159 protein-coding genes (1 of these 159 cut by a window edge) are annotated in these 230686 nt (G+C 55.6%); 63 read left to right on the top strand and 96 right to left on the bottom strand.

Annotated elements, in window-relative coordinates:
- Window positions 1-526, top strand: partial view of a hypothetical protein gene (locus ABD971_RS07475; RefSeq protein WP_345320821.1) — the 3' portion only. 230 nt of this gene lie to the left of the window's left edge; 526 of the gene's 756 nt are visible here — the last part of the coding sequence; its start codon lies off the left edge, out of view; the stop codon is at window positions 524-526.
- A gap of 340 nt (window positions 527-866) precedes the next feature.
- Here the strand turns inward: ABD971_RS07475 and ABD971_RS07470 are convergent, their stop codons facing one another.
- From ABD971_RS07470 to ABD971_RS07435, 8 genes are all read right to left on the bottom strand, one after another.
- Window positions 867-2171: a DUF1501 domain-containing protein gene (locus tag ABD971_RS07470; RefSeq protein ID WP_339939419.1), complete on the bottom strand. Its 1305-nt coding sequence runs from the start codon at window positions 2169-2171 to the stop codon at window positions 867-869.
- Window positions 2172-2253: 82 nt separating this feature from the next.
- Window positions 2254-5067: a DUF1549 and DUF1553 domain-containing protein gene (locus ABD971_RS07465; protein ID WP_345320817.1), complete on the bottom strand. Its 2814-nt coding sequence runs from the start codon at window positions 5065-5067 to the stop codon at window positions 2254-2256.
- Between the two features lie 74 nt (window positions 5068-5141).
- Complete coding sequence (locus ABD971_RS07460; RefSeq protein ID WP_345320815.1) at window positions 5142-5786, bottom strand: hypothetical protein; 645 nt, start codon at window positions 5784-5786, stop codon at window positions 5142-5144.
- On the bottom strand, window positions 5779-6357 hold the full coding sequence (locus tag ABD971_RS07455; RefSeq protein WP_345320813.1) for a hypothetical protein: 579 nt from the start codon (window positions 6355-6357) through the stop codon (window positions 5779-5781). Before ABD971_RS07455 ends, ABD971_RS07460 begins: the two co-directional genes overlap by 8 nt.
- Complete coding sequence (locus ABD971_RS07450; RefSeq protein ID WP_345320811.1) at window positions 6354-6926, bottom strand: RNA polymerase sigma factor; 573 nt, start codon at window positions 6924-6926, stop codon at window positions 6354-6356. The genes ABD971_RS07455 and ABD971_RS07450 overlap by 4 nt, the downstream gene beginning before the upstream one ends.
- A 75-nt stretch (window positions 6927-7001) precedes the next feature.
- Window positions 7002-8177: a class I SAM-dependent methyltransferase gene (locus ABD971_RS07445; RefSeq protein WP_345320809.1), complete on the bottom strand. Its 1176-nt coding sequence runs from the start codon at window positions 8175-8177 to the stop codon at window positions 7002-7004.
- 4 nt (window positions 8178-8181) lie between these two features.
- Window positions 8182-9759 carry an Nramp family divalent metal transporter gene (locus ABD971_RS07440; protein ID WP_339939432.1) on the bottom strand — a complete coding sequence of 526 codons (1578 nt, stop codon included), beginning with the start codon at window positions 9757-9759 and terminating at the stop codon, window positions 8182-8184.
- Between the two features lie 51 nt (window positions 9760-9810).
- The gene (locus ABD971_RS07435; protein ID WP_339939434.1) at window positions 9811-12066 is read right to left on the bottom strand and encodes an Orn/Lys/Arg family decarboxylase; all 2256 of its coding nucleotides are present in this window, start codon (window positions 12064-12066) and stop codon (window positions 9811-9813) included.
- Between the two features lie 305 nt (window positions 12067-12371).
- Here ABD971_RS07435 and ABD971_RS07430 point away from each other — a divergent pair, with 305 nt between their 5' ends.
- Entirely contained in the window at window positions 12372-13361 is a 990-nt protein-coding gene (locus ABD971_RS07430) for an ROK family protein (RefSeq protein ID WP_345320806.1), read from the top strand.
- A gap of 41 nt (window positions 13362-13402) precedes the next feature.
- Here the strand turns inward: ABD971_RS07430 and ABD971_RS07425 are convergent, their stop codons facing one another.
- From ABD971_RS07425 to ABD971_RS07400, 6 genes are all read right to left on the bottom strand, one after another.
- Window positions 13403-14227 (bottom strand): SDR family NAD(P)-dependent oxidoreductase, encoded by an 825-nt coding sequence (locus tag ABD971_RS07425; RefSeq protein WP_345320804.1) that lies wholly within the window; start codon window positions 14225-14227, stop codon window positions 13403-13405.
- A 72-nt stretch (window positions 14228-14299) separates the two neighbouring features.
- Window positions 14300-14758, bottom strand: coding sequence for a hypothetical protein (locus ABD971_RS07420; RefSeq protein ID WP_345320802.1), 459 nt, complete (start codon window positions 14756-14758; stop codon window positions 14300-14302).
- A 35-nt stretch (window positions 14759-14793) separates the two neighbouring features.
- A complete protein-coding gene (locus ABD971_RS07415; protein WP_345320800.1) occupies window positions 14794-15438 on the bottom strand; it encodes a hypothetical protein in 645 nt (214 codons plus the stop codon).
- A 299-nt stretch (window positions 15439-15737) separates the two neighbouring features.
- Complete coding sequence (locus ABD971_RS07410) at window positions 15738-19784, bottom strand: Calx-beta domain-containing protein (RefSeq protein WP_339939444.1); 4047 nt, start codon at window positions 19782-19784, stop codon at window positions 15738-15740.
- 270 nt (window positions 19785-20054) lie between these two features.
- Window positions 20055-22730 (bottom strand): dockerin type I domain-containing protein, encoded by a 2676-nt coding sequence (locus ABD971_RS07405; RefSeq protein WP_345320798.1) that lies wholly within the window; start codon window positions 22728-22730, stop codon window positions 20055-20057.
- 370 nt (window positions 22731-23100) lie between these two features.
- Window positions 23101-39348 (bottom strand): GEVED domain-containing protein, encoded by a 16248-nt coding sequence (locus tag ABD971_RS07400; protein ID WP_345320796.1) that lies wholly within the window; start codon window positions 39346-39348, stop codon window positions 23101-23103.
- Window positions 39349-39865: 517 nt separating this feature from the next.
- Here ABD971_RS07400 and ABD971_RS07395 point away from each other — a divergent pair.
- Together ABD971_RS07395 and ABD971_RS07390 are read left to right on the top strand one after the other, a co-directional pair.
- Window positions 39866-40639 (top strand): tetratricopeptide repeat protein, encoded by a 774-nt coding sequence (locus tag ABD971_RS07395; protein WP_339939450.1) that lies wholly within the window; start codon window positions 39866-39868, stop codon window positions 40637-40639.
- A gap of 305 nt (window positions 40640-40944) precedes the next feature.
- Window positions 40945-42549 (top strand): glycine--tRNA ligase, encoded by a 1605-nt coding sequence (locus tag ABD971_RS07390; protein ID WP_339939628.1) that lies wholly within the window; start codon window positions 40945-40947, stop codon window positions 42547-42549.
- 192 nt (window positions 42550-42741) lie between these two features.
- Here ABD971_RS07390 and ABD971_RS07385 read toward each other — a convergent pair whose 3' ends face one another.
- The 6 genes from ABD971_RS07385 to hpnC form a co-directional block, all read right to left on the bottom strand.
- Window positions 42742-44775, bottom strand: coding sequence for an ABC transporter ATP-binding protein (locus ABD971_RS07385; protein ID WP_345320794.1), 2034 nt, complete (start codon window positions 44773-44775; stop codon window positions 42742-42744).
- Window positions 44776-44861: 86 nt separating this feature from the next.
- On the bottom strand, window positions 44862-45824 hold the full coding sequence (locus ABD971_RS07380; RefSeq protein WP_339939452.1) for a hypothetical protein: 963 nt from the start codon (window positions 45822-45824) through the stop codon (window positions 44862-44864).
- 250 nt (window positions 45825-46074) lie between these two features.
- Window positions 46075-46671, bottom strand: coding sequence for a DUF2585 family protein (locus ABD971_RS07375; protein WP_345320792.1), 597 nt, complete (start codon window positions 46669-46671; stop codon window positions 46075-46077).
- A gap of 139 nt (window positions 46672-46810) precedes the next feature.
- The gene (gene hpnE, locus ABD971_RS07370) at window positions 46811-48337 is read right to left on the bottom strand and encodes a hydroxysqualene dehydroxylase HpnE (protein WP_345320790.1); all 1527 of its coding nucleotides are present in this window, start codon (window positions 48335-48337) and stop codon (window positions 46811-46813) included.
- Window positions 48334-49344, bottom strand: coding sequence for a phytoene/squalene synthase family protein (locus tag ABD971_RS07365; RefSeq protein ID WP_345320787.1), 1011 nt, complete (start codon window positions 49342-49344; stop codon window positions 48334-48336). Before ABD971_RS07365 ends, hpnE begins: the two co-directional genes overlap by 4 nt.
- A gap of 166 nt (window positions 49345-49510) precedes the next feature.
- The gene (gene hpnC, locus ABD971_RS07360; RefSeq protein ID WP_345320785.1) at window positions 49511-50416 is read right to left on the bottom strand and encodes a squalene synthase HpnC; all 906 of its coding nucleotides are present in this window, start codon (window positions 50414-50416) and stop codon (window positions 49511-49513) included.
- Window positions 50417-50594: 178 nt separating this feature from the next.
- Here hpnC and ispH point away from each other — a divergent pair, with 178 nt between their 5' ends.
- Window positions 50595-51542: a 4-hydroxy-3-methylbut-2-enyl diphosphate reductase gene (ispH, locus tag ABD971_RS07355; protein ID WP_345320783.1), complete on the top strand. Its 948-nt coding sequence runs from the start codon at window positions 50595-50597 to the stop codon at window positions 51540-51542.
- An 84-nt stretch (window positions 51543-51626) separates the two neighbouring features.
- The gene (locus ABD971_RS07350) at window positions 51627-52388 is read left to right on the top strand and encodes a hypothetical protein (RefSeq protein ID WP_339939465.1); all 762 of its coding nucleotides are present in this window, start codon (window positions 51627-51629) and stop codon (window positions 52386-52388) included.
- Window positions 52389-52804: 416 nt separating this feature from the next.
- Here ABD971_RS07350 and ABD971_RS07345 read toward each other — a convergent pair whose 3' ends face one another.
- Together ABD971_RS07345 and ABD971_RS07340 are read right to left on the bottom strand one after the other, a co-directional pair.
- Window positions 52805-54109: a 3-keto-disaccharide hydrolase gene (locus ABD971_RS07345; RefSeq protein ID WP_345320781.1), complete on the bottom strand. Its 1305-nt coding sequence runs from the start codon at window positions 54107-54109 to the stop codon at window positions 52805-52807.
- Window positions 54102-55217 (bottom strand): sulfotransferase family protein, encoded by a 1116-nt coding sequence (locus ABD971_RS07340; RefSeq protein WP_339939469.1) that lies wholly within the window; start codon window positions 55215-55217, stop codon window positions 54102-54104. The genes ABD971_RS07345 and ABD971_RS07340 overlap by 8 nt, the downstream gene beginning before the upstream one ends.
- 332 nt (window positions 55218-55549) lie before the next feature.
- On the opposite strand from ABD971_RS07340, the gene ABD971_RS07335 reads away from it, so the two are divergent.
- The 3 genes from ABD971_RS07335 (at window position 55550) to ABD971_RS07325 (ending at window position 59252) form a co-directional block, all read left to right on the top strand.
- On the top strand, window positions 55550-55921 hold the full coding sequence (locus tag ABD971_RS07335; RefSeq protein ID WP_486348645.1) for a MazG nucleotide pyrophosphohydrolase domain-containing protein: 372 nt from the start codon (window positions 55550-55552) through the stop codon (window positions 55919-55921).
- Window positions 55922-55947: 26 nt separating this feature from the next.
- Window positions 55948-58236, top strand: coding sequence for a hypothetical protein (locus ABD971_RS07330; RefSeq protein ID WP_345320779.1), 2289 nt, complete (start codon window positions 55948-55950; stop codon window positions 58234-58236).
- Window positions 58237-58313: 77 nt separating this feature from the next.
- Window positions 58314-59252 carry an ABC transporter ATP-binding protein gene (locus tag ABD971_RS07325; protein ID WP_339939473.1) on the top strand — a complete coding sequence of 313 codons (939 nt, stop codon included), beginning with the start codon at window positions 58314-58316 and terminating at the stop codon, window positions 59250-59252.
- A 215-nt stretch (window positions 59253-59467) separates the two neighbouring features.
- On the opposite strand, the gene holA is transcribed toward ABD971_RS07325, so the two are convergent.
- Both holA and ABD971_RS07315 read right to left on the bottom strand, forming a co-directional pair.
- On the bottom strand, window positions 59468-60514 hold the full coding sequence (gene holA, locus ABD971_RS07320; RefSeq protein WP_339939475.1) for a DNA polymerase III subunit delta: 1047 nt from the start codon (window positions 60512-60514) through the stop codon (window positions 59468-59470).
- A 334-nt stretch (window positions 60515-60848) separates the two neighbouring features.
- Complete coding sequence (locus tag ABD971_RS07315; RefSeq protein WP_345320775.1) at window positions 60849-63395, bottom strand: hypothetical protein; 2547 nt, start codon at window positions 63393-63395, stop codon at window positions 60849-60851.
- 104 nt (window positions 63396-63499) lie between these two features.
- Between ABD971_RS07315 and mnmG the strand changes: the two genes are divergently transcribed.
- Window positions 63500-65326: a tRNA uridine-5-carboxymethylaminomethyl(34) synthesis enzyme MnmG gene (mnmG, locus tag ABD971_RS07310; RefSeq protein ID WP_345320773.1), complete on the top strand. Its 1827-nt coding sequence runs from the start codon at window positions 63500-63502 to the stop codon at window positions 65324-65326.
- Window positions 65327-65455: 129 nt separating this feature from the next.
- Here mnmG and ABD971_RS07305 read toward each other — a convergent pair whose 3' ends face one another.
- A complete protein-coding gene (locus tag ABD971_RS07305; protein WP_345320771.1) occupies window positions 65456-66811 on the bottom strand; it encodes a rhomboid family intramembrane serine protease in 1356 nt (451 codons plus the stop codon).
- Between the two features lie 535 nt (window positions 66812-67346).
- Between ABD971_RS07305 and ABD971_RS07300 the strand changes: the two genes are divergently transcribed.
- The 4 genes from ABD971_RS07300 to gatB all read left to right on the top strand — a co-directional run bounded on the left by ABD971_RS07300 (window position 67347) and on the right by gatB (window position 73141).
- Entirely contained in the window at window positions 67347-67934 is a 588-nt protein-coding gene (locus ABD971_RS07300; RefSeq protein ID WP_008700604.1) for a response regulator, read from the top strand.
- 278 nt (window positions 67935-68212) lie between these two features.
- Window positions 68213-69556 carry a sensor histidine kinase gene (locus tag ABD971_RS07295; protein WP_345320766.1) on the top strand — a complete coding sequence of 448 codons (1344 nt, stop codon included), beginning with the start codon at window positions 68213-68215 and terminating at the stop codon, window positions 69554-69556.
- 548 nt (window positions 69557-70104) lie between these two features.
- Window positions 70105-71580, top strand: coding sequence for an Asp-tRNA(Asn)/Glu-tRNA(Gln) amidotransferase subunit GatA (gatA, locus tag ABD971_RS07290; RefSeq protein ID WP_345320764.1), 1476 nt, complete (start codon window positions 70105-70107; stop codon window positions 71578-71580).
- Between the two features lie 91 nt (window positions 71581-71671).
- A complete protein-coding gene (gatB, locus tag ABD971_RS07285; RefSeq protein ID WP_345320762.1) occupies window positions 71672-73141 on the top strand; it encodes an Asp-tRNA(Asn)/Glu-tRNA(Gln) amidotransferase subunit GatB in 1470 nt (489 codons plus the stop codon).
- Window positions 73142-73431: 290 nt separating this feature from the next.
- Here gatB and ABD971_RS07280 read toward each other — a convergent pair whose 3' ends face one another.
- Complete coding sequence (locus ABD971_RS07280) at window positions 73432-74733, bottom strand: hypothetical protein (RefSeq protein ID WP_345320760.1); 1302 nt, start codon at window positions 74731-74733, stop codon at window positions 73432-73434.
- 436 nt (window positions 74734-75169) lie between these two features.
- On the opposite strand from ABD971_RS07280, the gene ABD971_RS07275 reads away from it, so the two are divergent.
- Complete coding sequence (locus ABD971_RS07275) at window positions 75170-75457, top strand: hypothetical protein (protein WP_345320759.1); 288 nt, start codon at window positions 75170-75172, stop codon at window positions 75455-75457.
- Window positions 75458-75763: 306 nt separating this feature from the next.
- Here the strand turns inward: ABD971_RS07275 and ABD971_RS07270 are convergent, their stop codons facing one another.
- The 4 genes from ABD971_RS07270 to hisD form a co-directional block, all read right to left on the bottom strand.
- Window positions 75764-76957: a DUF2786 domain-containing protein gene (locus tag ABD971_RS07270; RefSeq protein ID WP_345320757.1), complete on the bottom strand. Its 1194-nt coding sequence runs from the start codon at window positions 76955-76957 to the stop codon at window positions 75764-75766.
- A gap of 52 nt (window positions 76958-77009) precedes the next feature.
- Complete coding sequence (hisB, locus tag ABD971_RS07265; RefSeq protein WP_345320755.1) at window positions 77010-77597, bottom strand: imidazoleglycerol-phosphate dehydratase HisB; 588 nt, start codon at window positions 77595-77597, stop codon at window positions 77010-77012.
- Complete coding sequence (hisC, locus tag ABD971_RS07260; protein WP_345320753.1) at window positions 77594-78664, bottom strand: histidinol-phosphate transaminase; 1071 nt, start codon at window positions 78662-78664, stop codon at window positions 77594-77596. Before hisC ends, hisB begins: the two co-directional genes overlap by 4 nt.
- Before the next feature lie 217 nt (window positions 78665-78881).
- Complete coding sequence (gene hisD / locus ABD971_RS07255; protein ID WP_345320751.1) at window positions 78882-80261, bottom strand: histidinol dehydrogenase; 1380 nt, start codon at window positions 80259-80261, stop codon at window positions 78882-78884.
- Between the two features lie 136 nt (window positions 80262-80397).
- Between hisD and ABD971_RS07250 the strand changes: the two genes are divergently transcribed.
- Both ABD971_RS07250 and ABD971_RS07245 read left to right on the top strand, forming a co-directional pair.
- A complete protein-coding gene (locus tag ABD971_RS07250; RefSeq protein WP_345320749.1) occupies window positions 80398-81441 on the top strand; it encodes a threonine aldolase family protein in 1044 nt (347 codons plus the stop codon).
- A complete protein-coding gene (locus ABD971_RS07245; protein WP_345320747.1) occupies window positions 81438-82946 on the top strand; it encodes a hypothetical protein in 1509 nt (502 codons plus the stop codon). The genes ABD971_RS07250 and ABD971_RS07245 overlap by 4 nt, the downstream gene beginning before the upstream one ends.
- Window positions 82947-83295: 349 nt before the next feature.
- On the opposite strand, the gene ABD971_RS07240 is transcribed toward ABD971_RS07245, so the two are convergent.
- The 3 genes from ABD971_RS07240 to ABD971_RS07230 all read right to left on the bottom strand — a co-directional run bounded on the left by ABD971_RS07240 (window position 83296) and on the right by ABD971_RS07230 (window position 87907).
- Window positions 83296-84123, bottom strand: coding sequence for a hypothetical protein (locus ABD971_RS07240; RefSeq protein ID WP_345320745.1), 828 nt, complete (start codon window positions 84121-84123; stop codon window positions 83296-83298).
- 1606 nt (window positions 84124-85729) lie between these two features.
- Complete coding sequence (locus ABD971_RS07235) at window positions 85730-86257, bottom strand: hypothetical protein (protein ID WP_345320743.1); 528 nt, start codon at window positions 86255-86257, stop codon at window positions 85730-85732.
- A 762-nt stretch (window positions 86258-87019) separates the two neighbouring features.
- Window positions 87020-87907, bottom strand: coding sequence for an Rpn family recombination-promoting nuclease/putative transposase (locus ABD971_RS07230; RefSeq protein WP_345320741.1), 888 nt, complete (start codon window positions 87905-87907; stop codon window positions 87020-87022).
- A 297-nt stretch (window positions 87908-88204) separates the two neighbouring features.
- On the opposite strand from ABD971_RS07230, the gene ABD971_RS07225 reads away from it, so the two are divergent.
- The gene (locus ABD971_RS07225; RefSeq protein ID WP_345320739.1) at window positions 88205-89569 is read left to right on the top strand and encodes a c-type cytochrome; all 1365 of its coding nucleotides are present in this window, start codon (window positions 88205-88207) and stop codon (window positions 89567-89569) included.
- Window positions 89570-89776: 207 nt separating this feature from the next.
- Here ABD971_RS07225 and ABD971_RS07220 read toward each other — a convergent pair whose 3' ends face one another.
- The 3 genes from ABD971_RS07220 to thrC form a co-directional block, all read right to left on the bottom strand.
- On the bottom strand, window positions 89777-91351 hold the full coding sequence (locus ABD971_RS07220) for a glycerol-3-phosphate dehydrogenase/oxidase (RefSeq protein ID WP_345321058.1): 1575 nt from the start codon (window positions 91349-91351) through the stop codon (window positions 89777-89779).
- 44 nt (window positions 91352-91395) lie between these two features.
- The gene (gene glpK, locus ABD971_RS07215; protein WP_345320737.1) at window positions 91396-92886 is read right to left on the bottom strand and encodes a glycerol kinase GlpK; all 1491 of its coding nucleotides are present in this window, start codon (window positions 92884-92886) and stop codon (window positions 91396-91398) included.
- A 387-nt stretch (window positions 92887-93273) separates the two neighbouring features.
- Window positions 93274-94701: a threonine synthase gene (gene thrC, locus ABD971_RS07210; protein ID WP_339939510.1), complete on the bottom strand. Its 1428-nt coding sequence runs from the start codon at window positions 94699-94701 to the stop codon at window positions 93274-93276.
- A gap of 245 nt (window positions 94702-94946) precedes the next feature.
- On the opposite strand from thrC, the gene ABD971_RS07205 reads away from it, so the two are divergent.
- The 14 genes from ABD971_RS07205 to ABD971_RS07140 all read left to right on the top strand — a co-directional run bounded on the left by ABD971_RS07205 (window position 94947) and on the right by ABD971_RS07140 (window position 112773).
- Window positions 94947-95624, top strand: coding sequence for a signal peptidase II (locus ABD971_RS07205; RefSeq protein ID WP_345320735.1), 678 nt, complete (start codon window positions 94947-94949; stop codon window positions 95622-95624).
- The gene (gene hisN, locus ABD971_RS07200) at window positions 95621-96433 is read left to right on the top strand and encodes a histidinol-phosphatase (RefSeq protein WP_345320733.1); all 813 of its coding nucleotides are present in this window, start codon (window positions 95621-95623) and stop codon (window positions 96431-96433) included. The genes ABD971_RS07205 and hisN overlap by 4 nt, the downstream gene beginning before the upstream one ends.
- A 184-nt stretch (window positions 96434-96617) precedes the next feature.
- A complete protein-coding gene (gene ffh, locus ABD971_RS07195; protein WP_339939516.1) occupies window positions 96618-98090 on the top strand; it encodes a signal recognition particle protein in 1473 nt (490 codons plus the stop codon).
- 134 nt (window positions 98091-98224) lie between these two features.
- Window positions 98225-98635 carry a 30S ribosomal protein S16 gene (gene rpsP / locus ABD971_RS07190; protein WP_339939518.1) on the top strand — a complete coding sequence of 137 codons (411 nt, stop codon included), beginning with the start codon at window positions 98225-98227 and terminating at the stop codon, window positions 98633-98635.
- Between the two features lie 15 nt (window positions 98636-98650).
- On the top strand, window positions 98651-99355 hold the full coding sequence (gene trmD / locus ABD971_RS07185; RefSeq protein ID WP_339939520.1) for a tRNA (guanosine(37)-N1)-methyltransferase TrmD: 705 nt from the start codon (window positions 98651-98653) through the stop codon (window positions 99353-99355).
- 26 nt (window positions 99356-99381) lie between these two features.
- Window positions 99382-99738 (top strand): 50S ribosomal protein L19, encoded by a 357-nt coding sequence (gene rplS / locus ABD971_RS07180; protein ID WP_040766013.1) that lies wholly within the window; start codon window positions 99382-99384, stop codon window positions 99736-99738.
- A 147-nt stretch (window positions 99739-99885) separates the two neighbouring features.
- Window positions 99886-100380, top strand: coding sequence for a YraN family protein (locus tag ABD971_RS07175; protein ID WP_345320725.1), 495 nt, complete (start codon window positions 99886-99888; stop codon window positions 100378-100380).
- 133 nt (window positions 100381-100513) lie between these two features.
- Window positions 100514-101515, top strand: a complete 1002-nt coding sequence (locus ABD971_RS07170) for an AAA family ATPase (protein WP_339939525.1) — start codon at window positions 100514-100516, stop codon at window positions 101513-101515.
- Entirely contained in the window at window positions 101512-102420 is a 909-nt protein-coding gene (locus tag ABD971_RS07165) for a DUF58 domain-containing protein (protein WP_345320723.1), read from the top strand. The genes ABD971_RS07170 and ABD971_RS07165 overlap by 4 nt, the downstream gene beginning before the upstream one ends.
- 15 nt (window positions 102421-102435) lie before the next feature.
- Window positions 102436-104484, top strand: coding sequence for a BatA domain-containing protein (locus ABD971_RS07160; RefSeq protein WP_345320721.1), 2049 nt, complete (start codon window positions 102436-102438; stop codon window positions 104482-104484).
- The gene (locus ABD971_RS07155; protein WP_345320719.1) at window positions 104484-106655 is read left to right on the top strand and encodes a hypothetical protein; all 2172 of its coding nucleotides are present in this window, start codon (window positions 104484-104486) and stop codon (window positions 106653-106655) included. The genes ABD971_RS07160 and ABD971_RS07155 overlap by 1 nt, the downstream gene beginning before the upstream one ends.
- An 84-nt stretch (window positions 106656-106739) precedes the next feature.
- The gene (locus ABD971_RS07150; protein ID WP_345320717.1) at window positions 106740-110045 is read left to right on the top strand and encodes a coiled-coil domain-containing protein; all 3306 of its coding nucleotides are present in this window, start codon (window positions 106740-106742) and stop codon (window positions 110043-110045) included.
- The gene (locus tag ABD971_RS07145; protein ID WP_345320715.1) at window positions 110042-111127 is read left to right on the top strand and encodes a prenyltransferase/squalene oxidase repeat-containing protein; all 1086 of its coding nucleotides are present in this window, start codon (window positions 110042-110044) and stop codon (window positions 111125-111127) included. The genes ABD971_RS07150 and ABD971_RS07145 overlap by 4 nt, the downstream gene beginning before the upstream one ends.
- A gap of 5 nt (window positions 111128-111132) precedes the next feature.
- On the top strand, window positions 111133-112773 hold the full coding sequence (locus ABD971_RS07140) for a TlpA family protein disulfide reductase (RefSeq protein WP_345320713.1): 1641 nt from the start codon (window positions 111133-111135) through the stop codon (window positions 112771-112773).
- A 167-nt stretch (window positions 112774-112940) separates the two neighbouring features.
- On the opposite strand, the gene ABD971_RS07135 is transcribed toward ABD971_RS07140, so the two are convergent.
- The 3 genes from ABD971_RS07135 to ABD971_RS07125 form a co-directional block, all read right to left on the bottom strand.
- Window positions 112941-113492, bottom strand: coding sequence for a rhomboid family intramembrane serine protease (locus tag ABD971_RS07135; RefSeq protein ID WP_345320711.1), 552 nt, complete (start codon window positions 113490-113492; stop codon window positions 112941-112943).
- A gap of 43 nt (window positions 113493-113535) precedes the next feature.
- Window positions 113536-114231 (bottom strand): 7-cyano-7-deazaguanine synthase QueC, encoded by a 696-nt coding sequence (queC, locus tag ABD971_RS07130; RefSeq protein ID WP_339939546.1) that lies wholly within the window; start codon window positions 114229-114231, stop codon window positions 113536-113538.
- Window positions 114232-114323: 92 nt separating this feature from the next.
- Window positions 114324-115286 (bottom strand): 3'-5' exoribonuclease YhaM family protein, encoded by a 963-nt coding sequence (locus ABD971_RS07125; protein WP_339939548.1) that lies wholly within the window; start codon window positions 115284-115286, stop codon window positions 114324-114326.
- A 402-nt stretch (window positions 115287-115688) separates the two neighbouring features.
- Here ABD971_RS07125 and ABD971_RS07120 point away from each other — a divergent pair, with 402 nt between their 5' ends.
- From ABD971_RS07120 to ABD971_RS07105, 4 genes are all read left to right on the top strand, one after another.
- Complete coding sequence (locus tag ABD971_RS07120) at window positions 115689-116381, top strand: hypothetical protein (protein WP_339939550.1); 693 nt, start codon at window positions 115689-115691, stop codon at window positions 116379-116381.
- A gap of 94 nt (window positions 116382-116475) precedes the next feature.
- Complete coding sequence (locus ABD971_RS07115; RefSeq protein ID WP_339939552.1) at window positions 116476-117588, top strand: c-type cytochrome domain-containing protein; 1113 nt, start codon at window positions 116476-116478, stop codon at window positions 117586-117588.
- A 117-nt stretch (window positions 117589-117705) separates the two neighbouring features.
- Entirely contained in the window at window positions 117706-120042 is a 2337-nt protein-coding gene (gene ppk1 / locus ABD971_RS07110) for a polyphosphate kinase 1 (RefSeq protein ID WP_425571269.1), read from the top strand.
- Between the two features lie 604 nt (window positions 120043-120646).
- Window positions 120647-122677: a membrane or secreted protein gene (locus ABD971_RS07105; protein WP_345320707.1), complete on the top strand. Its 2031-nt coding sequence runs from the start codon at window positions 120647-120649 to the stop codon at window positions 122675-122677.
- A gap of 161 nt (window positions 122678-122838) precedes the next feature.
- Here the strand turns inward: ABD971_RS07105 and ABD971_RS07100 are convergent, their stop codons facing one another.
- From ABD971_RS07100 to larB, 4 genes are all read right to left on the bottom strand, one after another.
- Window positions 122839-123837 carry a DHH family phosphoesterase gene (locus tag ABD971_RS07100; protein ID WP_339939559.1) on the bottom strand — a complete coding sequence of 333 codons (999 nt, stop codon included), beginning with the start codon at window positions 123835-123837 and terminating at the stop codon, window positions 122839-122841.
- Between the two features lie 16 nt (window positions 123838-123853).
- On the bottom strand, window positions 123854-124834 hold the full coding sequence (locus ABD971_RS07095; RefSeq protein ID WP_345320705.1) for a bifunctional riboflavin kinase/FAD synthetase: 981 nt from the start codon (window positions 124832-124834) through the stop codon (window positions 123854-123856).
- A gap of 108 nt (window positions 124835-124942) precedes the next feature.
- Window positions 124943-125833, bottom strand: a complete 891-nt coding sequence (locus ABD971_RS07090) for an NAD(P)H-hydrate dehydratase (RefSeq protein WP_345320703.1) — start codon at window positions 125831-125833, stop codon at window positions 124943-124945.
- Window positions 125830-126798, bottom strand: a complete 969-nt coding sequence (larB, locus tag ABD971_RS07085) for a nickel pincer cofactor biosynthesis protein LarB (protein WP_345320702.1) — start codon at window positions 126796-126798, stop codon at window positions 125830-125832. Before larB ends, ABD971_RS07090 begins: the two co-directional genes overlap by 4 nt.
- A gap of 95 nt (window positions 126799-126893) precedes the next feature.
- Here larB and ABD971_RS07080 point away from each other — a divergent pair, with 95 nt between their 5' ends.
- Entirely contained in the window at window positions 126894-128108 is a 1215-nt protein-coding gene (locus ABD971_RS07080; protein ID WP_345320701.1) for an argininosuccinate synthase, read from the top strand.
- Between the two features lie 239 nt (window positions 128109-128347).
- On the opposite strand, the gene ABD971_RS07075 is transcribed toward ABD971_RS07080, so the two are convergent.
- Complete coding sequence (locus ABD971_RS07075) at window positions 128348-129253, bottom strand: DUF1559 family PulG-like putative transporter (protein WP_339939569.1); 906 nt, start codon at window positions 129251-129253, stop codon at window positions 128348-128350.
- Between the two features lie 98 nt (window positions 129254-129351).
- Between ABD971_RS07075 and dtd the strand changes: the two genes are divergently transcribed.
- Window positions 129352-129798, top strand: coding sequence for a D-aminoacyl-tRNA deacylase (gene dtd / locus ABD971_RS07070; RefSeq protein ID WP_345321054.1), 447 nt, complete (start codon window positions 129352-129354; stop codon window positions 129796-129798).
- Between the two features lie 147 nt (window positions 129799-129945).
- Here dtd and ABD971_RS07065 read toward each other — a convergent pair whose 3' ends face one another.
- Window positions 129946-130674, bottom strand: coding sequence for a metal-dependent hydrolase (locus ABD971_RS07065; RefSeq protein WP_339939573.1), 729 nt, complete (start codon window positions 130672-130674; stop codon window positions 129946-129948).
- Between the two features lie 449 nt (window positions 130675-131123).
- Here ABD971_RS07065 and ABD971_RS07060 point away from each other — a divergent pair, with 449 nt between their 5' ends.
- On the top strand, window positions 131124-131852 hold the full coding sequence (locus ABD971_RS07060) for a CvpA family protein (protein WP_345320697.1): 729 nt from the start codon (window positions 131124-131126) through the stop codon (window positions 131850-131852).
- Window positions 131853-132671: 819 nt separating this feature from the next.
- Here ABD971_RS07060 and ABD971_RS07055 read toward each other — a convergent pair.
- The 5 genes from ABD971_RS07055 to ABD971_RS07035 all read right to left on the bottom strand — a co-directional run bounded on the left by ABD971_RS07055 (window position 132672) and on the right by ABD971_RS07035 (window position 138670).
- Complete coding sequence (locus tag ABD971_RS07055) at window positions 132672-133643, bottom strand: acetyl-CoA carboxylase carboxyltransferase subunit alpha (RefSeq protein ID WP_339939577.1); 972 nt, start codon at window positions 133641-133643, stop codon at window positions 132672-132674.
- 87 nt (window positions 133644-133730) lie between these two features.
- On the bottom strand, window positions 133731-134672 hold the full coding sequence (locus ABD971_RS07050; RefSeq protein ID WP_345320695.1) for a serine/threonine-protein kinase: 942 nt from the start codon (window positions 134670-134672) through the stop codon (window positions 133731-133733).
- Between the two features lie 171 nt (window positions 134673-134843).
- Window positions 134844-136010 carry a glycosyltransferase family 4 protein gene (locus tag ABD971_RS07045; RefSeq protein WP_345320693.1) on the bottom strand — a complete coding sequence of 389 codons (1167 nt, stop codon included), beginning with the start codon at window positions 136008-136010 and terminating at the stop codon, window positions 134844-134846.
- Between the two features lie 50 nt (window positions 136011-136060).
- On the bottom strand, window positions 136061-137794 hold the full coding sequence (locus ABD971_RS07040; protein ID WP_345320691.1) for an SMP-30/gluconolactonase/LRE family protein: 1734 nt from the start codon (window positions 137792-137794) through the stop codon (window positions 136061-136063).
- A gap of 255 nt (window positions 137795-138049) precedes the next feature.
- Complete coding sequence (locus tag ABD971_RS07035; protein ID WP_339939585.1) at window positions 138050-138670, bottom strand: RNA polymerase sigma factor; 621 nt, start codon at window positions 138668-138670, stop codon at window positions 138050-138052.
- A 126-nt stretch (window positions 138671-138796) separates the two neighbouring features.
- Here ABD971_RS07035 and ABD971_RS07030 point away from each other — a divergent pair, with 126 nt between their 5' ends.
- Window positions 138797-141016, top strand: coding sequence for a serine/threonine protein kinase (locus ABD971_RS07030; protein ID WP_345320688.1), 2220 nt, complete (start codon window positions 138797-138799; stop codon window positions 141014-141016).
- A gap of 470 nt (window positions 141017-141486) precedes the next feature.
- Here ABD971_RS07030 and ABD971_RS07025 read toward each other — a convergent pair whose 3' ends face one another.
- Together ABD971_RS07025 and ABD971_RS07020 are read right to left on the bottom strand one after the other, a co-directional pair.
- Window positions 141487-142338, bottom strand: coding sequence for a hypothetical protein (locus ABD971_RS07025; RefSeq protein WP_345320686.1), 852 nt, complete (start codon window positions 142336-142338; stop codon window positions 141487-141489).
- Between the two features lie 115 nt (window positions 142339-142453).
- Window positions 142454-142846, bottom strand: coding sequence for a hypothetical protein (locus ABD971_RS07020; protein ID WP_345320685.1), 393 nt, complete (start codon window positions 142844-142846; stop codon window positions 142454-142456).
- Between the two features lie 288 nt (window positions 142847-143134).
- Between ABD971_RS07020 and ABD971_RS07015 the strand changes: the two genes are divergently transcribed.
- The 3 genes from ABD971_RS07015 (at window position 143135) to ABD971_RS07005 (ending at window position 146906) form a co-directional block, all read left to right on the top strand.
- Window positions 143135-144058 carry a hypothetical protein gene (locus tag ABD971_RS07015; RefSeq protein WP_345320683.1) on the top strand — a complete coding sequence of 308 codons (924 nt, stop codon included), beginning with the start codon at window positions 143135-143137 and terminating at the stop codon, window positions 144056-144058.
- A gap of 393 nt (window positions 144059-144451) precedes the next feature.
- Window positions 144452-145648: a S1 family peptidase gene (locus ABD971_RS07010; protein ID WP_345320681.1), complete on the top strand. Its 1197-nt coding sequence runs from the start codon at window positions 144452-144454 to the stop codon at window positions 145646-145648.
- A 367-nt stretch (window positions 145649-146015) separates the two neighbouring features.
- Window positions 146016-146906 (top strand): hypothetical protein, encoded by an 891-nt coding sequence (locus ABD971_RS07005; RefSeq protein WP_345320679.1) that lies wholly within the window; start codon window positions 146016-146018, stop codon window positions 146904-146906.
- Between the two features lie 373 nt (window positions 146907-147279).
- Here ABD971_RS07005 and ABD971_RS07000 read toward each other — a convergent pair whose 3' ends face one another.
- The 4 genes from ABD971_RS07000 to flhA form a co-directional block, all read right to left on the bottom strand.
- On the bottom strand, window positions 147280-148077 hold the full coding sequence (locus tag ABD971_RS07000) for a FliA/WhiG family RNA polymerase sigma factor (RefSeq protein WP_040771197.1): 798 nt from the start codon (window positions 148075-148077) through the stop codon (window positions 147280-147282).
- Window positions 148078-148288: 211 nt separating this feature from the next.
- Complete coding sequence (locus tag ABD971_RS06995; RefSeq protein WP_345320675.1) at window positions 148289-148522, bottom strand: hypothetical protein; 234 nt, start codon at window positions 148520-148522, stop codon at window positions 148289-148291.
- A 198-nt stretch (window positions 148523-148720) separates the two neighbouring features.
- Complete coding sequence (locus ABD971_RS06990; RefSeq protein WP_345320673.1) at window positions 148721-149935, bottom strand: flagellar biosynthesis protein FlhF; 1215 nt, start codon at window positions 149933-149935, stop codon at window positions 148721-148723.
- A 5-nt stretch (window positions 149936-149940) separates the two neighbouring features.
- Window positions 149941-152046, bottom strand: a complete 2106-nt coding sequence (flhA, locus tag ABD971_RS06985; protein ID WP_345320671.1) for a flagellar biosynthesis protein FlhA — start codon at window positions 152044-152046, stop codon at window positions 149941-149943.
- Between the two features lie 638 nt (window positions 152047-152684).
- Here flhA and ABD971_RS06980 point away from each other — a divergent pair.
- The 4 genes from ABD971_RS06980 to ABD971_RS06965 all read left to right on the top strand — a co-directional run bounded on the left by ABD971_RS06980 (window position 152685) and on the right by ABD971_RS06965 (window position 156455).
- Window positions 152685-153785: a DUF1559 family PulG-like putative transporter gene (locus ABD971_RS06980; protein ID WP_339939606.1), complete on the top strand. Its 1101-nt coding sequence runs from the start codon at window positions 152685-152687 to the stop codon at window positions 153783-153785.
- A gap of 117 nt (window positions 153786-153902) precedes the next feature.
- The gene (locus ABD971_RS06975; protein ID WP_339939608.1) at window positions 153903-154385 is read left to right on the top strand and encodes a carboxypeptidase regulatory-like domain-containing protein; all 483 of its coding nucleotides are present in this window, start codon (window positions 153903-153905) and stop codon (window positions 154383-154385) included.
- Window positions 154386-154788: 403 nt separating this feature from the next.
- Complete coding sequence (locus ABD971_RS06970; RefSeq protein WP_345320666.1) at window positions 154789-155886, top strand: DUF1559 family PulG-like putative transporter; 1098 nt, start codon at window positions 154789-154791, stop codon at window positions 155884-155886.
- Window positions 155887-155981: 95 nt separating this feature from the next.
- The gene (locus ABD971_RS06965; RefSeq protein ID WP_339939615.1) at window positions 155982-156455 is read left to right on the top strand and encodes a carboxypeptidase regulatory-like domain-containing protein; all 474 of its coding nucleotides are present in this window, start codon (window positions 155982-155984) and stop codon (window positions 156453-156455) included.
- Between the two features lie 288 nt (window positions 156456-156743).
- Here ABD971_RS06965 and ABD971_RS06960 read toward each other — a convergent pair whose 3' ends face one another.
- From ABD971_RS06960 to serC, 4 genes are all read right to left on the bottom strand, one after another.
- A complete protein-coding gene (locus ABD971_RS06960) occupies window positions 156744-157496 on the bottom strand; it encodes a ThuA domain-containing protein (protein WP_345320664.1) in 753 nt (250 codons plus the stop codon).
- Window positions 157497-157570: 74 nt separating this feature from the next.
- Window positions 157571-159790 (bottom strand): amino acid permease, encoded by a 2220-nt coding sequence (locus ABD971_RS06955; protein WP_345320662.1) that lies wholly within the window; start codon window positions 159788-159790, stop codon window positions 157571-157573.
- A gap of 123 nt (window positions 159791-159913) precedes the next feature.
- Window positions 159914-161536, bottom strand: a complete 1623-nt coding sequence (gene serA, locus ABD971_RS06950; protein WP_339939621.1) for a phosphoglycerate dehydrogenase — start codon at window positions 161534-161536, stop codon at window positions 159914-159916.
- 66 nt (window positions 161537-161602) lie between these two features.
- Window positions 161603-162715: a 3-phosphoserine/phosphohydroxythreonine transaminase gene (gene serC / locus ABD971_RS06945; RefSeq protein ID WP_345320657.1), complete on the bottom strand. Its 1113-nt coding sequence runs from the start codon at window positions 162713-162715 to the stop codon at window positions 161603-161605.
- A 428-nt stretch (window positions 162716-163143) separates the two neighbouring features.
- Here serC and ABD971_RS06940 point away from each other — a divergent pair, with 428 nt between their 5' ends.
- Both ABD971_RS06940 and ABD971_RS06935 read left to right on the top strand, forming a co-directional pair.
- Entirely contained in the window at window positions 163144-166740 is a 3597-nt protein-coding gene (locus ABD971_RS06940; protein WP_345320655.1) for a bifunctional proline dehydrogenase/L-glutamate gamma-semialdehyde dehydrogenase, read from the top strand.
- Window positions 166741-167799: 1059 nt separating this feature from the next.
- On the top strand, window positions 167800-168162 hold the full coding sequence (locus ABD971_RS06935) for a four helix bundle protein (RefSeq protein ID WP_339936642.1): 363 nt from the start codon (window positions 167800-167802) through the stop codon (window positions 168160-168162).
- Window positions 168163-168360: 198 nt separating this feature from the next.
- On the opposite strand, the gene ABD971_RS06930 is transcribed toward ABD971_RS06935, so the two are convergent.
- The 8 genes from ABD971_RS06930 to ABD971_RS06895 form a co-directional block, all read right to left on the bottom strand.
- Window positions 168361-169899, bottom strand: a complete 1539-nt coding sequence (locus tag ABD971_RS06930; RefSeq protein ID WP_345320652.1) for a cytochrome P450 — start codon at window positions 169897-169899, stop codon at window positions 168361-168363.
- A gap of 9 nt (window positions 169900-169908) precedes the next feature.
- On the bottom strand, window positions 169909-170466 hold the full coding sequence (locus tag ABD971_RS06925; RefSeq protein WP_345320649.1) for an NYN domain-containing protein: 558 nt from the start codon (window positions 170464-170466) through the stop codon (window positions 169909-169911).
- Window positions 170467-170557: 91 nt separating this feature from the next.
- Window positions 170558-171427, bottom strand: a complete 870-nt coding sequence (locus tag ABD971_RS06920) for an FHA domain-containing protein (RefSeq protein WP_345320647.1) — start codon at window positions 171425-171427, stop codon at window positions 170558-170560.
- Window positions 171428-171456: 29 nt separating this feature from the next.
- Window positions 171457-172947: a serine/threonine-protein kinase gene (locus ABD971_RS06915; protein ID WP_345320645.1), complete on the bottom strand. Its 1491-nt coding sequence runs from the start codon at window positions 172945-172947 to the stop codon at window positions 171457-171459.
- A 290-nt stretch (window positions 172948-173237) separates the two neighbouring features.
- Window positions 173238-174020 (bottom strand): tRNA pseudouridine(38-40) synthase TruA, encoded by a 783-nt coding sequence (truA, locus tag ABD971_RS06910; protein ID WP_339936653.1) that lies wholly within the window; start codon window positions 174018-174020, stop codon window positions 173238-173240.
- Window positions 174020-175039 carry an aspartate-semialdehyde dehydrogenase gene (locus ABD971_RS06905; protein ID WP_339936655.1) on the bottom strand — a complete coding sequence of 340 codons (1020 nt, stop codon included), beginning with the start codon at window positions 175037-175039 and terminating at the stop codon, window positions 174020-174022. Before ABD971_RS06905 ends, truA begins: the two co-directional genes overlap by 1 nt.
- 439 nt (window positions 175040-175478) lie before the next feature.
- Window positions 175479-176705, bottom strand: coding sequence for a formylglycine-generating enzyme family protein (locus ABD971_RS06900; protein WP_345320642.1), 1227 nt, complete (start codon window positions 176703-176705; stop codon window positions 175479-175481).
- 351 nt (window positions 176706-177056) lie between these two features.
- On the bottom strand, window positions 177057-178757 hold the full coding sequence (locus ABD971_RS06895; RefSeq protein WP_345320641.1) for a S1C family serine protease: 1701 nt from the start codon (window positions 178755-178757) through the stop codon (window positions 177057-177059).
- A 385-nt stretch (window positions 178758-179142) separates the two neighbouring features.
- Here ABD971_RS06895 and ABD971_RS06890 point away from each other — a divergent pair, with 385 nt between their 5' ends.
- Window positions 179143-181170, top strand: a complete 2028-nt coding sequence (locus ABD971_RS06890) for a glucuronate isomerase (RefSeq protein ID WP_345320639.1) — start codon at window positions 179143-179145, stop codon at window positions 181168-181170.
- A gap of 103 nt (window positions 181171-181273) precedes the next feature.
- Here ABD971_RS06890 and ABD971_RS06885 read toward each other — a convergent pair whose 3' ends face one another.
- The 7 genes from ABD971_RS06885 to ABD971_RS06855 all read right to left on the bottom strand — a co-directional run bounded on the left by ABD971_RS06885 (window position 181274) and on the right by ABD971_RS06855 (window position 188455).
- Window positions 181274-182845: a 2-isopropylmalate synthase gene (locus ABD971_RS06885; RefSeq protein WP_345320637.1), complete on the bottom strand. Its 1572-nt coding sequence runs from the start codon at window positions 182843-182845 to the stop codon at window positions 181274-181276.
- 393 nt (window positions 182846-183238) lie between these two features.
- Complete coding sequence (flhB, locus tag ABD971_RS06880; RefSeq protein ID WP_339936666.1) at window positions 183239-184321, bottom strand: flagellar biosynthesis protein FlhB; 1083 nt, start codon at window positions 184319-184321, stop codon at window positions 183239-183241.
- A 22-nt stretch (window positions 184322-184343) separates the two neighbouring features.
- A complete protein-coding gene (locus tag ABD971_RS06875) occupies window positions 184344-185138 on the bottom strand; it encodes a flagellar biosynthetic protein FliR (protein WP_339936668.1) in 795 nt (264 codons plus the stop codon).
- On the bottom strand, window positions 185138-185401 hold the full coding sequence (locus ABD971_RS06870) for a flagellar biosynthetic protein FliQ (protein WP_372723107.1): 264 nt from the start codon (window positions 185399-185401) through the stop codon (window positions 185138-185140). The genes ABD971_RS06875 and ABD971_RS06870 overlap by 1 nt, the downstream gene beginning before the upstream one ends.
- 14 nt (window positions 185402-185415) lie before the next feature.
- Window positions 185416-186243 (bottom strand): flagellar type III secretion system pore protein FliP, encoded by an 828-nt coding sequence (gene fliP, locus ABD971_RS06865; RefSeq protein ID WP_425571268.1) that lies wholly within the window; start codon window positions 186241-186243, stop codon window positions 185416-185418.
- A gap of 151 nt (window positions 186244-186394) precedes the next feature.
- Entirely contained in the window at window positions 186395-187366 is a 972-nt protein-coding gene (locus ABD971_RS06860; protein WP_345320634.1) for a class I SAM-dependent methyltransferase, read from the bottom strand.
- Window positions 187367-187456: 90 nt separating this feature from the next.
- Window positions 187457-188455 (bottom strand): bile acid:sodium symporter family protein, encoded by a 999-nt coding sequence (locus tag ABD971_RS06855; RefSeq protein WP_345320632.1) that lies wholly within the window; start codon window positions 188453-188455, stop codon window positions 187457-187459.
- Between the two features lie 204 nt (window positions 188456-188659).
- Between ABD971_RS06855 and ABD971_RS06850 the strand changes: the two genes are divergently transcribed.
- The 3 genes from ABD971_RS06850 (at window position 188660) to ABD971_RS06840 (ending at window position 191718) form a co-directional block, all read left to right on the top strand.
- Window positions 188660-190012 carry a hypothetical protein gene (locus tag ABD971_RS06850; protein WP_339936676.1) on the top strand — a complete coding sequence of 451 codons (1353 nt, stop codon included), beginning with the start codon at window positions 188660-188662 and terminating at the stop codon, window positions 190010-190012.
- Window positions 190013-190488: 476 nt separating this feature from the next.
- Window positions 190489-191199, top strand: a complete 711-nt coding sequence (locus ABD971_RS06845) for a hypothetical protein (RefSeq protein WP_345320630.1) — start codon at window positions 190489-190491, stop codon at window positions 191197-191199.
- Window positions 191200-191274: 75 nt separating this feature from the next.
- Window positions 191275-191718, top strand: coding sequence for a hypothetical protein (locus ABD971_RS06840; RefSeq protein WP_345320628.1), 444 nt, complete (start codon window positions 191275-191277; stop codon window positions 191716-191718).
- Between the two features lie 638 nt (window positions 191719-192356).
- Here ABD971_RS06840 and ABD971_RS06835 read toward each other — a convergent pair.
- The 3 genes from ABD971_RS06835 to ABD971_RS06825 form a co-directional block, all read right to left on the bottom strand.
- Window positions 192357-192761, bottom strand: a complete 405-nt coding sequence (locus tag ABD971_RS06835) for a hypothetical protein (protein ID WP_345320626.1) — start codon at window positions 192759-192761, stop codon at window positions 192357-192359.
- 1090 nt (window positions 192762-193851) lie between these two features.
- On the bottom strand, window positions 193852-197442 hold the full coding sequence (locus tag ABD971_RS06830) for a cytochrome c biogenesis protein (RefSeq protein ID WP_345320624.1): 3591 nt from the start codon (window positions 197440-197442) through the stop codon (window positions 193852-193854).
- Window positions 197443-197544: 102 nt separating this feature from the next.
- Window positions 197545-198666 (bottom strand): hypothetical protein, encoded by a 1122-nt coding sequence (locus tag ABD971_RS06825; protein ID WP_345320622.1) that lies wholly within the window; start codon window positions 198664-198666, stop codon window positions 197545-197547.
- A 190-nt stretch (window positions 198667-198856) separates the two neighbouring features.
- On the opposite strand from ABD971_RS06825, the gene ABD971_RS06820 reads away from it, so the two are divergent.
- Window positions 198857-199153, top strand: a complete 297-nt coding sequence (locus ABD971_RS06820; RefSeq protein WP_345320620.1) for a hypothetical protein — start codon at window positions 198857-198859, stop codon at window positions 199151-199153.
- A 19-nt stretch (window positions 199154-199172) separates the two neighbouring features.
- Here ABD971_RS06820 and ABD971_RS06815 read toward each other — a convergent pair whose 3' ends face one another.
- Window positions 199173-200984: a helix-turn-helix domain-containing protein gene (locus ABD971_RS06815; RefSeq protein ID WP_345320618.1), complete on the bottom strand. Its 1812-nt coding sequence runs from the start codon at window positions 200982-200984 to the stop codon at window positions 199173-199175.
- A 146-nt stretch (window positions 200985-201130) separates the two neighbouring features.
- Entirely contained in the window at window positions 201131-201634 is a 504-nt protein-coding gene (locus ABD971_RS06810) for a hypothetical protein (RefSeq protein WP_345320616.1), read from the bottom strand.
- A 630-nt stretch (window positions 201635-202264) separates the two neighbouring features.
- Between ABD971_RS06810 and ABD971_RS06805 the strand changes: the two genes are divergently transcribed.
- The 3 genes from ABD971_RS06805 to ABD971_RS06795 are packed head-to-tail and all read left to right on the top strand — an operon-like array spanning window position 202265 to window position 207056.
- On the top strand, window positions 202265-203764 hold the full coding sequence (locus ABD971_RS06805) for a MotA/TolQ/ExbB proton channel family protein (RefSeq protein ID WP_339936687.1): 1500 nt from the start codon (window positions 202265-202267) through the stop codon (window positions 203762-203764).
- The gene (locus tag ABD971_RS06800) at window positions 203761-206013 is read left to right on the top strand and encodes a hypothetical protein (protein WP_345320614.1); all 2253 of its coding nucleotides are present in this window, start codon (window positions 203761-203763) and stop codon (window positions 206011-206013) included. The genes ABD971_RS06805 and ABD971_RS06800 overlap by 4 nt, the downstream gene beginning before the upstream one ends.
- Window positions 206010-207056 carry a hypothetical protein gene (locus ABD971_RS06795; protein ID WP_339936691.1) on the top strand — a complete coding sequence of 349 codons (1047 nt, stop codon included), beginning with the start codon at window positions 206010-206012 and terminating at the stop codon, window positions 207054-207056. Before ABD971_RS06800 ends, ABD971_RS06795 begins: the two co-directional genes overlap by 4 nt.
- 87 nt (window positions 207057-207143) lie before the next feature.
- Here ABD971_RS06795 and prmC read toward each other — a convergent pair whose 3' ends face one another.
- The 12 genes from prmC to ABD971_RS06735 form a co-directional block, all read right to left on the bottom strand.
- Window positions 207144-208031, bottom strand: coding sequence for a peptide chain release factor N(5)-glutamine methyltransferase (prmC, locus tag ABD971_RS06790; protein ID WP_345320611.1), 888 nt, complete (start codon window positions 208029-208031; stop codon window positions 207144-207146).
- Between the two features lie 66 nt (window positions 208032-208097).
- Complete coding sequence (gene prfA / locus ABD971_RS06785; protein WP_339936696.1) at window positions 208098-209177, bottom strand: peptide chain release factor 1; 1080 nt, start codon at window positions 209175-209177, stop codon at window positions 208098-208100.
- Window positions 209178-209315: 138 nt separating this feature from the next.
- A complete protein-coding gene (gene rpmE, locus ABD971_RS06780) occupies window positions 209316-209564 on the bottom strand; it encodes a 50S ribosomal protein L31 (RefSeq protein ID WP_339936699.1) in 249 nt (82 codons plus the stop codon).
- A gap of 356 nt (window positions 209565-209920) precedes the next feature.
- Window positions 209921-210385, bottom strand: a complete 465-nt coding sequence (locus tag ABD971_RS06775) for a DUF420 domain-containing protein (protein WP_345320608.1) — start codon at window positions 210383-210385, stop codon at window positions 209921-209923.
- 3 nt (window positions 210386-210388) lie between these two features.
- Window positions 210389-211072: an SCO family protein gene (locus ABD971_RS06770; protein ID WP_339936703.1), complete on the bottom strand. Its 684-nt coding sequence runs from the start codon at window positions 211070-211072 to the stop codon at window positions 210389-210391.
- Between the two features lie 70 nt (window positions 211073-211142).
- Window positions 211143-212018 carry an ABC transporter permease gene (locus tag ABD971_RS06765; RefSeq protein ID WP_425571267.1) on the bottom strand — a complete coding sequence of 292 codons (876 nt, stop codon included), beginning with the start codon at window positions 212016-212018 and terminating at the stop codon, window positions 211143-211145.
- 14 nt (window positions 212019-212032) lie between these two features.
- Window positions 212033-213019, bottom strand: a complete 987-nt coding sequence (locus ABD971_RS06760; protein ID WP_345320606.1) for an ABC transporter ATP-binding protein — start codon at window positions 213017-213019, stop codon at window positions 212033-212035.
- 8 nt (window positions 213020-213027) lie between these two features.
- Complete coding sequence (gene cyoE, locus ABD971_RS06755; RefSeq protein ID WP_345320604.1) at window positions 213028-214116, bottom strand: heme o synthase; 1089 nt, start codon at window positions 214114-214116, stop codon at window positions 213028-213030.
- Window positions 214117-214133: 17 nt separating this feature from the next.
- The gene (locus tag ABD971_RS06750; RefSeq protein WP_345320602.1) at window positions 214134-215213 is read right to left on the bottom strand and encodes a COX15/CtaA family protein; all 1080 of its coding nucleotides are present in this window, start codon (window positions 215211-215213) and stop codon (window positions 214134-214136) included.
- Window positions 215214-215266: 53 nt separating this feature from the next.
- On the bottom strand, window positions 215267-215446 hold the full coding sequence (locus ABD971_RS06745) for a hypothetical protein (RefSeq protein WP_339936711.1): 180 nt from the start codon (window positions 215444-215446) through the stop codon (window positions 215267-215269).
- Between the two features lie 108 nt (window positions 215447-215554).
- Window positions 215555-216796 (bottom strand): cytochrome c, encoded by a 1242-nt coding sequence (locus ABD971_RS06740; protein ID WP_345320599.1) that lies wholly within the window; start codon window positions 216794-216796, stop codon window positions 215555-215557.
- Between the two features lie 221 nt (window positions 216797-217017).
- Window positions 217018-217779, bottom strand: a complete 762-nt coding sequence (locus ABD971_RS06735) for a methylamine utilization protein (protein WP_339937177.1) — start codon at window positions 217777-217779, stop codon at window positions 217018-217020.
- 797 nt (window positions 217780-218576) lie between these two features.
- Between ABD971_RS06735 and purD the strand changes: the two genes are divergently transcribed.
- Window positions 218577-219875, top strand: a complete 1299-nt coding sequence (purD, locus tag ABD971_RS06730) for a phosphoribosylamine--glycine ligase (RefSeq protein ID WP_345320597.1) — start codon at window positions 218577-218579, stop codon at window positions 219873-219875.
- An 87-nt stretch (window positions 219876-219962) separates the two neighbouring features.
- Here the strand turns inward: purD and ABD971_RS06725 are convergent, their stop codons facing one another.
- The 3 genes from ABD971_RS06725 to ABD971_RS06715 form a co-directional block, all read right to left on the bottom strand.
- A complete protein-coding gene (locus ABD971_RS06725) occupies window positions 219963-220553 on the bottom strand; it encodes an HAD family hydrolase (RefSeq protein WP_339936715.1) in 591 nt (196 codons plus the stop codon).
- 100 nt (window positions 220554-220653) lie between these two features.
- A complete protein-coding gene (locus tag ABD971_RS06720; protein WP_345320595.1) occupies window positions 220654-221238 on the bottom strand; it encodes a hypothetical protein in 585 nt (194 codons plus the stop codon).
- 75 nt (window positions 221239-221313) lie between these two features.
- On the bottom strand, window positions 221314-222912 hold the full coding sequence (locus tag ABD971_RS06715) for an OprO/OprP family phosphate-selective porin (protein WP_339936720.1): 1599 nt from the start codon (window positions 222910-222912) through the stop codon (window positions 221314-221316).
- A 500-nt stretch (window positions 222913-223412) separates the two neighbouring features.
- Here ABD971_RS06715 and ABD971_RS06710 point away from each other — a divergent pair, with 500 nt between their 5' ends.
- The 4 genes from ABD971_RS06710 to ABD971_RS06695 all read left to right on the top strand — a co-directional run bounded on the left by ABD971_RS06710 (window position 223413) and on the right by ABD971_RS06695 (window position 227839).
- Window positions 223413-224930, top strand: coding sequence for a pectate lyase (locus ABD971_RS06710; RefSeq protein WP_345320592.1), 1518 nt, complete (start codon window positions 223413-223415; stop codon window positions 224928-224930).
- Window positions 224931-225165: 235 nt separating this feature from the next.
- Complete coding sequence (dapB, locus tag ABD971_RS06705; protein WP_339936723.1) at window positions 225166-225978, top strand: 4-hydroxy-tetrahydrodipicolinate reductase; 813 nt, start codon at window positions 225166-225168, stop codon at window positions 225976-225978.
- A 44-nt stretch (window positions 225979-226022) separates the two neighbouring features.
- Window positions 226023-226388 carry a hypothetical protein gene (locus ABD971_RS06700; protein ID WP_339936725.1) on the top strand — a complete coding sequence of 122 codons (366 nt, stop codon included), beginning with the start codon at window positions 226023-226025 and terminating at the stop codon, window positions 226386-226388.
- A 149-nt stretch (window positions 226389-226537) separates the two neighbouring features.
- On the top strand, window positions 226538-227839 hold the full coding sequence (locus ABD971_RS06695) for an MFS transporter (protein ID WP_345320585.1): 1302 nt from the start codon (window positions 226538-226540) through the stop codon (window positions 227837-227839).
- A 353-nt stretch (window positions 227840-228192) separates the two neighbouring features.
- On the opposite strand, the gene thiC is transcribed toward ABD971_RS06695, so the two are convergent.
- Window positions 228193-229545 (bottom strand): phosphomethylpyrimidine synthase ThiC, encoded by a 1353-nt coding sequence (gene thiC / locus ABD971_RS06690; protein ID WP_339937178.1) that lies wholly within the window; start codon window positions 229543-229545, stop codon window positions 228193-228195.
- A gap of 396 nt (window positions 229546-229941) precedes the next feature.
- Between thiC and ABD971_RS06685 the strand changes: the two genes are divergently transcribed.
- Window positions 229942-230430: a hypothetical protein gene (locus tag ABD971_RS06685; protein ID WP_345320583.1), complete on the top strand. Its 489-nt coding sequence runs from the start codon at window positions 229942-229944 to the stop codon at window positions 230428-230430.
- Window positions 230431-230686: the final 256 nt, after the last annotated feature.

Here is a 230686-nt window from a genome sequence, read left to right as displayed (position 1 = left end):
AACTCCCGTTGCGGACCCGACGACATCGGACCAACTTCAGCCGGCACCACTGATCCCCGCACCGGTGCGAGACCCGCAGCGGTCACAAACTTCCAACGCTGGATCGGCTAGCCTGTTGCTACCCGATGCGGTGAACATTCCAGCACCGGTGATCGCAGCGGATCAGCCACCGATGGCTTATGGGATGATCGAAGACGATGCCGCTTGCTCGTGTGGGCACCGCGGTTGTAACCATGGTTGTGCGTCGCGGACCACTTGTGAACCCGCGTATATCTGCAAGCCGCACGAAGTGCCTGTGTTGCCCACTTCGACGCTTCGCCAATATTTTCGTGGCGATCCGTGTAACGCGCACCTCTGGGACGGTTACGCGCTCGAGCGTCAGCAGCACTGTGACAAGCATCACAAACATATCCACAACCGATGCGAGTGCAATAATCGCGGCCAATGCGAAAGTTGTGTGCTAGGGAAGCGGAATTTGGCGGCACGCCATCATTGTGATGCAGGTTGCGATGGGGCACACCGCTAATCGGGCCTCGCGGCACTTGAATCAAAGGGGCGAAGCTCACCAAGAGCAATTCGCCCCGGGGCGGCTAGCCAGCGGGAATATTAGTGACTTTCGCTATGACCGCACCCTTTTTCGATTGATGAACACCCGGCCATAGCTCTGGCGGGTGGCTGGCGTCCGATTTGCCTGATCCGCAAAAAAAAATCCTTGGCGAGGATGAATCCGGTTTAGTTCTGCCTTCCCTACAGCCGATAGTATTAGCACCATGGATTGGGAGGGTGGAACGATCGGTGTCATCGTTCCATTTTTGATGGGCCATGGTGAGGCAGGGAGGGCTTCACCATGGCCCTTCTCTTTTGCGCTATGAGAATAGCTTCTCGATGATGGTTCCGTTGCGAACCAGTGTGATCGGACGGCCGGTGTTGGAGTCGTATTCGAGCGTCGGATCGATCCCCAGGTTGTGATAGAAGCTGGCGGCCACATCATCGGGCGTAATGGCTTCGTGGCGTGGTCCCGCAGCGGTGTCATCGCTTTCGCCAATCACTTGGCCACCACGCACTGCACCACCGGCCATCAGCATGAACATGCATCGTGGGTAGTGATCGCGGCCCCCTTCGGCGCTTCGCTGGTTGATCTTCGGAGTCCGGCCAAACTCGCCCGTCACAAAGACGGCGGTTCGTTCGAGTAATCCGCGTTGCTCAAGGCCATTGAGAAGTCCGCTTAGCCCCGCATCAAGCTTAGGCAAGTTGTTCTCCTTCAGCTTGGTAAAGTTGTCTTGGTGGGTGTCCCAGCCGCCGAGCTGGACATTCACAAGCCGTACGCCCGATTCAACCAATCGCAGTGCGAGCAGACAGCTTTGGCCAAACGACTCTTCACCAAACTGTCTCGCGAAACTCTCGGGTTCTTTGCTGATGTCAAACGCTTCTCGCGCACGCGACGACGTGATCATCGAATAAGCTTGTTCGCCAAATTTGTCCAATCCCTCAAGCAGCTGGTCGTTCTTTTCCAGGTTGGCGAAACGACGATCAAGCTTTTTGAGTAATTGTTGGCGACGTTTTACTTCGTCCACTCCGATTCCTCCGGCAAGCGAAATGCCGCGTACCGAGTAGGGTTGGCCAAACTGCGGCGTCGCGTTTGTCTCCAGAGCGGCGTAGCGAATCCCCAGGAAGCCAGGACCGTGGCCGCTGCGAGGCACCGCGACTTGGCTAGGGATGTCACCATCGGATGGATTCTCTTTGCTCAACACGGCGCCGTAGCTTGGGTAATCAAGCGACGGAATTGGTTTGCTTCCCGTGTTTACGTACTCGCGACCGAGTTGATGAGCCGCCAAGGTGTGGCTGACGCCGCGAAGAATGGCGTACTTGTCGGCGCAGCCCGCTAACTTCGGCAGATGCTCCGAGATCTGGATGCCAGGAACATTCGTGGCAATCGGCTTGAACGTTCCGCGAACCGTATCCGGGGCATTGGGTTTGGGATCGAACGTATCGATATGCGACGGACCGCCGTTGAGTTCGATAAAGATCGCGCGATCGGCACGACCCGATTCCACCTGCCCCGCACTGGCCATTCGCATGTAGTTTGCCAGCGTAAAGCCGCCGAGTGAAAGTGCACCCACTTTGAGCATGTCACGACGTTTCATGCCATCACACGTTGAATGAATTTCCATAGTTATCGACTCTGTAACGGGGGGAGAGAAAGGAACGGGGATGAAGGGAGCGAGTGAATTCGTAGCAGGAGCAGCGGGAGGTTTAGTGAGTGATGATGAATTCTTTGGTATTCACCAATGCCCACATCAGCGATTCCATTCCGTTGGCAGGCGTTTCGGATTCGCTGATAAACGTTTCGGCGATCTCGCGTTCCTCGTCATCGGGGAAGCGGCTGAGCGTGCGAAGGTAGGCGTCTTCGACCAGCTTCGACACGGTGTTCGATGCGGCTTTGTTCGCAGCCTTGGTAGGCTGGAGCTCTCGCCACGATTTGGGGTTGGCAATCAGCGATTCCAAAGAAGGCATTTCAAAGTCGAATTGCTCGAACTTGTTCGCCATTCGTTTGTATTCTTTTTCGATTTGGTCTCGCGTTTTCTTTTGTCGTTCTTTGGGTAGCGAGTTGAACTTGGTCACACGGTTGATGATCATTTTGCGGTAATTGTCCGCAGCACGCACAGCGGCGGCTTGCTTCGGATCAACGCGTTGACTTGGGCCGGGCACGCCGAGGGCTTCACATGCCTGAGCGACCCAGCCGTTTTTGTCGGACAGCCGTTTGTGCATGTCGGCATCGTTACGCAGATAGATCGATTGCAGCAGACTTGGTGAATCACTGCGATCGCAATCACAATTAGATTCGCGAGTCGATTGACCAAACACTTCCAGAGCAAAGTTTTTCTGATTGCGGTTTTGGGCAATGCCTTCGGCGATCGCCATTTCGCTCACTTCGCCGCGAAGTTGGCTTGCCTTATCATCCGAGCCCGTCGCCAAGACAACAGCGTCGTAGACCACTTCGGCAGGCAGTCGTCGTGGAATGTGACGCGAGAAATTGACACGGTCGTGAACGTTGGTGTCGTTGGTTTCTGCGGATCGAGCATAGGTTTCGCTATTGGCGATTTCGCGATGAAGCCATTTCAAGTCAAAGTCTTGAGCAATGAACTCGCGGGCCAAATAATCCAGCAGCGGTGCGTTGCTCGGTGGGTTGGCAAGGTTCATGTCGTCCGATGGGTCGACGATTCCGGTGCCGAAATAGTTGGCCCAGACGCGATTGACGATCGCTTTGGCAAAGTACGGATTGTCTTTATCGCGAAGCCACTGCATCAGCGCCGGGCGAGGGTCTTTGTCGAGCGTGACCGGTTCACCCTGGCCAAGAATGGTGCCGGTGGGAAGTTTCAGTTCAGGAACCTTTTGTCCCTTTTTCTTTGCATTCGCTCGTGCCCGTTTTGCTTTGTCCGACGCGCCACGTGTATTCACCAGCAACTCACCAAACGGAACGACTTTGCCCTTCTGGGCCGCAGTGTAGACGGCTTTGCGAAGCTCGCCATTATTGAGTTTCTTGCCATCGGTGATGTCCTTTAACAGTTCGTCGCGAACCGCTTTGGCATCCGGAGAAACTTGGTTTTGGTTAATCCGAATCGGAGTGAATAGTTGCGAGAATTGTTCAAAATCGTCTTTGGACCATTGGTCAAATGGATGTTTGTGGCACTGCGCACACTCAATCCGAACTCCTAGAAATGCATAAGCAAATCCGATCGCTCGCTCTTCGGGTTTTTGGAAATTGCGTCGTGCCCAGAACAGTGGCATACCATCACGTTTCGCAAAGACCTCTTCGTTTCCGGACGAGCAAGCTTTTGTCATTTGTTCGCAAAACTCGCGATAACTTTCGCCCTCTTGGCGGCTGTTCGCTTCGACAATTCCGGCCACAATTTGGTCGTAGGGAACGTTGTCCTCCAAACGAACCCGTAGCCATTCGTGCCACAATCGCGAGGCGGCGTTGCGGATCGGCAGGACGTTGTTGAGTTGTTCGTTGCTGTTGCCGGTCCAATCCGACATACGTGTGGCCCACCATGCCGCGTAGGCGGGCGAATCGAGCAACTCTTCGATCAGCTTTTCGCGTTTGTCCGGCGATGTATCGGCAATGAATTCACGTACCGTTTCACCTGCGGGAAGCATTCCGGTCATGTCCAACGAAACCCGACGAATGAATTCCGAGTCGGTACAGGGGCCCGCAGGCACCACGCCAAGCTTGTTGAGTTTCTGTTGAACGAGTTTGTCAATTGGCTTGGCTGGCAATTGGGCTACATGTGACGCAGAGGAGCCGATCGGACGAATCACGGGAACCGGAACCACGGCGTTGTCATAATAAACAACAACGTGGGTGTCGCCTTGTTCGCCCGAATCAATATGCCCCTCTTCGTCAATCGCTGCGATCGCGTCATCGTTCGAACTGAAACGACAAAGTTCGGTAACATCTTCGACGCTGCCATCAGGCCAATGTGCATACGCCTTTAATTGAACCTGTTCCCCTGGTTTACTAAATTGAATTTCACTCGGGGTGACTTCCAAACGTTGCAACGTTTGCACCTGTTTCGGATCAAACTTGGCTCCGGATGCGATCCAGCGACGAAGCGTGTGGTGTTGCCAGCTTCCTTCGTCAAATCGCTTTCCTCCCTCGTGCATGTCGGCATCGATGGGTTTTGCCAGAATCAGACTCTCATCCACATCGCTGGTATCTACCCGTCCGGCATTCTCGGCCATCAACGCCTCGTGATCTGCTTTGAAGTCATAGCCAAATAGCGACAACTGGAAACCACCACGGCCTTGGAACGAACCATGGCAAGCACGTCCGTTACATCCGAGTCGACCCAGTAGCGGAGTGATGTGCTTTTGGAAATCGGGGACTTCCGAAGCATCCGCGTTGGCAAATCGCTCGCTCAAAGGGGGGATCGGTTTGGAGGCAGAGGATTTTTGCGATTTTGGCACCGCCGGTTCTGCATGCGTCGTCGATGGTTTTTGGCCAACGAAGCATGCCAAGGCGATGCAAGCGATGAGTGACAGAGGTTTCGCGGTGGTTCGAATCATTGAAAACACCAATGGGCCAAGGATGGGGAATGAAGGAAGGATCGGGATGACGGATCGCGGGGTGAACCGCGTCGTTATTTTGTGTCTTTCTTTTTGTCTTTGCTGCGACCCGCACTACGCAAAAGTTGTTGGTAGTTCTTGTCGAGATAGGTTTCGAAGTTTTGTTGTTTCGCTTCGAGTCGTTCTTCGGCAGCAGCAAGTTGACGTTGGGTTCGTTCGATTCTCTGTTTTGTGTAGCGGATCTCAGCTTCGGCGCGTTTAATTTCCGTTTGGATTAACGTCTCCACCGCCTCGCGAAGTGCTTCACGATCGATTTGCCGATCTCGGACTTTCAGTTTTGCGGCAAGCAGTTTGACGTGCATTTGTGCTTGCAGCAGTTTCGATTCGATTTCGTAAATCTCTGGATCGCGGTTCTTCGCCGCTTCTAGCCGCTTGGCGGATCTGGCGAGATCGCGTATCGCGGTGTGGTACTGAGCCGGTTCGTTGCTTCTCAGCCGATCGAGTAACGGTTCCAACTCGGGTAGCTGGCTGTTAACCAGGGCGATTGCAGCTGCTTCAAGTTTGGGATCGATCTGCGTCGCCGGATTGGACCGGTCCGAATTAGGGCTGACACCCGAATCGGCAGCCCAGGACGGCGACAAAATCGAAACGGCAACGCTGATGAGCACGATCGCCGAGAGCGAACAGGTGAGTCGCCGTCGCTGCGAATAATTAACCATCGATTTGATCTCCATCGTCGATTGCCGCGACGATCCAAGCGAACGCTGAATCGTCCGCGTCCGACTCGGTTTCACGCGTGAAAAATTCTTCGGGGCCATCCAAGACCAAGTCGTTCATCGCAAATTCGGACAGACTCTCTTCGTCCAATTGCAGCACCGATACGGATTGAGCCCACGCTCGAGCCACTAGCGTCGCTTCGGTAAAGGTCGCTGCGTTGGGGACCGTGTTTTCTGCGGGATCCCGAGTCTGCTTTCCAACGACAAAGGCGATCATCACCGATGCAGCCAACGTGATCGCCAACAGCACCAATCGCGACGATCCTGAATGGGAATCCAGACAGGCGTGCGAATCGACATCGGCGTCATGAACGCACAGCGGCGGCGAAGCTTGGCATGGCGTGGGGGCTTCGGCCACCAACTGAATTGTTTCCGCCATTTTGGCCAATTCGTCGCCAAACCAATCCGCTTCGCCCAGTCGTGCTTCGAATTCAGCCAATCGCTCGGTGGGCAATTCGCCGAGCAAGTACAGCAGACACTGTTCTCGCCATGCTTCGTTTGAAAGTTCGTTCATTGTTCTTGGCCTCGTTCTGATTCACTCGCTTCGTCTTGGCGAGGTTGCAGGTCTTCGCGAAGTCGCTGGAGTGCCCGCCTCATTTGTGTCAGTGCGGTTCCGAGCGGGATTTGCAGTTGGTCGGCGATTTGTTGAAATGTTAGGTTTTCGTGGATTCGAAGTCGTAAGATGGCTTGCCAGTTCTCAGGCAAATTTTGGATCGATTGCAGGAGTTGCTCGGCAGTTTCGGCAGCGACTAAACGCTGTAGATGATCATCACTGTGGTTGCTTGATTCGTAGGTCGCCTGTTTCACAAGAACTCGATTTGTCGTGGATCGATCTCGCCAATGTCGCGCACATTCGTTGGCTGCAACCCGAAATAACCACGCTCGACGAGCGACCAAGGGAACCTGGTCTCCCCGCTGGACCAACTTGATGAAAACGGTTTGCAAACAGTCCTCGACATCGGCTTCTTGGGCGAGTCGGCGGCGCAGGAAGGCACGGAGCGTCGGTTGGGATTCCAGAAAAACCCTTCGCCACGCTTCGTCGGAGTCCTCGTGTTCCGCGTTTTCAGGAGTCTTCGTGCTCATGGGGCCGTCGTTACGCTATAGAAGATGCGCAGGTCCTGCTGATTATTTCGCATCCGACGGAGAATTTTGGAAAAACTATTTCCAGGCTTCAACGACCGCGTACTGTTTGCCAGCGATAACGCGGATATCGTGCCACTCGGTCACCAGATTTTCTTCGTACCACTCGGGCTGTTTGGTCACGATATACAGCCGTCCGCTCGGTCGCAGCGCTCGCATGGCGGCATCGACAAACAGTCGGGCGATCTGAAAATTGGCGAAATAAGGCGGGTTGCCCACCGCTACATCATAGCTGGCCGGCGAATCGCAATCTCCTTCACAGGTCAATTGGGCGTCAATGTCAACGAGACCATTCTTTTTCGCCCCCCTGCGTGTGCACTCAATCGCCCGCGCATTGCTGTCGATCGCCAACGCATGGATGCCGCCGGTTTGCATCGCCAACGCCATCGTCACCGATCCGCAACCGCAGCCAATCTCGATCAGCCGCTGGCCCGATTCGATCGTGACGGCGTCCATCAACGCTTTCGCGCCCGCATCGAGCCGGCGATGCGAAAACACACCCGGCCGCGTGATCGCCGCGATCGTTTGGCCGCGAAAGCGAAAAGTGAATTCCGATTCAAAGCTGCGTTGACGTTTCAGTGCTTGCTCTTTGCGAACTACATAGACCACAGCGTCGTCGAAGTGTCGGACGCTGACTTTCACGCCAAAGACCTTCAATTGATCGTGTAGCCAGCGGTCGTTCACATTGTCGACGCTGGTCACAAGCCGGCCGCCGATGACCAGACGGGAATAGGCTTGTTGCATTAAATCGCGTTGCAGTTCGGCTTCGCCACGCACCGAGCAGGGGATCAACGCAAGATCCACTTCACCCTCGGGCAAGTCCGTGTCGCACACAATCGATAGCGAGTGATGTGGATCCGGCACCGGGTTTTCAGGCAAGCGATTTTCAGGCGACCGACTTTTAGCCAACGGATTTTTAGCCAACGCAGGTTCAGCCAACGCAGGTTCGGGCAAAGCCTTGATGTCGGCATCGTGGTCAGCCATCGCGAGTCGTTGTTGGAATTGATCGAGGTACCACAGCGAAACGCTCGCATCGCTGCGGTCACGGTACAGCCAGCGTGCCGCTTGGCCGCGGCCCATCGATGTGCTGAGGATGCGGGTGCCGGGCAAGTCTTTGGCAACGTCATAGAGCGCGGCTTCGGACGTCCGTGCCGGCAGCGGATGGGGGACAGGTTTGAAGGATTCGTTTGTCAAGGAATTAGCCAAGGAATTTTTCAGCGACAGTCCATGCTCCCGTGACCAACATTGCGGCGGCGGAGAGCCACAGCATGATGTCCCACAGGACGCCGGGCGTCAGTTCTGCTCGAGAGCGATGGTAGCGAAAATACAATGCCGCTGCTGCCAACATTGGCAGCATCACGCCTTGCGCCACGCCGCTTAGTAAGACCAATTGCGCGGGCGCTGGGAATGCTAGGTAAATCAATAAACACAAAAGTGGGAATGCTCCGCTGAGCCAGCGGATCCATTTTTCTCGGGTTTGCGGATCGTCGCCGATCAGTCCCACCACGCACATCGCGTCCGAAAATGTTCTCGCGTGGCTCGCGTTTGCAACGAAATAGGTCGAGTAGAGCACGGCGAAGGCGCCGAACAAAAAGATCGCTGACGCCCACTCGGAAAACACGGGAACGAACATCACCGCCAAGGTGCGAACCATATTGTCCTTTTCAGGGTTCAAGCCCACGCGATGCAAGATCGCCGCACCAAGCAGGTAGAAGATGATCGTGGCAAAGGTGTACACGAGCATCGCTCCCCAAGCGTCGACTCGCATCACTCGCATCCACCCCGTTGCTCTTCGCAGCCATTCGGGCGATCCATCGTCGGTTCCCACGAAGCGGGCGTACCCTTTTTCTAGGCACCAATAGGGGTAAACGACAAGCTCGGCGGCCCCCACGCCAATGATCCCGAAGGTGGCAAGTGCGGTGCCGATCGGTCGTGCGGTTTCACTTGCACCTTGGCCCTCGGAGGCAGGTAGATGGAATTTCAGACCACTGAAAAACTCGGACAAACTGACCCGGAAATCAGGTTGGTCTTGCAAGAAAAACAGATTCGTGATTGTCAGCAAGGTGAACGATGTGACCAGGATTGTCGATAGCGACTGGATCAATCCATAGCGGCCGACCCACAGCACCACGCTGGTGATCAAGGCCACGACGGTCGCCCAGATGGCCGCATCGTTCGGAGCGGAAATGTCCTCGGGTGCCGCGTCCTGGTGTCGGTCGCGGTACGCTTGTTTGCTAGTTGCAATCTGCTGCTGGGCTGCCGAAACGTCGACGTCGATGTCATCCGGTGCGTAGCGTTGGAACTGCAGCAGTGTTTCGGCGTCTGCGATTTCGTTGTAGTCGGCGCCTTGTGCGGTCAGCGGCAAGCTGATCGCCAACGATTGGCCGACGCCGCCGACGATGCCGCCAAGTTGACTGATGCTGGCGATCCACATCAGCACCCAATACCACACCAACCAATTGCCGCGGCCACGAATGCGAGGCCCCGGTACTTCGTCCAGCGCTCGCAGCGTTGTCTTGCCGCTGACGATGGCGTAGCGACCGAACTCGATTTGGGCGAACACTTTGACAACGCAGCCGAGAATGATCAGCCACAGCAAACTAAATCCTGCTTCGGCCCCGGTTTTGGTCGTTGCAATCAGCTCGCCACTGCCAACGATCGATCCCGCGACGATCAGCCCCGGGCCGATACAGCGAAGGATGGAAAACAATCGTGTCGGTGGATCCACTGTCGAAGGCGGTGAATTCGCACCGCTCGCTTCCGCTGTCTCGGTCATTCGGGGATTTTCTAATGGAACTGGAGGGGAGAGAGCAATTTGCTTAACTCGCTACCGTACACAATCCACGTAGTACTTGCGTGCCCCATCGATATTTTCTTCGACTAAACCATGGATGTCGGTATGGAATCCAGGGAATTTTTCGTTGAATTCGCGGGCAAATTGCAAGTATTTGACAATGGTTCCGTTGAACCGTTCTCCCGGAATTAACAGCGGGATGCCTGGCGGATACGGTGTTAGCAACACGGCGGTTGCCCGTCCCTCGAGCTCATCGATTTCCACGCGATCGATTTCTCGGTGTGTCATCATCGCGTAAGCATCGGACGGTTTCATCGCCGGTTGCATGGGTGACAAATACATCTCGGTGGTCACGCGAGCGATGTCATGCGTCTTGTACGCGTCGTGAATTTGTTGACAAAGATTTTTTAGCCCGGTTTGCTCGTAGCTTGGGAACGCCTGACAAAATTCAGGCAAAATCTTCCACATCGGCAAGTTCTTATCGTAGTCGTCCTTGAACTGTTGCAATGCGCTAAGCAGCGTATTCCAACGTCCTTTGGTGATCCCGATCGTGAACATGATGAAGAATGAATAGAGTCCGGTTTTCTCGACAACAACGCCATGTTCGGCCAAGTAGCGTGTCACGATCGAAGCGGGGATACCCGATTCGGCAAACTCGCCATTGACGCTTAGCCCCGGTGTGACGACGGTCGCCTTGATCGGGTCGAGCATATTGAAACCGGCGGCAAGGTTTCCGAAGCCGTGCCAGTTGTCGTCGGGATGCAAGATCCAGTCCTCTTGCGTGCCGATGCCATCGTCGACAATCTCGTCCGGCCCCCAAACTTGGAACCACCAATCGTCGCCCCACTCGGCGTCGACCTTCCGCATCGCACGGCGGAAATTCAGCGCTTCGGCAATCGATTCTTCGACCAACGCAGTCCCGCCAGGCGGTTCCATCATCGCAGCAGCGACGTCGCATGACGCGATGATCGCGTACTGAGGCGATGTTGACGAATGCATCAAATAGGCTTCGTTGAAGATGTGTCGGTCGAGTTTCTGGGTCTCCGATTCTTTGACCAAAATTTGAGACGCTTGCGAGATACCCGCTAACAACTTGTGAGTCGAGTGGGTGGCAAAGACCATCGCTTCCTTGCATCGCGGGCGGTCGCGTCCCAACGCATGCATGTTGTGATAGAAATCATGAAACGCGGCATGCGGCAGCCAGGCTTCGTCAAAGTGCAAAGTGTCGATTTGGCCATCCAGCAACTCTTTCAGCATCTCGACGTTGTAGACCACGCCGTCGTAAGTGCTTTGCGTGATCGTCAAAATGCGGGGCTTGCGATCGGGATGCTTTGCTTGGGCTTCACGAGCAAACGGGTTTGCATTGATCTTCTTTTGGATGTTTTCGGGGCGGAATTCATCCAACGCAATCGGACCGATCAATCCGAGGTTGTTGCGAGTGGGGGTTAAGAAGACGGGCACTGCACCGGTCATGATGATCGCGTGCAAGATCGATTTGTGGCAGTTGCGGTCGACGACCACGATGTCACCCGAAGCGACGGTCGAGTGCCAAACCATCTTGTTGGACGTTGACGTGCCGTTGGTGACAAAGAAGCAATGGTCCGCGTTGAAAATTCGGGCCGCGTTGTGTTCCGACGCAGCAACCGGACCGGTATGGTCGAGCAGTTGTCCCAATTCCTCAACGGCGTTACAAACGTCCGCACGGAGCATGTTCTCGCCAAAAAATTGGTGGAACATTTGGCCCACAGGACTCTTTAAAAAGGCAACGCCGCCCGAGTGACCGGGGCAATGCCACGAATACGATCCATCGTTGGCGTAATGAACCAAGGCGCGAAAAAACGGCGGCGCTAGTCCATCGGTATAGGAACGAGCCTCGCGAAGAATGTGTCGAGCGACAAACTCGGGAGTGTCCTCGAACATATGAATGAAACCATGCAGCTCTCGCAGAATGTCATTCGGAATGTGGCTGGATGTTCGTGTCTCGCCGTACAAGAAAATCGGAATGTCGTTGTTCTTGAAACGGATCTCTTGAATGAAGGCGCGAAGATTGGCAATCGCGGACTCTTCGGTGTCCGGTGTCAGGAATTCTTCGTCATCGATCGACAGGATAAATGCCGAAGCACGCGATTGTTGTTGGGCGAATTGCGACAGGTCGCCATAGCTGGTCGCTCCGATCACTTCGGCACCCTCACCCTCCATCGCCTCGGCAAGCGCACGGATACCGAGGCCGGAGGTGTTTTCAGAGCGAAAGTCTTCGTCGATGATCAGAACGGGGAAGCGAAATTTCATTAGAACTCTCAGGAGAAGAAAGAAGTCGCACAAATTCTACAAACCGATCGTCCAAGTGTCGCGTCGGCTTGCGGAAAATCGAAGCGATTGTCGAGAAGGGGAGGGGCGGGTTGCTAGCTGAAGGATCATGTTGATCGCTTTCGCCACAATCGGAGCATAGGGTGCGAAGCTCCGAAGTCGCCGTCGCTCTGGCCCAAGGCGGGTTGATTGTGCGGGTAAGTTTCGCTCTTATTTTGTACTGAGATACTGCGTCCATTTCATTCCGCTGATCGATTTTCGATTCCTCGTGTTTAATTGAAACCTCCATGACATCGTCTGAAAAAAACATTTGGATTGGCTTCGATCTGGGCGGTACAAAGATGTTGGCGATTGCCTACGACGAAAAATGGAATCCGCTTGGGCGTCGGCGGCGAAAAACACGTGGTCGCGAAGGATCCGATAACGGAATCGAACGGATCGCGTCGACGATCGAACGATTGCTTACCGAAAACGAGCTGACAAAAGAGCAAATTGCCGGGATTGGGATCGGCTGTCCTGGCCCCATCGATCTTGCTAAAGGTCGCATTTTGACCACGCCGAATCTGGGGTGGGACGATGTCGATGTCGCAGGGTTTCTAAAGAAGCGATTTGGTTGTGGCGTCACCGTCATGAACGATGTCGATGCGGGGGTGTTTGGCGAGTACCAATTTGGTGCCGCCAAAAAAGCGAGTTGTGTTGTCGGGATCTTTCCTGGGACCGGCGTCGGTGGCGGATGTGTTTATGAAGATAAGATTCTGCAAGGCGCTAATTTCTCTTGCATGGAAATCGGACACACTCGGATTTCCTCAGATACACGTGCCTCGGGTTCGGCGACCCCCGGTACACTCGAAGCCGAGGCGAGTCGATTGACGATCGCGGCGGAAGCAGCAAAGGCGGCGTTTCGCGGCGATGCTCCGAATCTACTTAAAAGCGCGGGTACGGATCTGAGTGAAATTCGCAGTGGGGCGTTGGCCGATGCGATCGCCAAGGGTGACGACATCGTTCGCAAACTTGTCGAAGAGGCGGCTTGCAGTATTGGAATCGCAGTCGCCAATGTCGTTCATATCCTGTCGCCTGACAAAATTGTTTTGGGCGGCGGGTTAGTCGAAGCGATGGAAGATCTGATCGTCAAAGCGGTCAAGAAATCGGCTCGCGAGCACGTGATGCCTGTTTACAAAGACACCTTCGACGTGGTCGCCGCAACACTGGGTGATGACGCCGGCGCGATGGGAGCGGCCGCTTGGGCAAAACGACAACAGACGTCACCCAAGGTTTGATCGCTCCGCTACATCCTTGCGTCTTAGATTTGAAGTCCGCTTCATGCCTTGGATGACGTAAATTTCAGCAGCAACCAATCGCCCAGTCGCGGCGAGATGTGTCCGACCGCGATCAGCAACCGCAAGTACCGTGGTAACACCATGTCGGGCCGGCGATAGCGGACACATTGCAGCACCGCCGTGGCAACCGTCTCGGGAGGCAAACCTTTGATTTTGGTTCCGCCACCGGGTTTGGCCGCCGCCGCGGGAACGTTGCTGTCTTGTTCCACGCGTGATTGGTAGCGTGACCCCGCGTCCTCGCGTCGTATCGGGCCGGGGTTGACCAATCCCACGTGGATCCCACGTGGTTTAAGTTCAAGTCGCATTTGTTGGGTCAGGCCCGCCAGTGCATGTTTCGCAGTAACGTAGCCGCCCAAGTAGCGAGCGCCGACTTTGGAGGCGAGCGAACCGATGTTGATGATCACCCCTTCGCGAATTTCCAGCTGGGGAATCGCGGCGACGGAGCAGAGCAGGGCGGTGTGAACATTTTGCTGGATCAGTTCGTCAAGCCGCTCGAGAGTCAGGTTTTCAGCGAGTCCTCGATCGCTTGTTCCGACGCAGTTGACCAGCACATCAAGCCGGTTGAACTGCGAAGTCGCCGTCTGTACCGCATGCTCTGCACCCTGTTGTTTCGTCACATCGCAGCAAGCGGTAGCAACGCAGGGATCGTGTCCAAGCGACGCTTTCGCAGCATCAAGACGAGATGTGTCGCGTCCTGCGATCACAACACGGTAGCCCGCATCCAGAAAGGTTCTCGCAATCACGAGGCCTAAGCCACTCGAGGATCCCGTCACCAATGCCACGGGCGATCTGTTCGTGATGTTCACGTCGGTTGAGTATCCACGGTTGCGAGTCAGAGTGAAAAAAAGAGGTGATGCCGCCCACGACACCACGGCGAATCACGCCATTACATCATCACCCGTTTGGATCTCAAGAGTGACATCGCCGTCAAACCGAACCGGATCGCCGTCGACCGGATCGATTTGAATTTCGATCTTGTTATGCAGAGCCCATTGGTCCGAGAGCTCGATTTCCAGCGGCGGAGTGCCGGTCGGCTGCGGTTGACCGTTGATCCGCAACGACGCGAGCTTGCCCTGCCAACTCGTAATTCGCAGCCAGACGCGATCGTCCGATTCGATTCCGGTGGGGCGATTGAAATTGCGAGTGTAGGTTGTCGCTACTGGCGACTCGGCTGCGAGAACGTCCTCGTCACGCTCGGGAACGTTCACCCGCGTCGCACCGGTATCTTCCTGGTGCCGCTGTTTTGTCCAGGGATAGCGAAGTCGAATCGTGTGCATGTCGATGAAATGTTCCTCGGTCTTAAACCGCAGCATGGCTTCGATTTCAGACGCGTCCATTTTGAATCGACGTCGCCCGCATCATGGCGGTTATCTTAACTGCCAATTACAGCAACGATAACGCCAAATGTAATCAAGGCAATCAGTAGCCCCAGGAAGATCCAAACGATGATCGATGTCTTGTACTTGATATGGGGCGTTTGCGCGACGACTTGTTGGTAGCCGGGTGAAAACACCATTTTCCCTTTTTCACTTAACAGCAGGTAAAGGATAAATGCCGAGATGATTGTGCCAAGCGGAATGGCGAGTAGCCCGATCACGCTGAACACGATTGCCACAATGCGAGCCCAAGGACGCAGTCTTCGCAGGCCTACGGCTGTAAATCCTTGTAGCAGTCCCAGTGAAAAGTAGGCAAACCCAACGGCTCCAGCCGCGATTCTGGGGGCAAGTGCTTCCTCGCTGGGGATCAGCAGGGCGAGCATGAGAAAGAAGCCCGCGGGGACCATGAAGATCGCCCCCAGCATGTAGAGAATCCCGATGGATTTCACGGAGGCTTCGTGGCTGAGATAGTAACGACGCACGGATTCGACGTCGTCGCCAATCACACTTTGCACCGGCCCGATGTGCGCCGTGGGGACGTAAGGATTGGCGACGGGGGAGGAGGCCGTTTGGCTGGACTCGATGGTTTGATTGGAGGCCGAAGGGCGAGCAAACGGATTGACATCGTCGTGGTTCGACATGATTGAGGTCGCAATAAGGAGGTTTTCGGTGAGATAGAAACCCTGTTGGCGACCATGGATTGAGAGTGGTCTGCCGGGAAAACAGTAGAGGATTCAGCAATCGCCAAGTTTTACCACAAGTCGGCCTCTCCTGCGGGGGGGATCGCGGCGGCTTTTTATCGACGCGGCCCAGTGCCGCTCCGCGGGCGATGGTTCCATCGCCAAGCCCTTTAAAGCGTTGCCTTGACAAACACGAAAAAAGCCCTGATTGGCGGTAACCAACCAGGGCTTTTGTGGAAGCGATTACGTGGGGGAAATCACTAGTTATTGTTGGCAATCTCTGCTGCTCGACTGAACAGTGCATCAATCGCCGCTTGGCTAAAGCCTTGCGAGTTCAGCGGATTCGAGGTGCTAACAAAGCCAAGCTCTTCAATTCCACCAAAGAACTGGAGTGCCGATCCATCGCGGCTGATGACAAAGTCGTTCTTGTCCAGCAGAGCCGTCTTGATATCGGTTCCGTCGACAATCGTCAGAATCGCCGCGTCTTTGGCATCGTTGAGCAGCAATTCGCTGTAGTCCACGTTGTCAAAACCCTCGGCCGCCATAAAGAAGATCTGGTGGCCCGAGGAATCCAGTGCAACCGATCCGCCTCGTCGTCCGTTGTTCGACGCACTGGCTGCATCGGAGTTGCCACGCAAGTAGCTCGACGCCAGGATGTCCAGGTTGGACATGGATGCCGACAATCCAAGCACGGGAAGGTTGCCCGGAGCAACCGTGCTGCCACTGGCACCTACGGTCACTGGGATTTCATTGCTTCCCGACAAGAAGGTATTCGCCGCCGAGACACCGAAGCGAAGGCGATACGATCCTTGGGAAACGCCGGTGAAGCGGTAGCTTCCGTTCATGTCGGTGAAGGCCGTTGCGACGAGTTCACCCGATGCTGTGCGAAGTTCCACTCGAACTCCGGCCAAACCTGACTCGTCGGCGTCCTTGACGCCATCGCGGAATGGAGCGACTGAACCTGGCGAGTTGATGACTTCTTGAAGGTTTTCAACTTTGTCGATGAAGATCGATCCCGCAACGGTGGATCCTGTTCCAGGGTCGGTTGGGTCGTTATCGAGAATCGTGACAACTGACGCTTTCGCACCGAGGACGGCACCTCCGGTCGCACCGGCCAGCGTGACGTTGAACGTTTCATTCGGCTCGTCGACGGTGTCGTCAATGATCGAAACGGTAATCGTTTGCGTGGCACTATCGCCATCGGCGAATGACACCGTTTGTGTCTTTCCGGTGTAATCGGCTCCCGCGATCGCGGTGCCGTTGGACGTGGCGAACACAACCGAAACGGCGCCGTCGCTGCCGCCGGTACGAGTGATCGTGAAGGTCGCAACCGATCCCCCTTCGCTAACCGAGATCGTTGCCGGAGAGAGCGAGATGGTTCCTGGGTTCACAACCACTTGATCGTCGTTGGTAATCGTTCCCGTCGCGGCTGCTGCGGCACCCACGTCATAAGACGCTGTGTCGATGACAGTCAGAATGATCGTCTCGTCGGGTTCAACGGTGGTATCGTCCGTTGGATTGACGTTGATGGTCGCAGAGGATTGGCCAGCCGGAATGGTCACGCTGCCTGAGAGTGCGGTGAAGTCGCTTCCCGGCGTGGCAGTGCCGCTGACCGAGTAGTTCACCGTCAGAGCGGCTGTGGTCGCACCCGTTCGCGAGAAAGTGTAAACGAGTGTTCCGGATCCGTCTTCGTTCACTGCGGCAGGATTCACCGCAACGGTGACGACCGGAGTGACCGGGGCTGTATCGTCATTGGTGATTGTCCCGGTCGCGGCACCGGCCGCACCCACATCGTAGGTCGCGGTGTCGGTGATCGTTAGGATGATGGTTTCATCTGGTTCGACGACGGAGTCGTCGATCGGATTCACGCTGACCGTGACGGACGACTGGCCTGCAGGAATCGTGACCGTTCCCGAAAGCGCCGTGAAATCGGAGCCGGAGGTCGCCGTGCCGCTAACCGTGTAGGTCACTGCCAATGCATCGGTGGTCGCACCGGTTCGAGCAAACGTGTAGACCAACGTTCCCGATCCATCTTCGTTGACGGCCGTAGGATTCACCGTGACGGTGACAACCGGTGTCACGGTGGCGGTGTCGTCGTCGGTGATCGTTCCCGTCGCTGCACCTGCCGTACCCACGTCGTAGGTCGCCGTATCGGTAATCGTCAAGATAATGGTTTCGTCCGGTTCGACGACCGAGTCATCGGTTGGATTGACGCTGACCGTTGCCGAGGACTGTCCCGCAGGAATGGTGACGGTGCCCGAAAGTGCTGTGAAATCGGTGCCTGAGGTTGCCGTTCCGCCGACGGTGTAGCTGACCACCAATGCGTCCGTGGTCGCACCCGTGCGGGTGAATGTGTAGATCAACGTGCCCGATCCATCCTCGTTCACAGCGGCGGGGTTCACCGCCACGGTGACAACCGGAGTGACGGTGGCAACGTCGTCGTTGGTGATCGTGCCAGTCGCGGTGGCCGAGGCGCCGACGTCATAGCTGGCGGTATCGGTGACCGTTAGAACAATGGTCTCATCCGGCTCGACGGTGGTGTCGTCCGTTGGGTCGACACTGACGGTTGCCGATGTTTGCCCTGCGGGAATGGTTACAGTACCCGAGAGTGCTGTGAAATCGGTTCCGGACGTTGCGGTGCCGCTGACTGCATAACTCACCGACAATGCGTTGGTGGTGTCTCCAGTCCGAGTAAAGGTGTAGTTTAACGTGCCGGTACCGTCTTCGTTCACGGCTGCGGGATCAACAGTCACCGAAACCGTCGGGGTCACAGGACCGCCATCGACGGTCGCGTTGATCACAAATCGGGCGTCAGCGTCAAAGCGGACTTGATCCAAAGGTACTGGACGGGAATTGTCGTTGCCTTGTGCGTCAGGCTCTTCCAAGAATCCATAGATCAAGAACGATTCGCCGTTGCTGTCTTCGCCCGGTGTCACCTCAAAGGTCAACCCTTGTACCGGAGCGTTGATGAAGACAGGAATGCTGAGAGCGTCAAAGACGTTGTCCAGTGTGTCTTCATCGCCACCGTTTGCTTCGGGGACACCGCCAGCGATGACCGGACCCAATCCGCCGATGTCGTTAAACACTTCGGCGGGGTCCGCAGCACCTGGGTCAAAGGATCCAATCGCAGGCCGGTTGTTGAGGAAGTCGAACGAGCCACCATTTGGGTTTGGCAGCGAGCGGCTTTCGTAATCAATGTCGTAGCGTTGTCCCACAGCGTTGTTGCTGCTGTCGACGCCCTGCAAAACGTTATCGGTGCGGAACTCTTTATTGGTGACCGCAGCGTCGTTGAAGGGGAATTCACCCACGCCTGCAATGCTGATGACGGGCTGGATCAAAATGGTCGGCTGATTCACGCCCACCGCGTCATTGCCCCCGAAGCGAACTTGCAAGAAGAAGTCGTCAGGATCGGTCGATGGCAGTCGAGTGACTTGGACCGTTGTGCCGGCGTCGAGGAATGGGCCATTGGCGTCCTCGAGTGATTGCAGAGCGGTCGTCAGAGTGCCGGTAGGATCGGCGGAGAAATCAGATGCGGCGATGCGGGCTTTGCCAGTGCTGACCTGACCTGTGGCCGATGTCAACGAAACTTCCAATGCCAGCGTCTTTGTTGGATCATCGATCTGTTTGCCCACAGTGATCTGCTGTGTCTCGGCAATGATCGGTGTGATCAGGCTCGGAGCATTGGCAGCGCCTGAAACTCCAATGTCGGCAACCAGTTGGAACACCCCTTGGCGGAAGCGAACGTCAACGGTTTGGCCCGGAGTTCCGGTGGGCAGCGTGAAAATCTTGTCTTCACGAAGATCCAAGTATCCCACTTCCAGTTCAAACACTTGTCCAACCGCGACGTTGTACGCGCCGTTGCTGTCACGTGCTAATTCAACACTGTTGCCGTCGCGAGCGCTCAATTGAACCTCAAGCAAGGGTTCGCCCGCGCCTTCGCCCATACGGTTCAGCGTGTTGATTACCGACAAGGCGTCGGCCGCCGTCACGCGGTTGTCACCATTGACATCCACAAACGCCTTGATCTCTTCGCCTTGCCCGACTTGCGAGGAATTGCCCCCGTTGCGGTTCAGGTGATTGATGACCGTCAACGCGTCCATCGGGGTGACCCGCATGTTGTTGTCGACGTCATTGGCGAGAAAGTAGTTATGAGCGGCTGCAAAGTCGCCTGCGAGAAGTTCCCGTCGCTCAAGCGCTTCGCTGCTCAAACGTCGCGTAGTTCTTTGACCACGTTGGACTTGATCGTTGGAACGTTTGTCGGCCCTCAGCCATCCGGAGCGACGGAGCAAGTGACGCAGATGTTTCATCTGTTTTTCTCAGGAAGATGAAGGAAATTTTCGGGGAAAACTCAGTGCCGAACACGACTGACATAGTCAAGTGATTCGGTTAGAGCTTGGAATTAGATCGACATAGAGTGACCAAGTCGAAAAAACATACGAACCAGCCTATCTTATCTGGCATTCCTAACTTATCAACATCCAGGGCAATCTATGCGGGCTAGCGACACTATGTTGTCGGTTAGAGATCGCAATATTCAAAAGGTTCCGATTTTTCTGTCGGAAAATAATTTCGACTCGTCAGATTGTGGGGGTAGATAAGGGGGGATTGGTGCCAGTCAGGGAGCCCAATTCAATCGACTCGGACCCCATTGTGCTTAGCGACTTTTTATTGACAACTAAATTCTGGGGGAACTTTTCGGAGATTTCTTCGGACAAGGGAAGAATCTCGGTCGGTTCCAGCGGTGGCAGGATGATCGGTGAGGGCTTGAGTTCTTTGACACTTGAGCGTCCATAGAGTTCGTCGGTAGGGGCATTCTGAGCGAATTGGCCCCCTTTTTCGCCCTCAGCCTGCTGGGGGGAACTGGTCCACTGGGCGAGGGCTCGGTCCCGCACCGCATTGGATGCAGCAAGCCGCTGACTGTCCGTCTGAATGCTATCGGACGCCGGATTACTGGCAATTGCCCGCTCGCCTGTCCCAATTTCGCCTTCGCCGCCCGTTGCACTGCCGCCGCCTGCACTACTACTATTGGCCGATAACGCATTGATCACTAGCAGTGCGTCCAATGCCGTGACATCGCCATCATTGTTGACATCGACGAGCGGGCCACTGGTCTCACTCGCACCGAGCGTACGCGGCCGATTGAGGTTCAAATCGTTGATGATCACCAAGGCGTCTTGTGCAGTCATGATTTGATCTTGGTTCACGTCGCCAGGCATATTTGAATTGTGCCGAGGGCTTGTGACGCGTCGGGCGATGGCCACCAAATCGTCGCTCGCACCGCCGAGGACCTGGATCACCGGGGCCGGATCATCGAACGCGTAGATCAATTTGGCCGCCGCAAGCTCGACTCTGTAGTCGCCATCGGGAAGATGGCTGAATTGCAGCGTTCCCGATTCGTTCGAGGTGACATGGTCATTGAATCCAAAGCTCAGATCCGAGATGGCGACGGAGGTATCGGCATGTCCATACGCTCGAATCTCGGCAATGCGGCCGCTGTCGTCTTGGATGCTCAGCGTCGTTGACTTGCCATATTGCACCGCGTCACTGGTCACACGTTTGATCAATTGCCCATTGAGGTCATAGGCTTCGATACGCCCGTAACTTGGGGCCGCTGCGTTGGTCCCCCAAATCTTGACGTTCACTTCGCCAACGTTCTGGTCGAATTTGGCAACAAACGCGTTGTTCTTGTTCCAGTTTGCGCTCCACACAATCACTTGGGCGTCGAACGATTGAAAGAACTTTTCGTTACTGGCAATGGGCGACTCGAACACGCCTAGTTGGCGTTGAAACGAGTGTCCTTCGTTCGTCAGCGTGACGCCGGCAAGGTTGTCGTTCGCAATGTTTCCATCGGGCAGCTTGTTTGCTTGCACTTCGCCGGAAAATAACGGGGATCCATCGGCATGTCGCAGCGTTGCCGACACGTTGCTCATAAACGGTTCGGATCCCGCTCGGACCGAGTTTTCGTCTTCGTCGAGAAATGCAAACCCGGTGATACTGGTGGTGGAAATCGCAGGCGATTGGATCGTGCCCTGGACGATGTCGCTTGTCACGGTGGTGTGCAGATCGATGGCTCGCCAATCGATGGTTGAAAACGGATGGTCGATCACGATCTCTAATTCAAAATCGACGAGTTGTTGATCGGGTTCCGACGCGACGATCCAAGCTCCTCCATCAAGTCGGTACTGCAGCTGGCTGACCCGATTGAGGGTGATATCGCTCTGCGGGCCTTCGGAATTTTGGTTAGTCAGTGCGACGGCTTTGGCAGTGCCATCAAAGTGGTACGTGGAAGTGGTGGCGTCAAAATAGCCCACTCCTTGTAAATCCAGCGGCACGTCGGCGACGTCGAAGATGCCATCGTTGTCGCTGTCCTGCCACCCGACCATCGCCAGTGTCGCAGCAGGGCTGGTGTGGTTTTTATAGGCTTCCGCGAGCGGAAATCCGCCTCGCATAATGCTGTCTTCTTGGACAAATCCGCCCGTGGGGTTATCGGCTGCATTCACATTTTGAGCGTTATAGTAGCCTCGTCGATCGGTCCATGATCCGCCGCCTGGGTACTCGTCACGCGCCCAGAAAATATGCCCCATTTCATGGGTGATCGTTGATGCCGGGCGGGTCGACGGGGTGACCATGAATAACCCGCCGGAGAAAGCAAACGCACCGGAGAAATGGCCGCCCGAAGCAAAGAAACCATCGTGTTGCCCGGTGGACGGATTGATATCATCCGACGAATCAACGACAAAAATGGTGAAGGACCAATCGGTGTCCAGTTTCTCGCGTTGATCGTGATTAAACGCTAAGACGGCATTCTGCAGCGCGGTGGATCCAGGGTATTCTAGCGAATCCATGAATTTGCTCACCGCCAATTCATAGCCCTCGCTGTTGCGATCAATCAGCTCATACGGGGTCGCAACCGGATTTTTGGCATAGGTGTCGTCGATCACGAATTCAAGCGAGTGGACGCTATCGAGTCCATCGAGGGTGTCGGCCCACCAATTGACCCCTTCGCTGATCTTGGCCAGCATTTCGTCGATCTCGGTAGCCGTCCAGTTTTGAGACTGGGCATCAATGCTGCCGTCGCTTTCGAAGAAAACGGGCGTCACCGCGACACGGCCAAGCAGAAACTCGCCCGTATCGAGTTCCGTCGCCCCGAGCGGAGCGGCCGCCAGCAAATTCCGCTTTTCAAGCTGCTGAAAACGAGCGGTTCGGCGTTTTTCCGAACGCTTTCGTCGTCGATTTGCTGAGAAGCGGAACATAGAAACCGGGGAACGCATCGTGTAAGAGAACAGGTACGAAAGGAATGATCGGCATTCCTTGCCAAATCGGCTCGCAACTTAGACGCGACAAGACAGGATTTGTCTCGCGGATTTGCTGCAATCGTTGAAATCCGTTTCGATTCCCCAACCCTGTTATCTTAACGTGCAATTACAAAACCGGACTCTCTCGTTCCGGTGCTTTGTCGTGGAAGCCCGTATTTGGCGTTGGAATTTAGCGATAATGCTAACTCGATTGGGTCCGCGAGCAACTTAATGAGTCGCTCACGGGCCCGTTCCTGGCTGTCTCCAACCGCTCCACACGCCCCCGCCGCCGCAACCGAGTTGCGGCGGTTTCCTGCGGCCGACTCGATCAAAGATTGGCAAAAATCTGATCAAGCACGGACGATTCTTCCTCGCCATCGGTTGCCGACGCGGTGTCGGCGGCCAACGAATCGACGATCGAATCAAGATTCGCCACGGCGATGTGATCAAACACGCTCGCTTTGGACGATTCACCTTCGGCCGCGATACTGGAAACCGGATCCTGTCGTACTGCGGCGTTTTCGTTCGCTTCAGCAACGAGCAGGTCACCGACCGCGGTCGCTCCGGAAGCGTAGACGCCATCGGCCGTCGGCACGTAGCGGGTGCTAGTGTTCACCTGCTCACCGGAACCGCTGAACGTGTTGCGGTTCAAGTTAAGCTCGTTGATCACGTTCAGTGCATCGGAAACCGTGACGACACCGTCGCTGTTGGTATCAGGGAACGGTGGCAAATCGGTTGGCGTCGGTTGATCCAAACGGATCGTCGACGCTCCCGCTCGGTTGAGCGAATTGATGATCTGCAATGCATCCAGCGGAGTGACGACACCGTTGTTGTTGACGTCATTTCGGTTGATTGGATTGCGGAACGGATTGCTCGAGACAAACAGTTTGATGTCTTCGACTTCACCACTAGTGGCAACGCCGAGCGAGCCAAGGTTGCTGTCTTCGCTGATTCGGAATCGAGCGTAAATTTCGCCAATCTTGGCGTTGTTAGGAACATCGACCGTAATCGTGTTTCCAGCCCCGACTCCGACCAGCGGACGACCGCTACCAGCCGAACCAAAGCGTTTGACTTCGCTTTCTTCGAAGACGCCGTCTCCATCCCAATCGAACCAAGCGTCCAGGTAGAACACGCCGGGAGCCTGCAGTGGCGTTGTGTCACTTGGGTCCGACGGCAGGTTGATATCGACCAAGAACGTGGTCGAGAACCCAGGTCGTACCGCACCGTTGACACGAATGCCATCGTCATTGCGATCCCCATCGGGAACTTGAGCATCGGCATCCGGTGTCACACCGCGACCGAGATACAGGTTCGAAATCACGTTGTGGCGAGGGCCACCGTCGGCTTCGAGCGATTTGTACGGTGCAGGTGCGTCACCGTAATCGGCTCCGCCTCCGACAAACACGACCAATTCGGTGGTTCCCGCCGTCGTGTTGCTTTGCAGCAAGTTGCCGACGTCATCGCGAATGATCGGCTGAGTCACGGCACCGCTGCCGGTCACCGTTCCGACGCCATCGATGATCAAGCGGTCGCCGACAATCGCGATCGTAACATTGGGCAGTCCGATGCTTTGGATCGCGGCTTGGTACAACTCTGCCACTTCTTGGATCGTGGCATCGATTGGAATCACGACAGGGATCGTGGCGTTTTGGCCAGCGGATGCCAGCAGTTGCAGAGCAGTGTTGCTCAGGTCCACTGCGTAGTTGGCATCGCCACCCAGCGTGACTCGGCCGTCGCCGATGTTTTCAGGGTTCAGTCCTAATCCTGCACCCGCAATGGCTCGTACCAACGCATCCGCAATGCCATCAAGCGTGGGGTTCGCCCCAATTACCACGGGAATCGCACCCGGGGTGATCACGCCGTTTCCGGAATCCAATTCGAAGGTTCGAACCAGAGTTGCACCGCGTTGGATGACAAAGGTTTGGCCGTCGGCGATGTCATCGCTGACGTTCGCCAAGGTGTTTGGCACGCGAAGCCCAAATCCGGCTGCCGTTCCAATCGCAGGGCCGCTGATCGTGTTGGTCACGCGGATATTATCGGATAGCGTCGATCCGTTGGCGAGCGGCGAGTCGGCCAAGATCACCACACGGTTGTTCAGCACCGATGATGTGAGGTTCAATCCCGATGCTTGGATCTGGGTGTTGAGTGCTTCGGCCAATTGTTGCGTGGAATCAGTAACGATCACAGGCACAAGGACGCTGTTGGGATCGTTTTGAGTTCCATCGGAATCAAACTCGAACGTCAGCGAATTCGTGCCGTCAAAGACGGTCACGGTTTCGCCGTCGGCCGCACCAAATAGTGCCGAGGTCATCGTGAACGTGGTGTTGGTAACGGTGACCGTGAACACGTCACTCAGTGGCGTGGCCGAAGCGAGTGTGGAATCGCCGAGCAATTGGATTTGATTATCCAGTGCAGTGGCATCCAGGTTCAAAATCGATGCGTTGATCGCATCGGCGAGGGCCGCCGTCAATTGGCTGACACTCAGGGTCGTGGCAACCGGTACGGCAACGGTGCTTGCAGTTCCGAAACCACCACTGGTTTGACCATCGGTGTCAAATTCGAACGTGACTTCGTTTTGTCCGTCAAAGACTCGGATCGATTGTCCATCGATGTTCGCTCCAAACAAGCTCGGAGCGACCACGATATTGATCCCCGTGTCGGCTTCGAGTGTCGTGAACGAACCATCCAAACCAATCACCGTTGTCAGGGCGCGGTCGGAGTAATTCGATCCGGTTTGCACCCGAAGGACGGCGTCGGTCGAGTCGAGCAAGCGGATGACATAGACCGAATTGTCTTGCCAAACTCCCGCCAGCGGTGTCAAGCGAATGACATTGTTCGATGGGTCGTAGCCGAATCGATAGTCGATTCCTTCGACCAGCGTTTGCCCGTCTCGGGTGACCAGGATTGCATCGCCTGTGACGCTGTCATCATCGATGCCCACCCCTGGGGTTGGGTCCGCACCGGCGATGCCGTCGATCAATTGAATATCAAATGCATCAAAGATGTCGCCTCGGCCGGTAACCACTTGGCCGCCGTCAAGTCCGATGTCCGGAGCCCGTGGCGATACCAGGATAGCCCGCGGTCCGACTTCATCCGCACGGTCTTCGGCACCACGATCTTTGAACACCCGTTCGCCGATACCCGAGGGGGTTTCCACGTCAGGATCGTCGACTCGCAATTGACCATTGACATCGAATGACGGAGCAATGATCGGGCTCGGTGGCAACCCAATTGCACCGCGTACGGTGATCAGCGACGGTCGGTCTTCTAGCGAATCGATCGAGCTGTCGATGAGTGGCGTGCCGGCTCGTGGCGTGAATACCAGTTGAACCGGATCGATAAAGACTTCTTGTGACGAGTTGATCTGTTGTGCAAAGGCACCTCGAGCATCCGTTTGGTTGCTGCGAGCATCCGTGGCGTTTCGGTAATAGGTGGTTCCACCAATCACGGTCTGCAGGCTGGCATCGTCGATTGCAATCGCGGTTTGAGCGTTTGCGATCACGTTGTTCAGCAGCGTCGGTGCGGCTCCTTGTTGAACCACAATCCCTTGGCTGCCGGGAACATAGATGTCCGCTGCGACGGTTGACAATGCACCCACCGCATCAATGTCGGCACCCACCGCACCGGTGGTGGAGGTGCCTTGGCCGAGGTCGGTCAACCGCACAAACCCGAAGCGGTCTTGTGCATTGAAACCGAATGCGTCCAGGTCGATCGTGGCATCGATGCCCGCGACCACGCCGACATTGATAAAGTTGACGCCGTCACGGCTGACCGCCACGGAAACCCCTTCGATGGACCCCGTTTCAAAGATCACCAAGTCAGGTCGAGCATCGCCGCTGCCGGTCAAGTAATTGTCGGTGAAACCGACCGTCAACACGCCGCGGCGTCCGAGCGAGGTCGTGAATTCGCCGTCGACTGGTTCGAGTCCGCGGCCGACAACATCGGGAGCCCCGAGTGCTTTTTGCGGATTATCAAAACCGGCGGAGACGTTGGCACCGGCGGTATAGCTAACAACCGTGTCGGCAAAAGAAATCTCGCCTTTGTCAAACAGCAAGTCGTTGAAAATGTCTGGGAACGCTTCATCGGGTCGGTTGACGTTACCGCCCACGATCGTGTTGTTCAAAATTCGATCAAAGGCGATCGGATTACTTTGCGTTCCACCGTTAGGTCCTAGCCCTGTGATACGAACGCCCGCGTTTGCGTTAAACGCCAACACGTTGCTTTGCACCACGACGCCAGGCAGCAAGTCGTTGCTGTTTAGCTCGACCAGGTTGCGAGGGTAAACGATCGCCGCAGGCAGTTGGTCGGATTGGTTGACCCCTTGCACTCGCGATTCGGCACCTCGATTCAGTTCGATGCCGGCATCGGCATTGAAGAGGAATCGGCTGTTTTCGATGATGATCACACCTTGGTCATTGCGATCACGGTTGCTGTCGCCTCGTAATCCAAAGACTTCGATCGAATCAAACGCGGTGCCGTCATCGGTGATCGTGACGTCGCCATACACGTTGATGCGATTGTCATTGAGACTGCCGTTGGCTCCGTTGGCATCCAGCCCCAATACCTGGCGGACCGCCGAGGCACGAAGGGCGTTCATGATGGCAGTGCCCACTTCGTTCGACGTCGCTGATTCGCTGACCACGATCGGGATTTGCGAGTTTGGCGAATTGAGTCCGTCGCTAACACCAAATTCGTTCGTCAAATCAAACTCGAACTGAATCGCGGCACCCGCAGATCCCACGGTGAACGTGGCACCATCGATCAACTCGTTTCCAGAGAACGTTCGCAATGCATAGCCATCGGTCAAACGATCATTGGTGTCAAACGTGCGGAACTGTTCTGCTGCTTCACTGTCGACATATTCGCTGGCGTCACGAATCTCCAGTTGATACGCGCCCGTCACGGTAGGTTGAGTCGGCCGTGGTGTCGAAGTGAAGAATCGTGTTCCGTCTTCGACAAACGTTTCGGTCGGGCTGACCGCACGCGAATTGGTCGCGAGTTCACCACGCTCGGCGAAGCCGATAATGATGTCGTCAATGAACACGCCTTCGTGATTGTTGTCCGCGGTTCCGGCAAGGAATCCGGCTGCGAATTGATCGCCATAACGCAGCTGCTCATTCACAAACGGTCCGAAGTCGTTGATCGTCAGGGCACCCGTTCGCACCATCGCACCGGACGTCGGAGTGAACGAGGTGTCGCCATCGCTGAATCGATCCGCCAAGGCTAGCGAGATCGCTTGGGCGACTTGCGGGGCGGTATCAAATCGGCTGACCTGGATCGGGCGACCCGTCAAAACTTGTTGTCCGCTGACGGGCAGCAAGCTTGGCGATGAAGACGTGATCGTGGCCGTGCCGTCGACTTCGATCAAATTGCCGTCGGTTCGTGCAGTGATCGGCGATAGGAAATTGACCGAAACGGTGTAGGAATCGATTTGGCCGGTTTGAGCGGTACCTGCAATGCGAGGATCGTAGGTCGAGTTTCCAATACCGCTGATGCCGATAAAGATCGGACCATTTTGCGTTGCTGTGACCTGAATCGTATCGCGTGCTTGATTGACAAACCCAGGCAACTCGTTGCCTTTGGCGTCAAAGAAGCGAACGGCAGCGTTCAAGGCGGGATTGGTGACCAAGTCGACGTCAACGAAAATGGTGGTTCCTGCGGTGACATCCGCACGCACCAGGTCCACGTCGTTCAGATTCGACGGATTGCCCAGTGCGTCGACCGTACCGATCCGACCGGTTCCCTTGATCGTGGCGTTGCCGCCCGAGTAAGGCAGTGGCGTGGCTTGGTACAGCAAGTCGTTACGCTCGCCGGTGACGCCAGGAGTGTCGCTTGGGTCCGAGAAATTGAAGTTTTCAATCACGTTGTATTCTGGCAGTGGCAATCCAGCCGCCAGCGACAAGGCCGCCGCAATCTCCAGCTGAGAAAGTTGGTCCAGTGTCACGTTCGATAATGGATCGATCAGATCCACACTGACTTCGTTCGTTGCGACCGGTCGTGTGCCATCGTTCAGGATGAAGGTTTGGCCAGCGTACTCGATCACTTCTCGGTAATCAGGATCCAAGTAGCGAGTCGCCAATACGGCACCCGAAGGCACCAGACGTTTCAGGTCGACCGTGTCCGCGATCAATGATGCGATTTGGCTCGAACTCAGGTCCTCGAGCGAGGTTCCCGTCGGTTGCGATGCCAGCAAGTCGATGCGGATTTGGTCCGCGGCGACGGGGCGAACGCCATCGTCCAGCACGTATTGTTGCCCGTCGACTGTGATCACGGCGACCGCGTTCGGATCGGGACCATACAGTGCCGCGAGTTGACGTCCCGACGGGGCGCTGACGGCGGGAGCCAAGTCGATTGCGAACGCTTCGCCATTAACGACGAGTTGCGAATTTTCGACCAACCCTTTGCCTGCAACCGCACGGATCGATGGGGTTCCAGTCGCCGTTTTACCAGCGGTCGAGAACTCAATTCGCATGCTCAGATTGGATTGGCCCGCAAACGGTTGCAATGGCACGCGTGCTTGACGCCAACTGCCGGTGTTGTCAAACAGTTGCTGTACTTCGACATCGATGTCGTCGTCGTACAACGATCCGGTGCTCAGGCTGATCGCCGATGGGTCATCAAATTCATCGTCGTTTTCGCCAGTGTTGCGGAAGTCACTGTTGCTGGCGACAAGATGTTCGACGCCGTTCGCATCAACAATGTAGACGCGTAGCGAATCGCGGGCACCGTTGATGTCGGCGACATCGTCAGCGTCCAAGAAGTAGCTGAAGTAAAGCGTCGGCAAATCGGTTGCCGCGTATCCCGAAAGGTCAAAGGTGTTACTTTGGACTTCGCCCTTCGCTCCACCAGGCATGTTGTAGGTGTTAACAATGCTGGTTCCGTCCAGTCGCGTTCCGTCAGGAACCTCTGCCGGATGAGCGTATTTGCTCCGGAATTCAGCGGTGTTTTCAAAGTTGAACGCCAAGCTGTTTCCACCAATGCTGCTTTGGCGAGTGTCGCTGAAGTTGCTGCTGACACCATGCCCCGGGTCGGTATCACGACGCTCGGTGACATGCCACAGATTGTAGTCCAGGATGCTGAAGTCCAATCCCAGGGCACCGCCGATACCGGTCGAGATCATCGATCGGCCGCCCGCGAAGACCGGTTGCAACTCACCACGCGTGTTGAACGCGTAGATGTCACCGCCGCCAGTCACACCGAACAAGATCTGACGCAGTTCGCCATCTTCAACACTGGCGGGGCCTGCACGCAGACCGGTGAAGTTGATGCCGACCAAGTCGGTCGCTGAGAGGACGTAGCTTCCCACGGTGCGGTTTCCGACCGCCGAAGCGAGTTCGCCTGATGAAACAACGAACAAGCCCCCAGTGTCGGTAATCGCATACAGATTGTTGTTGACCAATTCGACACCGGTCACCGTCCCGCCGGTTGGCAAGCCGCCCGCAGTCAAATTGCCCGTTGGCAAACTTGCTGCACTGCCGACGGGGTCGCCGATGAATCCACCGACGATACGAACCGAGTGAGCGTCGCTGGCTCCGGCGTCAATGAATGCATTGACGTTGGGTAGGTCGCCTGCCGCGTTGGCTTGGTCGACTGCATTGACAATACGTTGTGCCACCACTCCGGCCGTGTCGGTCGGGAACAACGGGATACGGAAGTTACCGCTTTCAACCCCTGGGGTTCCGCTGAGAACGAGGCTGGTGGAGGTCGTAAGCGGGTTGGTTTGGATCGTGACCGTTTCCGCGTTAGGAACCGACAACTGGGTTCCGGCCGCTGAAACCGATACGCCAGCACCGCGAATCGCCGACGCCAATCGTTCGATCAACGCCTCGGGGCCGAGGTTGGCCGAAATCACAACGGGAATGTTGGTTCCAGTCACGTTCGCCGGATCGCTGACGAATTCGAATACCTTGGCGACTTGGCCTGGCAATTTGATCAAGACTGTGTCACCAAACGGAATCGTCCGCGGATTGCCCGGAGTACCGTCAGGATTGGTCAGCGGCGAATTGTCGATGCTGAGCGTGAAGCCTTGGTCGAACTCGAACGTGACGGTTTCAACTTGATTGGTCAAGGTAAATCGGTCGCCGTCGAACAGGCTTTGCGTGGCAATTCCTGCTGAGTTCACTTCCGTCGCGGCTGTAAAACCAAGTTGCAGCGGTCGAGCACCGGTCGGAGCCGCAGTGTCGATTTGCCCGATTTCGCGTCGACTTGTACCCGCACCCGGAATGTTGCGGTCGAGATTAAAGTTTCCGCCGTTGATTAAGCCGGTGTTCTCGTTGAATCCATACAGAATGTTTGTCGTGTAGGCCAAACCGTTCTGTGGGAACGGACGATTGCCCACCAAGAAACCGGTCTCGGCATTAAGGAATTCGCGAATCGTGATCGCTTCGACTTCCAAACCATCGTCACTTGCGACGTTCAAGTCCGCAAATTGCCCGGGCTGAATGACAGGCGGTGGACTGCTCAAGTGATGCGTGGTAATGCCACCCCCGACCGTAATCGGGGTGCCGAGTGCTGCCGTCGCCGTGTCGATGCTGTAGTAAGCCCATGCGTTGTCGGCGGGCTGGCGATTGCTGAATCCGGTGTAGGCAAACAGTTCGCCGTTGCTTCCGAAGGCCACGTCGCGAACTTCGTCTCCGAAGTTGCCAAGGAACCCGCCGCCCTGAGTCGACGACGTGTACGCCGCTCCGGTGTACGGGTTGACCAAGAACAGTCCGCTGCCGGTGTTGACGTACAGCATGACGTCATCGAACGTGTAGTCGATGATCGAATTTTGGTCGAACAGAACCGGGAACTGTGGAGTCGACGCAGTACCACTGACCGGAATGGCCTCGAAGTGTTCTTCGACAACTCGCCGCACCGAATCAATTGGCTCCAAACGCAATAGCGGGTTGGTCGAGTTGGGATCAAAGAATTGATCCATCGGTTGTGGAACACGTTGCTGATTCGAAACGGCAACATAGTAGATGCCTTCGGACAATTCAGCCGATCCGATGAAGGGGTCGCCCGTTCCGAAGGATCCGCGTGACAAATCTTCCGCATTGGCACTGCCAAGCGGTTGGTCGTCAGCAATGTTGCTGTCGGTGCCGATCAGCACCAATTCACCCGCTTGGTTGAACACATAGATCGCGGTGTCCGTTCGTGCCAAACCGTCGGCGTAATCGAGGTCAAATGCGGTGGCAAGGTACAACGCGGCATTATCGCGAGTCAAGTTTTCGTACTTGATGTCGAACTCGTACCAATCCACATCGGTCAAACTGTCAATTACACCCCCGATGGTCTTGGACAATCGGTCGCTCGACAGCGGTCCGTTGTTGCGAGCAGCGATGGGGTTGCCATTGGCATCGAGAATTGGATTGCCATTCGCATCCACTAGGTTTTGGTCGTCGATGGCGACCGAGTACAGACCGAGACGTTGGGCTGCACTTAAGGTGTCGTTTGCCGTATCCAGTTCGTATTCGTCCCCAGCCAGTGGGCTGTGGATCGGGCCGCCGATCACTTGGATGCCGTTGACCGCGAATCGCACATCGCTAAAGCGGACCTGGGTTCCCGCATGCTCGTCCACTTCTTGCAAACGGATTTGCATTTGATACGAGCCCGATGTCAATCCGCGACGCAGGCTCGATGGCACCGACGCAGCCGATTGGCCCGAGACGACCAAGGATTGATTCGATCCCGATTCGACGCTGCTGCTTCGCACTCGCACGTGATACAGGTTTCGTTGTCCTGCTTCACCCGGCAAAATCAGTCGCATTCCTGCATCGCGTGGATTCGTCGAAAACAAATCTTGGTGATCTTGCGTGGTGATGTTCGGGTCGTTGGCAGAGATCAGGTTCAGCGAGCGAGCATTGGCCGCTGGGAATCGACCATCCGGAGCCACCAAGCGGTTTTGAGTCCCCAAGGACTCGGCCATCGAGTTGTCCGACAACACCAACGTGTTGCCGTTCGCATCGATCAGTTCGATGATCGTATCGAGTCGCATATCGGTTCGGTCGATGTCCAACCAAACTTGCGTTCCCGCTTCACCGATGAACGAATAGACGTCGATATCACTGGCTTGGCTGATCGAACCGTCAACGATAAATCCAAGCCGGCGATTCTCGTCGCCCGAAGTTTGGTTCGGGGCGAGTTCGCCGAGGAACTGAGACTGACCCGGAGTCGGGTTGGTATCCGAAACGCCCACGTTGCGTGGCTCGTTTTCGGTGGTGATTGAAACGTTGCGGTCAGCAGCCGCTTCGCGAATCGTAATGCCGTCCCAGTCGCCACTGCCTTCGATATTCAGCGGCAATTGGACCACAAACGGGTTCGCCGGGTCACTTGGAATCCATTCGATGAAACTGGTTACTTTGGCTCGGTCCTGAGCCGAGTCGAGTGTCCACGCGAAACTGGTTCCGATGTCGCCAATGCCAAACGCAGCGGTGGCGTTGGGGAACAACGGATCGTTGGCCTGCGCGGTCAACGCTTGGTCGATGTCACCCAACACGGTGAAGTTGGTGTTTTCCGTATCAACCGCAGTTAGCAAGCGAGCCGCATCGTCGGCCATCCAGCCATCGTAGGTCGCGTTGAACTGGTTCGTTCCGTCGTTGACGTATATACCACCATGGCTGAAACCAACGCGGTTTTGCCCGTTGATTGTCATCGCGCGGAAATCTTGTTCCCCGGGAACGCCAACACTGTAAAGCGTATCCGTGTTGCCATTGCCGACGTCTGCGTCGAGATAGTTGATGACTTGGATATTGGCACCGAAATCTTGATTGTCGGGCGTGAAAAACTCGACCGCCGTGTACATAACTGCACGGTTGTCCAAGAAGAACGTCGTGGCAACCCAGTTCACGGGACGCGGATCGTTAGGGTTACTGGACATGTTGAACGTGCCCTCGCTAATAACCGTGTCGCTCGAGATCAGGGTCGCTGGTCGTGTGATCGTCGTTTGACTTAGCCGGAGAGTTGTGTCAGCCAACGGGATTAAAAAAGATCCCAACGGATAGTCAATGTCAACGATAGTGGTTTCGAGGAAACCGTAGTTCTGTTGTTGCAACCGAGTTGCAGTCGCTTGATCGATTCCCGTGACCGAGATGTTCGTGACCTCGTTGCCATCGGTAACGGTGCCCTCGAAGAATCCAATGACGTTCGGGTCAATGTCGTTGTCGATGCGAGTGCCATTGTCGACTTCGCGATCGGTGCGGTCGTACTCAGGGCCAACGGGAAGCCCCGGAGGCGTCGCTGTTGTTGTGGTTTGAGACGACAGGATCGATTGGCGAATCCCATTGGCATCGGTGTCCACCGAAGGGCTGCCATCAGGTCGGAATCCAGCACCAATCGTATCGTCGACCAACGCGGTCAACACGACGGGGAAATCGGGATGGCCCACGACTTGCAAGCTGCCGCCGATACGGTCGGCAATGTCCTGGAACTGATCTTCGGATGTTTGCAGATTTCCACCCGCCACGATGCCGGCAGTGGCACCTTCAAACTTCACGACCAGGCTTCCACGTGCGTCACTTTCCAGACGCATGCCACCGTAGATGTGTTGGTTCGGGATTTCGATCGTGTCACGAACGATGTGGACAATATCGACGTCGTCTAGCACGACTTCGGTCGACACGGCACCGCCGCGGACTTCGATGCCGTTTAGGCCGAAACGATCAACAGTGTCCGGAAGGTCTTCGTCTTGTGCCAAGCGGTTGCCTTGGATCAGCGGACCGCTATTGCCCGTGGACCGAATCATGTCGATCCGACCGGTGCTGCGGCCAGCATCGGTGACTTCGTTGAACGAGAAACTGTTGACGTCGAAGGTACCGACAGGTCCATAGCCACCGATAAACGTGTTGTTGGCAATGACCGGTTGTGCGGCGCGAACAAAGATGGTGCCGCTCGCGTTGTCGCTACGGCCTCCGCGGTCGGGATCATCGACATTGACGACTTCCCGTCCGTCATCGTTCATTTCAAAGCGGCTGTTCGCCACACGCAGTTCGCCTTGGTGAACTTCGATGGCATTGAAACTGGCGAATCCACCAGGGATACGAGAGATACCACCGCCACCTGCGATCACGGCGTGATCGATCGACGCTGCACCGCCGAAGCCGACATAAAGTCCCGCCCAATCGCCATGGCTGAGCGCGTCGGTGGTGTTCGTGCTGTTGGTGTCAAACGTTCCGCCGGCACCGTAGCGGTTGTCGGCCAAACTAGTCATGATGACGGGGCGTTCGGCGGTGCCTTCGGCATAGAAATGGGCGCCAAAGGTCACGTCGATGCGAGCACCATCGAGTTTGATGATCGTGCCGGGATCGACGGTTAGCCCTGCATCGGGACGCGCCGTGCGTTGGCCCGTGGTTGCCGAAAGTGCGGTGCTGCCTGCCAGTGCCGTATCGATAAACGCAGTATCGCTCGCATTCAAGCTGGCGACCAACAAGTAGGGCCCGTCACTGCCATCGGCTTGAACGGTCGCACGATAAAGTCGTCGTGATGTGAACGTTGACGATGCAGGCACGGTTGGTAAACCCGTCAATTGCAACGCGCCATCGTCTTGCAACGTAAACGCCGCCGTGGGCTGGCTCGCATCACTTTCAACTCCGCCAGACGTGGCGAATGTCATGCGGTAGCGATACGATCCGGCAACCATATTGCCTTCGAGCGGTTCGCCTGCGGTGTCCGTTGACGAAGCGCGGATGAGCAAGCTGACCGGGGCGTCAACGGTTTGGACCAAACCGCCAGCCGAACCGGTGATTTGTAGGTTTTCCGTTAAAACATGAACGATGTCGGTGTCGTCAAGCCGAGCGCCGACAGTCAGCGGTTGCAACTGGCCGCCGGTTCGCGTGGCGACGCGAACAAACAAACCGTTGATGGTGTTGTCGTCGAGTTGGTTGCCGCGAATGTGAGGCCCGACTCGCGAGTAGTCCGGTGTAAACACGGGGCCGCTTGCCGACGAAGTCATGAATCGTGACTCGGCAAACGTATCGGGGGTGGCTGCCATCGCCGCGTCGGCCGACACGCTGATGCTGCTGTTGATGATCGTCGGACGTGTCACTGCCATGTCGATTGGACTGATGACCGTTTGGCGACCATTCAGTGACACTTGTCCGCCACCGTAACGCAGATCGGCGTACTGGATGTGGTTGAGGAAGATGCCTTCATCTTCGAGGAATTTACGTGACTCGTCAGCAGAGTCGATGTCGCCGCGGAAATCGATCCCGCCCCAATCACCCTTGGACGCACTGTCGGGGACGTCTGGGTCCAAGTTGTCATTGAAGCTGGTGAAGACCACGCTGCCTGGGATCGCAACCCCATTGGCGTCGGTGATGATCCGTCCATTGGATCCGATCAATGTTGGCGTGCCCAAAATCTGTAGCGAAGATTCGCTTTGATCGACAAGCGGTGCAGTGCTGCCTACCGAGACTTGGCTGCGTCGCATCTTGAAGACGGCACCCGCATCAATAACGAGGTTGACGCCTTTGGGAACGACAATCGAATCGCCATCAGCAAGCGAGATCCCGCGATTGTCTTTTCCGATTTGGTAGGCAAAGTTGTCCTCCAACGTGCTGACGTCGCCATCGACACCGCCGTTGCCGACAACACGAATCGTGTCGCCCGGCAAGGCCGCCGCCAAGGCATCTTTCAAGTTCAGATACGGATTCGGAGTCGCCCGGCTGAGGTCGGGATTGGTCGCCGCTTTGTCAACGAATAACGTCGTGTTCGGGTCGTTAGGCACAAACCAGAAGTTGAATAGTCCGCCCGGGTTGCCATCCAGGTCTCCATCGAGCGAATTGCCAGAATTGTCCTTGATGCCGTCCGCTTCTTTGGCGCGGAACGATAGCGATAATTCGTACGTGCCTTCGCTCTTGCCGCCAAATCCGCTGCCAGGGGTTGCAGGATCATAGGTCGTATTGCCCGAAGCGCTGACACCAATCGCGTAGGTGCCTCTTTCCAAGTCCAATTCGATCAGCGAATCATCACTAAAGTAGTCGTCGTTCGCGGCCACCTCGGTGAACTTGCCGGTGATGCTGTCGCGTTTGTACAAACGCAGCGCGGTGTTCAACAAGCTTGCACTTGGCAGTCGTTCGGCAATCGTTTCGATGCTGACTTTGCCTGGCTGATTCAACGTGAATTGATACACGTCAATGTCGTTGCTCTCGGGGCGGTACAAGAATTGTCCGTTGACAATGTCGGCAACGCTCGGGAATGCAGGTTCGTTGTCGGTGCCCGGATTGAGTACCGATTCGGTGCTTTGCGTTACCGGTTGGGGCAGGTGATCGGCATAGCCATAGCCGAGCAATTGTCCAACGGCAAGGAATGCACCTCGAAAGAATTCGCCGCCAAGTTGATCGTCGGTCGATTGATCAAAGTCTTGAAAGTCCAATACCACAAGGTCGTCAATGCCGTCGACGTTGCGGTCACGGGTTGCCACCACGACCGCTTCGGGGCCGGTCGTCTGCACCGTGCCATCGGGGTTGCGGATCGCGGTCGCACTGTTAACGCGAGGGTCTGCGCCGTACAGTTCGCCCACTGCGATCGAGAAGGAGGATGCTTCGGTCAAACCACCGTTGGTTTCCACGAATTGAACGCCGAGATATTCGCTAAACAGCGACAGCACTTCGCGAACGCGCGCCTTCTGTTGTTCGGTGATCAGGTTGAAATATTCACGCGTTTCATCGATACCGGCTTTTGTCGGATCGTCACCCAACCAACTGTTGACGAAGTTGTATTGGAACACCGCGATGCCGTCTTCGGAATCCGCTCCACGGCGAAACACGTCCAGCGGAATGGTGCGGTCAAGTCGCGATGGATCGTCCGGACGCAAATTGCGTGTCCCCGGAACGCCTTCGCCTGGAAGGTTCAATCCGTAGCTGCTGGTGTTGCGAATCTCGCTGGTCAAACGTGCCGATTGAATGCCTGCGTTGGGATTGCTGCTGATCGTCCAAGTGTTGTTCAGGTTCAACGCATTGGAGAAATTGTCCGCAGGATCCGAGTTGATTGGAACTTGCGTTGGCATGATCTTGATCGGTTCGCTTGAACCGATTCGCAAACGCGCCGCACCCTTAATAAAGGTGCTGCCATTACCAAGCGGGTCGACGACCCGTGACAGTGCACTCGGGAATTCTAGACGGACGACCTTGGTCAACGAATTGTAGACCGCCGACGTCGGAGCCATTTCGAAATCGTCGCTGCTGGTCAACGTGTCTCGTGTGTAGATCAGACGGTACAGGTCTTCACGTTCCAGTGTCGCGACGTTGACATCGCCGCCATCCACGTGAACCTCGATCACGTTGGGCGCCGAGGTGAGCGTTCCGTTGGCCGACCGAGTGACTGGTTGAGGAACCACGGCCAGGACCTTGGGACCAACGTTGACGGTGAACTGACCGCTAACGCTGATGCCATCGTTAAAGTATTCGCCATCTTCGTTGCGCAATCCAAGTGCGCCGGCGGCATTGATGTCGATCCGGTAGGTATCGTCAGGAAGCGTTTCGGCAAAACGGAAAACCACTTCACGCGGTGAATCGCCAAGACCAACGTAACCCGGTTGGATCACCGAATCGCTGGCACCGCTAAGCACGAGCGGTGAAAAGGTCGGAGTGCGGTTGCCCATCAACGTCGAGCCGTTGCCAAATTCGAGCGACCCGGTCACCAAACGTGACGCTTCTTCATTGCTGTTAATCGCGAGCAAAAATTGATCGATCGTCGTCTCGAAACCAGGCGTCGAGTTGACTTGTAGCTCGACCGTGTTTCCGCTGACCAATACCAGCGGCAAGGCGGAACCGCCAAAGTTTCGCTGTTTGACGATCACTTGCGTGCCCGTTCCCGCGGAACCGGTTTCTGTCGCAGTCAAGCGGACGCGGACCGCTCCGTTGGTGCCCAAATCGCTCAGCGCTTGCGCGGCGTTGGCCCCGGTCAGCGTCAAGCTGCGGCTGGTGTCAACGCTTAGACCCACTTTTGCTAGCGAGGCGCCGCTGACCTGTTGAACGCTGATGAATTGGTTCACCGAGGCGGTGTTGTTCACCGCGTTGACCAAGTCCGCAACGGTAGCGGGGCGACCGGTGGCGCTGTTCAAATTCAGCGTGATCACCGGCTGAATGCCCGATGCGTTGACCGAGGTGATGACGGGTAAGCCATTGGGGCCCCGATCGCTCGTCGCAAACACGATTTGAGTGCCGTTTCCAGCAGCACCCGTGGTTTGCGAGCGGAATTCGACCAAGACCGAGCCGTTGGTTCCCAAATCGGTGGTAGCGTTGGCGGCTTCAAAGAAACCATCGCTGCCGGCGCGAGTGATCGTGATTCCCTGCAGACTTTCAGGCGAAATCACCGCGTCGTCATTGAACCGGAACACCAATTCGCGAGGCGAAACGTTCAATTCCGGCACGCTCGTTGGCAGCGTATTGGTGATCTGAGTCTCGAAGTCCCGAAACAGATCCCCTTCGTTACTCTGCACACCGATCAACTCAGGGCCCGCAAGTAATTGACGCGTTTCCAGCGTCTCGGAGAGCAAACGACGCTCCTTGCGACGACGCTTCATGCGCAATCGATCCGACAAGTTGCGAACTTTTTTCTCGATACCGTCTCGAACACTCGATTTACGGTTGGTCATCAAACAGCCTCTTATTCAGTGCCAATGGCAATGGCAAAAATGTGTTTTGGGAATCTGCGAAAAGCTTTCCAACTTTTGGCACAGGGTGCGTCACGGTTCGGTTCGGAGCCACGACTTGGGGCTGTAAGCCGATCGTTCTCGCCCGGGTCAGAGCGAGGTTCGACTTACAAAAAAGTTTAAATGCGTGCTGTGGGTAAATTGGGTGAACTGGGGTGTCTGTACGCAGAGCCTGTTCTGAATTCTAGTTGTGGTTTAGCGTCAAGCAACGAAAATCGTCTGCTGTACGGGGTTTAGATCAGGTTTGAGGTCTTTTAACCGTACCTCTGATTCTCTCGATCGGCGGCGTTGTTGGACGATTCGTTAGAACCGAAAGTTCCGCTATTGCCTTGTGAATCCTTGCGTTGCTAACGTCCGACATAATTCGCACCGTAATTCCAAAAATCGACCGTAATTGGAGGGGTTATCGGGGCATGGCCGCCGAACATCGCTTCGCTCCCCCGTCAGGATGACTTATCTCATGACTGGACAAACGTATCCTGTCGCCTCTGCAGCCCGCACTTTTCGCCGTTGCAGTTCGCTCGCATCGTGGGTCACGATCTCACTGTTCGCCTGTTCAGGTTGTCAGTGGGCCGCCAGTGGTAAAAACGCTCAGGGAGCCCGGCTTTACGAGCAGGGCCAGTACACAGCGGCACTGCAGCAGTTCCAGCAGGTCATCGAAACCGACCCAAATAATGCCGACGGTTACTACAATTTGGCGGCTACCACCCATCGGCTGGGGAACCAGCGTGGGGAAAGCGAATTGATCCAGCAGGCGGAAGCGTTGTACAACCAATGTCTCGATTACGACCCTAATCACGTCGATTGCCACCGCGGTCTCGGCGTGCTGTTGGTCGACACCGGACGCGCTGATCGTGCGTTTGCCCTGCTAAAGAATTGGGCAGCCCAGAATCCGACCTTTGCCGAACCGCGGATCGAACTGGCTCGCCTGTACGAAGAGTATGGCGAACCCCAAACGGCCCTAAAATATCTCGAAGATTCCGTTCAATTGGATGCCAACAACGCTCGCGCATGGCTAGCGTTAGGACGTCTGCGTGAAAAATCGGGCGATCTGCAGCAGGCTTTGCAGAATTACCAGCGCAGCTTGGCACTGAACAACATGCAACCGGCCGCCGCCGAGCGAATCGCCTCGCTCAGCCAGCATCTAAACGCGGCACCTATTCCCGTCACCCAAGGCGGTGCTACCCAGATCGCCTCGCCGGTGGGGTATGACAGCGGTTTTATCCGTCGCTAAATCGGCGGGCTGCTGAGGGGAATCTTCTTAAGACCGGACGCACTCTGCCGCGCCGGACATCGCCTTTTCCGCTAATGGCTGTCACCCAGTCGCACCCAGTCGCACCCAGTCGCGATGTGCAGCTTGGTGTGGCTCGTTTGGCGGTTTTGGCTGGCTCAAAGGGGTTGGTTGGCGATCGGATTTAGCAAAGCACGTCCCGCTTGCTTTGTCCACTCTCGTCGAAACCAGGAAAAAGGCATACGATTGGCGATTCGTTTCAATCGGATCCCCTTCCTCTTTCCCCTGTAAAACGCATCATGAAGTCGATGGAAAAAATCGTGTCGTTGTGCAAGCGACGTGGCTACTTGTTTCAATCCAGCGAGATTTATGGTGGTATCCAAGGGTTTTGGGATTATGGTCCGCTGGGCGTCGAGCTAAAGCGAAACCTCAAAGACGCGTGGTGGCACGACATGATCAGCGGCCACAACGAATTGGTGAAGCCCGAGTCGGCCCCGAGGGCCTTCGAAATGGTGGGGCTCGATAGCACGATCATCATGCACCCCCAAGTTTGGAAGTGTAGCGGTCACTACGATCTGTTTCATGATCACATGGTCGATTGCCGCGAATCCAAGAAACGGTATCGGTTTGATCAGATTCGTGGCCGCTGGGTCGAGTATCAAGACAAGAAAGTTTTTGTCACGACGATGGCCGAAGCCGAGCAGGAGCTCGACGAAGTCCGTCGCCGCGGCATGAAGTTTTTCAAGCTTCGCAACAAAGACGCTGACAAGATTACCGTGGGCAATGAATCGCTTACGCTCGACAAGCTGGATTCGACCGAGAACGTTTTGGCGCCCGATGCGAAGAGCTTGGACACGTTAACCGAGCCTCGCGAATTTAACTTGATGTTCAAAACGACGCTCGGCGCGTTGGGGGGGGAAGACGACACCACGTTTTTGCGTCCCGAGACTGCGCAAGGGATTTTCGTCAATTTCAAAAACGTGCTCGACAGCAGCCGCGTCGGACTGCCGTTTGGGATTGGCCAGGTCGGCAAGAGTTTTCGAAACGAGATTACCCCGCGAAACTTTACTTTCCGCTCGCGTGAATTCGAGCAGATGGAGATCGAATTTTTCTGTCACCCAGACCAGTCTCAGGAGTGGTACCGCTATTGGCGTGATCGCCGTTTAGCGTGGTACAAGGAGCTGGGGCTATCGGATGAATCGCTAATCATGCGCGAGCATCATCAGGAAGAGTTGGCACATTACAGCGTTGGCACGGCCGACATTGAATATGCGTTTCCGTTCCTGCCCGAAGGCGAATACGGCGAATTGGAAGGAATCGCTCACCGTGGCGACTTTGATTTGCGTAGCCACATGGAAGGCAAACTCGATCCGTCGACGCGTCCGATGCAAGTCGAGTTGGGCGAGGATGGCAAACCCAAGTATCGTGGCAGCGGTCGCGATCTAACCTACCGTGACGAAGCGACAAACGAGAAGTTCGTGCCGCATGTGGTCGAGCCCTCTGCCGGTGCGGACCGTGGCGCATTGGCGTTCCTTTGCGAAGCCTATACCGAAGACGAGGCGCCGGACGAGAATGGCAAGATGCAAACACGGACAGTGATGAAGCTGCATCCTCGCTTGGCTCCGATCAAAGCGGCTGTTTTTCCGCTCGTGAAAAAAGATGGCATGCCCGAAGTGGCTCACGAAATTTACGGTGAACTGAAGCGGCACATGAACGTGTTCTACGATGAAAAAGGAGCGGTCGGACGACGCTATCGTCGGCAAGACGAAGCGGGCACGCCCTACTGTATCACGGTTGATACCGATACTTTGACCGATCGAACGGTCACGATTCGTGATCGTGACACGTTGGAGCAAACTCGTGTCAAGATCGACGACGTGGTGGCGGATCTGCGAACGCGGATCAATGGCTAGCGAATCGGTTTATGCCATGCTGCCGAGCGTCACGCACGACTTCCGCTACGGTTTTTTTGACAGGGCCGAGTGAAGTGATTGAGCCGCTCGCCACGCTGCGGTTTCTAGATTACTTCGCTGCCTGTCGATCACGTCGGTTCGTAGATCACATCCGTTCGTGAGATTCCGATAGGGGACTCTCACGGATGGGGGTCAAGCGGCAATCGACTTGATGGCAATCTCTTGCTTCTGATGCAGCGTCCGGTAGGCTTCGGAAGTACGGATCAGTTCGTCGTGGGTGCCCGTCGCGGTGATCTTGCCTTGTTCCATTACGATGATGCGATCTGCCAACGTCAGCGTCGATAGACGGTGAGTGATCATCAGTGCCGTTCGGCCTTGTAGGAACGACTCCAACGCTTCGTGGATCAGTCGCTCACTTTCGGGGTCGATTTGGCTGGTGGCTTCATCCAGGACGATCAGGGGTGAGTCGCGAAGGATAGCACGTGCCAACGTCAATCGTTGCCGTTGTCCGCCCGAGAGTTGGTTGCCATGTTCGCCGATTTTGGTGTCAAAACCGTTGGGCAACGCTTCGATGAACGACAGCGCATGTGATTGTTCAGCGGCTTGGCGAATGCGTTCAGGATCGACCGCACCACAGCCATAGGCGATGTTTTTCGCAACGGTGTCATCAAACAATGCAGCTTGTTGGCTGACCACGGTCACATACCGGCGAAGGTCGCGAACGGAGTACTCTTTTAGCGAAATGCCATTCAGTAGGACTTCGCCCTCGCGGGGATCGTAGAAACGCGGCAGCAGGTCCATCATCGTGCTCTTGCCCGACCCGTTGGCTCCGACAATCGCGATGTGCTCGCCTGCGTGGATATCGACATTGATTCCATCGAGCACGGTTTGGTCACTGCGATAACCAAAGCTGATGTTTCGGAAACTCAGGTCAACCGGACCGCTGGGCAGCACGTGAGGATGTTTAGGTTCTTCGATTTTCCGCGGGCAATCGAGGTGTGCGTACAAACGATCCGCAGCAAGTGCACCGAGTCGAATATTCATGTGCACGCCGCCGAGTTTTCGCAGCGGGTCGGTGGCCCCTAACAGCAGACCGTAGAACAACACCAACGTGCTGAACGTCATTTGGCTGCCTGACATTCGGATGCCAAAAATATGGGTTTGCTCTCCGAGCACAAGGTAGCCGCCAGCGAGCAGTGACAGACAAACGACTCCGGTACCGAGCACTTCATTGTTGCCACGCAACAACGCGTCATACCAAGTAATACGGACTTGTTGTTGGTACAGTTTGGCGGCCGTTTCACGCACGGCGCGACGTTCGGGAGCCTCGGTGTTATGCGATTTGATGGCTTTGACATAGGTCAGCGATTGGACCAATTGGTTCATCAGCCCCGCCGACCCTTCCATCGCTCGCAGTGTGGTTTGTTTGATCGATTGATTGATTCGCATCAGTACGAGCATGGCTGCGGGACAAACCAATAATGACACAATCAACAGTCGCCAATTGACCAGGGCAGCACCCGCGACGCAGGTCGCCAATTTGAGCGGTTCACGTAACAAACGGCCGATCAATGTTTGTACCGTGCTGCCGATGTGGGTTGTTTCGTAATTCACCCGGCTTGCCAACGCGCCGGTGCCATGACGGTTCAGTTCGGCCAAGTCGCTTGAAAGCAACGCGCGAAACAATTCGTTTTGTAGTCGGAACACCACTCCTTGAGAGACTCGCGTCACCAAGACCATGTTCATGCCTAAAAGCACGCAGCGGATCACCGTCATCGAAATGACAAACGCGACGACGGCAGCTAATGTTCCAAATGGAGTCGTTGGGGCGTAGGCGTCGATCCATGGCTGCGCTGCTTCGTGCAGTCGTAGACGTTGCTGGATCGATTCACGACGAGCGGCCGCTTCCAAGTTCGATACGTCTGCCGAGGCGACTGCTGCAACGGTCGTGGGGGCGTTGTCGCCCGCGACGTTGTCTTGCGGTGTCAGCTCTGGATTGGCAGCCAGAGGTTCGCCCAATTCGGCCAGTTCGGATTTCAGCTGCGCCGTCTGCTGAGTTGACCAAGAGGATACCGTTTGGCCATCAAAGATCACCTCGACAAAAGGATAGACGGCCGCGAGATTGCTGCCCCACGTCAACGCGATCAAGAGCGAGCAGATCGTGGCCATCACGACGGACCAACGGTACTGGGCGACCAGACGCACCGCTCGGAATAGATTTTTCATGCCAATTCAGTTGAGAGTTGGGTCAGGGAGAGGCGAGGCAGTGAAGGATTGCAGAGAGCGGTTTCGGTAAACATCGTCGCGATGCACTAAGCCGCTTTGGCTTGCAGCGAGGTGTTGCTGGATGAAACGGATGCGGTGGCCGTCTCGGTTCGCGATTGGGGCAATCGTTCGACAATCTTGAGGGCGGGCAGTTCGGGATCTTTGGCCTTCAAAATCGCGGCGAGCATCGGCTCGCTCGGATGGGCTTTGGCTCGTACCGTGAATCTGCCGAAAAAGACGCGTCGCTCGGTGGGCGGCGGGGGCGAAACGGCTTCACCCGTGATGCAAGCCGTCAAAAACGAATCTTTGTCTTGCAGGTAACCATGCAGCAATACCTTGTCGGGATCGCGGAGGTCTTTGTCGAGTCGGTCGAGGGTGGAGAAAGCGATCGCAGGGGTGCTGCTGTAGCCACCTTGTTCGCGGAGCAGGTCACCGAGACGGACGTCAAAGATGCCATCCTGATACTCGTGGCTGACTTGATGAACTAAGTCACGACGATAACATGCACCGCCGTTGATGTGTCGGGAAATCCATTTCTTCTTCTTGATCGGGCGAGCACGAAATGGGCTGTACAAGCGGAATTTTGATTGGCAATTGTGGTACACATCGGGGACTTCGCATCCCATCACCAACACATCGCCGCTGCAGCGCCACTGCTCGTCCAATCGGTCGAGCCAATCCGCGGTGACCGGGCACATGTCCGATTCCATCCAAAGCGCAAAGCCTTCGGTGCCATGACGATCACTAGCAACTTCCCGCATGCTGTCCCAAAACATTGCGGTTGCACCAAACGGATAACCGAATACCTGGGTTGGACAGTGTAAATGCCGAGCCGATGCGATTCGCGATGCCGATTGCATCAACCGATCACTCGGCTCTGTCCTTGGACTGGCTGATAGCAAAAACTCAAACTCACACTTCGGCGCTTCCATCGAAAGCATATGATCTAAAATCCGCTCGTAGCGATCAATTTCTGCTTCCGAGAAGTAAGGCAGGATAATAGTGTGCATCGATTTTTGTTTTGCAAGGGAAGGGATGGAACGAGGTCATCGCCCCCCAACGAATGCATTAATCGGAGGTGATGGCGGTATCATCTGCTAGGGGATATATCGGCTGAGAGATTTAGCGGCAATAACAATTATCTAATTCGAATCCAATCTATTGATTTGAATTCGGAATTACGAATCAAGAATTAGCCTTCTGCTGCCGTGTCTCCTGCCAAGCACGGAGGATTATGACAAAGCAAAGTCACTCGGAAATTTATTTTCCGGCCGACTGCCAGACACGGATGGCTTCAATGGGAAATGCTAGCATGATGATGTTTAGTGCTAGGCTGTCGCGGATCCAAACGAGCGATGCGATTTCAAGCAAAGTGACCACCAGCACTGCGAGCCAAATGCCGAATCGATGGCGGGACGCGATTGCAATCAGCGTCCCGGTCACACACATCACATAATCCGAAACCGAATTCAAAATGCTATCGCCGAAGTAATCCAGCGAGATGGTGGTCTCGCGGTAACGCTGGATCATCCAAGGCGTGTTCTCGGTGATCTCCCAAACTGCTTCGATGGCGGCAATCGTAATGAGGATCGAAGATTGGCTGACCTTCTTGCCTGCTAGCAAATGAAAGATCACCCACAGTGCGAATCCATGTTCGAGATGGGAAAGCGAATAAGGATCCATCAAGTGCTGGGAATTATGGCTCGTCCAAATATCCCACGACCAGGGAGAAAGGTCACCGATTTGGCACCACCAAACACGACCTAGCATCGCCAAGATGAAGGTCATCAAGGCCGCGATTCCAGCGAGTCCGTAAGACGTTTTGGCGATCGGGGATTGCGATGAAAACAAGTTCACGGATCTCGGAGCTTAGGGCCGTTGGAAAAATAAGAAGCAATATGACCTGTAGCGGAAGTCGTCAAGACTTTCGTGAATGGCCAAACAGGTCGAAACTCACGCATGAATTCCGCTGCGTCAGTAATTGTTCCGAAGGTTTTTAGGGAGCGATGATGCGGTTGGCCAACCAGCCACGTTTGAGTCCCGGATCGGCAGTAACGCTCGGCAGCCCCGCATTTTCGAAGACACTGCTGGCAGCTTGGATGCCGCTGATCACGGCGCCTTCCATCGTCGCGGGCCACCCGGTGCGTGTCCAGTCGCCCGCCAGGGCTAGCCAGGGCAATTCGGTCGGGGCAGGGCAGGGGGGCGGACGAAGTCGCTCGACCGCAGGGCGGATCGAAAAAACCGAATTTGGATCAGTCACGACGCGATGCCGCAGTAGCGTTGCTGTCTCGGTCGCTGGGAATACGGCGGTGAGTTCGGACAACACTTGCGTGACCATCTCCTCTTTGGACGATCCGCTCATCGGATGCGATCCGCTAATCACGACTTGGTAATAGTGCTCGGAGTTTGCTTCGGTAGCGGAACTCGTCAAGAGTTTCGACCGGCCTGGAAAACGAACGTCTTGACGACTTCCGCCACCGTAAAACCTGCCACTTATCGTTCCGGCGGTGCTAAACGGCTGGCGAAACAGCCACTGCGTTAATGAATCGACCAAGACCGCGTGCGGCCGCGTGGTGATCGCTCGATCGAACCACAAGTGAATTCCGCTGATCGGTGACGCTGGGATACGTGCAAACGATTCGAGATCAGCAATGGCAGCGGTGACCGCCGCGTCGCCGAGCAGTCGGGCGATCGCATGCCACGGTACCGCGATGATCACGTGGTCGGCCTCGATCCGCTGTCCATCGCGTGTGAGCACGCATTGCAGTTGTCCTTGTCGGGTTTCGATCGTTTGCACCGCGGTTCCGCATCGCGTTTCGACGCCTTGTATTGCCAGGGCGTCGACAAGGTCGCGTCCGACAAGCGTCCTCAGCGGGCGGTCAGGAACGAGCACGTCCGAGGCGCCGCGGGCTGCCGCGAAACCATCGACAAAAACTTTGCGAGCGGCTGCCATCGACGTGTATTGACTGTGTTCTCCCAACGCACTGGTCAAAATAACATCCCAGAACGAGCGAATGCTTCGGTCACTTTGTCCCTGGGACCGGAGCCAGTCCAACGCGACCACGTCATCGAGTCGCCGCGAGGATGTGCGAATCAGTTTCCACAGACCTCGGCGAATCTCGCGTTTTTGCTGGCGATCCAAGTACGTCAAATTCCCAATTGTCGTTGCTAGGTGTAGCGGCGCGGGAAGCCATCGCGAGGGGCTGAATTCGCTGGGTGAAAAGTCGGGGTGAAAGAACGTTAGGTTGCTGTATCGCCGCATCGCAGCGGAGAGTCCGTTACGCGCGAGAAGTCCCAGCAGATTGGTGCAGCAGCCCATTGCAACATGTTGACAATAGTCAACCGTTTCGGCGGTGACAGGGTCGGTAAACGAGCCCGCTCGGCCGCCTGCGGTTCGTTTGGCTTCGAGAAGCGTGACGCGGAATCGCTCGGGATGAGTGCGGGCGATGCATTCGGCCGCCGCCAATCCGGCGAGTCCGCCCCCCACGATCACGACATGTCGACGTTCCGGATTCGCCGTCATGGCCGCGTGGTTTCTTTGGGCTCAGCTTGGCCCGGTGATTGCCCGACTTCGACGGGCGGGACAGGCAGTCGGCGAAAACTAGGGGGCCAGAAGTGTTGTGAGACGATCCCAATACGATCGCTCTGAGACAATGTGATGCGGCGTATTGCGATTCGAGTTGGATCTTCCTCGATTCGCGTCAGCAGTCGCCGGTAGGTTCGCCACATCATGCTAAACATCGGTCGTCCATCGGGGTGAACGCTGTCCCAGACTCGCCATCCCGAATCGAACAGCCGTTTCGCTCGCTCGATCTCGTCTTGGATTAAACATCGCAACCGATCGTCGCGGCGGAGCGTCAAAATGTCATCTTCGCACAAACCGTGCTGCTCGTAATGTTGACGCGGCAAATAGATCCGTCCGCGTTTGGCATCTTCGACCACATCACGGAGCACGTTGGTCAACTGAAACGCCAATCCACAGTCGACGGCGGCTTCATACGGCAAAGGTTCCTCAAATTCCCAAATATGCAAACAGGCCAACCCGACTGCCGCGGCGACGAGGTAGCAGTAATGTTCGAGTTGTTCGTACGTATCGAAGCGGGTTTTTTGTTGATCGGCCAATACACCGTCAATGATCTCCAACAGATACCGCGAGGGAATCTGGTATTGGGTCGAGGCGTGTCGCAGCGCCGGCAGAATCTCTCGAGCTTGTTGATGTAATCGCGCGGCCCATTTCGGTTCTTCGCCGATTGGCCCCTCGGGTAATGCGATCGTCGAAGGCTGGTTTTCGTTGATCAAATTGATCGCGATAGTTTGTCGCCACCATTCGAGCCATCGCCCGCGTATCGCTGTGGGTTCATCGCAATCCCCAATGTCATCGGTGATTCGCGCGAAGGCGTACAGCGAGCACATTGCTTGACGTTTGCCTCGTGGCAGCAGCCAGAACGAACGATAAAAGTTGCTGCCGCTTCGTCGCGAAATGCGACGAGCGAAGCGGTAGCTAGCGGCAACGGAAATTTCCTCGTTCATGCCATGATGATACTCGGGTGCCAAGGGGATGGGGGATGCCCGGCCGCCGAAACTTCGCTTGAATCGCCGAAGTTTCTTGCTGATAACCTCGCCCGAGATTGGGGGGATGGGGCCAAGCAAACAGCGAGAATGTAACCACGGGCAATTCAGAATAAAATTCGGTTTGCTATCGGCCGATCAGCGATCGCAGTATCAAACAGGCTTGAGTTCCCTTGCTCACTCGCGGTCGGATCCGGATTACGTCGAAATCGATCGCACGGATCGCCTCGAGCGTCGCCCTGCCGCCGCCGACAAAGAGTCGCAGGTTGCGGCCTAACCATTTGGGAACGTGGTCGCAAAGGGGCGCGCCAAGATCGAAACAGGTTTGGGCGCGGTCGCATTCGGCTTGGATGAGAGTCTTTAGTTCGGGGAGAGTCGACCGCTGCTGGATCATTTCGGCAAACCTCTCCTCACTGACCCCCAGCGTCCGAAGTTCGGATTGAGGTAGGTAGATTCGGCCAATCGCGTAATCACGGGCCACATCTTGCCAGAAATTCGCGAGTTGCAGTCCCGTGCAAATCTGGTCTGACCGTTCCAGGTCCGCCACGTCTGCGTCGACGGCTGCCAATTTCAGCACGATCCGGCCCACCGGATTGGCACTGCGGCGACAATAATCGAGTAGTTCGCGAGTGGTTTGATAGCGGGTTTTCTGTTGGTCTTGGCGAAACGCGTCCAGTAAATCGTCAAACGGCTGTTTGTCGAGTCGAAACTGCTCGATCGTATTTGCCAAGGCCGTGAAAATGCCTGCCGGAGGATTCCCGGCGAACGTGGCGTCCAGTGACGTTTGGCATTGTGAAAGAGCGTTTAGAGCTAGTGCCGGAGTCGCCGATTCGTCAGCCAAATCGTCGGCCGTTCGGCAAAATGCGTAGACGTTATAGAAGGGTTGCTTCAGCCGGCGAGGCAGCAGCACGCTGGCGACCAAAAAATTTTCGTAGTGCGAAAGGGCGATCCGCCGACATTCTCGCTCGGCTTGTTTGACAGATTCGCCTTTCATATCGCTATTGGGTCGTCGTAGAAATGGACGGGCATTCATGGTTGGGACAAGCGATTTGGTAACACTTTTCCTCCATCTCGGCTCTGCCAGATTGTAGAGGGGTTTCCAGATGTCGCCATGATGGGACAATTATTAGAAAGGGGGTGGCGAGAACGCTAACGTACTTGCCTCCCTAACCCTGAACCCTTTTCGATATTTCTGACGTTATTGGCATTCCATGAAGATCATTCTGGCAGCACCGCGTGGCTTTTGTGCTGGCGTAAATATGGCGATCGATTCTCTCGATTTGACGCTGCAGAAATTTGGCCCTCCCGTCTACGTCTATCACGAAATTGTTCACAACCAATACGTGGTCAATACGTTTCGCGACAAGGGTGCCGTTTTCGTCAATACGATCGACGAGGTACCCGAGGGTAGCGTGTTGCTGTTTTCGGCACACGGGGTGTCGCCCCAAGTGCGTGAAGCGGCTCGGGCTCGCAACTTGAACGCACTAGATGCCACCTGTCCGTTGGTCACCAAGGTGCATCTCGAAGCGATCAAGTATGCCAAGGCGGGGTACACGATCATCCTGATTGGGCATGACGGTCACGACGAAGTGATCGGAACGATGGGCGAGGCCCCCGAAGCCATCTTGTTGGTCGAGGACGAAGAGGACGTTGATAAGCTAGAGGTCAAAGACGAGTCCAAGCTCGCTTATCTGACCCAGACCACTTTAAGTGTCGACGACGCTAACCGAGTGATTCGCCGGTTACGCGAGCGGTTTCCTCACATCGAAAGTCCGCCGAAAGACGACATCTGCTACGCCACCCAGAATCGCCAGGAAGCGGTTCGCATCCTTTCGGACGATGTCGATGTGGTCGTCGTGTTGGGCAGCCAGAACAGCAGCAATAGCCAGCGGCTGCGTGAGTTGGCGGCCGACGATGGCAAGCCAGCCTATCTGATCGATGGCCCTGCGGATCTATCGATCAAGAACTTCAGCAACGCGTCGACCGTCTTGATTACTGCCGGAGCCAGTGCACCCGAATCGGTCGTGCAAGCGACCATCGATTGGCTGGTCGAGCATTTTGACGCGACGGTCGAGGTGAAACAGATTCGCGAAGAATCGGTCCAGTTCCCACTGCCGAAACCGCTGCGTGCCTTTGCCGCCGAAGTGCGTGCCAAATAGTACGCTCGACAACCATCGGGTTTGAATATCGAATGGTGTTCTCACCCGTTCATTCTTCACTCTGCGAAAAAGGAGCATGCAGCCATGTCGACCAAAGAACAACGACGTCAGAAGAAACTTGCCAAGAAACGTTCCAAGGAAATCGCGAAGCGAAAAGAGATCGCACGAGAAAAAAATTCACTTCAGTCACTTGCGGGCCAGATCAAGGCGGCTGCGGGCGGGCCTGTGGATCGTTGTTTGATTAGCGACATGCTGATGAATCCCGACAGCAAGTTTGGGTCGGTTTTTATTAGCCGCAAAATGCGTGATGGACGCGTTGCGATCGTGAAGTTCTTGATCGATGGACTGTGCATGGGCGTCAAGAACGTCGCGGCGTTTGTTTGCTTCCCGGCAGACCAAAGTCGAATTGTCGAAGAAATGAGTGAGTCCGAGCCGATGCGAGACGCTTCGCCCGCGAAAGCTCGCAGTCTTGTTGAGGGCGCGATTGCGTACGCCGAGCAGTTTAAAATTGAACCGCATGCTGACTATCGCAAGATCGAGCCCATCTGGGGTGACATCGATAAGAGCGAATTTACCGAAGAGTTTGTGTTTGGTGACCAAGAAGGTAAGCCTCGCTACGTCAACGGACCGTACGATTCGGTCCTGTTCCAGCAACAGATTCGTGAGAAGTTGCAAACGTACGCCGGTGAGGGCAACTACAACATCGTCACGATGATGAGTGAGCCGGACATGGTTCCCTACGAAGGTTTGGTCGACGGCGAAGATTGGAGCGACGACCCCGAGTTAGACGCCGACATCGATGAAGATGTCGTCGATGGCAAGGTCATCAGCAATCCCAATTCGTAAGCGAGTTCGGAATTTAGGGTTAGCCTTCTCCGCTAAAACTTTGGTGTTGTTGTGATTTTTTGGTTGCGCTGGCTTTCTGCCACCTCTCCACCAACTTTGTTGGGGGAGAGGTCGAACGGAGCCTTCAGCGACGTTCGGGTGAGGGGGCCGACCGAGCAAGTCGATGGTGGCGATGACGTTGTATGCACCGGAGTTGCTCGCCGATAGCGCGGTCGCCCCCTCACCCGAGCAACGCCTAAAGGGCGTGCTCGACCTCTCCCCCGACTTCGTCGATGGAGAGGTAGCTGCACGGTAGACCGGAAGAAAAACTCAGCTCCAATATCCGATATCAACACCAAAGTTTTAGCGGTCCAGGGTTAGCCTTTTCCACTGCCTTCAGAATCAATGCGGACGAGTGACGGGCACGGGCGCTACCGTTATTTACCGTAGCTTGCGATTTCGATTTTCTTAAGCTCGGCCTCGGTGCTTGGATCGTGACCTTGGATCATGATCGTGCCCGCCTCGAGCCGTTTTCCCTTGCGAGGGTTCTCGTCGGGCTCACGGTCGTCCTGCCAATTGCTGACTTGAACTCCGTTGACCCAGGCGGCCATCTTGGCGTCGTGAGCGACCAGCAGGACGGTCGCCCATTTGCCCGCTTCGCCGGCGATAACGCGGGCGTCTTGACGACGGAAAATGCCGCCGGTTCCACAGTCCGCAGGCGACAGCGGCAATCCGTCTTTCATCTCGTTGCTCAGTTGGCACTCGTATCCCATCATCTCGAGACCGGGGATACAGCGAAAGAAAATCCCCGAGTTAATTTCAGGTTTGGGAAGTTTGTATTCCGCCAGCAGAACAAAGTCGTCATAGCTTTGCTTGGTTTCGATTTGGCCTTTGCCCCCTTTGACCTGCATCACTCCCTCGTCATTGACCGTGTATTCGGCCTTCATCTCGGGATATTTTTTCCACTGCGAAAGGTCTTTGTCCAGCAGCGACTCGAGGCCGATCGGGCGAAGCCGAATGTTGCGAAACGCGACGCGGCCATGGTTGTGTTGCAGCCCGATGCGTCCGGCGGCTAGCGGTGCGGGGTCGGTGTATTCGCACGCCAATTTGTCGTCGACACTGATTTTCAGCTTGTCGCCAATCAGTTCGATGTGCATTGTTCGCCACTCGCCAAACGTTTGTTCCAGAGCGTCCTCGGATACCTTTTGGCGTTTCACCACTCCGGCCGTTGGGTAGGGATTGTCGTCTGGTGCGATGTTGACTTCGTAACAATCGGTGGCGGGATCGTCGATCTCAAGCGGCGTGCGAAGAAAGACACCGCTGTTGGTCTGCGCGTCCGCGTTGAATTCAAGCGTCAGTTCATAGTCTTGCCATGGAATCGAAGTGCACAGTAGAGACGCTTGGCCTTGGTCGACGGTGATCGTGCCGTCTTCGATTCGCCAGTTCGCGTTGCCTGCGATTTCCCAGCCAAACAGCGTGTGCCCGTCGAACAAGCGAATCCAGCCTGCAGAGGCCTCGGATTCATCGAGTCGAGCAGCAAGTAGCTGTTCTGCGTTAGCTTCGTAAGGCTGCGGCTCGAAACTGGAATTCGAACTGATGTCGCTGGCTTCTTCAGCAGATTTCGGTTCCGTCGTTTCGTTTTCCGCTGATTTTTTCGAGCTACATCCCGAGACGACCACTGTCACCATCAGTAGCGAGAAAACGGAAATGCCGAAACGCAAATTCGTAAGCAGGTTAGACATAGCCATAACGTTCAAAATAAGAAGCCCAGCGAGATCGAATCAATTCGTCTGCTTCGGGCGCCAGTTGGTGTTGGTTGGTTTTGTAATCTTTGTGTTCGGTTTCCGCCCACGCCTGAATCGTCGGTTCGACCGCATCAAAATCGCTCAGTCGCAGCGTTTGGTAAATGGTTCGCAGCGTGCCCACCGGATCGGCGGTGAGGTCTTCGTAGCGAATGTCGATCAAGCGGTCGGGCGAGACCGATTCGCGTTGCTGGTGAAATGCCTCGTACATCTTTTCCAGACACTCGACAACGTAGGGTTCGATCGCTTCGTTATTTGGCTTTTGCAGTGCTTGGACTTCATCGAGTCCTTTCCATAACCGGCAAGTCGACGGAAACAGCGAGCGAGGGTCGCGAGAGATGTGGATAAATTTGGCTTCGGGGAATTCGCGTGCCAAGTAGGCGATCCGTCCGGTATGCGTCGGGCTCTTGATCACCAGCGGGCGACCGGTCGCAACGCTGACGTTCAGCAAAAAACGACGCAGCGATTTCAGCCAATGGTCGATTGCCGTTTCTTCGACCCCTTCGAAGCTGAGATACTCGATATCAACGGGGCCTTCATTGGGAAACGCGATTCGCCGATAAGGCGACGGCAATCCCATCGTCAGTAACGCAAATTCGTCTTCTTGAGGGCGGTCCCATCCGGCGGCCATGTTGTCCATCGGTCGTTTGCCCGGCAGCAACCAATTGGCAAACCGTCGGAAAAACCACTCGGTTGCCAAAAAATGAGCCGGGGCAAAACACTGGAACGTCGAGGGACTGCTCAAACGTTCATCACGTACCATCAACTCGTGAAGCAGCGTCGTCCCGCTCCGCCAATGGCCGATGATGAAAACCGGGGTGCCGTGCAGCTCGGCTTCACGCAACCGCCGCCGAAAAATGATTTTTTGCAATCCCCCCATGATGGTGTTGAAGGGGGTCGCAATCGTGACACCGATGACAATTCCCACCCGGCTCGGTGAGATGCGAAATCGGCCCTCGCGAAGCAAGCGGAACCACGCCAATGGCTTCATTCCGTGCCAAAATCGTGGTGTATAGAACGGATATTGATGGAATGGAGTCTCGGACAACGAAATGGCTGTGAATAAATGAGGGAAGAGACGGAACCAAATCACCTCTAACACTGTAATTGTTTGGGGTTAGGCCGTGCAGCCGTCGAGTGTCATCCCGGTGATGCTTTGTGAAATTTTCCGATCAAATCGTCAACGCGGCTCGCTCGAGATCACGAAGATCGCCTTTTGCACATGGGGGGCTCCCTCACCTTTTGGGTTGTTTCCGCTACAATCGCACCTCGTTTCCCCCAAGGGGCCCGGACAAGGTGCCCACGAACACGTTCCCACACGTTCCCACGAACGAATCGCTCCTGTTTCCGCTCGTCTCGCATCAAAACGGTTTCATTAAGTTGTCTGAAATTCCTTCATCCTCCGGCTCCGAGTCGTCGGGGCCCGAGTCGACTGACTCTGCCGCACGCGAGCTCTCGATCGTCGATCTGCAGCAGCACATCCACCAGATGTACTACGAGAAAGATGTCGCTCGCGGCGTCGAAGGCACCTTTATGTGGTTGATGGAAGAGGTGGGAGAGTTATCGTCCGCATTGCGGGGGAACGATCGCGAAAATCTCGCCGAAGAGTTTGCTGACGTGATCGCGTGGCTGGCAACGATCGCCAATGTCGCTCAGATTGACCTGAATGCGGCGTTGGTTGCCAAGTACGGGCACGGTTGTCCCGGTTGCCACCGCTTGGTCTGTGAATGCCCCGATTCAGAAAAGCCGTGATTCCAATCAAGTTAAGTTCCGATTCTATGATTCAATCGAACATGATCCGGCCTTGGGGGCTGTTGCTCTGCATCGGATGCCTGTGCTCGTTCCTCGTCGCTCCGCGGTTCGGCGTCGCTCAGGACACGGCATCGCGCGCCGACAAAACAAATTCTACTGCACCTGCAAACGAGGTGATCATTGGAATCAATGGACTTTTTCGTGTGGGATGCTGGACCGGAATTCGGCTTGACGGCGAGCAGACGGCTCCTGCCCGGGTCGAAACCGAAGATGGCGACGGGGTGTCGGTGAGCTACGTCCACGATCCTGCCGTCCAAGACAAGAACGGCTCGGCTTGGACCTATGCGATTCCTGGCAGCGAAGCCGCACCGTTGATCGTCCAGCGGACCGATGGAACCAAAATCGTCACACGATTCCCGCCAATCGGGGCGCCGTCACGCGAATCGTCACAGGTACCACTCGGCATGCCTTGGATTGTCAGTTTTGGCGATCCACTAGGCGTTCACCAAATAGGTGAAAACCAAATCTTGAAGCGAGATGCGTCGGTGGCCGTTTCGCAACCGACTGCCGCAGATCAGCTTCCTGATTCGGTGATGGGTTACGACGGAGTCGATTTGATCATGGTCGGCGCAGGCGGTGCGGAACTGCTGGCCGCGCTAAGTTCTGCACAGCAACAAGCCGTCGTCGACTGGGTGCAATCGGGAGGGCGGGTCGTGCTGATGCTCGGCGGCTCGTTGCCGGAATTGGAATCGGCGGCGCCGTGGTTACTTGATCTGCTGCCGTTGCCCTCCGGTGCGCAATGGTCGGTTGTGGAATTGGATCCCTCGGCGATCGAAACGTTCACCTCGACCCAAAACCCGTTGACCCCGTTCGTCGGTGCGAAGCTGCCAAAAGGCGTGGGCGAAGTCATCATCACGGGGCGGACGACCCGGCGAGTTAGTACGCCGATTGCAGCGGAGTACATCGCTGGGCTTGGCAAGATGACGGTGATCGCCGCCGATTTGCACGCCGAACCTTTTGTCGATTGGCCGCAACGATTGGATCTGGTGCTCAGTTTGACTGGCTCGGTTTTACAGTCCGATGACACTCCCTTTACCAACACCAATCGCTCGACCGCGTATGACGACTTGGCGGGCCAGATGCGGTCCACTTTGGACCAATTCGACAGCCAACGACGGTTCGGGTTTTCACTGGTCTCGTTGATCTTGCTCGGCTTGATCGCTCTGATTGGGCCGCTCGATTACTTCCTGGTTAATCGTTTGTTGGGCAAACCTCTGTTGGGTTGGCTGACGTTTCCTTTGATGGTGATTGCAATTTCCGTTCTGCTGGTGTTGCAGGCACGTTCGGTGCCGGACGCCGCGACTACTGGTTCCTTGAATCCAACGAATCCAACGAATCCGACGAAGCAAGCGAAACTCGCTGGCTCTTCCACGTCGACTTTGCACAGCAATCGCTTCGAAATTGTCGACATTGATTCGGCGAGTGGACGTGGCAAAATGTTCACATGGAACACGATCTATTCCCACGATGCCCGCCAACTCGATTTGGCGGTTACGGCGAGTCCGGCGTTTGAGGGGATGTCCAAGAGCATCGATTCGAATCTGACGTTTCCCTTTGGTTTCCCAGGACGCTCGTTTGGGGCGATCCAGGTCAGTGGCGAAAGTGCTCGGTTGCCAGGCTACGAGGTCTTGTTTCGTCCGCAAGCCAATGCACTGACGAGCCAACTTGATGCGGTCCCCTTTGCACCGCGTAGTAGTAAATCGATTGCCAGCCAGATGCGTTTTGTCGCCAACGTTGACGAGGATTTGTCGATGCGGCGGCGGAGTGGTAGCGAACTGCTCGAAGGCTCGCTAAGGAATCCGTTTTCGGTCGATGTGCTCAACGGCATGCTGATCTATCGTAACTGGCTGTACCTGCTGCCGACGCGATTTCCAGCGGGCACGGAGATTGAGTCGGTCGATTCACTACGTCAAAAGAATTTCCGCTGGCAGCTGTCTCGCCAGAAAGCACTCGAAAGCTCGACCGAGACCGAGTCGTGGGACCCTTCCTCTACCGCGAATCTGGAACGTCTCACCGAGATGATGATGTTTCATGACGTTGTCGGGGCCGAGCGTTACACGGGATTGCGTCACGAGGTGCTCTCGTTCTTGGATCTCAGCGATGTGTTGACCAGCGAACGTTGCATATTGATCGGCAAACTTGCACGTCCCGTCACGCAGATCCGTAATCAGGGCGAACAAGACGACAGTATTCATGTGGACGAAACTCTTTCGCTGATTCGGTTGGTGATGCCGATCAATGCGAAGCGAAGATAACCCAACAAGCGGGGGCCCTATTCGGGCAACCGTCCATCTGTGATGGCAACCATTTATATTGAAAGCGAAGACCACGCGTGATCAAGACAGTTGACTTAACCAAGAAGTATGGCGACGCATTCGCGATCAAGGGGATCGATTTGGATCTCCAGTCCGGAGACTTGTTCGGGTTTATCGGTCCCAACGGTGCGGGCAAGACGACCACGATGCGGATTATCGCCACGCTGCTGGAACCGACCTGGGGCGAGGCCTATGTGTGTGGTCACAGCGTGCACACGCAGCCCAAGGAAATCCGCCGGTTGGTGGGGTATATGCCCGACTTTTTTGGTGTCTATGACGACATGACGGTGGTCGAGTACCTCGAGTTTTTTGCGGCTGCGTACCGCATCAATGGGAAACAGCGAACCGATCGCGTCAATGAAATGCTCGATGTCGTCGACCTTGAATTCAAACGCGATGCCTACGCCAACACGCTCTCGCGTGGCCAAACTCAGCGTCTTGGTTTGGCGCGTACGCTACTGCATGACCCCCAAGTGCTATTGCTTGACGAACCGCTTTCGGGGCTTGATCCGCGTGCGCGTATCGAGATGCGGAATCTGCTTCGTAAGCTTGGAGAAATGGGCAAAACCGTGATTGTCAGTAGTCACATTTTGCCCGAGCTGGCGGATGTTTGTAACAAGGTCGGGATCATCGATCGTGGCGAATTGAAACAGAACGCCAAAGTCACCGAAGTCATCAAGATGGTTCGCGAGCATACTGTGTTGGTGATTCAAACGGCGCAGCGCGAGCAGATGGATGATGTCGCAAAATTGTTGCAGGGGCACGAGAAAGTGCAGGGCACCGAGCCTGGCGATGATGCGATTCGCATCGTGCTAAAAGCGGGCGTGGAAGATTACAGCGATCTACCGAAGCTGCTAATTGAAAATGGGATCGCGCTGAAGCGGTTCAGCGAAGAGGAACTTGATCTCGAGTCCGCGTTCATGGCACTGACCAAAGGCACCAGCCGCCGCATGTAAAGACGGTCAACCCATTACGACTCGCTTTACGTTCGAGGCTCGTCGCTGATGGTGGTTGCGTTTGATGAATGCTTCGACCATCAGTCAGTTGAGCATTTTTAGCAAAGGCATAGGGCCGGTTCCCACTAATTTTAAGCAAGTCGATAGTTGAACTCGACGGATTCACACAATATGGCAGAAAAATCCGCGGTTTTGACACCCAAGCCGCGGTTTTGCTACTTTTGCGGCGCGGCTTTGGCTAACCGCAGGACCAGATGCTCGAGTAAGAATCGATCGCGTCCATCGGCGCTGTGCGTTCCTTTGAGCCTGAGGTCGGCGTCCAGTAGCCATGGCAGCAGCTGTTTGCCGCGGGCGCGACCGAGGCCTCGTAGTTGAGCCTTAGATTGCTGGATGTCCGAGGGCCGGTGGATGCCGGCCGACGCCAATGCGTCTTCTAATTGCACCGAACGGCCTTCGCGTTCACGATGCTCGACCACCGCAGTGGCCATTCCCAAACGTCGCAGCGACCATGCGATTTGCGGCAGCAGCGCGATCGGCCGCTGGCCGCCGCTCATCAGTTTGTCGAGTTGCAACAGCGCCTCGGCGGCATTGCCCGTTGCGATCGCTTCGGTGATCTGCCATACCGTTTTGCCTTGCCATCCTGCGACTACTTCGCGAACCAGCGGTTCGTCGATCGTTTCGCCAGGCGGTTTGTAGAGTGCCAACTTGGCGATCTCGGTCTCGATCATCCCGATCTCTTCGCCCAGCATTTCGATCAGCGCATCGGCCGCTTCACCCGACAGAGTCGCACCGTGCCGCTTGGCGACATAGTTGCACAAAAATTTGCGGCGGTTCGCTGCGGTGATCCCTAGCTTTTTGTCGGTGCTGGCACTACAGGCCACGGCCAGATGGTCGCCCGCAATCGCTTTGTACAGTTTGGTGTTTGACGCCAGCGTCGTCATCTCCATGACGAAACGGTTGGACTCGCCTGGATTGGCGGCGTACTTTTCCAGCTCCGGACGATGATTCGAGACGAACTTGTCGGCGTCGCGGATGATGATGGTCCGTTTACCATCGAAATCGAACAGCGATGCGGTTGCCAAATCGTCACGGAGATCCGACCAACGAACCGCTTCGCCATCGAACGAGGTGACGTCGCCATCGGAGGACAAAGCCGAAATGACCCACGTTCGCAGCGTGGTATCGGGACCAAAGACGGCTGCCACGCTGGGCAATTCCGCCGGTGGCTTCGATAACATTTCAAAGGCGTTCAGGATCGCCATCAGAGACTTTTTAGCGAGTGTTTCGAGTGGAGGCTACGCTTCGCAAACGCCTTTTGAAGTTGCGAGTTTTTCACAACCCGAAGCGTAAGCGAGGGGAAATGGATCTTGCTTCGGTCCCTCGCTGACGCTTCGGGTTGTGATTCGCCGGGAAAAACGATGATAGCGCAACTTCAAAACATATGCCACCGGTGGCAGAAGTTTGCCTGCGACCGAGGGTTTGCCTGCGACCGAGGGTCAGAGGAGACTGGAGTGGTGCCGCTCCCTAAAATAGGCCGCTCCTCTTGATGACAGGCTGGAAGCCTATCCCACCTCCTGACCGGCGAGGCATTGCTCACTAATTGTACGTCGGTTGGCTGCGAGCGGCAGTGTGCTCGTCGTCCGTTGGCATCGGGAAACCGCTAATGGGCTGAAAACCACGGATCCGTGCGCGGGGGGCTAACCCTTGGGTGTCGATGGGACGATCCAGCACGTAGCTTCCCATATTGCCCGCATTGTCAGTCGCGTCGATGCGTAGATACAGTTGACGTGGCAATTGAGGATCGGCGGGCCATACGTAGTCGCCGTCGTTTCGAAGTCCCGCTGCGATCGTCGTCCAGGGACCTTCCACATCGTCGCTGAACGACAACGTGATCGGGCGAGTCATCAGATTAGCGTCGTCACATTCGTAGCGAATCACCAGCGAACCCGTGCGGTCGCCTTCGCCGTACTGAGCCCCGCCGATTCGCACCGTCGGTTTGCTCTGATCGACGACGACGACGATGTCGGGGCTCTCACCCGCTTGCGGTCTCGGGCTGGTCAATCCGTTGGAACTGACGACGACGATGCGAAAACCAAACACGCCTTCTTCTTTCGTTTCAATGTCGAACGGGCTGGCGTTGTCTGGGTCTTGGCCCCAGAACTTCCAACTTTTCCCGCCGTCGGTGCTGCCATACAGTTCTACTGATTCGACCCCAACGATGCCGACTGCTTCGAGTTCATATTCCAAGCTGAATCGATTCGAGTCGCTGAATCGAGTGGGAACACGGCCACCGAACGTTGCTGAATCGATGCGAGATTGCAGGGCACGCTGAGCACTGTATCGATCGCTTTCGGGGGTTGGGGTGGCAACCGATTGGGGTTGAGCTTGCTCGCGTTTGACGACCGCTGCGGCCGGACGTTTTTCAGGCGGAGCGGGGCGTATCGGACGATCGTTCTTTGCTGCGAGGTCGTTCTTAGCCAAGTCGCTCTTCGCGATAGGACGCATCGCTTCCGCTGGCGTTTTCGGACGTGCCTTCGTTGTCAAGTTCGAGCTTGGGGACGGTGCGGGCACGTCGCCGGTTGCCGGAGCGAAGAGCGAGGGGCCCCCACTGGAGTTCGGTTGCGATGCTTTGCGATCGAGGGTTCCAAAATCGCTGCTGACCTGCTCGGGCGTTGCGGGCTGAGGCAACTCGATCATCCCAGGACGCTGAGCGTATCGTGGCAACGGAAATGCGTTTCCGACTTGGCCAGCTCCGACTTGGCCCGCTCCGACTTGGCCAGCGACTTGACCGCGAACCGGGTTGCGTGGCACCGCAGTGGTTTGTGGCATCACGAAGCCAGATGCAGCCGGCGGATTCGGTTGCGTTTGCAAGCGGGGTTGAGTAGGCAGACTTGGCTGGGGCTGCAGGCTCGGTTGGGCTTGAAGACTCGGCGGAGTGCTGACGCGGCGCGGCGCCACGGGAATGGTCGGCACCGCTGGAGCGGTCAGCACAGGCACGTTGGCCGGCGGAATGATCCGTCGCTGAGTCGGTGTGCTAGGCGGCGCTCCGGTCAGCGGCGTTTGGGCAAACGCGTGTTGGGTTTCGCTGCTGGGTGTGTGACCACGGAATTGGTTCAGCGGGGAATCACCGCGTAGCGATCCATAGTTCGCGGCGATCTTTGGAACGTCGGTTTCGGGTTTTTTGCGATCCAGTTTGATGATCGGGCTCGATCCATTGGTCGGGTCGCTCTCGGCCGGACGGATATACAAATCGGTCGACGATGGGTGCGACGAAGTGGTTCGGTGTTGAACCGAGATGGCTTTCAGTTGCGGTTTTGCAAACGGAACAGCGTTGGGCACTTCGCTCGCACGGTGGTCGTTGGCCGCAAAGCGATTGTTTGGTAATGCAGCCAATCGAGGCCGCTGCAGCCGCTTCATTTGGACGGTCTGGTTGCCTGCCGCGTCAACGGCGGTGACATGAATCGATAGTTGACGCCAATCCTCTTTGGGAACAAACGTGAACGAACGATCGTCCCCTGCGGGTTTGACGGGAATCAGTCGCCACTGAGTCTCAACGTCGCTGGCGTAATAGATCCGGGTGTCTGAAATCGCGGTGGCGTCTTCGATATTCATGCTGCAGCGAACCGTGCCATCGGCATCGCCGTCAGCATGCAGCGTCATCAGCGGGCCCGTTGTGTCGACGACGACTTTTAATTGCGGATGAATCGGGCCTGCCGGGTGCGAACTGCCACTGGAATCGAGCGTTTGAGTGGCAAATAGGAAAACACCATCTTCGTCGCTCGAGAACGCGAACTCGCGGATCGTTGGCGGTTTCGAATCGAGGTGTTCCCAGCCCGAATTGCCTCCGCGATTGACGTACAATCGCACTTCCACCGGACGCGAGCCGGCCGTGTCCACGTTGAAGGGGATTTTGAACGAGCGAGAATTGAGGACGGCAACCGGTTCGGCAGCCGAGTTAACGGCCGAGACCGCGTAACTTGGCGGTAGTCCTTTAGCAGAAACTGACTCTGTTGATATGATGGCGTCAGTGCTGCTCGTTTTCAGAGCCGGCGAATCGGCATGAGCTTGCGGTGCTGTGATAGCAAATCCCGATCCGCTTAACGCGAATACCGCAGCGGCGACGGCTTTCTTGGCGGTATGCATCTTGTCGATCAGCCCTTAAACACGGAAAACGGTGTCCTTACCTATCTTCCGGTTCGACTCGCTCCCCTTCCATTCTTGATCTATTCACCCAGCGACCTGATTCCATGACAAAGTCTTCTTACTCTTATGACGTTATTGTCATTGGTGCCGGTCATGCGGGCACCGAAGCAGCGGCCGCTGCGGCTCGTGTGGGAGCAAAAACGGCGTTATTGACGACCAATTTGGACACCGTGGGCCAGATGTCTTGTAATCCCGCCATCGGGGGTGTCGCTAAGGGGCAGATCGTCCGCGAAGTCGATGCGTTGGGCGGATTGATGGGCCGTGCGATCGATGCGACCGGCATCCAATTTCGCTTGCTCAATTGCCGAAAAGGCCCGGCGATGCACAGTCCGCGGGCTCAAGCAGACAAAAAAGCCTACCAAAATCACGTCAAATGCCAGATCGAGCAGCAGCCTAATCTGCATCTGCGGCAAGAAACCGTGGTCGATCTGATCACCGAAACGGTCGATGGCAAAACCCGTGTCGTTGGAATCAGCGTGGTGGGCGATGCCGAGTACCACGCTCCCACCGTGATTCTGACCACCGGTACTTTCCTGAAAGCGATCATGCATACCGGCGACGCTAAAACCTCCGGGGGCAGGGCAGGGGAGGGGACCACGACCGGGATCAGCGGAGCGCTGAACCGATTAGGTTTCGAGGTCCAGCGGTTCAAGACGGGAACGCCGCCACGGCTGAACGCTCGATCGATCGATTACTCGCAACTCGAATTGCAACCGGGTGACGACAACCCCCAGCCTTTTTCGTTTATGACCAGATCGCTGGCTCATTGCGACCAACTGCCTTGCCATATTGCCTACACCAACGACGCGGTGCATGAATTGATTCGCGCCAATTTGGACCGGGCACCGATGTACAGCGGCCAAATCAATTCGCGTGGTCCACGCTACTGTCCCTCGATCGAAGACAAGGTCGTCCGCTTTGCCGACAAAGATTCGCATCAGTTGTTTCTCGAGCCCGAAGGGCGTCAAACCGAAGAGGTTTACGTCAACGGAATCTCGACCAGTCTGCCTCGCGATGTCCAAGACCAAATGTTCCGCATGATCAAAGGACTCGAGAACGCTCAAATCATGCGGTACGGATACGCCGTGGAGTACGACTTCTGTCCTCCCACGCAATTGTGGCCGCATTTGGAAAGCAAGGCGGTCGAAGGCTTGTTCTTGGCCGGGCAAATCAATGGCACCACCGGTTACGAAGAGGCGGCTGGACAAGGACTGATCGCAGGGCTGAACGCCGCCCGAAAAGTTGCCTCCAAGTCGCCATGGGTGCCCACGCGTGATCAAGCCTATATCGGCGTCTTGGTTGACGATTTGGTGACCGCAGGAACCGACGAACCCTACCGTATGTTCACCAGCCGAGCGGAGTATCGGTTGCTGTTGCGGCAAGACAATGCCGACCGCCGGTTGACCGCCGTTGCCGACGAGCTCGGTTTGATTGATTCGGATCGTCGTGATCGTTTTGCCGACAAGTTGTCGCAAATCGATCGAGGCATGGAGCTATTGAAGAATTCGCGTGTCGAAAACACGCCAGGCGATGTCTATCTGCGTCGTCCCGAAGTCGACTGGAATGTAATGTGTAGCCATGTCGAAGAACTGCGTCAGATTGACGAAGATGCCGCTACGCAATGTTTGTACGACATCAAATACGAAGGCTACATCACGCGGCAAAAGATGGAGGTGGAGAAGCACCACCGCTTGGCGGGCAAGCAGATTCCGCAAGCGTTCAGTTACGACGCCATCGGGCCGCTACGTCAAGAAGCACGTGAGAAACTAAATCGAGTTCGACCGCAGAACCTCGATCAAGCAAAGCGGATCAGTGGCGTCACGCCAGCCGATCTTGCTTTGGTACTCGCCCACCTGGAACGAAAACGCTAAACACATCTTGCTTTTGGGTAGTAGACGAGGCAACGAGTCCCCGTTGTCTCGATTTTTGCGATGGACTCGTTGCTTCGTCCGCTACGACCAACCGCTACAAAATGCTTCACAGCGTTAGGTGACAACGCTCTACTGCGACATTGAAATCTGTTTCAGCAACTGGTCACGCATCGTGATCACTTTTCGGTTGGCCTCGTTCATCGCGTCTGGCGGGATCACGATCCCACGCAACGTGGTCTCGGCCGTTTGTCGATTTTTTTGAACGGACCATTGGATTTGGCCGATTCGCAATCGTGCTTGATTCGACTGAGCCCCACCGTGAATCGCAACGAGGGTAAGTGGACGGATCGCTTCGATATACATCTTCTTGCTGGCCAATAGCTTGGCGTAGGCTGCCAATAGGGTGTCGGACAGGCCGCTGCTGAGTTTCAGTTGTTCCAGTCGCTGGAAGTGTTGTTGCGCGATGATTGCACTTGATGAATCAATTGCCTGTCTCAGCAAGTGTACCAGTCGGTTGAATTCAGGATGGTCCTGTGCATTGGGCTGCTCCGCCGCAGTCACGGTTTCTTTCGACTTCGCACGCAACTTCGAGAACAGTGGATTGACGCCGGTTTTCTTTTCAGGTTTGGGCTTGGCCGTCTCTGGTTTCGGGACGGCACGGCGGGATGCGACTGCGGTGTTCATGGCTACTGTTGTCGAACGAGTCCCAAGCGCTGCTGCGATAGGGTCTTCATGCTCGGACGTCTTGCGTGACTTCGCAAGACGCTGCTTATCGCTGCAAAACAAGTTGTACTGTTGCAGCCACGCGTTTCGCGAGATCACGTCCCAGCCTTCGCAATCAACCCAATCTTGACGCAACATCAATAGGCCTATCGGCAACCCTACCGCTACGCCGATCAAGTGCAACATTTCCGACGACATTGAAAATCCTCCCAATGCCAAAAATGCAATCTGCATCATCAGAAACGCCGACGCCAGGCTGATGATTCGCACTTCGAACGTCCCCATGCGAAAGCCGACGACCCAGAAGCAATCCATTTCGTTTTCGGGCGCCCACAACATTGCGATCACCAGCAATGAGAAAATGACGCCCGAGGCTCCGAGTGCACCACCTTCGCTGCCCAGGATGAACATGGGAAGTTGGACAATGATTCCGCCGACCAAGGCCATCAGCATGTACAAGGCTAGAAATGGCAGGTTCCCTATTTTGCCTTCGACGACTAATCCAAACGCCCACAGGAACAACATGTTCCCCAGCAGATGCATCAGGTCGGCGTGCATGAATGCGCAGCTAATCCACTGCAGCGGATTGATCGTGTCGAATTGCAGGATCAGCCACTCAATCGACTCGACCTCCATATTGCCCAAGGCAACCTGGAGCGTGGTGAGGCAAAAGATCACAATATTGGTCGCAACCAATCCGCCTGTCACGATCGGCAGGTGGTAGACCGGAGCATCAGTCGTATAAGGGGCGATAAGGATCATTGGCTAATGATTGCATGCGGTAGATCGGACGCAGAGCCTCCACAGGAGTACAAGTTAATTGGAGCATCCGGCGAAGTCGCGTTCCACTAATTCTGGGTCCTGCACGCCCCACAAAATCCAAAAAACGCGGGCTGGAATCCTTAAGTTCCGATGAATACGGGACTTATGGAATCCAAATCGATCTTGACCCACTGTGTCAACTCGATAGAATTCGTTGGTGAGGCAAGCTTGGTAAGGCAGGGGGACTCGGAGTTTCTTGCTGCTTGCGTTTTTCGCACACTTTAGCTCGGTAATGTGCTAGTGCGGGGAACGGGAAGTTTGCTAAACAAAGACTCGTGGTGAACGGTTGGGTGACTTGTGTATCGGATGCACAACGAATCATTAACTTACATTTGCTAGCAAGTGACATCATGATGGTCTGTCTTTGGACGAGACACGCTGTATTGGGCTGCATGTTGCAATACGCCGAGGTCATGTTCAAAGCTCCAGGATTCACAATGTAACGGCTCGTCATGCAGGGAGGATGGTTTCTGCCATGACCATTAAGACGGTCTTCACGACAGGCGAAGCGGCCAAGATTTGTAAGGTCAGCCAGCAAACGATTATCCGTTGTTTCGACAACGGTTCGTTAAAGGGGTTTCGTGTCCCCGGAAGTAAATTCCGACGCATTCCACGTGAACAACTTTTCATGTTCATGAAGGAAAACGGAATTCCCACCGACGCACTTGAAAGCGGCAAAAAGAAGCTGCTGATCGTGGACGACGATCAAGATTTGGTCGAACTGATCAGCGAAGGTTTCTCGCGTGACGGACGTTTCGATATCCGCACCGCCAACAACGGTTTCGATGCTGGAATGGGAGTGAAAGAGTTTCGCCCCGATCTGGTGATCTTGGACGTGATGTTGCCCGATATCAACGGCAAAGAAGTTTGCCAGCGTGTTCGCAGCGATCCCGCGATGGATATGGTCAAGATCCTGTGCATCTCGGGGATGGTCGAGCACAACAAGGTTGACGCCTTGAAAGCGGCCGGTGCAAACGATTTCATGCAAAAGCCGTTCGCGATCGATGATTTGATCAACCGTTCGTGCGACTTGCTCGAAATGGAACGTGGCGTGATCAACTAAGCGGTCACGCGAAAACGGAATTCGGCTTCGAGCCTGCAACGTAGGATAGGCTTCCAGCCTGTCAAAGTGGGATAGGTTTCCAGCCTGTCATCGTCGTAGCGAAACTCAACAGTACTTTCGTTGTCGTTACGAAGCGATCTGAATCCCACGCACGATTTTCCGTGACCCTGAAATTTTACGTTGACAAAGCACCATCTCTCGGTGACTGACCCAGGCGACTTGCCTGTGGAGGTGGTGCAAACTGAAACAAGTGCGACACGGATGGTCTTCTTAGCGTGATGTCCCCAATTCACTTGTTGCCTAGCCTGCGTTTTGAGTCCAATCGGTGGTGGTTGCCCCGTTCGCTCGTTGCTACCGAGTGTTTGACAGGGTTGCTGTTGCGCAGCAATGAAACGGATGCGTTCGCTTTGGGTGAGCACACCGAGCAGCGTAACCACGCCGGGCACGCCGTCGCTGACGACGCTTCGTCAACGCCGGATCCGATCACGCTCCAGCAAACAATCGAAGCATTACGGACCGATCCGCCGCTGTTGATCTTTGCCGCGGCGTCGTTCCCCGGTGATTCGACGTCGTTGACCGGTTTAGCAGCTTGGCTTGCCGAAAACGCAATCACGCTGTTTACCGATGGCGATGCGTTTTTGGGGGCGCCCGTGGTCACGTCGGCAACCCGATCACGCTGGAGCGAACTGGATGCGTATTTCAAAACGCTGCCGGTCGAACAGTGGCTTGCGGATGCGACGCTTTGGCTCGAGGCGACCGGCCCGAGTGTTGCTGTGTCATGGCGAGATCGATGGCCGAGTGTCAGCTTCACCGCCGCGGAGCTGAACGGTGCGTCTCCTTCGCCAACGCCCGAGATTGCGGCGACTGAGATCGCGGCGGTCGATTCGCTTCAGCAGCTCGCTCGGCAAATGCAACACACCCGCACACTCGAGCGATCTTTTGATCGTCGACTTCATACTCAAAAACTTGCTGCACTCAAGCAATTTGCTTACGGACTCAGTCACGAGATCAACAATCCGTTGGCCAATATCTCAACGCGAGCCCAGCATTTGAAGCAGGGCGAAACCGATCCGCAGCGGAGTGCGTCGCTGCAGAAAATCGTCGACCAAGTGTACCGGGCTCACGAGATGATTGCCGATTTGATGTTCTACGCGAATCCATCGCTACCGGAGACTTCGCGGTGTGATCTCAACTTGCTGGTGCGATCGGTTGCCGATGAATTTGTTGACGAGGCCGATTCGCTCTCCATCCGTTTAGAAACCGAGACTCCCGTCGGCGAGCTTTGGTTTGATCTTGATGAACCGATGTTCGGCGAGGCGCTGCGAGTATTGCTGCGCAATTCGATCGAAGCGATCGGATCCTCCGGCACGATTGTGATGTCGGTCGTCCCCGAGGCGACTCGCGTCTTGGTTCACGTCGCCGATAGCGGTCCTGGACTCTCGCGTGCGGCACGCGAGCATGCGTTTGATCCCTACTTTAGTGGTCGCGAAGCCGGCCGCGGACTTGGGCTAGGGCTGTGCCGAGCCTACCGAATCGCCAAGTTGCACAACGCCGACATCACGCTCGCCGGTGGGGCATCCGGCTGTGTCGCCACGATCGCGATTGGTAAGTCGCCCGCGTAGCTGGAAGCGTGTCGTAGCGGAAGCCGTCAAGACTTTCGTGAATCGCCGAACAGGTCGAATCTCACGCACGCGTTCCGCAACGTTCGTAATTGTTCCGAAGTTCCTAGCACGGTGGTTAAAAGAGAGGGTCCGGCTTAGAAAACCTCGTTATTCACAAGGCCGCCTAGCAATGACCACCCTAACCCGACGCGTCAGTTTTGAAGTTGCGTGTTTGTATTTCGGGGCAAAGCCCCGGACGTTTACCTAGCCCAGCCCAACGGGCTGGGACCAAGAAAACCAATCAATGGAAGGGCCTTTGGCCCGAAGAGCGTCTAAACGCGCAACTTCAAAACTTACGCGTCGGGTTATGATTTTCATAAGTCACGCCGCTACCCAAAGTAGATGGCATTGAATCGGCGTCCCCCCAAAACGGCAAATATGCGAGAGTCTAAAATCGCCGAAGACGCCAAAAATCATCGAAAACATAGCCCGGTAGTCGGCTGGCCAGCGATCTCCAATAATTCTCTTTCGCTTGAACACGTTTCCACTCCACGATTGATGCAGAAACCATGCTTGATTCCGCCTTGGAATTGGTTCGATTGCAAGAAAATGGCGATCTAACCGCAGTTGAGATTGCTGAAAAAGCGTTGGCGTCGGTCCGCGACACCCACGACTCGATCAACGCATTCACTCACGTTGCGGCGGAACAGGCGCTTGATGCTGCTCGCCGCGTCGATGCCAAACGCGCCGCCGGCGAGCCGCTGGGCATCTTGGCTGGCGTCCCCGTGGCGGTCAAAGACGTGCTCTGCACCGCCGATATGCCGACCACATGTTCCTCGCGAATGCTCAAAGACTTTCGCCCGCCCTACGATGCCACCGTCGTCAGCAAACTTCGTGAAGCCGATGCCGTGATCATCGGCAAAACGAACATGGACGAGTTTGCGATGGGGGCCAGCACGGAAACCAGCGCATTTGGGCTGACCCGAAACCCTTGGGATACCAATCGCACCCCAGGCGGCAGCAGCGGTGGCGCGGCCGCTTGTGTTGCGGCCGGCTCGGTACCGCTGAGTCTAGGGACCGATACCGGTGGTTCAATTCGGCAACCCGCCGCATTCTGTGGGATCACGGGAATGAAGCCGACTTATGGACGTGTCAGCCGTTATGGGTTGGTCGCGTTCGCCAGCAGCTTGGATCAAGTCGGCCCGATGGCTTGGTCGGTGCCCGATGTCGCACTTCTGTTGGAAGCGATCGCCGGATTTGAACCACGCGACTCGACTTCGCTGAATCAATTTGTTCCCAAGTATTCCGATGTGCTGCAGTCGTCCGATCTGCGTGGCTTGCGAATTGGTGTGCTCAGTGAGACTGCGGAAACCGCTGGAATCGATCCTGCGATCATGGACGCTGTGAACGAGGCGGCCAAAGTATTCCAGAGTCAAGGTGCCGAGATTGTCGAAGTCAATCTGCCACACAGCAAGTATTGGGTTCCCACCTACTACGTGATCGCTCCTTGTGAAGCTAGCAGTAACCTGTCGCGATACGATGGTGCTCATTACGGTCATCGCACCGATTCGATTGACATGCACAGCCCTGATGGGCCGCTGGTTTCGGCTTATTGTCGCAGTCGCGAAGAAGGCTTTGGTTCGGAAGTCAAACGCCGCATCATGGTCGGGACGTATGCGCTGAGCGAAGGTTACACCGACAAGTATTACAACCAAGCGTTGAAGGTCCGCCGCTTGATCAAAGGCGATTTCGACGCCGCGTTCTCGCAAGTCGATTTGCTGCTTGGCCCCGTCACACCATCGACCGCATTCCCGCTGGGCGACAAAATTGACGATCCGCTGCAAATGTACCTTTGCGATTTGTTCACCGTCGGTGCCAATCTAGCTGGGCTGCCCGCGATCTCATTGCCGGGCGGAAGCGATTCGGCGGGCTTGCCAATTGGCATTCAATTGCAAGCACCTACGCTCGAAGAGTCGCGTTTGCTGTTTGCAGCAAACGCATTTCAAACCGCCACGGATCATCACCAAAAACGTCCTTCCCACTGATTTCACGCTGTATTGCCTTTTATCAAGACACTGACTTGCGAGTCCGTAAACGGCTCGTGATCGCATCGTCACCCCCCATTCACTTGCGCCAATGTCCACTCATCAAGTCACCACCGTCATCGGGCTGGAAGTTCACGTTCAACTCAAGACAAAAACGAAACTGTTTTGTGGTTGCAGTACGGAATTTGGGGCGCCGCCGAACACGCAGGTCTGTCCGGTGTGTCTGGGACTTCCCGGCGCGCTTCCAGTGATCAACGAAGCGGCGATCGATTTGGCGATCCGCACCGGGTTGGCAATCAATTGTTCGATTCCTGAGATGACCAAGTGGGATCGCAAGCAATACTTCTATCCCGATTTGCCCAAGGGATATCAGATCAGCCAATTTGATTTGCCGATCTGTGCCGACGGTTGTCTCGAGATTGTCGATCCCGCCGACGACGAAAGCACCCGGCATATCGGCATCATTCGCGCGCATCTCGAAGAGGATGCGGGCAAGAGTATGCATGACGAAGTCGCGGGCAAAAGCGACACGCGAATTGACTTGAATCGCTGTGGCACGCCGCTGTTGGAAATCGTTAGCCAGCCCGATCTGCGATCGCCGGCAGAGGTCCGCGAGTATTTGACGCAATTGAAATTGATTCTGATGCATCTGGATGTTTCCGATTGCGAGATGCAAGAAGGCAGTCTTCGAGTCGATGCCAACGTGAACTTGCACATCGAAACCGATGGCAAAAAGATCGCCACGCCGATCGTCGAAGTCAAAAATATGAACAGTTTCCGCGCCGTCGAGCGGGCGCTGGAGTATGAGATCGAGCGACAGTACATCGATTGGGAAGCCGACGGATTGACGATCGATGATCGAGCCAAAACGACGCGGGGCTGGGACGATTCGAAAGAACGGACCTTCGTTCAGCGTGAAAAGGAAGAGTCGGCCGACTACCGTTACTTCCCCGATCCCGACTTGTTACCAATCCGTATCCCGGCCGAACGCATCGAACAGGCGCGGCTGACGCTCGGCGAATTGCCTCAAGCAACGATCAACCGATTGCAAGGCCAGTACGGATTAAAAACTTACGATGCCAACGTGATCGTCAATCAAGGCCCGGCAATGATCGCCTACTTTGAGCGAGCGACCGAGGTTTCCGGAGACGCCAAGCGATCGAGTTCTTGGATCCAGCAGGACGTGATGCGAACGCTGAAAGAGCAAGATACGACGATCGATGCGTTTGCGGTTTCCAGCGAGCAGCTTGGTGGATTGCTCAAGCGTGTTTCCGCAGGCGAGATCGACAACGCGCGTGCTCGTGATGTGTTCGCATACATGCTCGAGCACAACGTGACCGTCGAGGAAGCAATGAAGTCGCTGGGGATCGAAAAGGTCGATAGCAGCGAGTTGGATGCACTCTGCCAAGAACTGCTTGACGCGAATCCCCAAGTCGTAGCCGATGTGCAAGGCGGCAAGGTGCAAGCCATCGGAGCGCTGATCGGCCAAGCTAAAAAGAAGAACCCCAATGCCAATCCTGGCAAAGTCCGCGAGACGCTACTGCGGCTGATCCAGTCCTAGGCCAAGTCGCTGTCGTTAAGCAACTACCATCCACTTTGTCAGCGCCGCGGCCATCGCTGTGAAGCATTTCGTAGCGGAAGTCGTCAAGAGTTTCGGTGGGTTATGGGAACGGCCGAGGCTCGTGCCGCGCCGCTAGAAATTCGGCATTCCGTGGTAATTTAGTTCACGCAAGTTGTGTTTCGATTCTTAGTCGCGATAGCGACGGCAGACAGTAGCCCCGGACGTGAGTCCGGGGAACACTTCACCCGCCGGATCACAACATGATGTTGAGTGACTCACATTGGCGGTGCTTAGCTGGCGTCTCGTTCGAATCCAGGCTTCGTGGCTCGCAAAATTTCCAGGATGTCATGTCGCATTTGTGGCGTCAAATGAGCGTAATCCGCCGACGTGTCGCGTGCTTCGAGCACATCCAGCAATTGACGGATCACCTCGCGGCGCAGCTCCTCGCTCAGCGAATCAAACGCTTCCGAGTAGATCAGATAGCTGAGCGGGTATTTGAACATTCGTGTCTTGAGGTCGAACTGACGCAGCGAGCGTCCCTGGTCATCGCGGGGGCCGCGACTTTCGAACGCATGTGCAAACTCAAGCAACCCTTTGACTTCACTCGTCAATTTGGTCTCGTCGCAAAACAGCATCTCTTGGACAACCGGTTTAGCGATCATGTGTAACTGGGCTCGCCACTCGTTCTCAGATGCTACTGTCGGATCTTCGCCATCGCTTTCGTGTTGCAACTGACGCACCGAGAAATCCGCGCGGGTCATCGTGTTGTGCAATTGCGACTGATGCTCCAGCACCATGAGTGCGACGATGTCACTGTACGGCGATAAATAGTCGTACGTGTCAAAATCGTCTCGTAGATTCAATCGATTGCCGTTGTCGCGGGTGTCCAGTCGATCGCCTCGTAGCAGCGCATTGCCGCTATGCGTCATCTCGCCGTGGCGGCCCGTCACATACCAGCCGCCCCAACGCTGCGAGAATGGACTGCGATGCGAGGTGATGGATGATGCCGTTTGCGCATTGACCGATCCGTCGATACTGGGCAAAACGCTGCGGACGGTATGCCCCGGAACGCCTTGCGTCATCGACGTCACATGGCATCCCAAGCAGTCGTAAGAAGCTCTCTCGATCTTAGCACGCCATGGCATCATGTCGACGGTATAAAACGCCGCCCCCAGCTTCGGGTCGACCGTCGAAATTTCCATCAACGAGCTGCCGCGGACCCAGCCCACATAGGTGTCGTCGTTGAAGTAGATCGCCCGCGGATTGCGGGGCGAGATGTAACGCACCTGCAAACTGGTTTTGGAAAAGACCAGCGTCTGTGAGGATGCTGGTATTTCCAACGCATCCAGCATCGAAGCAAGATAGCCTTGCTCGCGAGTGTACTCCGGCTTGATCTCTTTTGACTTCAGCTTGGCGATCAACCGGCTGACCCGATTGTGATCCTCGGTTTTTGTGTATTCAAACGGAGGCTCTTCGATATCGAAGCTGAGGTTCAGTTGTGCAAACGCGATGTTGCTGCCATCTAATCCGCCAGACAAAACGAGCAATGTGGCAAAGACGGAGGCGAGTCTCAGATAGCAGGTAGGTTTCATTGCAGTGCGAACGCAAGGAGGGCGGGGCGTTTGTGTACCCGATGGTATAGAATGTGCCGCGCCGCGTCAATGTTGTGGGGGCGGGGCGGCTTAGGCTGGCCCGCTAAAACTTTGGGTTTGTCGTGACTTTTGGTTGCGCAATCGTTCTGTCACCTCTCCACCAACTTCGTCGGTAGAGAGGTGTCGGTCTTCGACCAGAAAACGGCGGCTTGATAGAATGAGCCGTCACGTCATTGCTCGTCTTCTGGAGTCTGTATGTCCGAATCATGGAAGATCATTGATGGCAAGATCGACTTGCCAAATTGAGTTCCATCCCAAAGCGATCCGTGAGATTTCGCGAATCTATCCAGTGGTTCGGAAAAGAAAGGACGAAATCACTAGTGCTTTCCGGTCTTCGCCTGATTCGTCAACGTTGTGTAGAAATGGAAACATCACAATGATCAAGGGATCTGAAACGATGGGCACAACGGTTGACGCATCAATGCAATGGGTCGAGAGTATTACAGTGCTAAGGCTGCCGAAGCAGGCTGACCAGCAACTGCAGGTCTTGATGGATCGCAACAACGAAGTGCTGCTGGGCGAACAGGAGCGAGCCGACTTAGCGTTGTATCTGCACGGAAACACGGCACGTCGTGATCGTTCGTGTTGGCGATCGTTGCAAAACTCGGAAAGCCATAAGCTTCCTCCGTCCGGCACGGCGCGTTCATGCGTCCCCATTTTCTAACCTTCCATTTTTTAACCTTTCTTCGTTTATTGGGTGCGAGGCATTTCTTTTACCCCCCCAAAAAAAGGTTGCAGCGTCCGTTTTTGTAATTGCGTTCTCGGTAGCGCAGGTCGAATTGAACAGGCCATCGCAGAGCAAACGGAGGCTCTGTCGATTCCCCTCTGTTCTCTCCGTTTGCTCCCGTTCGTTGATATCTTCTTGGCGGGAACACCGGGGCAGGCTTTTTGTTGGGGTTTCACAAGGGGGCCAAAATGAATGGCAATACCGAAGACCGCGCGGCACGAAGCGTTCCGGTAGAAACCCGCCTCAGGACGAACCAAGCCGTTTACGGCCGTTCTCGGCGGTGACATCATGTTTCGCGCCGTGCCGTTTGCCTCGATCTGCCGCGGCCGGATCGTGTTGATTGCGGCCGCTTCCGTACGTCGTCACGATCGAGACGCCGCATTCGAGCCTGAGCCATTTTCGTGCGGCATCTTGAACCGCCATCGTGCGAGCATGCACCAGGGCGGTTTCGCTGACCACTTCGCTCGGTTGGGTGGCGTCGTCATCGTCAGGCGAATGGTGGCGAGGCAGGCCGCGAACGTAGCCTTCGGCGTACGACGCACCGCTGCCACGCGAGTGGCCGCCGTATTGCAATTGGGCTGCCGTCGCAATCGTTAGTAACAACTCGCGAAACAGTGTGATGCAGTTCTGGACGTCCTCGACCGGTCCGTAAAACCAAAACAAAGTCCGGTTGCCTTTGACTCCGTAATACCAGCCTATCATCGGGAAGATTTCTGTGACCAAGTAGGCAGCTAACCATTTTTCCCAGGCACAGGCTCGGCGTCCGTTGACCGGGCACGCTCGACGGGTGAAGCAGACGCTTTCAACATTGTCATCGTCGCTGATGTCTTCACGCGACAGGTTGTGTCGCAGCATCAAGTTCTGCATCATTCGCAACGCATTGCGTTTCTCGCCTTCGGTGCTGGCGTGATTGTTCGCCGTGCTATCGAGTGCGCGAAGCCGGTGCAGGATCTTGTCGAACTCCTTTTGTGTCGTCACCTGCTCGGCGTTTTGTGATGATCCCGGAGCAGGGCAGGGTAGGGTGGTTTCACTCGCCGTCGCCGCACACGTCCAGTAACCCACGATTTGATAGTCGGGTTCTTCGCTGGGGTTCCACGTGTCATGGATCACGTGATCGATCACGGTACAGAAGTGGCCGTGACGTCGTCGTGTGGGCATTTCCAAATGAACCACGACGACCCCTTTGGGCAGCGAGTCGGCAAGGAACCGCAACCCGCGGCCCGATGTGTATTGCCAACGCAGCTGTTTTAAGTAAGCCTCGCTATGATGCGTGCAAACTCCATTGCGAGGGGTTTTATTGCTCACCTCACCGAGTTCGCGATAGACGTCGCGGTAACTTGTTCCCGTGGCGATCGCGATCGAACGAGTGACGCAGTCGCCGGTCAGTCCCACAAACCCGCTGGCTGCCCGTCCGCCGTCATTCCAGATAAATTCCATCACTCACCTAATCGAATCGCGTCTCAGGGCACCGGTTTTGATCGATCCGTCGCTACAGCACGCCTTTGGTGCTTGGGATCGCATCGCTTCGTGGGTCGCTTTCAGCCGCCATTCGGATTGCTCGTGCGGTCGCTTTGAAAACACACTCGGCGATGTGGTGCGAATTGCGGCCGTGGTGCAACACGACGTGTAGATTGCTGTGCGAATTCGCCGCGAACGATTGCCAGAAATGTTCCACCAATTCGCTGTCGAACGTGCCTATCTTGCTCGCAGCAATCGGTGCGTGGTATTCAAACGCGTAACGACCACCGAGATCCACCGCGGCAGTCACCAAGCATTCGTCCATCGGCAACGTAAAATGTCCATAGCGTCGGATGCCCGCTCGGTTGCCCAACGCTTCGTGCATCGCTTGGCCAAGTGCGATGCCAATATCTTCAGCGGTGTGATGGTCGTCGACGTGCAAGTCGCCCTTCGCCTTGACGTCTAAATCAATCAGTGCATGTTTGGCAAGCAGGTCGAGCATGTGATCAAGAAAACCGATGCCCGATGCGCGTGTGCCACCGCCATCCCCGTCCAGGTTCAGCGTCAATTGGATATTGGTTTCGCCCGTTTTGCGAGCGATCGTTGCGGTGCGTGTCATGCGTTCTTCTTCAAGTAGTTTTCGAGCATCATCAAGCAAGCGTCAATTTGTTCATCGGTTCCGACCGAGATACGAAGTCCGTCGCCCCATTCGGGAAATTTCATGAAGCGAACCAGGATTTGATTCTTCTTCAAAAATTCGTACATCCCTTGGTGATCACCGCTGGGGTGTTGGCACCAAACAAAGTTCGCTTGCGACGGCGTGACGTTGAACCCGAGCGTCGTCAATCGATCAGCAAGTCGTGATCGAGTTGCGTTCATCTTGGCGACCACGTCGGCCAACCATTCTTGGCAGCCCATTGCAGCAGTCGCTGCGGCGATCGAAATCATGTCACAGTTGTAACTGTCTTTGATCTTGGCAAGCTCGGCGATCACATGCGGTTGAGCGACCAGGAAACCAAACCGAATCCCAGCCAATCCGTAAGATTTGCTAAGCGTGCGGGTTACAAGGATGTTTTCGTGTTTTTGGACAAGGTCCAAGCAATTCGTTTCGGCAAAGTCGGCATACGCTTCATCAACGACCAACGGGCAGGTCATCGTTGAGGCGAGTTGCTCAATTTCCGCTGGCGGGACCACGGTGCCGCTGGGGCTGTTCGGGTTAGGCAAGAAAACCAAACGCACATCGTTTTCGGTTTTGCCAAAGGCGGCCGGCAATTTCCAGCCGTCTTCAAACGCAACCTGCTCCCAATCGGCACCTTGGATGTCCGCCAACGTGCGGTACAGGATGTAGCTGGGGTAGGGCAGTCGCAATCGTTGCCCTTCGCCGACGAAGCCGCGGACCAGCATCGTCAGGATCTCGTCGCTGCCGTTGCCCGCCAGGATCCATTCGGGACCAGGTAACCCAAGTGCGTTGGCGGCTGCGCGGCGGAATGCGGTCGCCACCGGGTCGGGGTAGCGATTGATTGCACCAGTGGCCGCATGCTGAATCGCCTCGACCACCTCCTTGGGCGGCGGGTAGGGGTTTTCGTTGGTGTTCAGTTTGACCGTTTTGCCCGGCGCAGGCTGTTCACCCGGCGTGTAGGGCTGCATTTTGGCAAGGGCAGGACGGAAGAACGATGACTCGGGCACTTCTTAATTCGTTTCAGCTAGAAGGTGGCTCGGGATGGTTAAATTCATTGTCGTTTTTCGCTCTGCGAAAAATTTGGAAGAATGTAGTGTTCGTTCCGCGAAAGACCACGGTATTTCGCGCTCGAACATGGCGTCTCTTCTCGGCGAATGAGACAGGAGCCTCAATCGCAGTGCGGTCTTAGGCAGGAGCCTGGGAACGAATTCGTACATTCGATCATTATCGCCGGATCGAGACGCTGCGAGCGTGAGCGGTCAGTCCTTCCTTCTCGGCAAGTCGCTCGACATCCGCGGCGATTTGTTTCAGTGCAGGTTCATCGAACTCGGTAATACTTCCGCTTCGCAGAAAACTGTTGCTCGACAAGCCGGCTGCCCAAGTGCAAGTCCCTCCGGTCGGCAACACATGGCTCGGCCCGGCTGCGTAGTCGCCCAGTGCCACCGGTGTGTGGTGGCCCAAAAAGGCCGCGCCGCTGTTGCGGATCTTGGCGATTTGGTCGCGTGGGTTTGCGGTTTCGATATGCAAATGCTCGGGAGCAAAGTCGTCGGTGAGTTCACACGCTTGCTGTTCATCACGAACCAGGATCAACGCCCCAAAGGCTTCGAGACTTTCCACTGTCAATTCGTTGCGTTCGAGCTGGACCACTTGCTTCGCCAACTCGTCGTGAACCGCGTCGATCAGCGTTTCGTCCCAAGTGATCAGGATCGCGGATCCCGGTGAGTGTTCAGCTTGCGCCAGGAGGTCGGCGGCGATGTAATCGGCTCGAGCGGTGCCATCGGCGATCACAATCACTTCGCTTGGACCGGCGAACGAATCGATGTCGACCGTTCCAAACACATGCTTCTTCGCCAGTGCGACAAACAGGTTGCCGGGACCGACGATCTTGTGAACCGGTTCAATGCAGTCGCATCCGTACGCCATCGCTGCGACCGCTTGCGCGCCGCCCATCCGATAAACTTCGGTGACACCTAGCTCGTGGCACGTCGCCAACATGTCGGCGTTGTACGCACCGAACTTGGTGGGTGGAGCGACCACGGCAATCTGTTTCACTCCTGCGACCTGGGCCGGAACGACCGTCATCAGCACGGTCGATGGGTAGGCGGCGGCACCACCGGGGACGCACACGCCGATTCGTTCGAGCGGCACATAACGCTGAGTCAAACGGACGCCCGCGCGAGGCTCGATGGTGGCATCTTGGTGCAGGATCGCCGACTGGAATTCGGTGATGTTGTCACGAATCCGGCGAATCGATTCGATCAATTTTGGATCCGCCGCGGCGTGAGCCTGCTCAAGTGCCTCGGCGGGGACGCGAAGCTCGGCGGCCGATAGTTCGGCATTGTCGAGTGCTTGGCAGTACCGCAGTAGCGCCGCGGTGCCCTCGGTTTGGACGTCATTGCAAATCGTCTGGACCACTTCCACGGGCGTCAACGGTTTGCCAAACACCTTTTCGGTCAGCGCCCGGCCTCGGGGGCTGACGACATCGCCTGCGGGACTGAGTTTTTGACGCAGCTGAAGCAAAATGTCCGCCGAGCCCTCGCGAGCATCCACTCGCTGGATCTGGAGCGTTGGGAGGTTTGAGCTAGATGGATTCGATACGGTCATGGTTTGCTTATTCGCAGGCTTCGTTCAGTTTCGTAGACAGGCGGAATGCGTAGACAGGCGGGCAAGCCTCTCCCAACGGTATCATAAGCCGATACAATGCGTTTTGTTTAGCCGCAGCCCCCTCGAATTATCCACAATGCGTCAAGAAATCGACCTACGTAGCGACACTTTGACCAAGCCCACGCCCGCGATGCGGAAAGCGATGGCCGAAGCCGAAGTCGGTGACGCGGTCATCGATATTGACCCCACTGTGGAGCGGCTGGAGCATTTAACCGCAGAAATCCTCGGAAAAGAAGCCGCCGCCTTTATGCCCAGCGGCTCGATGACCAACCAAGTTGCGGTGCGAGTTCATTGTGATCGCGGCAGCGAGTTTATTTGCGAGCAAGATTGCCACATTTATCAGTATGAACAGGGGGCGTTTGCCTCGCTGTCGGGTTTGGTGGCGAAAACGATCCCGGGGCAGGGCGGGGTGCTGAAAATTGAGCATTTGCGTGGTCAGGTCCGTGCCCATAACGACCACTTCGTTCATACGCGGCTGCTCTGTTTGGAGAACACTCACAATCGCGGCGGCGGCCGGATTTTGCCTCAGGCCGATGTTGTTGAGTCGTGCCAATGGGCGAAGTCCGAAGGATTGGCGACCCATCTCGATGGAGCCCGGCTGTGGAACGCTGCGGCCGCCACGGGAATTAGCGAAGCCGAGCTCGCCGCGCCGTTTGATTCCGTCAGCGTTTGTTTCAGCAAAGGACTCGGAGCCCCCGTCGGCTCGGCCTTGGTCGGCAGCCGCGATTTTATCGAACAAGCACGTCGGACGCGAAAACTGTTTGGTGGCGGGATGCGACAAGCCGGCATCATCGCCGCCGGTGCCTTGTACGCGATCGAAAACCATCGAGGCCGACTCGTTGAAGATCACGAGCACGCCAAACTGCTCGGTGACGTGTTCCAGTCGCACGAAGGGTTTTCGATTCGGGGAAATAGTATCGACACCAATATCGTTGCCGTCGAGATCGCCCCGAATCTTGGAAGTGCCGACGCATGGGTGGCGAAACTGGAAGAGCACGGAGTTCGTTGTTTTGCGATCAGTGACCAGGCGATTCGCTTTGTCACACATCTCGACATTCACTCGGATCACATCCGTCAAATGCGTAACATTTTCGCTCGTCTGGTTGATGCCAAGGCATGAGCGATGTCTGTCCGAAGCGGTCGACGTTGTGGGTGATTGCCGCAGTGATCTTTGTGATCGCTTGCGGTTTGCGACTTCCTGCGTCGGAGGAAAGTTTTTGGGTGGATGAATTGCACACGGCCTGGACCGTGAACGATTCGTTTGCTGCTGTGACGACGCGGTCGGCGTTTGGCCATCAACAACCGTTCTATTTCCAGTGGCTTTGGGGTTGGAAACAGCTTGTCGGCAACGGCGAGATCGCGATGCGGCTCAGCAGCGTAGCGGCCGTTGCGGTGGCATGCAGTTGCGTCTTTGTTGCGGTGGCGAAATTCCATCGTTCGCTCGTCGGCGGCGTTGCCGCCGGTTTGGTGTTGGCGGCCGAGTCGAACTCGATTTTTTTCGGCACCGAACTTCGGCCCTACGCCGCCGTGATCTTCGCCTCGGCGATCGCGTGCGGGTTCGCGTCTCGGTTGTGGAGCATGTCACCCGCCGACGGTCGACGTTCGCTGCAGTGGGTGGGGCTTGGTGTTGCCATCGGGGTGGCGGGATTGTGTCAAATTACTTCGCTCGGAGTTTTGGGGTGGTTGGTCGTCGCAGTGCTCGTGCGATGGGGATGCGCCGATTGGCACGCTACACTGCGTTTGTCGAAATGGGATCTGCCGTTCGCTGCTGTCTTGGCGGTGGTGGCGTTGTCGTTGGTGGCAAGTGGTGGGCTTGAAGTTTGGAACGAGCGAAAGATGTGGGCCAGTTTCGCGTCGGCGACTTTGCTAAACCAGGTCCTACACATTTGGCCCTGGATGTACCTCGTTGTCGTTCCCTTGTTGGTGTGGACAGCAGGGGTTTTGTGGCAGCGGTTTCGCGGCGTCCGGCAATCCCGCGAGGCCGTGTCGCTAATGTTGGCGTTTGTCGCGATTGTGGTTGTTAGTGCTCTTTGTTTTTGGGGCGTAGCCTATTTCGAGTTTGCCGCACTTTGGCATCGACGCTATTTGGTCGCATCGCTACCGCTGCTAGCATGGTTTTTTGGCGCCGCGATTGCTGAGGCATCGAAATCGTTTTCAATTGAACGCAATACCGCCGTTCAATCGGTCACAGCCGGGACACTGATGGTGCTGCTCATTGGATTGTTGATGCAGTCGCAGGGCACGGCCGCCAGGCTGAGTCGTGGTGAGTGGCTCGTGCATCGCGGTGAAAATTGGCGAGACGCAATGGCTCATGTCAATGATGTCGCGTCCAGCGGAGCGATCGTGTTTCTTGATCCTGGCTTGATCGAGCAGAGCATGCTCCGCGAGCCGCATCAGCGTTTTGAGCATGGCGAATACCTGCGATACGTTGTCGATGGCCCGTACCCAATTCGCGACGATTTGGTGGTTGAGATCGTCAGTAATCAGCCGCTGCACGGTATTTTAGCGATTGCCCCCGAAGTGGTGCTCTCGCGACGGCCCGCTCGAAAGTTGCAAAAACAGCTCGGGGCCGCATTCCAGGTCCACTCATTCGGAGGTGTTTCCGTCGCCATCGCAGAGCCGTAGGCCGGATCAAGGACGCAGGTTCACGCCGGAGCGGCGCAAGCGGTAGCCCTTTCGCATCCGCGTCGGCTGACGATGCACGTTTCAATCGCGTCCGCCGCTCCGGCATTCACACGTCATTTGTGTCCAAGTCAGCCTTGGTAAGCCAACGATAGGCTATGTCTAGAAGCGTTTCCTGTTGCTGTCGTCGCACGTCAAAAGGGCGTTATCCATCCGCGTGGTCGGAAAAGAAAGACTGCCGCGCGGCGGGCTATAGTGACATCGTTTCTCGCCGATGCAACCTGTAGTTTCCGCGTGTTGGTGGCGCACTCCGTTGACTGCTTTTGCTGATTCCTCCCCCGTAGAATTCCCCTTAGTCCGAATTTGCCTTTTCTCGCTCCGGCAACGCTGATGTTTCCAAGCAATTGGAGATTATGGATTCCAGCAATTCGCGGATCGCTGGAAGCTCAATGTTCGACTTGTCGTCGATATCGAGAAAATACGACCAGCCCCCTGAGGGTCGCAAGTATGCCCAAATCACTGGAATTCCTGTGCTTGTCCGAGCGATTGGAATTGCCGTAGAGGTCAATTTTGCAGTTCCAGATAAAGCAACGGGCACCTCGACTTTGGAACTGGGGAATCTGAGTGGCTTGCTCAAACCGACTGAGACACCACTTTCAAAGAATATTTGGGTAGTACGCTGCCCTTTGCGAGAACCAGCGTATCCAAAACAAATTACGCCCAGGTCAATCGATTTGGTCTGGTCAATCTTTTGGGGCCGGTGTTGGTCGATAGCGGATACCTTCTTCAGTCCGTTGCCAATTCCAATAATCGTTCGAGGACTATTTGCGAACTTATTTATTGCGGCGGCCTGATCCGGCCCGACAGTACCAACATCCAAATCGAATATCAGCAGAACAACATTTGGACTTTCCAAAAAGGAAGGATGAAACCAATAATCTTCGATTCCGTTAGGGTCTCGCCACTCTTTAATTATGTTGCAAACCATTGAAATTGGCTCATAGTTATACCCATACGAAACTTGAAGCAACTTATCTATTGAACGTACTTGCGAGCTTTCTGCACTGCTTATCACCACAATTTCCGGTGTCTCAGCGTTGCAAGGTGCAATCGTTGTAAGGATCAACAATGCCGCGGCGGTTCCAACTAGTGAAGAATGAATTCGAAAAAGCATTGCCATGGAGGTGTACCTGAACGCAGAGGGACGAGGTGTTCGTTAGACGTGCTTAGCTAATCATAAACCGTTCCGATTCTTCATGCTGCGTTCAGATGCCCTTCAATATGTTTTCGGACAATGGTCGAACTCGTGGACGCATCGTTGATTCCAGATTGAGTCGCCTGGCAATCGATTCGATCTAGCCTTCGTAGCCCAACGGTGCACCGCGATTCGCACAGATTCGAATCGTTTTCGGCTCGCTTTCTGACAATGGTTCATTGGCACGAGAGACCCAGTTTGGAAACCGTGGAGGCAACAATTGCAAACAATGAAGGAGGTTTGCCCCTCTGGTTGAACGATGCGATTGCGAACCCCATGTTTACGAATGCCTCCACCAGCGTTGCTTACGGGACTGTCGAGACTTGCGAGACGCATCCGTTTCTGCATTTTCTAACCTTCTTCGTCCACAGTCCTCCAGTCATGGGCAAACGCACGCTGCCACTCTGACGCGGCACTGTCGCTCCGATCGAGAACGCAATCGAGATGACACATATTAGTGAAGAAAGCAGAAACAAGGTTAGAAACAGGAAGTTCAGAAAATGTGATTGCGAAAATCAATCAAGCCGCTTTCCGTTTGGGCTCGCCCAGGTGGGGCAATTGTCGGCACAACTTCACGCAGGCAACCAGTTCCACAGATTCCAAAGTTTGACCGCGCCTTTTTCAGTCTTGCAACACATTTAGGAAAGTTGCTGTGTCCCAATTGACTAAAAAGAGGTTTGACCCCTTTGGATTCTCCATCGTTGTCTGTTGCAGCACCGCAGTTATAGCTCGACGGTTGCAATAACACCGATTCGTCAATTCCTTGTAACCCTTATTATTGCGGTGTGAGCCGCCAGCTTTATCTAATCAGTTAGGCAGGAGTCTTTCAATAGATTGGCCGATTTACCCAACGCTGAAGAAGCAAAGGGAGCAAACCGTTTTTTTGTGTTTTTGGGCAATGGTCGAACTCGTGGACAACCTCTTGGCCGCATCGTTGATTCCAGATTGAGTCGCCTGGCAATCGATTCGACCCAGCCTTCATCACCCAACGGTGCACCGCGATTCGCACAGATTCGGCTCGCTTTCAACTCGCTTTCTGACAATGGCTCATTGACACGCGAGTGTCGAAATTTGCGGGTCGCATCCGAGCTTTGATTTTCTAACCTCCCATTTTCTAACCTTCTTCGTCCACAGTCCGCCAGTCATGGGCAAACGCACACTGCCTCTCTGACGCGGCACTGTCACTCCGATCGAGTCCGCAATCGAGGTGACACATATCAGTGAAAAAGAAGAAGCAAGGTTAGAAAATGGAAGGTTAGAAAATGTGATCGCGAAAACCAAACAAGCCGCTTTCCGCTTCGCCTTGCCTCGATGGGGCAATTATCGGCATAGCCTCACGAGGTCCACCGATTCCAAATTTTGACCACGCCTTTTACAGTCTCGCGACACATTTGGGAAAGGTGCTGTGCCCCAGTTGACTAAAAAGAGGTTTGACCCCTTTGATCGCTTCCATTTGATTCTCCGCAGGTGCATCCGGCTGTGCACTCATCAAAGAGGTTTGACCCATTTGATTCTCTGACCCATTTGATTCTCATTTGATTTCCTCAGCATAGTTTACAAGCTCTTTCAAGGATCCGGAAAAGTCTTCACCAAACTTTTGTCGATACCGTTCACTCTCAATCAACGTGTCGCAAGTAATTTTATATTGTGATCCTATGATGACTCTGACATGATCGTCGGTTTGAGGGCTAAACCGCCGGCCTTTGATTTGAATGTCCCAGAACCCACCTAGCCTACTTGGCTTCTCAGCGATAAGCCAATCTGGATTTGCAGGCATGCTTTGCCCTGGAGAAGCGAAAGAGTCTGGGGAACTGAGAACCACAAGTAATCGAGGCGTTGATTCGCGTTTGCTGCAGAACATCCAAAGATATAGCGTTTGCTGTTCCCCTGGGATGTTTTCCTCCATTCGGATTACAGAATCTAAATTTCCTCCTTTGCGGTAATAGTCGACGAACATAAAACAGAATCCGCAGAAAGCGACAAAGCAAAGCAAGTGCAACAAACCAAAGCGAAGCATTCCGAATTGAAGAAACGATCGTCTGCTAATCTTCACTTTCACACCCATCTTCACAGCGGCAACACTTTCGTTTGAAGACTGCGTAGTCCCTGACGCCGGTGTACAGCTTAAAGGTCCTTAACTATGGAATACTTGTTCCACATACTCTCTGACGCGTTTCGTTGTAAATCGGGCGGCCATTGTAAAAATCTGCTTGGCGGTCGTTGTAAAGCTCGGCATATTGTGTGAGAGGTACGATTCTGATTTGATGGCAAGGAATTCTAGGTTCATTCGTGCCCGTCGTTGAAGAAGTAGAGCTGTCACTTGAGTAGTTCCATCCACCGCTGATAGAGAATGAACGGTTGTCGTCATCGCTACCACCTCCTTGGAGGCCCACGCTCCAAGTGGTGGGCCAACTTAGCGTGATCGTCACATCTAGCTTTGCGGGATAACCACACTTGCCTTGCGAAATATCCGCGTCCCTCACTTTTTCCCAATTATATACAACTCGACTTCTACGGCGAACGTGCGCGAGTACTCCAGCAGCAGGCTGCCAGTCTGACCATTCAGTAATGTGTGCTGCATCTTCTTCAGGTATCGACACGATCTCCCACCTGTTGCCACATTCGTTTACTGTCGTAGGTGCATAAGAAGTTCCCTCGTCAATAGGAATGACGGCCTGAAGCCCAAGCGGATCTACACCAACGACAACAAAGTACGAGCGGTATAGATTCCGCCCATCGACATATCCGATAGGATCTCTGGAGCAAGATTGGATCGGGGGCGGTCGTAAATGCACTCGCAGTCATCGTAGGTGTAGGCGGGCTATGCGTCGCGGTCGCGGAGACGCTGTTGCAATGCATTAAGCTGGGTCGTAAGTGCATCCAAGTGAAGTTCCGCCAGTTCTGCTGTCGTCATCGGTGTATCTCCAAGCAGTTCTTGCAGCGTCTGAATCCGCCCTACGATAATGCCCTCCTCTCGTCCTTCTTCTCTGGCACCGGAGATTGCCCACTCGTAGTCTCGCTGGGCTTTTTCGCGTTGGTCGTACATCTGTTTGTCCTCTGTCTTCGCGGAAATGATTTCCATCGTTGAAATCGCGGTTTCGAACTCGATCCCAGGAAACAATTTCCTGAGTGTTTCCGCGTCGTAGTCTTGAGCGAAAAGCAAAAGAAACGCCCATTGCTGTAGTTTACTCGCATGGGCGATCGTCTGCGCGTCCAATTCGTACTTCGTCAATTCTACCGTGTGCACTTCGATCGCGTCGGTTATCTCTCGGCCGCTTTCACGATCGAGCATCTGGAAACGATGGTGGGCTTGGTCGGTTTCAGCGAAAAGAATCCGATTGAGCAAACAAATGGAAATCGACGGGGCGGCCAACGCATAGTTACTGCCCGGATAAAGCTGGTCGACGTACATGCTGCAGGCGTAATACACCAATCGCTCAATCAGCCCGGCGTAGACCGAAATCTGCATCTCCACATTGAGCCATCGTCCGGCGGAGTCGCGGCACCGCACATCAAGCACGATCAGCTTGCTCTCGGAAAACTCCTGGTAGCTAAACGGATTCAAAATCTCGACCGCAACGACCGGGTGTTCAAAATCGAGGATCGCGTTAAGCAATCCGATCAGCGAAGCCGAGTTTTGGGGCGATCCAAAGATCTTTTTAAATGCGAAGTCAACCGTCGGCCGAATTCCCAGCGGCATGGCATTCATCCAAACTGGATTATCAAAAACTTCAGAACCATGCCTCAATCGTAACGGAGCCGAACTGATTGTGCGAACACGACATGGTCGGCTCGATTGCGAGCCTCATTTTTAAGAATGCCTCCACCAGCGTTGCGCACGGGAATGTCAATATTTGCTGGACGCGTCCGCTTCTGCATTTTCTAACCGCCCATTTTCTAACCTTTTTGTCGTGGGAGCCTGAAGGTTGTCGGTTGGATTCGACGTTGATTTGCGGTAAGACGGTTTGTCGGTCTACACGTGTTGTCGCGGCGGTATAATAAGTTCATGTGTCAAAAAACTCTCAATATCGTTTTTGTGTTTCTGGCGTGCGTCGTTGCCGCTGCGGCCAACGCAGACGATACAAATGCGGTCGCACGCGGCTACCGTTTGCTGACCGAAACGCCGCTTTTGCCGAGCGATTTCCATCAGCGGGTGGTCGACGACGTGTGGCAGAGTTGGCCTGAACCGCTGCGGAGCAAGGCGGAAAAAGCGACTCCCGAGCAGCGGCGAAAAATGACGTTTTCGCGTTATGGCCTGACCACGCGACCAGGCGATGATTCCGGCAAACCGCTGCAGTACGTCGTCGGCGACGATGGCCAGTGGACGATGAATTGTTTTTCATGTCACGGCGGTAGTGTCTACGGCAAACCGACGCCGGGAGCCCCTAATAACCGGTTCGCGCTGCAAACGATGACTGAGGAAGTTCGGCGAACCAAATTTCGCATCGGCGAACCGATGTCGCGGATGGATTTAGGGTCGCTGTTTATTCCGCTGGGGACCACTCATGGGACGACCAACGCGGTGGTCTTTGGGATGGGGCTGATGCACCAACGAGACGAACAGCTCAACGTGGTGAACCGTCCTCCGGTGCCGTTGATGCATCATGACATGGACGCGCCGCCATGGTGGCATTTCTACAAGCGTCCGTACATCTACATCGATGGCTTTGCTCAAAAAGGGCATCGTGGTTTGATGCAGTTCATGCTTGTGCCTGAGAACGGACCTGAGTTTTTTCGTGAGCACGAAGAAGACTTTCGTGATGTCTACGCCTACATGTCATCGCTGCGTCCGCCCAAATACGACGGAGCGATCGACGACGAGCTTGTTTCGGTTGGTAAAGGTGTGTTTGATCGCAATTGTGCCGAATGTCATGGCACGTACGGCGATGATTCCGAGTACCCCAATCGCCGGATTCCACTGGATGAAATTGGCACCGACCCAGTCCGTGCCGAAGCGTTGACCGAAGCGGGACGGGCCAAGTATGCACGGAGTTGGTTTGCTCATGCGGGCGAAGACGACCCGCAGCAGACGATTGTCGAATTGGACGGATACGTCGCACCGCCGCTGGACGGTGTTTGGGCGAGTGCTCCGTATTTTCATAACGGCAGTGTGCCAACATTGTGGCACGTTTTGCACCCGAGCGAGCGGCCTACGGTGTGGCGACCGGTGAGCGAAGCGATGGACGAGCAGCGACTGGGATTGACGATCGAGTTGGCCGAGAAGATGCCTGTCACGGAACCCGACGTCGCGATTCGTCGCAGTTATTTCGATACCCGTCGCTTTGGCAAAAGCAATTCCGGACACACTTATCCCGACGAACTGAGCGAAGCGGAAAAGGCCGCCGTGCTGGAGTATTTAAAGACGCTCTAACACGATGTGGGATAGGCTTCCCAGCCTGTCGTCAGCTTAGTCATTAGCGTTGGGAAGTTCGGAACAATAAATAGCGGGAGGTAGTGGACGAGGCTACGGATCCTGCAGCTTCACTGAGCCAAAAAGGACTCGTTGCCTCGTCCACTACGGGAGATGCCGCCAGTCATTCTTGCGATGGTCCTTAGATGCTGTTTATCAGCGTGGGGTTTATTGGCTCTTCTTTGGCAGGTAGTTCTGAGCCACGCTGCGAAAATCGCCGAGTTGCTCGTCGATCCACGCTTGGTCGCGATTCAGCTCTGTCGCCATCAGTTGTGCCACCTCGTACGCGATGTCCAGTGCCGCTTGAGCGTTTAGGAACAACGAGCGTGTTCGTCGAGCCAGCACGTCTTCGATCGTACGTGCCATTTCATGACGAACCGCCCACACCACATCCGAGCCACGGATCGTCAGCGAGGTGTGCAGCAGTTTGGCAAGATCGGGGGATTCGCTTTCCAGTTGTTCGATCGATTTCAAGTCCGATCCGTAATAGGAACGCGAATCCGATCTGACACTGGATGATTCGATAAAACCATGCAGGTGCATCGACTGGGTGATGCACGGTTTCGCCGAAAGGTATTTCTCGCGAACGACGCGGTCGACACAGTCTTCGGCCATCTTTCGCACGGTCGTCCATTTGCCACCGGTGATGGTCACCAGTCCTGAGGTCGAGACGCGGATCGTGTGATCGCGTGAAAGCGAGGCGGTTCGCGCCGACTTGTCGCCTTTGACCAGCGGCCGGATGCCGACAAAGACGCTGAGGATATCGTCATGCGTCGGAGCGTCGGCCAAGTATTCGGCGGTCGTGTCGAGCAGGAACTGGATTTCTTCGGCTTTGGCCGTCGGTTCCAACGTTGGCGTTTCGATCGGGGTATCGGTCGTTCCGATCACGGCGTGATCATGCCACGGGATGATGAAAATCACGCGTCCATCAGACGTCTTGGGAACGATCATCGCCGTGTCGCCGGGAAAGAAGTGACGCGGCAAGACGATGTGGACGCCTTGGCTAGTGGACAACATCTTTTCGTCACCGGCGTCGTCCAGTGCTCGGACGCTATCGCAAAAAGGGCCAGCTGCGTTGACGATGCACTTGGCTCGGATCGTCCACTGTTCGCCGGATTCATGGTCCTTGGCGATGACACCGTCGAGGTCCCCCAATGAATCTTTGGTCAAGGCGTCAACGGAGGCGTAATTGATCAGGCAGGCACCATGGTCGGTCGCCGTTGTCGCCATGTTGATCAGCAGCCGTGTATCATCGAATTGGCCATCGTGATAAATCACGCCCCCTTTGGACGCGGTGGACTTGAGTACGGGAATGTGGGTCAGCGTTTCTTTGTTGGAAACGCCATGCGAGCGGCCAAAATTGTTGCCGGCGGCCAGGAAGTCATAGACTTTTAGTCCGACACCATAAAAAAACCGCTCCCAGCGATTTTTGCAGGGGATCAAGAACGGCATGTCATGAACGAGGTGCGGTGCGTTAGCTCGCAGCAAGCTTCGTTCGCGTAGCGCGTCGCGGACGAGCGTAATGTTCCCTTGTTCGAGATACCGCACTCCACCATGGACGAGTTTTGTACTGCGGCTGGACGTGCCTTTGCCAAAGTCGGCTTGTTCAAGCAGTAGGACGTCTAGCCCACGTGAAGCAGCGTCCATGGCGATCCCGACTCCGGTCGCACCGCCGCCGATGATCAGGATATCCCATGGCGATTGCCGCTGATGTAAGCGTTTGATCGCGTTGTCGCGATTCATGCCTGCGGGGGCGGTGCCCGGCGGAGTGTTGCCATGAAAGTTCATCAGTGTTGCTCCCAAGATCGGGCGCGGCCGAGTGCGTCGGCCCAGCGTCCGCGTCGAGTTTTCGCTTCCTCTGGGGGCATCGAGGGTGTAAACACTCGCTCGGTTTGCCAGACGTCCTCGATGTCGTCGAGATCCTTCCAGAATCCGCTGGCCAGTCCCGCAAGGTAGGCGGCTCCGAGTGCGGTGGTTTCGAGCACTTTGGGACGGACGACGGGGATTTGCATGATATCGGCTTGGAATTGCATCAGCAGATTGTTGGCCGCCGCGCCACCGTCGACACGAAGTTCTGCGATCTTGGTCCCCGCGTCCTGTTGCATTGCGTCCAGTACATCGGCGACTTGAAAGGCGATTCCTTCTAACGCGGCCCTCGCGATATGGGCTCGCGTGGTTCCCCGCGTCAGCCCCACGATGGTTCCGCGAGCGTACGCGTCCCAGTGCGGAGCACCGAGGCCTGCGAACGCAGGCACTAAATAAACGCCGTCTGAATCGGTTACGCTTGCTGCCAGCGGTTCAATTTCCGAAGAGGATTCGATGATCCCCAGTCCATCCCGCAACCACTGGACGATCGCACCGGCAATAAAAATGCTGCCCTCCAGTGCGTACTGACGATGCTCTCCGGCAGTGCACGCGACGGTGGTGAGCAACTTGCATTTGGACGCCCACGGTTTTTCACCGATGTTCATCAGCATGAAACAGCCGGTGCCATAGGTGTTCTTCGCCATCCCGACTTGAGTGCAGTTTTGTCCAAACAGGGCTGACTGCTGATCGCCCGCAGCACCGCCAAGCGGGATCGGACCGCCAAACAGTTCGGGGTCGGTTTCGCCATACAGATGGCTCGACGGCAGCACCTCAGGGAGAACGCTGTGGGGAATCTTTAGTAGTTCCAAAAGCTCGTCGTCCCAGGTGTGCGTGTTGATGTCAAACAGCATCGTTCGTGATGCGTTGCTGACATCGGTCGCGTGCACGCGGCCGCCGGTTAGTTTCCAGAACAGCCAGCTGTCGATCGTTCCAAACGCCAATTCGCCGCGTTCGGCACGCTCTCGAGCTCCATCGACATTGTCCAGCAACCAGCGCAACTTGGTCGCGCAAAAATAGGCATCGATTAGCAGGCCGGTTTTTTGGGCGATCATTTCGAGGTGTCCCGCTTCGCGTAGCGAGTCACAGAATTCGGCGGTCCGTCGGTCTTGCCAAACGATCGCGTTGTGAATCGGCTCGCCGGTCGCCCGGTCCCACAGCAGCGTTGTTTCGCGTTGATTGGTAATGCCGATCGCCGCAATTTCGCGGGGGTCTAGCTTGCACTGCTGAATCACCTCGCGTCCCACCGCGAGTTGGGATTCCCAGATCTCGTTCGCATCATGTTCAACCCAACCCGATTGTGGGTAATGCTGAGTGAACTCGCGCTGTGCGGTGCCAAGGATCGTGCCGGAGTGATCAAAAGCGATCGCACGTGAGCTGGTAGTGCCTTGATCGAAAGCTAGAACCGTTTTCATGAGCAGGCGTCCTTTAGGGGGGCGCAAAGCAAAGTGTGAGGGGAGGTGGGGCGGGCAGAGTTTAATCGTAACGGTTTTCTAGAAGTCAGGTGGACGCGGCTTACCGCATCGCCCGAAAAACTTAATGAAAAACCGAAACGCACCCGAGGAGTGCCGCATCAGGGTGGCTCGCGGCAGAGGTCGCGTCGGCAGCGTCTGAATTAGAGCTGTCTTTGAAGGAGCAAGACGCAGCGTTGGGTGGTCACGAAGTGTCTCTGCATTAACGTAGCCTAGGCTTCCAGCCTGGGTTGGATGTGGTCCCCAGGCTGGAAGCCTAGGCTACGTTTTGCAGCGAGTAAAACGTTTGAATTAGTCCGGACGGCTTGACCGCACCGCTAAAGTGATTGACTACGAATACAGCTGGATCGCCTTGATGATGTCGTCCAGTTCGTTTGGCACGGCGACCGCTCGGTTCGCATGGCTCGCCTTGGTTACACCGCGGCTACCTAGTGTTTTATTGAACACCTCTTGGTCGGTGGTGTGGTAGGCGACCGTCGCGGTGGGGTCTTTCAATTCGTGGCCGGTCAAGATGCACACGACGCGGTCGCTAGGTGCGATCACACCTTCGCGGCGGAGCAATTTGGCGCCGGCGACGCTTGCTGCGGATGCAGGTTCGCAACCGAATCCACCTGCACCGACCTTGGCTTTCGCGTCGAGGATCTCTTGATCGCTGACCTGACGAACAACACCGTCCATCGTGTCCAATGCCCGCAAGCACTTTTTCAGGTTCACAGGGCGATTGATTTCGATTGCACTGGCGATCGTATCGGCTTTTTTGCCCTCGCGGTCCATCAAGTCGTTGTACTCGCGAATCGGATCCATGTTCACATGTCCACCGTTCCAGCGGACGCCGCGACGTTCCACCAATTCGTACAGCGTGTCTGCACCCGAGGCGTTGATCACGGCCAAACGTGGCATGCGGTCGATCAGGCCGAGGGCTTTTAGTTCACTAAACGCCTTGCCAAACGCGCTGCTGTTGCCGAGGTTACCGCCGGGGACGACGATCCAATCGGGTACTTCCCAGCGAAGCGCTTCGAGGATCCGGAACATGATCGTTTTTTGACCTTCCAAGCGGAAGGGATTCACGCTGTTAACCAGGTAGATGCCCAGTTCTTGCGAGACTTGTTTAACGCGGATCATCGCGTCATCAAAGTCGCCCGCGATTTGGACCGTCAGGGCTCCGTAATCGAGGGCTTGGCTGAGTTTGCCGTACGAAATTTTGCCGCTGCCGATAAAGATGACCGCTCGCATTAAGCGTGTGGCGCTGCAGTAAAGGGCAAGCGATGCGCTGGTATTCCCGGTGCTCGCACACGCCGCCCGCTTGGCTCCCATCATTGCGGCATGGGTCACTGCGGCGCACATGCCGTTGTCTTTGAAGCTGCCCGACGGGTTCATCCCCTCGTATTGCAGGTGCAGTTTACCGTGGTTCATGCCGACGTAGTCGCCGACCGAATCGGTTTGTTGCAGCAGCGTTTGTCCTTCGCCGACCGTGACGATCTTGTCTTGCGGGACAAAAGGCAGCAATTCGTGGAACCGCCACACCCCACTGAAACGCACCGGGTTGGTCCGTTGGCTCCACATCGCCTCGAATTCGCTGAGCTTTTTCGGCAGGACGGCACGATCCCATTCGTAATCGATGTCCAGCAGGTCGCCGCACTTGTCGCACGATGTGCGGACGCTGTTGGCTTCGTACGTTGCACCGCAGGTTGGGTTGATGCAGCGTTGGAAGGCGAGGTCCGTTTGCGGGGCGCTGGTCGAATTGGCGGTCTGCAACATGACGATGACGAAGTGAGGAGGAAACGGGATGAAAATTGGGATGGTGGATGGTTTTCGGCGGTCGCGAATCACCATCTCTGTTCAAAGTAGATCGGCACTGTGTCGCTGCCGCTAGATTCACTAATCATGAAGAAGTGAAAATATGCGGAAGATCACGATTGCGGAACCCGATCGCTCTGGGCAAACTCTGCTGCTAATTCTACTGTGAAAGGTTGACAAATCCGACCGCTGATTGATCTGAAAACATGGACGAACCCGATCGAAACCCTGTTAACACTCCGCCGCCGAGCCTGCCGAAGAACCGTGTGTTCATCTTTTTGGGGCTCGCCATCGCCGGTGCGATCGCCGATTTGTGGAGCAAACAAGCCATTTTTGCTTGGCGTGGCCTGCCGGGACAAAAGGACATTTGGTGGCTGATCGATGGCTATTTCGGGATCGAAACGGCCATTAATCTCGGAGCGGTGTTCGGAATTGGTCAGGGACAAGGAGTGATTTTCGCCACCTTGTCGGTATTTGCTGGTATTGGAATTTTGGTGTGGTTGTTTTGGTTTCGGGCCGCATATTCGATGTGGTTAACCGTCGCACTTGGGCTGATTAGTGGCGGAATTATCGGAAATCTCTACGATCGGCTGGGACTGTGGTGGCAACCGGGGTACCCCGAAGCCTGGAAAAGCGGCGTTCGCGACTGGGTTTTGTGGCAGGCGAGCGATCAATGGAAATGGCCCAATTTCAATATCGCCGATTCGCTGTTGGTGGTCGGAGCGTGCATGTTGATGTATCAATCGTTCTTTCCCGGCGTGACTGGCTTTCCCGACGTGGCCGGATTGCCTGCGGACGATGCGGGATCGGCAACACCGCCTGCATCGAGTGACTCTGAATCAAGCGAACTCAAACCCTCCAATTCCGAAGAGCCAACTCAATGACTAGCAAACCAGACGATTGGCAATCGATGCACGATGGCCGGCTTTCGGCGATGATCGAGGTCGCACAGGCCGCCGGTCGGCATACGCTGAAGTATTTCGGGACCCGCGAATTGGTCGTGGATGCGAAAAAAGACGATTCGCCCGTCACCGTGGCCGACCGCGAAGCCGAACAATTGGTTCGCAAGCTGGTGGGCGAGCGATTTCCCGAGGACACGCTGCAAGGCGAGGAGTTTGCCGAAAAAACCGGCACCAGTGCTTATCGCTGGGTCGTCGATCCGATCGATGGCACGAAGTCGTTCGTTTGCGGAGTCCCGCTTTATTCAACTCTGTTGGCCCTCGAGTGCGATGGCGAGGTGATCGGGGGGGCGATTTTTATTCCCGCTTTGGACGAGATCATCGTCGCCGGGGTAGGGCAGGGCAGTTGGCACCGGAAAACAGCCAGTTCCGAGTGGACCCGGGCCTCGGTTTCAAGCAAAACCGAACTCTCCACCGCCGTGTTTGTCACCAGCGAAGTCGGCTCGTTCGCAAAACGAGGCAACGCGGATGCTTATGCGCGGCTTGAGCGGGATGCATGGGTGACGCGAAGTTGGGGAGATGGCTACGGGTATCTGCTGGTCGCCACCGGACGTGCCGATTTAATGGTCGACCCGATCTGTAATGCTTGGGACGTCGCCGCGATCATGCCAGTGATCCAAGAGGCGGGTGGCACGTTCACCGACTGGAAAGGCAACTCCACCGTGCGAGGGGGGGATGGTGTCGGAACCAACGGTCATCTGCATCCCGCCGTGCTTGAGCGACTCTCCGATTAGCCCGTAACGGGACAAGAAAAGGAGGGTTTGGGGGGCTGTGAACTTGCTTTTGGGCGATTTTGCCAAGCTTGTTCTGCGTTGTGCATTTACAAAACCGGCCTTTCTCACGTAAACTGCCGTGCTTCGCTCGGGGCCCCGCTGTTCCGACTTCTGTGCGATTGTTCGTTTTCCCCCGTAGTTTCCTGTGTTTGAATCTCTATCTGATGGTCTGCAGTCTGCTTTTAAGAGCTTGTCCGGCAAGGGCAAGCTTACCGAAAGCAATATGCGCGACGGGCTCGAGATCGTTCAAAAGTCGATGCTCGAGGCGGACGTTAGCTATTCGGTCGTCCAAGACTTCATGGGGCATGTGTCCGAAAAGGCACTTGGCAAGCGAGTCCTGCTAAGTCTTCGTCCGAACGAAGAATTGGTGCGAATCGTTCACGACGAGTTGATTTCGATCCTCGGTCCGGTCGATTCCTCGCTGCATTTGAAGAGCGAAGGCCCTACGATCATCATGCTCTGCGGTTTGCAGGGAAGTGGTAAAACGACGACGTGTGGCAAGCTTTCGCAGCTGCTTAAAGAACAAGACATCAAGCCGATGCTGGTCGCGGCCGACTTGCAGCGTCCTGCGGCGATCGAGCAATTGCACGTCATCGGCCGCCAATTAGACATTCCGGTCTATAGCGAAGCCGACAACAAAGATCCCGTCAAAGTCTGTCAGAACGGCGTCGCCAAGGCGAAAGCCGAAGGGGCTCGCGTCGTCATTCTCGATACCGCCGGCCGCTTGGCGATCGATGATGAATTGATGGCCGAATTGGCCAAAATCGATAAAAAGGTCGGTCCCGATCAAGTCTATCTGGTCGTCGACGGAATGACCGGGCAAGACGCGGTCAACAGTGCCGGGGCGTTTAACGACGCTTTGGAGCTGGACGGCGTGATCATGACCAAGCTTGATGGTGACGCACGTGGTGGTGCGTTGTTGTCGGTCAAGCATGTCACTGGCGTGCCGATCAAATTTATCGGAACGGGCGAACACTTTGATGCGCTCGAGCCGTTTCGTCCCGAGGGGATGGCGAGCCGCATTTTGCAGATGGGCGATATCGTCGCCGCCGCTCGCGAAGCTCACCGGATTGTCGACGAGAGCGAACGTGAGGAGCTCGAGGCCAAGATGGCTTCGGGCGATTTCACGCTCGACGACTTCAAAAACATGATGGAAAAGGTCGCCAAGCCCGGATTGATGGGCAAGATGATGGGCTTGATGCCTGGCATGGGCCAATTCAAAGAGATGATGGACAGCGAGGAAGCTGCGGGCGGGATTCGCCAAACCATCGGCGCGATCAACAGTATGACGATGGAAGAGCGTCGGAATCCCAAGCTGATTGACGCTCATCGACGAACGCGGATCGCCAAAGGGGCCGGGGTTCAGTCGCCCGTGATCACCCAGTTGGTCAAGCAGTTCGAGATGATGAAGCCGCTGATGCAAGGCATGATGGGCCAAGGTGCCGGCGGACGGATGAAGATGATGCAGCAGATGCAGAGTAGTGGCATGCTGAACAATCCCGGCATGGGCGGGATGAAAGTCAAAAAAGGGACCGGCGAACGACTCTCGCCAGCCGAGAAAAAGAAGCGTAAGAAAGAACGCGACAAGATGTTGCGAAAGATGAAACGCAAAGGCTAGATTCCCGTACCAACAATTCAGATGAAGTAAGAAGATGCCAGTACGTTCTGGCACCGACCCGGCGTGGGAAAAGCATTTTCCACCCTAGGCAGTCTGACTAGAAGTGAAACCCTGTATCAATTGAGAAGCAGTTAATGGCAGTAAGAATTCGTATGAAGAAGATGGGCCGGACACACCGCCCGTTTTTTCGTGTATGTGTCATGGATCAACGCAGTCCTCGTGACGGTCGTGTGATCGAAGAAGTTGGCTATTACGATCCAATGTGTCCCGAGACCGATGCACGGGTGACGCTGAAGTCAGACCGAATCGATCATTGGTTGAGCGTCGGCGCTCAGCCAAGCGAAGGCGTTGCGACCTTCATCAAAAAGTATGGCACCAACGGCAGCCATCTTGAAAAGCAAGAAGCTGCACGCGAGCGATTGGGCAAGCGAAAGCAGTACACGCCTGCTCCGGAAGCACCGAAGCCAGCGAAGAAGAAAGAAGAGCCTGCGGCCGAAGCACCCGCAGCCGAAGCTCCTGCGGCTGAAGAATCCGCGAGCGAGTGATAGAGGTCCTGCGCTATGCGACTGGACATCGTCACACTGTTCCCCGCGATTTTTGATGGCTACCTGACTCAGAGTCTGCTCGACAAAGCGATTCAGCGTGAATTGGTTCAAATCCACCGGCATAACCTGCGGGATTGGGCCGAAAACACGCCTCATCGCAAAGTCGATGATCGTCCCTTCGGGGGCGGACCAGGGATGCTGATCCAAGTTGAACCGACGGTAACGTGTGTCGACAGTGTCGAAGCGATGGATCCCCGACCGGCGCGGCGAATTTTGCTGACGCCTCAAGGGAAACGCTTTGATCAACGCATGGCAGAGGATTTTGCGACAAGTGAGCGTGTGTTAATGCTCTGTGGTCGCTACGAAGGGTTTGACCAACGCGTGGTTGATATTTTGCAACCCGAAGAGGTCAGTATCGGTGACTTTGTCTTAAACGGAGGCGAAGTCGCGGCAATGGTAATCGTTGACGCAGTCGTCCGGCTTTTGCCAGGCGTGCTGGGCGATGAGAACAGCAGCATTGATGATTCGTTCAGCCGCGGAAATCGGTTGCTCGAGTTTCCTCAATACACCAGACCAAGAGAGTTCCGCGACCACGCGGTTCCCGACGTTCTTCTGAGCGGTGACCACAAGGCGATTGCCAAGTGGCGGGACCAGCAAAGCCTCGATCGAACTCAAAAACGGCGCAGCGATTTGCTGGAGCCGGATAACGAAAACAACTAAATCTTTTTGAGAAGAGAGCAATACAAATGAGTCAATCATCCATCATGGAGTTGGTCGAAAAGACCGCTCTGAAAGAGAACCCGCCACAATTCGAAATCGGCGATACCGTTGACGTGCACTTGAAGATTCTTGAAGGTGCAAAAGAGCGAATCCAGGTATTCAGTGGCGTTGTGATCGGTCGCAGCGGCAGCGGTTCGACCGAAATGTTCATGGTTCGCCGTATCGTCGCCGGTCAAGGTGTGGAGCGTAAGTTCCCCGTCCACAGCCCCCGTATCGAAAAGGTCGAAGTCAAACGCAGTGGCGTGGTTCGTCGTGCGAAGCTGTACTTCCTTCGCGATCGTGTTGGTAAGGCAGTTCGCTTGAAAGAGCGTCGCCGCAGCTAACCGTAGCACAGGCTGCTAGCCTGTCGAAACGTAGCATAGGCTTCCAGCCTGTGAGCAAAGTGGGATAGGCTTCCAGCATGTCATCGGCATCAAGTCTGCCCCCCCCACTCGCGAATTTTAAACTAACGAAGCGATCGAGCGTCTAGAATGATGCTCTGTCGCTTTTTTTGTTTACGGAGGGCTGCTGCGGTGCTGGCGCTGCTGAATCGTCTGCGTGATCGCTACCGCGATTACCGTTACGGAGTGATTGACATGTCCGCGCCGGTGGGCAAGCGGGGCGAGCAGGCTGCGGCACGATTGCTGCGGCAAAAGCGATTGGTGGTGGTCGCCGAAAGCGAATCAGATCGCGGCGGCGAGATCGACTTGATCGCGGTAGACCCCAAGTCGCGAGTGATCATTTTTGTCGAAGTTAAAACGCATTCGACAACCAAACCAGGGCATCCGGCCGACCGAGTGGACGAAGCAAAGCAGGGCCGGATCACGCGTGCGGCGCTGCGGTACTTGAAGCGAAAGAAGTTGCTGGGTTCACGATGTCGCTTTGACGTCGTCGCAGTGTGGTGGCCCAGCGGATTGGCCGAGCCTGAGCGGATTGAACATTACGAAGCCGCCTTTGAAGCCGTCGGCGATTTTCAGATGTTTTAGTAGCCCCGACAACGTCGGGGGGAAGTGACGCGGAATCGCGTTTGACTGGTTATACTGCGAAGACATCTCGAGCGATGAAAGTGATCGTTTGCATTGTTGCGAGATGTAAGCCGATGGAATTTCAAAGAGCACCATGACGACCGATACTCTAAATGACAATGATGTCGATGCAATCAATCGACTCGCCGATATCTGCCAGCAACTGCGAGTTGAATTGGCCCGTGTGATCGTGGGTCAACAAGAGACGATCGAGCAATTGGTCGTCTGTCTTTTTGCTCGTCGTCACGCACTGCTGATGGGGGTTCCTGGGTTGGCCAAGACATTGTTGGTCAGCAAATTGGCTGAAACGATGTCGCTGGACTTTAGCCGCATCCAGTTCACTCCCGACTTGATGCCGATGGACATCACCGGCACCGATATTTTGCAGGAATCGGATCAAGGACGCCGCGAGTTTCAGTTTGTCAAAGGCCCGCTGTTTGCCAATATCGTCTTGGCGGACGAAATCAACCGCGCCCCGCCAAAGACGCAGGCCGCGATGCTCGAGGCGATGCAAGAACACCGCGTCACCGTGCTCGGAAAACACTTCCCGCTAGACGAGCCGTTTATGGTCTTGGCGACTCAGAATCCGGTTGAGCAAGAGGGAACCTATCCGCTTCCCGAGGCGCAGCTTGATCGGTTTATGTCATTGATTGAATTGGATTATCCATCGGAAGCCGAAGAGATTCAGATCGCGAAAACCACCACGGGTGACGAGTTGCCTCAGTTGGCGCACTTGTTAACCGCCGAGGACATTCTCGGCTACCAACACTTGGTCCGGCGGGTGCCGGTGCCGGACCATCTTTACACCTATGCAGCTCGGTTGGTTCGCAAAACGCGTCCTGATGGCGAAACGGCGCCTGATTGGATGCGGCCTTTGGTTTCTTGGGGCGCGGGCCCCCGCGCGGTGCAAAACTTGATTCTGGGGGCCAAGAGTCGTGCGGCGCTCAAGGGCAGTTACATGGTGCGTTTGGAAGACATCCAGCACGTTGCTCCGTCGGTGTTAACGCATCGCATCATCACGACGTTTGCGGCACAGAGCGAACGCGTTACGGCAAAGACGATCGTCAAACGGTTGGTCGAGGAAACGGCGGTATGACGTCGCCCGTGCCGACTCGCGATTTCCTGGATCCCGATGTGCTAGCGCGGCTGCGGGGGCTGCCTCTGTTTGCGCGTAAAGTCATGTTGGGCAGCGTTTCCGGTCGACACCGCAGCCCGCATCGCGGATCGAGCGTCGAGTTTGCCGAGTATCGCAAGTACGTTCCTGGCGATGATCTGCGGCGACTTGATTGGCGTGCCTATGGACGGACCGATCGCTTCTTTGTCAAAGAGTTCGAAGCGGACACCAACCTGCGAATGGTGATCGTTGTCGATACCAGTGGATCGATGGGATTTGGCAGTACCGGTTTGTCCAAGCTCGACTATGCAAAACGGATGGCGGCAACGCTTTCCTATTTGGCGATGGAGCAGGGGGATGCGGTCGGTTTGGCGTGCGTGGCGAATCAGGTCGTCAGTCGTTTGCCGGCGCTGCGTAACCCTGCACATCTATCGAACTTGTTCAACTTGCTTGATCAAGCAACCGCAGCGGGTGAGACGGAATTAATCGCCGTCTTGCACGAATTGGCCGAGACGATCCAGCAGCATGCTCTGGTGATTTTGTTGTCGGACTTGTTTGTGTCGCCCGGGCATTTGCAGCCCTGTTTCGAGCACTTGCGTTTCCGCAAACATGACGTTTCGGTGTTTCATCTGTTGGATCCCGAAGAGCTGGCGTTCAATTTTGACCAGCCGACTCGGTTTGTCGATATGGAAAACGAAGCGACGATTTTTGCCGAGCCCGCTGAAGTTGCCGCCGCCTATCATGCCGCGATGAACGAGTACTTGGAATCGATCAAAATGCTGATGGCACGTGCGTCGGTGGATTATCACCGCGTCGTGTTGGACCAACCGTACGAGCAAGTGCTGAGCGATTTTCTTGTCGGTCGGACTCAAGGAAGAAGGGTCTGATAGGGTGGTGCGCCGATGAGTTTTTTGCAGCCGTGGATGCTGTTGGCTTTGCCGTTGGTGATGCTGCCAGTGATCATTCATTGGATGAACCAGCGACGTCATCAAACCAAGCCGTGGGGCGCGATGGCGTTCCTGATGCAAGCGAGCCAGATGTCGCGAGGTTATGCCAAGCTGCGGCGTTGGTTGATTCTCGCCCTGCGTGTGCTTGTGGTCGCGGGATTGATCTTTGCCGTCACCCGGCCGTTGTCCAGCGGGTTGCTTGGCTGGCGATTCGGAGGGCATGTGGATACGACGGTCGTGATTCTGGATCGGTCGCCGAGCATGCAAGAGACCGGCAAGTCGGGTGAGTCGAAATTGAGTCGTGCTGGCAAGCAAATCGCCAATACGCTGGGGATGCTCGATGCGTCGCACTGGGTACTGGTCGATAGCGGGACGGAGCAACCGAGTTCGTTTGCGACACTCGATGCCATGGTCGATTCGCCGCTGTTGCGAGGATCGAGCAGCACGGCGAAGATTCCCAAGTTGATTCAAACTGCGGTCGACTATTTGAAACGCAACCAAGTGGGTGACGCCGATGTTTGGATTTGCAGCGATCTGCGGGTCGCCGATTGGGATACGGCAAGCCATCACTGGACGGCGTCGCGAGAGATGCTGAAACAGATGCCTCAATCGATTCGCTTTCATTTGTTGGCTTATCCTGAATCTAGTTCGTCCAATCGGTCGGTTCGTGTCAGCGGGGCACGGCGGATCAAGGACGATGATGGCGATGCCGTGTTGATCTCCTTGAATCTATCCCAATCCGCAGGGAAGAGCACTGGCGATGGAGGCGGCCGGATCACCGTGCCGGTACAAGTCGAGATCGATGGGGCCGAGATCGATGGGGTGCGAACTCAATTTGATCTGCCCTTGGTTGGGAACCAGGCCGAAACACGCAATCATCGGATTCCAATCTCGCCGCAAACCGAATCGGGGTGGGGGCGTCTTTCGATCCCCGCCGATGCAAACAACGCCGACAACGTTTCGTTTTTCGTCTTTGATGCTCCGCCGCCACGACGTGTTGTCTTGGTTAGCGATGACCGAGCTGCGACGAAGGCACTCGAGATCGCCGCCTCGGTTTCACCCGAGCCCAATGTTGCGGCAAACGTCGAGGTGTTTACCTCTGAATCGGTCGAGACACTCGACCTCGAGGATGCGGCACTGGTTCTGTGGTGTGTCGAGTTGCCTGCGGGAGATGCTGCTGAAAAGGTTACTGACTATGTCGGCCGAGGTGGCCAAGTGATGTTCTTTCCACCGCCGAGCTTGGTATCCGGAGGTGGCGTTTTCGCCGAACGTGAGTTCCAGGGCGTTCAGTGGGGGCAATGGAAGGGCGATGGCGAGAAAGTCCTGGTCGAAAACTGGCGGTCTGATCAAGACCTGCTTGCTGCGACCAACAGCGGTGCCGGATTGCCGGTGGGACAGTTGCAAGTCTTGGGGCACGCCGAGATCGAGGGTGACGTGACATCGCTAGCCACAGTGACCGGCGGCGATCCATTGCTGGCACGGGTGATGACTGACAACGGAGGCGTCTATTTTTGTGCGGCTTCACCTTCGCTTGATCGATCGTCGCTGGCCGACAATGGGGTCGTGTTGTACGCGATCGTTCAACGTGCAATCGATCAAGGAATGCAGTCGCTGGCGCGCACACGCGACCAAGTCGCCGGTCAAGTCGATTTGCCGACCGAGACTTGGAAGCAACTCGAAGGTGACTCTCGCGGACTTTCTAGCGAATATGCCTCCAACGCGGGCGTTTACCGCAGCGGGGCAGGGCAGGGCGGTCGGCTGATCGCAGTGAATCGGGCGGTGGTCGAAGACCAAATCGACACCGTGGATGCCGACCAGGTCGAGGCGTTGTTCGAGGGAGTCAGTTTTTCGCGTCTCGACGAAAGCGTGGACGATGCCAGTGGGATTGCCCGCGAAATCTGGCGGTTGTTCTTGCTCGGAATGATTGTCGCGATGTTGCTCGAAGCGGTGCTCTGTTTGCCTCGCCGTAGTGCCAAGGTTGCAAACCAAGGGGGACCCGCTTGATGGATTCGGGGTTCTCGTTTCAGTGGAATTCGTTGTTTTTCGCGGTTTCGATCATCGCTCTGATTGTCACCTGTGGACTCGCCTGGATCGCATCCGCGCGAAGCCGGTTTCGTTCGTCGGTGGTTTGGCTCGAGGGGTTTCGTGTCCTGCTGGTCGCGCTCGCGGTGGTGCTGCTGAACCAGCCCGAGGTGATCTACCAAATCGATCCCACGCGTCGTCCCACGGTGGTGATTTTGGGCGACGATTCGCTCAGCATGGAAACCGCCGATGTGGGCGACCCGTCCGAACCCACGCGGACGCGTCGTGATTCGATCCGTCATTTGATGGACAAGCAAACTTGGGCCGCAGTCGAGCAGGAAGCGGATGTGGTCGTTGTGCCGTTCGCCCGCGGCAATGAAAACGATCGCACCGATATCGATGCAGCACTCGGCTCGGCGATCGATGGCTATCCCAATTTGCGTGCGGTGGTGCTGGCGTCCGATGGGGACTGGAATGCGGGCGCGGCCCCGGTTCAGCAGGCGACGCAATTTCGCATGCAACAAGTTCCCATCTTTACCATCCCGGTGGGCAGCGCTCAGCGACTTCCCGACGTCGAATTGCTCAGCTTTGAAGTGCCCGCATTGGGCGTCGCCAACAAAACGCTGAGGATTCCCTTTTCGGTCGAAAGCTCGTTAGCTCAGGATCATCGTGCCGTCGCCAAGCTGACCGCTTCCGATGGCACCGAGGTGACTCACGAGTTCACCATCCATGCGATGGGGCAAACCGTGGATGCCATTTTGTGGAAGCCCGAGCAGACCGGCGAATTCCAATTGACGTTGACGATCCCGCCGCACTCAGGCGAACGCATCACGAGCAATAACGAACTTTCGAGGCCGATCTCGATTCCCGAAGAGCAATTGAAAGTGCTGGTCATCGAGTCGCGACCGCGTTGGGAATACCGCTACCTCCGTAATGCACTGTCGCGAGACCCCGGAATCGAAGTTTCTTGTTTATTGTTTCATCCTGGTTTAAGTAAGACCGGTGGCGGCAATCGAGACTACATCGCATCCTTTCCGGACGACTTGGCCGAGCTTTCGCAATACGACGTGGTGTTTATCGGCGATGTCGGAGTCGGCGAAGGTCAGTTGACTGAAGATCAGTGTCGTTTGCTAAAGGGGCTGGTCGAACAGCAAGCGAGCGGGCTGGTCCTGATTCCGGGAATCGCGGGGCATGAGATGTCGCTTGTCGATTCTCCACTTGGCGATCTGTTTCCGGTGACGCTGGATGAATCGCAGCCGAACGGTTGGGGATCCAGAGCGGCGAGCCACTTTGCCCTGACCGAACTCGGACGCCATAGTTTGCTGACGAAGCTTGCTGATAACGATGATGCCAACGCACGCGTCTGGGCAGGGTTGCCGGGGTTTCAGTGGTACGCTCCGGTCGTGCGTGCGACGGCGGGGGCCGAGGTTTTGGCGGTTCATGAAGACGCATCCAATCAATACGGTCGAACCCCGCTGATCGTCACTCGTTCGGCCGGTGCGGGCAAGGTGTTATTCATGGGAACCGACGGCGCATGGCGTTGGCGACGCGGCGTCGAAGACTTGTATCACTATCGATTTTGGGGACAAGTCGTACGCTGGATGGCATATCAACATCGGATGTCCAAGGGGCTGTTCTACTCGCCCGAACAGCCTCGCGTGAACCAACGCGTCACGCTCAATGCGAATCGCTTGGACGACGATGGGAATCCGTTGGTCGCTGGCGAGGTATCGGTGCGGATCGTCGCTCCGTCTGGGAAAATCCAAACCGTTGTTCTGGAAAATGTGGACGATGCCTGGGGGGCCTACGCCGGGGCGTTCACCCCAAGCGAAGCGGGCGACTATCAAGTGACGATGTTGTCCGGTTCCAGTGACATTCCGTTTGAAACGTCGATCCACGTCCAGCACGCCCAGTTGGAGCGGATCGGCAAACCCGCACGCCCCGAGGTATTAGCGGAAATCGCCAAGGTTTCGCGAGGGGAGGTGTTTTCGCTGGATCAAACCGACGCGGTGCTCGGCGCAGTGCAAACCATCTCGATTCCGGCGGCGCAAACACGCCGAGTGCAATTGTGGAGCCATCCGCTGATCGCCATCCTGCTAGTTGGGCTGCTCGGTTTGTTTTGGATCGCTCGAAAGCGAGTCGGTTTGATGTAGTCGCAAGTCCGCTTTGGCATGGATCGTCACCGAGTAGAATGACGAATTGTAGTTAGCAACACTATCGAGGTAACAAGCGAACCCTTGAGCGTCTCCTTTCCCAACGACCGTAACACCCGTTTGATGGTTCCGCACTCGCTGCGCGAACAACTGGTGGCATTTCGTAATCGCGTTTGGACTGCGAAGGTTGCCGAATCGATCTCGATCGTGCTGGTCGCTGTGGTGGTTTCGCTATTGCTTGTCATCGCACTTGATCGGTTTTGGGATACACCGAGCTTGCTGCGGTTGGTGATCTTGCTATTGATTATTGCGGTCGGACTGGTCGTCCCCTGGGCGTTGTACCGATGGGTATGGAAGTGCCGAAGTTTGGACCAGATCGCCCGTTTGTTGCGAGTCCGAGAACCCGGTATCGGCGGCCAATTGTTAGGCGTCATCGAGTTGGCCGAAAGCGATCGAGAGCAATCGCGTTCCCCGGCGTTGTGCCAAGCGGCGATGGTGCAAGTGGCCGAGATCGTCAAGCAGCGAAATCTTGGCGAAGCGGTTCCGCCCACCTCGCTGCGTATGCTCACCGCTGTACTTGCAGTCACGCTCGCGTTGCTCGCGTCACTTGCTGTGGTTGCCACGCCGGTGCTTCGCAGCGGTTGGGATCGCTTGATGATGCCTTGGCGGGCGACTCCCCGATTTACGTTCGTGGAACTTGAGCCGATTGCAAAACGCTTGATCGTGCCGCACGGAGAGTCACTGCAGTGGCAGGTGAGTTTGAAGCCCGAAAGTCGCTGGCGTCCTCGGGCGGCCACGCTTCATTTGGATGGTTTGTCGCCCATCGTCACCACCCGCGAAAGCAATGCGTATGTTTTTGCGTTGCCACCACGCAACGAAGTCAGCGAAATGCAGTTGCAGGTGGGCGACGCGAAGCAATCCGTTTCGCTTGTCCCGCAGTTGCGACCTGCACTCACCTCGATCATCGCCGAAATGCATTTGCCCGACTATTTGCAACGCCCTGATCCGATTGCAATGGACGTGCGAGGCGGAACGCTTAGTGCGGTCGAGGGCAGTTACGGCAATGTCTCGGTGACGGCGTCGAGTCCGCTTCGTACTGCGTCGGTCAATGATTTGCCGGTGCAGGTTTGGAACGACTCCTTTGCAACGACAAAAATCACGGTTGGAAACGAAACGCCATCGCTGCGATTTGATTGGCGTGACGAACATGGACTCGCTGGATTGTCGCCGTTTGAGTTGCATGCCGAAGCGATTCCTGATGCGGCTCCCACCGTTGCGGCCCAGAATCTCGCTCGCGAAAGTGTCTTGCTCGAGACGGACCAAGTCAATTTTCAACTGCTGTCGCTGGACGATTTTGGGATCAAACGTGTCGGTTTCGAGTGGAGTCGGAACGAGGACGCAGTGACTGCGAATTCCCACGGCGAGAAAGTTTTGGCCAGCGGCCAGGCTCATGAATCGTCGCTGCAAGTCGATGCGGTCTTTTCCGCACAAACACTGGGGATCGAACCGGGGATCGTCGAGCTGCGTTTGTGGGCCGAGGATTATTTGCCGGGCCGCGAGCGTCAATTTTCGACACCTTACACGTTCTACGTGATGACGGCTCCGCAGCATGCCCAGTGGATCGCAAACCAAATGGAAAAGTGGCACGGTGCGTCACTGGATGTTCGCGATCGTGAGCGAGGGCTGCACGAGCGGAATAAACAGCTTCGGGCGATGCAGCAGGATGCGCTTTCCAGCGATGAAGTGCGGAACGAACTAAGGAAGCAAGTCACCGCGGAAAACGCGAACGCCCGCCAATTGGCCGAACTGACCAAGCAAGGTGAGTCGTTGTTGCGACAAGCGTCACGCAATACCGAGATCGAAGCGGAACAAGTCCAACAGTGGGCCGAGATGCTGCAAACGCTCGATGATATTTCTGAGAATCGAATGCCCTCGGTCGCGGAGCTGCTACAGAAAGCATCGACTGAGAAAGCGGTCAGTAAAAGTGAAGCTGCCGAATCTGCGAAAAACTCAAAGATGCAATCGAGCGAACAGCAGAGCAGCACGCCATCGAGTGACGCTGACACTTCTGATTCGGAGTCATCGGAAACGCCCAACTTGGTCGATCAAGAATCGTCACAACAGCCCACCGGTCCGACCGAACCAGACAAGGAAGGGCCGGGCAAGGAAGAACCCGCGGATGATTCCAATTCGCGACTGGACAAGGCGGTGACGATCGTCACCGGTCCCGTAAAAGAGTCCACGCAAGAATCCGAGGCAAACGAATCGGAGCCCCCGGGGGCGGAATCAAATTTGGATGCCGCGATCGATGAACAGGCAAAATTGTTAGCCGAATTTGAAAAGGTTTCGGACGATCTGGATACCGTGATGGCGAATCTCGAAGGCAGCACGCTGGTCAAGCGTTTGAAGGCCGCGTCGCGTCAACAGGCTCAGGTGGCTGATGAGCTCGCCGCTCGCATCGAAGGATTGTTCGGCGTTGCGAATTCAATCGCATCGGACGATCGAGCGGTGATCAAGCGATTGGCAATGACGGAAGTTGACAGTGCTCGAACGCTGGCTGCGATCATGTCGGATGTCGACGGCTATTATCGACGCCGGAATTTGATGCGATTTAAATTGGTGCTCGAAGAAATGAAGCAACTTGATATGCTTTCGTCGCTGACAAAACTCAGTCGCCAAGTCGCCGAGGATCAAGGCTTGGTGATGGCTCAAGCGGAGTTTTGGTCCGATACGCTAGATCGTTGGGCGGATGATTTGATCGAGACCGGTGACGGCGAGAGTGAATCGGATGACAAGAAGCTTGCGTCACTGCCGCCCGAGGCGGTTTTGGAGATGTTGCGAATTCTCGAAAGCGAAGTCGATCTTCGCGAGGCGACGCGTGTGGCCGAGCAATCCAAAGCAAGTGTCAGCGATGAAGAATATCTGCAAGATGCGATTGCACTGAGTGATCGCCAAACGAAGCTTCGCCAGCGATGCGAACGGTTGGCGGGTGAATTGGAATCGCTGCCCGATGGCTTGGTGCACTTTGAAAGCGATATTAATTTGCTGTTGATGGCCAGCCAAACGATGAACGAAGCGGCCAGCTTGTTGCGTTCGCCGAGCACCGGCACCGAAACGATTGCGGCGCAAACCGAAGTGATCGAGATGTTGCTAAGGTCCAAGAGGATCAATCCGCAAGGAGGCGGCGACGGCGGTGCGAGTCCCGAAGGGGGAGGGCAGGGCGAAACTGACGAAGAGGCTTTGGCGCTACTGGGTGCGGGGCTAAATGCGAAAGAAAAGCTGCGGGAAAGCGAGGTTCGTCAAATGACGGGCGAATCGGGACGTTCTCTGCCCGAAGAATTTCGCAGCGGACTCGGAGAATATTTCCGGCGTTTGGAGGAGAGTCGATGAGCAAGCTGATTTGCCAAGTCACCGTGATCCTGCTGCTTGTCGGTGCACTGTTTTCGTCGAAGGCGAATGCTCAGTCGCCTGCAGTTGTTGTGGCACCCGTAGCTACAGGCGACGACAACGATCCCGTTTCACGCGAGGTGCGTGAAATGTACGATGCTGGGTTGGCCTATTTGCTGCAGACCCAGACTGAAAATGGAACTTGGGCGACCGGTGGCGAAGCGGGCGCTGGCACCACGGCGCTGGGGTTGTTGGCTTTTTTAGCGTCAGGGGACGATCCTAACTTTGGGCTTTACCGCAGCGCCATTCGCAAGTCGCTTCGCAACATCATTCGCAACCAATCGAGTGATACTGGATACATGGGGCCGAGTATGTATCACCACGGGTTTGCGATGCTGGCGCTGGCCGAGGCGTACGGTGCCGTGGATGAAACGGATTTGTGGAATAGCGATTCGATTTATGTTGCCGATAGTGAAAATCAACGCAGCATCGGACAAGCATTGGAGCTGGCGGTGCGGTCGGCATTGACGTCTCAGAAGAACAATCCACTCGGAGCGTGGCGGTATTCACCCGGCGCGAAAGACGCCGATACCTCGGTCAGCGGCGCGGTGATGATGGGCTTATTAGCCGCTCGCAATGCCGGAATTGAAGTTTCCGATGAATCGATCGATCGGGCACTCGACTATTTTTCAAGCATGACCTCCGAGACCGGCGCGGTGGGCTACGCGGGAGGTCTGAGCGGATTCGGAGAATCGATTGCACGTTCGTCGATCGTGTGTTTGGTCTATGCCATTGCTCGGCGAAAAGATCTGCCTCAGTACGCGGCGACCGAAAGCTACTTGCGAAAAAATCTGAATGAACGAACCGGATGGATCGAGTATGCGTGGTACTACCAATCACAAGCTCTGTTCCAAGCGGATGTCGAGCTGTGGGAAAAATGGAATGAATCGCTGGTACGAAAATTGAAATCGCGTCAGAGTCCCGATGGCAGCTTTTCGGGTGACTTGGGGGCCGCGAATTCGACCTCGATGTCTCTGTTGGCTTTGGCCTTGAACTTTCGATTCCTGCCAATTTACGAGCGATGAATACGATGCGGATTGGCTTTGCTGTTTTATTAGGAACGTTCATCGCGGCGCAATCGCTGTTTGCCTCAGGGCCTCGGATGCGAGTCTGGCTTGTCGATGGAGGCTACGTCGACGGGAATCTCAGTTGCGATGCAACCACGGGGCACATCATCTGCAACAGCTCAATGTTTGCGGCGCCGCTACAGTTTGATGCCGGCGTGGTGCAGAGCATCACCAAAAAGAACACGATCTTTGGTCGACGTTACAAACTGCGTCTTCCGGAATCCAAGCAAAATGAATTCGGAAGTCCGATGCGTGCCTTATTTCCGCGATCATTCGTGGCTGATTGGCGTCGATCTCTCGCGTCGCCCTCGCTTGCGATGCAGCTCGACTGCGAAGGTGTCCAGCTAGCAGGACGGCTTGTCGATCGTCCATCAAAGCAGACCGGTCGATTGGTGTGGCAGACCGCATTGTCGCGAAATGCGTCGGCGATCGCCCAACACTCGCAAGGGGAAATCACGATCGGTTCGCCACGTCGCGAAGATGTTTCGGAGGAATCCGAGGGGGCATTGCCGATCGTTTTTCGCAGTGGTGATGCTGTCAACGCAAACATCGAGAGCATGGATGCGGGTGGCGTTACGGCGAGATGGTCTGGTCAAGGCGAAGTGAGGGTCAAGGGAGCGGATCTTCAATCGGTGACGCTGACCAAAGTCACCAAGCCACTTGATGTTGACCTGCGAGACCTGCAGCGAATGCTCGTCGTGCCGCGGGCTCAGCAGGATTCGCCGCCGTCGCATTTGGTTGTCTCGGTAACGGGGGATTTGCTGCGATGTAATGTTTTAGAGCTAAAGTCCGAAGGGTTAGTCGTCGAAGTGCGGTCCAGGACGATTGAGCTTCCGCGTGACCGTATCGCCAAAATTGTTTGGCTTCACCCGCAATCCGAGTCACTATCCACGTCGGACGAATTTCTCGTGCACGCGGTGCTTGTTGATAAACGCGAAGTCACGCTACGGGATTTTGCAATTGAAAATCAGAAGTTGACGGGGCAGAGCAGGGCGTTTGCCGAATTCGAGGTTCCGCTGAGCGACATCAAATCCATTCATTTTGGTCGTGATCCAGCGGCTCAGGCATCGGACCGCATCGAGCGTGATTGGGTAATCGAATCGGCGACGGTGCCGATGGCCTATCGCGACGAACCGACTAATAAAGCACCGGCGTTAGGTGTTGCTTCGACGCTGATTGGCAAGGCGGCACCCGATTTCGACTTGAAAACGATCGAGGGGGAATCGTTTGACTTGGCGTCGCTGAAAGGGCGTGTTGTCGTGCTCGACTTTTGGGCCAGTTGGAGTGCGCCGAGCCTGCAAGGCTTGTCCGATTTCTCGCAAGCGATCCTGGAGGTAGGCGGCAATGACGTCGCGTGGGTGGCAATCAATCTGGAGGAGTCCGGTGTGAGTGCATCGCGAGCGATCGAGCGAGTCAGCGTGGACGCGGCGGTGCTAATGGATGTCGACGGCGACGCGGCTTATCTTTACCAAGCCAAGTCGCTACCGCACACCGTCATCCTCGATCGCCGCGGAGTTGTGGTGACCGTGATCGATAGCAGCACCTCCAAACGCCTAGAAGTTTTTCGTCAAGCACTACAGCAAGTGTTCGCCGAGCCGAAGTAATTGCACGCTTAATGCATTTTGCGTCGAAAGCGTAGCGGAAGTCGTCAAGACTTTCGGGCCGGCGCCGAGTGCCTCTCCGAGATTTTCAAAAGGCTGACGTTCAAAACATATGGCGAGTTGTCGTTGTTGCCTTGCCGCACTCCGTCATGGTCGCTCAAAGCCGATCACTATCGCGATCGTGATGTTGTGATGCCGACGATCAGGCCGCTGATGCCGCCGAATAGATGGCCGTCCCAGGAGATGACGGAGCTCCATCGCGGTAGCATTCCCGTCAGCAGGGTACCGCCAAACAGGATGCCGACAACCAGGGCGATGGCGATCGACGTGAGTTGTTTTTCGCGGATCCCGACGGTGATCAAGTAGGCGATCAAACCGAACACTAGACCGCTGGCGCCGATGTGGTTAGCACTGCGGCCAAACACCCATAACAGGACTCCATTGCCGATCACGATCGCCGCAATGATCGGCCAAGCACGATGTCGCGATGCAACCGTTAGCCCCAACAGGATTGCCAGCGGAATCGTGTTGGAAATCAAGTGCCCGAAATTGGCATGTAGAAACGGCATCATGCCAATGCCCACCAGCCCTCGTGGCGTTCGTGGTAGCAATCCAAAATGGTTCAAGTCGATCGGAATCACGAAATCGACGATCCGCACCAACCACATCGCCAACAACAAAATCAGGACCGGATAGGCTTGCTTTTTCAATGAAGTGCTCATGGCGATGTCCCGCGTCGCTACTCGGCTACCGTTTGCAGATTCCCTACACGCTCGGGTCGGTCATGGCGTTTTCAGCAAAGCCTTTGTTTCGCAGTAGACACGCATCGCAGTGTCCACAGGGCGTGCCCCCTTCGCCTGGATCGTAGCACGACAATGTCTGTGAGTAATCGACGCCTAGCGATATGCCTTTCGCGATAATTTGAGCTTTGGTTAGATCCAGTAGCGGCGTATGGATCCGCAGTGGCTCGGCCCCTTCGACGCCCGCTTTGGTGGCAAGGTTGGCCATGGTTTGAAACGCCGTGATGAACGCCGGTCGACAATCGGGATACCCGCTGTAGTCCAGTGCGTTAACCCCGATAAAGATGTCGGTCGATTGAATCGTTTCAGCAAACGCCAATGCGAGCGATAGAAACACGGTGTTGCGTGCGGGAACATACGTGACGGGGATCGTTTCGCCAACTTCCTCGACGGCTTCGTGTTTTGGCACCCCAATTGATGCATCGGTGAGTGCCGATCCCCCGAACTGGGCCAAATTGATGTCGACCACTCGGTGCGATGCTGCGCCAAGCGAACGAGCAAGCTGCTGAGCTCGCTCGAGTTCATACTCGTGGCGTTGCCCGTAGCGAAAACTGATCGCGTGCGCCGCAAAGCCTTCCGCATTTGCGATCGCCAGGCACGTAGCACTGTCGAGGCCGCCCGAGAGAAGCACGACGGCGCTGCGTTTTTGTGGACTTGTCATCACGGTCTCCATTCGGTCCCGAAGGCTTGGGGGGCGTGCTTGTTGTGGTAAAGCGTAAATGGTTCTCACAGGCATAGAAGCCTATGCTACGGTTAGTCTCGCTTGTTCCACAGCTTGCGGCCAATCGTTGGGTTATAGTTTGTCCAGTTGCCGTCGGCGGAAATGTCGGACTCGATGATGTTGGTGTACGATTCGATCTTGGCGTCGAGGTTGTCGATGTGATGCAGCGTCACCGCTTCCAGAGTGACGGGCAATTTCGGGCTGCCGAATTCAATTTGCCCATGATGGCTGACCACGAGATGCTCGAGCTGTAGACGCAGTTCGTGGGGAAACGGCTCGGCGGGCGAATCGATCTGACGAATCTTCTCACCAAGCATCTGGACGCCGATCACGATGTGTCCCACCAATTGACCACGGTCGGTATAGGTGGCTTCGCCTTCGGAAGAGAGCTCTTCGAGTTTTCCGAGGTCGTGCAAGAAGGCGCCAAACATCAACAGCTCGGTATCGAGTTGCGGATAGCGGGGGCCGACTAAAATGCACAGTTCCATCAGATCGAGGGTGTGTTTCAGCAGGCCGCCGGGATAGGCGTGATGGTTGCTGACTGCCGCGGCACCCACCTCGAGTCGCTGCATGAACGTATCATCGCTCAGAAAGGCTTGCCCGAGTCGCCGTAGATGAACATTGTGGAGACCGCCCAACAGCTCGCTGAGCCGAGACCGCAATCGTTGGGATTGGTCCGCATCAAAACGCTCAAAATCGGCCACGTCCACTTCGCTCGCATCCATCCGTTCGACGGTGGTCACGATCATCTGAAGTGCCCCGTTATGAATCTGGGTTCGGCCGACGCAGTGGACATAGTCACCACGGTCAAACGAATCAAACATGATTTCATCGGCGTTCCAAAGCATGCCTGAAACGGTACCGGTGCGATCGGTCAGTTTCAGGATGATGTACTTGCCGCCTTGCCGGTTCACCCGCAATTGTTTGTCGGATGCGCGAAACGATTGGGCGACTTGTTGCCCGTCGGTCAATTCTGAAATAGGTGTACGATTCACGCTGCGAAGCACTTGCGTTGGGGGAAAAGAGGGTCTGTCACACACGTCGCCTTAGGATGGTCTTTTGAGGCGACGTTTGGAAGGCCCACGAAATTTACGGTTTCGAGGGCCACCCACGGCCGTTTTGAAGGGCAGGGCAGGGGGGAAGACTGCGGGAAGGCCGCCGGAAGACCGACGGAACGCGAGGGCAGGGCGGCGGACAAACGGGTAGCATGTCCGATGGTTCATGGATCGGCCGTTTCAGGAGCCAGCGAAGCGGTGAAATTCCGTCAAAGCGTGGGAAATCGGGGCACACTCGTCCAATTCCTCACGTTATGCTACGCCCTGCGTTGCTGTTCTCTCTCGTGGTTCTGCTTGCGAAGGGAGTTCAGATTGTAGTAAGTTCGGGTTAAAATGATGGTTATGTCACAAGATACTCCCGCCGCAGCACAGCGAACGACTTCGGTAAATCTGGTCCGTTCGTCGAATCCATGGACGCAAGCGAACAGTGCGGCCGGGTTCGTGCTGCGTTATTTGGTGACCGTTCGTCGCCAATTATTGGCGATTCTAGGCTCTTCGGATCATGCGGACGAGTGTCTGAAATTGCTGATTGCCCATTTGGTTTCCGTCGGCTTCGGCGAATATAAAAAAGGCAAACTGCGAGATTTCTTAATTCGTGCGATTCGCTCGACCGCAAAAACTCGACTCGCGGAACTTCCGGAAAATCAGCGTTCGGGCGCGTCAATCGAGTCGATCATGAACGATAATGAAAAGTGGTTGTCGTTTTGGCGGACCGGGTTGCTGGAACGTGCTTGGCGTTCGCTTGAGCAACTCGAGCACAAAAATCCCGAGATGCCGATGTTTTCCGTTTTGCACTGTGCCACCACGAAGCCCAAGCAGCCGGGGCAACCGCTGGCTCAGCGAATCAAAGCTGAACGGGGACTCGAATTAACCGATGCCCGGATTCGACAGATCCTTCCCGAAGCCCGTGCGATGTTCGCTCAACTGTTGGCCGACGAGGTCGCGGAAACCTTAGAGAAACCCACCCCGAAAGATGTTAAAATCGAACTCCAAACTCTCGGTTTAACCAAAGCCTTTGACGGAATTGTGATCTGACCCCTTCCTGCCATCCCACCCCCGCCGCTTCCCACCTGAATTGCCGTCAGCTCATGAAGAGCTTTCTGAGTCCCTCCTATTAATTGAGACTGACATGAAAACCATCCTCCCATTGCCGCCTCGCGTTGCATTCATGCTCGTTGCCGCTGTGTCTGTGGCTGTCCCCGTGTTTGCCGATTCCGAGGCGGCCGATCCGCCGAGTCGCGTCACCGTTCAGACGCCCGATGTGGATGTTGTGATTCTGGAAAAAAATGTCTCGGGGCCTGCGAAGATTTTGGATGACGAAGGCCGGATGGTGAATTTTCAGCGAGACATCGCTCCTATTTTTGTTGCTCGTTGTCTGGAGTGTCACGGTCCCAAGGAAGCCAAAAACGATTTTCGCGTTGACGATGTCGATTCATTGATGGGGTATGTCGAAGCCGAAGATATCGAATCCAGCTCGCTGTACGTCGACTATCTGACGACCGATGATGAAGACATGTTGATGCCCCCGGCGGCGCACGGTGGACCCTTGACCCCTGGCGAACTCGCGCTTGTCCGTGTCTGGATTTCCGAAGGAGCTCATTGGCCCGAAGGCGTGCCATTGTTGGCGTCCGCTGAAACGACTCCGCCGGTCGCATCGGAGCCGCTTCAGCGAAGTCTGCCCGAGCGTGCATGGGCGTTTCAAGGTTACCTGCACCCGGCCACCGTTCACTTTCCGATCGCGTTGCTTACCGTCGGTGCATTGTTCGTCGTGTTGGGGATGAAGTGGCCCGAGATCGGTACTCAGATTCCATTGGCGTGTTTGATTTTGGGGGCATTGTCCTCGGTCGCAGCGACAGCGATGGGGTGGTCGTTTGCGACTCAGCAAGGTTATGCCGGTTGGGACCGCATTGATTTCGACTCGGAGGTCTTTTGGCATCGTTGGAGCGGCATCATTGTCACGATCATGGCGGTCGTATTGATGGTCGTCGCAGCGGTCAGTGTTTGGAAAGACAGCATCGCGTGGACACGCATTTGGAAAGTCGGGCTGTTGGTCGTTGCTGGGATTGTCGGTTTGGTTGGTCATCAGGGCGGTGAACTGAGCTACGGCAAAGACTTTTATCCCAAAGCGTTCCGGGTTTTGTTCGGCACCGAAGGCCAGTCGCAGTCGCAGATTGCCGTGGTCGTTGAGTCGAAAGAGGGCGTGACGGTCGAAACCGAAGCGACGGCGTCTGCGTCGGAGTAGTTCGCAATCCGGCGACAAGATTCTGGGGTGTGAGGTGCCTCCCACGGCGTTGCGGGCTCCGTTACATTGGTGCAGCATACGGACGTCCTCCATCTCCTCTTATCATGAACCGCCGTCGTGTCAAAAAAGAGTGCAGGCGCTAGGAAAAAGCCTAACGCGATTGATTTGCCGCTTCCCGATCATCGATTCATGAATCGGGAACTGAGCTGGCTGGAATTTAATCAACGCGTCCTCGAGCAAGCCGAGGATCGATCGGTTCCACTGCTCGAACGAGCCAAATTCCTGGCGATTTCAGGCTCGAATCTCGACGAATTTATGATGGTCCGCGTCGGGGGGCTGAAACTGCAATTTGACCGCAATGCGATGGTGCGTGATGCCGCCGGATTGACCGTTTCACAGCAGATCAACGCGGTTTCCAGTCGTGTGCACGAGATGGTGGCTCGTCAATATGATCTGCTTCGCGACGTGCTCGAACCGCAGTTGGCCGCTGCGGAAATCCGCCGGGTGAAGGTCAGTGATTGCAGTGATCGGGCTCGCGAAGTCGCTGATCAACGGTTCCACAGCGATGTTTCCGCTGTTTTGTCACCCCATGCGATCACCCACGATCGTCCATTTCCGCTGCTGCAAGGGTTGGGCGTGCATCTGTGTGTTCGTCTGCGCGCGTTGCCGCCGAAGAAAAACACCGCCGATTCAAACGTAGCGGCAGAGGCGGCGCCCAGCCCGAAGACTGCCGTCACCAAGAAGGCCAAAACCGCGTCCAAATCGAATGCGAATTCTGAGTCTTCCCCTAATTCAAAAGTCGCCGATTCGGAAGTCGCCGATTCGGAAGTCGTCGAATCGGAGGTGGGCGATTCTTGGCAATTCGCGGTGATTCCCCTTGGCCGCTCCGTTCCCCGGCTCGTTTCGATGCCTTCGGAGCGTGGTCACGACTACATCTTGCTCGAAGATCTCGTGACGCATTACGTCGAAGATTTTTTCCCAGGGCGTGAGGTGATGGAATGTGTCGCGTTTCGGATTACCCGAAACGCCGATGTCGAGCTGCAAGAGGATGGCGCGGCGGACCTCGTCGATGGCATGGAAGAAGTGCTCGAAAGTCGACGATTGTCTCGTGTCGTACGGCTCGAATACAGTGCGGCGGCAAGCGATCACATCGTCTCGTTTTTGTCCGAAGTGATGCAGTTGACCAATCAAGATCTGTATCCGATCGATGGTCCGTTGGATTTGAGTTATCTGTTCACCTTGCACGGTCTGGAGGGCTTCGATTCGCTTCGTGATGAAGCCTGGGTGCCTCAGGCGCATCCCAGCATTGATCCTGCCGAAGGCTTGTTCACCACGATTGCTAAAGGCGATGTGCTGCTGGTGCATCCCTATGAACGTTTTGATCCGATCGTCCGCTTGATCGAAGAAGCGGCGGTCGATCCCGACGTGCTGGCGATCAAACAAGTGCTCTATCGCACCAGCAAGCGGAGCCCGATTGTGGCTGCATTGATGCGGGCGGCCGAACGAGGAAAATACGTCTCGGTGATCGTGGAACTAAAGGCGCGTTTTGATGAGGCCCGGAATATTGAATGGGCTCGTGAAATGGAACAGGCCGGCGTCCAGGTGATCTACGGTATTCGTGGGCTAAAGACGCATGCAAAGGTTTGCATTATCGTTCGCCGCGAGCCGCAGGGGATCGTACGCTACCTGCATTTTGGCACGGGGAATTACAACGAGGCGACCGCGAATATCTATAGTGATGTGTCGTTGTTGACATGCAACGACACGCTCGGCGCCGATGCGACCACGTTCTTCAATGCCGTGACCGGTGCGAGTCAGCCCCAGCAATTGCAGTTGCTGGCCGCGGCGCCCATCACACTGCGAAAACGAATCCTCGACCTGATCGAAGCCGAGACGCGGCGTTGTCTCGAAGGCCAGAAAGGAGAGATCGTTGCGAAACTCAATTCGCTGGTAGACACCCAGGTCATCGATGCGTTGTATCGGGCCAGCCAGGCCGGAGTGCGGGTTCGTTTGAACATCCGTGGCGTCTGCTGTTTGAAGCCAGGCGTGAAGGGATTGAGCGAGAACATCGAAGTGATCTCGATCGTTGATCGATTCCTCGAGCATGCTCGGATCGTCTACTTTCGGCATGGCGGCGATGATGAACTCTTTATCAGTAGTGCGGATTGGATGCCGCGAAATCTCGATCGCCGCGTCGAGTTGTTTGTGCCGGTGATGGACCCCGCCTCCCGCGAACGGCTGCTGCATGTGTTGCGAACTTATTTCAAAGACAACACCAATGCGTGGCGAATGTTGCCGACCGGGTTGTACGATCGGGGGCAGTCGGACAAGAAGGGCAAGGGCGCGTTTCAGTCGCAACTTGTGCTGTATAACGAAGCGGTAGAGGTGACGCGAAAGGCAAAGCAGAGTCGCCGTACCACGTTTGAGACGCACGAGCCGAAACAGCCTGACTAGTTCCGTGGTGGGGTTGGCTGCTGTCTGCTTTGGTATCGCTGGCGGCGCCAGCCCAACGCGATCTACCACTTCTACTAAACGGGGGCGGGGGCGTTTGTAGCGGTGCGGCGCAAGCCGCCCGGTAATTCTCGAACGTTTTACTCGCGACAACCGGACGGCTTGCGCCGCGAGCGCTACCCAAGGTAGATGGCATTGGGCGACAGCCGTCCGTTCGCCATGAATAACAACGTTGATTTCGACTGGGCAGCTTTCGCCGCTCCGCCAAGAAAACCAGCTATCTGACGCATAGGTCGATGCTTTCGGCGTGATCCGCATCGCGACTAAAGCAAACCGCCGCGACTCGCTTTTCGGGCCATGTTTTTGCTTGGGGGGGAAGGCTGTGTCTGTGAGGGGTGTTTCCCTATTTCGGGGGGATGCATGTCGTAGGTTGCGGCATTTCTGTTCACCAAGAATTTCGGTAAAGAGTCGATTTTGTCCTCATAAGTTGCCTAGCCGGCGTTTCGGGGCTAAATCGAGTTCGATAACATACGGGTTGTCGGGCGGCTGGACTTGCAGGCTGCTCACACCTCATGTTCCCAGAGAAGTCTTAGAGACCGGATACTGAATGTACAGCCTAGCCTACGCTTTCCCTTCACGAGTCGCTCCCTTCCTGTTTTTATTCGTCATTACGCTTGGATTTTGTGGTAACACGGTCCGTGCTCAAGATGCGACTGAAAACTCGGCCGATGGCGTTGGGGCCAATGCCGCCGTAGCGAATGGCGGGGCAGGGGGCGCCGCAGCTGGGTACGTGCCCGCGATCAAACTGTTGCCCGACTCGTTGGCAGGTTTGGTTCGTGTTCCCGACGTGCCTGATTTTTGTAGTGCATGGGATAAAACACACATTGGGCAGCTGTTTGATGATCCAGCGATGCAGCCCTTCATCGATGCTCAGCGTGAACGCGCCGAAAACTATCTCGATTCGCTCGACAATCGCGTCGGGCTGAAACCTCAGGATCTGTACGATATCGCCTCTGGCGAAGCGGTCGTGGCTTGGTTGCCATTCCCGAAAGACAAACGGCGTCCCTTTTCGATGTGCGTGATCGCCGACATCCGTGGGCTCCGTAACAAAGCGGATGCGGCGGTCGATAAGATCGATCGGGATCTGAAGACCGGCGGGGCGACCCGCAACGATGTCGAATATCGCGGGCAAACGATTCGCGTTTACACCACCAAGCCCAAGCCGGGACAGCTGAAGATCGAGCAGATCGCCATCACGCTGGATGATACTCGCATCATTGCCTCGGATCGTGACACCGTGGTCACGGGAGTGCTCGACGCGATTGCGGGCGAAATGAAAAGCCCTTCGATTAGCGAATCGGCCGAGTTCCGTGACGTGCTGACGCGGTCCAGTCGAGCGATGCAGGATCCGTTCACCAAAGGCCATAGCACGGTGGCGGGCGAATGGTTTGCTCGCCCTATTCAGATGGGCCGCATTCTGCGTGAAACCTTCCAAGTGGATCGTGGCAACCAGGTCGATATTTTGAAGCTGCTGGAAAACCAAGGCTTCGATGCCATCAAGGCGGCCGGCGGCATTTTGGCGATCGCGGGTGACCGTTACGACATTTTGCATCGCGGTTTTGTTCTGGCTCCACCCACTACCGACCAGCCGAGCAAGTATGAGAAAGCGGCAAGAATGTTGTCCTTCTTCAACGCGGGCTTGGATCCGGTTCCAAATTGGGTTGGCAAGGACACAGGAACCGTAAGCCAAGTCCGATTGAAGATCGCGGATGCATTTTGGGCGTCTGAATCGATGATCAACGAAGCCTTTGGCGATGACATTTTTGCGCCGATGATTGAAGGGATTCGCGACGATACCGACGGGCCTCAAATCGATCTGAAAAACAATGTCTTGCCCGCCCTGGGAGACGAAGTGATCTTGTTGACCGACAACACATTGCCAGCGGAGATAAACTCGGAACGAATGTTGGTTTCGGTCCGTTTGAAGAATGCCGACGCAATCAAGCTCGCCGTTCGCAAAGCGATGGAAGTCGAACCTGACGCCAGCAAGCTGGACGTGTTGCCAGGCGTGGAAGTTTGGCGGGTTCAACGCGGCAGCGAATCGGATATCTCTTTTGAAGCCGATGTCTTTGGCGACTTGGGATTTGACGAAGAGACGGTCGAGCAGGCCCCGCCGCTGTTGGATCATTGGGCCATTGCTGTGGTCGATGAAAACCGAGCGAATGGGGATTCTTACCTGATGTTCTCGAGCCATCCCGATTTGTTGATCGAGACGGCTAAGCGGATTCACAGTGGACAGGATGGCGGATTTGCCAAGCTGCCGGAGGTGGTTCGAGTCGTCGACGCACTGAAGGATCTTGGGGCCAAGAGTGTTTCGCTCAGCCGGATCGCACGCACCAGTGTCTCGCTCCGCGTGAAATACGAATTGCTGCGAACGGGAAAGCTAAAAGACAGCGACACGATCCTAGCAACCATCATTCGCCGCGTGTTCAAAGACGAAAACGGGGATGAGGTAGAGCCGATCAAGACCGATAAACTGCCACCGCTGTCGGCAATCGAAAAACATCTTCCCGAAGGTGGGAATTACATTGTGACCGAAAAAGATGGCTGGTCACTCAGCGGTTTCTACTTGAAATAGCGGCCCGGTTGTCGATCCGAGCCGCAATTAGCGGCTTGTTGATTGATGAAGCGAGCGTGATGTCGCCGCGGACATCCGCCGCGGGTTTTCGCTTGTTCTGCAACAAGTTCCAGGACAAGCGTTGTTCAGATCGCCGCCGATTCTTACCGGCCGCGAGCTTCTTACTCGGCGGCGAGTGCTTTTTCGACGGCTTCGATGACGACGGGCAACACACGTCCGCGAACGTCGTCGAGCGTGCCTTCGAGGAATCCGCCGGCTGCAGCCTTGTGACCGCCGCCGCCAAACTTTCGTGCCACCTCGTTGCAGTCCATCCCGCATCGGCTGCGGAAGCTCAGTTTGAAGCCGCCTCGAATTTGTCCGACAAAGATTACCGCCGCCTTGGTGCCTTGCACGGCCAACGTCAAATTGATGGCGTCTTCGGTGTCATTGGGTTCGGCGCCGACTTTGGCAAAATCTTCTTTTTCGACATGGGTGTGCATCAGAGCACCGTCAAGTTCCGATTGCGTTCGTGACAAGATCAGCCCGCGAAGACGCAGTCGGCCCAGCGTGTCACGCTCGTACAGATCCGAGTAGACTTCGCTGGGAACGACGCCGGCGTCGACCAAACGCGCAACAACGCGGTAGGTCTCGGGCGTGACGCTGCCGAACCGGAACCATCCTGTGTCGGTGGCGATTGCAGCGAACAAGGGAACTGACATGCTGCGAGTCAATGGAACGCCCAATGCATCGGCGGCTTGCACAACCAGATGGCCGGCCGCTTCGGCTTGGTAATCCTTGTACATCGTCGCGCCGAGTTCGTCTTCGCCCACGTGGTGGTCCAGCACGATCTTGTCGGCGCGGGAGCTGCGGATGACATCGCCCATGTCACCGAGTTGTGCCCAGGCGCTGGTGTCGAGAATCATGATGCAATCGGCCGAAATGTCTTCGGCTTCCACATCGTCGCCCAGGACTTCGATGTTGCCAGCAGGGTCGAGGAATTGCAGTGCCGCGGGGGTGCGGTGAGCGTTGATGATTCGCACTTTCTTGCCAATCGTTCGCAGCACTTCGGCCATCCCCAATTCGCTACCCAACGCATCGCAATCGGGGCGAATGTGACTGACAAGCACGAACGATTCGTAGTGGCTAATCTGGTCAACAAAGGCTTTCCACTGAACACCCATCTGGCTTTACTTTCGGTTACTTGAGATTCGTATTGTTTTCGGATTTGGCGTTTTCAATTTTGCCGTTTTCGATTTTTTCAAGGGACGTTCGCACCGAGGCGATGTCCAATTGCAGCTGAGCGACCAAGGCTTCAGCCGACTCGAAGCGGGCAATGTCGCGCACTCGACTGACAAAGTCAACCTGCAGCGTTTGGTCGTAAAGATCCCCAGTGTAGTCCATCACATGGACTTCGACTTTCCGTTCGCTGCGATTATTGAAGGTCGGGTTGGGGCCGATATGAATCGCCGCGGGATAGCGGACGCCATCATGGATCGCATAGCCCCCGTAAACGCCAACAGCGGGGACGAGGACGTCGATTTCGCTGAGATTGGCGGTCGGAAAGCCGATGCCGGCTCCGCGTCCATCGCCGCGAACCACTCGCCCACGGATCTGGTGGGGATGCCCCAGCATTTGCACCGCTGCTTCGAGATTGCCCGCTTCGAGTTGCTGGCGAATTCGCGTGCTGCTGATCATCGCGTCATTGTCGATGCTCGAATCTGCGATCGCTAATTCGATCTCGGCTTCGCCACAGAGCGTTTGCAACGTTTCGATATTGCCTTCGCGTCCACGACCAAAAAAGAAATTCGGGCCTTCGACAATGCCTTTGGCCGACAAGGTTTCCTTGACCAGCGATTCAAAAAACTCTGCGGCCGAAAGGTTCAAAAACGCTTGGTTTGTCGGCACGACCACCAGAAAATCGGTGTCAATCTGTGAGAGCAATTCGGCGCGCCGCTCGATCCAGGTCAATTTCGGCGGCACCCGGTCGGGACGCAAGATCGCAGCGGGGTGCGGGTCCAGTACGACCGCGACCACGGGGCCCGCAATGCGGTTGGCCATTTCCCGGGCCTGGCCAATCAACGCCGCGTGGCCTCGATGGACTCCGTCGAAATTCCCGATGCTGATCACGCCGCCGCGAACCGCATCAGTCACTTCGGCAAGCGGGAGAATTTTCGTCACGTGTCAGAATCGGTCAAGAAAGGGAGGCGTCGCGTTGAACAATGTGCGGGGCAGGGCAGGGCAGTCACCCTCGGCCGTACCGCAATTGGACATTATGCCTGACTTTGCTCAGGAATCGAAGGCCGCTATCACTTTTGGCAATTCCGCCAGCAGCTCATACGCACTCATCCCGGCTTGCCCATATTCCGCAGCGGCTCGATCGCCCGCTGCTCCGTGGATCCAGACCCCCAATCGTGCGGCGTCCCAAGCCGGCATTCCTTGCCCCAGCAGCGATGTGATCACGCCCGTCAACACATCGCCCGAGCCCGCCGTCGCCATCCCGGGGTTGCCCGTCGAATTGGTCCAGGTCCGCGTCGCATCGACCACGACCGTCGGGCCTCCTTTGACCACGATGGTGACATCGTGGTGGGCCGCTAATTTTTGAGCCGCTTCGATTTGTAAGTCGCGGTCCTTCGTTGTCGTGCCGGTCAATCGTCCCAATTCGCCTGGGTGAGGCGTCAGCACGATGTTGTTTGAAACGTCGCTGCTTGATTGCGAGGCTTCGCACGAGACCGGATCTTGCTCGGCCCAGTCCATCTTGGCCAGGCAGTTGAGCGCGTCGGCGTCAAAAACGCGAGCGAGTTTGGTGGGCTCCAGCAACCGGCGAACAATTTGTATCGATCCCTCGTTCGTTGTCATCCCGGGACCACATCCAATTGCATCCAAGCTGTCCAGACGCGAGGCGAGTTCATCGGCCGCAGCGACGGCGAAGTGGCCTCGTGATGCATCCGCCAACGGGATTGTCATCAAGCAGGGATGGAACGCGGCGACGGTTTCCAAGCATCGATCGGGAACGGCGGCCGAAACCAAGCCCGACCCCGTGTGCAGCGCTGCGATCGACGAAAGCGCGATCGATCCCGCCATGCCTCGTGAACCACCGCACAGCAGCACGCGGCCGAAGTTGCCTTTATGTGAATCTCGCTCACGTTTCGGAAACGATGCGGGGGGCTGGTGGCTCATTGCGATTCCTTAAGTGACGAATTTTCGCTGGGGGTCGAATGGTCTCGGGCATTTTCGAGTTGGCGGATGATCGTTCCCGCCAAATAGCCGCCTTTGAATCCCGCGTCGATATTGACCACCGCAACGTTTGCCGCACAACTGCTGAGCATGCCCAGTAGCGGGGTCAATCCGCCCAGTGTCGCTCCGTAGCCTACGCTGGTGGGGACCGCGAAAATCGGGATCGACAAATGGCCAGCGACCACGGGGGGCAGTGCACCTTCCATGCCAGCGATTACGACGGCGGCGGACGCTTTACGAAGCTCCGGCAAGGCGTGGATCAGACGTTGCGGCCCGGCGACGCCGATGTCGGTAAAGACGCGTACGGCGACACCCATCCAAGTCAACGTCTCGATCGCCTCGGCCGCCACCGCCGCATCGGTGCTGCCCGCAGTGATCACGGCAACATGAAATGAGCGTTCGCTGGGATCGATTGGGGCGCTGGGATCGATCGGGGCAGGGCAGGGGGCTTCGGTAGCGAGGTGAGTACGGAACGTGCGGCCCAGTACATGATGGTGGCCGTGAGGAAACCGTGATTTTAATTTCTCTGCGACCTCGGGGTGGACGCGGGTCACCAGCGACGTCTGAGCATCGGCGATTTGCGAGTCGATGATGCGGGCGATCAGCTCGAAATCTTTGCCTTCGCCATAGATCACTTCACCGAAACCGCACCGTCGTCGTCGCCCGAGATCGACCGTGGCGCCGTCGATGACCGCCATTTTCTCGGCTTCGTTGCCGATGTGGGCATTTTGAGCCGAGCCGATATTTGCGATTTGAAGTGCTGAAATCGCCTCGGCCACCGACGTGGATCCCGTGGCCACGTCCGCGATTAATGCGGCAATTTCCGGTGAAAGCGAAGCCGCCGGGCTCGGCGGTTGGGGCAGGGCAGGGCGGTCGGATTGCGAAAGCTGCGAAGAGTCGTGGGGCATGGGCGGTTGCAGTCCAGGGGAATCAAAATTCAAATTGGTGCTCGTTGACGAACATCGTTTCTTCGGTTCTTGCATTCTCGGTGGATAACATCCTAATGAAAAGCTGCGTACTTGCTTACTCGGGCGGTTTAGATACTTCGGTCATTCTCGGTTGGCTTCAAGACCTAGGCTATGAGGTGCACGCGGTCTACGTCGACCTCGGACAACCTTGTGAAGATCGCGAAGCGACGTTGCAAAAAGCCCGCGACTGTGGTGCCAAGTCGTCACGGATCGTCGATGTTCGCGAAGAACTGTGCCGTGATTTCGCCTTCCCCGTGCTCGGCTGGCAAGCCAAATATGAAGGCATCTATCTGCTCGGCACCTCGATCGCTCGACCCTTGATCAGCAAGGTGTGCATCGATGTGGCTCACGAGGTCGGTGCGACCGCCTACGCTCACGGGGCGACCGGCAAGGGCAACGACCAATGCCGTTTCCAACTGGCCGCCGATGCGATCGACCCGAGCATCAAGATGATCGCTCCTTGGCGAATCAAAGAATTCCGCGACGCGTTCCCTGGACGCACCGAGTTGATCGCCTACTGCAACGAAAAGAACATTCCGGTCAAAGCATCGACCGCCAAACCGTACAGCAGCGACGAGAACGTGCTGCACATCAGCTACGAAGCGGGCAAGCTCGAAGAGTTGGACGTCAACGGTGTCGAGATCGTTGATTTCGGCATGGGCGTCAGCCCTCAAGAAGCTCCGGACAAAGCCGAGTCGGTTACGATCGGATTCGAGTCGGGCGTGCCAACCAAGCTGAACGGAAAAGCCGTCAGTGCCTTGGAAATGGTCGAAGGTCTGAACGAGATCGCCGGACGCAACGGCGTCGGCCGCATCGACATGGTCGAAAATCGTTTCGTCGGGATGAAGAGCCGCGGCGTTTACGAATCGCCTGGCATGACCGTGTTGTACGACGCACACATGTACATCGAGCAGTTGTCGATGGACCGTGACTTGATGCACTTGCGTGATCGCATGGCTCCCGAAGTTGCCGAAATGGTTTACTACGGATTCTGGTACACGCCAAAGATGGACGCGTTGATGGCGTTCATGCGTGAATCGCAAAAACCAGTGACCGGCGACGTGACGCTGAAGCTCTACAAGGGCAATATCATCGTCGATTCGCGTACCAGCCCCAACAGCTTGTACGACGAAGACATCGCAACGATGGAAGGCGGCGGAACCTATGACCAAGACGACGCCGAAGGCTTCTTGCGTATCCAAGGTTTGCCGAGTCGAGTGCAAGCAGCGGTAACGCCTCGCAAGTTCTAATTGCGAACTCAATAGAATCCGTAGCGAAAGTCGCCAAGGCTTTCGTTTGCAAGCCGTAGTGGACGAGGCGACGAGTCCCGCAACCGGTAGTGGACGAGGCAACGAGTCCTATACGAAAGACAGCAACGAGTCTCACGCCAAAGACAGCAATACGGGGACTCGTTGGCTCGTCCACTACGTGTTGATTTTATCGACATGTAGATGTAAACGGCCTTCGTCAGCCGGCTGCGACAACGCGGCTAATCCAATGTATCATCCGCGAGCGGTTCGCCACCGCGAGGCGTCACCAGGGCTCGCAGCGTCGAGGCAGGGGTGGCGTCATCGAGATAGTGTCCTCGCTCGTCCACCGTGACAATGGCCGCACCGGTGTCAAGTAACCCTCCGATGTTGTTGGACGATCCCCCAATGCCTTGGAGCGTCGCGAAGTCGACATCGACCGGTTCGGTCCATACGCCGCTGGTGACCGGGGGTGAAGCTTCGACAACCAGGATCGTCTTGAGCGGATCGTCGACCACTTGGTTGGGACCCAGCGGGCCGGTGCTCGGAAACAAGGTGCGGTCGCCCGTGACCAAGTAGTAACCGCTTTCGCTAAATCCGCCGCTTGTTTGGCTGCTGGGATGGCGATAGACAGCGGGCATCTGCGAAAATGCAACCGACATGTTTTGTTGCGTGTCCCAGGCCGCGTTGCGATCGATCAGGTTGTACAGCTCGTCTTCGCCAAGGTAGGGCAGAATCAGCACTCGCCACGATTGCAGCGGTTTACCCGCCGCGTCCGTGGTAAAGGGAGGCGGATAGCTTCCGTGGTCGGCGGCATAGGCGTTCATCGCTGCCGCAATTTTCTCGAGGTTGCGCATCGATGCGGTGCGATCTCGGTTGGTTTGCAGCAAGCCGACGGTTTGTCGACCTTGGTAAATTGCCGCAAACCCAATTGCGAGTAACAAAATCATCACCACGATTGCCGCGACGACCGAAGCGAACTGTTTTGAGACCGACGTTGACTGAATGTTTTGAGGAGTCGCTTGGCTGGCGAAGTCAGGCAGTTGGATCTCGCCACCACACGTGACGCATTCTCCCCGTTGACCGCTATACCGATCTTCGACTTGCGTTTTGGTTTGGCAGTGAGGGCAGGTGAACAAATAAGGCATGGCACAACGATTCGATGGCGTTTTAAGGACTAGCCGCTGGAGCTATTCTATGCGGAAATCTTGCCCAATAACACTCAATGGTTTCAAAAGGAAATCGGATGCGGATCGTGATTCAGCGCGTAACGTCGGCCAAGGTGGAAGTGCAGGGCAGGGTGGTTGGCGAAATTCAGCGGGGCGTGCTAGCGTTGGTCGGCGTGGGCCACGGCGATACCGTGACCGAAGCGAAATGGTTGGCACAGAAAACTTCGCAACTGAGGATCTTTCCTGACGACGAAGGGAAAATGAATCGGTCGCTGTTGGATATCGGAGGCTCGGTTTTAGCCGTCAGCCAATTCACATTGCTGGGCGATTGTCGCAAAGGGCGTCGTCCTGCGTTCACTGATGCTGCGGCCCCCGTAATCGCCAACCAAATCTACCAGTCGTACAACGAACAGCTGCGGGAAACCGGCATCCAGGTCGAAGAAGGAATTTTTGCCGCCGACATGCAAGTCAGCTTGGTCAACGATGGTCCCGTGACGCTGATACTCGATCGAACAGGATCGTAAATCGAGTGCTGCATCCAGCCTGTTTTTTGGGGTAGAGGATGAGGCTACGAGTCCATCCGTGCCATGAAATGTGCAGACTCGTGGCCTCGTCCACGACTGCGTGCCCAAATTCTTAGCCTGGACGATGTCCTGCAAAGATTTATCTCGTTATCTCCACGGTAACCATTTGTCCCACTGGATCATTTCCGGAGCGGGCTTGGCGATATAGCTGTTGTCCAGTCGTGATCGTTGCCGGATGCGGTCGACCACGCCATGGTCACCCCAAGCAAGATAGATCAATAGGAACAATTTTGCGTACACGCTGACGTTGGCGATCTGGCTTTGGCCAAAAAATTTCAACGCGGTACCGAAGGATTTTTTTAGCCGAAACCGCCCTCCCCCAAAATCGATGCTCCAAATCTCGTCAAGGATTAAATGGACGAGAAACCCGACGACCACCGCGATGCTTTTGTAGACGCGAATCGATTCACTCGGACATGGCATCACGAGGTACGCGAGCAACCCCGCGCTCGCCGCGGCAGGAATGCTATGCCACATGCCGCGATGGACTGTGTAGCGTTTAAAAAATTCGACCGCAACAAATCGGATCGCGATGTAGATCAGCATTGCCGCCAACGCCATCGCTTCATGCGACAGTTCCAGATCGCGAAACCGTTCGATCATCAACATCGGCACGACGGCTGCAGCGAACATGCTGGTTTCGCGAAGCGGGATTCCTGAATCGCTGTCCAAGTCCGGTAGCATGCCGCTGACCGAACACAATCCGCCAGCCAGAATTCCGCTCTCAAGCGACATCGATTGACACGTCACGCCCCAGTAACCGTAGGCGATGCCCACGATCGTGCTGCCGGTGATGTGCGTTTTGAAATCGGCCACGACGGGGAGGGCAGGGGAGTGGTGAAAAAAAAATGGGGGAGCTACTGGAAATCAACTTCGTTACGTTTTGCAAGCATCAACAGCAATTGGTAGCAATTCAATTGTTGGGGATGCATGACCAAGGTATCGTGACGAATACAGATTTCCTTAGCTTCTTACATAGGATTTTTTCCAGGGGGCTGCCAAGCCCGAATCAATTGATCTTCGCTTGGCAAGATCGCTTCTCTACAATCCGCGCAAAGTGGAAGCTCGGCTGGATTGTATGCTCGAAGCGATGAGTCGATTGCTATCAAACGAGTTTCTCGAGATGGGCTTGGCGGCAATGTTTGCGATCCTGGTTTGCATAAAAAATTTTTCAGTCGCAACCGCCCTTCCCGCCTCGTAACTCGCATGCCCCTTACTCGCATGCCCCTTACTCGCATGCCCCTTACTCGCATGAAAGCGTTCTGGTGGAAATTTACGACATCATGATGTTGGTTGTATTGGTCGGCGCGTTGCTGTTCGGCGCGATCAAGGGTTTCGCCTGGCAGCTCGCCTCGATCGCTTCGATCGTGGTCAGTTACATGGTGGCCTACCACTTTCGTGAGCCGTTCAGCCAATCGATCCATGCTGAACCGCCATGGAACCGTTTCTTGGCGATGTTGATTTTGTACGTCGGCACATCGCTGGTCGTATGGGTCGCTTTCCGGATGGTCAGCGGCACGATCGACCGCTTCAAACTTCGCGAATTTGATCGTCAAATCGGAGCGATGTTCGGGCTGGCCAAGGGAGCACTTTATTGCATCCTGATCACGCTGTTTGCGGTCACGCTTTTCGGCGAAAACGTTCGCGAGAAAATTGTCGGCAGCAAGAGCGGCAACTACATCGCCAGCGTGCTTGCTCGCAGTGAATCGGTGATCCCGCCTGAGATCCAAGAGGTCGTACAACCGTACCTGGACCGTTTCGAAAAACGCTTCAATTCGGACGACTCCCAAGGCACGCCTGCAGGCTTTTTGGAAGGCGTCGGACGCAAGATGGCGGGGGACGCGGCGAACGGAGTTTTGCCCGAATCACTGTGGGATGACGGTTCGGGAAACCCGGCTGGCCGAGCGCCGTTGCCGGTCGATCCGCGAGGCTGGAATTCAGGCCAATCGGTGCCTCAGCAAGCCCAGCAACCATGGAACGGATTCCAACGCTGATGTTGCTGTGGGATAGGCTTCAAGGTCTGTCAATTTCTCCATCTGTTTTCGTCGATCACTCTCCGTCCACTCGTAGCGAAACTCGCCAAGAGTTTCGTCATGCATTCGTAGCGAAACTCGCCAAGAGTTTCGTCGGGATAGCTATACCGATGACAGGCTGGAAGCCTATCCCACATGCATTCGTAGCGAAACTCGTCAAGAGTTTGGTCGGGATAGCCATGCTGATGACAGGCTAGAAGCCTATCCCACACGAAATGCCAAAAACACGGGGTTTTACGCACCTTTAATACAACATAAGGGGCATTATCGGACGTTGCGGGGCGGTTGATTTCGCCCGCAAAACCCGGCCTCTCCCGCTTTTTACTCTGCCGGACCCGGTGCCTGATTCAGCTCCCGACGATGTGTCGACGCGATCATTCGTCACCGATCGCTCGCTCGCAAACGATGCGTTGTCGCGACCGTTTGCTGTGCGAATCGAACGATCAAAACAAAGGCGGTGCTGACTTCCGCCGCGGTCGTGATTACGACACTCGTCCGTCAAGATTTGCGACGCTTCACTTGGCCGTTTCGCTGTCGCACTGCCCTCCGCTTTTGCCCCTCAACTTTGCCCGTGCGATTGTCTTGGCGAAGCCTTCGCTGGATCCCTCGGCAAGCTCTCGGAATGCAGCGTTCAGCTGTTTGAGATGTTCGATCGACTGAGGCCAGATTTGGCCTGCGGAGATGGCGACGCATCCGCGGGATGCGTCGCCCATCGAGCGAAAGAAAATGGCTCGATTTTAGAGTTTGGCGAGAACTGACTTTTGGTTCTCTTTTGTTCACCTATGCCGTTTCGGCGTCTTCCAAGAAGACACCGATCCGGCGGAACTTTTCATACCGCTCGTTGACCAGTTCTTCGGTCGTTTTGGTTTCCAGATCCGACAGCGTTCGCGACAGATAACTCTTTAGTCGCGACGCCATTTGGTGGTGGTCACGATGGGCGCCACCGAGCGGTTCTTCGAGCACATCGTCGACCACGCCAAGTCGCTTCAAATTGTCGCTGGTGAACCGCAGCGCGGCGGCGGCTTTGGGTGCATGTTCGTGGCTCTTCCACAAGATGCCCGCACAGCCTTCGGGGCTGATCACGCTGTAGTAAGAATGTTGCAGCATCGCGATCCGGTCGCCCACGCCGATGCCCAATGCGCCGCCCGATCCGCCTTCGCCAATCACGACACAGATCACGGGCGTCTTCAAGCGGCTCATCATGAACATGCTCTCGGCGATCACTTGCGCTTGGCCACGTTCTTCGGCACCGATCCCCGGGTATGCACCGGGCGTGTCAATGAAACAGATCAGCGGCATGTGATACTTTTCGGCCAATCGCATTTTGACCATCGCTTTGCGATAGCCTTCGGGATGGGCACAACCGAAATGGCACGCCGCGCGTTCTTTGAACGTGCGTCCTTTTTGATGGCCGAGGACCAGCACCTTGAAGCGATCGAGTTTGGCGAATCCTGACAGCATCGCGCGGTCATCACCAAAATGTTTGTCGCCATGCAGTTCGACAAATTCATCAAACGCGAGATTCAAATAGTCTCGGGTGTAGGGGCGGTTTTTGTGACGAGCCACCTGCACGGTTTGCCATGAGTCAAGCGACCCATAAACATTGCGTAGCAGATCGACGAGTTTGCGACGCAAGTCGCGAATCTCTTTTTCGATTTCGTCAGTGCGATTGGTTTGACGCTCAAGCGACGCAATCTTGCTCTCAAGATCCGCGATCTCGTATTCAAATTCTAATCCAGGTCCAGCGCTCATTCTTTTCTCGTGATAAGTGAGGTGCGGCTTCTAAGACAATCGAAAAATCGGAAGCATCGCACGTGTGTCGTGTTTAGAAAGCGAAGTTTATATTTCGTCGTCTTCGCCGTTGGCGGATGGTTTTTTGATCATGTCTTCGGCGCCACGGATTCCCGTCTGCGTATCGAACACGCTGACATCGGGTTTGCGAGGCCGCTTGTTCCACAGTTCCATCGCTCGGAATTGTTTCAGGAATTCCCACATCGACGGCGGCCGATTGTCGGGCTTCTTCGCCATCATCTGCTTGATGATATCGGCAAAGTCTTTGGACACGTTGTTGTTGTACGCGATCGGACTTGGGATCGATGCGGTTAAGTGCTTGTTCAGCAAATCATTTGGCGTGTCGCCGGTATATGGTGGTTTGCCCGTGACCAATTCAAACAACACGCAGCCAAAGCTGTAAATGTCCGATCGCTCGTCGCATACTTTGCAGCGGATCTGCTCAGGCGACATATAGCTTCGTGTTCCCTTGGCGTATTTGGAGCTGTGGAACAGTTTGCTGAATCCGGTTTTCTTCTTCTCGGCGATCGTAAAGTCGATCAACTTCGTTTCACCATCGCGGCTGACAAGGTAATTGTCTGGCTTGATATCCAAGTGGATCCAATTCTTGGTGTGCATGTAATACAAACCCTCGGCGGCTTGCCCGACGATTTTGTCCAACATGTAGGCCAGCGATTCAGGGCCTTGCCGGAGCGCTTGCTTCATATTCAGTTCGCTGAAGAGTTGCAGCACCAGAAACGGGACCCCGGACTCGACGCGAAAGTCGATCACTTTGATAATGCGGGGGCTGTTCAGGTCTGACGCTACCGTGAACTCGTGTTTCAGTAACGCGATCTCTGACTTGTCCTCTCGCGCCGATGGCTTGAGCAGTTTCAGCGCGTATCGCTTCTCAGAGTTTTCGTCGATGGCTTCCCAGACGTCACAGGTACTTCCGGAGCGAATCAAACGGGCCAATCGATAGGGGCCCAGAAAATCACGGGTCTTGGTCATCAGCACAAATCAGGGGCGAATCGTAATTTGGTCGGCACAGAACAATCGCTCTATGATAGTTCAATCGGTCCCTAGCCCGATAGGTCGGGATCGAGGCCGGGTCGACCTGCCAGGACTTCGACGGGTGACTGCCAGATGCCATCCATTTTGGCACTAAATCGCGGGTTTTTGTTAGATCTGCGGCCGCTGCAGCTGCTGTTCGTACAGCTCGCGGATTCGCCGAGTCATCGTTTGATGACGGAACTGGTCCGTAAATCGCCTCTGCCCTGCCCTCCCCATTTGCTGTCGCAATTCGCCGTTGCGGCTCAATCGGAGGATCGATTCGGCGAGCTGATCGATGTCACCGGGCGGGATCAAATATCCTGTCTCACCCGAGATCGCGACCTCGCGAGCCCCGTCGACGTCGTAGCTGATGACCGGTCGGCCAGCGATCAAGGCTTGCGGAAGTGCTCGCGCCAACCCTTCTCGGTACGAGGTGTGGACCAACGCGTCCATCGCCCCAATCAACGAGGGTACCTCATCGGGGGGAACCAACCCCGAGAAAATGAAGTTCTCGCTCAATCCCAGCGATTCGATTCGGCGGGTCAGGCTGTCTCGTAAAATGCCGTCGCCCACCAACAGAAATCGGACTTGCGGGACTTGTTTGACGACGTTGACCGCTGCCGAGATCAGGTCGTCGTGTCCCTTCAAATGAAACAATCGAGCGATTTTTCCGATCACGATCGCATCTTCGGACAATCCAAAACGCTGACGAACGCGGTCCCGATGTTCACTCGCATGCAGAAATGGCTCGACATCCATGCCGCTGTAGATCGTTGTGAATTTTTCACGCGGAGCCACATTGGCATCGACCATTAAATCGGTCATCGCGTCGGCGACACAAACCATGTGGTGACATCGTTTGGCTGCCCATCGCTCGCAGGTTCGATACAGCGTCCGCGTCAGCGCGGGTTGATATTCGTGAAACGGAGCCCCATGCACGCTGTGGATAATCGCCGGAACCTGCTCGCTCCACGCGACCGCTCGACCCAAAATTCCCCCCTTGGCGCTATGCGTATGAACAACGTCGGGTTTGAATTTTCGGATCACCTCGCGAAGCTCGGCACGTCCCTTGAGATCGCGGATTGGATGGATCGAACGACGCAAGTGGTCGAGCTTGCAAATTGGCAACTCCCCTGCCCTCCCCTGGCTCAATAAGTCTCCCTCGGGCCCGACTTCTTTTCCGGTGATCAACAGCACGTCGTCACCGAAATCGTGCATCAGGTCCAAGCAATTCAGTAGCGTGTTCTCTTGAGCACCACCAATAATCATTCGAGTAATGACATGAGCAACACGCACGAATTATTTCCTAGCGAAGCGAGACGGTTCAGGGACGAGTGGGGGACGGTTTAGTTGAGGTGTTTTTTCAGGAACCCATCAATATCGGTTACTACCGTATCCATCCAATCGCTTTGGTTCCAGTGACCATGTTTCGCGCCGTCATGAACACGAAGCTCGTAAGGAACACCAAGGCTCTTCATTTTTTCGCGTGCCGGTTCGTTGCGAGCTGGGTTGTCCAGACTTCCCGTGATGAACAAGGTCGGTGGCATGTCCTTGTCGATTGCTTCATAGGCATCGGCAAGCTTGTACATCTCGGCGTTTTCGTCGATCGTCGCGCCGATCCAGTGCACCGCATACGCATTGTCTTTCGCGTCATGGGATCGGTCGGCAACGCTGCCCGATGCGGTTTGCAGAGGTCCCGCCATCACGACGACCGCTTGAAGACGCGATTGTTCGCCGCTGCTTAATCCATCGTGATGCAACTTGGCGTTGGTGTTGCCCGCAGCCATTAACCCCGCGAGATGTCCGCCCGCGGAACCACCCACTGCAGCAATTCGGTTCGGATCAATGTTCCAATCCGCTGCATGTTGCCGGATGAATGCCGTAGCGGCGTTACAGTCACGAATCGCGGCGGGAAATTTCGCTTCATAGCCGAGCCGATACTCGATCGCCGCGACGACATAGCCCTTCTTGGCAAGTTGTTTAGCCAGAGCGTGGAACTTGGTCTTGTCTCCTTTGAGCCATCCGCCTCCGTGAACCAGCACGATTCCCGGAAGCGTTGTTGATTCAGCGGCAGTGGGACGAAAGACGTCCATCAGCAGTTTGCGGTCATCGGTGTTTGCATAAACAACGTTGCGCTCGATCGACAACTCCCCTGCCCTGCCCTGATCCGTTTTTGTTGACGCGTTTTCTTCTAATTCGGGCTGCGGCAGCACGCCATATTGATCGATTGTTTTGTAATAGATGCCGCCAAACGTGCTGATGAACAGCGTTCGTCCATCACTGCCCGCGATGATGGCGTTGATTGGTCGCTCGGGGGTGGGAATGGTTTCACGCAGGCTTCCATCGGGACCAAATACGCTGACGGCGTTTGCACCGGTGCAGTACACATTGCCCGCCCGGTCGATGCACATTCCGTCGCCTCGGAAACCTTCGTCCGTTTCTTTTAACTGAGCAAACGGCTTGGCAGCCATGATCTTTTTGGTTTCATCGATTGGAATCTGGTAAAGTGCACCCGACTTGTGCGATGACACGTACAACGTGGATTCGTCGGGTGACAAGGTGATCCCGTTGGGGGTGTCCAGCTTCGTGGCAAAGATCAGCACCTGTCCTTTCGTATCGATCCGGCGAACGACGCCTTCGCCGGTGAACGTGGCGTAGACATTGCCGCGTGAATCGACCACCAAGTCATTGGGGCGTTGATTCTTTTCAAACTGAGCCAGCGTTTCAGTTTTGCCACGCGTGCCCAGGGTTGCAATCCGACTGTTGGCGTTATCGCTCAAATACAACTTGCCAAGCTGATAACACGTTCCGGAGATGCCAAGCGGTTCTTTCAATATGTCTTCGGAAATCACTTGCAACGTTGCCAAATTAATTTTGGCCAAACGTTTGGCTTTGACATCGGGCGCGTAAAGCAGGTTTCGGCCATCCCAAGCGGCGCCATCGACGAGTTGAAAATCAGCATCCAACCGCTTCAATTCATTTTCGTTTGGCGTTGGCGATTCGGCGGTGGCGAATTGGATCGCCAGCGTGGCGATGGCGAGCATGGCGACCGAGCAGCGGGTTAGAAAGTGGGCGGGCATCGAAAGGATGTTCCTTGGTGAGCGGGAGGAGGTTGGGGAGAGCACTGGCAGCTCACCAGTTTACTCACTCTTTTACTCGCAATGTGCCCTGCCCTGCCCCGCTCGAAAACCTGTGAAGTATTTTTTCTTATACGGGATGTGCTTTTTTAGCGTAGCGCAAGTCGTCAAGACTTTCGATCCACGACGGGTGCCCTACGAAACTCTTGACGAGTTCCGCTACAAAACATTTCACAGCCCTGCCCCGCTCCGCAAAAATCACTCGCGTGGTTTGACGTCCTGAAGCTGCGTTTCGAGTAGCCGCATGCTTCGCGACAGCAGCACGCGGATGGCGACATCGGTTTTGCCAAGCTTGGCGGCAATTTCCTTGGTCGGCAAACCTTCGACGTAACGCATGCGGATCGACTGTTTTTGTTCGTCCGAAAGTTCCTCGATCGCCTCTTGCATGCGAACCATGCGAATGTCGCGGCTCAGTGCGGCGCTGGGCGACGTCATGCTGGCGACCAACATTTGTTCCAACCCCAAAGCCGCCGTGCCGGCTGGGTTTGCCGCGTGAATCGATCGCTGGCGGCCCGCGTCACGTCGTTTCGCACCAAAGTGAAAACGATGGGCATCGACGACTCGGCGGCGAGCAATCTGTTGCAGCCACTGCATCGGCTCGTATTGGTCGAATGGCGCCGAATCGAGGCTCGACAGCGCCGCGGTGGAGACTTCCTGGATCAAGTCATCCAATTCGACCACAGCCAACAAATGTTCTCCGGTGATCGATTTTAGAAAGCCAGCCAATTGCCCGCGGTTCAGGTCGATGTAGTTCGCCAGCGCCTCGGCATCGTGCTGTTTGATCCGCTGCACGAGTTCGGGTTGATCGAATTTATCCATGTTCAGACCTATCGGTGAGGTAGCTTGATTCCCCTAATCAACATACAGTAACGACGTCGTTTGAAGAAACCATTGGATAGGTATCGAAGTTCATTTCGTGGAGAATGTTTTGTCAGAGATTCTGCAATGAAAGCTCGAATCGACTCCCACGATCCCCGTGAAGACGATATCGACGCCGTCATCCAGGCGTGTCTCGAAAAGCTCGTTCAACGTGCTTCGGTTCAGCAGCCTGCGGAATTGCGGAACTTATTGCCCGACGTCGAATCGGACCTGCGTCACTTCGTGTTGATCGAATTGATCAAATTGGACATGGCGATGGCGGCCGACGCAGGGACGCTGCACAGCATCGAACACTATGTCGATGCGATGCCCGACCTGCTCTCGATGGTAACGGTTCCACTGGATTTACTGATGGAAGAAATCCAGCTGCGAAAAGATTTCGGCGAAACCCCATCGCATGACGAATACCTGCTGAGGTTCCCTCAGTACGAAGCATTGCTGGACCAAATGTTGACTCGGATCGAGGCAACACGTTCGGTCGCCAAGTGCGGTCTTCCTCCCGAGATTCCGGTTGGCAGACAAGTTGATGACTTTCTGATTCTCGCCAAGCTCGGTCAAGGCGCGATCGCCCACGTTTATCTGGCTCGCCAAATTTCGATGCACCGCTTGGTCGCACTCAAAGTTTCGCACGGCAGCGGTGACGAGTCTCAGGCCCTCGCTCAATTTGATCATCCCAATATCGTTCGCGTTTTCGACCAGCGGACGGTTGCCGACCAAGCATTACATTTGTTGTACATGCAATATCATCCGGGCGGCACCTTGGCTGATGTCGTGCAACTGGTACGGCATTGTGACCGTTCGCAGCGATGTAGTCGGTTGCTTCTTGATTCGGTTGACCAGAACTTGTTAAGGGCCGCGCAAGTGGTTCCGGATCGATCGGCTGTGCGTCAGTGGATCGAAACAGCACCCTGGCCGACCGTGGTCGCATGGATGGGAATGCAGCTAGCCAAGGCGCTTGACGAAGCGCACGCATGTGGTGTGCTGCATCGCGATGTGAAGCCAGCGAACGTGTTGTTATCGGCCGAGTGTATTCCGCAACTCGCGGACTTTAACGTCAGCTTCGCGGGTGCTGCGGGCCGCGCCGGTGCGGCGGCCTCGTTCGGTGGTTCGATTGCCTACATGGCGCCCGAGCATCTGAGAGCGATTAGTTCAAAGCTGCTTGATGAACCCGAAAAGGTTCAAGAGCCTGCGGATTTGTATTCGCTCGCTGTCACGCTGTGGGAATTGTGGCAAGGCGAACGACCGTTTGCATGCGACGCCATTGCGGGGTCTTGGAGTGACGCGGTATCGATTCAGCTAGCCGCCCGGGCAGAGCCACTCAAGGAACCGCAGCGATCGGAAACCGCGTCCGAACGCGTTCTCGAAAAAGTGCTTCGCAAGGCGTTGTCGTTGGATCCTAAGGATCGTTTTGTCGACGGTGCCGAGATGGCCGGTCGGTTGCGTTTGTCGCTTCACCCGGAAACCGCGACGCTGTTTGATCCCCCTGAAAAATCAGTCGCGATGACGCTCTCGAAATGGTCGCCTTGGATCGTGACGTGTGTCATTTTGTTGTTGCCCAATATGATCGGCGGCTGTTTGAATTTTCAATACAACTTTCATCATGTGATGACGACGCCCGAGACCAAAGAAGGATTGCGAATCGTTTCATGGATTGTCAATTTGACGTTCTTTCCCTTTGCCGCAGGGATCGCGATTTGGTATACGCGGCGGATTGTTCGCGCCGTGGATTCGGTTCGCCGTGGTGCTCGTGTCGATCCATCGGATCTCAGTGAGACGCTGGAACTCGGTCATCGCGCGGCATTGATCGGAGGCACGTTGTGGTTGATTGCCGGCGTGTTGTTTCCGCTCGTTTTGTCGTGGATCTTTCCTGACTTTAGTATGACGCAAGCGGTTCATCTTTTTATGTCGTCCCTGATCTGCGGCGGCGTGGCGATGATCTATCCGTACTTTGGCATGGCGCTGGTTGCTACGCTTGTGTTCTATCCCCGTTGCTTGAGTGGGACGATGCAAGATCCGCAATTCGACCGGCGATCGGACCAGATCTTGTACCGTAGCGAGTGGTATTTGTTGATCGCCGCGATCATTCCGTTGCTCGGTGCTGCCCTGCTGGTTACCACCGAAGGAGCGTCACAATTGTTCACGTTGACCGCGCTGGCGGCAGGGATCATCGGGCTGCTTGCTTCATTTTTTGCTTATCGGTTTATCGTCAACACGTGGAAGCAAATGGACGCCGTGTTGTCCAAGCGAACATCGATGGTGCCCGGTGAGTTGACCGCCGCAACTTGACATTCGGCTTCGCTTAACCGCTAAAACTTTGGTATTGCCATCGGCTATTGGGGGTGAGTTTTTCTTCTAGGCTATACCGCAGTTACCTCTCCACCGACGAAGTCGGGGGAGAGGTCGAGCACGCCCTAAAGGTGTTGCTCGGGTGAGGGGGCGACCGCGCAACCGGCGAGCAACTCAGGTGGACATGACAATACCGCTGCCCGCGACTTGCTCGGTCAGCCCCCTCACCCGAACGTCGCTGAAGGCTCCGTTCGACCTCTCCCCCAACGAAGTTGGTGGAGAGGTGGCAGGAAAATTGCGCAACCAAAAAATCACGACAACACCAAAGTTTCAGCAGTCTAGGCTTGAGCCGCACCGCTAACGAAGTAGATACGAGGCCCAAAACGGCGTGCGGGACGATTGCATCCTCGTTCCCCCCCCCAAAGAACTCGTGATGCAATCGTCCGCACGATTTGGACTCGGGTTTCAACCTAAATTCCGTTTGCTGCAGCAACGTCGCTCGTGGCGTTGTTGGTGTCGAGCATCTTGATGGCCGAGCGGAGTGAATCGACATCGGGCTCGCTATGGGGCAATTCGTTCTGCCCGTTCTGCACCGAGTCGATTTGTGAAGCCTCCGACTGGGGAATCGCGTTCACTGCGGAGGGCTGGGCGTTCTGGACGCTGCCGGACTGGATCGTTGAAACCGATTCGGTTTCCACCGTGGTGGTCACCGACACGGAAACGACGGGGATCGATGCGGCGTCAAACGCTTTCAAGTTGTTCGCTTCGTCGCTCTCCATCAGTTCGTCAAAACTATCGATGGCGACAACCAGCCGCTGAAAGCCGATGACTTGTCCGTTGCGGTTGCCCATTGCCAGCGCTTCGATTGGCAGCGTCACCAGCACTTCGAGTGATTCGCCTGCTTCGATTTTGTCCGTCTTCACCGTGGCGTTGGGCGACGTTGGACAGATGTGTCCAAAAACTGCTACGGCGGTCACATGGAAACCACAAACACTGCGAGTGCTTTGGTTTTGAATCACGACAGCGAACGTCGGCCCACACGCCGAATCGAGATGTTCGTGTTGGTGGACCTCGACGATTTGCAAGTCGCCGATTTCACAATCGGGAATCACCACGTGCCCAAACGGCGACGAATGGAATGTCGAGCCACGATTGAACGTGTTGTTGACGCCGTGCTGCGAAATCAAGTCGATAACGTGACCGCAATAGGAATGGTTCCCGAACAGATGCGAGGCATTGATTTGCTGTGCATCGGATTGCATCGTCATGCAGACGATAAAACTAGTGGTCATCAAGACCTTGGTCAAAGTTTGACGGTTCATGGGTTTGCCTGCTTAGGAAAAGTGGATTGGGTTTCGATAGAAGAAAAGCCCGGCAACCGCGAAGCAATCGGGTTGTCGGGCTTAGTGGTCTTTGTTGAATCAGCAGAGTCGACGACTACCAGCAACCCCAGTAGCTGGTGTAACAAGGGGTGTAGTAGGTGTACGTCGGAGTGTAGCTGTAGTGGGTTGTGTACACGGGGGTGTAGCAGCTGTGGCTGTGGTACACCGGACGGTACCAGTTGCTGAAGCTACGGTAGTGGTGGTGGTGGCGGTGACCGTAACCAATCCGGCGGAAACAGGCCGCGATGGCCTCTTCGCCACTTTGTTTCTCGCCGTCGTTCAACAGCGACTCGACATCCGCAAGTCCAAGATCGTCGCTGTCATCGACCTGAGCGATCGAGTCGTTTTGGTCTAGGTTGGCGATCGTCGACAGCATGCTGTCCTCAGCCATAACCGAGCTAGCAACCAAGATCATCGGGGCAACTGCGAAAAAGAATCGGTTTAACATCTTACTGTTCTCCAAGTGTGGCAGTGAATTGAAGGAAGCGATCGTGAGTCTGCCGTGTCGCGTCGCTGCGTTGTTTGCTTGACTAACAGGCCAAGCGACGGCACCGCCGATGTGTTACGAGAAAATTCGAAAATGTTTTCGAAGCGGTTTTCACTGGCCGTTTCGACGATCGTTTTGCACTAGAGGTTTGCTGTAACAACGCATGCGTTTTTTCGCTGGGATATAAAGTCACGCGAATGAAATGAGTCATCGCGACGCCTTACCTCTCATGCACCCCAGGGTATTACGATGCGTTTCCTATTCTCTTTTGCCGTGCTTGCTGCTTTGTTTTGGGGCAATACACAGGTCCACGCGGACGACAGTTTGTTTTCCGAAGTCGCGATGGAATCCGTCTTTGAGAAACAGGTCGCGACCGTAAAAGACGTCGCCACGATCAGCGACGGTGAAACAATGCAGCGAATTGTGGGCGTTTCCTCGCTGATCCAGGTATTGAAGGCCGCTGGATTTGAGCCCAGCGAAGAACAGGGATCGGCGACCTTTAAACTCAATCACGCCCAATGGATCTTTCCTGTTTCGATGACGGTGTTTGTCGATGAAGACCGCATCGCTTGCGAAATGTCGCTCGTCAAAATGGAAGACGATGCTTCGTTTGACAAAGAAACACTGTTGAAATTGCTGGTTTCCAACACCGCAACCCAAGGCGGCTATTTCGCGTTTGATCAACAAAACAAACGAATCCAGTTGCGAGTCTCGCTCAGCAACCGAGCTGTCACGGCGCGTCAATTGAAAGCGGATCTGACCCAGCTGGCGATTTTGGCCGAGCGAAAGTCCGAGATCTGGTCCCAAAACAACGCTCCGGCCAAAACCGAATCGACCGCGACCACCCCAACAAAACCAACAAATAGCACGAATTCAGCCAAAAAACACTTCTCGCTGGCTGGAACATGGTCGGCATCGCTAAAGAGCGGCGAAGCGTTCGCCCTGCGATTAAACAGCGAAGGCACGTTTCAATTGGTCCACATGAAGTCGGGAAAAGCGACCTCGTCGAAAGGCAAAGTGACCCGCGCCGACAACAAACTGACTTTGATCGGAGACGACAAAATCACGCTAAATTGCACGGTCAATCAGACCGTGGCCGACAAATTCCAACTAGCGGTCAACGACGCCAAGGGCAACGTGGCAATCAAACTCGACTTCACCAAAGCCAAGTAAGGCACGGTGCGAGTTTTCGCTTCCATCCGGCGTTGCGAAAGCGTGCTGTCACCTCTCCCAAACGCAGTTTTGGGAGAGGTCGAGCAGAGCCTTCAGCGATGCTCGGGTGAGGGGCGACCGAGCAAGTCGAGTCCACTGCACGCCATGTTGCGCGGTCGGCCCTCACCCGAACGAGGCCTAAAGGGCCCGTTCGACCTCTCCCTGCTTCGCCGGGAGAGGTGGCAGAGGTGCCAACGCGACCAGGCGGCTTACGCTGCACCGCTATCAAGTTCACTGAATTCAACAAACCGCTCTGTAACACCCTCATCGGGTCTCCGCTTGGTAAGTAGAGCCAAGCCGATTTTTACCCCCCGCGACACACCCTGTCGCGACAGCAACTTTTGAGGTGATTCAATGACCCTTCTTCGACCCCGCGGCGTTTTTTCGCCAGCCTGTTACGCCCTGTTCGCGTTGACGTTTGTCGCATCGATGACGCAAACCGCACGGGCCGATGCGGACAAGTACAGCAAAACGCTGGAATCGACCGTTTGGATCATCACCAGCGACGCGGAAAACGAAACCTCTACCGGAACCGGGGTTTTCGTCGATGGGGACAAGCGACTTGTGCTCACCAACGCTCATGTGGTGGGCGACAGTCGCTCGGCAGTGGTCTTTTTTGCTGATGTCCGCAACGGGCTGCCCGAGGTCAAACGAAAGCATTATCTCGACAATGTGCTGAAACTCGCTCAGCCTGGCAAAGTCGTCGCGGTCGACCGCAAACGCGATTTGGCCCTGATTCAGCTGCCCAAAGTGCCCGATCGTGCCAAAGTGATCGAGTTGGCCGACGCCAGCACCAAGCCCGGATCGGCGGTCGATGTGATCGGAAACCCCGGCGGCAGCGACGTTTTGTGGGTCAACACCTCGGGAACCGTTCGCTCGGTATACGACAAAAAATTCAAATCCAACCACGGCGAACATGATTTCAAAGTGGTCGAGATCCAAAGCCCGATCAAACCCGGCGATAGCGGCGGCCCCGTCGTCGACAACGAAGGCAAATTGGTCGCAATCGCCCAGTCGTTTTCGCCGGAAAGCCCGTTGATTAGCTACTGTGTCGACGCGACCGAGATCAATGCGTTCATGGAGGGATCGTGGAAAGAAGCCCCGCTGCCAACCAAAGATCTGTTGGATGCTGCGAATATCGTCCACACCAAACACTCGACCGGTCACTACCAAGTCGAACAAGAGATTTCGAAGGGTAAGAAACAAGCCGTTTTCGTGGCCAAAGAGACCGAGTACTTCAAACGAGCCGATGTGCGAAAGATCTGGTCGCTCGTGTCGGTCTCCAAAGACGCTCCGAGCAGCGAGCTGATGATGCGACTGCTTCGTCAGAGCTCGGCGACAAAAATGGGCTCGTGGGCTGTCGAAAAGAACTCGTCTGGTGAACACATGATCATTTTTGTGGCCAAGCTCGATGCCACCGCCCCGTCGGAAGCCGTGCAAGGCACGATCGAGTATGTCGGACGTATTGCCGGAGCGATGCACAAGGAGCTGAATCCAAGCAAGGACGAGAAAACCGCGAAAGAAACGTTGGCATCCTGGCTCGCTCAATAGACAGGTCGCTCGCCAAATCTTATGAGCCGAGGGCCGCGAAGCAGGATCTTAGCCGTTTTGGCGCTAGCCACGGTTTCTGCGTGCTCAACCGAGGCGTAGCGGAAGCCGTCAAGACTTTCGATCCACGGTGAGTCCCTCGGAACTCTTGACGAGTTTCGCTACGAAATGCTTCACAACGCTCGCTCAAACGGCTAATGGGATTTTCACCCAATGATCTCTGACTTCCGCTACAGAAAAAATCGGCAAGAAAATCTGTAACGCTTTTCCAAGACGCTCGCTTGGTTATTTATCAGGCGGATGACAAAACCAAGTCCTCCGCCTGATTCTCACTCCCATTCAGTCCACTTCAGCTCAGGAATCGAAAGCCATGAAACGTACATTCAAAACGCTCGCCGTCGCCGTCACCACCCTTGCATTGACCACCACCAACGGTTCGCTCGTGTCGGCTTGCGGAGGACGATCCGGAGGCGGTGGCGGCGGCTCGTTCGCTCGTGCCAGCTTTGGCGGCCACTCGAGTTATGGCGGCCACTCGAGCTATTCAAGTCGCGGCACTTATGGCGGTCACTACGGCAGCCCCAGCACGTATGCGTCATCGTGTCCGACGTCGCGCTACGCATCGCCCGTGTACTCGCAACCCGCCCCTTCGCACGCCATCCCTTCGCAGCCGCAGCCGCAGTTCCAGCAAGCCCCAGCGCCGACGGGGACTCCTTCGAACTTGGCCGCGAACGGTGTTAGCCAAGGTCGTCCCGTGCAACCAACGCAAACCCAGCCTGTGAACTCGGCTGCCCCGGCTCCTGCTGCAGCAGCACCAACACAATCGACTCCGTCACGCAGCCAGCCGGCTTCGCAACCCACTTCGAAACCCCAATCGGCCGAAGCCTCGGCGCTTCAGATGCTGGCTTCGATCAACAATGTCGAGTCATCGCCCGCCGAAGAAACTCAATCACAAATGCCAGAGTTCACCGCGGCATCCTCGACGACCGCTGGTGCCCATGTCGGAAATTGGAAAGTCAATTTGCCAGGCAACCAATCGGTTGAGCTCGTTTTGGCCGACGATGGCAAATTCAGTTGGACCGCGACAAAAGAAGGCAAGTCGAACTCGTTTAGCGGCCAGTACCGATTAGAAAACGGCCAGCTCACGTTGGTGCGATCCAACGACCTGCAACAAATGTCGGGCCAATGGACCGGCAGCGAAGGAAACTTCACCTTCAAGCTTGACGGAGCGACAAACGGTGGCTTGAATTTCCAACGCAGCTAAACACGTCTTGTGCAAGTTACCTCTCCCGAGCTTTAGCTTGGGAGGAGGTCGGACGGGCCCTTTAGGCCTCGTCCGGGTGAGGCCCGACCGCGTAGCCTAACTTGCACTCTGTCTCCACTTGTTCGAACGCCCTCACCCTGGCAATCGCTGAAGACCCTGCTCGACCTCTCTCTAACTGTGTTTGGAAGAGGTGACAGAGAGACGCTTCAACCCGCCCTGCCCTGCCCTTCTGGCAACTCGAATCCATTCGTAGCGGAAGTCGTCAAGACGCTTGTGAATCCCACCGGCGCATAAAAAAAGCGGCTCCTATGAACAAGGAGCCGCGATGGGGAGTTCGACGGCCGTGCATGGCCGCCGTGCTACGTCTGAATGCTTATGCACCGAATTCGATGCGGCGTGGTCCGAGTTGCTGTTGCAATCGGTTGACGATCGAAGTGTGCATCTGGCTGACTCGCGACTCCGATAGATCGAGCGTTGCACCGATCTCCTTCATCGTCAATTCTTCGTAGTAATAAAGAATGATGATCAATCGCTCGTTGCGGTTCAGGCCTTTGGTGACCAAACGCATTAAGTCATTCTTTTGCACACGGATCGTGGGGTCTTCACCCTTCTTGTCTTCAAGCACGTCGATTTCGCGAACGTCCTTGTAGCTATCCGTTTCGTACCACTTTTTGTTCAGCGAAACGACGCCGACTGCGTTGGCGTCGGATTGCATTTTTTCCAATTCAGCAACCGGAATCTCCATCTTCTCGGAAAGTTCCAAGTTGGTAGGAGCTCGGCCAAATTTGGTTTCGAGTTCTTTCTTGGCTGCGGCAAGCTTGCTGGCCTTGCTGCGAACCAAACGAGGAACCCAGTCCATGGTGCGAAGTTCGTCCAGCATGGCACCACGAATACGTGGCACACAATACGTTTCAAACTTGACGCCGCGTTCCATGTCATACGCGTCGATGGCATCCATCAAGCCGAAGATCCCGGCACTGATCAAGTCATCCAGTTCGACTCCGTCGGGAAGCCGTTGCCAAATACGTTCGCCGTTGTAGCGAACAAGCGGCATGTAGCGTTCGACCAACCGATTGCGTAAATCTTCGTATTCTGCTGCGTCCTTGGTGATTTTCTTGAAGTCTTGCCAGACTTGCAGAATCTCATCGTCGGTTGTGACTGTCGCTGCCATCCAATCCTCCGTGACCAAAAAATGTACTGACGGCTTCCTGCCGTCCGCGTCTTGTAACAATGGACGTTCGTTGCTGCCGCAAACGCCAACAATCCAAGTCCATCGTTACTCATATAAATCCATGACGGCTTGGTGCACGTTTGCATCCATGCATTCGTAAACCAAACCCGCCGTGGCGCCCAACCGAAGCATCCATGTTGAACATCCGTGTTCAAGATTCTTCGGCGGAGTTGTCTTCTAAGAGTCCTGCGTCAATGATCCCTTGGCGATACCACTCGACTCGGCGTCGAAAATTGGCTTCCACGGAATCACGAACGACATACTCGATAATCCACCCTGCGCCCCATCCGATGCCACTAAATACCACCAGTGCAATGATCGCCTCGCTGGCGACGTGATCGGCGAACTCGCCGAATATTGCACCTCGTACGACAACTAAAGCCATTGCAAGTGCACCAAGGCATAATGCGAAGCTTCGTGTCACGGGTCTAAGTGTCCTTCGAAGAACAAGGTTTCCTGTGTTGTAATGGGAGCAACCAGATAATTTAAAAATTGGCTCAAGCCACTTTTGAAACGTCCAGTGTGCTACACCCTCTGTATCGGCACTGCCCCAGGTCAAACCTGAGTCTACTTTTTAAAAAAACTAAGCTGCGTCTAAATGTTGGCTCTGTAACGTCGTGGGCAGCAATCGTGACAACAATGTCTCGGCGCTCGCGACTTGAATATCATCGGGGACCTGTTGTCCGTTGGTCAGATAGCTCAGTGGGATCCCCGGCAACGAATCGGATGCGGAGAGCGCCGACAACACACCTGCGGTGTTCGTCGCTTCGTCCAGCTTCGTTAGAATCGCTGCAGTCGGTCGCGCCGGGGAAAATCCGCGAAGCACCGAACGGACCGTCGATACCGAACTGGTGGCCGCCATCACCAAATGAGTTTCATCCGGCTGCGCCATCCGCAATAGTTCGACGAGCTGGTCGATCCTCGCATCGCTCGATGGACTGCGTCCCGCAGTATCAATGAGTACCAAGTCGACATCACCGAGTCGTTCGATCGCGGGCTGCATCTCCGCAGGCTTCTCGACCACCTCCATCGGCAAGTCCATGATTTCGGCGTAGGCCTCAAGTTGCTGGACCGCGGCGATCCGGAATGTATCGATGGTCACCAAGCCGATCCGCCGCCGCTCCTGGATACGGAATCCTGCGGCCAACTTGGCAATCGTGGTCGTTTTGCCCACGCCAGTCGGACCGACCAACGCGACAATGTGTTTTGAACCCGGTTGCGTACGGATCGGTCCGCCTAGCCGCAACTCGCGAGCGATCGATCGCTGCAGATGTTCCATCCACGGTTGGCCGTGAGATTCACCCAGTCCCGCAGCAAAACTTTCGGTCGCTCGTAACCAGCGGTCGGCGGTGATCGCAGCCACGCCCGAATCAATCAATTGTTCGCGGTACGCTTGCAAAGGACCTGCCAACATCGACGCCGAATGCATGAACACGCTTTGCCGCGGTGATGCGTCTTGCTCGTTGTCATCAACGTTTTCGTCGAGATCATCCGCTTCGAGCGACGGGGTTCCGTTTGCATCAATCGCATCACGCAATCCTGCGGTAACCTCGACATAAGTACGGCCCAGCCATCCCATCCATCCATCGCGGACTTGGCGAGTATGCAGCACCGAAGCATCGGGGCCCATCTGCTGGCGAATCTCTTCAAGGGCATCTTGAAGACTGGCGGCTCGGAAGGTGCGAATATGCATAGTGCGAATCACATCGCGAGGTGTTTCTTGGTGATCGGAAAACGGTCGACGATGACCGGTTTCAATAAGCTTGTTGATTTGGTTCGTTTCGGGGTGTTGGCTCAATCGGTTTACGTGTCACTGACAACTCCGTGGGATTCGATCTTCGTATCCTGAGTCACTTCGTTGTACGACAGGATTCTTAAACGTGGCATCGACGGCGATGTGATTTGGCGAAGTCCCGGACGAATGCGAGGACTGACCAATAAAATCGGCGGGTAGCCAGCGGTTATCAGTTTCTTAACGGCTTCTTGGATTCTTTCGCAAGTGAGGTCTACCGCTTGAGGACTCATTCTCACAAAAAGTCCTCGTTCGGAATGTTCGATCCCCGCCGCAATGCGGTCTTCCATCGCTGGATCCAATGCCAATACATGCAATTGATTGTGCTCGTCGCGATACCGCGTGCTGATGGTGCGTGCCAATCGATGACGCACGTATTCACATAACAACACGGGATCTTTGGTGCGAGAGGCAAAATCGCCAAGCGTTTCTAGAATGATGCTTAATTGACGAATCGGCACGTCTTCTCGCAGCAACAAGTGCAACACCTGCTGGACTTCGCTGACCTTCATCGCGCCAGGGATCAATTCGTCGACCACCGCCGGTGAAACCTCTTTGAGTTCATCGATCAGATGTTTCGTGGCATCACGCGAAAGCAGTTCATCGGCGTGACGACGGGCAACCTCTTGCAAATGAGTTGCTAGCACTGCACCAGGTTCCACGGTCGTGTAGCCATAAATCGCCGCCTGTTCGCGACGCATCGGATCGATCCAAACCGCAGGTTCGCCAAATGTCGGGTCACGTGTCGGTTCGCCTTCGATCGTGCCCGTGGTTTGACCACTATCGATCGCTAGCAATTTGTCGGGGCGGACGGTCGCGCGAGCAATGGTGTTGCCAGCAATACGGATCTCGTATTCACTTTGCTCCAAGCTCATTTCGTCACGTACTCGCACTTTCGGCAGCACGATGCCGATGTCCGAGGCAATCGAGTTGCGGACGCCCGTGATTCGTTGCATCAAATCGCCGCCGCGTCCCGGGTCGGCCAAGCTCAATAAGCCAAGACCGATCGTCATTTCCATCGGGTCGATCGTTAAAAAGTCCTCGACTCGTTTTTCGGGCGGAGCCGCCGCAGCCGCTTTCTCGGCATTCTCGCGGACCTGTTTTTCATCAATCTCGCGAGTGTTATTGCGATTCATCACAATCGCTAGCCCGATACATCCGGCCCCCAGGGTTGCCATCGGGATCGTGGGCAGGCTGGTGACAATCAGCAGCAACAAAAAGCTGCCAGCCACCGTCAATGCCTTGGCGTTGCCAAAGAGTTGTTGCAGGAATTGAACCGGCAAGTTGACTTTCTGCGTGCTTCGTGTGACCAACAAACCAGCGGCAAGCGAGATCAATAGTGCCGGGACTTGGCTGACCAATCCGTCGCCGATCGTCAATTTGGTAAATAGCGCTCCCGCTTCGCTGATCGTCATACCAGCGTGCATCACCCCGATATACAGTCCGCCAATCACGTTGACGACCGTAATCACAATGCCAGCAATTGCGTCACCACGTACGAACTTACTCGCACCATCCATCGCCCCGTAAAAATCGGCTTGCGAGCTCACCTCTTCACGTCGCCGCTGGGCTTCTTTTTCATCGATCAAGCCCGCATTCAAGTCGGCATCGATCGCCATTTGGCGACCAGGCATCCCGTCCAAGGCGAATCGGGCCGCGACTTCACTAATCCGGGTCGAGCCTTTGGTGATCACGATGAACTGAATCAATACGATGATCAAAAAGATGATAATGCCGACTTCGATGCGATCGCCGGCGACAAATTCACCAAAATTCTGGATCACACCTCCCGCCGCTTCCATTTTGAGCGTGTCCGCCCCGGTCAAAATCAACCGCGTCGTCGCCACGTTCAGCACCAAACGTGCAAGCGTGGTGGCCAACAATAATGACGGAAAAATACTGAACTCAAGTGGCGTGGCGACGTAAATGGTCGTCAGCAAAATGATCACGCCAACGGTGATGTTTAATGCTAGCAGTAGATCCATCAGGATCGCTGGCAGCGGGACGAGGATCACGACTAAGCAGCCGATGATGCCGACTGGCAACACTAAATCGCGATAACGAAGTAGAACTGACAGCACGAACGAATCCTTCTCAAAAGAAACGAAGCGACCCATTCGCTTCTCTTTAGCGAAACTACAAAAAAAGTGACAATCAGGTCCAGAGAAGAACGAAGCGGCCCAGAGAGGGTTTTTGACTTCGTCGTGGATTGTCACCCGGCAGCAAAGCAGTCCAGCGCCGGCCGCCCGGTCAAATCTTGCAAAGCCCCCTGCCCTGCCCCGCTTTGATCCTACACAGCTTTTTTTAGCCCCATCCCGATAGGGATTTCAGCAATGAGCTGGTGGTTTGCGCGTAGCGAACACCACCGGAAAACCTGTGGACTCTGCAATCGGGCTCTAACGAGCAGGGGTTGGTTTGGGCCCACTTGGAGGAGGTGGTTTGTCGCATTGCCAGGCTGGTGATTCAGCTTGCGGATTGAGGTGCTATCGAAGATGCCAATTCAGGAAAAAAATTGAGAATTTCATGGTGGGTTAAATGGCTGCAAGCAGCGAGTTAAGGGACAGAACGCTACCCGCCTTTTTCGCGACTACCCTCAGACCGCCTGCAATGGCGAAGTCGAGTCCCTTGGTCTATAGATTTTAAAAAGTCGAAAATTTTGTTCTCGATTCGGATCGGTGTACATTGCTGCCTACCTTGCTGGTGAAAAGGCGGTTCAACAGCGTTTGTTTTCAAATTCTTTGTAAAGATGGTATCGATGAATCGTAACACGAAGCCGAAGGCCCACGCTTTTACCCTGGTTGAGTTGCTCGTAGTGATTGCCATTATTGGCGTCTTGGTTGGTCTGCTACTTCCCGCTGTGCAAGCGGCACGCGAAGCCGCACGCCGGATGCAATGTTCCAATCATATGAAACAACTGGGACTGGCACTGCAGAATTACCATTCCTCCTACAATCAGTTTCCCGCCGGCGCGGTTGACTTTCATGGCTATTCCTTCGGAGCCAGTCGTTCGGTCAGCGCGGCGATGTTTATCATGCCGTTTATGGAGATGAATTCGCTTTACGAAGCGTTCGTCGAAGACGCCAAGGTTGCTGTTCCCGAGTCGGGTGCCTGGGAGAGCCCTGCTCTGCAAGCGGCAGGACCTCAATCATCGTTCCTTTGTCCATCGGCCGCTAATGCTGACGGCACCGCAGTGAACGGTGTGTCGAAGTGCCATTACGTGTTCAGTACCGGCGATGCGATGTGGCATAATGCTCGCAACGATTCGCAAGAATCAAGTTCGAATTCTCGCATCGACTCACGCAGCATGTTTATTCCACAGATTGACGGCGAGCGAAATTCGAAACGTCGCTTTCGAGATTTGCTTGACGGCACCAGCAATACGATTGCGATGAGCGAGGTTGCCGGAACGCCGCGAGACGTGGCCTTCGTCAAAGGGGACGTCGCTAGTTTTAATGGAATGTATGATGGCACCACCGCGCTGCCTGGTCCCTGTTTGACCGCTCCGCTGGATGTAAACAATCCTCGTCTGTATCAAACCGGTGCCGACTGCTGGCGTGGACTGATCCTCGGCGACGGACGAACGATTAACAACCGCTTCACCACGACGTTGCCTCCGAACTCTTATTCGTGCGCCTATGGCGGTGGTAATGACAGTTGGGGCACCTATTCGCCTTCGAGCGAACACCAAGGCGGCGTGCAAACGTTGATGTTCGATGGGGCGGTTCGCTTCATCACCGACTCCATTGACTCCGGCAATCTCAACGCTCGCCAAGTCACCAGCGGCCAAAGTCCCTATGGCGTTTGGGGAGCGATGGGAAGTCCTGCAGGGAGTGAAACGGAAACGTATTCTAACTAATTCTCGAGCGTGCTCTCTCTCTTGATCGCGATCAAGAGAGTGTCGATTTGCTAAACTTGAATCTTCGTCACAGCTTCCTCGAAGCCTCTTTTCTCTCGTTGAAGGAATCAGATGGTCATGCATGTCAATCAAGCAGTTGCACTAGCGGGCTTATGTCTGCTGGGGGTGTGCGGATGTTCCGGGCAATCGATTCCCGATGACTTGCCGGAATTGTATCCCACCACGCTGACGGTCCATCAGTCGGGGGCGCCTTTGGTCGGAGCGAGTGTGCAGTTGGTTGCAGCGGATCCGGCACTCCAAAAATGGGTTTCTGGCGGCAGTACCAATGAAAAGGGCGAAGTCGTGGTGATGACGCATGGCAAGTTTGAAGGTGCGCCGGTGGGCAAGTTCAAAGTCACGGTCAACAAGACGCTGACCGAAGGCCAATCGGCCGGCAACGATCCTGGTGTTTCAAATCCGGTGAAGATTTACGATTTGGTCGAAGCCAAATTTCGCAGCATCACCACCACTCCGGTCGAAGTCGAAATCATGGCCGGCGAAAACAACTTGGATGTCATCGACGTCGGTGTGGCGGTAAAGGATGCAGCGGCTGAGCTGTAGATGCGGCAATGTCGAACCGCCTGTAGCAAAGTCTATGGATTTGGATTTCGTGGGCGATTTCGCTGGCGTTGTTTTTTGTTTTTTCAGACGGTTGACGAAACTGAATTTGACATTCGTTGTGTATAGAGTATCGGTTCTGGCTAATTGTGTATCACTCTGTTTTCGTGTTTCCGTTTTTTGGCGACTTGCAGCACACGACTGATGGCAAGCGTGTTACTTTTGCAGATTCACGCAATTCTCTTCCCGTCAAACGCGAGCGTTGGTTCGCTAACCGCTTGGATGTTGGTTGGCCTCTCCTGTGGGACTTTAGCGTGGCGGCAAGTGTTTGTGTTTTTGTAAGTGATTTTGCTGAAGCCAAATCATAAATACGTATTTTTTTCGATTCTCATATGAGGGTAGACAGATGAACCGGAATGCAAGGCGGAAGTTGACGGGTTTTACTTTGGTGGAATTGTTAGTGGTGATCGCCATTATTGGCGTATTAGTCGGGCTGCTTTTGCCTGCGGTCCAGGCGGCTCGCGAAGCAGCACGTCGCATGCAATGTTCTAATAACATGAAACAACTGGGGTTGGCGATCCAGAATTATCATTCTGCGAACAACCAATTCCCTGCCGGTGCGGTGGATTTCCATGGATTTTCACGAAACAGTCGAACTGTCAGTGCGGCTATCTTCTTGATGCCGTTTATGGAGATGAATTCGCTTCACGACGCGTTTGTCGAAGACGCCAAAAAGGCGACGCCGGGCTCCGGTCCCTGGCAAAGTGTGGCGCTACAAGAGGCCGGACCCCAAGCTGCGTTCCTCTGCCCCTCAGCGCAAAATGCAGATGGGACGGCGATCAACGGCATCTCGAAGTGTCATTATGTCTTTAGTACCGGCGATGCAATGTGGCACAACGCTCGCAATGACTCGCAAGAGGCAAGTACCTACGCTCGCATCGATCCACGCGGCCCCTTTATTCCTCGGCTCAATGGGGAACGAAACTCGGTTCGCCGTTTTCGTGACCTGTTGGATGGAACCAGCAACACGATCGCGATGAGTGAAGTAGCAGCGACTCCTCGTGATCAAGCGTTTGTCAAAGGCGATGTCGCTAGTTTCAACGGAATGTATGACGGGACATCCGCACTTCCCGGGCCTTGTTTGACCGCACCGCTGGATCCAAATAATCGGCGTCAATATCAAAGTGGCGCCGACTGCTGGCGTGGTCTGATCCTTGGTGATGGACGGACTGTCAACAATCGTTTCACCACCACGCTGCCGCCTAATTCGTACTCGTGTGCGTTCGGTGGTGGTAACGATAGCTGGGGCACCTATTCGCCCTCGAGCGAACATCAAGGTGGTGTGCAGACGCTGATGTTCGACGGTGCAGTCCGCTTTATCACCGACTCCATCGACTCGGGCAACCTCAACGCACGTCAAGTCACTTCCGGTGAAAGCCCGTATGGGGTTTGGGGCGCGATGGGGTCGATGGACGGAAAAGAAACCGTTTCCTATGACGGTTGATTTCGATTTGTCTCTTTTTCCTTCTCACCCCATCACCACGATCCGTGCTGATGCGGGTGTTTTATCTCATGTTGAACAGAACTAGGTGTTTGCAGATGTATCGAATTGCGTTTTTTTGCGTGTTGCTTGCAGTCGTTTCCGGGTGTGCCTCGGAAGAAAAGCCCGATGGGCTTCCGGTGCTCCATCCGGCCGAGATCACTGTGCATCAAGGAGGCGCTCCGCTGGTCGGCGCCAGCGTCCAGCTCATCTCGACTGACCCCACGCTTAGCAGGTGGGTTTCAGGAGGAAGTACGAACGAGAACGGCGAAGCCGTGGTCATGACCCACGGTAAGTACGTCGGTGTTCCGGCCGGCAAGTTTAAGGTGACCGTGAACAAGACCCAGATCGAAGGTGCTGCGGCAGGCAACGACCCCGGATCTTCGAACGAAGCTAAAATGTTCGATCTTGTTGAAGCCAAGTACCGAGCCGTGACGACCACACCGATCGAAGTCGAGATCTCTGCAGGTGATAACAAACTTGACGTGATCGAGGTCGGTGCGCCGGTCAAAGACGCAGCGGCTAAGCTGTAGATCATTGACGGCGTTACCGCCGAGAAACCACTCGGTATCAAAATCAACAGGGCTGAAGGACGATCATGGATCGTTCCCTGCCCTGTTTTCGTTTCCGCGACACCGCTCGATCGGCTCGAAACGTTAGCGGATTCAAGCACACCTACAAACGTTGAGCAGGATCAATGAACCGATCGGCGAAAGCACGTCGAGCTTGGAATGAAAAGCGGAAAACTCGACCCCATTCGCCAGCACCGGTTAGCGTCGGGATGTTTGTTGCGGTCGTTGCACTCGCGGTGTCGCGTTCGTCTATTTTGTAAGCGACCACTTGATTGCGTTTACCAGCAATGCGGGAAGCACATCACCGGCGAAGTCGTCGCGATGACCGAGCGAGGTGTAGAACGATTTGCCGCCGTCGGCTCGAGTAAAGGTCCATGCAATCGGCTCACTCCCCTGCCCTTCCACTTTGCCGTCCATCAGCGCGACGGCGCCCTCGGCAAGCGGAGCGACCTTGTAAAGCGATCCGCCAGCGACGAAAGGTTGCCTGCGAATGCCATCAAGAAGGTGCTCGGGGATCGCATCGTCGCTGCGAAACGTGACCTTTGCTTTGAGGTCATTTCCATAATGGTTGGTGTAACTGCCGCCAAACACGTCGGCGTCCCAGTGGAGCCATTGGTCATGCCCGGCGGGCGATTCTTCGTTCCGCAGCAAGAACGCGTGGTTGGCGGTGCGGATACCGATCACCGGTTTGCCGTTGGCGACGTAATCGCGGATCAAATCCAATTGGGATTTTGGCAGAGCCCGGCGGCGGACACTGATCAGCAACACGTCGGCGTCTTTGACCGCTTCGATTCCCGCCAGCGTATTTTTATCCTCAGGCTTGGCGTACACCAACGTGGTGCGGAAGTCATCCTGCAAATGTTCTTCGGCAAACTTCGGTAGCGTTTGATCGGTTTCGTATTCTCGCTCGGCGATCAGCATCACGACGTGTGGTTGCACGGCCAGCACGGGCGTGACGATACAGAAAGAAAGCAGTAACCCAAGCAGCGTGCGAAGACTCATCGGCGGAAATCCTAGTTCTAGGGGCGGGAAAGATTTTCTAGCATAACGGCTGCGGATAGGCTCGGAAACAACGACTATCCGCGGCTGCTGATCAGGATAATTGGGCAATCGGTTCGGTTGGCCAGTTCACAAATAAAATTGCCGAACAGTTTTTCCCGTCGGGCGACTCGCTGCACACCGAGGATCAAGACGTCGGCCTCGCTGGCTTGTTCGGCAATCGTTTCTAGCGGCTTGTTGCTCGTCACCACTTTGACGCTGGATTGTGAGCAAAGGTCATGCGCCAAGTGACGCAGGTCCCGTTTGGCGCGTCCAATGGAATCGTCGGCGGTGTCGTTGGGCATCACTCTCAGAAAGGTGATGTCACGCGGTGCAGACCGTTTCATGCTTCCCAATAACATCGCCAACAAATGTTCGTGGCCTCCGCGACCCGCAATCGGCACAAGCACTCGGCGTGCATCTTTGAAGTGCCAGTTTTCGCGTGATCTTAGAATGACCACGTTCGCATCAAGTTGCCCAAGCAGCGATTCGAGCTGAGCGGTTTGCCCATCTTCGCTGATCTTGCTCAGCCCCAGCAGCACGGAATCGCAGCGATGCAGCCTCGCCACGCGATCGATCTCGGCCATCGGTTCGGCGGCGATCGTGGTCAGCGCTTCGACGCGAATTCCCGATTCGTTCGAGGCTCGCAGTAATTCGTGCATCACTTCTTGTGATCGTTGAATTGGTGAGTGGTCCGTGCTCGCGTCCCAATCGGCGGGCGGCACAACGATGGTTTGCGTCAACACGCGGCCAATCTCGGCGGGCACCAGCGCGTCGGCTAGCGAGATCATGGCTTCGGCATTGTTCGGGTTGGCGATCGGGACAAGCACCAGCGGCGTGCGACCGCGAAGGGTGGCGAGTTCAGGGTCGATCGCGATGCTGGAGACATCCATCACGCGGGCGCGTTGTGCGAACAAGCTCAGGAACAGGATCCCGCCAATTGCGAGCCAGCTGACCGTGATCAAGCCCGCTGCGGGGACCACGATTCCCTGAAACACCGCTAGCCCCATGCAGGCGAAACCGCCGACGACAGGAATCATCGGAAACCAGAGCGTGCGAAACGGTGGCGGATGGCGTCGACTTCGCCGCCGGATCAGAAACGTCAAAAGATGCGAGATGGCAAAGGTGACCAGGAAGATCAAACTTGATGCAGCACCCGCGGCTCCCACGTCTGGAAGCACCAAGGCGATTACCGAGACGAGCGCCGCCGTGACGACAATGGCCATGACCGGGGTGCCACGATGCGCGCTGATGACGCTCATGATCGGGGGCAACGCGCGATCCGATGCCATCGCTTGAGCAATTCGCGATGCCGCGAATAGATTCGCTTGTAGCGCCGAAAACATCGACAGCACCGCTGCCACGATCACGAACCAGTAGCCGGTTGGACCGAGGTAGGATTCTGCGGCGGTTGCGACGATGCCTTCGGGATTCTCGCGGGCCAGTTCGCTGATCGTTTGGCCAGGGGGCGTTCCGGCGGTGGTGATCACAAACAGCAGGGGTAAATAAATCGCTAGCGCAATCAGCAACGACAACACCATGGCTCGCGGGATCGTTTTTGCCGGTTGGCGGACCTCGCCGCCCACCGCGGCAATTAAGTCAAATCCTTGCAGTGCGATGAACGTGTAGCCCATCGCTTGGACCAATCCACCAATGCCAGCGGTGAAAAACGGGGTCAGGGACGTCGTCGTTTGGATCGTGCCCTGACGCGCGACCACCACGAGTCCCGATAGAATCAACAACGCGAACACCGCTACCTTGGCAACATTAACCCAATGCCCGCCGCCGGAAGATTTCCGCGTCAAACTGAATGCCAATAACGCGGTGGTGGCAATCGCTGCCGCGGTTTTGAACCACCCGGCGTGCAGCCAATCCGCAGCACCCTCGCCACGATACGCTTGCCAAAGGTCGCTGGCCATGATGATGGCAAAGTGGGCAAAGCCGATCGCATACAACACCGAGGCCACGATCGACGCAAACCACACGACCCAGCCGACGGCAAAGGCGGCTTCGACCGACAACGCCTTTTTAGCAAACGTGTAGGTGCCGCCGGACTCGGGGAATTTCGAGGCCATTTCCGCAAGACTCAGTGCGGTCAGCAGTGCGATCACACCGTTCAGCGCGAACGCCAACATCGCAGCGGGACCGGTGGTTGCAAACGCAGTCCCCGCGAGTGCCAAGATGCCACCGCCAACGATCGCGCCAACCCCAATTCCGGTGGCGCCGACGAGCCCGATGTGGCGTGAATGCGAAGTCATCAAGTTCCCATGGTTTGCAGTCGTAGGCAAGCCGCTTGCAAACCCACGCGTGATGCGATGGCACCACGCGTTGTGAAAAGGCCGGTTGCTTTCAGCAACAAGGCCTGGCTTTCGCCACTAGGTTTACGACAACCAGCTTGGCAGTTCGCCTGCTTTGGGCAGGTCGATAATCTTGACTTGCGTGACCGCGTCGATGCCTTCGACTTCGGCCAATGCATCCGCAGGAACGTCGCCATCGATGTTCAGAACGCCGATCGCCGATCCGCCTGGTGCATCGCCGCCGCGGCCCACGGCCATCTGAGCGATATTGATTCCATGGGTGCCAAACACGGTACCAACGCGACCGATGATTCCCGGCACGTCTTTGTGAGCGAAAATCAGCAGCTTGCCATCAAGGAAAGATTCCAAACGGTACTCGTCCAGCATGATCAAGCGTGGCATGTTTTGGCCAAGCACGGCTCCGCCGACAATGATGCTGCGGCCGCCGCCTGAAACTTTCACGGTGATGCTTGATGCGAACGCGCCTTTATCGCGGTGTTTTTCTTCGGACAATTCGATGCCGCGTTCGCGGAGCAACATTTCGGAGTTAACGATGTTGGCATCATCGACAATTCGTTCGAGTAGCCCCGCGCAAAATGCGTTGTTAACCACACGCGTGTCTTTGCCGGCAACTTCGCCGCGATAAGTGATCGAAACGTGATCGATTCCACCGCCATGCCATTGGCACGCCAACAAGCCAAGTCGATGAGCGACGTTCAAGAAACCACGCAGCTCTTCGAGCGTCTTCGGATCAAGCGACGCGACATTGACGCTGTGCCGGATTTCGCCGGTTTGCAAGTAGTTGATCAGCAAGTGGATGCCTTCGACCGCGACTTGTGTTTGAGCCTCTTCGGTGCTGGCCCCAAGGTGCGGTGTGCAGACGACGTTAGGCATCCCGAACAGCGGGCTGTCGGTGCACGGTTCGTTCTCGAACACGTCCAACGCGACGCCGCCCAAGCGACCGCTCTTGAGTCCTTCGACCAAGGCATCGATATCGTAGATGCCGCCACGAGCCGCGTTGATCACTCGCAAGCCCGGTTTGACTTTGTCCAGCTGAGCGTGGCTGATCAAGCCTTTGGTTTCGGGGGTCAGCGGTGTGTGCACGGTCAGATAGTCGATCTGTGGCAGCATCTCGTCGACCGTAGCAACGCGTTTGACGCCGATCGCCGAAGCTTGTTCGTCAGTCAAGAACGGATCAAACGCGATGACCTTCATATCGAATGCGATGGCTCGCGAGGCGACTTCGCGTCCGATGCGTCCCATGCCGACGATGCCCAGCGTTTTGCCGGCGACTTGGGTGCCCATGTACTTTTTGCGATCCCAGCGTCCTTCGACAAGTCCCTGGTTGGCCGCAGGGATGTTGCGGCTCAGTGCCAACAGCAATGCAAAGGCGTGCTCTGCGGTGCTGACGGTGTTGCCCGCCGGAGTGTTCATCACGACGATGCCGCGGCGCGTCGCCGCAGGCTTGTCGATGTTGTCCGTTCCCACGCCCGCTCGCACCAACGCACGCATCCGGGTATTGCCCTCGAGCGATTCCGGAGTGATTTTGACTCCGCTGCGAAGAATAGCTCCGTCGAACTCATTTAATGCGGTTCGTAAATCTTCACCCGAAAGCCCGGTACGGACTTCATATTCGACGTTCGGGGAAGCGTCGAGGATATCGAGGCCTTCTTGTGCAATGTTGTCGAGGACGAGAATGCGATGCATGGCAGCAGTTGTTGGGCGAAAGGGAGTAAAAAATGGGGAACGTTAGGAGCGGTTCGGGTTGCGAGACTAGCCGTTCTTTTTAGCAAAGTCGGTCATGAATTTGGCCAAGGTTTCGGCGCCTTCGATCGGCATCGCGTTGTAAACACTCGCTCGAATACCACCGACGCTGCGGTGACCTTTCAAGCTGGCCAAGTCATGGGTTTGGGCTTCGCTGACGAACTTTTTCAGTAGTTCATCGCTGGGCAAGTTGAACGTGACGTTCATCTTCGAGCGACAGCAATCGACAGCGTGACCTTGGTAGAATTCGCTGTGCGAATCGATCACATCGTAGAGCATTTGCGATTTTTGCTCGTTCAATTTTGCCATCGCATCGAGGCCACCGATGTCGTTGGTCAACCAGCGAGCGACTTTGCCCAGTGCGTAAATGGCAAACGTCGGCGGGGTGTTCCATTCGGAATCGGCTTCGGCGTGGTTCTTGTAGTTCAAGTAACCCGGCAGCTCGGTTTTTGCACTGTCGACCAAATCACGGCGGATAATGGCGACTGTCACTCCGGCGGGGCCAGCGTTCTTTTGAGCACAGGCGTACAGCATGCCGTACTTGTTGATGTCCAATGGACGCGACAGAAAATCGCTCGACGCATCACAGATCAACGGCACGCCGGTGGGGCACTCGGGCTCTTCTTGAAACTGAACGCCTTGGATGGTTTCGTTGCTGCAGTAGTACAAGTAGGCGGCATCATCGCGGACTTTGTAATCGCCTGCCTCGGGGACATGGTTGTAATTGGATTCTTTAGCGTCGTAGATGACTTCGACGTTGCCCTCTTTTTTGGCTTCGCCGACCGCTTTTTTGCCCCAGGCACCGGTGAGGAGGTATTGAGCGGTTTTTTCGGTGCCACGGATCAGATTCGCGGGAATCATCGAAAATTGAAGCGCCGCCCCCCCTTGCAGGAACAGCACCGCGTAATCGTCGCTGATGTTCAGCAGCGAGCGGATGCTGTTTTCGGCATCGTGCAAGATATCGATAAACGCTTGGTCTCGGTGGCTCATTTCCATCAACGAGCAACCTGCGCCGGGCAGACACAGCATTTCCTCTTGCAATTGCTGCAGTACCGAAAGGGGCATCGCAGCAGGTCCAGCGGAAAAGTTGAAGACGCGCTGAGCAGTCGCGGTAGCACTCATCGTTAGCGAATTTCCATCACGTGGTTTGCTTGGCACTGAGGAAATGAAATCTCGGCCAAACGGGGAATTAGGGAGCGTAGAAGCGAATTCTATGCTTAGCGGATTAAGTACGAAAGGTTGGCTAAGCGGATTCATCTGGCACGCTTTGCCGCATCAATGGGGGGAATGGTCGCGAACGAAAATCGTCAAGACGCTCGAGGCGGGCGAAATATCGGGGCGGGATTGCTGATTTGAGGCCCTTTAATTGGATTTACCGGAGTCGAATAAAGGAATCGATTCGAGTGCTCGGGCACAAAGGTTGCACCCCGGATAAAAGCGAAAGTCCACTTTTTGTCGGTGGATTTCGATATAACCGCAATAACTCGCTAAGTTTACTAGGTAAATCGATGCGATTTAGCGATTCAGAAACTCACTCAGGATGCACGCCAATGGTTCAGGTTTCGCGGCAGGATTTAACCACGGATGCGGAACGAGCCGTCTCGCTCGCCGCAGAATTGCTCGAAGAGGCACGCAAACTGCAAACGCCGCAGGAACGGCGTCAGCAAGCCGAACTTGATCGCATGATCGGGCACGTCGAGGACAAGGCGACGCTCGTCGAGATGACGGACCAGGCATTTCGCACGCACTCGCCCGCTCGGGTGGCGGACCAGTTGACGCATCTATTGGACGTCCAGGGGATTCCGCGGTTTTTCAGTCCCGTCGAACAGGCGATGCTGAAGGGGTTCCAGTCGTTCGGCGAGTACTTGCCGGGCGTCGCGGTGCCGTTGGTCAAAGAAAAAATGCGGCGTGAGACCGCAAATGTGATTCTGCCAGCGGAGCCGAAGCTGCTGGGCGAGCATCTTCGCAATCGCCAAACGCATGGCATGCACATGAACGTCAACTTGCTCGGCGAGGCGATCCTGGGGGAACAGGAAGCTCGGCGGCGGGTCGATCAGTGTTATGACGCGCTGCGGATGAACGATCTGAAATGTTTGTCCGTCAAAATTTCGACGTTGTACAGCCAGATCTCGCCGATCGCCCGGCGGCACTCGATCGACAAAGTCGCCGATCGGCTCGAGGCACTTTACCGGATCGCGCTGAACAAGGCGGACCCGGTGACAAAACAAAGTAAGTTCGTCTACTTGGACATGGAAGAATACCGCGATCTGTATTTGACTGCGGATATTTTATGCAATGCACTTGATCGCGAATCGATGCTGAACGTGTCGGCGGGAATCGCCTTGCAAGCCTACGTGCCCGATTCGTTTGACGTGATGATGCGGTTAGTGGATTGGTCGCGTCAACGCGTCGCACAAGGTGGCCAACCGCTCACGATCCGCTTGGTCAAAGGTGCGAATTTGGAAATGGAACGTGTCGATGCGTCGATCCAAGGGTGGCCGCAGGCTCCGTATCGATCCAAGGTGGAAACCGATGCAAATTACAAATCAATGCTGCGGGTGCTGATTGATGGGGCTGCCGAAGGAGTGATCCGCGTTGGCGTGGCGTCGCACAACTTGTTCGATGTTGCCTTGGCACTTCTTTGGTCGGCCGATCAAAACGCGACACAGAACGTTCAGTTCGAAATGCTCGAAGGGATGGCGAACCATCAACGTCGTGCGATCTCTGAACGTGATAATAAAATGGTGCTCTACGCACCCGCTTGTTTTCAAGACAGTTTTATCAATGCGATTGCCTATCTTATTCGGCGTTTGGACGAGAACACGGGGCCGGAAAACTTCTTACGGCATACGTATCGGCTGACGCCCGATAGCGAAGAATTTGCGATGCTTGCCCAAGGGTTCAAAGATTCGTTGGCGATGATCGATACCGTGTCTCATACGCCGCGTCGTACGCAAGATCGCCGTGTGAAGCCGGAACAACCGGTGGTGGCAGAGGATTGGACGCGGTTTGTCAACGAACCTGATACCGATTGGTCATTGCCCCACAATGCTCAGTGGATCGAATCGGTACTTCGCAATTGGAAAGATCGCTGTGACACCCTCGATACCGGTAGCGGCGAGGTGCGAGAGTCGACCGATCCGTCGCGTCCTGAGGTCGTCGTATGTCGCTACTCGGTGCCGACATTGGCGGACGTCGAGACGGCGGTGGAAACCGCGACGGCGGCGCAGAGCGAGTGGGGGCAAACAAGCCTCCAACATCGTCATGACTTACTGCGACGTGTTGCGCAAAATCTGCGAGAGCGACGTGGCGATTTGATCGCGGCGATGGTCGCTGATGGCGGAAAAACCGTACTCGAGGCCGATCCCGAAGTCAGTGAAGCGATCGATTTTTGCGAGTTCTATCCGCTGACTGTCGATCATTGGCATCGCCAATCCGCAATCAAGCTCGAGCCCCGTGGTAACGTGGCGGTCGTCACGCCTTGGAATTTTCCGTTGGCGATACCCTGCGGCGGGATCGCCGCGGCACTGGCGGCCGGAAATTGTGTGCTGCTGAAACCCGCCTCCGAAACAGTGCTGGTGGCCTGGCATTTGTGTCAAGCGTTTTGGGATGCCGGCGTTCCCAAGGATGTGCTGCAGTTCTTGCCGTGTGCGGGACGTGTTGCCGAAGCCGGGTTGGTCAAGAACCCGCAGATTGAAACGGTCATTTTGACCGGCGGCACCTCGACCGCGAAACGCATGCTTTCGGTGCGAAGTGATCTGCATCTGTTAGCGGAAACGGGTGGCAAGAATGCTACGATCGTCACCTCGATGGCTGATCGTGACTTGGCGGTAAAACATGTCGTGCAGTCGGCGTTTGGACACAGTGGTCAAAAATGTAGTGCAACGTCGCTGCTGTTACTCGAAAACGATGTATTTGACGACAAAACGTTCCGCGAGATGTTGGCCGACGCCGTCTCGAGCATCCGAGTGGGATCAAGCTGGGATTTGTCGACAAAGATGGGGCCGCTGATCAAACCGCCGCAAGCGGAATTGAATCAAGGATTGAAATCGCTCGAGGACGATGAGTCATGGTTGGTGATTCCCGAGCACATCGTCGATAACCCCAATTTGTATCGGCCGGGAGTCAAGTGGAATATTCGACCGGGAAGTTTTACGCATCTCACCGAACTGTTCGGTCCGGTGCTCGGCGTGATGCGGTTCTCGCGACTGGAAGAGGCGATCGAGATCGTGCGTTCGACGGGCTATGGATTGACCAGCGGACTAGAGAGTTTGGATGACCGCGAGATCACGTTGTGGCGTGATTCGGTTCACGCTGGCAACCTGTATATCAACCGTCCGACCACCGGGGCGATCGTGTTGCGGCAACCGTTCGGAGGCGTCGGTCTAAGTGCTTATGGGCCAGGCGTCAAAGCAGGCGGCCCGCATTACGTGTTGCCGCTGATGCGAGTGACCGATGGAAAACCAGCGGTGGCGCCCACGTCACACGGTGGGGAAAAACACGTCGAGACTTTCGAGTATGAGGAGTTGGACCGTTTGAACTCCTTGCTGGAACGGGCCGTTAACGACGCGGTGGTCGATGATGTTGCCGCGGCTCGGATTCAAACGGCTGCAGTTACGCAACGAGTCGCATTGGAAAACGAGTTTTCGAGTGAACACGATACTTTTCGTTTAATCGGGCAAGACAACATTCGCCGGTACCGGCCGACACAGGCGATGAACCTGCGATTTGACGCGAATGATTCGATTTCAGACATTTGGATTTCGTTGTCGGCGGCGATTACGGTCAAGACGCAAGTGACGTTGTCGATCGATCCTGAGGTGTCCGATGCGATCAAAGATTTACTCGAGAGGATTGCGGATATTTTTCCAGGTTTGGTGCATCCGATCGACGAGTCGGAATCCGAGTTGGTCGAGCGAATCTCGGCAGGCGACGTCGGTCGATTGCGGTTGGTCGGTTCGACGAAGGCAAGTGAAGTCGATGCGGCGTGTGCAGAGTCATTTGTGACGGTGATTCGCGAGCCGGTGCTAATGGAAGGTGCGGTGGAATGTCTGCGTTATCTCGACGAGCAATCGATCTCGCACGACTACCACCGCTACGGCAACCCCGGCCGCCGCGCCGGCGAAAAACGAGCCGAGGTACTTTAGGCTCTCCTTAATTTTTCAATTTACAATTGTCAATTTAACTTTTTCAATTTGCGGCTTTCGGTGATCCACAGCTTGATGCTTCCAGAGAACGTCGCGGTGCAATGGAGTGCTTCAGAGTTGGTCGCGAGGCTGGCGGCTTTTTTTATTGAAAAAGTTAAATTGTAAATTGAAAAGTTTAAATTGATTGTGGTTGTGGCGTCGCTGCGAAGCAGCGGATCCGCTTAATGCAGCTCTCCTTAATTTTCAATTTACAATTGTCAATTTAACTTTTTCAATCTGCGGATTTCAGTGCTCCGCAGCTTGATGCGTTCCAGAGAACGCCGCGGTGCAATGGAGTGCTACAGAGTTGGTCCCGAGGCTGGCGGCTTTTTTTATTGAAAAAGTTAAATTGTAAATTGAAAAGTTTAAATTGATTGTGGTTGTGGCGTCGCTGTGAAGCAGCGGATCCGCTTGATGCGGCTCTCCCAGAATTTTCAATTTACAATTGTCAATTTAACCTTTTCAATCTGCGGCTTTTGGTGATCCGCAGCTTGGTGCTTCCAGTGAGCGTTGCGGTGCAATGGAGTGGTTCAGAGTTGGTTGCGAGTCTGGCGGCTTTTTTTATTGAAAAAGTTAAATTGTAAATTGAAAAGTTTAAATTGATTGTGGTTGTGGCTTCGCTGCGAAGCAGCGGATCCGCTTGATGCGGCTCTCCCAGAATTTTCAATTTACAATTGTCAATTTAACCTTTTCAATCTGCGGCTTTTGGTGATCCGCAGCTTGGTGCTTCCAGTGAGCGTTGCGGTGCAATGGAGTGCTTCAGAGTTGGTCGCGAGTCTGGCGGCTTTTTTATTGAAAAAGTTAAATTGTAAATTGAAAAGTTTAAATTGATTGTGGTTGTGGCGAACGCGTCGCGGACGCATTCTGCGGTTCCGGGTTGTATGCTTGATGCTACTGCAAGGCTTGTGATACAGGCCGTTTAACGTTTTTTGCATTGACGCAACAAGTTGCGTATTTTGATAAGCAAGTTGCCGTTGGGCGTGTTGTACGAAATCGAGTCTCGTGTGGGATGTGTTAGAAATGGACCAACGTGGTGAAGATTTAGAAGATCGGCTGTTGGACTTTGCAGCACGAGTTGGAAAGGCCGTTGATGCATTACCGGACACACGATTGGGGCGTCACATTGCCAGTCAACTGGTCCGCAGCGGCACATCGCCCGCTCCGAACTACGCTGAAGCATGTGCGGCCGAAAGCAAGCGTGACTTCATTCACAAACTCGGTATTGCTTTGAAAGAGTTGCGTGAGTCGCGGTCATGGATCAAGCTAATTCTGAAGGCAGATTTGCTTAAAGAGTATCGTATGTCTCAGTTGTTAGATGAAACAAACCAGTTGTGTAACATTATTGGCAAGTCCGTGGTTACCGCCAAAGCCAATTTGCAATAGCTGAAATGCGCGGCTCTCCCTGATTTTACAATTTATAATTTTTAATTTAACCTTTTCAATCTGCGGCTTTTGGTGATCCGCAGCTTGGTGCTTCCAGTGAGCGTTGCGGTGCAATGGAGTGCTTCAGAGTTGGTCGCGAGGCTGGCGGCTTTTTTATTGAAAAAGTTAAATTGTAAATTGAAAAGTTTAAATTGATTGTCACCGCAGCGACATTTGCACCCGCGTTCCGTCGGCGGGTTTGGTCGAGACGCCGGCACGGACGGGGTTCACGTCGTTGTTAGACTGGAACCGGAACGTTTTCACAAACGCACCGACGACAAGAGAAACTTCCAGTTCGCCGAGATGTTTGCCGGGACAGACTCGCGGGCCATGACCGAAACCAAAGTGCAGGATGTCTTTGGTCGCACAGCCCGATGCGGCTAGGTGCTGCCACCGATCGGGGGCAAATTCGTTCGCTCGATATCCGCTCGCTTGAACACCCCAGTGGTCTTCGTGACGATTCGCATGCCACACGTCTAGCAGGATGTGCGTGCCGTTGGGAATAAAGAGGGTTCGTCCATCGGCGGTGTTCACCCAGGTGTCAGCGGTGGCGCGGCGAGGCAAGAAGTACAGCGAGGGTGTCAGTCGCAATGTCTCATTCAGCACGTCGCGAAGGTAGGTGGCACTGGCCAACGTCTCAGGCGTATAGACATCAATATCTTTCACTTCCTGGAACACTTTCTCTTGTGCCGCTGGGTTGCGGGCCAGATGTGAGATTGCCCACGTTGCATAGGACGTGGTCGCTTCGAGAGCCCCGGCTAAAAAGACTTTCAAGTTGCTGATGAGCTTGGCGTCGGGGGCATCGGATTTGAATTGTTTCCACAACGCCTTGTTCTCGGCTCGTGGGGCTAGAACGCATTGGGTCAACTCTTCAAACGCCGCGTCGTCCTGCCTGGCCTGGGCGATTCGTTTCGTCACCCCCGGCAACTTCCGCCAAGGGATTCCCAATTTGTTGCGAACCGTGTCGCTGACGATATGGTCGATCACCCGTTCCAGCGCCGGCACGTAGCGATTGCATAGCTCGTCATAGGAGATTTCGGCGCCAAAAAAGTTATTGGTCAACATCTCCAACATCACGACCTTGATCTCGGGTTCCAACCGGATGTCGATTGATTCCTGATCATGGCTGGCGAGGTGTTGACGCAGCACCTCGATTCGCTGCTGGACTGTCGTCCGAAACGTCTCGGCAAACTCGCCAAATTGTACGGGTTGATACAAGGTGGTCTTGCCAAACGGGCAAGCGGCTATTTTGCGTTGCTTTTTCCACTCGGCGCCGTTGGCAAACAGCAGCGTATCTTTGCCGGTCGCTCGCGCGATTCCAATCGATGGCATCGTGTCGCGATCAAATTGCCCTGGGCGATCCCCCGTCGCCGTCGCGATCGCCCGAATGATTCCGGGGTCGCGGGTGACCAACACCGGAGCGAAACCGGGAACGTCTAAGTAGCGGTTGTGTCGTCCTGGGCCTTGTTCGTCATCGGCGGCATGAAAGTAGGTTTCCAGGATGCGGATGGGATCATGGAAATTCCAGCGATGCGGAAACGGCAGCGATGGTCGATTGGATCCAGGATAAAATAGACGCACTCGAGATGGCAGGCAATCGCCGTCAAAGGGATTGATGGCGAACAACTGCTTTGGCAGTCGAGCGATTCGCCGGAACGCTGTACGGCAGCCGCCTGCAACTGTAGTGAATTTCGTCATCGCTGCAATTTATTCCTCGAAGCCGAATTCGCGCATCCAGTGCTCGACTTCGTCGCTTGATACTTTGCCTTTGGGTTTGCCGCTGCGGCTATGACTGCCGCCCTGCCCTGCCCCATCGGGGATTTCGATCGCTAATCGGGGATGGTCTTCAAGTAAATCATCTAGCCACGGATCGGCGTCAAATGGCGTGGCACCTCGCCGTTTAGCGGCGTCTTGCAAGCGGTGGTCCGATGACACGACCGCAAGTTGTTTGGGCGCCGAGTGTTCACCGATCAGCCGCTCGATCAAATCGTCGGCTTCCGGTTCGTCGACCGCAAATCGGATGTCGATTCCGGAAACCTCATACCGGCTGACGGCATTGCTCGGCGGACAGCGGGCGTCAAACACGACGCAGGTGCGATTGCGAACAAATTCGGGCAGATGATCGCAGAGCCGAGAGATCAGCCGATTGCGTTCGGCCTCCAACCAGCGTGATTGGTGAGTCGTGGCGCGAGCGAAGCCGCCGCGTCCGGGCGCCGCAACGGGCCCAATGACGTTGTATCCATCCACCAGCAGTAAAAGTGACATCGATCGAACTTTGTCGCGAAGTAGCTCCTTTGGAAAGAGCGCGGTCCGCTCGCAAAAAGCGGTAACGTCGCATTGTCGCGGATTCGTGTCGCTATTCAATCCCTTTGACGATTTTCACCGGCGGGCCGGATTGGAAGCGATAAACCGAATAGGAAAAGAGCCCAATCACCGCGATCGAAATCAGGACCGCACCAATCAATTTCAGTGATTCGAAGTCGCTGGGTAACGAAATCGAAGGCAACCGCATCGGTGGTCGCGATGTCTTGGGTTTCGGGGCATGCGACTGCGTGGTTTCCGCCTTCAGCTTTTTCGGCTTTTCTAAACGAGGTGGCGGTTCTTCGCTCAGAGTATCGGCTTCGGTCGAAGGATTGGATTCCGTCAGCGTATCGGCTTCGCAGGCTGAGTCATCCGACTTCAACTCCGAGATCGCCCGGATTGCTTTGTAGCGTTGTTCGCGATCCGAGTCGTCCGCCGAATGGAGCATGTCGGCGACATCACATTCTTGCCATGCTTCGCCTTGCAGCATCGATTCGGCCGGCCATGCCTGTGATGAGTCTGGTTCCGCATCGGTGATCGCTGGGACAAATTCATCTTTTTCGGCCGATTCCACATTGGCGTGGGTGCTCGTTTCGATGCTGACGTCAAACGCGACTTTACCACATCGCAGTTGGTCGCCATGATTCAGTTTGACCCAACGGTTCGGGATGATCTTTTCGCCGTTGATGTAGGTGCCGCTGCTGCTGTCGAGATCCAACGCCAACAATTGTGTTTCGGTGTGGTGCAGAATGCAGTGGCGTCGGCTGACCGACCGGCTTTTGGGACGAATCTGACATTCACCATGACGTCCGATCATGTAGTAGCCGAGTTGGATCGAGGCCGCGACGCCTGCATGACTTCCCGTTGCGAGAATCAATTGAGCGATCATCGACGGCGATGTCTCTGTTGTTACTAGAAGGGGCATAACGCTATGACTTTGTCTCGTTTTAAATTTTAATTAACGACAATGACGTGGCCGCCTTTTCCATCTTCCAGGCTTTTGATTCGGGGCGATGGCGTTTCTTGGGGCCGCATGATCGTGTAGGCGGTCATCCCCATGACAAGTAAGAGTGCGGCAATGGCCACGGTTAGACCGACACCCAGCAGCAGCATCTGCTTCGCGTCTCCGGAACGTCCGTTTGTCTCGTTTGATTTGGTCTTCGTAATGCTCGCCGAGTTGGTCGATGAGATCGCAGACGGCTTGAGCGGTCCGCTGGCCAGACCGAGATCAACCGGTGGCAAGCTGTCGAAGTCAATCTCGGTGACTTCGGTTGCAATCGGCACGGCACCATCAGAGGACAGTGACGAGTCGTCGATGGTGGCTTGGTAGAACGATTCGTCCATCACTGTTTCGCCCGCCGGAGCGATCTGGCCCAATTTCTTCGCTGCCGCCGATTCGCTGCCGGAGATTCCGCTTAAACGCTCGAATTGAACCAGCAGTTCGGCAGCCGACTTTGGCCGGTCTTCGGGCCGTTTGGCCATCATTCGCATCACGAGTTCAGCGACGGCAGTCGGACAATCGGGGTGAATCAAGCGGACGTCCGGTGGTGCCGCAGTTTGGTGTTTCGCCAAACGCTGTGCAATCGTGTTGCCCGAAAACGGAGCTTGCCCCGTCAATAAGTAATACAGCGTGCAGCCGAGCGAGTATATGTCGGCGCGAGCATCGACGTTCTTGCTATTGATCGCTTGTTCGGGGGCGACGAAATCGGCGGTGCCCAGTAAGCGGTTGCTGGTGGATTGCTCATCGATTCCCATCCAACTCACACGCGCCAGTCCCATGTCGCTGACTTTGACCACGCCATCGGTGCGGAGCATCAAGTTCGATGGTTTGATGTCGCGGTGGATAATGCCGCGGTCGTGAGCGTGAGCTAATCCGCAAGTCGCTTGGCGGATCGCATCCAGCGCCAGCGGCACCGACATTACCCCGTCACGCCGAACCGCCGCCTGTAAATCGATACCGTCGATGTATTCCATCACGATGTAAAGCTTGCCACCGGCTTCGGCAAAATCGTAGGCGCGGACGATGTTGGGGTGATCCAGTTGTGCCGAGGCGCGAGCTTCCTCGCGAAATCGATCCGCACGTCGTTTGTCGGCGACCGAGTCAGGCGGCATGATCTTCAACGCCATCAACCGCTTCATCACGTGATGTTCGCCCAGATAAACCACCCCCATGCCGCCTTTTCCAAGCGGACGCAGCAACCGGTAGCTGCCCAGGTAAAATCCTTTGCTCTTACCTGCCAATAACTTGTTGGCTTGCCAATGCGTCAGGAGTCCCGCGCCAATGAGGCCTTCGGCGAGCCGTTTTGCAGTGATGGCGGGATCGTCGGCCTGTAGCGAAACGACCACCTTTTTGATGTCGTTGATTTCCACGAGCCCGGCCGACAGACAACGCTGGACGAATGAGCGTGTCGGCTCGTCGAGGATTGGCTGAGTAGCAGCTGTCATGGGCTGGTTCCTGTTCAACTCAACGTTTGCTTGTGTTGCGTTGGCTTGCTCTGGTTCGTGGCACGCAGTCATGCTTTGGGAATTCATGGCTTTTAGGGATCCATTCAGTGTTGTCACGCTGAGACAACCGATGACAAAGTCTCCGATAGACTCGACGACATGGATGTAGTCTAGCCATCGACAGGATACGAAGCACAGGTGAATCGTTCTGGCAAACGCCAGAGTACCAGTTCAATACGACCGGAGTGTGAAGGTCGTGTGAATGGCGAATGTGCGTTTGATGAATGCGTTCAAGTGAACGGCAAGTAGTCGACGCGTTTTAGAAACAGAGCTTGCGGCGGAGCGGTAGGGCCAGCGGCATCGCGATTGGCCGCTTCGATCACATTGTCGATGTGCTGGGGGGGATACTTGCCCTTGCCCACCTCCATCAACGTGCCCACGATGTTGCGAACCATGTTGTACAGAAAGCCATCGGCTTCGATTTCGATCGAAAACAAATTGCCACCGCCATTCATTGAAGGTTCACGAATAATTTCGCAAACCTTCACATGCCGGGTGGTTGTTTTGCGTGGACTACCGACTGCTTGAAAGCTGGCGAAGTCATGTTTGCCCACGAATCGACCGGCGGCTTCGGTAACCGCATCCAGATCGATGTCATGATACAGATGCCAGCGATAGCGATAGTCGAACACATTCCGCTGGCCTCCGACCTGCAATTGATAGCGGTAGCGTTTGCCAATGGCATCACGGATTGCATGGAAGTCATCGGGCGCGTCGACGGCGTCAGTAACCACGATGGTCGGCGGCAGATTGACGTTCATCGCTTTGACTAAATCCGACGCACTGGCACGCCAATTCGGGGTTCGCAGGCTGGCGACTTGGGCCAATGCATGAACCCCGGCGTCGGTGCGTCCGCTGCCGGTCACATGTACCCGCTGGCGAGTCAGTTTGACGAGCGCACGTTCGAGCATGCCTTGGATAGTCGGCTTTTGCGGTTGAATTTGCCAACCTGAAAAGTCGGTTCCATCGTAGGCAATGGTCAATTTGAACGTGCGATCGACCAAGCCAGCCATTACGCTGTTTTCGTTGCCGATCGCTTGATCAACAGTTCAGCGATTTGCACCGCGTTGGTCGCGGCGCCTTTGCGAAGGTTGTCACTGACGCACCAAAACGTGATGCCATTGCCACCGCTGATGTCTTTGCGAATGCGGCCAATGAACACATCGTCTTTGCCATTGCAATCGCGAGGCATCGGATACTTGCCGCCCGGCAGATCGTCGACGATCGTAATCCCTTCGCCTTGACGGAGCAATTCTTTGGCTTCTTCAAGCGACAACGGAGTTTCCGTTTCGACAAGGATCGATTCGCTATGTCCGGTGGAAACGGGGACACGCACACATGTGGGGCAGACCTGAATGTCTTCGTCGCCCAGGATCTTGCGTGTCTCGTAAACCATCTTCATCTCTTCGCTCGTGTAGCCTTCGTGCTTCTCCGAACCAATTTGTGGAATCAGGTTGAATCCAATCGGGTGCTGGAACGTTTTAGGTGGATGCGTTTGACCCACCAACGCGCTGCGAACGCTGTGGTTGAGTTCCTCGTTGCCCGCCAACCCCGCGCCGCTGGTGGCTTGATACGTGCTGACGACCACGCGGCGAACGCGAGCGGCGCGATGCAGCGGCGCCAATGCGACGACCATTTGTGTGGTGCTGCAATTCGGGCTGGCGATAATGCCTTGATGATTGTCGACTGCTTCCGGATTGACCTCCGGTACAATCAATGGAACCGTGGGGTCCATTCGCCAATAACCGCTCTCGTCCACGACAACGGCTCCGGCTTTGACTGCCCACGGCGCAAATTCAGCCGAGACTTCGTCGGGAGTGCTGGCGATGACAAGATCGATATGGTTGAACGCCGATGGTTCCAGCAATTCCACCTTCAATGTTTCTCCGCGGAAATGCACTTCTTTGCCAACCGATCGCTCCGACGCAAGCAATTTCAGACGCTTGATCGGTAGTTCGCGCTCGGCAAGTTGTTCAAGGACAATGCGACCCACCGCACCGGTGGCGCCAACGAGAGCAAGAGTTTCGTACACGGAAATAGGTTCTCAGGTAGGTGGTTAGAAAAATGATTGAAGGAATCGGTCGTGGGATCCGCCCGTCATAAAAGGCAGCCCGGTCATGAAAGGCTGCCCGTTATCAACGGCTGCCCGTTATCAACGGCAGCCTGTCATCAAGCCGCATGCTGTGCGAGAGCGATCGGTCGAGAGATCCAAACTGCGGATTCCGCCCTGCCCTGCCCCGGCGACGGTCGACGCGGAAACGTCGCCGCAGTGCCCGCTAGCAACAGCAGCCCGCTAACGCCGCCAACCCGCTAATGATGACAGCCCGCTAACGATGACAGCACACAAGCCCCTTAGGCTCGTGTGCCGCATCCTCGGAAAATCGGGGGATCCGCCGTATTGTGATATGTCGACGCGAATTTGGGTATGACCTGACTGATTTTGTCAGGTCATCTCCAATTGAATCGCGTGACTATTGCTTCTCTTTCATCGTCTTGATGACTTCGGGAAGCTTCTCGTCGACCAAACCGTAGCCGCCGCGACCTTCCATCACTCGCGATTCCACATCCAATTGGACCTCGCCCGAGGTGGAGTCCCAAAATTTGGTAATCGTTTCTTTGTCGAGCGGTTTATAGGATCGGAACAAACGGAAACCGATGCCACGCGACGGATAGTCGGTCAACCACCATGGGCTCTTGGGAAAGTTGGGGTCGGAATCTTTCCATTCAACGTCATCCGATCCCAAGCGAGCGGCACTGCGGAGTTCCTCGGGGTCCATTTCCCAGCTGCCGCCACGGACGACGCAGGGCGACGAGGTTTCCGGCCACTTGACTACATCGATGGCGTTCAGCGGCGCTTTGTCGGCGAACGACTCGTAGCCGTCTTCGGTGTACTGATTGACCGTCCATTCGGCCACGTTGCCGTGCATGTCATGCAGTCCGAAGGGGTTTGGTTTTTTGGTTCCGACCGCTTCTTGGCCTTCGTCGGCGTTGTCGTAATACCAAGCGTAATCGTCAATGTCGTCAGCAGAATCACCCCAGCTAAATGCAGTCGCTTTACCACCGCGAGCGGCATATTCCCACTCGGCTTCGGTGGGCAATCGATACTGCTCGCCGGTAATGCGGCTGAGCCATTTGGTGAACTGCTGGGCCGCATACTGAGTCATCGTGACGGCGGCCTGCTCGGGACGCTCGCCGTATTCGTAAGTGAAACTGGGTTCGTAAAGCTGAGTCGGTGCGGTGATCGCGTCGGCTTTATTCGAGTCGTCGACCGGGCGAATCCCCTCACGCTCAAATTCCTTGAACACGTTGTACAGCGACATGAATTCCTTGTATTGGGCCCAGTTGATCTCGTTTTTGGCCACCCACATTGGGTCGACGTTGACTTTGATCTGAGGACCTTCGGCTTCGCCACGATCCTCTTCGTCCTCGGGGCTGCCCAACAGGAATGATCCGCCTGGGACCGGAACCATGTCGATCGTCAAATCGGTGCCGGGGATCGTCATCGTGTAGGGAACCATGTATCCCTCATCCACCTTGACCGAGGGGCCTTTGCTCGGTTTTTCCTTGGCAATTCCCACTGCCGAAGCGGACTTTCCGGCATCCGGAGCGTCTGCCCAGGCGTCAGCAGCGAGAAACGTGAGCGAAAAAGCCAAGCAAAGCGAGCTTGTTTTGACGATTTGGGTCGGTAGGTATTTCATACAGAAGCGTAATTGGAGTGACGAAAACATCGGGTTTTTGCTGTCGACAATTTGTCTAAGCCCATACTAGCCATCGAACTCAATAGTGCAATCACGGGAACGCCGTAGAATGCGCCGCAATTTACGTGGCCAATCGGTCGTAATGACCGTAGCTGTTGAGCGAGGGGGGGCTCAACTTGTGCCATCTGCTGCTTTATTGGCGGCGCGAGGCCCCGCCTGGTTGCAGCGAGTAAAAACGTTCGATTTTGACCGGGCGGCTCGCGCCGCTCCGCTCCAAAAGCCACCCGTTTAATGCCAAATTAGATGGCACAGGGCTCGCACCGCTGCGGCTAAAATCGCTGTAATAACGCATCAAAACGGCTCAAAATCGGGGCGGCTGCCCAGTCGAACGGGGACGATTTGCTTTTCGTTCTCGCGATAGATTTCCACATCGACGATCGTGTCTGCCAAAGATTCGCCGATGATTCGCATTAAATGGCCACGGTCCGTGACCTGTTTGTTGTTCACCCGCAGGATCAGATCCCCTTTACGTAATCCCGCCACCGCAGCGGGGGATTCTTTGTCTGCCAATCCCGAAATCATCGCTCCGCGGACGCGAGCGTCGTCCCCGATCAATTCATGATCGGCAACATCGGCCAGCCCGACGCCAAGCCAGCCTCGTTCGACACGGCCGGATGCTTTCAATCGTTCATAAATTTGCTGGGCGACGTTGCTGGGAATCGAAAAGCTGACCCCCTGGTAAGTGTCGCCCACAATCGCAGTGTTGATGCCGATCAAGGTTCCTCGAGCGTCAACAAGCGGTCCGCCGCTGTTTCCAGGATTGACCGCCACATCGCTTTGCATGAAATCTTGGTACTGAGTGCTGGCTCGGACCAAGCGATGTTTGCCACTGAGGATGCCGAAGGTGACCGTGCGATCGAGTCCAAAGGGGCTGCCGACGGCCCACACCGGTGACCCCACACGGCAGCGGTCGCTGTCACCCCAGCGGATCGGCATCAGTTTGTTGGCGTTGATTTTCAAGACGGCGAGATCGGTCAGCGGATCAGACCCCACGACCACTGCCGCCGTGCGTCTGCCATCGCTGAGCGTCACCATCACATCTTCGCCATCGGCGATCACATGGCGATTGGTGACAATGTAGCCTTCTTCGTCAACGATGACGCCACTGCCTTGGTCCGAAGTCGTCAGCACCTCGGAGCGTCGGAAACTGGTCGCCGATACGAGCGCATCACCGGGGCGTCGTTTGACTTCGATGTGGACGACGCTGGGGGCGACCGCGGCGGTGACCATTTGATAGGCATCGCTCAGCGTGTCCAGCGAAACGTTTTTCAGCCCCTCGCTGCCCCAGTCCGTCTCAGCCCGCAATTCACCCCGGTGCCACGAATAACGAATCTCTTCGACAATTTGAGGAACGGCGAAACGCGCCGCAGCCAACATCAATGCCATCGTCGCCAACAGCATTAAACTTTGCAGGATCGGATCGGGATGGCGTTGCGATTTACGGCCGGCTGGTTTGGCGTCGGACTGTTTCGAAGCATCGTCCTGCTTGCGGTTGGAATCGATTTCGCTCTTTGACGTGACCTGCTCTGCCGCAGTCGCGTCAAGCGTTTCGAAGGACGACGGCTCGTTGACCGTTTGGGCCTTGTTGGTCGTTTGGTCTTTGTTGGTCGTTTGGTCTTTGTTGGTCGTTTGGTCTTTGTTGGTCGTTTGGTCTTTGTTGGTTTGGGGTTGGGGGGCCAGTATCGACGCTGAGGGATCCGCCGCCGATGGATCGATTGTCGCGGGCGGCGAGGATACTTTCATCCGCACCAGCGTCACTTCGACGGGAGGCGGGACTGGCGATGACGACGACCGCCGCGGTATTTCAATATCGCAATTTCGCGACAGATTCGGTGTTTGCGGATTGCGATGAGCCACATCGAAACGCGGCTCTCCACTGGACGCCGCCGATACGGAGCTTCGGTGTGACTTGTCCGCTGAGTCGGAACCGCTTTGCGGCGAGTCGGTCGAGGGATTCGGAGTCTTCGATGACGCAGGATCAATGGGAAGCATGAGTGAACGGACTCCGATCGCACCGAGAACGTGCCCTTGATCGCTCATCGAGAAAAAGGGCTGGGATTGCGGTCCTATTGTAAAGCAGTGTCCTGCCAATCGGGAAATGATTTTTTGGCTTGGTGGGGATGATTTTGCAGAACAAACGCTCAATCACCACCCTAATCGGGGCGGTATTGCGGAATAGTCCGCTTCGCCTGGATTTGCCGGTTAGGCGACGATGCGGGACTGTTGTATGGCGGTTCGAGCGATGCAGGCCGATTCGGGCAAGAATCGATCTGCAGAGATTGTGCAATAGGGTCAAGACGAATCGCCTCGCAACAATGTATGCTAGGGGCGATCATTAAACCCTGTTTTTACGCATTCCCGCCGGCGCCCCAGAGTCATGTCGCATCCAGCCCGAGAGTCGATTTACCAAGCCATCGCCTCGATCCGATTGATCGATCCCCACACCCACATCAATCCGCATGCTCCGGCATCGCGAACGCTCGCCGATCTGCTGGGCTACCACTACTACAGCGAACTGGCCCATTCCTCGGGGATGCCCAAGCACGAAATCGAAGAGCCGGGGATTTCGCCTCACGAATTGGTGCGTCGCTTGGTGCACAACCTCGGGCCAATCGAGAATACCTCTCAGTACCGCTGGCTGGTCGAAATCTGTAAGAAATTTTTTGGCTTCCAGGCCGATCGCATCGACACCTCCAACTGGGAATCGGTTTACGACACTGCCGAACGTTCGATGGCATCGGCTCAGTGGTCCCAAATGGTGCTGGATCAAAGCAACGTCGAAGCGGTTTTCTTGACCAATGATTTTGATGATGAATTGAGCGGGTTCGATACCAACACCTACATCCCGTGTTTGCGGACCGATGACTTGGTGTTCAAGTTGCACCAACGTGAAGTCCGCGAACGACTCGAGCGCTGCAGCGGCGTAGCGCTGAATGGTTCACTCGGCAGTCTGCGGAGTGCGATTCGTCAGCGGTTCGAACACTTCACGCAAAACGGAGCTCGCGCGTGTGCAATTTCGCTGCCGCCTTGGTTCGAGCCGACGATGGTCAACGAAGGTCGTGCGGCCAATGCACTTGGCGCCGTGCTGCGTCATGGCGAATCGGTCGATGCGGCTCATCTTGCCGCGTTATCGCGAGCAGTCTTTTGGATGCTGGCCGAACTTTGTGACGAGTTCAAGCTGCCGTTCGATTTGATGATCGGGGTCAATCGTGGCGTCTATGCCGAAGGCGTTTTCCAAGGCCAAGACCTCTACGATTCGCGAGTCTCGTTGATCCAGTATCGTGAACTGTTCAACACGTTTCCTGAAGTCAAGTTTCCTGTTTCGGTGCTCGCCAGTGTCACTAACCAGGAACTCGTTAGCTATGCTTGGATCTTTCCCAACGTGATCACCAACGGTCATTGGTGGTACAGCAACACGCCTTCATTTATCCACCGCGACGCTGCGGGGCGACTCGAGGCGGTGCCGCAAACGAAACAAATCGGCTACTACAGCGATGCCTACAAGTTGGAATTTGTGTGGCCCAAGTTTGACATGTATCGCAATATCTTGGCAAACATTCTTGCCGAGCACTTTGTGGGCTTCAATGGCTGGAGCGAAGAGCAAGCGATTGAACTTGGGTACAAGGTGTTGCGAGGCAACGTCGAAGAAATTTTCCCCTCTCGAGCGAGCGGTGACACCACGGAGGCCGCTGTTGAAACTTCTGCCCAGCAACCAGGCGGTGCCGAGGATCTCGGCTCGATTGGTTTCGCCGATGCCGCACTCGCGGCTTCCTCCGCGGCGTTGACCGGAGAAGCGATCGGCGTGGTCGAAGTCGATTCCGAATCGAGCGAATCGGACGAGGAGGTTTCGGTGTTGGAAACGATCGAGATCGACGAGGATTTTGAGCAGCAAGATGAACTCGATCCGCTGCCCAGCGAAGACGAACTGGGGGCGGTGGATGTCGCGGACGTCGAACTAAAGGATCCTTCATCGGATCGTCAATCAGTGGATTCCGATGCGATCGAAAGCGAGGCTGATCCCGATCCACTTGATGTCGGCGATTTGTTTGCCGCGGATGACGAAAGTCCGGTATCGGATACCGATTCACCGGCAACCGATACCTACGCCACGGTGTCTGAGGATCTCTTGTTGGAAGATGCCCCCAGCGAAGACGATGCGGAAGCAAGCGAGCCTGAGATCAGTTTGTTACGGGGCGAAGAATCGTTCGCCCCGGATGAAGACTCGTTGCGAGTTCAGCCCGATCCACTGACGGGGGAATTGACGTTTCCAACGCCCGACAGCGATGCCAAGGACGAAGACATGCTCGATCAACTCGGCATTGGTTTCGTGGAAAAGGATAGTGAAGAACAGGTTCATTTCGAGTCCACCTCGGAAATCGAAGAGCCCGAAGAACCGCAGCGTTAAGCCGCGATTTCTCCGTACGCCCCCATAGTGGATCTTGCTAAAGATCCCGCGTGAAGGATCTTTAGCAAGATCCACTACGGAGGCCATTTGCTCGACGAACCTGCTATTTCTGTTTCGCGATGATCCGGTTGATCGCGTTCAGCATCGCCAGGATCGTGCTCTCGACACTATCGGTGCTGGCCCCGACGCCGCGATGACTCTTGCCTTTGTGCTCGACTTCGAGGTTGACTTCGCCGATTGCGTCGCGGCCCAGTGTGGCACTGCGAACACGGAAATCTTTGCACACCAGTTCAATGCCCGTGATCTTTTCCACCGCCCAAAACGCAGCGTCAATCGGCCCGTCGCCTTGTTCGACTTCCTCGGTGATCTCGCGGTCGCCATGTTGCAAGGTGACACGGACATGGGGTGTTCGGCCTGTCCCGCTGGTGACCTCGTAATCGACCAACGTCCATTCTTGGGCAACACTGCCGCTGATCTGCTGCTGGATCAATGCAACGATGTCACCGTCGTAGATGTCCTTCTTTTTGTCGGCAAGCCGTTTGAATTGATCAAACACGGTTTGCAATTGTTCGCTGGTCAACGTGTAACCGAGCGTTTTGGCGCGATCCGCAAGTGCCGCGCGGCCACTGTGTTTACCCAGCACCAAGTCGGTCTTTGCAACTCCGACGTCATCAGGGGACATGATCTCGTAGGTACTGCGTTCTTTGAGCATCCCGTCTTGATGGATTCCCGATTCGTGGGCGAACGCGTTACGACCGACGATCGCTTTGTTGCGTTGGACTTGGATTCCGGTCATCTTGCTGACCAATCGGCTGACGGGAACCAATCGTTTTGTATCGATGCGGGTATCACATTGGTAGAAGTCACGACGCGTCTTCAATGCCATCACGACTTCTTCGAGTGCCGCGTTGCCGGCGCGTTCGCCGATCCCATTGATCGTGCATTCGATCTGCCCTGCCCCGGCTTCGACTGCCGCCAAGCTGTTGGCGACCGCCATCCCAAGGTCGTCATGGCAATGCGTGCTCAAGACTGCTTTGTCCATGTTGGGAACACGTTCACGCAACATGCGAAAGACGTTAAAGATTTCTTTGGGGTTGGTGTAGCCAACCGTATCGGGCACGTTGATGGTGGTCGCCCCCGCGTCGATCGCCGCTTCGACCACTCGGCAGAGAAAGTCGTGTTCGGTGCGACAGGCGTCCTCGGGTGAGAACTCGACGTCGTCACAGTAGTTTGCGGCGCGACGGACGCCCGCGACGGCTCGCTCGACGATTTCGTCGGTCGTCATTCGCAGTTTGAATTCGCGATGGATCGCACTGGTGGCAAGAAAGACGTGGATCCGTGCTTGCGGAGCGTACTTGACCGCTTCCCAGGCCGCATCGATGTCCTTGTCGTTACAGCGAGCCAAGCCACAGATGGTGGATCCGCGAACGGTTTGCGCGATCTGTTTGACCGCTTCAAAATCGCCTGGCGATGCGATCGGGAACCCTGCTTCGATGATATCGACACCCAGATCAGCCAGCGCCTGAGCGACTTCGAGTTTTTCGACCAGATTCATACTGGCACCCGGGGATTGTTCGCCATCACGCAGCGTCGTATCAAAAATACGGATCATGCGTGAATCGGACGCGTCGGATGGTTTCTCGGCCGCTTCATTGCCCGAAGGGGACTGTGACATCGCAGTGGTTCCTATTGGAATTGGTAATCAGTTAGCGAAAACAATAAAAAAACCCGGGTCGCTTGGCGACTCGGGTCTCATGTGTTTTTGAATTTGCCACTCAAAAAGTGGCTAAACAAAGCCTCATCACCCGCCGCCGAAGCGTCGCAGCAGTAGCAGCGATAGGAGAATAAGGTTGTTGTTCATGGCAGTATCATACTTAGAGAAGCCGACCCACGTCAACGGTTCACGGTTTTTGCCCAGATAATTCGAAAAAGGGGACTTGCAACGCACCGTTAGAAGTCAATTAGGGTTGGTCGTAGCGGAAGTCGTCAAGACTTTCGTTGTATTTGCCAAACGAGCCGAAACTCATGCGCGAGTTCCGCTACCCAAAAATTAAGCTGCGACAAAGCACTAGGCAGCGGTCGCCTTCGGGATCTTCTTGCCTTGCAATTGGTAGACGTAGCGAAGCACTTCGGCGACCGCTTGGTATTGGTCCGCAGGAATCGAATCGCCGACGTCGACCGTCTTGTACAGCACTTGGGCGAGCGGTTTTCGCTCGACCACCGGAATGCTGTTCTCCAGCGCCAGACGGCGGATCCGCTGCGCGATCACCCCCGCTCCTTTGGCCAACACGATCGGAGCGGGCATCGTGGTCGGATCATACTGAATCGCAATCGCCAACTCGGTCGGGTTGGTGACCACGACGTCGGCTTTGGGGACTTCGCTGCCAACTCGCTGCATCATCATTTGACGCTGCACTTGACGACGACGCGCGGCGACTTGGGGATCGCCCTCGGTTTCTTTCATCTCGTCACGCATCTCTTGGTCAGTCATCATCAACTCTTGCTCGTTCTTCCATTTCTGGAACGCGTACTCAAGAACCGCCAACACGAACAGAGCACCGCCCACCCAAACGCAGGTACCAATCAACGCGTCAAATAACACGGTGGCAATTTGGGGAACCGAAAGGGCCGCGAGTCCGAGGATCGAATCTTGGTATTTGCGGACCGCGTAATAAGCAACCACGCTGATGATGGCGACCTTGAACGAACCAAATCCAATCTTGGCAACGCCCTGCATCGAAAGAATACGTTTGGCACCGGACAACGGGCTGATGTTACTCAGTTTCGGTGTAATCTTCTCCGGCGCGATCAGTAGCCCCGTCTGCATTACATTGGCAAGCACGCCGGCGACTAGCATTGCCAACAACATCGGTGTCGCTGCGATCGCTAAACGGCCTCCGGTTGTCAATAACCAATGCGAGGCATCCTCGGTTCCAAACGGCGTGATACGAGGCGTCGAAAGTGAATCGGCAAGCGCCGTGGCAAGAGTTTCCGCAGCAGGACCACCCAGCATCCACAGGGCTCCGAGTGCAGCCAGCAGCAGAGCGGCGGAGGTCAGGTCTTGGCTGCGAACCACTTGGCCTTGTTCGCGAGCCTGCCTGCGCCGCTTCTCGGTCGCTGAATGTTTCTTATCACCACTGCTGTCAGACATGTTCGGTCGCGTTTACCTTTTATTACCAAAGTTGGCCGAATTTTGCTGCCACGGCCACTAGTTCTTGCTCAAAGATCAATCCCACCGAACCGATCGTCAGCGTGGTCACCACCAGTAATGCTAGCGCATTAATGCTAAGCCCGATCGCGAGCACGTTGATTTGTGGCAGTGTTCGGCTGATCAATCCAGTCAACACGTTGCTCAAAAGCAATGCCGCAACCACGGGGGCCGAGACGCGAACGCCGGCGGTCATTCCGGCGGTCATCTGGTCGACCACCAACGTCATCATCGAGTCGTCGAACGTGACTTTGCCCGCGGGCATCGCTTCGAAACTGTCAACCAAAATCCCCAGCAACATGCGGTGACCACCAACGCCCAGCATGACTGCGGTGACCAGTAATCCGATCAAACGAGCCAGCGTTGGCATACTGCTTGACGTGGTCGGATCCACAGCGTCGCCCAATTGCATGCCGCCGGTGCCTGTGATCGTTTCGCCAGCAAGTTGTAATCCGGTGACGATCAATTGGATGGTCGATCCAATCAACAATCCGATCAACCCTTCGCGAGCCACCGCGATCGTCAGTTCAAGCAGATTGTCGATTCGAGGTAGCGAGTCATTGTCGACGTGGGCTGCGACCGGCGGAAGCAATAGCATCGTGATCGCAATCGCCAATAACGCGCGTACCCGCTTGGGCACTCCCACACCGATCGCGGGCATCGAGATCAACAGCGTACTGAGCCGCGTTAACACGAGCACCGCGAGGACAAGATGATCGATCGCCCATTGAACCAGCGACGGAAAATCGGACGGTTCCATTACGGCGACCCTGCGCTCTCAAACACATTTCGCGTGAATTCAACCATCCGGCTCATCAACCAAGGCATACAGGCGATCATGACCGCTGCCATCGCTAGAACCTTGGGCACAAATGCCACCGTTTGGTCTTGGATCTGAGTTAGTGCTTGCAGCAAACCGATCAACAATCCGGCGCCCATGCCGACGATCAACATCGGGGCCGCAATCACGACCGCAGTCATCAATGTAGTTCGGCAGAGGTCGACCGCAGTAGGAGCGTCAATCACAAACGTAAGCCTTAAACGAGAGTTCCAAAACTGTCCATCAACATCTGGACCACCAAACGCCATCCGTCGACCAAGACGAACAGCAGCAATTTAAAGGGCAGCGAGATCACCGCAGGGGGAAGCATCAGCATCCCCATCGAGATCGTCACGCTAGCGACGACAAGATCGACAATCAAAAAGGGTAGGTAAATCTGGAAGCCCATCAAAAATGCGGTCTTCAGTTCACTCAAGATGAATGCGGGCAACAGCACTCGCATCGGTACATCGGCGAACGTGCTCGGCAGCGGCGCGTCGGGATCCATGTAACCATAAAACAAATGCACGTCTTCATGATTGCCGGCCACGTCAATTTGATTGGACATGAATTCACGAATCGGAATCGAGCCGGCTTCGTAAGCTTCTTCCATCGACATTTTGACGTCGGGATCGGTGTACGGTTTAACAGCGTCTTCGTAGACACGCGTCCACACCGGAGTCATCACGAATAACGTCATGAACATCGCGATGCTGGTCATCACCTGGCTGGGCGGCAACGATTGCAGACCAATCGCTTGTCGCAACAATCCAAGCACGATGATGATGCGGACATAACACGTCGTCATCAATAAAATCGCCGGTGCCAAACTCAGCACGGTCAATAGCAGCAAGACTTGCAAGCTGCTCGCCAAGCCTTCGGGGCTAGTCCATTGTTCGGGACCGCCACCGAGGACGTTCAGCGATTCCGCAGCGATTTTGACCGGTTCTTGCTGCACAATCGTCGGCTGTTGAGCCGCTGCGGTCGGCGCAAGCAACATCGCAGTGATCAGCAGAATCAGTGGTATTGCAAGCAGTCGGATCAAACCAACGTCGCTCCATCAACGCGAGACGCCTTCGGCAAAGAGACCCTTGGACTTTAGGGAAATTTGCCAACAAAGCGAAAGAGCGATTCAGCCCCCGGCGTCTCAAAGCTCCGTCTTGTCGGGGAAACGGCGGAGGGAAGTAGAACGGCGGCTACTTTACAATCCGCCAACAGCGGTGGATCCGCCGATTCCGATACTCTTCGGGGACCGTTTGATTGCTGATCTCGTGGATCGTCGTTGCCGGAACCTCCGCCGGATCGAATTTAAAGCCACGGAAATTGTTCGAGAAATAAATCACTCCGTTAGGCTTCACGAGTGCTAGCAATTGATTTAGAAACGGCACGGCACAGGTCTGCACGTCCCAGTCGTTTTGCGTGCTCTTGCTGTTGGAAAACGTCGGCGGGTCAAAGACGACGAGGTCGTACAGTTCCGCAGGTTTGTGATCTTTGATAAACTGAACGGCGTCGATCGCGAAATATTCATGCTCCGGCCCATCAAAGCCGTTTCGCCGCATGTTCACCTTGGACCACTCGATGTAGCGTTTCGACAGATCGACGCTGGTCGTCTTTGCGGCGCCACCCGCAGCTGCATACACGCTGAACGAACCGGTATAGCAAAATAGATTCAGGAAATTTTTGCCTGCAGCGACCTCGCGGACCATTTGCCGAGTCACGCGGTGATCCAGGAATAATCCGGTGTCGACATAGTCGGCCAAGTTGACCAGGAATTTCAGTCCTCCCTCTTGGACCTCGATCCGCGAATCGGTCTCGGCGACCTTTTCGTGCTGTTTGGTTCCCCGTTGCCGTTCGCGTTTCTTCAAGTAAACGTTGTTCGCAGGGATTTCCAGCGTCTCGCCCGCCGTTTTTGCCATCAAATCGAGCCACTCGGAGTGCTCGGCCGGTTCGCGATCGTGCGGCCGTTCGTACTCGGTGATGTGCAGATTGTCTTCGTAGCGATCGACCACCAATGGGATTTCAGGGATATCACGTTCGTACAGTCGATAGCATGTGATCCCGCGTCGCGTGGGATAACGTCGTAAATGGCGTGCTCGTTTGCTCAACCGAGTCGCAAACAGATTGGCTTGTTCGATCGTTTTTTGGGAATAGGAGGAGCTGTTCTTCATACAGATCGGCTTGAGAGGATATCCGGAAAGGGGTCTGACCCTCTCCGGTGAGGCAAAAAAACTCAATGAAAACGACTTGCTTCCAAAGGGTCAGACCCCTTTTCGGAGACTCTCTGAGATTTCTTCGTTTGAATTCGTTTTGGATTTGCTGGCATCCGACCAATAACTGGCGATCATCGTGTCGATGACCAATTGGGTGAAGTGGTACATCATCATTGGGATCACGCTGACGCCACAATCGATGGCGATTTGCAGCCCAATCGTCAGCGTTTTTTGGCTGCCGGCGATCCCGACCGCAATCTGACTCTCGCGGTCCGCCCGGACCACCCGTGCCGCGAATACGCCAAATACGAGTGCCGCGACGTGCAGCATCGCCACCGAAACAAAAAGCTGTCCGATTTGTAGGCCAAACAGCGAGGCATTCTCCTGCATCGCTTCGCGGACCACCATCGCACTCGCGATCGATCCAAAGCCCACCATCGACAGAATACCGAGCTGGGCAAGGAACGATAAGCGGAGCTTTTGGCGATCTGCCCATTCCGCAAGTCCTGCCATCCGCATCGTTTGCGCCAACACGATGGGAATAATGACGACCCACGTTAGATTCCAGACCTGGTCGGTCACCGACAGTTCCGTGGTTTTTGCTAGCACCAAGGCGACACCGATGGGCACCACCGCGATGCAGGCCAAATTGGTGACGACGGTCGTCATTAGTGCGATTGATTCGTTCCCACCCGCTTTGCGTGTCCACACGGCCGCCGATGCCAACGTGCACGGAACCAGCGATGCGACGAACAAACCGCCAAAGATCGGGGCTGGTAAATACGCCCTCATCGGCCAACACATCATCGGCACGACGACGATATTGATCGCGATTGCTAGCAGAGTTGGCAGCGGCTTGCGAAGACTCTGCCGCACTGACTGGGCGGGCAACGTGATCCCCATCGACCCCATCACGGCGAACACGATCGCACTGCGTAGTGTGGTCAATTCTAAGAGCGGAGTCAGTGCTTCGCTAGCAAAGAAACCGATGGCAAAGATCAATCCGAGTGAGATCAGAAACCAATGTGATTTTAGCCTTGCCCGCATGTTGTAATTTTTCCAAACGACCTATCGGCAAGCAGGGTAATGAACTTAAGATTCGAACGTGTCTATCGCTGTTCGCTAGCGTGCAGGGTATCAGAAGCACCCGCTGCTTCCGACGGCACACAGCAAACGGACTCGTGATGGGTCCGAAAAACACGGTTTTTTAAGTCAACGGTTTCGGTCGCCCTCGCAGGGAAAGGATTCCCAATGCATGAACGGACACAACGAGCCTTTGCTCGCTTGGTGTTCGTTGTCTGCTGCGCGCTGCCGACTTCGATCGTTTTGATGACGATCCTGGTGACCTGGACGCCCTGGTACCACCGTCATTGTTTGCGAACGATCACTGCGTCGATCGCCAAGGACACAGGGTTCGACGTCGAGATCGAAGATTTCGATCGCCCCAGTCCCTCGCGATTAGAACTGCAAAACGTTCGATTGCTGGATCCGGAGACGAAACGCGAAGTTGCCAAGGTCTACAAGCTCACCTGGACCGAAGTGAACGATGGCGTTTCGATTGTGCTGCATCAACCCGAGCTGCAGTCTTCGGAACTGGGCAATACTTGGCGATTGGTGCACGACCGGTTTTTGTGCCAATCGATTTGTGTTTCGACGCCGGTGCGTTTTGCTGCCAACGACTTAACCCTTCACAGCGACAGCGGGCCGATGACGCTTCGTGACGTTGATGCCTGGATCGAACCGGGCAACCCATCGATGATCGGCAGTTCCACCCGCGCGACGATTGAATGTTTGCCCACTGGCCAGCCCACCGATCGCGGTTTTCGCATCGAAGTGGTTCGTGATCGCAGCGGTGTGACCCCGGTGACGACGTGGACGCTGGAAACGGGCGACACCGCCCTGCCCTGCTCTGCCCTGGCTCCCTACAGCGACGCGATGGCGATGCTCGGCAACGAGGCCACGTTCTCGGGCATGATGCGATGGAGCATCGAGCCTGATGGTTGGTGGGTTGATTTAAGCACGTCGCGATTTGATCAGGTCGATTTGGCGAGAGTGTTTCAGCGACTGCCTCATCAATTAACGGGCGACGCCAGTTTGCGATTTCGTCGCGGCATGATTCGTCCCGGTAAAACAGTCGACGTGATTGCCGAGCTTCGTGCCAAAGAGGGTTTTGTGGGGACGTCGCTTTTGGCGTCGATGCAGCGAGATCTTGGTATGACCGTCGTGACCGACACCACAAGTGCACGTCCAGTTCCCTACGACCACTTGGCAATGCAGTTTCAGATCTTTGGCGCCAAGATGACGCTCGACGGGATCTGCCGCACCGAGCAAGGTTATGAAGGCTTGCCTGCGGGCGTGGTATTGATTGCCGATGGCTACTCGATGGTACAAGCTCGTGAGTTGGAGATGCCCGCGATCGAGTTGGCCAAAGCGGTTGCACCGTCACACAGCGTCATGGTGCCGATGTCCGAGCAGACCACGCCGCTGATGCAGTGGTTGTTGCCTCCGAGCCGATCGCTTCCAAGCGACACCAGCCATTCACCCCCGCCGCGAATCCAGACCGCTCAAGAATTCAGCGGCGGCCCCACGATCAGCGAGCCCTAACCAATGTCGCTCAGCTCTCCGAGCTGTTAGCGTTCATTAAGCCTATGTCGGATCGATAATGGGCAACGCGTTCTTCCCAAAAACAACCGGGTGTTCCAACGTCCTGCAAGGCGTCTTTCCTGTGCGGACATCTTTTAATCTCGTTCTGAACGGGAATGTCGTGTTAAGAGAGCGACCTGCTTCGATAGCCGCGGACTTTAGTCCGAGGGATTTCTGGACGTCTATATAGTCCGATAGATCGTGCGCCCTATCGTGAGAGATTTGGAGCCTAGTGTATTCAATCGAACGACGATTGATTTCTGACCGATTCTAAAACAGCCAAGGAAGGCAAGTGCAAGCACTTGAAGCTCGTTTTTGAAGCCGTCAAATGGAACAGGCGTCGTTTCGTTTCGTCGCTAAACTCAAGACTCTTGGCTCTTTTGTGTTAGCATTGACTCCATCGGCTATGCCAGTTCCTTCGTCACAAAGCACACACGATGAAACATCGCTTGAAACAGTTCTTCAAAGTCTCGATCGCCTTGATCGCCATTTTGGTAATGGTCGTGGCATTTTTTAGCTGGCGATCGTATGCCGAGGTCGAAGCGGCGTTGAAACCGATCCGTGATCGAGGGGAACCGGTGTCGCTCGCAAATCTGCGGGCAGCTGCCGTCGCCGAGGACGAGAACGCCGCGACCTATCTCAAGCCGATCGCCGACGAGGTCGAACAAGTCGTCAACGAAGCCTACCCGATTGCCTATCCCGATGACTTCTCCTGGCGTCACGGGCTGGCGGAAGGGCAGATTGCAAAACTGCGTCAGATCTTTGACTCGCACTCTCACCTACCCAACCAACTCGCTCTGGCATCGCACTGCAACAGACTCGCTTGGCCGCTCGATTTCGAATCGACGCCGAACCAACTGATGGAGCAGGTAATGCAAGTGAGCCAAGATGTACGTGCGATCGCACGGCTACAGGTTATCCGGACTCGCTACCTCGCTGCGATCGGAAAGCCGGACGACGCGGTGGCCGTTTGTCTCGAAGAACTGCGACTGGTTCGGCTCCAAGCGGACACACCTTTGCTCGTGTCGTGGATGGTCAACTTGGCCTGTCGTCGTGAAGTTTTGTACCAGCTGAACGGTATTCTGCAAACGGAAACATTGACGCCGGAGACGCATGCTGAGATCGAGCGTGAGTTGGCTCAGCAATAGCTGGCTAATTATTTCACGCAGACACTCAAGTCTGAACGTGCCTTCGGCATCGAGAGCTTTCGTGGGTTCTCGATATTGGCTGCCTCTTTGACTCCGCAATTGGCGAATTACATCGAATACATGAACGAGCAAATCGAGACCAGTTCACGACCACCGAACGAGCCAGCGTCGACATCAAAAGTGACCGCCGTCGGCATGACCACGCTACTTGTCCCCGCGATCGATAGCGCACGTGACGCTATGAAACACACGCTCGCGACGGAACGTTGCTTGAGAGTTCTCAATGCGATCCAGTCGCGTCAGGAACCGACGTCTTCAGTTGACCTGCATGATCTGGGGTTACCCGCCGATGCGATCATCGATCCGTACAACGGAGAAACGCTACTAACCCAGTCCGCCGAGTCCGGTTGGATCGTGTACAGCGTGGGCGAAAACGGCAGCGACGATGATGGTCAGATCGAGCCTGACAACGTAACGAACAAGTCCGCTGATATCGGTGTCGGCCCACCATCTAAATGACGCCAGCGGAATCATCTGCATTGGAGCAAGACTGAAAGAATGATGCGGTAGAAAGATTAAATCGCAGGCGATCTACGTTTATGATGTGGGAGGGGCTCCAGAGCAATCCGGGCCCTATCCCGCTCGCGATGGACGCCGCTCATTGCGTCAGTATACGAGTCGTTCGAGTTCTGCGCCCGACGTACAGCCCTACAAGAAACGAACCGGTCACGACAGCAGTCGCGAGAGACTGTTTGAACATCCATGCGGGAATTGTCGATGTGGCCAACGTTGCCTGGATATCAACAGCGCGTTTTTTAATTAGATCAGCCACTCTCTGTTCTCGTTTAAGTTCGGTGAATGCGAATTCCACCTCTGCGTCTGAATCAGCAGTATCACGCATACGATTTATCCCCGCCTCAATATTACGTATCTTTGATTCTCGGGTCGTCAGTTCCTGATTCAGCAGAGCAAGTACACGTTGAGTCTGCTGTCGTGGTTTTCCACCGCCGGCCGGTATGGCTGTATCCTGGTGTCGACGTTCGTTGACAAGCCAACCGCTGCAGAACGCTGCCACCGTTAACGTTATCGCAAACAATGTTGACAATCCGAATTGCCATCGCTTTGCGTTCTCGAGGTATGTCTTGGTCATTGATGTTTCAACCGAAATTTCGAGTGTTGGCAAAATGTTTGGCAATCAATGCCTCGGCGTTACCCGTTGTCAGTTTGAGATCATATTCTCCGGCGAACGCAAGGAGCCGATCAATCATGAGCGAGATCGCACATTTCTTGTCTGATGAAGTGAGTTTCTTGGCTTTCAGGTGAGATCCGTTGACAAGCCGAGCACAGATAGGACAGAAGCAAGTGCCACCGTATTGATTACGCAGAACGACACTGGGATCGTTTGTCAGATCGAAAGAACTCGTCAGATACGTCCCAAAGAACGCCGCAAATTCTCGAAGCTTGCCTTCATCCGGTCGCATGTCCCGTGGAAACGAGTCGCGGCAAGGCTCGATCCAATCCAGAGTCGCGGCGGTAACGTCGTCCGCGTGGCGAGACGACACAACACGTGGTATCGGAATTTCGCCCGCGTTTATTGCGAGACCAAGCCAACGAAGCAGCTTGTAGCTTCGCGAGTGGATATCAAACGCTAATCTCAGTTCGTCGGGAGGAAGCAATTGGGTTTAGCGGCATAAAGTTGAATTCACCGCGTTGCGGCAAAAGATTCTCAATTCCAACGGACCGCACCACCGCGACTTCGGGCGAGTAGAACGGTGTCTTTCGGATGTTAGGATACGCTTTATGTTCACGGTTTGCCACCAATTTCTCCATGGGTGTCTCAAGAATTGATTCTTGTCTCATTGATATTGGGCGCCGCTAACGCATCCGGCTCCCAGCCGACACCTGTCATCACTTCCAACAGTCGCAACGCGACGAATAATTAGCTGCATCGCAGCGGCAGAAGTTAGCCCCTGACGCGAGTCCCAGGTATTCGATCGGCAATGCTCCTCGTAGTCCTGAAGGGACGACAGAAATCCTGCGTCAATGCAACAGGTTGGGCAGGAAGATGAAGGGGGCAGGAATATGTCAGAATCCAAACTCCGTGGTGACATCTCTGCTGCAAATTGCTTCGAACTGGTTTGTCCAACGCAACGGGTTGCGTCTTGTGAGGTTAAAACATGGAAGGTTAGAAAACGGGGAAGAGGTGGATGGTTGGTCGCGGTGACGCGCTCCATGGTCTCTTCATTTTTCTGTCACGCCAATTTTTCTGTCTGCTCTTTAGCAGAGTGGCCCCCACCCAGATGTCGCTGAAGGCTCCATCCGAGCTCCCCTAAGCGAAGGAGACTGCTGATTTAGTACGGAATCATCGCTCTCATGTTAGCCGTTTGGGCGCTAGCCCCGGTTGGATGCTGACGAAACCGTGGCTAGCGCCAAAACGGCTAACTAAGTCAGTTGTCTTCTGAAGGGGGCACAGACAACTTTCGAAAAGAAAGGATATAGGTAGGAAGATTCCAGGCAGAATGCATTTTCCTACCCCTAATCTTCCTACCTAATATCCGCGAGTAGCGACCACGCGTTATGCGGCAATCTCTCTGTCTACTGAGACCGCCGCCGTCGCTACCTCAGCTCGGTCCCATACGCGGCCCGCAGTTATTACGCGGATTCAAGGTCGCTGGGTTTGCGACCGAACGCGACCCCGGCCAAGATAAAGGCGGCTTGGCTTGCGATGTACAGGCTCAGCCACATCAAGACGCCGGAGGTGAATCCGTAGCTGTGCAGTCCAATGCCCAGCTCGTTCGTGCCAAACCAGCTCCACGTGGTGACGATGTTGCCACCGATCGCCAATACACAGAAACCGCGTGCTTTGACCATGCCATCCCAGCGAGCGTGCAACATCAGCGCGTTCCAGATCACGATCAACAACGCTCCGTTTTCTTTCGGATCCCAACCCCAGAAACGGCCCCAGCTGTCGTCGGCCCACAAGCCACCTAGGACTGTGCCGACGAAGCTAAACAGGATTCCGAAACAGGCCGCACCGTAACACATCCGGTACAGGTCTTTCATCACCTTGGAATCTTTGCCAACCCAACCCGCGATCAAATAGCCTATCCCGATCGTGCCAGCAACCAACGTGGCAACATAGCCAAGCGTGACGCTAATCACGTGAGTCGCCAACCAGAACTGGGTATCCAAAACCGCTTGCAGTACCGGCATCGTGTCTCCGGTGTTCAGCCCATAAGCGACCAACAACGACATTACGCCCGCAACGGCGGACAACAGGTTGCCAGTGCCGTATTTGAAAATTCGTTCGACGACTAAGCCAAACAGCACCGCAGCCCAGCCGATAAAGACGGCGGACGAGTAAAGGTTGATGACCGGAGCGCGGCCGGTAATGCCAATGCGGCACAAAATCGTAAACGTGTGAATCGCAAGCGCGATGGCTAGCGTTCCCCAAACCGCCTGTCGCATCCGAGGCAAGTGGAACAAAAAGTACATCAGCCCCAAGACGGTCGACGCAAGATACAAAAACATCGTTACGCCGGTGGGCCAATTTGACTGCATCCATCGTTCCAGTGAGACCATGGCTTTGTCATAACCAGGGATGCTGTAGCTTTGCACCGCGGCGAGATGTTTATCGACGGCGGTGTTAAAACCGACCGTGTCCATGTCGCTATACGCTTTAATTATTTGGCCAAACGACTCGATCGATGCTTGAGGCGTCACGCCGGACCCGAGCGAATTTTTGGCCATGTCAAAAAACGCCGGTGCATAGGCCGACCATTTCGGATTATCGACCGCGGCGTCGGCCACCTCTTCAACCGGCGGGATCACGGCCGGCGCTGGCATCTTGGCCAGACTTTCCATTCGCATTTCGAGTTCACGCAGCGCGAACATTTGACGCGTTTGTTCATCCGTCCCCTCCGGAAAGAAGCTGGCCGGGAATCGCGACGGTGTGGGAATCCGAAACGCTGCAGCGGTCAACGTGTATTGCCGCGTACGACGATCCAATTCGATCAACTTCTTTTCTTTGAACGATTGATGAAGCGTTTCTTTTTTGCCCGCGGCTTCGACAAGCTTCGACGCTTCGTCCCATTGCTCACGAATTTCGTTCAGCGAATAGAGTTTGCTTTTGCGTCGCTCGAGCCCCAGTTCGCTGCGTACCTCTTCGGCATCAATGCGGAACATCGGCAAATCATGCAGCGAGGGATCGTCGATCGCCACTTCCATCAACCACTGCATCGCCGACACCGAACGGCCAGTAGTATGGTCTTGAATCTCTTTCGGTGCGGTATCAAGTGGCAGTGATTCGCGATTGCTGATCGCTTTAAGAGTTTGCCGTGCGTAGGCGTCCAGCGGCATCACGCGACCGCCAAATTGAGTCGGGATTTTGCCAGCGGTGTAGAAGTCGAACTGTTTCATCCGTTCGCTTGGACGCATCGAATTCATCACAGCAGGCCAAGGAATCAGCATCATCAGTGCGATCCCCGCAAACGCGCCGACGGTAGCAAACACGGGCCACTTGGAGGGTGGTGATTGATTGAATTCCGCCAACGCCGCGAGCTCTTTGCGGGTTTCACGTTCACGACGATCCAGGAATCGCGTCAGCGTTCCGAGGAAGTGAACCAGCATGCCGAGCGCGGTGATACTGCAGGCGACATAGGGAATCAGCCAGCCCGAGTTGCGGACGACTTGGATTCCAGTCATCTCTTTGCCGCCGGGAAGTGGCGTGTAGTTGGATTGATAAAACGTTTCACCACGATAACGCAGCGGATTGTTCATCCACACGCGGTCTTTGCGGTCTTCGCCGGTTTCCGTATCGATGATGCGAATGAACGACGAGTAATCACGCGGTGTGTCGGTGCCGCTGTAGTTCACACGGCGAACGTCTTCGAGTTGCACCCAATACGGTTTGACTTCGCGATGAAAACGCAAGCCGATGTCATAGCTCTTTTCGTTGACTGTAAACGAATCAAAGTCGTCTTTGACCGGTTCACCGGGGATCAACATCTCGCGATCCGAGATGACTTGGCTGACCAGGTGTGTGCTGATCGATTCGCCCGATGCCTTGTCGATCAGTTCGACGTAAGCCGACGGAACATTGATCGCGCCATCGGTTCCGCCTGCCTTGGTCACCGCAATGGCTTTGACTTCCAACCCGATCCCAGCGGTAGCAATGTTGTCTTTGCTGTCGGCTTGTTTGAGCGTCGAGTTGGGGAAGTACTGGATCACTTTGACGTTGACCGGAAGCGTCTCGTCCTCGATCAGCGAACCTGATGCTGCGGCTTGTTGCAAACGACTTGCAGGGATCGCGATGATGTTATCGATGCCATCGAGTCGCTCGATAAAGGTCAATTCAGCAGCATCCAAATTGATCAGTGTGTTGGTCGAATCGCCTTCGACGAGACTGAGACGTTGTTCAAGTTGGCGGTCGCCAAAGGTGAACTGCCCCAGCATCAAAAGACCGACGCCCAGGTGCAACAGCACGTTGCCGCCCTGTTTGTTAAACACCAGCAGACAGCCCACTAACAACAGGCCGCCGACGCCAAGTCCTTTGGTCAATTGCCAAACGATCCTCAGTCCAGGATCACCGATGCGGAAACCGTAGAACAGGGAAAACAATAGAACCAGCGTTAGCAGTCCGCCCAATTGGTACAGCAGCATCGCAATTTTTGCGTTGCGAACCTGAGTTCCCCATGCCACCGCACCGGCGGCCAACAATCCAATGCTGACCAGCACCAACCCCCACAACGCGTCATAAGAAATCGGTGGCGTGCCTTGTAGTCCGTCGCTGTTATGTCCCGCCATCACCACGAATCCGGTGGCGATTAAACCGGCAACCAAAAATCCGATGCCCAGCATCAGTTTCGAACCGCTGGCGTGAATTCGGAACCGCGTGATTTTCGCCGCGACCAGATTCACCATCAACAGAAAGCCGATCAACGCCCCGCCCGGAAACGGGATCTTGCCGGGCAAGGGCTCGCTATGGCGATAAAACGCTTGCGGCACGAAATCATCAAAGTGCAGCATCGCGACCCATGACAGGAAGTATCGCTGTTTCACCTCCAACATATTCATCTCGTCTTGGGCGAGCGTGCCCACCAGGACGATGATCAACGACAACGCAAAGAGCGTCACGGTCAATTTCAGTGAACCGAGCCAACGCAGCGCAACATGACTGAACTCGCCGAATGAATCTTCGGTTTGATGATCGATGTATTCGGTATGCGAAGTGGTAGTGGCCATGATTTTGATGAAGAGTGAGGTGGGGGGGAGAGGTGGGCGAGCGTTTCGTTGTTGTTCGAAAACAACTTCAATTGTCAGTGCTCATCCATTGATTTTACACTGCTAGAGCTTGATCGATTCCAAGAACGACTTGATTGCCTCGGATTCGGCGGTCACTGTTTTCGCAGGGCCCGTCATTTTGATGAACAAACTGAACCCTTCGTCCAGTGGAACAATGGTGGCGTCGATCGCGGTGCCTGCCTCGGGGTCCGTACCTAATAGTAAGAACCGTTGGCCATCTCGACCATCAACTTTGACTTTTTCAGCGTCTTGGAGTGCTTTGTCGACGACTTCGTCTGCAACGCCTTCGGGGCGAATTTGGCCAAGCCAACGAGCAACGTTGCCACGCAGGTCGCCTCCGGCCGGGATGACCGTGATTTCGGCTTCGGCATCTTCGGGGCCGACGTTGAATGCGGCCATTCGCATGCTGGACATTCGCCCATCACGCCAACCTTCGGGGCGATCATACTTCAATCGCGATGCAGGACTTTCTGACGCCGCACCGTTGTCGGATGCCGGCGTCGTCGAGGGTGAGGAACCCGACTCCATCGAGCCGCCAGCGACGCCGCTATGAATATCGTCGTTGGGCATCTCGCCCCGAGCCATTGGGCCGCCAGCCATTGGACCGCCTGCCATGCCGCCCATCATCGGCGGTGAACCGCCGCTTGATTTGCCAACGATATCGACCCACACCGCAGGTCCGTCGGCCGATTCGATTTCCAGTGGCTTGCCGCTTGCCCATTTCTCAGTCGATGCGGGCAATCCGACCTGGCCTCGCCAACGATTGACGTTCATCGCCACTTCGGCGTCCCAGTCGGATTGTTTCGGCAGCGACGACACGCTGATATCGAGCTGCTTGTCGGGCGTGTTGACGTCGATCGAGGCAAATCGCATCGGTTTGGATCCACCGAGTTGCCAACCCTCTGGCAATTCATCAAGCACAGGCTTGTCGTCCTCGAATTGGATCGACTCGACGAACTTGCGAAAATCATCCTCCACTACCGCCACCGCTTTCTCGGGGGCTGCGGTGATCTTAAAGAACCACGTTTGATCGCCTTTGGGAACCATGGCAGCTAGCATCCGGTCGTTGCCAGTACGAAGCTGTTCTGGCATTTCAGTCGGAATCGAGTAGGTCACAATCGGATCGGTTTTCTGACAACCGGACGCGGCTGCTAGCACTAGCATGACGCAGGAGATCGCGAAGTATCGGGGGGCGAAAAAGCGTAAGGTCCGCAACATGTCGGCCATCAGAATCCTGGAGCTGGCTATAGGGGTGGGGCGAAACGGGGATCGCTGCATTTTGCAGTTCCAGCCCGCTTAGGTACGAACCCATGAAGGTAAGGTGCCCCCACTGAATTAGAAACCCCGCAGGCGATTGTTTCGTACCCACGATTCTAACGTGCTGGGGGTTCCAGGGGCAGCGAAATTTCTCACCGATACCGGTTCGATCCGAGCATCTCAGTGGTATGCCGAGATTGAGGCCTGGCAACGAACTTCACCACGATTGCTGCGTGCAATCATCGTCATTCGCCGCGAAACACGGCATCTAGGGCCAACCGAGGAGCGAAAGCGACGGCATCGAAAGCATCAAGACCCTTGTCTCGATGCAGATGAAATCTTGATCTGCCTGCGACAGCGTGTCACGGCGGCAAACGTTGATAAAGGACCGTGATCGGCCGCCCTTGCGGCGTCTACCAGCCCATCAAGCTGATCAGCGAATCGGTCAACGAGCTGACAGGGGCGGATGGCTCGCTATAAGTCCACATGTTGCGAAGCAAATCGGTCATCAACATTCCCCCCAGACTCAGCACACCGATGATCATCACAAGCGTCAAGCATTGCAGCAGAGTGAAGGGAACTTCGTAAGTGCTAACCGCGGATGGCCCGCTGGCGGTTTTGGTGCGTGTCGACGTCGAGGCGATTCCGACACCCTCGGCCACCACTTCTTCCTCTTCGACAAATCCTTCTTCGACCGGAGCCGCTTCGGCATCAAAGGCGTCACCGCCAAATGCATCCGCGTCACCGAACGCATCGCCGCCCAATTCCACTGGCTCGCCGATCAACTCGGAATCTTCGACTTCGATGACCTGAGAATCACTATCGATCTCGGACTCCAATCCGATACCCGATGGCGACAACTGGAATTCTTCGTCGGCTTGGAAATCGACCATCGATCCGTCACCGCCGACACCCGAGGCACTGCTGCCGATCCCGCTGCCGTGTGAAATTTCGCCGCCCAGGTCTAAGGCGGAAACGCTGCTGCCCGCCAAATCAAGTGGTTCACTTTCCAGTGACAGTCCACTGTCCGATGGGCTCATCAAATTGATACCGCTGTCACCTGCAACGGACAAATCGTGTTCGGCGCTATCGATCACCAAATCATCGTCGTCGTCGGCGATCAGCAAGTCATCGTCATCGTCAAGCGAAAGAGCGTCATCACCGCCGGGGATCACTGCACCGGAGCTGAGAGCGCCGAGCCCGAGACTGCTGCCCAATCCTGAGGAAGCGAGCAAATTCTCGCTGTCGCCCGAGATCAATCCGCTGCCACCCTGTTCGGCACCCAGCAAATCAAGCTCACTCAAAACATCGCCACTGAGGCCCATGGATGATGCCCTGCCGCCTGCGGCGGGGGAATCGAGTTCGTCCATCAATTCCAAGCTACTCATCCCCGAGGATTTTAGTTCCGAGCCGCCTTTGGAACTCGACGCAACGTCGTCCTCGAGGATATTTAGTTCGCTGTCGTCGACGCCGATGACGATGTCGTCACTGTCCTCTTCGCTAATCGGAGCAAAGCTCAGATCGCTGCCGTCGTCGATTCCGCTGCCGACAATGTCACTGCCAAGGTTGATGCCTGATTCGGACGCCAACACGTTGGTCGGTTCGGAATCCAATAGTTCTTTGAGCTCGGCGTCGGTGACCGGGCCTGTGCTGCCCGCGTTGGGTTCGATCGACAGATCAATTTGTGCCGAGTCGTGGGTGATCGCAGGTTCGGCAAGACTCAATTCGCCCGAGTCAATCTCGAGCATCTCTTTTTTGACTTCCAGATCGCCATCGTCTGGGCTGATATCGGCAAGATCGCCCAGCAGATCGTCGCTGTCGCTGGCCACCAAGGCGACATCGCTTCCCACATCACTTCCGCTGGTGATCAAGTTCACATCGCTACCAGCACCGCTGGTGGAAGGTTCGATACCGAGTTCGACGTCGCTACCGCTGCCGTCACCTGCATCGGCGTCGTCGCCGCCAATGATGTTCGTGCCGCTGCTAAGCGAAAGACCGGATCCGAGATCCATGTCGCGGACTAGATCGCCCGAGCCGCCAAGCATGTCGCCCGCATCCATGTCGGCCAATTCATCGGCAAGCCGACTAATTTCGTTTTCTGGGAATTTCCAGCTCGCTCCGTCGCGGAATCCTCGGACTTCACCTTGACTACGAAGCTCGACCAAACGGTCGGTGGGAATGCCTAGCTTCTTCGCAGCGTCTTCGAGGGAGAGATAATCGGCCATGGGTGTTCTTTGGCTCCGGTAAATCGCAATGCGAAATTCAGGATGGCGAATAGGGACAAGCGGCCTGAATCGTTGCAGACCGGTCGGAAACTGTTGAATTGTGGGTTACGACTAGACGCCTATTGTGCCTCAAATTACCTAATTTGCTACTTTTTACCCTTGTTCATTTGGCGAATTTCTTCGGGTAAGGGCGATGTGGCATTGAGCTGAAGCGAAAAATCCGCGTCGATCGGGCGACTGCTGACCAGCCGAATCGTTCCCGATCTATCAATATGATACACGGCCATCCACGATTTTCCGGTATCGATTAGCGTAATTGTCTGACTTCCCGAGCCGTCAGAATGGGAAAAACCGATCATGTCGCCTGCCGCACCCACCTGATAGGGGCGAGCATTGGCCTGGCCGACCACCCCCAAGACCTTCTCGGCTTGGCCCCCAGAAATCGTTTGCTCCTTTAATTCTCTCGTTTCCGGCGAAGTAGGCAAGGTTTCCGCCGGGGGGTATGACGCTGGTGCCTGGCTGAAGACGTACGACGTCGCAGCAATCACCACGCTGCCGAACAAGAGAATTCGCAGCGGTAGATTTGCTTGCAATCGTGGCAGAAATCGGGTCTGCGAACCGATCGAGGCAGTTTTAGGACGGTTTGGCATCTTCCTCGCCTGATGTTTTGATGAGGGGGTCATTGCGTGGGGGGAATTTCCGGATGGTTCCGCCCCCGCGGTCATCCTAGTGCTTTGCTGCGGCAGATTGTAGTCCGACCGTGGCCTGCGGCCGCAGGCAGAGCGTCCGGCTTCGGCAAATCGCAAGCCGACGCGTCAGTTTTGAAGTTGCGTGTTTAGACGTTCTTCGGGCCAAAGACGTTCTTCGGGCCAAAGGCTGGGCAATTTGCCTAGCCTGGCCCAGCGGGCCAGGTTTTCGATGCAAAGAAACCTAAGGGCCAAAGGCCCGGCCATTTGCTAGCCGCCCTCATTAAGTCCCAGCAAACGGCCGGGGCTTTACCCCTAAATACAAACGCGCAACTTCAAAACTTACGCGTCGGGTTAGGACGGTGATGGCTCGGCGGACTCGTAAATAATGCGGCTTGCGAAGCCGGACGGTCTCTTTAGCTGATCGCCCGTGGCAAAATCTATCGATTGGGTGAAGTGGCATGGTCGAAACGGTCGATCCTTTTGTAATGAGTACCGCATACGTGCGCGCACTCGTGTCGTCGAGCTTTTTTGGCTCGGCGATATCGCTGAATCGCTCCAGGCAAGTTGAACTCAACCATCGAGGCTCGAGTCGTGAACCGCAAGCAAAACGACGCATCCCAGCATTCACCTAAACCGGTGTCCTCTAACGGCATGTCCTGGGGGGCGCTCGGAATCGTGTTTTCTGCAGTGCTATACGCCGGCGTCTATGGCAGTGGCTGGGCACCGCTGGAACGTTATTTTCTCGGGCATCCGGTCGCCGTCGCCGCCACCGTGCTGTTTTGTATCGCGGCTGCGGTGCTGCTTGGCAAATTTTGCCAGACCACCGTCCAGTGGAACACGCTTGCGGCAATCCGTGACGAAGATCTATCGCCCGCAGGCCAAGACAAGACGTTGGCTCAGCGATGGCGAAAAAAACATGACGCTGGTCACGTCGCCAGCCATTGGTTGACGCAGCTGCGTGAATTGCCCGCTCGCACACGATCCAGTTTGTTGCTGCGGCGATTAGAAGAATTGCTGACGCGTCAAAGTCAACGTGGCAGTACCAAGAACCTTTCGGATGACTTGCGTGAACTTTCCGGTCGCGATGCCGATGCCGCTTACGACTCGTTTGGTTTGGTGCGGATCATCGTCTGGGCAATTCCCATGCTGGGATTCTTGGGCACGGTGATCGGGATTACTCAAACGCTCGGTGGGCTCGATTTTTCCGATGGGACCGCTGCCGTCGATCGACTCAAAAGCGGCTTGTATGTCGCCTTTGACACCACGGCACTTGGGTTGGTGTTATCGGTTGTTGCTATCTTTTTGCAATTTCCAATCGAACGCAGCGAACAACGTTTGTTGTCAGTGATCGATGCTCGCGTTGGACATTTGGTCTCGGATTCCTTGCCAAGCGATGAAGCGGCGGACGACCAGATCGCGATGATTGCCGATCTTTGTGAAGGGATTCGCATCGCCATCGCGACCTCAATCGAATGTCAATCCAATCTGTGGCGGCAAACGATCGATGAGGCCAAAGATCATTGGAAGAGTGTGCATGAAAGCGATTCCAATAAGATCGCCGAAGCCTTTGACAAGACGCTACGTCCGGCACTGCAAGAGCACGCCAGCGTATTAGATGATTCGGCGCGTTTGGCCAGCGATCGTTGGGAACAACAATGGCAAATGTGGTTGGACGCCACGTCGCATCAAACGAAGTTGATGACGGTTCACCAGGACTCGTTGCAGAACCAATACGAATCGCTCGCCGAGTTGAACCAACGCGCCGCCGCGGTTGCCACGATGCAAAAATCGATTGACGCGAGTTTGCAACAATTGAGCGAGACCAATTCCGCGATCGATCGCAGCATCCAAGCCTCTGCGGGCGATGGGATGGCTGACGCGATGCGTGTCCTCGCGCGTGCCGTCGATGTGTTGACCACGCGGTTGCCTTCGCCATCGAGTGGTTCGTCCAGCGGCTCACCGAGTGGTTTGTCGTCGGTTGCCAACACCAGTTCGTCGGTTGCCAACAGCAGCGTTGAGCAACGAATTGATCAGGCTCATCGTGATGGAAAACCGCTTCGTGATTCGAATAAAGTAAGGCGTGCAGCATGAGTGGGCGAGGTCGCCAACAACTTTCGCCGACCTTGTTCCCCTTTCTCGCTGTTCTTGTTTGTACCCTTGGGACGTTGATTCTGTTTCTGGCTCTGGTAGCTCAGGATTCAACGCAAAAAGTAAAGCGGCAAGTCGAGGAAGAGGCCAAGACCCAGGCGAACGTGGCACAAGCGGAATCGGAACCGCCGATCCCCAGCGGGTTAACTGCTGCGGCGGTGGAAGCGATGATCGCCGAAGAAGCGTTTCGCGTTTCGCAGTTGGTTGCGTTTCGTGATGCGCAGGCCGCCGACGTCGAACAGCGACGCGATCAACTGACTCATCTCGAGGATCATTTACGGCGTATTCGCGACGAGTTGCAGCGGCTCAGTGATGAAGTCAAACGGGCAACCGGCGAAGCCCAGGCTGATCAGATCGACGAGGCTAGCGTGGCGGCGCTGCGCGAGCGATTGCAAGCCGAGGAGCAGTCTTTGGTTGAACTGAAAGAACAGGTTCAAAGCCAATCACCGCGTATCGTCATCGTTCCGCACAAAGGACCCAATGGGACCGATCGTCGACCCATCTATCTCGAGTGTACCGCGCAAGGACTCGTGATTTGGCCTGAGGGATCGCTGATTCCGATGAAAGGACTTCGCGATTCCCAAACAGGATCGAATCCGCTGGACGAGGCACTCCGTGTCGCTCGCCATCATGTGATGCAGAACTATGGTGATAACGTGCCGCCCTACCCTTTGCTCGTCGTTCGTCCGGATGGCTACGCGTCCTACCATTTGTCGCGGATGGCGCTGGGCGATTGGGATGATCAATTTGGCGTCGAACTGATTCCCGATGAAGTCGAGCTAGCGATCCCCAACGCAGATTCCAACCTGAAGAGCCGGATGGATGAGGCGATACAATCCGCGATCGCTCGACAACGCAGCGCGGGAACACGCGAAGTCATCGCGTTCGGAGAAAAACGAACCGGGAAACCGCGTCCACTCTCGGCCAAAGATCTTGATATGCAAGCTCAATCCAATGGGTATGAATCAGTGCGTGGCGTACGGACAAGCGGTTGGGATCTGAGCAAGGCATCTCCGTATAACGTGGATCGGTCGGGGCAATCACAACGCCGCGGGGCGACCAGCGATACGCATGCAAGTGAACCGAATCAATCGGCGGCGATCAGTGCTCGAGAACTCGCGCAACTCGAAGATGAGATGCGGCGAAGTGCGGCTGAGATGCGGCAGTCCGGCAGCGATGGCCAACAAAACGCAGAAACATTATTGTTGGGCGACCCCAATGCTAAGGGTGGGAACAGCGATGCCGCGTCGAGCATGGCTTCCGCTGGCTCAGGATCGTCGCTGCTTGGTAATCCCGCGACCGGCACCTTCGGCGGGGGCAGCATGGGGGCGGAGACGCCTGCATCGACCGATCCCCCGAGTTTGCGGACTTCAGCTGGGGGCGACGCGAGAATCAGTGAACTGCTGAATCAATCGCATGGCAAACCGGAAATAGGAGGCGGCCCGAAATCCAACACACAGGGAATGTCGTTGTCGATGCCCAGCGGTGCCAATGTTGGATCGGCTGGCTCGGGCGGCGAGACCGAAGCCGGTGACAACTCAAATGCGGGTGAATTGTCCCGTTCGCCGGCTTCCGAAGCGGGTTTGACGATGCCAAGTTACGCCGCGATGGGCCCTGGTGATACTGCAACGGGTGATACTGCAACCGGCAGTGACAAGGGCGTGAAGGGCGCAAGCGGAGGGACATCAGGATCACAGGCCTCTGGTCAAGCGTCGGCATCAGGATCGCCGCAAAGTGGCGCGTCCAGTGGCAGCGCAGGAGCGGGTGGTTCATCGCAACCGCCGGCCGAAGGGCAAATCGGTGGCAGTCCGCCGCCACAGAATCCAAACCTTGTCAAACCAAACAAACGCGACTGGGCGTTGCCCGATTCGGTAGCGCAATCGCGTGGCAACTCGATCGTGCGAACCATCCGCGTCGTTTGTGACGAGGGCCAATTTGTGCTGCTCGGATCGGCGATGAGCGGTGGCACCGAGGTATTTGGATTCAGCGATAAACCGGTCTCCACCGCGACGCTTGAATTAGCAACCGCCGTTCGTGATCGCATCGATCGATGGGGGCCCTCGTTGCCAGGAGGGCGTTGGTCACCGGTGCTTGACGTCGAAGTCATGCCGGGCGGAGAAGCTCGCTTCGAGCAACTTCGCGAATTGATGCAAGGCAGTGGCGTCGAAGTCGTTGGGAAGGTGGCACAATGAGTGGATCCAAACGTAACCGAACGACCTTCGAGCTTGGGCATGATGCGTTTTTAGACATCATCGCTAATCTTGTCGGCGTGTTGATCATTTTGGTGGTGGTGCTGGGTACGCAATCGTCCAAAGTGATTGAAGAGATCAAGACACAATCAAATCTCGAAAACGAGCTTGTTCAGGTCGACGCTCCGGCCAGCGGGCAGCAATTAGAATCGTTGGCAAGTTACTCGATGCGTGCCGCTTCGGCGCAATCCGATTCGGATCGTCTCGAAGCCACGGTGAAACGTTTTGATAACGAGCTCGAGATTCGCCAGCAGCAACGTGACGCAATGCTCGATTTGTTGACGGAAGCCAAAGCGGCTTGGGAAGCCGAGAAGGGTAAGTTCGACAAGGACGCGACGGCACTCGCCAAACGGAACCGCGAATACGATGAAATGATCAAGCGGATGAACGAACTGCAGGGCGAACGCGAGCGAATCGAAGGGCAAGAAGCACCGGTCGTCGCAGTCCAGCATTTGCCCACTCCGATGGCGAAGAAAGCATTCGGCGACGAAGTCTATTTTCGGCTCAAGGGCAATCTGTTGTCGGTCGTTCCGCAAGTCGCACTGTTTAAATCGGTGCGTGACGCGTGTGTGCCCGACTTGCGGACTTCGCGAACCGGATTGATCAAGTCGGCGGTCGGACCGATTCGCGGTTACGTTTGCCGCTTTGTGATGAACAAGGAACAGGAGATGATTCGGATCAATGGCCAAGCAGGGATTCGTGCGACGATCGAACCGGTGCGACTCAGTATCGAGCCGCTTGAAGAGCCGATCGGTCGACCGGTCGACGAAATGCTGGTCCAAGGAAGTGACCTGCATGTAGAGCTTGCCGGTCGCGATCCCGCGACGACGGTCGTGGTCGTGTATGTCTATCCCGACAGTTTTGCCGAGTTTCGCAGGCTAAAGGAATATTTCTATTCACGCGGGTTTGCCACCGATGGAAAACCGATGCAAATGGATAGCGGCATCACCTTTGCCGAAGGTATGCCTGGCACGATCGCGCAGTAGCGTCGACTGCGTCGCTGCCCGTCGCGGGACTCGTCAAGAGTTCCTTCCACCCTTTGGCCCCCCGGCGAAATTCACGCACGACTTTCGCTACACACGCGCCATCGAGACGATTCGCCGTTGACCGCTGAGGTCTTTGATGAATCGCAAGTCACCGAGGGTTGGGGTCACTTCGACAAGTTCCTCGCACAATTCCGCGATCATCGGGCTGATTTCAATGATCAATCGGCCGCCAATTTCGAGTCGCTCGGGAGCGGTTTCGAGCAATCGTTTGATGATATCCATTCCATCAATGCCGGCGACCAGCGCTTCGCGAGGTTCGTGATCGCGGACGGTCGGATCGAGCTGCTCGTACTCGGATTCGCTAACGTACGGCGGATTGCTGCAGATGATGTCAAACGTGGCGGGTTCGGCGACCGATTCAAACAGATCGCTGTGCACGAAGCGAACCGAGTCGGTCGCATTGAGATGTTCCGCATTCCAGGTCGCGATTTTCAAAGCCGCCTCGCTGAGATCGATAGCAGTGATCTCGGCATCTTTGATGTTCTTGGCCAGCGTGATCGCAATCGCTCCGCTGCCGGTACCGACATCCGCAATGCGAATCGGTCGGTCGCTGATCTTCATCGCCTTGGCAACATCGAGTGCTTCAATCACAAGATGCTCGGTTTCCGGACGCGGTATCAACACGTTTTCATCCACGCGAAAACGCAGCGAGTAGAACTCGCGATAGCCGACCAACTGAGCCACCGGAGTGCCTTCACCACGACGGCGAATCATTTCGCGAAACGCCACACGTTGCTCTTCGGTTGGAACTTCGCTGAACGCGGTGTACAGTTCGATGCGGGCGCAATCGCGGGCATGCGCGAGCAAGACTTCGGCATCAAGCCGAGGCGATTCGCTTCCCCGACTTTTGAAAAAGTTGGTGGTCCACTCCAACAGTCGCAGCACCGTCCACGGCTCTTCCTTGGTGTCCGACATGAGGTTTCCTTTTAGGGGAATCGAGTCAACGCAGCGTTACAAAACCAAATCGCAACTAGCGAGCGATTAGTCAATCATATCGCCGCGAAGTTGGTCGCGATCGTATTCGATCATCGCTTCGGTGACGGGGCTTAAGTCACCTGCAATGATTTGGTCGAGTTTGTAAATCGTCAAATTGATGCGGTGATCGGTTAAGCGGTTCTGAGGATAGTTATAGGTGCGGATACGCTGACTGCGGTCGCCCGAGCCGATCAAGCCTTTGCGTTTTTCGGCAAGCTTTGCGTCTTCCTCTTCGCGTTTCTTTTCGTAAACGCGTGCCTTGAGAACTCGCAGCGCGCGAGCCAGATTTTTGTGTTGACTCTTTTCATCTTGGCACTGCACGACGATGCCGGTTTCATGGTGTGTCAACCGAATTGCCGATTCCGTTTTATTGACGTGCTGACCGCCGGGGCCGGACGCACAAAACTTGTCGACTCGATAGTCGTCGGGCTTGATGTTGACTTCGACGTCTTCGGGTTCCGGCATGACCGCGACGGTCGCCGCGGAGGTGTGGATGCGGCCTTGCGTCTCGGTTTCAGGAACACGCTGGACACGATGTCCACCGGATTCGTACGCCAGGTCGCGATAAACGTTTTCGCCCTCCAACGTCAGCGTGATGTCTTTGAACCCGCCCATTTCGGTGGCGCTATGGTCCATGATCTCGGTCTTCCAACCTTTCGATTCCGCGTAGTGGCGGTACATTTCGAAAAGGTCACGAGCGAACAACGCCGCTTCATCGCCACCGGTGCCCGCGCGAATTTCCATCACACATCGAGTCCGGTGCGAATCCTCGCCCCCGACCGTTAGCGAGAGTAGATCTTCCCACAATGCCTCGCGGCGTTTGCGAAGCCCTTCCATCTCGGCTTCGGCCATTTCACGTTCTTCGGAATCCTCGGCCGCTTCCGCCATCTCTTCGCAGCCGCGGATTTCGTCGGTCAGTTTTTTGAACTCGCGGTACTTCCCTGCGACCTTGGCCAGCCCGCCGTGTTCGCGTGCCGCGGCACTCATGCGTGCCCCGTCGGCAAGCACTTCAGGGTCGGACATATCGAGTTCGAGCTGCTTAAAGCGAGCCAGCTTTTCTTCGAGAGTGTCGCGGATCGTACTCATGGGGAGTCATTCAGGAACGAGGCGGAAAGCAGGGTAAAACCAAGGAGAAAACGGTCTGTCACACGTATCATAAAAAACAGCCGCACGCGTCCCAATCGAGGACGGTGCGGCTGGATGTCGTGTTCAGTCGTGGCGAAGCTATTTTTTGGCTTTCTTCACTGGCTTCTTCGATGCCAGGCTGCCGTAGGTTCCTGCAGCAAATTTCTTCTGGAACTTGTCGATACGGCCCGCGGTATCAACGAACTTCAGCTTTCCGGTATAGAAAGGATGACATTCGCTGCAAATGTCGACCTTCAATTCAGGTCGCACGCTGCGGGTCGTAAAGGTGTTGCCACAACCACAGGATACGGTTGTGTCTTGGTATTTAGGGTGAATGCCGTCTTTCATGGCAGTTTTCTCTCGTGGTGTGGGGTTGAGCGCACTGGCTTGGTACAGTATCGCGAGCGAGGAATCCTACGCTATCGGCCCCGCTTTGTTCAAGGGCCTTTGTTGCCCAGAAACCCCCGGTTTGCCCGGCCATACCCGTTTTGTCAGGTATTGCCGTTTGCACGGGCCCGCTTGAAGGGGGGCCAATTGCCAAAATCACCATTGCGGTGAAGACTTTCAGCCAGGGGGGCAATAGTGTAGATGTGTATCCTATTATGGCGGACTCAGGATGAAATCCGCCAGCGAGCATTGGAAGGATCCACTGGTGATCGGCACTTCGAGTGGCATGCGTGCAGCGAAAACGCCACAAGGACCGATCAAACTGCGTAAATCTGGTACAGCATCAGATAAACCAAGACCCCGGTTACCGAGACATACATCCAGATCGGGTAGGCGAATCGAACCAGCTTCTTGTGGGCGATGATCCGTCCTTTCATCGCCAAATAAACCGCTCGCAACGCCAGAAACGGAACGGCGATCGCCAACACGAGGTGAGTGCCCAAGATGCTGAAGTACGTGTATCGCGCCGCGTCCGAAGCAATCGATGGGTCGGTCGGGAATCGTTTGTTCGGTTCCCCGGTCGTTTGATACAACGCCACTTTGTGCAGCAGGTATAACGCCAAAAACACCCCACTGACGCACAGTGCCGCCAGCATCATCTTTTTGTGTGCTCGCGGATTGCCTTGGCGAATTCGGATCAAGCCGAGTGCTAGCAAAACAGTCGCCGTGGCGTTCAGCGTTGCGGTTGCGTGAGGCAGATTGTCTGCCAGGAATTGCCACATCGCTCAGGATGCCTTTTTCTCGGAGGACGAAATCATTTCTTGAATCTTCTCTTTCAGCTTTTTGAACTGAGCTTTTTCGGGCCAGTTGTAAAAGCCTTCGATTTCACCCTCGGGATCGACGAGCACGAAACGCTCGGTGTGAAATTGTTTGTCCACAGGCATCCGGAATACTTCCGATCCGACGCGGCGAATGTAACCGAGATCACCGGTCATGAATAACCACTGGTCACGGTCGGCACCAAACCGGGCCGCGTACTCACGCAGGATTTCGGGGGTGTCGGTTTCCGGGTCGACCGAGATCGCAACAAAACGAACACCTTGGCCGGCGAATTCGTCTTGCAGTTCCTTCAGCTTCTGGTTCTGGGTGACACAGATACTCGGGCAGGTACTGAAAAAGAAGCTGACCACGTAGGGCTGGCCTTTCAGATCTTCGCTCGCAACCTGCTCGCCACTTCGCTCGGTCAGTTCGAATTTGCTCAGCCACTCTTCGTCTTCCGGTGGATGACTTGGCATCGCATTTTCAACGTTGCTGGGGTCGACCGCGTCGACGTCGACACCCGCATCGGTAAAGACTTCTTCGCCGGGGCCAGGACCGTTGGCACGTTCGGATTTGCGGATTTGACGCATGCCTAGTCCGAGCACAAGTCCGGTGATCAGGATCAAGATTATATGGAGGGTCGTTCGCATGATCGATTTCTTCAAAGCGAGTCGCGGATTTGATTTTTTAGGTGGGATGTCGCGGTGGTTTGCGATTGCGTTAAACAATCACATCCACTTTGCGGCTGCCGCGTACGAGTCGCCATGCAATCAACGTGACCACGATCGTGGCAATGATCGTGACGCTCCAGCAAGTCGCGCTCGAGGGGGCGAAGCCGGCACTACTAAAATCGACTTCGGGGTAAATCAACCGCCGCATTTCCAACATCGAATAGCTGAGCGGATTGATTCGCATCATGCCGCCAAGGATCATTTGGCCAATCGTGGAATCGCTCCAGGCAGGGATTGGAAAGAACGATCCACTCAGCAGCCACATCGGCATCAAACCGAGCATCATGATCGCATGGAACCCCTGAGTGCTGTCCATCGGCCATGCCACGATCATTCCCAGCGAGCACATGCCAATGGCAATCAGAGCCAATAGCGGCATCAGCAGAAAAATACTGCTGCTAATCGACGCGGTGCCAAACAGATACACCAGCAACAGAAAAAACATTGCTTGGACCCAAGCAATCGCGCTGCCGCCGATGACTTTGCCCATCAGCACGGGCCAACGTCCCACCGGTGACACCAATACCGATTGCATGAACCCTTCACGGCGGTCTTCGATCACCGAGATTGTGGCAAAGATCGCGGTGAACAAAACGATCAAGCCGACCGTGCCCGGCAGAAAGAATTCCATAAAGTTCTGGTCGCCCGCGACGGTGAACGCACCACGTAGTCCGGTGCCAAACAGCATCCAAAACAGCAGCGGTTGCACGATCGCCGCCGAAACGCGGTTGCGTTGGCGAAAGAACCGCGTCCATTCGCGTCGGGCCAGCATCCAAGCCGCCGACATGCCCGCACGCGCCGAAGTCGGGTTGGGTTGGCCGACGGAATCGGAACTCGAGGAAGGAGATGTCGTGATGGCGCTCATAAAGGTCTGCGTGATTACTGAAACTGGTGACCGGTTTTGGCGATGAAAACGTCTTCCAAGCTAGGGCGACCGATCGAGATCGATTCAGCCAATTCGCCAAGTTGTTCGGAGATCAATGGGACAAGTTGTGCAGGGGTATCGCTTTGCAATCGCAATTGATTGCCGATCGATTGCGATTCCAGTTGCAGGTTTTTGCTCAGCTGACTCGCGGCCGCCTTGGGATCACTCGTTTCGATCGTGATCACACCATCGCCGAGGTCACGGCGAAGTTGGTACGGCGCTCCTTCGACAACCTTTTGTCCCTCGTGCATGATCGCAACACGATCCGCCTTGTCTGCTTCCTCTAACAAGTGCGTTGTCATCAGCACCGAGGTGCCCTGGTCGCTCATCGCGCGAATCGCTTTCCAGAGGTCGAGGCGTGCGCCAGGATCCAGACCAGTGCTCGGTTCATCCAAAAGCAGCAGTCGTGGTTGGTGCAGCATGCCTTTGACGAGTTCGACGCGGCGTTTCAAACCACCCGAAAGCGTTTCGCAATAATCGCGGCGACGATCGGTCAGATTCAATTGCTCGAGCAGTGCATCGCGGCGGACGTTCAATTCACGTCCGGTGATTCCGTACAGCGCTCCCTGGCAGGCGATGTTTTCATCGACGGTCAGTTTGTTGTCCAAGCTCGGTGACTGAAACACAATCCCGATTTGACGGCGAACCGCTAACGGATTGGTGCGGCTGTCGATGCCGCCAATTCGGATCGTTCCATGTTGGATCGGCAGCAGCGTGCATAGCAACCGGAACAACGTCGTCTTGCCGCTGCCGTTTGGCCCCAATAATGCAAAGATCTCACCGGCGTGCGTGGTCAGGTCGATGCCTTGTAACGCCCACGTCGTCTCGCCCGACTTGGTGTCATACGCATGGCGAACGGATGTCGCCACGCAGATCGCAGTTTGTTTCGCTTCGCTCGAGGGAGACGGTATCTCCGCCGGCAGGATCGTAGATTGATTCACGCTTTGTCTCACAACACCGTTCGTACGGTCACAATGGCCAACACCGCAGGCAACACCAACAGCGAGGACCGCAACAGTTTGCGAGCCATCACGTCGTCCGGAGTCGCGGAGAAGCGAATCGATGCACGCAGCATCGGGTAGCATGCGAAAATCGCAGCCACCGATGCAATGATCATTGCTGGGATCGAACCGCCGGGGATCACGCACAACGCGACACTACAGCCCAGGATCGCAATCGAACCGGCAATGCTTTGTGCCCCGGCCGATCGGCCGCTCGGGTCGACCGTCGTCGACATGCAGAATCCTGCTTCGCCATATTGGCGGCGGTACAGCCAAGCGATTGCCATGAAGTGCGGGTATTGCCAGGCGGCCAAAACCGCGACCAATAACCAACCCGTCCAATCTTCGATCCCACCGCCCGCGGCGGTGTAGCCCATCAACACGGGCAAGGCTCCGGCTACCGCTCCGACGGTGGTGTTCCATGCGGTGCGTGTTTTCATCGGAGTGTAAACCAGCACGTAAAGCAACCAGGTCGCAACGCCTGCCAAGGCCGGGGCGTAACCAAACTGCCAAACCAGAATCGCAGTACCGATCACGACGAGCGCTGCGGTGTAAAGGATCGCTGGTAGCAGCTTGACTCGCTCGGCCGGCAACGGCCGCGACGCGGTTCGCGTCATGTTGCAATCGATGCGTCGTTCCCAAATCTGGTTGGCCGCTCCGGCGCTGCCGGCGACCATCGCGGTGCCCATCAGCAACCAAAGCATATCGAGCGTCGCGATCCATCCGCCTGCCGCGATCATTGCCGAAGCGACGGTCGTGACCAAAATCATGGTCACAATTCGCGGTTTGGTCAGTTGGATATAGTCAGAAAAAAGACTGGGGCGCGTCGCCACAACAGCCTGTGTCGTTGTCGGGGCGGCGGCCTGTCCCCTGCCCTGCCCTGCTCCATCAGCATCATCCGGCCCATCGGCAAGTTCGTGGGCGGCATCTCGAGGGTGGGATTCCCGCTGGCTATCCACTCGTTTTCCTTCGCTCACGTAACGAACCCTCGCCGACGAGGGCGTCAGTGGATCGGCGATTAATATCTCTGTCGACACTTTTTATTCGTTCCTAGTTAAGTCGCCGTTTCGCTCGTGACGGAAGCCATGTTCAGGTTGCGAACACGCAGTATACGGACCCATGCAAACGTGGAAACCGCAAGAATCAAAGATCCGGTCGCAACATGCGAAGTGACAAGTAACGCATTGGCGTAATTCTTTGACTCAATGACATAACCCTCCGCTCCAGGAAACCATCCCAGAAACGCAGGCCAGCCATAGTGAACTACCCAAGTGCCAATACCCAGCAAAATTTGAATGCCCACTAATCCTATCAAGGCAACCCCAGGACGCGACAGCGTCAAATCGCCGCACTTGCGTAATCGGGCCCAGGCAACGACCACCATCAACCACAACACAAACGCCAACACGACATGCGTCGCGGTTGTGTGTAAAAAGCCTGTGGGAGACCCAGTGGGCTGCAAATGCCGTAATCTCGCCCCTAAAACCAGTTGCAGATAGCAGGTCACCACCAGCAGAGAGAGGATTCCAAACGTCCCTTTGGCGAGCCGAGGTAACGCGACGAAATTTTCCGAATCGGGTTCCGTTCGTTCCGGCTGAGGGGCCGATTCGGATTGCGTCTCGTTTCCTTTGCTGACTGGATATCCTGCGTTGCCGGAATAACGGAACCACCAGCGGCTGGTGATCACCATCCCCGTGACGGTCAGAGCAAAAACGATCGGGGCGGTCGTGCCATGGATCATCGCAAACGTGCGGTCGCCCAGCACCACTCGGATGCCGCCGAGCCCCCCTTGGATGATCACCGCCACCAAGATCATCGTGGCAAAGCCTTTGACCCAGCCTCGGTGCTCGGTCCGCCAAGCTGCCACGACCAAGCCAATCGCGGTGAATCCAAGCAGCGCACCCAGCAAGCGGTGCCCATGTTCAATAAACAAGTCAAACGGGCCCAACAACCAAGTTTTATAGGGGTACAAAAACAGGTTGTAGCCGTAGGTGTTGGGCCAATCCGGGACCGCCATTCCAGCGTCGTAAGTCGTCACCATCCCGCCCACCCAGATCAGCGGCCAAGTCAGGCAGACGGTCAGGATGGCCAGTCGATGGACGGTACGGTGATGAGGGATGCTTTTAGATTGCATGTTGCATTTGTTAACGAAAGAAGGTCGCGTGGGGGCGGCGCGTGGGTGCGGACTTAGCGATTTTTGTGTCGCATCGAATGAACGCGTTCCCCCAAGATGCCGCCTAGGACTGCGCCGCCTGCGCCAAAGCAGAAGCCGGCAATCAGCCCCGAAAAGCCGAGCAGTGCCATGGAAACCACTCCGATGATCACCCCGACAATCGCGCCAATCGATCGATACGTTTCTTGAGTCATGTGAAGGTTCGTTTCAGCAGAGAGTGTGTGGGGGAAGGTCCAGCGACCAGGATCGAAACGCCGAACATCTAACGCAACGAGCATTGCGGCAGCGGGAATTCAGCAAGCCTAAGGTTTTCCGAGCGATTGAACATAGCGGACCAAATCCCAGACTTGATCCGGTGTCAATCCTTTGCCGCTCTCGGTCTCGGTCACCTCCAAGCTTGGCATCGGGGTTCCTGCAACGCCTTGGGTAATCCGTCGATAGAGTGTCTCGCCATCGCCCCCCCCACGGAATACGCCGCCTTGTAATCGCCGCGGAACAAGGGGGCGTGGTTTTGGGGCACCCGCTTTGCGGAACGGTTTCATCGCATCGCGATCGGTCGGCGTTAACCCCAATCGCGTCGAGTACTCTTTGGTCCAATCATCGTAGTCCAGCGTCACTGCGGCGCCGTTCCCCTGGGGGCCGTGGCAACCGACGCAGTTCGCGATCTGGCCATGGAACAGTTCACGGCCTCGTTCGATCGAATCGCCGTCACTTGTCGCGGCAACGCTTGTCGCTGCGGGCACTTCCACCACCGTCTCGTCGGCGCGGGCCCAATCGTTGACGACATCCTGAATGATTTCGCGAGTGGCCTCGGCGCCTTCGCTTGCGGTTTGAGGATCGCTTGCCGATTCCACATCGCTGGCGTTCGCTATGCGGATCCGTAAATTCTCTTCGGGAGGCGCCGTGTCGTAGCCCAATTCGACCGCTTCGGCCAGCAGTTCACGTTCGACTTCGCCACGAATCGACAGATAGATCACATAATCGACCAGTGCGTCGATTTCCTCATCGGGCAGTACTGAAAACGAAGGCATTGCCGTGCCCGCTTCGCCATGAACGAGTGTGCGACGAAGGTCCGCTCGCGTCGGTTTGGCATTCCGTCGTGTCGATTTCCATTTAAAAACGCCATGCCGAAAATCGCGAGGGTAGGGATTCAGTGCCAACGAAGTAGGGCCGAACCCGTCGCCCGATAGCCCGTGGCAATGGACACAGTGTTCGCGATACAGTCCCAGATGGCTGCCGTCTTGCAAGCTCGAAATGGGGCCTGCTGACCTCGCCAGTCGGTCAACATCGATCAGCGATCGGGCCGATTCACTTAGCAGTTCGCTCGGCCATTTTGGCTCGTTCGGCGTTCCAAACACCTGTTCCAGCACCGCCGACGTGTCGGTTTGGGCGGCATCCATCTCCGCCGACCGCGATTCAGCGAGCGTCAGCGAATAAAGCGTGTTGGGCTCAAATTGTTCAATCTTTGCGTCACATCCGGTGATCACAGCCAGCAGCGGCAGCGGACAGAGGGTCAGCACGAAAGAGCGGACGAGAGGGGGCATATCGAAAACGGTCGCAAGTTTTGGGAAAGGATTCGTCCCCTATTGAACCGCGTAAACCCGTCCGCCGTAAACTCCACGGATTGTCGCATCGGCAAAAAAAAAATGGCAGGCACATCAAGGATGGGCCTGCCACGAATCGTTGGATTGGGATCGATCGCGATTTGACTCGCGTTTCCCTACTCGCCGCTCAACTACTCAGCGCTCAACTACTCGGCGCTCAACTACTCGGCGCTCAATGCCCCTGCAGGAACCACAACGGTTCCAAGGTCATTCACGCCAGCTTTGATGGTGACGTCAAAACGGCTTCGCGACCATTTTTCAGCTTTGCCGTTAATGGTGACATCGTCAATTTTGCCCGCTTCGTGGAAGACGCGGAACGTCAATTCCTCGCCTTCGGGCAGGTCCTTGATGACCAGGTCACCGTTTTCGTCGCTCTTAGCAACGTAGGGGTGTTCCAGGACCACGACGTAGGCTCGCATCCAAGGGTGAATGTTGCATTCCACTGGGATTGGCGCAGGTTCGGTTTCTTCGAGAACGACTGATTTGTCTTGCCCCGGTGGGATCAAGAAGTTTTGGGCCGCGTTCTTAAAGAACGGCAGGTTCGCATTGTGGCCCACGGCGTCGGGGTTGGTCACTTTCAGCGTGTCGCCGGTTTGGCAAATCACGATGTGGGGTTCAAAGCGACAGGCATTGTTTTCCAACACATGAGTGTTTTTCTTTTCAGGGACATCGTCGAGTTTCGATCCACCGCGGCCGGTGTAAACGTAAACCACGACATCTTTGATGCCCTTGTTCTCTTTGTTGACCAGCAATCGTTCGTTGAAAATCTGGTGTTTTCCACAGAATTCTACGTCTTTGTTGACAACCAGGGCCGAGGGATCCTCAGCGTCACCTGCGTATTCGAAACGCAGTTTCAGATCGGCAGCGTTGGAAACGGCAGCAGTCGAGGCCAGCAGAGATGCTGCGGCGACACCGCAAAACATGTGAGTTAATCGAGTTTTCAAAGCTTGTCGTCGAGTCTTCAACGTTAATTCTCCCAAGCAGGGTTAGAGGATTTCAATCCTTGGCGGTCATCGGCCGCAGGATCATCAGCGTGGTTTCAGTTCTCAAATCGTAACGATTTTTGGTTTTAATGCCGCCCCATTAGACAGCCAGAAATTTGGTCAGCGTGTCCGTTTAACCTCAGCATGATGGTGACCTATGTCGAGTCGGAGGATCAGGAGACCGAGGATCAGGGACCGATTGTCTTGCGTGACGGGGGAGCATGCGGCAAACAGCGAATTCTAGTTGCCGGTCAGCAGAACGCACGCAATTTAAGCGATTTTCTACCGCCGATTTCAACCATCGCAAGCCACGAGATTCAAAGGGAGGGAAGGACTGTTTACTGGCGAGGTTATCGCAGCGACTGAGCTACGGTGGACGTAAACTCAGTCGCTGCTTCTAACCAAACTAGTTTTTTGCGAAGAATGTGCCGTCCTTGGGGTGGGGGGTTTAGCGGACAGCAGAATTTCATTCTTCGGCAGGACGCTACCCATTTTAGCTGCTATTGGAAAATTGTCTACCGCTTACGCCCGCTTAAGCTGGCCAATTCCCACAGTGCGATCCGCCGGGGGGAATCGGTGACACTTGGTGGGTCCGCCAGGCTTTCGCAGCGAGAATTTCTTGTCCGCGCCAGCCGAGATTGTGGTTCCCACCGTGGCGATTTTTGATTGGTTTGCTAATTTACCGGTTGGGTTTTGACTTTTCCTTTCTTGAATCTCTGCGACAGTGTGGTCCCGCGATGAAATTTTTAATTGTTGGTAACGGCGGACGTGAACATGCGCTCGCTTGGAAGATTGCTCAAAGCCCTCGTGTGGAAACGGTCTACGTGGCTCCCGGCAATGCGGGAACCGCGATCGACGCAATCAATGTTCCGATCGAAGTCACCGAGACCGCAAAGCTGGTCAAGTTTGCCAAAGAAAACGAAATCGACATCACCGTCGTCGGCCCCGAGGTTCCTTTGGTGGCGGGGCTCGTCGATGCGATGCAGGACGAGGGACTCAAAGTATTTGGCCCCTCCAAAGCCGCCGCCGAACTCGAAGGCAGCAAGGTGTTTTGCAAGAATTTGCTGCACATGGCCGATATTCCCACCGCGGGTTACCGAACCTTTCGCGACGCCGAGGATGCGGCTCGCTATATCAAGGATCGCTATTCCGAGCCGAATGATCCGGTGCATGTGGTCGTCAAAGCCGACGGTTTGGCTGCGGGCAAAGGGGTGATCGTTTGTAGCACACGCAGTGAAGCACTCGAAGCGATCGATCGGATTGCCCATCAACGCGAATTTGGCGAAGCTGGCAAAGAGTTGATCATCGAAGAGAAATTGATCGGGCAAGAGGCAAGCGTATTGGCGATCACCGATGGGGAAACGATCATGACGCTGCCCGCCGCCCAGGATCACAAGCCAGCCTACGATGGCGATGCCGGTCCCAACACCGGCGGGATGGGCGCGTATTGTCCGACGCCGATCGTTGACGAAGCGATGATGGAAAAAATCGAAGCCGACGTGCTGGTTCCGATCGTGCATGCAATGAAGCGTGCTCGCCGGCCCTTTAAAGGTGTGCTGTACGCGGGTTTGATGCTGACCTCGGCCGGCCCGAAAGTGCTCGAGTTCAATGTGCGGTTCGGCGACCCCGAGTGCCAACCGCTGTTGATGCGTTTGAAGACCGATTTGGTCGATGTGATCGAAGCGACGATCGACGGACGCCTCGGTGAACTTGAACCACTGCAGTGGGACGAACGCCCCAGCATTTGTGTCGTGATGGCCAGCGAAGGTTACCCTGGCGACTACGAAAAAGGCCGCGTGATCACCGGGTTGGACCGCGCTGCGGAGCTAACCGACGTCAAAGTATTTCATGCCGGTACTGCACTGCAGGATGGGAACGTGGTCAACGCCGGCGGCCGTGTGCTTGGCGTGACCGCGATCGGAAATTCGATCAGCGGTGCGAAACTGCAAGCCTACAAGGCGGTCAAAGAGATTCGCTGGCAAGGTGCCTGGTGTCGCAAAGATATCAGCGACAAGGCGCTCGAACATTCCAAGTAATCGCATCCTCGACCGACGCGAAGTCCGTCTCACACTCACAGGCTGGCGCAGCCTGTGAGTGCGGCTGTCGCTCAGCCCGCCTGATAATCAGCCCGCCTGGTAAAACGTAAAGTCGCGGACATCGACACAGTCCATCGAGGCTCGCGCGGCGGCGTCCAATCCGAGCGGCGAATCTTCGAAAACGAGACAGGTTTCCGGCGCGACCTTCAACAACTCTGCGGCCTTTAGGAACACATCGGGTTCCGGTTTGTGTTTCTTGGTGTCCTCTGCCGTGACGACGGCGGCAAACAACGATTCCATTTGCAAGTGTTTGATTTGGGCCCACACGCCTTCGCGGTCACCACCGCTGGCCACCGCCATCGGCACGACGTTGTGGTAGGCACGTGCAATATCGCAGACGCGTTGCAGTGGCGTTAGCCGCGGGATCCGCTGGCGAAAGGCGAGTTCCTTTTCAGCGCCCGCCACCTCGGGGTCAACGTCGACCGATTGTTCGTCTGCCAAGACGCGAATGATTTTATCAGTGGGCATGCCTGCCATGCTGTAAAACCGCTGTTCGGTAAACTCGATGCCGAAACGGGCCATCGTTTCACGCCATGCTTCGAAGTGCAGCGGCATCGAATCGGTGAGCGTTCCGTCACAGTCAAAGATCAGTCCGCCGTAGCGGCTAAGGTCGTTCACTTGTTGGTCCGTCGTATTCAGGAAGTATCCAATAACGAAAGTGGCCAACCTCTTGCGAGATTGGCCACTGAAAAACGTCACTCTCGTTTCATCCGTTAGACTAGCGGGTCGTGATGGTTTCGAACAGCGAGTAGTATGCGTCTTCAGTTGGACGCGACGCTTGCGCTGGCGAGGGAAGCGAGTACGGCTGGGGGGCTTCCGGAGCCACCTGTTCCGCAGGCATTGGAGCTGGCGGAGCCGGGGCGTGTTCGACCGGAGCGTGTTCGATGGAGTGGTGTCCACCGTGGCTGTGTCCGCTGTGAGTGTCGCAGCAGGTTGCTTTCTTCTCGGCCGACCACGAGTACTCGCACTTCGGGCACTTGTAATCTTTGGTCTTCAGCACGCAGATGCGACGCGTTTTCGCACCGTTGTTGCAGACCGCGTCACAGTTTCCCTTTTGCCAAGGAAACACGACTCGCGGGATGCAGATCACCTTGGATTCGACTTCAAAGCAAGTCTTCGTTTCGTCGACGACATCGACGGAAAAATTGCAGGCGTGGTCACATGCAGGGCATTTGGTGCAGCAGCCGGTTTGGTCGACCAGTTTGTGGCCAAATCCAGCAGCCGCTTCGTTAGCGACAAAGGGGATCGTAGCGATCGAGAGCAAGCCCGCAGCGAGCGTCATTCGGAGTTTTTGGTAGAACATTTTTGGGTCCCTTCCTTGGACAAATGATTGGATCAATTTTACGCGGTGGGTAAGAGGACGATTTTCAAGCGAAGCTTAGAAATCGGCCATGAAGCGAAAGCCAAGTGCGGTGAAGTCGCCATCGACGCCTGCGGCCAACGGCACCGTGGTGCCGCTGGGGCCACTGTTCTCTTGGCCTTGCCCACCGTTGTTGATCGAGCCCCAAATCAAGTTGGTTTGAACTTTCGAGTAGGCGGTCCAGTACCAATTAAGTCCGGCGGTGACCGCGTGGCCATCGCCCCCACGAATGTCTTCGTCGCTAAGATCGAGGTAGTCGTAGCGAAGGGCCACTGCGACTGCACCCAACCCGGAACCCGTGCCTCCGGTGCATCGATCAACCAGGAAGAAGTTTTCAAATGGCTTGACCCGGTCGATGGTTCCCGAAACACGGTCCAGCGGAATGTGTTCGCCGGTGAGGAAGTACGATGCAAAGATGTAACCGCCATGGAAGAACAAGTCTTCACCCGAGAATCCACCGACTGCGTCGCGTCCTACCCAGTTGCCGTAGTATTCGCTGGTGATTTGCAAGGCACCGATATTGAGCATGAATTCGTAGCCGAGTTGTTGGTAGTCCTCGGCACCCAGGATGCGATTGGTGTTCCACCAACGTGAATCGGATCGCGCTAATGGACGCGTGCGGAAACGAGCTTCGTTGCTGTTTTGGTCCGCGTCGGTTTGGCCGTCGGGATCGGTATCGTTTGCGGATCCAGCGATTGCCAGGTGCAAATAGCCGCGGCCGCCACTGATTTCGTCGTACCAGGGGCTCGCCGCCAACCGGCCATACACGCCGGCCTGCATGTCGTCACCGCGGTAACGGCCATCAGTGGCAATGTTTTCTAGCAAGAAAACACCGTATCGCCAGTTGAACATTTCGTCGTCGCTATAGCCGTACATCGCTGCACCAAGACGACGAGCGTCTTCGTTGAACGTTTCAACCGCCAATGGACGTTCGGCGAACACGTTGTGACGGCTACTGTTTAGATGGTCCAAGCCGATCGGACGTTTCTGGTTACCCAGCAACAGTGTGTGATTGCCAGGTAGGTTTTTCCAGCCGATGTAGCCGTCTTTGAGTTCGGGCGCGCTTGGATTGTTAAAATCGACCTGCAACCGGTACAGCATGTTGTTAGGGATGTCGCCGGACAATTCGATCCGCAAACGACGGAAATCCCAGCGGTCCTCGGGATCATCCAGCGGATCGCCGGTTTCCAAGAAATTGGTACCCGCGTCGGACTCGAGGAAGTTCCAGTTGTCCAAGTGCACACGACCACTGATCTTCATGGTCGGCTTCTTTTTCTTCTCCGCCGATTCCTCAGCGAGCTTGTCTTGGTATTTCTCCCAAGACGATTCCATGTCGTCGACGCGTTCAAGCAGCTTTTTGTAGTCCGCTGCCGGTACCGACTCGACGATCGGTTCTTCGACTGGTTCGCTTGATTCTTCTCGGCCAATCTCTCCGTCATCTAACAGACCGAAAGGTTGATTGTAGTTCGTTGCCTGAATTTGACTTCCGCTCATCGTTGGGAACGTGAGGGGGCCGTCGCCGAACACCACTCCGGCACTGTTGGTCACGAAAGCCAAGAAGACTCCCGCGGCTGCAAGCTTGGCTTGCAATTGGTTGGTACGAAACGTGATTCGCATCGCCTTAAACTTCCATGTAATTGTAGTGGCAGTGCTGGCCATTCCGTTGGGGTGGGGACCTTCGGAAAGGGCCAGTCACTTATCTGCCGTTCTGAAAAGCCAACCTCCTGTTGGCACTTGGAAACACCCGTTTCCCCAACCGCGGTGTGGAAAACGCAGTCGCGGTCAATGAGATTCCCGGCACTAGGGTTATCGGACCGGGGCGATTGACTCACCCATTCGAAGTGTGCCAATTCGCATCTGCCGGAAAATTGCAACTTTACGATCGATTCAGTTTTTCTAGTGGGATCAATGCTGTGTATGCTTAGAACCACTACAATCGGCAAGACATTATGAAGTTTAGGTGAAAGCATTGCTTTCACTGTGCTGACGGCTGATCCAATCCGTCTCGTCTTCGGTGTTCTGCCACCGTTTTGTTCTCGTTTTTGCCACAGACCGTCTCGACGAGATCGGCTGTGTGAAAAATAGGTGAAGTCCCTCCCTTATCGGAAAACCGCCCCATGAACCGAGCATTTAATTTGGCGATCCTTCGTTGGGGGGGACTGGCGATGCTGGTCGTGGCTTTACAATCGTTTTCTCCCGCACAATCGTTACCATCACGTGATCAGGTGAAACGGTCGCTATATCAGGCGACACAATTGATGAGGCAGCGGATTGCCGATCATGGAGGCTATGCCTGGGTCTCCAGTGTCGACGGACGTTACAGTCATGGTGAAGGTGTCGCCGGAGCCAATCGCGTTTGGGTTCAGCCGCCAGGAACCCCTGCCGTCGGACTCGCTTTCTTAGCCGCTTATCGTGCGACGGGTGACGCGATTCATTTAGATGCGGCCAAGGCAGTCGGCGATGCATTGATTCAGGGGCAATTGCAAAGTGGCGGTTGGGGATACTCGATCGAATTTGATCCTGCGCTGCGTGCCCGTCTGCCCTACCGTGTGTTGCTGAATCGCTCCGGCGATTCGCTTTCCGGTGCATTCACCACCGCTTCGACGCCTTATCCCGGCGGTTGGGAAGTGTGGAGAAACCGGCAATTCAAAACCAATATGACGCTTATTGATGACGACACCACGCCTTGTGCGATTCGGTTCCTGTGCGATTTAGATCAAACGCTCGGGTTCAAGGACGCGACCGTCCACGAAGCGGCCGAGTATGCGCTGCGGTCGACCAGCATGGCTCAGTATCCCGGTGGCGCATGGGGGCACAACTACGATCGATTTTCAGCCCAGCCGCCTAGCATCGATCACTACCCCGTGCTCGCCGCGAGCTATCCCGAATCGTGGAGCCGGACATGGGCCAAGACGTACGAAGGATGCTACATGCTGAACGACCGCATTACGCAAAATATGGTCGAAACGATGTTGTTTGCCGCGAGTGTTTACGACGACCAGCAGTACCGCAGCAGTGCGATGACGGGAGGCGATTTTTTGTTGCGTGCGCAAATGCCCGAGCCGCAGCCTGCCTGGGCTCAGCAGTACGATCGGCACATGCATCCGGTGTGGGATCGCCAATTTGAGCCGCCTGCGATTTCCGGCCGCGAGTCTCAGGATGCACTGCGAACCTTGTTGGTCTTGTACCGCGAAACCGGTGAGCAGCGTTATCTAAAACCGCTGCCCCGGGCGATCGAATATTTGCGGACTTGTCTGCGCAGCGATGGCAGGCTCGCTCGCTACTACGAACTCAAAACGAATCGTCCGATTTATTTCAGCAAAGATTATCAATTCACCTACGATGACCGCAGCATGCCCGACCATTATGGTTTCGTCGTCGATTCCCATCTCGACGAGATCGAGCGAGACTATCAAGCCCTCGCGTCAGGGAAGCCTTTGGCTGCTCAAAATAAGGTGAGCGGTGAACAGGCGGTTGCCGTGATTCAATCGCAATCAAGCAGCGGCGGTTGGCTCGAGCAGGGCTTTGTACGCGACGAGCAGGGGAAAAAGGTGACGCCGAAGGAAGGCGTCGTCTCCTCGGCAACCATGATTGCGAACATCGAATTGCTCAGCCAGTATCTCGAGCAAAACTGAGCGATGACGCCGCAAATGTAGCGGAACTCGTCAAGAGTTTCGAGGTCTCGGGGGAAACTCGCGGCATTCGCAAAAGACAACGAAAATCACGTGTGGCTTCCGCGACGACCCACCCCAAAATTCATCGGCTGCAGAGCAATCAAGTCGGACAGACGTATTTGACACCGATTTTGAACAAAGATTCAGTATCCCTATTCCGCTACCCCAAGGGTCGGTGACGCGTTACATTAGCCGTATGACTACTACATCAATCAAACTTGCTGTTCATGGTGCCGCGGGACGAATGGGGCGACGCGTCGTTGCCCTGGCTTCGGAAGATACCGAATTCCAAATCGTTGCCGCGATCGATCACGCCGGAAACCCGCTGCTCGGCCAAGATGCCGGAGCAGTCGCGGGGTTCGCTCCGATCGGCGTGTCCCTTGCCTCGGATTGGCCCGAAGAAGTCGACGTGGTGATCGATTTCTCGCTTCCCGAAGCGCTGAATCATTGCATCGAAACGTGTGTCGAAGCCAGCACGCCGCTCGTTGTCGCTACCACCGGGCTGAGCGACGAGCAGAAAACAAAACTGCAAGCTGCGGCAACGCTGATTCCCATTGTTTGGGCTCCCAGCATGTCGTTGGCGGTCAATTTGACGATGAAACTGGCCGAACAGGTGGCCGATACGCTTGGCGATGTCCAGGGCGGCTTGGATGTCGAAATCATCGAGCGTCACCATCGCTTCAAAGCCGACGCCCCCAGCGGCACGGCGCTGAAGTTTGGTGAATTGATTGGCAAAAAACTGAGCGACGAAACGCTTCATGTTCATGGCCGCGAAGGTCACACCGGCGAACGAACCCGGAACGAGATCGGTTACCACGCCGTCCGCGTTGGTGACAATCCTGGCGAGCATACGATCGTGTTCGGAATGCTTGGCGAAAAAATTGAACTGAACGTCGCCGCCAGCAACCGCGATTGTTACGCCGCCGGAGCTCTGGCAGCCGCAAAATGGCTGCAAGGTCGCCCGAAGGGACTCTACAACATGTTCGACGTGCTAGGACTCGAGTCGTAGGTTGTTCGGAAAGGGCTTCTGCCCTCGGTACTGAAAAAAATCGAATGGCAAAGTGTGATCAAGGTTATCTGTGTGAAGTCTGCGGCCAAGACGTGGCTGCGATCGTCGACAGTGATCTGTACCTTCGCTATGTGATCGGTGAACTCGACCCCGAGGTGCTGCACACGACCCCCGAGCGGCACCTTCGTTGTAACCCCGTGCTTGCTCAATTTATCGACCATCCGGACTTTGAACGTGTCGTGGTCCCGGGCGAAATGGGGTTGGCGAATTTAGATCCCGATTTTGCGGCCGAGCGAGTCGCGTTGCTCACGCGCGGCTACGAGCGACTGCGTGAGATTGCCGCCAGCGACGGAGATCGAGACGTTACCGCCTACCCGCTGCCCGAAGTGATCGACCGCTATCGCCACTAAATAGGGTGGCGTTTGTGTGTTTTTGGTGAATCCGCCCATTCAGTGCTCCCCTGCCCTGCCCTCGGTTCTCATCGGCGTCGCGGCGCGAGGGGCGTTTCTGCTAAGATTTCGCGGTCCCCCGAACGTGACCCTTCATCAAGCGAAAAAACGTGCCAAGCCACCTCCTCAGACGCGGTTTTCTCGGACTGCTCGCCGCCCAGTTTTTCGGAGCCATGAACGACAACGTGCTCAAGGGCGTTTTGACGTTCATGGTGATTCAAGGCGGCTTGTGGGCCGGCGATCTCGGCGAAGGGGGCCAAGGGATCGTGGGGATCTGTTTCACGCTGCCCTTTATCTTTCTGTCGGGCTATGCCGGCCAAATCGCCGATCGCTATTCCAAGCGAACCGTGACGATGTGGGTGAAAGTCATCGAGATCCCGATCGTTATCCTCGCCGGAATCGGGTTCATGATGGGCAGTTTGTGGGTCACGCTGCTGGCACTGTTGGCGTTGACCTGTCAAAGCTCGTTCTTTGGGCCGGCAAAGTACGGCATGATTCCCGAGCTGGTCGATGCGTCGGATCTCAGCCGCGCCAACGGCACGATCAATATGATGACCAACGTCGCCGTGATCGTCGGAACGCTGGTCGCCGGCGTGGTCAGTAACGCCTATTTCCGTGAGCAAACGAGTGGGCTGGTTTGGTTGCCGATCGTGGTGTTGGTCTTGATCGCGATCGCGGGACTTGCGTCGGCCTTCTTGCTGACTCCGCTACCCACAGGCGATCGCGATGCAAAATTTGATTTCAATCCGCTCACCACTTACGTCACCACCGTACGCGAGATGTCCAAGACGCGGCTGCTGATGGTGATGATGGCGTGGGGCTATTTTTACCTGCTGGCCGGAATCGCGTTGTTTATCGTTCCCGAATATACCGCGGTTCTCAAAATTTCGAGCACCGAAGCCAGTATGTTGATGGGAGTTCTGGGAGTTTCGATTGGAGTGGGCTGTGCCGTTGCCGGGCTGATTTCCGGGCACCGCATCGAACCAAGATTGATCCCGATCGGAGCCGCCGGTTTGGTGGTCTTCTTTGCGCTGTTGTCATTTGTACCGCCGTCGCTTCCCGATTTGCAGCCGATGCTGCGAGTGGCGCTCAGTAACGTCGGCTTCTTCATCTTCGGAGCGGGCTTTTTTGCCGGATTCTATATCGTTCCGCTACAAGCTCTGCTGCAATACATGTCGCCCGATAGCGAGCGAGGCCGGTTCTTGGGGACTGCGAACGCCGTCTCGTTTGTGTTTTTAACCGTCGCGGCTCTGCTGTACTGGGCGATTCGTCCCGCGTTTGGCGATTCTCCTCAGCACATCTTCATGCTCAGCAGCATCTTGATGGCCGCCGGAGCCGCGTTCTTTCTGTGGCAATTGCGAGGCACCGGCATCTTGATCGGCAGTGGCGCCGATATCGCCGCCAGCGAGTAAACGACATCTTTTATTCACCCTCCCAACGAAGATCGGAGGGTCGAAAACCTGAGCCTCCAGCGAGATTTTCGGCGAAGGGTTGGTGACCCTGAACTTGCACGCTGCCATCTCGGATTCTCCAGGGCCGCTGCCGGTGAACGAGTACCGCCCAGCGTCCACGAAAAAAGCCCAGCGTCCATGAAAAAAGCCCAGAGTGCTGGTCGCAACCCTGGGCTTTATGTCTCTCGAATGCGTTGTCGATGGCAAGTGTGAGGAAGAAGTGCTAACTCGCACGTTTCAGACCGTCGAGCGGCTGTAACGAAAGTCTTGACGACTTCCGCTACGACCACCCCTCTGTTTTGCACCCCGCAAAACTAGTCTTTGATTTCGACGAGCTGCCCTTCATTGGCCATCTTGCGGATGTCTTCGGTGATTTTCATCGAGCAATACTTCGGTCCGCACATGCTGCAGAAGTGGGCGCTCTTGAACGTGTCCTGCGGCAGCGTTTCGTCGTGGTAACGCTGTGCGGTTTCCGGATCCAATGACAATCGGAACTGCTCGTTCCAATCGAACGCGAAACGGGCTCGGCTGAGCGCGTCGTCACGGTCTTGGGCTCCCTTGCGTCCGCGAGCAACGTCGGCTGCATGAGCCGAGATCTTGTAAGCGATCACGCCTTGCTTGACGTCTTCTTCGTTAGGTAGTCCAAGGTGCTCTTTCGGCGTCACGTAGCACAACATCGCAGCTCCGTGCCAACCCGCCATCGCGGCGCCGATGGCGCTGGTGATGTGGTCGTAACCCGGCGCGATATCGGTCACCAATGGGCCAAGCACGTAGAACGGTGCGCCATTGCAAAGCTCGATCTGCTTTTCAATGTTCATTTGGATTTGGTGCATCGGAATGTGTCCCGGTCCCTCGACCATGACTTGCGTTCCGTTGTCTTGACCCCGTTTGGTCAATTCACCGAGTACTTCGAGTTCAGCGAATTGAGCGGCATCCGAAGCATCCGCGATCGAACCCGGTCGAAGTCCATCGCCAAGCGACCAGGTCACGTCGTACTCGCGCATGATGTCGCACAGATCATCAAAGGCGGTGTACAGCGGATTTTGTTTGTTGTGAGCCATCATCCATTTCGAGATCAGCGATCCACCACGGCTGACGATTCCGGTCACGCGGTTGACGCTCAAATGCAGATGCTCGAGTTTGACGCCACAGTGGACGGTCATGTAATCGACGCCCTGTTTGGCTTGGTGCTCGACCATGTCCAAGAAGTGCTGGGCGGTCATGTCTTCGATGTTGCCGCCGAGTTCTTCGAGCATTTGGTAGATCGGTACGGTTCCGATCGGCACGGGGCTCTTTTCGATGATCTGACGGCGAATGTTGTCGATGTCTTTGCCGGTCGACAAATCCATCACGGTATCGGCACCGTGGTGGACCGCGGTGTGCAGTTTTTGCAGCTCTTCGCCGGCGTTACTGGTCACGGCACTGTTGCCGATATTCGCGTTGATCTTGCATTTTGCCGCGATCCCGATGCACATCGGCTCGAGAGCCCCGGCGGCGTGGACCTTGTTTGCAGGGATGACCATTCGTCCAGCCGCGACTTCGTCACGGATCAGTTCGACGGCGAGTTCTTCTCGTTTGGCACAGAACTCCATTTCGGGAGTAATTTCGCCTGCGCGTGCCGCCAAAATTTGTGTTTTGCTCATGTTTTTGCTCCATCGGACGGCCAGCCTCGGATGATTCTTTGCTGTGCCGTCTCAGTAACGTCGAGATCGGAGCCCTGTTTATACGCTGCCAGAGCGAAATCGAGTAGGCGTCCGGGCATGTACCCGGCTCTCGATCCCCCGAGATCTCAATTTCCCACCAAATTAGCCCGATTACCGAGTTCGAAACCTTACTGGAACACCGAAGAGCTAGCAGGAGTGTTGCGAAGTGTCCTTCACGCAAAAACTTCGGCTTACCGCTGCTCCGCAGCGTCAGGTTTACGGTAGAGCGATCCGTCGAGCGGATTAGTCCTTGATCGCATGAGATCTTTGCGTACAATGCTTGCGTGCTGCGTAAGCTTTGCTCACGCAAATGGCGGGTGTGAGTGCGTGCTACAACCTAATCTTATTGAAAGGCTAACGATGCCCTACCTAATGGTAAATCTTGACGACACGAATGATTGCCGCAAAGCAATCAAGCAATTGCGATCGGCGATCAATGCTCCGGATTGTGATCGCGATGCAAATGACAGCGTGGGACGGCGCGGACGCAAGGGCAACCGACTCGCGGCGGACGCCGACAGTCCAAGCAAGCCCCAAGGCGAAGACGTGGCGGCGCTGCCGCTGCCGATGAAGTTGCGGCGAATCAAGCAACGCCATATCTGGAAGCATCTGGTTCGCATTGCCAACGCTGCTGAAGACGCCCAGTCGTTGCCGGAGTTAGACTTGTTGCTGGATCTGCCCAAGAACAAGATGCGGTCACTCAAGGCGATCATGGCGAAGCTTGAGAATCGTTTCGATCTAAAGTTCCTGCGAGTCGTTCCTGATGCAGGAGTCGATGCGTCGGGCAATCCACGCTACGCGATGCTGCCAAATGTCCGCAGGCAGATTCTTAAGATTGAAGCTACCTGAGTCGTTTGCAATGCCATGGGACCGTCCCTTGCGACGTGCGATTTATAGGTTGATGTTATAGCCCAGAGGGCGGCACAATTCCTGCCGTTAACCCCCGGACTGCGTCACCACCCCCTTCTCGCGTCTGCGATTGGCGGCTTCGCCGCCAATCGCAGACGCGAGAACATAGGCTAAAATTCGGCACCGGTGGCTTACGCCGAGCCCTTTCAAGCTAGCATAAACCATATTCGTGCCGCATTCGTAACTGAATGTAAGC

Source organism: Novipirellula rosea, from assembly GCF_039541335.1.
GTDB classification, from domain to species: Bacteria; Planctomycetota; Planctomycetia; order Pirellulales; family Pirellulaceae; genus Novipirellula; species Novipirellula rosea.
The sequence above is the reverse complement of the archived record's forward strand: the minus strand, read 5'-3'. Positions and strand labels throughout refer to the sequence as shown.

Coding starts and splice junctions, on each gene's coding strand:
- ABD971_RS07305 (WP_345320771.1), bottom strand. CDS start 66,811: ATGATCCTTATCGCCCCTTATACGACTGATGCTCCGGTCTACCACCTG.
- thrC (WP_339939510.1), bottom strand. CDS start 94,701: ATGTTGCAGACCGCCAATTCGACCAGCGCCCCGCAAACGGACCTCGCC.
- ABD971_RS06810 (WP_345320616.1), bottom strand. CDS start 201,634: ATGCCAAACCGTCCTAAAACTGCCTCGATCGGTTCGCAGACCCGATTT.
- ABD971_RS07100 (WP_339939559.1), bottom strand. CDS start 123,837: ATGGGTGTTCAGTGGAAAGCCTTTGTTGACCAGATTAGCCACTACGAA.
- ABD971_RS06700 (WP_339936725.1), top strand. CDS start 226,023: ATGGCAAAGTGTGATCAAGGTTATCTGTGTGAAGTCTGCGGCCAAGAC.
- ABD971_RS06975 (WP_339939608.1), top strand. CDS start 153,903: ATGCATGTCAATCAAGCAGTTGCACTAGCGGGCTTATGTCTGCTGGGG.
- ABD971_RS06770 (WP_339936703.1), bottom strand. CDS start 211,072: ATGCGAACGACCCTCCATATAATCTTGATCCTGATCACCGGACTTGTG.
- ABD971_RS07225 (WP_345320739.1), top strand. CDS start 88,205: ATGTGTCAAAAAACTCTCAATATCGTTTTTGTGTTTCTGGCGTGCGTC.
- ABD971_RS06885 (WP_345320637.1), bottom strand. CDS start 182,845: ATGTCACAGTCCCCTTCGGGCAATGAAGCGGCCGAGAAACCATCCGAC.
- ABD971_RS07220 (WP_345321058.1), bottom strand. CDS start 91,351: ATGAATCGCGACAACGCGATCAAACGCTTACATCAGCGGCAATCGCCA.
- glpK (WP_345320737.1), bottom strand. CDS start 92,886: ATGAAAACGGTTCTAGCTTTCGATCAAGGCACTACCAGCTCACGTGCG.
- ABD971_RS07050 (WP_345320695.1), bottom strand. CDS start 134,672: ATGACCAAGACCCGTGATTTTCTGGGCCCCTATCGATTGGCCCGTTTG.
- ABD971_RS06965 (WP_339939615.1), top strand. CDS start 155,982: ATGTATCGAATTGCGTTTTTTTGCGTGTTGCTTGCAGTCGTTTCCGGG.
- ABD971_RS07120 (WP_339939550.1), top strand. CDS start 115,689: ATGTCACAAGATACTCCCGCCGCAGCACAGCGAACGACTTCGGTAAAT.
- flhB (WP_339936666.1), bottom strand. CDS start 184,321: ATGTCTGACAGCAGTGGTGATAAGAAACATTCAGCGACCGAGAAGCGG.
- ABD971_RS06915 (WP_345320645.1), bottom strand. CDS start 172,947: ATGACAGCTGCTACTCAGCCAATCCTCGACGAGCCGACACGCTCATTC.
- ABD971_RS06765 (WP_425571267.1), bottom strand. CDS start 212,018: ATGAGCGCCATCACGACATCTCCTTCCTCGAGTTCCGATTCCGTCGGC.
- serA (WP_339939621.1), bottom strand. CDS start 161,536: ATGCATCGCATTCTCGTCCTCGACAACATTGCACAAGAAGGCCTCGAT.
- ABD971_RS07345 (WP_345320781.1), bottom strand. CDS start 54,109: ATGTCTAACCTGCTTACGAATTTGCGTTTCGGCATTTCCGTTTTCTCG.
- ABD971_RS06750 (WP_345320602.1), bottom strand. CDS start 215,213: ATGCAATCTAAAAGCATCCCTCATCACCGTACCGTCCATCGACTGGCC.
- ABD971_RS07090 (WP_345320703.1), bottom strand. CDS start 125,833: ATGAGCCACCAGCCCCCCGCATCGTTTCCGAAACGTGAGCGAGATTCA.
- ABD971_RS07000 (WP_040771197.1), bottom strand. CDS start 148,077: ATGGCAGCGACAGTCACAACCGACGATGAGATTCTGCAAGTCTGGCAA.
- ABD971_RS06795 (WP_339936691.1), top strand. CDS start 206,010: ATGAGTGGATCCAAACGTAACCGAACGACCTTCGAGCTTGGGCATGAT.
- ABD971_RS07385 (WP_345320794.1), bottom strand. CDS start 44,775: ATGAAAAATCTATTCCGAGCGGTGCGTCTGGTCGCCCAGTACCGTTGG.
- ABD971_RS07440 (WP_339939432.1), bottom strand. CDS start 9,759: ATGACCGAGACAGCGGAAGCGAGCGGTGCGAATTCACCGCCTTCGACA.
- ABD971_RS07145 (WP_345320715.1), top strand. CDS start 110,042: ATGAGCAAGCTGATTTGCCAAGTCACCGTGATCCTGCTGCTTGTCGGT.
- ABD971_RS07025 (WP_345320686.1), bottom strand. CDS start 142,338: ATGAACCGTCAAACTTTGACCAAGGTCTTGATGACCACTAGTTTTATC.
- ABD971_RS06980 (WP_339939606.1), top strand. CDS start 152,685: ATGAATCGTAACACGAAGCCGAAGGCCCACGCTTTTACCCTGGTTGAG.
- ABD971_RS06815 (WP_345320618.1), bottom strand. CDS start 200,984: ATGGCCGATTATCTCTCCCTCGAAGACGCTGCGAAGAAGCTAGGCATT.
- ABD971_RS07295 (WP_345320766.1), top strand. CDS start 68,213: ATGTCCCCAATTCACTTGTTGCCTAGCCTGCGTTTTGAGTCCAATCGG.
- ABD971_RS07420 (WP_345320802.1), bottom strand. CDS start 14,758: ATGGACGCGTCTGAAATCGAAGCCATGCTGCGGTTTAAGACCGAGGAA.
- dtd (WP_345321054.1), top strand. CDS start 129,352: ATGCGGATCGTGATTCAGCGCGTAACGTCGGCCAAGGTGGAAGTGCAG.
- ABD971_RS06930 (WP_345320652.1), bottom strand. CDS start 169,899: ATGACGAAATTCACTACAGTTGCAGGCGGCTGCCGTACAGCGTTCCGG.
- hisN (WP_345320733.1), top strand. CDS start 95,621: ATGACTAGCAAACCAGACGATTGGCAATCGATGCACGATGGCCGGCTT.
- ABD971_RS07365 (WP_345320787.1), bottom strand. CDS start 49,344: ATGAACGAGGAAATTTCCGTTGCCGCTAGCTACCGCTTCGCTCGTCGC.
- ABD971_RS07470 (WP_339939419.1), bottom strand. CDS start 2,171: ATGGAAATTCATTCAACGTGTGATGGCATGAAACGTCGTGACATGCTC.
- ABD971_RS06685 (WP_345320583.1), top strand. CDS start 229,942: ATGCCCTACCTAATGGTAAATCTTGACGACACGAATGATTGCCGCAAA.
- ABD971_RS07115 (WP_339939552.1), top strand. CDS start 116,476: ATGAAAACCATCCTCCCATTGCCGCCTCGCGTTGCATTCATGCTCGTT.
- ABD971_RS06740 (WP_345320599.1), bottom strand. CDS start 216,796: ATGCCCCCTCTCGTCCGCTCTTTCGTGCTGACCCTCTGTCCGCTGCCG.
- hpnE (WP_345320790.1), bottom strand. CDS start 48,337: ATGACGGCGAATCCGGAACGTCGACATGTCGTGATCGTGGGGGGCGGA.
- ABD971_RS07350 (WP_339939465.1), top strand. CDS start 51,627: ATGTCGACCAAAGAACAACGACGTCAGAAGAAACTTGCCAAGAAACGT.
- serC (WP_345320657.1), bottom strand. CDS start 162,715: ATGAGTGCTACCGCGACTGCTCAGCGCGTCTTCAACTTTTCCGCTGGA.
- ABD971_RS07080 (WP_345320701.1), top strand. CDS start 126,894: ATGAAAAGCTGCGTACTTGCTTACTCGGGCGGTTTAGATACTTCGGTC.
- rpsP (WP_339939518.1), top strand. CDS start 98,225: ATGGCAGTAAGAATTCGTATGAAGAAGATGGGCCGGACACACCGCCCG.
- ABD971_RS07230 (WP_345320741.1), bottom strand. CDS start 87,907: ATGAATGCCATGCCGCTGGGAATTCGGCCGACGGTTGACTTCGCATTT.
- ABD971_RS06775 (WP_345320608.1), bottom strand. CDS start 210,385: ATGTGGCAATTCCTGGCAGACAATCTGCCTCACGCAACCGCAACGCTG.
- flhA (WP_345320671.1), bottom strand. CDS start 152,046: ATGGGTCGCTTCGTTTCTTTTGAGAAGGATTCGTTCGTGCTGTCAGTT.
- ABD971_RS06890 (WP_345320639.1), top strand. CDS start 179,143: ATGTCGCATCCAGCCCGAGAGTCGATTTACCAAGCCATCGCCTCGATC.
- ABD971_RS07020 (WP_345320685.1), bottom strand. CDS start 142,846: ATGTTAAACCGATTCTTTTTCGCAGTTGCCCCGATGATCTTGGTTGCT.
- ABD971_RS06900 (WP_345320642.1), bottom strand. CDS start 176,705: ATGAAATACCTACCGACCCAAATCGTCAAAACAAGCTCGCTTTGCTTG.
- ABD971_RS07175 (WP_345320725.1), top strand. CDS start 99,886: ATGATGCTCTGTCGCTTTTTTTGTTTACGGAGGGCTGCTGCGGTGCTG.
- ABD971_RS07450 (WP_345320811.1), bottom strand. CDS start 6,926: ATGAGCACGAAGACTCCTGAAAACGCGGAACACGAGGACTCCGACGAA.
- hisD (WP_345320751.1), bottom strand. CDS start 80,261: ATGACCGTATCGAATCCATCTAGCTCAAACCTCCCAACGCTCCAGATC.
- ABD971_RS06860 (WP_345320634.1), bottom strand. CDS start 187,366: ATGAAGAACAGCTCCTCCTATTCCCAAAAAACGATCGAACAAGCCAAT.
- trmD (WP_339939520.1), top strand. CDS start 98,651: ATGCGACTGGACATCGTCACACTGTTCCCCGCGATTTTTGATGGCTAC.
- ABD971_RS07055 (WP_339939577.1), bottom strand. CDS start 133,643: ATGAGCGCTGGACCTGGATTAGAATTTGAATACGAGATCGCGGATCTT.
- ABD971_RS07410 (WP_339939444.1), bottom strand. CDS start 19,784: ATGAAACATCTGCGTCACTTGCTCCGTCGCTCCGGATGGCTGAGGGCC.
- ABD971_RS07270 (WP_345320757.1), bottom strand. CDS start 76,957: ATGGAATTTATCTGGAATGACGGCGGACGGGCAGCCAGCGGGTTTGTG.
- holA (WP_339939475.1), bottom strand. CDS start 60,514: ATGGCGATCCTGAACGCCTTTGAAATGTTATCGAAGCCACCGGCGGAA.
- ABD971_RS06720 (WP_345320595.1), bottom strand. CDS start 221,238: ATGTTCTACCAAAAACTCCGAATGACGCTCGCTGCGGGCTTGCTCTCG.
- ABD971_RS06935 (WP_339936642.1), top strand. CDS start 167,800: ATGGACCAACGTGGTGAAGATTTAGAAGATCGGCTGTTGGACTTTGCA.
- ABD971_RS07455 (WP_345320813.1), bottom strand. CDS start 6,357: ATGAACGAACTTTCAAACGAAGCATGGCGAGAACAGTGTCTGCTGTAC.
- ABD971_RS06955 (WP_345320662.1), bottom strand. CDS start 159,790: ATGACTTCGCATTCACGCCACATCGGGCTCGTCGGCGCCACCGGAATT.
- ABD971_RS06970 (WP_345320666.1), top strand. CDS start 154,789: ATGAACCGGAATGCAAGGCGGAAGTTGACGGGTTTTACTTTGGTGGAA.
- hisB (WP_345320755.1), bottom strand. CDS start 77,597: ATGACACGCACCGCAACGATCGCTCGCAAAACGGGCGAAACCAATATC.
- ABD971_RS06710 (WP_345320592.1), top strand. CDS start 223,413: ATGAACCGAGCATTTAATTTGGCGATCCTTCGTTGGGGGGGACTGGCG.
- ABD971_RS06830 (WP_345320624.1), bottom strand. CDS start 197,442: ATGGCCACTACCACTTCGCATACCGAATACATCGATCATCAAACCGAA.
- ABD971_RS07400 (WP_345320796.1), bottom strand. CDS start 39,348: ATGACCAACCGTAAATCGAGTGTTCGAGACGGTATCGAGAAAAAAGTT.
- ABD971_RS06800 (WP_345320614.1), top strand. CDS start 203,761: ATGAGTGGGCGAGGTCGCCAACAACTTTCGCCGACCTTGTTCCCCTTT.
- dapB (WP_339936723.1), top strand. CDS start 225,166: ATGACTACTACATCAATCAAACTTGCTGTTCATGGTGCCGCGGGACGA.
- ABD971_RS07030 (WP_345320688.1), top strand. CDS start 138,797: ATGAAAGCTCGAATCGACTCCCACGATCCCCGTGAAGACGATATCGAC.
- ABD971_RS07280 (WP_345320760.1), bottom strand. CDS start 74,733: ATGAAACCTACCTGCTATCTGAGACTCGCCTCCGTCTTTGCCACATTG.
- ABD971_RS06920 (WP_345320647.1), bottom strand. CDS start 171,427: ATGCCCCTTCTAGTAACAACAGAGACATCGCCGTCGATGATCGCTCAA.
- ispH (WP_345320783.1), top strand. CDS start 50,595: ATGAAGATCATTCTGGCAGCACCGCGTGGCTTTTGTGCTGGCGTAAAT.
- ABD971_RS06895 (WP_345320641.1), bottom strand. CDS start 178,757: ATGCTTCCCATTGATCCTGCGTCATCGAAGACTCCGAATCCCTCGACC.
- ABD971_RS06855 (WP_345320632.1), bottom strand. CDS start 188,455: ATGCGGGCAAGGCTAAAATCACATTGGTTTCTGATCTCACTCGGATTG.
- ABD971_RS06925 (WP_345320649.1), bottom strand. CDS start 170,466: ATGTCACTTTTACTGCTGGTGGATGGATACAACGTCATTGGGCCCGTT.
- ABD971_RS07250 (WP_345320749.1), top strand. CDS start 80,398: ATGCGTCAAGAAATCGACCTACGTAGCGACACTTTGACCAAGCCCACG.
- ABD971_RS07135 (WP_345320711.1), bottom strand. CDS start 113,492: ATGAGCACTTCATTGAAAAAGCAAGCCTATCCGGTCCTGATTTTGTTG.
- ABD971_RS07240 (WP_345320745.1), bottom strand. CDS start 84,123: ATGGCAATGCTTTTTCGAATTCATTCTTCACTAGTTGGAACCGCCGCG.
- ABD971_RS07010 (WP_345320681.1), top strand. CDS start 144,452: ATGACCCTTCTTCGACCCCGCGGCGTTTTTTCGCCAGCCTGTTACGCC.
- ABD971_RS07330 (WP_345320779.1), top strand. CDS start 55,948: ATGATTCAATCGAACATGATCCGGCCTTGGGGGCTGTTGCTCTGCATC.
- ABD971_RS06960 (WP_345320664.1), bottom strand. CDS start 157,496: ATGAGTCTTCGCACGCTGCTTGGGTTACTGCTTTCTTTCTGTATCGTC.
- ABD971_RS07395 (WP_339939450.1), top strand. CDS start 39,866: ATGACTGGACAAACGTATCCTGTCGCCTCTGCAGCCCGCACTTTTCGC.
- ABD971_RS06825 (WP_345320622.1), bottom strand. CDS start 198,666: ATGCTAGTGCTAGCAGCCGCGTCCGGTTGTCAGAAAACCGATCCGATT.
- ABD971_RS07155 (WP_345320719.1), top strand. CDS start 104,484: ATGGATTCGGGGTTCTCGTTTCAGTGGAATTCGTTGTTTTTCGCGGTT.
- larB (WP_345320702.1), bottom strand. CDS start 126,798: ATGCCCCACGACTCTTCGCAGCTTTCGCAATCCGACCGCCCTGCCCTG.
- ABD971_RS07165 (WP_345320723.1), top strand. CDS start 101,512: ATGACGTCGCCCGTGCCGACTCGCGATTTCCTGGATCCCGATGTGCTA.
- prfA (WP_339936696.1), bottom strand. CDS start 209,177: ATGAGTACGATCCGCGACACTCTCGAAGAAAAGCTGGCTCGCTTTAAG.
- ABD971_RS07040 (WP_345320691.1), bottom strand. CDS start 137,794: ATGCCCGCCCACTTTCTAACCCGCTGCTCGGTCGCCATGCTCGCCATC.
- ABD971_RS07160 (WP_345320721.1), top strand. CDS start 102,436: ATGAGTTTTTTGCAGCCGTGGATGCTGTTGGCTTTGCCGTTGGTGATG.
- ABD971_RS07005 (WP_345320679.1), top strand. CDS start 146,016: ATGAAACGTACATTCAAAACGCTCGCCGTCGCCGTCACCACCCTTGCA.
- prmC (WP_345320611.1), bottom strand. CDS start 208,031: ATGTCGGACACCAAGGAAGAGCCGTGGACGGTGCTGCGACTGTTGGAG.
- ABD971_RS06875 (WP_339936668.1), bottom strand. CDS start 185,138: ATGGAACCGTCCGATTTTCCGTCGCTGGTTCAATGGGCGATCGATCAT.
- ABD971_RS07465 (WP_345320817.1), bottom strand. CDS start 5,067: ATGATTCGAACCACCGCGAAACCTCTGTCACTCATCGCTTGCATCGCC.
- ABD971_RS07380 (WP_339939452.1), bottom strand. CDS start 45,824: ATGCACACTATTATCCTGCCTTACTTCTCGGAAGCAGAAATTGATCGC.
- gatA (WP_345320764.1), top strand. CDS start 70,105: ATGCTTGATTCCGCCTTGGAATTGGTTCGATTGCAAGAAAATGGCGAT.
- rpmE (WP_339936699.1), bottom strand. CDS start 209,564: ATGAAAGACGGCATTCACCCTAAATACCAAGACACAACCGTATCCTGT.
- ABD971_RS07315 (WP_345320775.1), bottom strand. CDS start 63,395: ATGCATACCGCCAAGAAAGCCGTCGCCGCTGCGGTATTCGCGTTAAGC.
- truA (WP_339936653.1), bottom strand. CDS start 174,020: ATGGCTGGCTTGGTCGATCGCACGTTCAAATTGACCATTGCCTACGAT.
- ABD971_RS07205 (WP_345320735.1), top strand. CDS start 94,947: ATGGACGAACCCGATCGAAACCCTGTTAACACTCCGCCGCCGAGCCTG.
- queC (WP_339939546.1), bottom strand. CDS start 114,231: ATGACAAGTCCACAAAAACGCAGCGCCGTCGTGCTTCTCTCGGGCGGC.
- ABD971_RS07300 (WP_008700604.1), top strand. CDS start 67,347: ATGACCATTAAGACGGTCTTCACGACAGGCGAAGCGGCCAAGATTTGT.
- ABD971_RS07435 (WP_339939434.1), bottom strand. CDS start 12,066: ATGAAATTTCGCTTCCCCGTTCTGATCATCGACGAAGACTTTCGCTCT.
- ABD971_RS07105 (WP_345320707.1), top strand. CDS start 120,647: ATGTACAGCCTAGCCTACGCTTTCCCTTCACGAGTCGCTCCCTTCCTG.
- ABD971_RS06995 (WP_345320675.1), bottom strand. CDS start 148,522: ATGGCTTTAGTTGTCGTACGAGGTGCAATATTCGGCGAGTTCGCCGAT.
- ABD971_RS07245 (WP_345320747.1), top strand. CDS start 81,438: ATGAGCGATGTCTGTCCGAAGCGGTCGACGTTGTGGGTGATTGCCGCA.
- ABD971_RS06850 (WP_339936676.1), top strand. CDS start 188,660: ATGCATGAACGGACACAACGAGCCTTTGCTCGCTTGGTGTTCGTTGTC.
- ABD971_RS06745 (WP_339936711.1), bottom strand. CDS start 215,446: ATGACTCAAGAAACGTATCGATCGATTGGCGCGATTGTCGGGGTGATC.
- ABD971_RS07415 (WP_345320800.1), bottom strand. CDS start 15,438: ATGTCGAACCACGACGATGTCAATCCGTTTGCTCGCCCTTCGGCCTCC.
- rplS (WP_040766013.1), top strand. CDS start 99,382: ATGAGTCAATCATCCATCATGGAGTTGGTCGAAAAGACCGCTCTGAAA.
- ABD971_RS07390 (WP_339939628.1), top strand. CDS start 40,945: ATGGAAAAAATCGTGTCGTTGTGCAAGCGACGTGGCTACTTGTTTCAA.
- ABD971_RS07275 (WP_345320759.1), top strand. CDS start 75,170: ATGATCAAGGGATCTGAAACGATGGGCACAACGGTTGACGCATCAATG.
- ABD971_RS07405 (WP_345320798.1), bottom strand. CDS start 22,730: ATGTTCCGCTTCTCAGCAAATCGACGACGAAAGCGTTCGGAAAAACGC.
- purD (WP_345320597.1), top strand. CDS start 218,577: ATGAAATTTTTAATTGTTGGTAACGGCGGACGTGAACATGCGCTCGCT.
- ABD971_RS07075 (WP_339939569.1), bottom strand. CDS start 129,253: ATGCCTTATTTGTTCACCTGCCCTCACTGCCAAACCAAAACGCAAGTC.
- ABD971_RS07015 (WP_345320683.1), top strand. CDS start 143,135: ATGCGTTTCCTATTCTCTTTTGCCGTGCTTGCTGCTTTGTTTTGGGGC.
- ABD971_RS07170 (WP_339939525.1), top strand. CDS start 100,514: ATGACGACCGATACTCTAAATGACAATGATGTCGATGCAATCAATCGA.
- ABD971_RS06940 (WP_345320655.1), top strand. CDS start 163,144: ATGGTTCAGGTTTCGCGGCAGGATTTAACCACGGATGCGGAACGAGCC.
- hpnC (WP_345320785.1), bottom strand. CDS start 50,416: ATGAATGCCCGTCCATTTCTACGACGACCCAATAGCGATATGAAAGGC.
- ABD971_RS06845 (WP_345320630.1), top strand. CDS start 190,489: ATGAAACATCGCTTGAAACAGTTCTTCAAAGTCTCGATCGCCTTGATC.
- ABD971_RS06735 (WP_339937177.1), bottom strand. CDS start 217,779: ATGTTTTGCGGTGTCGCCGCAGCATCTCTGCTGGCCTCGACTGCTGCC.
- ABD971_RS07430 (WP_345320806.1), top strand. CDS start 12,372: ATGACATCGTCTGAAAAAAACATTTGGATTGGCTTCGATCTGGGCGGT.
- ABD971_RS07460 (WP_345320815.1), bottom strand. CDS start 5,786: ATGGTTAATTATTCGCAGCGACGGCGACTCACCTGTTCGCTCTCGGCG.
- ABD971_RS07035 (WP_339939585.1), bottom strand. CDS start 138,670: ATGGATAAATTCGATCAACCCGAACTCGTGCAGCGGATCAAACAGCAC.
- ABD971_RS06715 (WP_339936720.1), bottom strand. CDS start 222,912: ATGCGAATCACGTTTCGTACCAACCAATTGCAAGCCAAGCTTGCAGCC.
- gatB (WP_345320762.1), top strand. CDS start 71,672: ATGTCCACTCATCAAGTCACCACCGTCATCGGGCTGGAAGTTCACGTT.
- mnmG (WP_345320773.1), top strand. CDS start 63,500: ATGACAAAGTCTTCTTACTCTTATGACGTTATTGTCATTGGTGCCGGT.
- ABD971_RS07140 (WP_345320713.1), top strand. CDS start 111,133: ATGCGGATTGGCTTTGCTGTTTTATTAGGAACGTTCATCGCGGCGCAA.